Genomic DNA, 230,686 nt, shown 5'->3' on the forward strand with positions numbered 1-230,686 from the left:
CAGTTCTTCTTCTTTATTCTTCGCCATTTCGTCAATTTGATCGACATAGCTTCGAGTCAGCTCGTCGAGGTCCTTTTCGGCGCGGCGACCGTCGTCCTCGCCGATTTCACCGTCGTCGACCATTTTGTCGATGACTTCTTTGGCTCCTCGGCGGGCGTTGCGGATCGAAACGCGGTGGTCCTCAGCCTTGGACTTGATGAGTTTTACATACTCTTGGCGACGCTCTTGGGTCAGTTCTGGCATAACGACGCGAATGACTTTGCCATCGTTGGAAGGGTTCGCACCGACTTCCGAAGACGACAGAGCAATTTCAATTTCCCGCAGTGCGCTGACGTCAAATGGGGAAATCAAGATCGTGCGCGCATCCTGAACAGCAAAAGACGCTAGCTGCTGGAGCGGAGTTGGGTTGCCGTAATAATCGACCAAAACTTTTGCGTACAGTCCTGGGTTGGCTCGTCCAGTGCGGACAGCTGCGAAGTCCTCTCGGGTTGCTTCAAGTGTGCGCTCCATCGCCTTCTTGGCGTCTGATAATGCAGATGCGGTCACGGGGTCTCCTTAAGTTAATTCTTGAGTTGCACTAAGTCTAAATCAAGTAGCAGCTTGTCAGCTCACGGTGTGACGACGGTTCCGAGGGGTTCCCCGAGCAGTGCTCGAGTAACGTTACCGTCACCTTCCATACCGAATACCAACATATCTAAGTTGTTATCTTTACACATGGTCATCGCTGTCAGATCCATGACGCGAATATTTTTGACAATGGCTTCATCATAAGTGAGATGATCAAACTTCTTTGCACCTACATCGACTTTGGGGTCGGCAGTGTAAACGCCATCCACACCGGATTTTGCCATGAGGACCTGGTCTGCACCGATTTCTAGTGCACGTTGTGCTGCCACGGTATCTGTGGAGAAGTATGGGAGGCCGGTTCCTGCCCCAAAGATGACGACCCGGTCCTTTTCCATATGCCGAATCGCGCGTTGCGGGATATAAGGTTCGGCGACTTGATGCATATTGATCGCGGATTGAACTCGGGTATCGACACCGGCTTGCGTGAGGAAATCTTGGAGTGCTAGCGCGTTCATGACCGTACCGAGCATACCCATGTAGTCTGCTCGACGTCGGTCCATGCCGTTGTGCGAAAGTTCGGCACCACGGAAGAAGTTGCCGCCGCCCACAACGATGGCAATTTCTACTTGTCCTGCGGCTGCTGCAATCTGTTCGGCCACGGATCGGACTGTGTCTGGGTCTACGCCTATCGATCCCCCGCCGAAGACCTCTCCGGAGAGCTTCAGTAGGACTCGACGCCGAGCTACATTGTCAGCTTGCGCGCTGCGTGGACCATCTTGAAGGCCGCCTGGAACATTGATGGCGGGAGTATCTGACACGGTAAGACTCCTGTAAGTGCAGTTGGGTCGTTGGGCATAAAGAAGGGGTGATCACCGGTTGTGGTGATCACCCCCTTATTTAGGTGTAGACGATGCTGAATTTACCTAGGCATTCCAAACACTGTCGTGTCGGAGAAAGTGTTAGGCGCCAACACGGAAACGAGCAAAGGCGAGAGCCTTGGTACCGGCTTCCTCCAGGACCTTCCCAACGGTGGTCTTGGTGTCCTTAGCGAACGGCTGGTCCAGCAGGGCAACCTCTTTGAAGTAACCTGTCAGGCGGCCTTCAATGATGTTCTGCAGTGCGCGTTCTGGTTTGCCTTCGGCGCGAGCAGTTTCCTCAGCGATGCGACGTTCGTTTGCAACGATGTCTTCTGGGACCTCTTCGCGACTCAGGTAGGTCGGGCTCATGGCGGCGACGTGAACAGCAACATCGTGAGCAGCGGTCTGGGCTGCTTCGCTGTCGGAGTCTACGGCGACAAGTACGCCAACCTGGGCGGGTAGGTCTGCCGAGGTTTTGTGAAGGTATGGGTCCACGTATGCGCCTTCGAGACGTGCGATGCGGCGAACTTCAACCTTTTCACCCAACAGTGCGCCTTCTTCTTTCACGAAGTCGCCCAGTGGGTTGCCGTTGTGATCAGCAGCCAGCAGCTCGTCGACGTTGTCTGCGCCAGAAGCGACAGCAACCTCCAGAACGGTGTTACCCAGTTCGATGAACTTATCGGACTTTGCCACGAAGTCGGTTTCGCAGTTAATCTCGATCATCACGCCCACGCCGTCTTGAACGGTTGCAGCGATGAGACCTTCGGCAGCAGCGCGGCCTTCGCGCTTCGAAGCGCCCTGCAGTCCTTTTACGCGGATGATCTCTAGGGCCTTGTCGGCGTCGCCTGCAGCTTCGTCGAGGGCCTTTTTTACGTCCATCATGCCCGCGCCGGTACGTTCACGCAGTGCCTGGATGTCTTTGACTGTGTAATTGGCCATTACAGATATCCCATTCCTTGGAAGTTCGTTGCGGGGAACACCCGCGAATCTAAATCGAAACGTGGTTGTGTGGACTAGTTTTCTTCGGTAGCAGCAGGCTGCTCACCTTGTGGTGAAGCTTCAACCTGCTCTGCAGCTTCAACGGTGGCTTCGTCAGCCAGAGCCGCAGTCTTATCTGCTTCTTCGGTCTGGCCAGCTTCCAGGAGTTCGCGTTCCCATTCCGCCATTGGTTCTTGCGCTGCACCGGCTTCGCCTTTGCCTTCGTTGCGAGCCATCAGACCATCGGCGACGGCGTCAGCGATAACGCGGGTGAGCAACGCAACGGAGCGAATTGCGTCATCGTTACCTGGAATTGGATAGGTGACGTCATCTGGATCGGCGTTAGTGTCCAAGATGGCGACAACTGGAATACCTAACTTGATAGCTTCATCAACAGCTAGGTGTTCTTTCTTGGTGTCGATGACCCAAATCGCTGACGGAGTGCGAGTCATGTTGCGGATACCACCAAGGTTGGCCTGCAGTTTCTGCAGTTCACGTTCCAACAGCAAGAGTTCTTTTTTGGTGTGACCTGAGCCGGCTACGTCTTCGAAGTCAATTTCTTCGAGTTCTTTCATTCGCTCAACGCGTTTGGAAACGGTCGCGAAGTTGGTGAGCATGCCACCCAACCAGCGGTGGTTGACGTAGGGCATGCCGACGCGGGTAGCCTGCTCGGCGATTGCTTCCTGAGCCTGTTTCTTCGTACCTACGAAGAGAATGTTGCCACCATGCGCTACGGTTTCTTTAACGAACTCGTAGGCACGATCGATGAATGACAAGGACTGCTGCAGGTCAATGATGTAGATGCCGTTGCGTTCGGTGAAGATGAAGCGCTTCATCTTCGGGTTCCAACGACGAGTCTGGTGGCCGAAGTGGACACCAGAATCAAGCATTTCACGCATAGTTACGACTGACATGGTCGCTCCTTCAAGGCTATTCTGCATGCAGAATAACCGTCTCGTTATCGGTTGAGGTAAATAGCTGACTTTCTCAGCTGCCTAGCATGAGTACGAATGCCTCGGGGAACACCGTTGACCGAATCTCTTCGGACCGAAAGGTGCCACTGCGACATGGGTGTCGCATACTCACGCGCGTAGTCAATTACGCGCCTACCACTAGTAGGCACACAATTGCTTTGTCAAGCATACCCTATTGCGCTCGAGGTTTTTCACATAATGTGATGGCTTACACGCCACCGACTATCGGAACAATCCGCCACGTGTGCTTAGGTGCTAGTCATCTGAATGAGCGGCGGGCACATCGAATTCGATGTCGTTGCCCTGCTCATCTTTGAGTTCAACTTCCCAGTACAAAACGCCGTCTTTATCCTCAAGCTCTATCGACTCAATCGTGGCATTGGGATGCTGTGTCAGCGCCTGGGTAAGCCCGTCAGGAAGTGGCACGGAGATCTTTTGAGCGTTCTGAATGTCGTCATCGTCTTGATCGACGTCCTCGATTTTGATGGTGCCGTCTTTAGCCACCTCGAGTTCGTGGAGCTTTCCTTCATGAACGATTTCTACTTCGAAAGTGTCGTCTTCCTGCTCTATTTCGATCAGAATGCCACCCGGATAAGCTTCCTGGACGGTTCGGAGGATCTCGGTAACCTCATCGATGTTGCCGGTTGTCGAGGTTTGGGTCGTAGTCGTCGCTGCGCCTGACTCCAGTAACTCCCGCTCCCATTCGGCCATCGGTTCTTCCGGGCTCCCGGTTCCGCTCGCACCCTGGTTACGCGACATAAGGCCTTCAGCGATGGCATCTGCGATAACACGGGTTAATACGGCAACGGATCGCATCGAGTCATCGTTGCCTGGAATTGGATAGGTGACGTCTTCTGGGTCGGCGTTCGTATCCAGGATGGCGATCACTGGAATGCCGAGTTTCTTGGCTTCATCGACGGCGAGGTGTTCTTTTTCCGTGTCGACAATCCAAATGGCCGATGGGGTCCGGGACATGTTCCGGATACCCCCGAGACTGGACTGCAGTTTCGTGAGTTCACGCTCCAACAGCAGCAGTTCCTTTTTGGTTCGTCCTGAGCCTGCGACGTCGTCGAAGTCAATTTCTTCGAGTTCTTTCATCCGATCAACACGCTTGGAGACCGTTGCGAAGTTCGTGAGCATACCGCCGAGCCAACGATGGTTCACATAGGGCATTCCTACTCGCATAGCTTGTTCAGCAATGGGTACCTGTGCTTGTTTTTTGGTACCGACAAAGAGAATATTTCCGCCATGGGCCACGGTCTGTTTGACGAACTCATAGGCCTGATCAATCAACGACAGGGACTGCTGGAGGTCGATGATGTAGATCCCGTTGCGCTCGGTAAGAATGTAGCGTTTCATCTTCGGGTTCCACCGGCTGGTTTGGTGGCCAAAGTGTGCTCCAGAGTCCAATAGTTCACGCATCGTTACAACAGTCATAACCGCTCCTTTACGTCCTCCTTGACACCTGTTGATGTTTCACACGGTGCTGCCGGGTTTGGGTTTGCCTCCATATGACAGCTTACTCTGTCCACCGCTTTTCGGCCTGGATTCGGATGTCCACAATTACCTCGCGCCAGCCTTATGCGACGTAAAAATGCGACAAGCTCGTGCTATGACGAAATTCTCTCAGATTGCTTCGACCCCGCCCACTCCCCCGCCACGATGCTCATTGGTAGTCTTGTTGCTCCAGGCGATGTTATTCGCCTTCTTTTGGAGCCCCGTTCCGCACACACACGCTGCGGAAGTGATCGCAAAAGTGGATGAGGGCACCACGAATTGGGTACCGCCCGTCGCCGATGCTGGGCCTACAGCTTTGCTCAAGCCTTTTGTCGCACCCCAGATGCCTTGGTCCGCTGCACATCGGGGTATCGATATACGGGCGTCTACTGAGCAAGTCCTCGCACCCGCAGCAGGTGAAGTGACGTTCGTTGGTCAGGTCGTGGACCGGCCGGTGATAACGATCCGACACTCAAACGGTCTGTTGTCATCATTTGAACCCGTTGATTCCGATCTAGAAGTCGGCACGGTGGTCGCGTCAGGAGAACCGCTGGGTAAGATCTCTGCAGAGACGGGGCATTGCGAGGTGCAATGCGTACACTGGGGCGTCCGAGTGCCCGACGGTTGGCAGATAGGCTCTACTGTGCGTGACCTATATATCGATCCGGGGTTCCTGCTGGGCTGGACTGAACCGTCAATCTTATGGCCGGTGCACTCTGAGCCAGCATCTTAGCGTGAACGAAGTTGGCGACGACGATGAATTTCCGAAGCCAATCTCAGCAGTGCGGTGGCCGAATCTTCCCAGCGGAACTTTTGAGATTGCGTTGCAGCCGCGCGGCTTGCAACAGCAAATGTGTCGTCATCTTCCAGCGTCAACACTTGATCGGCTATCTGGCGTGCAACATTGGAAGCACCAAGATCAACAAATAATGCGCCGGGGTTTTCTACTCCCCCGATCTCTTGGAAGATCTCCAAATTGGACAACACCACCGGCGTGCCTACTGCCATGGCTTCCGTCACAGGTAGCCCATAGCCTTCCGTTCGCGAGACCGTGACTAACGCAGTCGACTTTTCTAGCAGCTCTTGGTACTCGTGGTCTGTGATCCCGTTATGAAAGTGCAACTGAGATTCAGCGACGCCATGGTGTGTGGCCACTTTGATGAGTTCGGAACGCCGTTGTGTTGAGATTGGCGAGCACAGGTTCAATTTGTACCCTGGTAGATATCGCAAACTTTCCATGAGCGTCTCTACGTTTTTGTATTCCATGAAGGAGCCCATATAGACCAGGTCTTTGGTCCGCGGCTGTTCTGGTTCACGTGGAGCTGCAACCGGCTGGGGCGCATTGGAAATTACTTGAACCGGTTTTGTAGTGAGCCGGTGTTTTCGTATCAGGCGTTGTGATGTGCAAGAGACCGTAGCAACCGCGTCGGCGCCGTTCAGCAGAAATCGTTGCGGCGTATAAGACAAGTGGTATAAGTACCATAAGCCTCGCACAATTTGGGGCAAGTCTTTGGGTGGAGTGCGGTGCTGATAATAGATGAGATCGTGCAGCGTCAATATCAGCCCGAACTTGCGTCCTACCGATCCGATGGTTTGCATGGGAGAAAAGACGACATCGGGTCTGAAAGCATTCAGCTTATACGCAGCAAGTGGTTCGATCAATGAGGTGGGATCGTGCAGCATAACGACCTCGACATCGACCGGGAGCAGCTCGCGTTGCTTCGGGTCATGAATAATGATGGTGGGTCGTACCTGATGGGCGACCGCGTGGATGAGTGAATGGCTGAAACGCGATATTCCGTCATGATAATCGGTTCTAATGTATCGACCATCCATGAAGAACCGCATTGTCACTCCAACCGGAAATGTAAGTAGGGCGTACCGGACTTGAACCGGTGACCAAAGGATTATGAGTCCTCTGCTCTAACCAACTGAGCTAACGCCCCTTGGGTCATTGTGAACCAGCTCGATCTTCAGTGTGACTTACAGGCTCACAGCAACACGATCCACTAGTCTAGCGCAGCTCGGAACCAGAAATCGCCACTGCGACCTCGTCTGACGTTGCACCATGATACATCTGTTCTACGACATCTATGACTTTTTCATGCGCATGTTTGGCCGCAAACGCATGTGATGCATGCCCCATGGCAGCTTTTTTGTCAGGCGAGGCACCTAATACGAGGTTCATCTTCGCAGCCATGTCTTGGGGGTTGTAGGGCTCAAACAGGTATCCGTTTACGCCTTCCGTCACCAGGTGTGGTAGCGCTAAAGCATCTGCAAGAACGACCGGTGTAGATGCACTCATCGCTTCTAAAGAAGCCAGCGACTGCAGCTCCGCGGTACAGGGTTGAGTAAATACATCAGCTCGCAGATAGGCTTCGCGCAAATCCTCATCGGAAACCAGCCCGCGGAAAACCACCCTGTTTTGAATCCCCAGCCGTACTGCTAGGTCTCTGAGATAGTCTCGTTGCTCACCGTCTCCAATGATCTCTGCGTGCACGTTTAATTCAGGATCTGTCACTGTCAAAGCCTTTAACAGCACGTCCACATTCTTCTCTACGGCAAGCCTGCCGACAAACAATGCCGTGGGATGCTCATGTGGCTGGATGTGTTCGCCCTCTTGACGCTCATATTTAGCCACATCAATCCCGTTAGAGACAGGTACCACGTACTCCAAGCGGGCTTTGTGACTCATGTTTGCTGCAGACAACGGAGTAGGGGTGGTAACAATATTGGCTTTTGACATCAAGCGCCCCATGTCGTACCAAGATCGAGACGAGACGAAGTTTTTAAAGAATTGGGGCCCGGGAATGAATGGGTCCAGGTTTTCGGGCATGAAGTGATTCGTACAAATCAAGCGAATGCGCCGTGCTTCAGCAGAGTTGATCGCTGCCTCGCCGATCATGTAATGACATTGGGCGTGCACAACATCGGGGTCGAGCTGGCCAATCAGCCTATCGATAGCTCGTTTAGCATGCCATGGCATGACTAGGCGATAGTACTCGTGGGTTGGCGCCGGCAAAGATTTAAGGCGATGCACCGTTGCTTCTGGATACGTCTCGACCGTATCGGCACCGCTCGAGTGATGCGGCGCCACGATGTGAACGTCATAGTCTTTAGCGGTCAATTCAGTAGCGAGTCGAAAGCACGACTTTGCTGCGCCATTCACATGCGGAGGATAAGTGTCGGCGGCAATCAGCACTCTGAATTGGTTGTTCTTGTCGTAAGGCACTCGGGTACGGCTCCTACTAGGTCTCTTCGAAGTGATCCTAAACCAAGGCCACATCACAATTACACGAATTTCACTCGATCACGTAGCAATCACCAAAAGTTCATCCAAACGTTGTCATTCGCTAAACCTCATGGCGTCGATTCAAGAAAGGCATCACGGTCGGTCTTACTTCGCGGGTTCAAGTTCTGAAACCGCATCTGTCTTGCATTATTCATACCCTGCAATAGGTAATCAACAGTAGCCATGAGGTGACCGGCTGCCCCGATGGCAAGCACCCCAATCGCGAGATTGCGCCATAGCAAAGCGTTTTCCACAAAGGGAGCCGCCGCGAACAGTAAGAGCGGCACGCCGAACATCAGGGCTGCAGTTCGGGCTTTCCCCAGCATGGTCACCTTCATTTGCGGACTGCCAGCGTAGAGGAGAGCCATAACGAATGCTAGAACCAGATCGGGCACCACGAGAGCAAAGACCAGCCACAAGGGAGCTAAACCCGAGAACACGACGCTAATAATGACCACCCAAAGCGACAGGCGGTCAGCCAAGGGATCCAGCCATTGCCCAACCGTGGAAACCTGATCCAACTTCCTGGCGAGAAAACCATCTATCCAGTCGGTGGAAAATAATACAATCAGCGTGAGAAGCGCGTTCCAATAGGTGCCATTGAACATAAACCAGACGAACACCGGCACGAGTAAGAACCTGACCATAGTGATCAGATTGGGGATAGTGAACCAGTCGTCCGTCACCGTAGGGTCACGGCTGATGCCCGGGTTGGGATCTTCCGACCGGTCCATAAAGCCCTCAGTTTGCGGTGTAAAACGTAGCGGCACTACCGGACTAGCGGCGTCGAAGTTTCCGCAGCAGAACTGCAGCGGTCGTAACGGACGCACCTAGAACAGTGAGTGGTTGCCAACGATCTTTGACGTATCCGACGCCTTCATTGACCTTTTCTCCCGCCCGAGCCGCCGAATTATACGGTGCTAGCGGTGAGGTCGCGTGCTCAGCATGTTCCTGCGATACTTTACCGCTGGCATGTCGAGTGAAGGTATTGAATTGAGCCCGTAAGTCAGTTTTCTCGTCTACCCCTGACCGCAGATCGCCCAGGTGACGACGGCGCAATTCCATGCGATGACGAAGCTGTGCGTCGGTTGGCTCAGTTTGTGGCAGCGAGTCTGCGGCTTCGCCTCGACGAACAGCCTTTTTTTGTTCTTTCTGAGCGCGCTTAGCAAGTTCCTTGCGACGTTGTTTTTCGACGAGCTTTTGCTGGCGACGCTCTGCTTCCAGCCGGTCGAATTCAACAGGATCAAACGCGTTACCTTTGAGAACGTAGCCGAGGTCGTGTTTGATGCCACGCACGATTTCTGGGGAGACCAACGGGAAAGTAGAACGGACAATTAACAGGCCGACCACCAGCAGTATTAACATAACGACCAAGGCACCTAAAGCCACCCACAGGGCGGTCTGCCATAACGGGCCTTCAGACATGAATGCGCCGATAAGTGCAACTACTAGCGAGATAAATGTTATTGCTCCGAAGAGCAAGCCGAGTAGCGCCACCCCTACACCGAGGCCACCACGGATGCCTTTAGATTTGAGCTGGCCGCTCAGCAATGTCAGGTTGTCGCTTAACTGCTTGGGGACCAACCGGAACATGGTCGCAAGCAGATCAAGCAGCGAACTCATCCGAGTCTTGGTCGTCACCCGAGGTGCGCCGTTGGTGGTCATTAGTCACTACCTTCATGTGTGTAACGCGGTCAAATCTATGATGCTATCTCTGACCAGTATAAACCGGGAAATAATGATCTTGATATGTGCTCTAGTTTATTAGCCTGATGCTTGAATAGCTTGGGAGCAACCTTTGAGCCCCTGAAACATGGGATTCTTGCTGAAACCCGGCGCATTAGAAATCTGATGATTGAACGAGTCGCATTTTGGACGCCAACAGCTCTACTTCTGGTCTACGCGAGAGCATCTCTTCAACTTTATTGAGCGTTTCTTCAATATGACTGCGGTCCCCGCTCACCATTGAGACGCCAAGTCTTGTACGTCGATAAAGCGAAGCGTCTTCGACCTCTGCAACAGAGATCAGAAAACGCTTCCGAATCTCGGCCACGATGGGACGTACGATTGACCGTTTGGCCTTTAGTGATCGCACATCACCAAGCAAAATATCGAACTCATTCCAACCTATCCACATACGTATAGCTTTACGCACCCGCTCATCTTCCAGCAAGCAGGTCGTTCTGCTTCGGCACTTTCGATGCATAATGACTCGGCTTGAATTCATGCCGGTGCAACTGCTCCGGATTGGTTTGCTCAAGACCAAGCCCTAGAGTGCGCTGTGATCAACAATGCACCGATGTGGCGTTTAGCTCGCAGAAAAACAGAATGTCAGGAGAGAACCTGAATCCCCGTCTGACCTACAGCATGGCGCTAATAACCACTAGCCGCAGTAATGCGTCGAGAAATCCAGACAAGAAAAAGCCCCGTCCACATGGACGAGGCTATCTCGCTCCCCCAACTGGATTCGAACCAGTAACCCCTCGATTAACAGTCGAGTGCTCTGCCGTTGAGCTATGGGGGAAGGCAACAAATGAATACTATATCAGACATTTTTCGTGGTTGTCTAATCGACCGTTTCCCCTGATTCCACGAGACTGTCGTTTGTCGAAGCGGTGTAATTCGGAGCTATCAATCACTACACTTTGTCAGCAGTTGGGCCTTCGTGGACCATCTGCTGAAAACCACTTACTACTGAAGAACTACAGAACAAAGGAGATAGACCTCGTGTTTAAAGAAAATGTTTCTAAACGTTCCAAGCTGTACGCCGGATTCGCAGGTGTAGCTGCGCTTGCTTTATTTACTGCTTGCGCAGATGATCCGGCTCAAGAAGAACCTGTCGATCCAGGAGTTGAGCAACAAGACCCGACGCAGGATGATCCAATGCAAGAGGACCCGCTGCAAGAGTCTCCTGCTGAAGATCCAATGCAAGAGTCGCCAGCTGAAGATCCAGGCACTGAAGGTGAGATCGATGGCGCGGGCGTTGATAGCGCCACATCTACCGTCGGCTTCGTCGGTAATTCAATTTCATGGGCTTTATAAGGAAGGCGACCTACGATGCAGCGACGATAGTTCATCGCTGCTGTCACACCTTGCGACACAGGTACAACTAGGTTTTCAGCCACGGCGCTTTCTGCCCCAATTGGTTGTCAATCGATCGGGCGCAGAAAACGCCGTTGATTTTCCAGTTCTACTAGCCGCTGTTGAATCGCCTGGAAGCTTTCTGGATCCCGCTCAGAATCCAATCGCTGGAGTCTGCCAATTAGGTCCGCTTTCTGTTCGGTTATTTGCATCTCTAACAGCCGATTCATAATGTCTCGACAGTATCGCAGCACTTCTTCTTCTGAGGATGCAGGTAGCGGCGCTACGGCTAACTCAGTAACAAAGGAATAGAGCGCTTCGGGTGCTTCCGCAGTGACATGTTGTACCCAGTTGGAAGTGTCTTGGGCGCTGCGAGCGGCTGCAAGAATCGCTGTTTGGATCGCATTGTAAACCGGGACTTTGAACTGGGTGGTATACAGGGCCTTCCACTGTTCTTGAGACAGCGTTTCGGGTCGTTGCAGAATTACTTCTAACGCTTCTTTCTCCATTCGTGCGATCGGGTCCCGTAGATCCGGACGGAAATTCTGCTCCATTTGCGCGGTAGGATCTTCGGCTGACACCTGCGAGTCGTGATGCATTCGTGTGGTTGAAGCTTTTGAAGCCTGTTGGACTGCCTGATGAACAGTGTCAACATCCATCCCCAACCATCCGGCTAACTCACGGATGTAGCCATCTCGCATAATAGGATCGCGGATTTCTTTGACAATCGGTGCAGCATAGTGCAGGGCGCCTGTACGTCCTTCAACCGAATCGAGGTTGTACTCTTTCAGGCGTGTTTTAATCGCAAATTCAAAGAGTGGTTCCCGTGAGGCAATCAGCCGGCGCACAGCCTCGTCGCCATATTGCTGACGCAGGTCATTCGGGTCTTGCCCTTCCGGGGCTACGGCTACGAACGTCTTCGCCACAATCTGATTATCAAACTCAAAAGCACGCATCGCCGCCTTTTGACCTGCTTCATCACCGTCGAAAGTGAAGATGATCTCGCCGCCAGAACCATCATCGGTAATCAAACGTCGCGCGATTCGCACATGCCCTTCACCAAAAGCCGTGCCACACGTTGCCACAGCGGTTGTGATGCCGGCCAGATGTGCAGCCATCACGTCGGTATATCCCTCAACGACCACTAACTGCCGATTCCGAGCGATATCGTTTTTTGCAAAGTTCAAACCATACAAGACCTGCGATTTCTTGTATAGGCTCGTCTCCGGGGTGTTGAGATATTTTGGGCCTTTATCCTCAGTGTCCAGCTGGCGGGCACCATAACCGATGGTATTGCCCGTCATGTCTTTGATAGGCCACATCACACGATTTCGGAAGCGATCATAGAGCCCTCTTCGACCTTCAGAAAATAATCCACTTTCAGAAAGCTCTTCGAGGGAGAACCCTCGCTGCTGCAAATGTGAGAGCAGGTTGTTCCATCCCTCGGGAGCATAACCAACCCCAAAACGTGCAGCATCTTCTTGCGCAAAACCTTTATCGCGAAGAAAAGTTCGAGCTTCTTGGGCGGCAGGCGTAGTGAGCGCCTGTTGATAGAACTCATCAGCGATTTGATGAGCCTGCAACATTCTTTGACGAGTAGCAACTGTGGGACGTTCCGGCGCTGAGCCTTCTTCATACTCCAAGCTAATGTTGGAGCGCGCCGCAAGAATTTCCACGGTCTCAGTAAACGAAGTGTGCTCGAGCTCCATCAAGAACTTGATGGCATCACCAGACTCCTGACAACCAAAGCAGTGATAGAACCCTTTCGCTGGAGTCACATGAAACGAGGGGGTGCGCTCGTCGTGGAACGGACACAGTCCCTTATAAGAACCGATGCCTGCGGTGCGTAACGCTACGTGTTCTTCAATAACATTCTTCAGATCGGTCGCTTCAAGGACCTTATCGATCGATTCCCGTTTAATACGTCCTGCCATGTTGCATAGTCTATGCCGAAGCCGTCAAGCAACGGCGCGTTCTGCAACGCCGTGTGGATAATCTTCCGACTACGTGACATTGCGGCAGAGAAAGCACAACAGGTATACGTGGTGGTAGTCAAACAACGACGTTTCCAGATTAGACGTTTATAATTGATAGTGGCCCGGTACGAACGGGACCACCTTCAATAAAACGAAAAATAACGAAGAAGAACGAAACGAAGGGTATTGAACTATGTTTGAGAAAACCACAGCAACGCGTACGCGACTTCTTACAGGTCTTAGCGGCGTAGCAGCGCTGATGCTGTTTTCAGCCTGCGGTACTGATGACTCGTCAGAACAATCTCCTGCTGATCAAGACACGCAGACCCAGACAGCACAGGCAGATCCAAGCCCTACCGAAACAACCGAGGACACTCAAACTCCTGACGCTACCGACGACACTCAGTCTGCAGGTGACGGTGAGGTTTTTGACGTCATCGACGCCGTAGAAGCTGAATACGATGGCGGTTTCATCGTCGATATCGATCGCGACGACAACGGTTCTTCTTATGACGTCGACGTCGTGGTTGACAATGAAGTTGTCGAACTGGATGTCACTCCGGATGGAAACATCTCCGTTGATGAGCGTGATAGCGAAGACGACAAGATCGCTAAAGCTGAGCGCGCTACGGTGACGGTGACGGACGCATTGAATGAAGCGTTCAACCAGCATTCCGATGCCACGCTAGATCAGATCGATCTTGACGAAGACGACGGTACACTGCGCTGGGAAGTCGAACTTGACGGGGCTGATGGCTCCGACATCGAACTCGAAGTTCCTGCCACCTAAACACTCTCCGGTTGCCGAACCGGCATAAGTAGCTCACACGGCGTCTCTGATTGTTCGACATGATGCAGTCGGAGGCGCCGTGTTTCTGTTCCGAATGAAGAGCCACGCCCTCTGGTGGTTGAACCTTCGGAGCTGTCCTACAGTGTAGGCATGAGTAATACGACCTACGTAGCCATCCGTGAAGCCCGTGGCATCATTCAAGATGCGCAACGCATTGTCGTGCTGACCGGTGCGGGAATGTCAGCAGAGTCCGGCGTCCCGACCTTCCGTGACGCTCAAACAGGGCTTTGGGAGAAGTACTCCCCCGAAGAACTAGCTACCCCTGAGGCCATGTACAACCGCCCCGACCTTGTCTGGTCGTGGATGCTCCATCAGGCCCGAGTCATGCGCTCAGTTGAGCCGCATGACGGACACAAAGTACTCGGTCGTTGGCAACGAGAGCTCGTCAGCAACGGCGGCGCGCTGGATATCGTCACTCAAAATATAGACGACTTGCACGAACGCGGAGGTTCCGACGTTTTAGCACACCTACACGGCACGACCTTTACATTTCGGTGTTTTGATTGTGATGCACCGTCCGATTACGAACTCGACGACCCCACTGATGAACAGCTTCAAGCCACGCCTGCACTAGACCAGCTAATGCTTGAAGACCCACCCGCCTGTCCTGCTTGTTCTTATGGGTTCATCCGCCCCGATATTGTGATGTTCGGAGAACTGCTGCCACAACAAGCGATGGACAATGCCCTGGATGCTGTACGCGCCGCGGATGTAGCGATCGTAGTAGGAACTTCAAACATCGTTCAGCCCGCTGCCACGCTACCGCTCGCTGCTTCTGCTGCAGGTGCGCAGGTCATCGAGATCAACCCCAACCAGACACCGTTATCTCAAGACGCAGATCTCTACATTTCGGGCACCGCTCGCAACATTCTTCCGGAGCTACATCCTTGACCGACCCTATCCAACAGGCTTCAAACCTTATTTCCACTGCTCGTTCTGTCGTCGTTTTATCGGGGGCTGGTATGTCGGCAGAGTCCGGCGTCCCGACCTTCCGAGATGCCCAGACCGGCCTGTGGGAACGATTCGCGCCGGAGCAGCTAGCGACTGAGCGGGCCTTTCGTGCCCATCCCGCCATGGTGTGGACGTGGTATATGTGGCGCTGGCACCTCGTCCATGGCGTGGCCCCTAATGCTGGGCACACTGCCATAGGTCAGTGGCAACAACACCTCGCCAAAACCCAGGGCTCGTTGACCGTGACGACCCAAAATGTTGATGACCTCCATGAACGTGGTGGGGCCCAGGATGTTTTGCACCTACACGGATCTTTGCACGCGTTTCGCTGCATCGATTGTGATCGTGATGCAGCGTTTAATCCGATGACCATGGAATTAGGTCCCGATCAAGAATTTGATGAGGCGAATCTGATGTCCCCGGCCGCTTGCGACTATTGTGCTTCCGGTATGCTCCGGCCCGGAGTGGTGTGGTTTGGTGAAGCATTGCCGCACTTCACTTTCGAAACGGCTATTGAGAAACTCCAAAGCGCAGATCTTGTGGTCGTCATTGGTTCGTCTGGGCTCGTGCAGCCAGCAGCTTCTTTGCCGATGATCGGACGTGATGCAGGAGCTGCGATCATCGAAATTAACCCCCGCGCCACCGAGCTGTCGCAAACTGCAGACGTGTATATTGCCTCTACCGCAGCGGTTGCACTCCCGAAGCTAGTATCGGAAGTCCTCTAAATCAGCGCCGCATGCCATTCGGCAGTACGGTGGGATGAGCCGTCCCCCGTATTAAGGTACCGTGCCACATGAGAGCTGAATTATCGGTCAGCGAAGCGATCTGATCAATCACCACACGTTTCCTGCCAGCGTCATCAGTGGCATCAAGCCAGTCTTGAGCATACATCGGCTCGAGATACTGATCCTCTGTCGTCAATAAGAAGTTCACGAGTTCAAACAGCACCTCACGCTGCGCTTCATAGATTGGTTGACGACGCTCCGACGACAACACGTAGTGGGCCGCAATTCCTTTCATCGTAGCAATCTCCACGGCAGTCTGCTCCGGCACGATCACATCAGCCCTGTGCCGGGTCAATGGGTCATTGCCGTAGGCGTCTCGTGTAGCTTCAAACGCAGCGGTAGAGAACCTACCAATAAGCTGGGATGTCATATCTTTGAGTGCTGCGTGCGCGTGTCGAGCTCCATCGGCACTGGCGACCCAGGTCGAGGTGGCTTCCAATCTCTCGAGGGCTGCATCGATGACTTCGGGTGCCGTGTGGGGTAGATACCATTGTTGGGTCGTTGCGATAGCCCGAGCGCGCTGCTCAGGGTTCGTCAACCATCCAAGTTGGAACATTCCTGAGACGATGCCGTCTTCAACATCGTGCACGCAGTAAGAGATGTCATCGGCTAAATCCATGACTTGGGCTTCCATGGATAACCGCTGCGTGTCGACGCCTTTGCGGTACCATGCGAACACTGCGGCGTCGTCATCGTAGACTCCGAATTTTCCAGTGGGTTTGCCATCGGACTTTAACGGAGCATCGGATTTACGCCACGGGTACTTCGTAGCAGCATCCAGGGTCGCACGAGTCAGATTCAATCCGGCCGGCGCACCATGCTCCGTGGTTTTTTTCGGTTCTAGGCGTGTGAGCAGACGCAGCGTTTGAGCGTTGCCTTCAAAACCTCCGATATCGTCGGCGGCTTCGTTCAGAGCAGTTTCTCCGTTGTGACCAAACGGTGGGTGCCCCAGGTCGTGACAGAGGCAGGCTGCGTCAACGACGTCGGGATCGCAACCCAACGAACGGCCAAACTCGCGACCCACTTGGGCGACTTCAAGCGAGTGAGTCAGACGGTTGCGGATGAAGTCATCGTCGCCGGGCGAGATGACCTGAGTTTTGGCGGCAAGCCGCCGCAGTGCTGCTGAGTGCAGAATGCGAGCGCGGTCGCGTTCAAAATCCGAGCGGTAGCTGGATTTGGGTGGTTCGGGGACCCAGCGGGCCATATCCCAGATGTCATAGCCGGGTGTCTGCGTAGCTTCACCGGCATAGGGTGGCCGGTATTGCGGCCAGAATAAGCTGGGCTGCTGAGTGGTTTTGGGGGCTTTCGGTGTCTGCCCGTTGGATCCTTGGTCGGTCATGCCTACCGATTATCCCCCTGAGATATCCAGTTCTGCTTCATGAATCTGTGCCCGGTGTTCTTCGGTGATGTCCTGGGATTCCAGCCAGCCCTCGGGCAAGTGTGGTTTCTTGGGTGCACCGGCGCGGCCGCGTGGGCCTTCGGCGTCAGCTCCCGGATAGGGCACGGCGCGGTCGACGGTGTCGAGTAGTTCGCGCAGCTGGGCGAGCGTCTCAACGGCGGTAAGCGCCCGTCGCATATCGCCGCCCACCGGGTAGCCCTTGAAGTACCAGGAAACGTGCTTGCGAATGTCGCGCAAGGCTTTGTCTTCATTGCCGCCGAAGGTGTCAACGAGCAATTCGGCGTGCCGGTACAGCACATCGGCGACCATACCCTGATCGGGGTGGAAACGTTGTTTAGAACCGGTGAACGCATTTTCGACGTCACCAAATAGCCAGGGACGGCCCTGACAGCCACGGCCGATGACTACCCCGTCGGCACCGGTGTATTCGATCATGGCCATGGCGTCTTCGGCCGACCAGATATCACCGTTGCCTAGGACCGGGACCTCGGTAATGGCTTCTTTGAGTCGGGCAATTGAGTCCCAATTAGCCTGGCCAGAGTAGTGCTGGCGCATTGTGCGCCCGTGCAGGGCGACTGCCGAGACACCTACGTCCACAGCGCGTCGAGCCGCCTGCAGGTATGTCAGGTGGTCTTCATCGATTCCACGCCGCATTTTGATGGTCACCGGGATGTTTGCACGTTCGGCTTCTTTGACGGCACCGGCAACGATCGCAGTGAACAGGTCTATTTTCCAGGGTAGGGCGGATCCCCCACCGTTGCGGGTCACTTTGGGGACCGGGCAGCCGAAGTTTAGGTCAATATGATCGGCGCGATCTTCTTCTACGATCATCCGGACAGCCTTGCGCGTGTAGACCGGGTCTACCGAGTACAGTTGCACCGAACGCGGGACCTCATCCTCGTCGTGTTCGATGATTCGCATAGACTCTGGGTGACGTTCGACTAGGGCGCGAGCGGTGACCATTTCTGACACATAGAGTCCGCCACCGTATTCGCGACAGAGGCGACGAAACGCCTTATTCGTAATACCTGCCATCGGCGCCAGTACAACCGGAACGTCAATGGTCAGGTTGCCAATGTGCAACGGTGCCACGTGCATCGATGTGGACGACGGAGACGGGCGTTGGGCGCCCTGATCGCCGGTACCCCGGTCGCGCGTGGAATATGCAGGACCCGGGCCCGTGATTGCGGTCTTTTGTGAAACGGTAGTCATAACACGTCAAGTATCCCAGATTCCGTTCATAAACACCCAGTCGAGACCTGTGCCTGTGGAGAAATCAGGCCCGCAGGGCATCAGGAGCGCCATCAGCCAATCGAGCGGTCGCCTTGAGACCACCTTGGAGTGGGTCGCAAGATACCATCGAACCCGACCAGAGACACTAGTCACACCCGGAATATCATTCAGATTTGAAACGTTTTGTGAAGCATGCAGAAAAAACTTGGCTTCTTAAATTTTGGTCATTACGCCTATGACCGCCTCACTCGAACGGTCGACCCAAAAGCTGCTTTCGATGATCAGCTCGCCATGACCGTGGCCGCCGAAGATGAAGGGCTGGATGGAGCCTGGATTCGCGTGCACCACTTCCAATGGATGATGTCGGCTCCGTTTCCGACACTGTCAGCCATGGCGGCCAAGACGTCAACCATTGAATTGGGCACCGGTGTCATTGATCTGCGCTACGAAAACCCGTTATATTTCGCCGAGGAAGCCGCCACGACTGATCTCATCTCAGGAGGTCGCCTGCAGCTGGGTATTTCCCGGGGCTCACCAGAAGCAGCGCTGGATGGCCAAGAACAGTTTGGCTACACCCTCGAGCCCGGGCAGACATGGAGCCACCTTGCCCAACAGCGCGGCCAGCGGATCCGCGATGCTGTTGGCGGCAAGCCCGTAGCCACCGGTGATCCGAATTCACCGTGGTCTCCAGGTGGCGCGACCGAACTCGTCGTTCAACCACAATCACCCGGACTGATCAATCGCCTGTGGTGGGGTTCAGGTTCGACGTCGTCGGGCGTCATCGCTGGCGAACAAGGCTACAATCTGTTGTCTTCTACCCTCTTACTCCAAGACGACGGTCGCCCCTTTCACATCCAACAGGCCGACCAAATCAAACACTATCGCGCTGCCTACCAAGGTTCCGGGTATAAAACCGGCGGGCAGACGGCAGTAACTCGTTCGATGTTCGCGCTGCGGTCGATCCAGGATGAGCGCATGTTCGGACACGCCGGCAGCACGCAAGATCAGGCCGGACGACTTGAGGGCGGCCCGGCACGTTCGGGACCGACCTATGTGGGACACACCGAACAATTGGCCGAGATGTTATCCACCGACCAGGCCGTGTTGGAGGCCGACTACGTACTTTTTGCAAACCCCGCGCAGCTCGGGCCAGAACGCAACCGCGAGATTTTCGCCGGATGGGTTGAAGTCTTCAAACTCCTAGGATGGAAATAAGACACCAACCAACCGGTGCAATCCAAGACGGCAACTAGACTGAGCATGTTGTGCACGCTGAGGGATAAAGGATCATCCATGAACGTAACCGAACAATATCGCGCGGCTCGTGACCGGCTCATGGCGCTGGACCCGACCGAGGTCGCCGAGAAGTTCGTCTGGCCAAGCTTCGACCACTTCAACTTCGGGTTAGACTGGTTTGATGCTCTGGCAAAGCATCCTGTCCGAGGGAGCCAGCCTGCTCTGATCGTCACCGGTGATACCGGGACCACACGGCTGACATTCGCAGAACTTTCGGCACGCTCAACCCGGGTCGCCGGTTGGTTCCAGTCACTAGGTGTGACCCGCGGCGATAAGTTTATGATGATGTTGGACAACGAGGTCGAGCTGTGGGAAGCCATGCTGGCTGCCATCAAAATTGGCGCGGTCATTCTGCCAACGACGGTGATGTTAAACTCCGCTGCACTGGCGTCACGCATGCAACGGGCTGGTGTGAACTGGGTGTTGACCAATCAGCAGAACATCGAAAAATTTGCGGACCTTCCATCCCACGGGATCGACATGTCGAATATCGGCCTGGTGGTCACCGGCGATCAGCCCGTTGCAAACACCCACGCGTTCACTGATGCGTATACCACAACGGCACAGTTTGTCATTGACGGACCAACACCAGCCGATGCCGAGATGCTGGTGTACTTCACCTCGGGCACCACCAGCGAACCCAAGATGGTGCTCCACACCCAACAATCGTATTCGGTGGGCCATTTTTCGACCCTGTACTGGTTAGGCGTCAACGGCAACGATGTGCACCTGAATATCTCTTCCCCGGGATGGGGCAAACACGCTTGGTCATCCTTCTTCGGACCCTGGATTGGTGAAGCCACAGTACTGTCCGTAAACTACGCTCGCTTCGATGCAGCCACCATGCTCGAGGTGATAGAAGAATTCGATGTCACCAGCCTGTGTGCTCCCCCGACCGTCTGGCGCATGCTCATCCATGCCGATATGGGGCGCATCAAGAATCCACCTCGCAATGCGGTCTCCGCGGGTGAACCTCTCAACCTGTCGACGCTAGAGAAGGTTCGCGATGCCTGGGGTGTCACGATTCGTGATGGCTATGGGCAGACCGAAACAACACTGCAGATCGCCACGACGCCCGGCCTTGATGTCCCGGCCGGGGCCCTGGGCAAACCGCTGCCTGGCTTCGCCGTGGAACTCGTCGATGAGGTCACCGAAGAACTCATTATCGGTCCCGGTTCCGGTCAGGTCGCATTGCGCTTGAACCCCGGTCCAGTGGGTTTGACCCCCGGATATTACCGAGATGAAGACCGCAACCTCAAAGTCTTCGGCAAAGATCTTTATCTGACCGGGGATCTCATGTCACGTGATGCCGACGGCGTCTACACCTATGTTGGCCGCGCCGATGATCTGTTCAAGGCTTCGGATTATAAGCTGTCCCCATTCGAGCTGGAAAACGGCCTCATGGGGTATCCTTCGATCTCTGAAGTCGCCGTCGTGCCGAGTCCTGACCCGATCCGCACCGCCGTGCCCAAAGCCTACGTGGTGTTGGCGCCCGGATACACCCCAACCCCCGATACTGCACAAGCGATCTTTGCACACGCCCGCACCGTGCTACCACCCTACGGCCGTATCCGCCGGTTGGAATTTGCCACCGAACTGCCCAAAACGGTCTCCGGCAAAATCCGACGGGTCGTGCTTCGGGAAGACGAAATCCACACCCACGGTGATCAAGGACAACACACCAGCGGTGTCATGGCCGCTCGCACTACCACTGAGGGTTACGGGCATGAATATACCGACGCCCAGTTCCGTCGATGACTCCGAGTTCATCCCAGCCGGTTCACCACTCATATGGTTGGATGGGATCATGGAGACGGTTGAACGGGCTTTAGCGCAACAAACCTTGGCGTTGTGGGCCACCCTAGGCTCCTTCGTTGCCGGCTTCCTGGTCGCAAGCTTCGTTTTTTGGAACCAGGTTCGCCCAGTGGCCGGTGAAGGCTCGATCATCTTTCCGATGGCACTCATTGCATCACTGGTTGCTGCTGCGGCATTTATCCTCAGTTCGTATCTTCACCGGGCCGGGGAAACCCGGTTCATGCCACTGTGGCAAACTTTGATTTCGCATTGTTCGTTTGTCGCCGTCACGATCGCATTTGGCGGGGTCACCGGGTTGAGCGTCCTGTTGGTCGGCCATCTCCTGGGCTCGGGCCTTCCGGGACTGGAACTTGGAGGGCTCGGCGGCGGCATCCTCACCGGTGTTGCAGCCGCGCTTGCGGGCCGACTTTCCTTCCAGGCCGGAATCGATCTGAGTCTGCGCAATCTCGCGGCACTGTTATTCACCTTTTTGATCGTCGGTACGGTCTTTGCGATGCTGACCGAGGCTGACCCCACCTGGTGGCAGCGCAACTTTTCACAACTGGGCATTGGGGCCAGTGCCTTGGCGTTTAACGGAACTGTCATTGGAGCCGGCCTGCTGGTTGCTACCATCGGGTCGTATATCGGACGAGATTTGCACCGTCTCCTGGACGATGAGGCCGTCCCGCGCATCACCGTGGTCGTGAGCATCTGGGTGCTGGCAGGACTCGCGCTGGCCGGTGTCGGATGGTTTCCCCTGAATCAACAACCTGGTGCACATGCTGTTGCCGCCTTCGCGGCCTTGGGCCTGTTGGTTCTTGCCGCCGGCTACACCCAGTATGTCTTACCTGGTCGCCCTTTCGTCCTGCGTTTTGTCACCGGTCTCTTGGTAGTGCTCATCGCCGGTTGTTTCATGCTGACGTTTATCATCCCGGTGCTAACGGTCACCGCCCTGGAAAGCATCGTGGTGGGACTGTCACTGCTGTGGATGACGACCTTCGTGCGGGTGTTGAGCATCCTGACACCGAACCGCTCGGTTGCCTCCCAACGGCGTCATCTGTTAACCGCCGCCTAGTCGAGCAATTATTTTAATTCGCGCTTGAGCAGCTTGCCCGACTGATTCCTCGGGAGCTCCGTTACGAATTCGATGTGGCCTGGGACTTTATGTCGGGCCAGATATTGTCGCGAGAAATCTCGAATCTCCTTGGCAGAGACCTCTGGGTGACCCTCTTTCAGGACGACAACCGCGGTGACTTGTTCAATCCATTTCGCGTGGGGCCGGCCGACGACGGCGACTTCGGCAACCGCCTGGTGACGGTAGAGGACATCTTCAACTTCCCGCGAAGCAACCAGTTCTCCTCCGGAGTTGATCACGTCTTTGATTCGGTCGACCACTTCGATGTACCCGTGATCGTCCATCGTGACCAGGTCTCCAGAGCGAAACCACCCGTCAATAAAGGCGTCTTGGGTTTGCTCTGGTTTTTTCCAATAACCGGAGAACAGCTGGGGTGATCGATACTGCACTTCTCCCGGCGTCCCAGGTGGTACAGACAGACCGGTCGTTGAATCAGCCACGCGCAGCTCGACCGTGGGTATCGGGCGGCCGGCTGAGGCAGGACGCTGTGCATGTTCTTCAGGACGTAAAACGGTGCACAGCGGGGACATCTCGCTTTGACCAAAGCAATTATAAAAGCCGATGTTGGGGTATTGTTCGCGTAAACGCTGCAAGACGGTCACCGGCATAATCGAGGCACCGTATTGTGCTTTCTTCAACGAGGATAAGTCACGGGTCGCAAGATCTGGGTGCTGTGAAAGCGGGACCCAGACCGTGGGCGCAAGGAACAATGAACCAATGCGTTCATCTTCGATTCGACGCAGCATTTCTGCAATATCTGGCACCCGTAACAGCCGGATGGTTGCCCCGAGAAACAAATATGGCGTGATGAAAACATGCAACGCGGCCGAGTGGTACAGCGGCATGGCAATAAGCGGGTTGTCAGTCCGCGTCATGTCGAGGGCAGGGATCGCCCCGTTATAATGTGCCAGCAGCGCCCGATGGGTCAACATCGCGCCTTTGGGCGCTGAAGTCGTTCCCGACGTGTAGAGCAGTTGCACCAGGTCGGTTTCTTCTGCAGTATCCAGGTCATCTTCGATAAGCGCTGCCGAGAGAGCTGGGTTATTTTCGAGTATCGTTTGAATATGTTCCACGATGGATGACATGGCTACGACTTGATCCAGTGGGCTGGAGTCAGTGATACTTTCAACAGCTTCCAGATATTCGTCGTCGGCAATCAGCACCGAAGCTTCGCTGTCCGAAACCAGGTAATGCAGCTCTGGTCCGGTCAGGGCAAAATTGATTGGAACGTGTACCAGTCCAGCGCGTGAGGCTGCGAAAAACAAGATCAAAAAGGTATCGGAGTTCTTGCCCATCACAGCGACTCGGTCACCTTGTTGTAAACCCAGCTCGCGCAGTCGCAAGGCCGCCACGGTCACAGCCTGATTGAATGTCGTATACGTCCAGGTGCGCTCTTGGTACTTCAGCGCGACGTGATCGCGCTGTGTGGCGGCTACTCGGGCTAGCTGCAACGACACTGAGTTGCGCTGGCTAGCTTTGATGTCTTCTTCGATTGAACGGTTCGTTGTGCCGTTGGTGTTCATTGCTGCTCTCCGTCTCGCCAGGCTGAGTGTGCTATGAAGTGACTAGCTATCGAGCCGTTCTATGATGGTGACATTGGCTTGGCCTCCGCCTTCACACATGGTTTGCAACCCGAATCGGCCACCGTTGTCTTCCAAGGTGTGCAGCAGGGTCGTCATGAGACGTGCTCCGGTCGCACCAATGGGATGGCCAAGGGCGATTGCACCGCCGTGGATGTTGACCTTTGCCATGTCTGGGCGAAGTTCTTTCTCCCATGCCAGCACCACTGATGCAAAAGCTTCATTGATTTCGATGGCATCAAAATCGTCAATGTCCATGCCGGTGCGTTCTAACGCGTACCGAGTGGCGCGGATGGGAGCCGATAACATCATGACCGGATCATCAGCGCGAGCCGAAATGTGATGAATGCGAGCGCGCGGTACCAGTCCGAATTCTTTGACCGCGCGTTCTGATGCAATCGCTAATACAGCTGCTGCGTCACTGATCTGCGAGGCCGTGGCGGCGGTATGGATGCCAAGAGGTTGCAGTGTGGGCAGTTCACGCATCTTGGCACGGTTGGGGGTGCGTGGGCCTTCGTCATCACGAAGCCCACCAAGAGGCATGATCTCTTCGGCGAAGAATCCGGATTCTTGTGCGGCAAGGGCCCTGCGGTGAGACTCCGCTGCAAAGGCTTCAGCCTGTTCCCGGGTGATACCCCACCGGTTGGCCATCATTTCAGCTCCAACAAATTGGGAAATGCGTTGGTCACCGTAGCGATCTGCCCAGCCTTTCGAACCTGCGAAAGGAGTCGGATACCCCTGGTCCTTCATGATGGTGTTGGCGGTGCCAATGGGAATGGTCGACATGTTCTGGACTCCGCCGGCAATCACCAGATCTGAGGTGCCGGACTTGACAGCTTGGGCAGCATAATGCACGGCCTGCTGGCCAGAGCCACACTGGCGGTCGATGGTGGTGCCTGGAACAGCTTCGGAGCCGCCAGCGGCTAGCCACGCTGTGCGGGCGATGTCAAAAGACTGCGGTCCGATTTGATCGATGCAGCCTAAGATGATTTCGTCGTATTCAGCGGTGTCTATTGCTACCCGGTCGAAGATTGCTGCCAGCGGGACTGCAGCCATATCTGCAGAGTGGACCTGGGCCAGAGCGCCATTGCGTCGCCCAACGGGTGTGCGGAGTGCATCCACAATATATGCTTCTGACATGGTGTTCCTTCCGGGGATGATTCTTCAAGTTGTGCAGTGGTGCGGTATTATCGTGGTCCCATCCGAAGAGCGCCGTCCATCCGGACGGTGTGGCCGTTGAGGTAATCGTGGCGGATAAGGTCCAGGACCACTTGGGCGTATTCTTCTGGGCGAGCCAATCGGGCCGGGAACGGCACAGAGGCTTCTAGGCTTTCACGAAATTCTGGGGTGATGCCCGCCATCATGGGAGTTTCCACAATGCCCGGTGCCACGGTGTTGACACGGATACCATATGAAGCCAGATCACGTGCTGCTGAAATAGTCAGCGAGTGAACACCACCTTTGGACGCTGCATACGCTGCCTGACCGATTTGTCCTTCAAATGCTGCCACGGACGCGGTGTTGATGACAATACCGCGTTGACCGTCGTCATCGACAGGTTGCTGTTCGGCGATAAGCTCAGCGCCGAGGGTCATGACGTTAAAAGTACCGAGCAGATTGACGTTAATCACCTGGGCGAATTGGTGCAGATCGTGTGGGCCGCGACGAGACAGAATGCGCCCCGGAGTTCCAATTCCAGCGCAATTGACGACAACACGCAAAGGCTCCGTGCCAGCTTTGACCGTTGCGATGCCTCGACGAATCGAAGCATGATCGGTGACATCAACATCTAGGTACTCGACATGATCAACGGCAGGGGCCTTTTCGATACTGGGTGCAAGATCGAAAGCAAAGACTTTCATGCCTCGCTGTGCCAAGAGGTGCGCGGTGGCCGCTCCCAGACCCGATGCCCCGCCCGTAACGATTGCCGCTTGTCCTTGAATTTCCACGAAGTTATCCTCTCTTCGTCAACGTCAATACACCGGTGACCGTACGCGCTACGATCAGCGAGATGATCTTGTAGGTTCTTTTGTCAGTATGGACGACTTTGGCGTGATTGAAAATCTTTGCCACTTCGTATGTAGCGAAGATTTTTTCATGCCGGTTGGGGCGAGTTAAGCCACGATATGTCGTAGGTAAGTCGCGCGGTTACTACCGGTCTTGAAATTGTGCTCGACGTTTATTGCTGAACGCATCCATGCCTTCTTTTTGATCTTCAAGAGCAAAAAGCGCGTGGAAGGCGCGGCGTTCAAAGAGCAGTCCCTGTGTTAGAGAGGTTTCAAAGGCAGTGTCGACGGCCTCTTTAGCAGCCATGACGACAGGTCGTGACTTCGAGGCGATGGTCTGGGCTACTTCCATCGCTGTGTCAAATACTTTGTCGTCCTCTACGAGACGGGCCACTAGACCGGCGCGTTCTGCTTCTTCACCGTCCATCATGCGACCGGTGAGCACCATGTCCATGGCTTTGGATTTCCCCACCGCACGCGTCAGCCGCTGAGAGCCTCCCATGCCAGGGATAACGCCGAGATTTATTTCTGGTTGCCCAAACTTCGTGTTGGGTCCGGCGATGATCAGGTCTGCCATCATGGCCAGCTCGCACCCGCCACCGAGTGCAAACCCGTTAACCGCAGCAACAATCGGCAAACGGATATCGGTGAATCTGGTCCACTGGGAGAACCAATCGGACTGATGCATTTCAATATAGGATTTGTCTGCCATCTCTTTGATGTCAGCACCGGCGGCAAACGCTTTATCATTGCCGGTGATTACAAGTGCCATAATATTGGGATCGCTTTGGAAGGCTTCTGCGGCTTCTACCACCGTATTCAGGATCGCAAGATTCAAGGCGTTGAGCGCTTCTGGTCGGTTGAGGCGGATCACACCAACACGGTCTACAATCTCGGTAAGAATAACGTGTTCGGACACAGTTAGCCTTTCTTTTGTTTGGTCTCGATGATAGCGGAGAAGTCTTTACTGACATTGTCTCCGGTATTGAACTCAGTGTACGCCTCATAGGCTGCCATGCCGAAGGACGCGGGTGTTCCTGTCGATTCAATCGCAGCTTTTGCAAATCCCAGATCTTTGGCCATCAACGCGGTAGCAAAACCTGGACGATAATCGTTGGACGCCGGAGATCCCGGTACCGGCCCTGGAACTGGGCAGTTGGTACTGATTGACCAGGATTGTGCCGCAGAACTTGACATCACGTCATAGAGCACCTGTGGGTCCAACCCGAGATGGGCACCGAGGCTGAATGCTTCAGCAGCGCCAATGGTGTTAATCGCCAGAACCATATTATTGACGACTTTCACGGCTTGACCTGAACCAGTTTCTCCTGCGTGCACAACCTTGCGCCCCATGACGTCAAATAACGACTTGGCTGGCTTGAAGTTTTCTGCGCTCCCTCCGACCATAAAGGTCAGGGTGCCTTGCTCGGCCCCAACGGTGCCACCGGAAACCGGAGCATCAAGCGCCCGATGCCCGGCTTCAGTTGCTAAACGTGCCGCTTCGACAGCGTCCTCTATGGCAATCGTCGAGCAATCTATGAACAGCGTGTCGTCAGGCGCTGCCTCCAGAAGCCCGTCGCGATACGCAGCCAAGACATGTTCTCCCGCCGGGAACATTGTGATGACCACGTTGGCGTCTCGCACCGCTTCCACACCGGAAACCGCTGTGGCCAGCCCGTCCTGGGCGGTGGCGTCCACGGCTTGTTGTACAACGTCATAACACGTGACGTGATAGCCAGCGGCGGCCAAGTTGCGAGCCATATGGGAGCCCATGTTGCCCAGTCCTAGAAAGGCGATACGCATAGTGAATCCTTAGGCTTGGATGACCAGGTCCTCGACGCCGTCCACGGGTGCAAAGAACGCTTCCACATCTTCATGGGTCACGTCTTCTAATCTAGCCGGCGTCCATTGTGGATTGCGGTCCTTGTCGATGAGTTGTGCTCTGATGCCTTCAGCCAGTTCAGTACCGGCGACGGCGTTCATGGTGGTCCGAAGGTCCTGTGCCAGTGTTTCGGCCAGGCTCAGGTGTCGGGCGCGTCGGATGGCCTCAAGAGTGACCTTCATGCCCACAGGCGAATGACGTTGCATCGCTTTGAGAGCTTTTTGGGCGACGTCATGACCCTGGTCTGCAACGTGCTGGACACCTGTCAGGATGTCTTCGACAGTGTCAGCACAAAAGACGTCCTGAATCCATGCGGCCTCACGCGCCAGTTCCGATGGTGCTGGAGTATCGAATGCAGCCAAGATCTCATCAATCTGACCAGGTTCTTTGATGCTTTCTAGCTGCTGCACCAGAGCTTCAATGCGATCATCTGGGACTCGCACTTCTGCTAGCCCGGCATATACGGCATCGGCACCGGAGATGTGCGCTCCGGTCAGCCCTAGATAATTACCGATCCCCGCTGGAGCATTGGCAAGGTAGTACGGCCCGCCCACGTCCGGGCTGAAACCGATCCCGACCTCCGGCATCCCGAATCGGGTTGAATCGGTGACCACTCGGTGGGACGCCGGCGCGGAGATACCCACTCCGCCACCTAGCACCAGTCCATGCATGATGGCGATATACGGCTTGGGATAAATGGAGATCCGGTGGTCGAGTTGATATTCGTCGCGGAAGAAGGGGGCAGCCGAGTCGAGGTCGTTGTTGACGGCGTATTGATGTAACGTGACGACGTCGCCACCGGAACAAAAGCCCCGGGCTCCTGCGCCGCGAATGAGTACGGCATGCACGGCATCGTCGTGTTCAAACTTCGTCAAGGCATCGTCGAGGAGCCCGATCATGTTGTATGACAGCGCATTGACCGCCTTGGGACGGTTGAGCGTAATAACGCCGAGGCGTCCCTGGATAGATGTCAAAATCTCCGGCTGTGACATGGGTTCCTTTACTGGATCGGCATGGTAAAACTGGCGTCTTCTTTCACCCCGGACGGCCACCGTTGGGTGACGGTTTTGGTTCGTGTGACAAACCGGAACGCATCGGGGCCGTGTTGGTTGAGGTCACCGAAACCGGATGCTTTCCAGCCCCCGAAGGTGTAGTAGGCAATGGGTACGGGGATCGGGACGTTGACGCCGACCATGCCAACATTCACTCGGCGGGTGAATTCGCGGGCGGTGTCGCCATCGCGGGTGAAGATGGCGACACCGTTGCCGTATTCATGATCCGATGGCAGATCCAGTGCCTCTTCGAAGCTATCGGCGCGAATCACTGTGAGCACCGGACCGAAGATTTCTTGTCGGTAGATCGACATGTCTTTGGTCGCCCGATCGAAAATGGTCGCACCAATATAAAAGCCGTCCGCGTGACCCTCGACGGTGACACCGCGGCCATCGAGCACCAATTCTGCGCCTTCTTCGACGCCTGCTGCGATAGCAGCTTCGATGCGCTCTTTGGCCTCCGGGGTGACGACCGGACCGAAGTCCGAAGTTGGGTCAAGCGATGGGCCGACTTTAAGGTGGCGAGCTTTTTCGACCAGCTTTTGTACCAGGGCATCGGCGGTTTCCTGGCCCACTGGGACGGCAACGGAGATGGCCATGCATCGCTCGCCTGCCGCACCGAATGCTGCACCGATCAAAGCATCTGCGGCTTGATCTAGATCGGCATCGGGCATGATGATCGCGTGGTTTTTGGCCCCGCCGAAACATTGCGCGCGTTTGCCATGTTGGGCAGCTGCGGTATATATCGCTTGGGCAATTGGGGTGGAGCCGACAAAACCTACGGCTTGAATATCGGGGTGTTCGATGAGCGCATCGACGGCTGTTTTATCGCCGTTGAGTACCTGGAAGACGCCGTCGGGCAGCCCAGCTTGTTTGAACAGGTCCGCCAACATCAAAGGCACGGAGGGGTCTCGTTCGGAGGGTTTGAGGATGAATGCGTTCCCAGCGGCCAGGGAGGGTCCCGCCTGCCATAATGGGATCATGGCTGGGAAGTTGAACGGCGAAATACCCACGGTCACACCAAGTGGTTGACGCATCGAATACGTATCGATTCCGGTCCCGCTCTGATCAGAGAACTCCCCTTTGAGTAGGTGGGGTGCCCCCATGCAGAATTCGATGACTTCCAAGCCACGCTGGACATCGCCTTTGGCATCTTCAAATGTTTTGCCGTGTTCATTTGACAAGGCGGTAGCCAACTCGTCCATGTTTTCGTGTGCTAGGTCAACGAAGCGACCAAGAATCCGTGCGCGACGCTGCGCATTGAGCTCCTCCCATTGAACCTGCGCAGTCTTGGCAGTTTCTACAGCCAGGTGCACTTCGTCGATTGAGGCTAGTGGCACTCGTGCAGCGATCTGGCCGGTAGCCGGATGGTAAACGTCAGCAAAGCGGCCCGAAGTACCTTCGGCAGGTTGACCATTAATGAAATGGGTCAGGGTTTGTGTCAATGTTTGTTTCATTTTGTCCCTTCCAACATGACCTGAACCGTAGGGATACCCTACGGTTCAGCGACGATCACCATGTCACAATCAAAGTTGCGTTCCGGCGTTAAGGCCCAATATGCCAGTTTATGGTGTCGCAAGCCACAGTTCAATGGCGCGATCGACCATGGTTCCACGACTTGTGGGATGAACCAATCAAACACGTTTTCACTTTCTGCTGTACTGCAATACTTTGTACTTGGCCGGCGTCAGGCGGTGACGGCATAGTGCAGAATCACACCACCGGTATCGATCACTTGGGCATCTACCAGACGAAGATCGCGCTTGGCCTGTGGAGAGGGAAATAAAGGATGACCACTTCCGATCAATACTGGTGCCAATCCGATCATGAGCTCATCGATCAGACCGACATCCAAAAGGAAATGCATCAGCGTAGCGCTGCCAAAGATAAAGATGGGCTGTTCGTTGATGTCGCGACGACGCAGCAATTCGGTCACGATATCGTCAGTCACCTCGGTATTCTGCCAAGAAGCCGAGGTCATGGTTCGACTGGCAACGAGTTTAGGGATGCTGTTCATATAGTTGGCTAACGCAGGTTCGGTGATATCTGTTGGCCAGTATTGGACCATTCCGTCATATGTTTTGCGTCCGAAGACCAATAAACCCGCTTCAGCGCCGATACGTAAGCTCATATCCCGTAAGTCATCGCCCCAGATGGCTTCATGATGTCGTAGGTCCCAAGGCTGGTCGCCTTCAAAGAATCCGTCCAAGGAGATGATTTCCCATGCGATGATTCGTGCCATGTCGACCCCATCGGTCGTGATCAGATTGTGCAACCAACCTAATACTGCCCCGAGGTCATCGCAAGAGCCCGCGCGAATCTAGCCGCCCGTGGAAAGACCGCTGGCATGCAATGGTTCCTTCTACAATGGGAGGCATGGCTAACGATGGTTTTCTTCCTACACCCGAATCTGCGCAGACGTTCTCGTTGTCTGCATCTGCACACCACACGGACACACAGTCCGATGATGCTGTTCGTGAACTCAATAAGTGGCGTCAAGCAATGCAGGATCCGACACATTCCCAACGCTACGCCGAACGCTGGGAGCGCATCGAGGCCGAAGGCGATGACATCAACGGTGAGGCTCGGGCTATTGACGCCATGGCCCAGCGCGGCTCGACGATCCTGGATGCGGGCTGCGGCAACGGTCGGCTAGCAGGCTACTTAGCGGCCGCCGGACACGACGCCATGGGTGTCGATTTGGACTCCCACCTGGTGGAAGTCGCAAGAACCAAGTATCCCCAGGGTCGCTTTGCAGTAGCGGATCTAGCCGATTTCGAGTTGCGCAACGACAACGGCGAGCTGATGTCTTTCGATATCATCGTATCGGCGGGCAACGTGCAAACTTTCCTAGCCGACTGGGAACGTATCCCCGCGTTGGGCAACATTACCAAGCACATGCACACAGAGTCGCGTTTTGTCGCCGGCTTCCAGCTGGCCCGCGGATACTCCAATGCCCAGTTCACCGCAGATGCCGAATCCGTCGGGCTTCAAGTCTACCAACGGTTCTCCACCTGGCAGTTTGACCCATTCGTCGAAGACGGCGAGTTTATGCTGGCTGTACTGCGTTTGAAGGCCTAGACCTATTCCAAGCTCTCTGCGATCCTCTATGGTCGTGGTATGCCCATGTCAGCATCCGATGCCCAGCCGCAGCGCACTCTCACCCCGGGACTTCTGGGGGTTATGTGGATGGTGTTATTTGGATTCGGCACGTTCTTTATTAACTATGCGACACTGATAACCACCGGCCAGCACATGGGTCTCACGGCTGTAACCGCCGGGACGGTTCTGACCACCATGATGGTTGCGGTCGTCGCTGTCCAACCCATCGTCCCGTTGCTCAATAATCGGTTGGGCTCACGCGTCACATTTTTCTTGGCCTTAGGTTGCCAAGCTGTTGGGCATCTGCTGAGCCTGTTGCCCCTGACCCCGCTCGTGGCCTTGCTGACCGGCAGCGTCGTGGGCGGAGTTGGTTTTGGCGTCCTGGTCGTCATCGGAACCGCCGTTGTCCCCTCCACTGTGGCGCCCGGTCGGCTTGGACGCGTCCTGGGATTTTATGGTGCAACAACGGCAACCGCCACAGCGATCGCTGCACCCGTAGGGTTATGGCTCATCACGTTGGTTCCTGAGCCAGGTTTTCGATGGTTGAACTTCGCCCTGGTTTTGCTCGCGCTTCCAGCGATTTTGACGGTGCCAAAGCGCGAAGTCACGGAGCACGCCGGGCCGCACTCCAACCGACAACACCACGCGGCACCCCGCCATCAGCTACAGCTGGCCGGATTGTTATCGGTGCTGCTGCCGACCGCGCTCATCCTAACCGTCTTCGGTTTGGTGCTGGCCTTCGGACCAGCGGCTCAGGGAGCCTCCCCGGCCTTGTACATTGCAGCAATGCAGGTGTTCGTGATTGTTGGCCGGTTCCTCTCCAGTGCGTCATTAGACCGCCACTCCCCCGTGGCGGTCATGTTGCTCGGTTTAGCAACCGCTCTAGTGGGACTGATATTTGCCGCCGTTTTACCAGCAGGCTGGATGTTGGGATTAGCCATGGCAATTTTGGGGTTTGGCACGGGCACCGTACAGGCAGCAAGCTTGCTGATGGCGTTCCAACAGTCCGGCAGCGCGAATCGTGGCAGTGTGGCCTGGAATATGACCTTCGATATCGGATTAGGTTTTGCCGGTTTGGTGGGTGGCATCGGCTTCACCTACTGGGGCGCACAGACGACATATCTGGCATGCGCGCTCGTCTTAGTCATCACGACCCTGGCCTTCGCCTGGTATTTCAGGTGGCGACGCCGGATTCAGTGAACATGGCTCACGGTCTCCACGGATCTGGGCTGATCTTTGGGCTCCGCCACAGCATTCGCTACGGCCACCGCGATACCGGTGGTAATGGGAATCGCTAGCACCAATCCAACAGATCCAACCAGAATGCGCACGACTTCTTCGACCATTTCGGCGGCCATGATTGAATCCAGCAGGGACCGGTCATACAGCGAGACGATCATGAGCATCGGTAAGGCAGCGCCAGCGTAGGCAAATGCGATCGTATAGACCGTCGACGCGATGTGGTCACGGCCGATGCGCATACCAGCGGCAAACAGATCGCGCGGCGAGATATGAGGTTGGGCGGCTTTAATCTCCCACACCGCTGAAGATTGGGTGATCGTCACGTCGTTCAGAACGCCAAGCCCAGCGACTAATAAACCGGTCAGCACGATGCCGGACAGTCGGATCTCCGGCACCATAGAGGCCAACATATACGAATATTCTTCACCTAAGCCCATCAGATACGCGGTATCCGATGCCCAGGCCGCAAGCGCTGCGGTCAACAACAAACCGATGAAGGTGCCCAGCAACGCCGTGGTGGTTCTCAGGGAAATGCCGTGGGCAAAATATAACACCACCAACATGATGAGCATGCTGCCGATCAAGCCGACCCAAAACGGTGGACCGCCCTCCAGCAGGGCGGGGATCATGAAGCCAAATAACACGACGAACGATAAGATGAGCCCACCGATGGCCCGGACCCCACGCCAGCGCGCTACGACGACGACCACCACGGCATACAGCCCAGCTAACAACCCGACCGGTACGGTTCGTTCGAAGTCGACAAAAACTCCGGTGTCAGCCAGGTCTTCGCCGACGAGGATTTTGACACTGTCACCACGAACCACTTCAGTCGAGGCGCTGACTTGAGCCGGAATTTCGACCTCATAGGTCCCCTGCCCGGTTGCGACTTGGGCGGTCTGACACTCAAGGTGTTCTTGAACCTGTGTGGGACTGCCACTTTCCGCTCCCCCGTCACACGCTCGATCAAGGACTGATGAGACCGATCCGGATTCCACGGCGAAACTTTCTGTGGTGCCATAGGGGTCATCCAGGGACAGCTGTTGATAGGTTCCAGAAGGCCACAACCACACCATGGCGACCAACAGCACGGCGCCCAGCGGAATCAGTATGCTCACCAGCCAGGTGATGACGCGTTTTCTGGTGGCCGGGATGGTTGACGGAACGTTATGCATCGCGTGAGACGTCAGTTGCCCAGATGGTGGACTCGTGTTCGATCAGTGCGGTATCGGCGTTGACAGCTTGCTCGATGACGTCGTTGAGCACGGTGGTTGAGTTATCAATTTCCACCGCCAGGCTACGGTGTTCTCCCGTCACCGCTAACAACGTTTTCACATGCTCACTGGGATCGGAATGCTGCGTGTCGTAGCCGACAAAAAGATCGACAACATTTGATAGCGGTCCGGGATAAGCGATCGCGAAGGCAACCATGTTATCGTTCTCGCGCGTCACAAAGGCTTGTTGTGCACCGGTGGCGGGGGCCAACAGCAGCTGCTGGGCCTGCGTAATGGTCAATGCGGCGGGATCCCACCGGTGTGTGGCGTTGTAATACTCTGCTGCCAGTTTCGACAATTCAACCGAACCGGTGGCGAGTTGCTGTACTTCGATATCAGCAGGATCAAACGATCCGGCAGCCACGATAATACGTTGTGCGTGTTGGATTTCGCCAAAGCCTTGCTGTGTCAGCCAGCGTTCAGTGCCTTCATCACCGGTCACCGAACGGGTTTTAAACGCAGTACCTTCCGGCACGCGATCCGCGAGTTCCTGAAATACCGCCGTGGCAATGCCGCGCTGGCGTTGCAGCGGAGCGGTTTCGACAAAGCACCACATCCGTTGTGGATGGATACTTTGGACTCGAACCGCTCCTGCTGCAACAGGAACGCCGTCGTCGACCGCCACCAGTCCTACCCCAAAGGGATCCTGCGTGGAGGGCCCCAGCATGGCACGGTCATGGTGGTGTTGTGCGGAGCCTGGATCACCAAAGATCTCCAGCAGCCGCAGGTCGTCGCCGTCTTGCCATTCGCGAATGTTCAACTTAGCAACCCAGGCCTTCTGACAGGTAGCTTTCAACCTGATCGAGCGAGACTCGCTCTTGGGTCATGGTGTCGCGATCGCGAACCGTGACGGCATTGTCATCGAGCGAATCGAAGTCGAAGGTTACACAGAAGGGGGTCCCGATTTCGTCATGACGACGGTAGCGGCGACCGATGGCACCGGCATCGTCGTAGTCCACATTCCAACGTTTCCGCAGATCAGCAGCAAGCTTATTAGCAGGTTCTGACAGTTCGGCTTTCTTCGACAGTGGCAGCACGGCAGCCTTGACCGGAGCGAGTCGGGGATCCAAGCGCAGTACGGTGCGCTTATCGACGCCGCCCTTAGAGTTCGGTGCTTCGTCTTCGGCATAGGAGTCGACCAAAAACGCCATCAGTGAGCGGGTCAGGCCCCAGGACGGCTCGATCACATACGGGGTGTAGTGTTCCCCAGTGGCTTGGTCAAAGTACTGCATCTTGGTGCCGGAACCCTTGGTGTGGTTCGACAGGTCGAAATCACCACGGTTGGCGATACCCATGAGTTCGCCCCAGTCGCCGCCGGCGAAACCAAACTTGTACTCGAGGTCGATGGTGACCGAGGAGTAGTGGGCGCGCTCGCCGTCTGGCACGTTGTACTGGCGCAGGTTCTCAGGGCTCAGGCCAAGACCGAAGAACCAGTCTTGTGCCTGGTTGACCCAGGTGTCGAACCATTCATCGGCTTCGGCCGGTGGCACGAAGTACTGGATTTCCATTTGCTCGAACTCGCGGGTGCGGAAGATGAAGTTACCGGGGGTAATTTCGTTACGGAAGGCTTTACCGATCTGGCCGATACCAAACGGTGGTTTCTTGCGCGCCGTGTTGACCACGTTCAAAAAGTTTAGATACATACCCTGCGCAGTTTCTGGGCGGAGGTAGTGCAGACCTTCATCGTCAGCGACGGGGCCGAGGAAGGTGCGGATGAGTCCGGAGAACGTGCGGGGTTCGGTCATTTTACCGCGGGTGCCACAGTTCGGGCACGCGAGTTCTTCAAGTTGTGGGGTGCGACCGTGTTTATCTTCGAATGCCTCAACCAGGTGGTCGTACCGGTGACGGTGGTTACACGCGGTACATTCACTCAGGGGGTCAACGAAGGTCTCAACGTGTCCGGAGGCTTCCCATACCTGGCGGGGCAGGATGATCGAGGAATCCAAACCGACCATGTCTCCACGTCCTCGGACGAAGGTGTTCCACCACTGAGATTTGATGTTTTCTTTGAGTTCGACGCCAAGCGGGCCGTAGTCCCATGCTGAGCGAGAACCGCCGTAAATCTCACCGGCCTGGAAGACGAATCCGCGGCGTTTTGCCAGGTTGATGACCTGGTCGAGCGTGGACGGTTGTGCCATGGAGGTATCACTTTCCGTTTCAAAAGGTACACGTTTGAATGTGAGGTTGTGGATTAACCTGCAACTAGTTTAGGTTAGTCGAAACTTTCGTGCTGGTGGGTGACAATAGAGGCATGAGCACAAAGAGCGAAACCCTTGCCATCCGTGACGACATGATCCGCCTGGGCCAGGCCCTGAAGCTGGCCAACGTGGTCGAAGACGGCGTTGAAGCCCGTGAGGCAATCCAAGCCGGAGACATTCAAGTCAACGGAGAAACCGAAACTCGGCGCGGCCGGCAACTTCATGCCGGAGACGTCATCACGATTCCCGAGCTGAATTTAGACCTGCGGATCGAAACTGCCTGAACCGACCCTCGCTCTGCTGAGTCAGCGCAATATCTTATGTTTCAAGGCCAACGCTGGTTGGATAGCACCGCAAATGGACCGCTTGGCCGAACGGGGCATGCGGTTTTTTGATTCTCATGCCACCAGTGCACTGTACACTCCATCACGATGGGGTTTGCGCCCAGGGACGGTACTTCTGGCTTTCATGTCTGAAACCTCTGGGACTCCTTAGAATGCCGACGTCGAATATGTGGCCGCACTGTCGTGCTGACGTTCCCTGAAGCTGACCAGACTCGTCGCGATCCCGGGTGATTCACCACCGCCGAGCGCCCCGTTCCCGCCGACATCGTGGGTCTACCAGCACAGCCTGGCTGTCTGACTCGTTAGCATTTACTCCAACCGATGTAGCGGTAGATTTATTGGGCTGGGATCTGTGGAAGAGCTAGGTTTCGGCAATTACCTAGAGACACCCCTATGGACGCGTGTCACAGGCCAGGGGAAGGAAGATCACCAGGTGATGCAGGTTTCAAAAGACGCTGAAGCATGCGTTCAGTGGGCGGGTCGTAGATTACCCACAAAATAGCTTGGGAATACGCCGTCTCCAACGAGCAGTATCCCTATGCCTGTGGCTGTGCATGCACACCCGAAGGACAACTGATGACCACTACATTTCGGCGTGACTTGGCTTATCGCATTACCAGAATCAGAGGCTGGGGTGCCGGGTGCTGACGAAGTTCGGTCAAAGGTTGCAGTCACGTCTGAGTGCCACTCAGACGTGACTATTTTCTACACCTACGATACAGATGTCGGCCCGGCGAATCTACCGACGGCCTTTACTCTTGGTCACGAAATGCCGGATGGGTGGAAGCACTCGGTAAGGCGTATTCACGCGGCCAAGATTGACAACTATTGCACCGGCGTACTTGGTAATCGTCAGCGCTTAGACATGGTCGTTGAGAAATTCCAAAACATGACCCATTTCTTCCGGGTGTATGCCATGCCCGATGCCACGATAGGTTTTCTCGACAAGCTGGACACATGGGCGCAGCCAAGCACCGGTTTGTTCGATTCGATCCGTCGCTACGACCGGGTCTGCTGGGTCGTAACCCCAAAATAATGGCTGATCGGATGCCGCAAATTCCTCATCTTGGAACAAATCGTCCAGCTCTGGGGACTCAATCACGAACCCTGACAAACCGACGACCGCCGGGTAGGCTCCGGGACGCATCCGCATCAATGAGGTGGCCATCGCCATCCCCTGCGAAAAGCCCAGCAGCGACACACTGCGATAGTTATCGGCAACCGAGTGCACCCAGTCGTCTAATTGCACGAGGGCGGTTCGGATATCATCCACGTTGGCTTCTAGCGCCGCTGAGATCGGGAACCAGCAGTAGCCACCGAAGTGCGGCGGAAGCTGCTTTGGGGCTTGCACGCTTGCGATGGTGAAACGATCATCAAAATAGTTACTCAGTGGGAACAGATCGTTCTCATCGGCTCCAAAGCCGTGAAGAAACACGACAAGATCAGTTTCTGGGCGCGGTTCTTCGTGTGACCAGCGTACGTGCATGGTTGTTACAGTCCTAACGTTGTGACCATCTCATCGGCGACCTGGTGCAGATCAGTCAGAAATCCATCGTGTCCGATGGGCGAATCGATCATGTGCACCGGTGTGTGTGGGCCGAAGTCAGCTGCCAGTTGGTAGCTTTGTTCCGGAAAGTACAGCCTATCGGAATTGACTGCCACGATGAATGGTGTGGCAGTAATATTCGCGACGGCGGCTGCCTGTCCCCCGCGGCCGCGGCCTACATCATGGGACATGAGTGCTTCAGTCAATGCGATGTAAGAGTTTGCATCGAAGCGACCGGCAAGGTCTTTGGCTTTGTAATCAAGATAGGATTCCACTTGATAACGGCCGGTGCGTGTTGCCACCGTTGAGTCTAATGGGTTTTCGTTGCCCTGGAATTGGCGACCAAAACGTACATTGAGCTCTGACTCAGAACGGTAGTTGATATGCGCAATTCGACGAGCAATCCCCAATCCCTGAACCGGTGCCGGTCCGTCGTAGTAGTCGCCATCTTTAAAATTAGGATCGAGCCGGATGGCCTCGAGTTGAGCTTGAGCAAACCCAATCTGTTCAGCGGTAGCTTGACCACCGCAGGCGATTATGCCGACGCCAGCGACACGCTCTGGGTACATGGCAGCCCATTCGAGCGCTCGGCCACCGCCCATCGAACCGCCGATGACTGCCTGGAACCGTTTGATTCCGAGGAGATCAGCGAGTTTTGCTTCGGCATTAACCGAGTCACGGATGGTGACGAACGGAAAGCGAGAACCGTATGGTCTGTGATCCTCATCCAGGGAAGACGGACCGGTCGAACCGTAGCAGCCTCCCACCATATTGACGGCAATGACAAACCACTTATCGGTGTCGATCGGTTTGCCCGGACCAACCAGGTCCTCCCACCAACCGATTTCAGGCAAAAGCTGCGAAGATGCAACATGGGTATCACCGGTCAGCGCGTGCTGAATGAGGATGGCGTTGGATTTCTCAGCATTTAGTGTTCCCCAGGTTTCATACGCGAGTTCGACCTTTGGTAGATAACCACCGGTCTCAAAGTGGAGATCGCCGATGTCTACTGTGGTGACTGCTGACTGCGCGACGTATGTTGCCGGGTCGGTCACTGATTCAAGATCCAATGACATGACCATCTACTCCTTGTTAAACCGTTGCAGCGGCATCAAAGCCGGATTGCAAGTCGTCCAAAATGTCTTCAATGTTTTCTAAACCAACCGACAGACGAACTAAGCTCGGGCTGACTCCAGCAGCCTGCTGTTCTGCTTCTGACAGCTGAGCGTGGGTTGTGGTCGCGGGATGGACTACGAGCGACCGGACATCGCCGAGGTTTGCCACGAGTTTATGCAGGGTCAAAGATTCTGCGAACTTTTGTCCTGCCGCTTTGCCACCGACGATGTTGAACGCCACAATCCCTGAGGTGCCATTAGGCATCAATTGCTGCGCACGGTCGTACCATGGTGATGACTTCAATCCGGCGTATTGCACGTTTTCGACCTGCGAGTGAGCTTCCAGCCATTCGGCAACGCGCTGGGCGTTTTCGAGATGACGTTCCATTCTTAAGGACAGGGTTTCAATCCCGAGGTTAATCAGAAAAGCGTTGAACGGCGAAGCCGCATTACCCATATCACGCAATAGCTGGGTGCGGATACGCAAGATATAGGACAAGTTGGCGCCCAGTGGACCGTTTGGCCCGAAGTCGGTGCCAAATACCAGGCCGTGATACGACTCGTCTGGTTCATTAAACCAAGGGAATTTCTCTGGGTCCGCGGTCCAATCGAAGTTCCCGGAGTCGACGATGACCCCGCCTAGGACGTTCGCGTGCCCACTGAGGTATTTCGTTGCCGAGTGGATGACAATGTCCGCGCCGTGTTCGAAAGGTCTAAACACCGTGGGCGGCGTCAAAGTGGAATCGATGATCACGGGGATGCCTGCCGCGTGAGCAACGTCCGACACTGCTCGTAAATCGAGAACATCCGCTTTAGGGTTCCCAAGCACTTCGGCAAAGACCGCCTTGGTGTTGTCCTTGATGGCGTTTCGCCACTCCTCGATATTGTGGGGATCCTGAATAAAGATCGTTTCAATACCCAGACGTGGCAGAGTGTGTTTGAACAGGTTTTGGGTACCGCCATAGAGTGATGCAGACACGACCACAGAATCGCCTGCCCCTGCCACATTGAGCACACTCAGCGTGGTCGCGGATTGACCAGAAGACAGTAGAACAGCACCTACGCCACCTTCAAGCGCAGCAATCTTATTTTCCACAGCGTCGGTGGTGGGGTTCGTGATGCGGCTATAGATAGGTCCAAGTTCAGACAGCGCGAAACGACCGGCGGCAACAGCAGTGTCGGGAAAGTTAAAGCTGGTGGTCTGATAGATCGGCAACTGAGTTGCCCCATATTCTGAATCCACATCCATACCCGCATGAATCTGTCGGGTCGCTAGTCCCCATGTGGACTGGTCAGCAATATCGCGTTGTGCCAATGCAAAGACTCCTTCTCAAATCAAGGGGTCTTCTCAACGCCCGTCTGCCGCGCAGGTAAACTATGACGTGCGCGAAGACCCGCGCTTGTCTCTATTTGTTATGAGACCTGGTCCTCACCCGGGGCACCCCACCGCGGTGGAGGGTTGCCGGTCAGTAAGCCGGGGCATTACTACTGACACTCGTGACCAATACGGACTACTATGCCAGAAATTCGGCGAATCCGCGACTCGGTATGACCCAAATTGTCACTCGGAGCAGAATAAAGGTTAGTCGGAATCTGATTCGCAAATCAACCCTCCAAAATGGCTCCGACAAGTTGTATTGTTATGCCATGGAACAACTCGGATACTTTGATGAGATCACAGCCGATGACCTGAAAGCCATGGCTGAAGCCAGCGGTCCGAAGGTTACAATATTTCTGCCGACCAATCCTCCCCAACACCAACCAAAAGACACGGCCACTCGCGTCAAATCGCTGGTGAATGAGGCTCGCCGCAAACTTGTCAATGCCGGCGTCCCCGAATCCGACGCAAAAGACATGATGGCACCATTCGATGCCATCGCGACTGATGCCCCGTTTCTCCGTCAGCAGGGTGAGTCCCTGGCCTTGTTTGCAGCGCGGGGTCTAAACTTAATCTATCGCCTGGGGGTACCGCTTACCGAGTACACCCACGTCGCAGAACATTTTGTGCTGCGACCGATCTCCGAAGCTCTTACGAAGTCTCATGCCTACTACGTCTTGGCCGTCTCCCGTAATAAGGTTCGTCTACTGGACGCTACCAAAGACTCGGTCGTGCGCCTGGACCTCCAGGATATTGTGCCGGAATCCCTGGAAGATGTGGTCGATACCGACGACCGCCAAACCCAATTACAAAACCGCAATATCGGCGGTGGTAGCGCCGTCTTCCACGGACAAGGCGGCGCTGCAGACAATCAGGAAACGGAAAACCATCGATTCCTTCATGAAGTCGGCTCTTCTCTAGGCGACTTGTTGGGTCGGGCACGTTCTCAACCGATGGTTTTAGCAGGCGTGACCGAAAATGTCACAGCAATTAAGGCATCTTCCTCGTACCCTGTCATCGCTGAAGACTTCATTGCGGGCAACCCTGACACTTCTACCCCACGAGAATTACAGCAATCTGGATGGAACGTCGTCCGCCCGCATTTTGCGGCCAATGACGACGCCGCTTATAACCGGTTTGCCGATGTTTCCGGTACCGGTCTAGGCGAAACCCAGCCCGACCTGATTCGCGAGGCCGCAGTGGCCGGACGCGTTGACACCTTATTCATCAACCCATCGCTCAATGCCTCGGACGGCACCGGCGACGTCAATACTGCTATTTTGCACACGAAACTTAATTCCGGTGATATCGTCATTATTTCCGATGGCCGCGTTGATAATGTTGCCGCGTTGATGCGCTACTAGAACGCCTAGCGAACCAATAGCCCCTGAGTTTTGGCTCACACCGTCCAAGAACTCAGGGGCTTCTGATTGAGATGCGCGTCCTCGATCGGGTCAAATCAGACGTGTGCACCAACAATTCAACTATTTTCGAGTAATACGCCAAATACGCTCCAATAATTCATAAAACCCGGAATGTTGGCATTGACATGGCCGCATTCGACAAGAGGCCGCGACAACGCCTCTCGCAGGATTCGCACAATGTGACATATTTCTCGGCTCTTTGTGATCTCGTGTCATGCTGATGGACATGCGCTTGGATCATGTTTCTTATGCTGTAGGTCCTGAGGGACTCCGTGCCACTGCTGACAAGGTTGCCGAGATGCTCGGTATCGACTGGGTCAATGGTGGCGTTCACCCGCGCTTCGGGACGCGTAACGTTTTTTTCCCGATGAAGAATCGCCAGTACTTCGAACTTGTCGAGGTACTTGAACACCCTGCCGCAGAAAAGGCTCCATTCGGTCAAGCTGTACGTGCTCGTTCGAATATGGGCGGCGGGTGGATGGGCTGGGTCGTCTCTGTCAATGATATGAGCCCGTTCGAAGAACGTCTCGACCGCCGGGCTGTTCCGGGAAGTCGTACATTCCCTGACGGCCGTACTTTGGAATGGCAGCAAATCGGCATTAAAGGCCTCATCGCCGATCCACAGGTTCCATACATCTTGAAGTGGAATGAGGGTACCGAAGCGTTACATCCATCTCAGGCTGAACCTGCGCAGGCGGCCATTGAGTCGATCACGATTGCTGGAAATCGACCGCGGGTTCGAGACTGGTTGGGTCTCAGCGATTCCGATGAACTGGTCGAAGATCTTAACATTAAGTACATCTCACCGTCGGGCACCCCAGGTATCGCTGAAGTCACCTTCTCGACACCCAAAGGTTTAGTTACCATCTAAGACTCCCTACGGACCACTAGAACAACACAACGGTCATAGATCTCTCCGGCGCCGCAGCGCGAGACAGATCTATGACCGTTGGCCTTTAAGGAGTCATATGCGGTAATTAGGCCGCTTGGGTTTGGATACGCAGCATGTTTGCCCAGGGATCTTCAAAGCCCAAGCTCTTACCGTCGTCTACCACTTGCACGCCGAAATGCTTGACTCGCTCTGCGACTTCACCAACATCGTCAGCAGTTGGCAGGATGATATCAACTTCACCCAAACCGAGGGTCTTATTGCGTCGTCCTGCCCCACGACTGTTCCAGACATTCATTGCCATATGGTGGTGATACCCGCCTGCGCTAACAAATAACGCGCCTGGCGTATTCGCATGGGTGGCGTCAAAACCGAGCCAGTCGACGTAAAACTTTCGCGCTGCGTCGATGTCACCGACTTGTAGGTGCACGTGACCAATTACCGCATCACCGATTGCTGGGTTTTGCACAGCGTCTTCGGTGAGGTAATCACGCAGGTACTGGTTAGGGTCTAGGAACAAGGTATCCATCTCTATTTGCCCGTGTACCCAGCTCCATTCGCTGCGGTCACGGTCCCAGTACAGCTCAATGCCGTTACCTTCTGGGTCGTTGAAGTAGAACGCTTTGGAGACCAGGTGGTCGGAGCTTCCCGTGAAGCTATTCGGCGCGTAGCGGGCAACTGAATACACTGCGGCTGCGAGCGCAGTTTCGGTCTCGAATAGGATCGCCGTGTGGAAGAGTCCGGCTTCGCGGCCTGAAGCATGCTTGAATTCTGGCGCATGTTCCAGGATCACCAATGGGCGCTGATGGCGGCCAATGATTGCTGACCCCTCTTGTTGCGCGATAACTTTTAGGGGAAGCGCCTGGGTGTAGTACTTGATCATATTGTCAAGGTCAGCGACTTTTAAGGTCACTGCACCCATCTCCGTCTGGTCTGCGAGACGGGCATTGTCAAAAGTCTCTACGTTATGGGTCATGTCAGTTCCTCGCTACTGCATCAAAGTTCACGCTGGGCCACGCTCCTTTAAAATTTGAAGCATCTGCTTTCACTATATATGACTTGCCGCAGAAAGTCATACTCGCAAGTGAGGCTCAAAAGATCGAACCAGCTATCGGGATACGCTGTTCGTCATCCACTGCAAATAACCGCCACTGCCCTCGACTATTGGGGCGACGATGACTTCTGGCTCCTTATAGGAATGATTGGTAGCCAGACACTCCTTGACACGTTCTATGGTGGCCACGGTGGTTTTGAACGACAACAAAAACTCAGGGTCGCGATCGGCTTTCCCTTGCCATCGGTAGTAGCTAGTCACCTGGGAAACTTGCACACAAGCAGCTAGCTGCTGTTATATGGCTGCCGCGGCGAGTTGGTCAGCTTCTTCTGCGGTGTCGGTGGTTGTTTGAATGATTACGAATTCGTGGGACTTCATGCCGCCAGTCTGCTTGACGTATCCTGTGTTGAAAAGACAGTAGCGACCGGAGCCCACAATCCCTAGTCTTTGCCACGCCCGGCTTCGAGAAGGTCACCGAGATAAGTGAAGGAGCCCTTGCGTCGATGAGCATAAAGCGCGCCTGCAATCAGAACTGATGGCGCCAGAGCGACAATCATGTCGGTCATTGTGTCGGTATTATCAAGCTGAGCGCTCGCATCGAATATGAGGTCAAAAACGAATTCGGCGATCTCCCACAGCAGGGCGATGAATGCTTTGACCGTGATGAGCACGACCATCTCCAACCACACCGGCAGGTGGAGCTGATACGTGTGTAGGGTCTTGGCCAGAGCTATCACCAGTACGAAGCTGATAACGAATCCTGAGTAGCAATGCACGAGGGTATCCCATGGCGACCAGGCTTCATACCAGTTCCAATACCCTCCCAAATAGGGGCCGGCACCGATCAGTACTGCGTATTGGATCTGAATGCTCAGCGGAACTTTAACGCCGGCCCATCGTTCTGCCAGCCATGGAGTCGCCACCAGCGGGACGAGCACCGTAGCGGTCAATGCCTCGGGCCACCATTGGTTGTACAGGGCCAGAGCTGCCGACCCAAGGAATACTAGGCCGGTGACGACCATGGACATATGAGGCGTAGACCGAATCGTGGATAGTTGCGACATTGTTCCCACGCTAGCCTGTGCTGGCCCGTATTACATCAGCTCCTAGACGATGAAACCTCATCGTTGTTCTAGGCGGAGCATTACATTGCGGCAAAGATCGCGACGAAATGACACGTCCAAGCGATAATCGTATAAAGATGAAAGATCTCGTGGTAGCCAAAAGTTGCAGGAAAGAAATTTGGGTATTTGGTAGCGTATGCGATGGCACCGAGGCTGTAGAAGACGCCACCAAGAATAATGAACCAGACAACCCAGTTGCCGCCCAATGCATGAAAGTCTGGGAGGAACCAGACCGCAACCCACCCCAGCGCTAGGTACACGGGGACAAAGACCCACTGGGGTGCAGCCGACCAGAACTGTCGCAGCAAGATTCCCGCTATGGCTCCGGCCCAGACGACAGTGAGGAGGAAGTCGCGCTGGTCAGGTGCCAGTACTAATACCGCCAACGGGGTGTAAGTACCGGCAATAAGCAAAAAGATATTTGAATGGTCTAACCGTCGCAGAAAAGCATTCAGCCTAGAAGACCAGTTTCCCAGGTGATAGATAGCAGAGGCACCAAAAAGTAAGACCGACGTGGTACCGAAAACTGCGACACTCAATCGGTGGCCCAGGGTTTGTGGGATAGCAATCGCGGCCATCACTGCACATAACACCACAGGCGTGGCGATCAGATGAATCCATCCACGGGCGCGTGGCTTGAGCGGCAAAGGGTCAGGTGATGGGGCTTCATGTTGCGTCGTCTCAGTAGATGACATGGATGCTCCTGACGTGTGGCGCTGTCAATCTCGGAAATCTCAGACTGTTTGATGTGAGTCCAGTCCCGCTGTTGAACCCATATGCCACAGTCTCTGGGTCATTCGATACCAGACAGTCTATGTCACGGCGTGGCGGAGTTCTCACGTCCCCATAGGCGCTTGGGTGTGAACAATCCGCTTGTGTAAGTTGGCTCGCTTCATGCGGGTGCTGGCCGAGCAGACCCCCACAGCGGCTTCGACAGGCTTTGTCTCTGGTGGCGGAGCTCAGATCCATGAAAAACTTGAAGTCCCCGGCTCAATGATGGGACATCCAATGAACATCCAACACCTCAACCCCGCTGGATTACATACCAATCCCGCCTTCTCTCAAGGTGTCGTGGTGGGCGCCGAGCAGCTGGTAGTTGTCGGTGGCCAACAAGGTACCGATTCAGCGGGTAATGTGATCGCCGCGGACCTCAGAAGGCAAACACAACAAGCACTTCGTCATGTCCTGACAGTGTTAGCTGAAGTCGGTGCTGATGCCAGCCATGTGGTCAAGCTCAACATTTTCCTAGACGGCGCGGCGGATGCCCAATCTGGCTACGTCTCGGCGTTTGAAGTCTGGGGCGCACATCCCACCGCAGTGACAGTAGTGCAGATCGCTGGATTCTCGCGTCCCGGGGTCCTAGTCGAAATCGATGCACTTGCCGTGGTCCCCGACAACTCCAACTCAGCAGGATGGCCTCGACGACGAGTCGGCTCGTTGGACAATGTGGTTACAATCGTCTTATGCCTGTTGCCCGTGCTGATCGTCTTGTCCACCACCTATGCCCAGAGGTACCGGCAGAGTTGGCGATTGGGATTGCACACTACAACTGGCACAATGCTCAGGTCGTTGAGCGCGGTAAGGACCATGTGATCCTCATCGCTGACGAGCTGGCTGTTGCACGCCTCCCCCGCAAAACCACCCCGCAGCTTGCCCGAACGATACGGCTCATCGAGCAACTGGAACTGCCGTGGCTGCTACCGAGGGCTTTATCAGCTGTGGATGACGGCGTATTGCAAACCTACGTCCCGGGTACTGCGCACCCGCACGGTACGGGTGACCCTGGCACGCTAGCTGATATCATCAACGTCTTTGCCGACTACGACACCACCGGATTGGCATTAAACGCCCCGTTTGCACAGCGCGGTCGGTTCACAAAAGCCATGCTGACCGCCCTAGACGCTGTCGTGGAAGACCATATGGCTCGGGAGATTGCTGAGCACGTTCATGGTTGGACCGACGATGGTGTTGGCGCAGGTCTTGTGCACGGCGACCTTGCCGGACATAACATGCACTGGGTCGATGGTGAACTGGTAGGGATTCTGGACTGGGATTATGCGGCGCGCTGGGATACCGCGCTGAATGCCACATATCTGAGCCTGTGGCACGGCGTGGATCTTGAGACCATTACTCCGACACCTCACCGCGCGCGCGTCTGGTCCGGTGCCCTAGGTTTATATTCGTTAGCCAATGCGTTGACCTGGGATATTTCCGCTGCCGGCTGGCGACGTCTGAATAAGAAAGTTCAACCCAGGATCTTGGCAGCCCACCGTGCACTGCCGCATGCTGAAGTTTAGCGTAACCGGTCAGGGGCTAGGGCGGTCACCGAAGCGTGGCTAACCCACTCCCCTGCCGTTCCATCAATCATGAGGTCGGCGGCCAGGCGCGCAAAGCCCAGCGAGGTTTGGAAACCGTAACCAGATTGGCCTGCCAACCAGAAGAATCCAGGCTGGGCGTCGTCGAACCCGACCACCGGGGTGCCGTCCGCTGCTTCGGTGCGTAATCCCGTCCAGGCCGACCGCACACCGGTAATGTGCAGGGTCGTGTCGGCCTCAATTTCTTGTATCAGATCGTCAATGTCATTGGCCCGAGGCTGGGCATCGACCGCCGGTGAGGGTTCGGCCTCTTGAGGCGAAGCCAGGATCGCGTCTTCGGTCTCGTAGCGGTAATAGTAGCCATCGACTTTCATCATCATGCACCGATCCGAACTAATTGGCCGGTCAAGACCTAAGATCGCTGCGGTGCGACGTAGGGGCGTCAAGCCCAGCGGACTGGCACCACATAATTGGGCGACCTGATCAGCCCAAGCGCCAGCGGCATTAATGACGACGTTGGACTGATATTTCCCCTGAGTTGTCGTAACGTACCAGGTGCCATCGATGTGTTCCGCCGCGGTCACACGTTCACCAAGCCGAATCTCACAGTGCTCGGCTTGGGTAACCAACCAGGCCATCATGGCGTCTGCTCCGGTGCGCAAAGAGCGCTCATCGAGTGCACCTGCGGTGAATCGTTCGGGTCGTAATTCCGGCAGTAGCTGGCGAACCGCATCTCGGTCTTGAAGAGTTTGTCCAGGATAAGCGTGGGCTGCTATTTCTGTCTCCGTGCCGACCATCATAAACCGCGAAGGCCACGCGACCGGTTGTGCTAACACTTGTTGTCTTGCAAGCAGCATCTCGACGCTAATATCGGTGAGTTCTCGGACCGCAGGTGGTCCATAGCCTAAAACGAGCTGCTGGGCCGAGCGGCCGGAGGTGTGATAGGCCAGTTGGTCTTCTGCTTCCAGCAGGGTTGCGGCTTGGCCGCGGTTTGACAGTTCAGCAGCCAGGGATATGCCGGCAATGCCGCCTCCGATAATGATCATGTGTGCTCCTGGTGAGGGGTGCTGCTTAAATGCACCAGCACGGGTGGCTACACCACCCGCGCTGGCGAGACCGGCAACTGGGTTAGCCGATCTTTTCTAAAATGATTTCTCGAACACGACCAGCATCGGCTTGTCCTTTCGTGGCTTTCATGACCGGGCCGATCAGCGCTCCGACGGCCTGCATGTGACCACCCTGGATGCGTTCGACAACATCGGGGTTGGCCGCCATGGCTTCTTCGACGGCTGCAGTCAGAGCGCCGTCGTCGGAGACCACGGCCAAAGATCGGGCGGCCACGATGTCTGCTGGGCGACCTTCACCGTCGGCAATGTGGCCCACGACCTGACGCGCAATTTTATCGTTGATGGTTTTGTCAGCGATAAGTTTTTCGATCTCGACGACATCGGCCGGGGTAACACCCAGCGCTTCTGGGGAAACACCGCGCTCATTGGCGATGCGCGCGATTTCTCCCATCCACCATTTCCGGGCGGCTTCGGGGCTGGCTCCGGCCGTGATGGTGTATTCGATTTCATCGAGCACACCAGCGGCCACGACGTCGCGGAACTCGGTATCGGAGAACTGCCATTCTTCGCGCAGTCGACGACGACGCTGGACTGGGTTTTCTGGCAGATCGGCACGTAGACGCTCGATCCACGCCGCATCGGTGACAATCGGCCCCAGATCAGGATCTGGGAAGTACCGGTAGTCATCGGCGTCGGACTTTGGGCGGCCCGAACGGGTTGAACGGGATTCTTCTTCCCAGTGCCGGGTTTCTTGAGTGATGGTGCCGCCGGAGTCCAGAACTTTGGCTTGGCGAATGATTTCGGATTCCACTGCCGCAGCCACCGCGCGGGTCGAGTTGACGTTTTTGGTTTCCGTGCGGGTGCCAAACTCGGTGGCGCCGATCGGCATCAACGACACGTTGGCGTCACAGCGGATATTGCCGCGTTCCATCCGTGCATCGGACACGCCAAGGGCCTTGACGATGTCCCGGATCGTGGACAGGTAGGCGCGGGCCAATTCGGGGGCGCGTCCGCCGGCCCCGACGATGGGTTTGGATACGATTTCCACCAGTGGAACACCGGCACGGTTGTAATCCACCAGCGACGATGAGGAATCGTGGATGCGGCCGCCGGCACCACCGATGTGGGTCAGTTTGCCAGCGTCTTCTTCGATATGGGCACGTTCAATTTCAACACGGAAGATTTCGCCGTCGTCGAGTTCCACATCGACCCAGCCGTCATAAGCTATGGCCGGTTCTTCCTGGGATGTCTGGTAGTTCTTGCCCAGGTCCGGGTAGAAATACTGTTTTCGAGCGAACCGCGACTCGGGGGCGATCGTACAGTTCAGGGCCAGGCCGAGTTTGATGCCGTAATCAATGCCAACGGCGTTGATGGTCGGCAGGGTGCCCGGCAGGCCGAGGTCTCCGGCGGTCACATTCGAGTTGGGTTGGTCGCCGAACGCGTTGGTTGCGGTTGAGAACATTTTCGTTTCGGTATTTAGTTCAACGTGAACTTCAAATCCGAGAACGACTTCGTATGTTTGCAAGGCTTTTTTCATGATGCTGCTCCTGCCGTGGTCTGTTCGACGACGGCGCTGATGCGATAAACCAGTTCGTCTGCGTAAGGTGGTGCACAAATGTGCACACCGGCCACGCTGGCGGCCGGCAATCCTGCCAGAGAGGCCCCGACACCTGCGGTGGCCGACTCGTATTCTTTACCTTGGATGGTGGTGGCGGGCACAGCCAGCGCATCTACGGTTTCGAAGGCCGTGTGGTGGTCGTTGATGATCGCGGTGCGTACGCGTTGTGCGGGGCGGAAGTGCGATTCGATCGTGCCAGTAGACAGCATTTGGGTGCCCAACATGACCCGGCGCTTGGTGGCATAACCAAAGCCAGCCCCGCGTGAGGCGGTGATGACGTCTTGGACGGTCGCGTTGGCCGGGGTCACGCGGTTACCGAAACGGATCCCGTCGAATTTGGCCAGGTTCGCCGAGAATTCTGCTGCCCCAATAATGTGGGCGGCCTGGCGGGCCTGGTCCAGGGATTCTAAGGTGACTTCCATGGTGGTGATGCCAGCGTCATGTAGCGCACGAACTCCGTGCTGGTATGCGCTCCAGGCATCATCTGAGACGTTGTCTGGCTGGGTGACAGTGATCCCCAGGGTCACACCGTCTACGCCAGTGTCGGTCGCGAGGTCCCATTCGTGGTGCAGGCTAGTCGGATCCAGCTGATCCGCACCGACTAATATCTCGTGCAGTGCTTTGGCATCAGCGGTGGTGCGAGCAACCGGGGTGATGGTGTCCATGGACGACACTGCGGCCACGAGGCCATAACGAGAGATGGCCCCGTAGGTTGGTTTGACCGCCACGACACCGGTTTCTGCGGCACTATGGCGTGCCGTACCTGCTGTGTCAGATACCACTGCAAACGGTGCTTGATGCTTGGCTACGGCTTCATGGGCACCAGAGTCGTTGCCCATGCCGAATTCGGCGACCCGGGTCTTACCTAAAATTGGGAGTCCGGCTTCGCGCAGGCGGGTGACGACGGTGGCTTCGTATGGGGAAACCCAACCGTCGAGGTAGGCCGAACCGGCAGCGGTGGGCATCTCGGTGGTGACGATGACGTCTGAGAGCACCACGGGGACACCGGCCAGTGGGTGGTCGTATTTGCCGGCGTCGACATCGGCGGCAACAGCCAGAGCATCCTCACGGTTGACGTGCACGAATGCCTCGGATGCGACATCCAAGTGGGCGGTGACCAGCTCGACGGCGGTGGTTTCACCGGCACGAAGTTTCTCCGCCATTTCGGTGGCGGTTAGCTGTGTGAGACTCATTATTCTCCGTCCAGAATCGCAGGGACCATGAATTGTCCGTCTTGTGCTTCAGGAGCACCGGACAGGGCTTGTTCGTTGGTCAACTCGTTGGCGACCACGTCGTCGCGGAGCACGTTGTTGACGGGCAGCGGGTTGACGGTTTCGGCCAGCTGATCATCGGCGGTGACCGCCAGGGATTCGATGATCGGATCGAATTCTGCCGCCAGTTTCTTGCGGTCTTCCTCCGTCAGTGCTATGTGCGCGGTCGCTGCTATGTTGTCAACCATGAATCTCCTTTACTAGAAGTTGTTGAGTTTAACGGGTGGACGTACACCATGAATGTTTCGAGTCCTTCTGGGTCTTCCGCAAGACCGGCGGTGTACAAGTTCCAGTCGCGTTCCGGTGCCCGATGAAAGCCCATGGCCTCATACATCGCTTGGGCCGAGGTCATTGATGCCATCGTGGTGATCGCGACTCGATCCAATCCTTGGCTCTGTGCCATATCCAAGGCAAATTGCACGAGTGCACGGCCGACACCGCGGCCCTGGTAGTGCGGGGCAACGGCCAGCATGCGGAATTCACCTTCGTTATCGTATGCCACCTGAGACTTCTGCGAGCCCGGTGGCACAAAATTGACGGCACCGGCTATGGCACCGTCGACTTCGGCGACGTACAGACCGTCCTGCCTGGCCGCCATATCGACAAGGGTTTGCGCATACGACGAGTTCGGATCGATATGTCCGGCCGTCACATATGCTGCCGTGGTCAATTCGCGCACAGCCACAAAGTCGTCGGGTGTTGCGAGTCGGATCGTTACCAACGAACGGTCTCCAGCTGCTGCTGCAGGGTCTCGACCCGGTCGACCGGCCCGGTCGCCGTGACAGTAACGGTCGCGGCGTTCGCGATGAAATCCACGTGGAAATCGGCGATGGCTAGACCGTCCCCAGACCGAGGGAAACGTGCCGTCTGCTCCGCGATCCACTCGGTGGCATCAGCGGTTTCGACACTTCCGGTGAGCTGAGTGCGACCCACCGGATGGTGAGGATCGACGTCAAGCTCGTGGTGGGCGATGCCCAGGCTACCAGCCAGAGTCCAGTCCGGGGTGGTATCGGAAACCTGCCAGGCTGGACGACGCACGGGCACGCCAGCTTCTTGGGCAATCAATGCCCCGGCTGCCCAGTCGTATTCTTGCAAGCCATATTCGGCATACGCATCAAGGGTACCGTCGGCCACCATGCACAGATCCAGCGCAGCGGAGCCCGCCCGGCGGATATCGGAAAATTCACCAATTGTCAGCAATTGTTGGAGTTGTTCGTATTGGAAGCCTCGTCGTGTGGGGTGGTACGAGAACCCAGATGCCAGCAGCCTTCCAGAACGGCCTAGCACCGGACCACCAAGACGCACCGGTTCGCCCGGATCGGTAGGCAAACCTACTTCCAAACGACCTGTCTGGGCGGTGAAGGCGCCCTCACCTGCACTTGCCCACCAGGAGCGGCCAAGGGCCGGGGCCACAATCGCTGCGGCAACCCACCGGCCCTGGTATTCCACCGCGACTGACGAGCAGTAATGGGGCAGGCCGCGAATAAAGTTCGTGGTGCCATCAAGTGGGTCGATTGACCAGCGATACCCGCTGGGTTCCGCCACGGTCGTCGCCCCGTATTCTTCACCGTAGATTTCATCGTGGGGCCGGTAAGACTGCAACACGAAACGAATAGCTTCTTCGGCCCGGCGATCGAAATCGGTCACCCAGTCTGAGCCCGAGGATTTGGTGATTGCTCCAATATCGTCGATACCCAACGGCGCTAGAGTGTCAGGCCGCTGAGCTAATTGGGCCGCACCGGCTTCTGCTGCGGCACGGGCGACCGCTAAAAATGCCTTCATCGTTCTCCTGCTAGCAATTCAATAAATCCTTGCTCATCTAATACTGTCACGCCAAGCGCTTGTGCGCGGTCGAGTTTCGATCCAGCATTTTCTCCGGCGACCAGATAGTCCGTCTTCTTCGAGACCGACCCGGTGGCTTTGCCACCCCGGGTCAAAATAGCTTCCTTAGCTGAGTCCCGGGTGAAGTTCTCCAAGGTGCCCGTCACCACAATGGTCACACCTTCTAACAAGGTCGAATCTTCGGTGACCTCATCGGCCATCGTGACCCCGGCTTTCGCCCAGGCCTCGATAATTTCCACGCGCCATTCGGTTTGGAAAAATTCCATCACGGCACTGGCGATCACTTCTCCCACGCCGTCGACGAAAGTAAACCGTTCATAATCTTCCGCTTGAGCGGCCTCGCGTAGCGCATCCATCGTGCCAAATGACGCGGCCAGTGCACGAGCTGCGGTTGGCCCAACGTGACGGATGGAGAGGGCGACCAATACCCGCCACAACGGCTGTGATTTGGCCTTTTCAAGCTCGTCAAATAGTCGAGTGGTATTGGCGGTAGGTTGACCCGTTGTGCGAGTGTAGAAATATGGGACCAGTTCCCACTGACCAGTGGATTGCCCTTTCGAGCGTTTCTCGCGCCACACTTTCACGTCGGCCAGTTTGGCCTTGAGTTCTTCATCGCCATGCGTTGCCAAATCAAAAAGTTGGCCATCAGAGGTAATGACGCCGGGGCCGGTGGGCTTCACACGCCCGGCATTGTCTGCCGGGTTGGGGCCCGGTCCGTTCGTCAACCAGGTGGCAGCTTCTTCACCGAGCGCTTCGATATCGAAAGCTCCACGAGAGCCGGCATGTTCGATGCGTCCGGTAAGTTGTGCCGGGCAACTTTCGGCATTCGGACAGCGCAGATCCACGTCGCCTTCCTTCATGGGACGCAACAGCGTGTCACACGAGGGGCAGTTGGTTGGCATGACGAAATCCACGACGTCGTCGCCGCGCAGTGGAAGTACGGGTCCGACAATTTCTGGGATGATATCACCAGCTTTGCGCAGCACCACGGTATCGCCGATTTTCACGTTTTTGGCTTTGACTACATCCTGGTTATGCAACGTGGCCATCGATACCGTCGAGCCGTCGACAAACACCGGTTGCATGATTGCATATGGGGTCACGCGACCTGTGCGCCCGACATTAACGGCAATATCGAGCAGTTTGGTGTGGACCTCTTCCGGCGGGTACTTATATGCAACCGACCAGCGCGGGGTACGCGAGGTGAAACCCAGTTGTCGCTGGTAGGTCATGTCGTCGACTTTGACAACGATCCCGTCGATCTGGTGGACCAGGTCGTGACGGTGTTCGCCATAGTGGTCAATGTAGTCAACGACCTGTTTGGCAACCTCCGTGGAGGTGCCCCGAATAAGTTTGGAGTACGGCGAAACCGGCAGGCCCCATTCGGCAAGCTTTTCATACGCCTGGTGCTGAGAGGTGATGGTAGCCCCGGTGACGGTGCCAAAACCGTGAACGAACATCGCGAGCCGACGCTTTGCGGTTTCGGCCGGATCTTTTTGGCGCAGTGACCCGGCGGCTGCGTTGCGCGGGTTGGCAAAGGGAGCCAGCCCAGCGTCGGCACGAGCTTCATTCAGTTCGGTAAAAGCCTCACCGGGCATAAAGATTTCCCCGCGGACTTCGATCTCTTCGGGAACGTTCTCCCCCGACAACTTGGTAGGGATCTCCTTGATCGTGAGCACGTTACGCGTGACGTCTTCACCGATGCGGCCGTCGCCGCGCGTAGCGGCTCGCACCAGGGCACCGTTGCGGTAGAGGAGGTTGATGGCCAGGCCATCGATTTTAACTTCGGTCAGCCAACCAACGTCGTCACCGGCACCAAGACGGGCCAGCCCTGCACCAACGCGGGCGAACCAAGCTTCCAGTTCTTCAACGGAAAACACGTCTTCCAATGAATACATCTGGGACAGGTGCTCTACCGGCGAGAAGACCGCGTTGCCGCCGACCTCTTGGGTCGGAGAATCCCCGGTAACAATGCTGGGGTGTAAGGCCTCGAGGTCTTCTAGTTCTCGAAAGAGCGCGTCAAAGGCCGCGTCAGAGATTTCTGGTTCGTCATTGACGTAGTATGCGCGGCGATGATGGCGTACCTGGTCTTTGAGATTTTCGTAGTGCTCAAGCAGCTGAGGGTCAGGAGTAGTCACATCAGACATTGTACTGTCAGTGCTCAAGGACTTCAGCGACGATCACCGTGACGTTATCCGATCCGTCGGTTTCCAGGGCGAGTTCTACCAGTTGATCGGCCGCATCCTGGACCGTCGCCGCAGAAGCCAAGATCAAGCCAATTTCTTGGTCTTCGACTTTGCCGGTGAGCCCATCGGTGCACAGCAAAAACCGGTCGCCGATCTCGGCGTCCAACAGCAACACATCAGCTAGCAGTCGGAGGGCTGAGCCGACGGCGCGGGTGATGACATTGCGTGCCGGATGTTCACGGGCTTCGTCCGGGGTCAACTGGCCAAGCCGCACCATTTCGGCAACTGCCGAGTGGTCTTGGGTCAGCTGCATGAAGACCTCATCGCTGGCGCGGTAACGATAGGTTCGCGAGTCGCCCACGTTGGCGATGACCAATTGTTCTTTGTCCTGGTGTAGAACATTGGTGAGCAGGGTCAGTGTGGTGCCGGCCCTGCCCGTAGCGATGTCGTACACGTTCCGGTTGGCCTCGGTGAGCCATTCTTGCAGGGTGAACAGTTCTAGAGGCTCGGTGTTATTTTCCCAGGCTGTGGCGAAAGTGTCGATTACTGCGGCTGACGCGAGTTCGCCACCATCATGACCACCCATGCCATCTGCTACTAGGTAAAGCCCATCGCGGATGAGGTAGGCGTCTTCATTGAGGTCTCGGACGTGTCCCACGTGCGTGGCGCCCGCGGCGGTAAAGCGATACATCAGTCAACCTCGATTCCATCTCCGGCACCACGTAGGAGCATTGACGGATTGATAAGTCCAAATCCCCTCACTGACTGCGGTGGCTGTGGAATTAAAATATACCGTTCATCGTCAGCCAATACATTGGCCGTGAGTTGGTCGACCAGGACGGTTCCTGGATCGGCTAGGGCGGTCAGGCGGGCGGCGAGGTTGACCGTGGGCCCGTAAATATCTCCCAGACGCGACAAGACTCGGCCCCACACCACGGATACTCGAGCCGATGGTAACACGGGGTCTTCGCTGAGGGCTTGCGACAGGGCCAGGGCAATGTCGGCGCCGGCTTCTGGTGTTTCGGCGTTGAACAATACTTCATCGCCCACCGTTTTCACTAGGTGACCCCCGCCGACGGCGATGATCTCGGCACAGGTTTGCTCAAAACGCTGCACCATTTGAGCCAGGGTGCGCTCACTCATGGTGCGCGACAGTGCAGTGTAGGACACCATATCGGCAAACCCCACGGCGCGAGCTAATGGTAGTGGGGTGTCATCTTCGGTGCCGTCACGGCCCTCTTCAGAGGCCGCGAGCCCAGCCTCTACCCTCACGGTCAGTCGCTGCAGCGCCGAATTCAGTTGGCGACGATACGAGTAGGTCACAACGTCTTCTAAGGATTCGATCACCGAGGGTAACAGGCGGACGACCTCACGCCGGGCTTCTGGATCACTGAGGCCTTCGGCACTCATCTTGTCTTCGACCAGTGCCTCAATCTGCCAAACGACCATCCGATCAGTCATCTGCCCAATGGAACGGGCAATTGAGATCGCTGTTTCTTCGTTGAGGACATCTTCGCGCACAAGCTCGACGATCGTGGCCATTGCGGCCACGTCTTGTTTCGTGAAGACTTTCTCGTCGGCTTTGATATTTGGAAAGCCCATGGCGCGCCAGATTTTGCGGGCTGAAACGACCGAGACTCCCAGCTCTTTTGCTACATCTCGAGGGGTGAGGAGTCGAGGGCCGCCGATCAATTCTTCGTCAAGCACCTTGATCGCTTGGGTCCAGGACTCCGTAAACGGCTCGGCCTCCCCTAAGTCTGCAGAGCTCCTCGAATCCGGGTGCACCATATCCAAGGGCCGGGTTGGTCTTGAATCGGTCGTCTTGTCACCGGCTGAGTCGTTGCTCACAAGCCCCTACTTTCACTGAGCGAGCCGCTATTGTAGCGGCCATAAGAACCAAAACGTTCCAGATCTACTAGGGTCTGGAACTCTGTAACTTCTGGGATGTCATGCAACACCCAGGTTTGCCCTCGGGAGTTCATCAGGTGCAAGTCTCCTGATCCCCTTCGACGCTGGCGACGGGTTTGATAAATCGTCAGCGAAACCAACGAGTGTAACGCCACCCAGTGACGCTTCACGGCAATGGCTCCCAGTTTATGGGCCACCCGGTGGGTCGTAATTTCATACCGCGACACGAACCACTGCCATACGGGACGGACCACTGTGAGAAAGATGCCGATGGTGATGAGTCCCAATCCAATCGTAGTGATCGTGGGGGCCGCCGTGCGCAAAAAACCTGGCAGCGTGTAGCTAGCCATGACCCCGGACAGAAATCCAGCGGCACCGGCCCATAAAATAAAACTCCAAGCAGGACGGATCAGCACCGACGGATGCGCGCGGGTACGCACCAATAGGTGTTCACCGGTCACATAATGTGATCGCATGCCACTCCTTGGTCTCGTCCAACCGTTTCACGCCGGTCGTAAATGTACAATGTCTGCCGCAAAGATCTCTTCGATTGTTTCGCCTTGTATTAATAGGCTACCTGTCTGCCCCAACCCCACGGCGGTCCCAATAATATTTTTACCATCCGGCATGATCGCCTTGACCCGTTGACCGATTGTACTCATCGTTGCTTCGAACGATTTCGCTTCGGACTGTGCAATAAAACGCTCTACGGCATCGAGCAGCCGTCGACGGGCTGCTATGACGAACTCTTGGGCAGCAATATCGACGTCGTAATCCGCGAGTGCACCCGCTCTTTCGTGTCGCGGTCCTCCGGTAAACCGTAGATTGGTGCCTACACCAACTACTACAGCATTCGTTTCAGGCAACCACTGGGCTAAGATGCCACACAGTTTCTTGCCATCGGCGTCCAACACATCGTTGGGCCACTTGACTGCTGCAGGAACGTCAAGCTCACGGAACCATCGCACCAGTGCGTCGGCGACCACCAGAGTCATCATGCTCATCCGTTGGGGTTCAACATGTGGCCGCAGCACGATCGACATGGCCGCGGCGGTCCCAGGTGGGGTGTCCCACGTGCGATCCAATCGGCCTCGTCCTGCTGTCTGGTTGTCAGTGGCGATCACATCCCCGTGTTTGCGCACATGTTCTGACCCAGTGGCGAGGTCTTGTGTCGAGGGGGTTTGATCGATCCAATACACGCCCGGAGCGATCTGCCGAGGTTCTTCGTGAGCCACCTACTACAACCTTCATTTTAAACAACCGGTAGTATTATCCAGGATACAGGCCATACTCTACTCTGGAGGACCGTTGACCAACCCCGACAAGACTGGTGAGAAGCTGGGCGTTACCACCCCGGATATCACCACCACGGCTGGCAAACTTGAAGACTTTTTCCACCGTCGCGAAGCAGCATTGCTGCCCACCGGACACGGGCCCGTCGACCGCCAACATGCCAGGGGAAAACAGACCGCACGGGAGCGCATAGATGCGTTGCTAGACGACGGGTCATTTGTAGAGTTTGATCAATTGCGCACACACCGAACCACCGCGTTTGGCATGGATGCACGCCATCCAGAAGGTGACGGTGTCGTCGCTGGGTATGGCACAATCGATGGCCGCCACGTCGCCGTCTATGCACAGGACTTCACGGTCTTCGGTGGCTCCCTATCGAAAGTCAATGGCGAAAAGATCGTCAAGACACAAGAATTTGCTGCGACCAACGGCTTCCCGCTCATTGCCATTAATGACGGCGGCGGGGCACGCATTCAAGAAGGCGTCGACTCGCTGGCGATGTTTGCCGATATCTTCCGCAACAATGTCATGGCCTCGGGTGTGGTCCCTCAGATTTCGATCATCATGGGCCCGGCCGCCGGTGGTGCCGCTTATTCCCCCGCCCTGACTGACTTCGTGGTCATGGTCGATCAGACGTCGCACATGTTCATTACTGGCCCGGACGTCATTAAGTCGGTCACGGGTGAAGAAGTCGATATGGAGACCCTTGGCGGGGCCCGCCAGCATAATGAGACCTCGGGTACAGCAGCCTATATGGCCACCGATGAACAAGATGCTTTCAGCTGGGTGTCTGAATTGCTGGACTATCTGCCAGCTCATAACTTTATTACCCAGGAATCGACCTTTCAGCAGGACCTGGAAACCAGTGTCGAAGACCTGGCTCTCGATACCCTCATTCCCGACTCCGCGAACCAGCCCTATGACATGTTGCAGATCATCGCTGCGATCGTGGATGACGGTGCGCTGTTACAAATCCAAGAACGCTATGCGCCCAATGTCATCGTGGGTTTGAGCCGGATCGAAGGCCGCACCGTCGGAATTGTTGCTAACCAGCCATCACAGCTTGCCGGCACCTTGGATATCGCCGCTTCGGAGAAAGCCGCCCGATTTGTGCGGTTCTGTGACGCATTCAGCATCCCCATTGTCACGCTCGTCGATGTCCCTGGGTTCCTGCCCGGGGTGGACCAGGAACATTCCGGAATCATTCGCCGTGGTGCAAAACTCATCTACGCGTACGCCGAAGCGACGGTCCCAAAGATTACCGTCATCACCCGCAAAGCCTTCGGTGGCGCGTACATTGTGATGGGTTCCAAGAAGTTGGGCGCGGATCTCAATCTCGCGTGGCCAACAGCCCAGATCGGTGTGATGGGAGCCCAGGGCGCGGTCAATATCCTGTATCGACGCGATCTGGCCGCCGTAGAAGAAAACGGTGGCGACGTCGAAGCACGTCGCGCTGAGTTAATCGAAGACTATGAAACCGCTTTGCTCAACCCGTACGAAGCCGCCGACTCGGGGTACATTGATGCCGTTATTGCCCCATCAGAAACTCGAGCCCAGGTGGTTCGAGCACTGCGCGCCACGGTAGCCAAACGTGAATCCCGCCCTGCTCGCAAACATGGAAATATCCCACTATGACCCAACCTGAATCAACCGGTATCAAAGTTCATGGCACCGCGCTGTCAGAGGAGGAAACGGCAGCGCTGCTGACCGTCATTAACACCCAGTTAGTGGAATTGCCTCCACCTGAACCGCCGGTGGATTATTCAACGCGTAATCGCGTGATGTCGACATGGCATTCTGATCCCGGCTGGCGTACCCTGCCGCGAGGCTACTAGACACCACCAAATAGACCTCGGTTCCACCCTGCTGGTGAAGCCGAGGTCTATTGCGTTGGTACTGTTTATTTTCGTTTGTCCTGTTGAATAATTGCTTGCGCCCTTGTCTCAGTGGCTTCGTCCTCGACCGTATCCCCAGCGATGGGAGCGATCCCAGGAATCCCGACCTCGGTAACACCTGAGGTTCGTGAACTGAGGCGTCGTGACAACATTTGCGCCAGCTGTACCAAGAGCGAATTGATGATGATAAAAATGATGGCCGCTACTACCAGTGCCTGCATGATGTTGCCATAACCTGCCCCCAGGTGCCGCGAGTAGCGCAACAACTCCGAAAATCCGATGATGTAGCCTAGCGCCGAGTCTTTCAGAATGATGACGAACTGCGAAACCAACGATGGCAACATCGCAACTAAGGCCTGCGGAACTTCCACATAGCGTAAAGATTTCGTGGTGGTCATGCCCACTGCGAGTGCTGCTTCGCGCTGGCCGGCGGGCAGTGAGCGCACACCGGCGCGAACAAGTTCAGCAATGACCGCTCCGTTATAGAGTGTCAGGGCTACGATGACCGCATAGTAGGCCGAGTTGCGTGGGTCAATAACGTTTGAGAGGTACTGAGAGAAAAAGAAGTGCAGGAACACCATCAGTACCAGAACCGGTACGGCACGAAAGAATTCCACGATCACCATAGAGATCCATCTCAGGATACGCACTGGTGCTAATCGCAAAAAACCGAAGAACAGTCCAAAAACAACTGATGACACCACGGCGATGGCAGCAGCCTGGAGGGTGAATGTGAGGCCTGGCAGTAAGTAGTTCACCCAGGCATTGGTATTAATAGCGTTCCACCACAGGTGCGGACTCATCTGTCCTTGGGCGGCTAACGCCTGATAGACCCAGACTAAGACGCCGATGACGATCAACGCCACAAGGATATTCAAGATCGTGATGATACGGCGAGAACGTGGGCCTGGCGCATCAAAGAGAACGTATTGAGTACTCATCGTGTTACCGCCAATCTTTCAGATAGCCACGTCGTCAGCAGGCCGACTGGAATCACGATCAAGCTAAAGCCAATTGCAATGATCAAGAAGATTGCGACCATGAGGTTTGGGTTGAATTCGATCATGGTGCGCATGATGCCCGACGCCTCCATGACTGATGCGGCTGCGGCGACGGTGGTGTTTTTGATCAGAGCGATCAGTGTGTTGCCAATGGGGGTGATCGCTCCGCGCAGTGCTTGCGGGATGATGATGAGTCGGGCGGCCGCAAAAAATCCCAGACCAATGGATCGGGCTGCTTCTGCTTGCCCAAGAGGGACGGTATTGACTCCGGAACGGATAGCCTCGGCAAAGAAGGGGGCATGATAGATCGATAATGCAATGGTTGCCAGCATGAAGAAGTTGGTATCAAAGTCTGGGTGCATATTAATTTGCAGCTGACCCCAAAAGATGAGGACTCCCATCACGACAAGCACTGTCAACGGGATATTTCTTACCAGGTTGATGAATGCCCCGCTGAGCCAGCTCATGGAGCGTACCGGTGAGATACGGAACAGCGCGAGTATGACCCCGAGGGTGAAGGCAAATATTGCAGAGAAGAAAGCCAGTTTCAGGTTGGCCCAAAATCCTTCCCAGATTGGATATTGCTCAAAGAGAAAGAGAATATCTTCCATAGTCCCCTGCCTGGTGTGGTGAGGTGGTGGGTGCTGTGGTGCTCAGGGTTCGGCACCTGCTCACACTTGAGAGGTGCCGAATCCTTTATGCCCAGTTTGTGGCGTGTAGCCGGTGCGGGGCATTGGGTTATTCGCCGCAGGTGACAAGCTCAATATTGTCATTGAGCTCGGCGTTGGCTTCATAGTCGACGCCTTCGGTGTTGGCTGCCAGCAGTTCGTCGATGGTGCCATCGTCTTGCAGTTTCTGGATGGCTTCGTTGACTTGTTCACAGGTTTCGACGTCGCCTTCGGGAAGACCTACGCCGTAGGGTTCTTCGGTGAAGGGGCTGCCGACGACTTTGAATTCGCCTGCGTATTCATCGGAGGCTGCCAGGCCCGCCAGGATGATGTCGTCGGTGGTCACGGCGTCAACCTGACCGGATTGTAAGAATGTCAGGCACTCGCTGTACCCATCTTGTTCGACGAGCTCTACTTCATCGGCATACATGTCGCGGACGTTTTGAGCCGGAGTCGAACCAGTCACGGAACACAGGTTGCGGCCGTTGAGATCTTCTGGACCTTTAATGTCGTTTTCGTCGGTACGAACGAGAATATCTTGACCCGCCATAAAGTACGGTCCCGCGAAGTCGACGCGCTCGTCGCGTTCATCGGTAATCGAGTAGGTTGCAAAGATCATATCGACCTGACCGTTTTCCAGCATGTTTTCACGCTGCGGCGTTGGTGATTCCACCCACTCGATCTGGTCCTCTTGGTATCCCATTTCTGCCAGGACTGCTTTGGCGACGTCGACGTCGAAGCCGGTTGGCGGGTTATTGCCTTCCCGGAATCCCAGTCCGGGCTGGTCGTATTTGATACCTACGGTGACACTGCCGCCACCACCGCCACCGCCCGCAGCGTCATCTTCGGCGGTATCTTCCGTGGCCCCCGGAGAGCAGGCCGATAGAACAAGCAGGCCGGCTGCGCCAAGTGCTGTGATTTTCATCCAAGGTGTCTTCATGGTGAGTACCTTTCAGTGTGTGTAATGAATTGTGATGTGAGGTGTTACTCGGTCAGAATCTTCGATAGGAAGTCTTTAGCTCGACTGGTTTCGGGACCTGTGAAGAATTTCTCCGGTGTGGTGTCCTCAATAACTGCACCATCGGACATGAATAGGAGTCGGTCTCCTGCTTTACGGGCGAATCCCATTTCGTGGGTCACCACGACCATGGTCATGCCACCGGCGGCTAGATCGACCATGACGTCGAGGACTTCTTGGACCATTTCTGGGTCAAGTGCCGAGGTGGGCTCGTCGAAGAGTAGGACTTTGGGTTTCATCGCGAGGGCTCGCGCAATGGCCACACGTTGTTGCTGTCCCCCAGACAACTGAGCTGGCAGTTTACGGGCCTGTTCTCCGACGCCGACGCGCTCAAGGTATTCCATGGCCTCTTGTTCAGCTTGCTTTTTGGATATCTTGCGGACCTTGGTGGGTCCCAGTGTGACATTTTCTACGACGCTCTTATGAGCAAAAAGATTAAAGGACTGGAACACCATGCCCACGTCAGCTCGGAGAGCTGCCAGCGCTTTACCCTCTTCGGGGAGCCGTGCGCCATCAATTTCGATGTATCCACCGTCGTCATCAATGGTCTCCAGGCGGTTGATGGTGCGGCATAACGTCGATTTTCCCGAGCCCGATGGGCCGACGACAATACAGACTTGGCCTTTGGGGATATCCACATTGATATCAGAAAGTGCTTGGAAGCTGCCGAAATGCTTATTTACTCCGGACATTCGAACTAGCGGTGTGTGGCTGGCCTCAGGTGTCATGATGAGCTCCTACAGAACATCCGAATGCTACGGGGCAGCACCCCACGACGGTGTGACTTGCGTTACATCATAACAGGTCAGCCCCTATTTGCCACGGGTGAGTTCAGGGATGTTTTGGCCCAACCATGCGTGTGCGATCCCTGGGCCCTAGGTAAAAGCGCCCTAAGATAAAGCTATGTCTGACTCTTCTATCGATGCTTTGGCCGAAGATTATGCCCGCCAACTTGCAGATCTGAATCCAGTTGTGGCTTCCGAAATTGGATTGGCCGGGTATGCTGATAAACTGCCGGATTATTCTCCCGAAGGTGCCGCGGCGCTCGATACATTACAGGCCGATGTGCTAAAACGCCTGGATGCTCTAGCTCCCCAGTCGGACCAGGACCTGGTGACACAAGACGCTCTCATCGAGCGATTAACTGTCGACCGGGACTTATACGCAACGGGGGTGGTCCCGCTCAATAACATTGCCTCGCCGGTTCAGGATATTCGCGCAACATTTGACCTCATGCCGACCACCACCTCTGAGGATTGGCGCAATATCGCTGCTCGATTGACCAAAGTCGATACCGCCCTACACGGCTACCGCATTCGCCTCGATGAGGCAGTAACGAAAGGGCTAGCGCCCGTACAACGGCAGGTCGATGCCTGTATCGTGCAAGCTCAAGCGGCTGCAGAGAACTTTTTCACCGACCTGGTAGCATCGGCACCCGAACAACCGAATACCTTGCGCACTGAACTGGATCGCGCTGCGCGCCGAGCGGCCCAAGCGTATGCGGATTTTGCCACCTATCTCAAAGACGAGTTACGAGACCGAGCACGGACTACAGATGCAGTGGGCAAGGAGTACTATGCGCTTGCGTCACAAGAATTTCTGGGTACTCAAATCGATTTGGCCGAAACCTATGAGTGGGGCCTAGCAGAGCTGGAGCGAATTGTTAGCGAACAGCAGCGCATCGCCGAGTCTATTCAACCTGGCCTTAGTATCGAAGAAGCTCGACAAGTTTTGTCTGCCGATCCGGCTCGTCAACTCCACGGCACCGAGGCCCTTCGTCAATGGATGCAAGACCTCTCTGATACGACCATTGAGGACATGAAGCAGCATTTCTATATCCCGCCGCCCATGGATTATGTCGAAGCGATGATTGCGCCAACGCAAGATGGCGGTATCTACTACACCGCCCCTTCCGAAGATTTTTCACGACCGGGGCGCATGTGGTGGTCAGTGCCAGAGGGCGAAGACACCTTTACCACCTGGCAACAAACCACCACGGTCTTCCACGAAGGCGTGCCTGGGCATCACCTACAGGTTGCCACAGCGATGTTCAATGCCACCGGGCTCAATTCGTGGCGTCGAAACTGGTTATGGGTATCCGGACACGGTGAGGGCTGGGCATTGTATGCCGAAGATCTCATGAAGGAACTTGGCTACCTTAACGACCCGGGTGATTACTTGGGGATGCTAGATGCCCAGCGGATGCGAGCCGCCCGAGTAGTCTTCGACATCGGGGTGCACTGTGGCTTTACGGCCCCGCAGTCATGGGGCGGCAAGACCTGGGATCCTGAAACAGGGTTCGCATTCTTACAGGCACACCTCAACGAGACTCCCGGCGTTTTAGAATTCGAATTCGTCCGCTATCTCGGCTGGCCAGGCCAGGCACCCAGCTATGCAGTCGGCAAGCGAATCTGGCAGCAGATTCGCGCCGAACACGAACAGGCACCAGACTTTGATCTAAAAACCTTCCACACCCGCGCCCTTCAGCTGGGCTCGATGGGATTAGACACCTTAGAGAGGGCACTTCGATGAACATCCAAATCGTGCTCGGTTCGGCTTCCAGTGCGCGAGCAGATATTTTACGTCGAGCTGGGTTGCCCTTTATTCAACGTCCAGCCGACATTGACGAAGAAGCACTCGCCGCTACTATTGCCCTACCTCGCGACCAAGCCCAAGCACTCGCGACAGCCAAGGCGCACGCCGTGGCTGACCTACTCATCTCGGAACAGCAGGTCACTGGCCCGACGTACGTGATTGCTGCGGACTCGGTGTTTGAATTCGAGGGCCAAGCCTACGGCAAACCCTTGCAAGCAACTGTCGCTCGACAGCGCTGGCACGCTCAGCGTGGCAAGAGCGGCATCTTGCACAGCGGTCACTGCGTCATCGCGATAGTGGGAAAAGAAAAACGCCGAGTTGCAGAAGAAACCGTCAGTGCCGTCGTGTCATTTGCCCAGATGAGCGATGCCGTGATCGACGATTACGTGGCCACCGGTGAACCGCTCTACGTTGCCGGCGGCTTCACGCTTGAAGGTCATGGCGCCACGATGGTTGATCGGGTCGACGGGGACCCTAATGCTGTGCTCGGACTGTCGCTGCGGGCAGTCCGCGAACTGTTCGAGAGCGTGGGTGTCTCACTCACGAAGCTCTGGAAGACAGCCAACTAGAACACAGTTTTGTAGGCTTCCTACAAAAAACCATGCGTTTTTAGCTGACCCGGTGCGTCATTCTGTATGATTTCCACGGATTCGTCCTAAGCTTCATAGGATGGCAACGGTACGCTAGCCCTATCGTGTGCCTATTCTGCGCAGCGTTCCAACCAAGGAGTTAAGTTTCTATGTCCATGACCACTGCGTCATCCTCGATGGTCTACCGACCCTTTTCTAAGGTCTTGATCGCTAATCGAGGTGAAATCGCGGTGCGTATTATCCGCGCTGCACAAGATGAAGGACTAGAAGCCGTCGCAATTTATGCGAATCCAGACCGCGATGCGATGCACGTCCGTCTAGCGGATCACGCGTTCTCTCTCAACGGGGACACCGTAGCTGACACTTATCTAGCCATGGACAAGGTACTCAAGGCTGCCAAAGACTCCGGCGCAGATGCAGTCCACCCCGGTTATGGATTCCTAGCTGAAAATGCTGACTTCGCCCAAGCCGTTATCGATGCGGGCATGATCTGGATTGGCCCTCCCCCGGCTGCCATCCACGCACTGGGCGATAAGGTCGCTGCCCGCCACATCGCTCACAAAGTTGGCGCCCCACTAGCACCCGGAACTGCCGATCCAGTGGAGTCGTCTCAGGAAGTCGTCGACTTCGCTGATGAATTTGGTCTGCCATTAGCAATCAAAGCCGCCCACGGTGGTGGCGGTCGCGGCATCAAAGTCGTTCGCCAACGCTCCGAAATCCCGGAGGCCTACGAGTCGGCCGTCCGCGAAGCTACGTTAGCTTTTGGCCGTGGCGAATGCTTTGTCGAACGCTTCCTCGATGCACCGCGCCACCTGGAAACCCAGTGCTTGGCCGACAAGGACGGGAACGTCGTGGTGATTTCCACTCGTGACTGTTCGCTACAGCGCCGCAACCAAAAACTGGTCGAAGAAGCTCCGGCACCATATCTCACCCCAGAACAAGCACAACAGCTCTACGATGCTTCGGTGGCCCTCCTGCAAGAAGCCGGCTACGTTGGGGCCGGTACCTGCGAGTTTCTCATCGGCCAAGACGGTACGATTTCGTTTTTGGAAGTCAACACACGCCTGCAGGTCGAACACACTGTTTCCGAAGAAGTAACCGGCATCGATCTGGTCCGCGAACAGTTCCGTATCGCCCGCGGTGAGCTGCTAGGCTACGACCACCCCAAGGTCGAGGGTCACTCTTTCGAATTCCGCATCACCGCCGAAGATCCCGGACAAAACTTTATGCCCGCTCCCGGTACCATCACCAAGATGCGTCTGCCCGGCGGACCGGGGGTTCGCATTGACACCGGTGTCGAAGAGGGCGAAACCATCTCGGGAGCGTTTGACTCGATGGTCGCCAAACTCATCGTGACCGGTAAAGACCGCAAAGAGGCACTGCAGCGTTCACAGCGTGCACTCAACGAAATGCGCATCGCAGGCTTGGCAACTGTCTTGCCATTCCACCGCACGGTGATCCAGGATCCGAACTTTGCACCGGAGCTGGATCAGCCGGGCCAAAAAATCCCGGCTGAGGGCCCCTTTACGGTCCACACTCGCTGGATCGAAACCGATTTCATTAACGAACTGCAGCCGCAGTCGGTGGTGCCCGGCATCAACGCTGAGGACGACGTCGAGCGCCGAGTCGTAACCGTGGAAGTCAATGGCAAACGTGTTGAAGTCACCCTGCCAGATTCGCTGGCAGGCATCGCGTCGGTGGACGTTAATGCGAAACCGAAACGTCGTCGTCGTGGGCGTAGTGCCACAGCGACCAGCGGTGCCTCTGCTGCTTCGGGTGACTCGGTCACCTCTCCCATGCAGGGCACGATCGTCAAACTCGGCGTCGATATCGGCGATGAAGTCTCCGAAGGCGACTTGATCCTGGTGCTTGAGGCCATGAAGATGGAACAGCCCATTACCGCTCACAAGGCCGGTAAAGTCACAGAGCTGACCGCAGAACCGGGCACCACCGTCAACGCAGGTGCGATTCTGGCCACTATCGAAGGGTAACGCAGAGTAGGAGTTTTGCAAACGAGCCTACGGCATACATATAATTAACTGTTTTTCAAGTAATTAACAGTTTTTCAAGGTGGCGTCTCCGGACGCCACCTACATTCTTTTGAACTCGCAACAAAGGTACTCCTGATGTCAACGCAACCCGCAGTGACTTCGCATGGTATTCAAGATGATGAGCTGGGTGTCCCCCGCTGGAAAATCATCATGGCCTCAGTTGTAGGCACAACCATCGAATTCTACGACTTCTATATTTACGCCACCGCAGCGGTTTCAGTCTTCCCGCTGATTTTCTTCCCGGGTGGTGACGCGCAAACCGCGCTGCTTGCCTCAATGGCCACCTTTGGTGCCGCCTTCGTCGCCCGTCCACTCGGATCCATTATTTTCGGTCACATGGGTGACCGGCTGGGACGCAAGGTCACGCTCATCGGCGCGCTGCTGACCATGGGTATTGCAACCTTTATCATCGGTCTGCTGCCCACCTATTTCCAAATTGGTCTATGGGCGCCAGCCATGTTGACCATCATGCGCTTCTGTCAGGGCTTGGGCTTAGGCGGGGAATGGTCCGGCGCTGCACTGCTCGTGACCGAAACCGCCAAGCCTGGTAAACGTGCCACCGCTGCCATGTGGCCCCAACTAGGAGCACCTTTCGGTTTTCTCTTAGCCAACGGGTTCTTCCTGATCCTGACCCTGGCTTTTGGTTACAACTCGGCCGAGCACGGTGACAACCACGTCTTTATTGACTGGGTCTGGCGTATACCATTCCTGGCGTCGATCATCATGGTTGCCATCGGCCTGTGGGTTCGTGTCTCTCTGGAAGAAACCCCGGTCTTTAAGCGAGCTATTCAAAAAGACGAACGCGTCAAAGCCCCGCTGAAAGATGTCTTTCGCGAAAACTGGTGGCAGCTGATTCTGGGTACATTCATCATGTACGCCACCTACGTATTGTTCTACCTGATGACCACTTGGATCCTGTCGTATGCCATCGGTGCACCAGACGCCGGTGGACTGGGCACTTCCTATAACGACTTCTTGGTCATCCAGTTAATTGCGATCCTGTTCTTTGCCGCATTCATTCCGGTGGCTGGTATCCTGGCCGACAAATTTGGGCGCAAACCCACCATGCTGGTCATCACCACGCTGTTGGTCGTCTTTGGCCTGTCGTTCGGTTGGTGGCTCAACGCTGACATCATCGTCAGCGCTGACGGCAGCCTAAACACCACACGAATGGTGCTGTTTATGATCACTGGTATGGCTCTGATGGGTTTGACCTTCGGTCCAATGTCCGCAATCTTGCCGGAGCTGTTCCCAACCGAAACCCGCTACACCGGTTCCGGTATCGCCTATAACGTCTCCTCGATTCTGGGGGCTGCGCTGACACCATTCATCGCGACCTGGCTCATGGGTAGCTTTGATGTTTCCTACGTTGGCTATTACTTGGCCGCGGCATCAGTCATCACGCTGATCTTCTTGGCTCTGAGCCCAGAGACCAAGTACCGTTCACTATCTGACCTCGATCAGGACGAGATCCAGCGAACTCGTTAAGTTTCGAATCAACAAACCTCACAATGCCCGGGCGCATATCGCGCCCGGGCATTGTGCATTTCACCCCGGCGGAGCCACACCAAGTGCCATGGCAGCAAACAATGAACCCCTATTTAGGGTAGTTCGCTGCGTAGTTCAGAAACCATTCCAGTACATCAGGGTCCGCTGCGGTTTCGGTAGCGACCTTCTCAGGGGTCATGCCTTGGAAGACGCGTTTGATCGGGACTTCCATGAGCTTGCCGGTCTTTGTCATCGGCACACCGGGTGCAATGATGACCTCATCGGGCACATACCGTGGGGAGAGCTCGGTACGGATAGTCTCAATGACTTTCGCCTTGACCGCTTCTGGATCTGCCTTGGGGTCACGGGGCACCACGAATAACGGCATGTAATAACCACCCTCATCGAGTTCGGCACCAATAACCATTGACGCGGTGACTTCTTCGAGCGCATCTACAACCTGGTACAGATCGGAAGATCCCATGCGGATCCCACCGCGGTTCAGTGTGGCATCCGAACGGCCGTGGATGACAAAGGAGAGCCGCTCGGTTTTGGTGGCGAAATCGCCGTGGTACCAAATGTGCGGGTCCTGACTGAAATATGCGTCGCGGTAACGGGCGCCGTCGTCGTCATTCCAGAAATACAGCGGCATGGTGGGCATAGGTTTGGTGATGACCAACTCACCGACCTGTTCGGTCACCGGTCTGCCGTGCTCGTCATAGACGTCGGCGGCGACCCCTAAGTGCGGGCCCATGAGTTCGTTGATCCGGACCGGATCCATCGGATTAGACCCGACAAAGACCGAGCAGACGTCGGTGCCGCCGGAGTCGGAGCGCAACCGTATATCGGGGTTCACTGTGTCATATACCCACCGCCAGGTGCGCGCCGGGAGCGGTGAGGCAGAGACGAGCATATCGGTCAGGTGGGAGAGGTCGTAGTGGTCCCTGGGAATGAATTCAGATTCCTGGACACCAGTGAGAATGGCGGCCCCGCACCCGTAAAACGCGACGCGTTCATTGGCCAAGATTTCGAATTGCCGCCCCGGTCCCCCGGCAAAAACCGCACCCGAATAGGTCACGGCTTTGGCACCGATTATCAGCACAGCGACCTGCATATTCCACAGCATCCAGGTCGTGGAGGTCGAAATATAAACGGGTGCGCCCTTGGGCACCCGGTAGTGCAGACCGAAAGATTTGGCGATTTCTAACACCGTACCGCCATGGCCCTGAACGATACCTTTGGGTGTTCCTGTTGTGCCCGAGGAGTAGAGCACCCACAGCGGATGAGAAAAGTCTACGGGTTCAAATTTCGGCTCGCGCGGTTGGGCGATAATGTCGTCATAGCGAGTTGTGGTGACTTCGTGTGTTGCCACGAGCTCAGCTACGGTTTCGCTCACACCGGTTCGGGCGTTCTCCACCAGGATGTGGTGCTTGACTGAATCCAGGTGGGCCAGGAGTGCATCCAGGTCATCGGTTTGGTCGCGCAGTGTGCCGCCCAGTTCGAGGGCGTCAATGGTGATGAGGACGGTGGGTTGGAGTTGCTGAAACCGACTGACGATGCCGGTGACACCAAAATCGACGTTGACCACCGACCAGATGGCCCCGACGGCGGCGCTGCCGAGGAGCCCGACGATGGCCTGCGGGATATTGGGCATGGCTGCCGCAACGACGTCACCGGGACGCACGCCGATGCTACGCAAATAGTCTGCAAAGGCTCCAACATGCTCATTGAGCTGTTTCCAGGTCAGTGCGGTGCGGTTGAGGGATTCATCGAGTCCGATGATGGCCTCTTGGTCGGCCATTTCACGGGCGTGGCGCAGCACGTTTTGGGCGTAGTTGACCTTGGCGCCGCGCCCCCAGTGCGCGTTCGGCATGCGACCTGTGAGCATGTCTGCGGTGGGTTTTTCACCGATGACGTCAAAATACTCCCAGATCTCGGTCCAGAACAGTTCTAGGTCATCCACGGACCACTGCCACAGATCTAAATAGCTTGCCATGGTCAGGTCATGTTTGGCGTTCATATCCACCATGAACTGATACATAGCGGTCGCGCGCACGTCTTCTTCGGCAGGCTGCCACAAAATATGATCAGTCACGATATCCCCCAGCACCGTACGAGAGCATCATGGTTTTCAGTGTAGTCCCTGGCCAGGTCCCGGCGCAGCCGGAATGCGGGTCGGGCGGTTAGAACTGTTCGCGCTTGTGTAATTGGCGGGCCACTTCGGCCACCGTGCCTGACAGCGACGGGTAGATCGTAAACGTCTCGGCTAAGTCATCCACATGAAGTTTTTGCGATACAGCCAGTGACAGCGGATAAATCAAATCCGAGGCACGTGGTGCCACAATCACCCCACCCACGACGTGGCCGGAACCACGCCGTGCGAAGATTTTCACGAAACCTTCATCGACATTCATCATCTTGGCGCGCGCATTAGACGCCATGGGGATCATGTACTCATCAACCTGGTATTCGCCGGTGGCGACCATAGCAGCGGTGACCCCGACCGTAGCAATCTCCGGAGAGGTGAAAATATTGGAGGCTACCTGGTTGCGCGAAAACGGCTTGACGACATCGCCAAGAATGTGGTTAACGGCGATCCGTCCCTGCATCGCAGCCACCGAGGCAAGGGCCAGGCGCCCGGTGCAGTCCCCTGCAGCATAAATCCCCGGCACCGAGGTGCGCGAGACCGCATCAATTTTGATGTGACCAGACTCGGTCACTTCCACGCCGATGTTTTCCAGTCCCATCCCGGTGGTATTGGGGATACCCCCGACCGCTAGCAGACAGTGCGAGCCTTCCACGTAACCACCGGCAGATAGCTCAACTCGGACGCCGTCTTTAATCCGCGTCACGGCTTCGGCACGCGTACGAGAGATCACGTTGACACCGTTTTCGGAAAATACCTCTTCCAACACTCGTGCCGCATCAGGGTCTTCACCCGGTAACAGGGTGTCGCGCGAGGACACCAGAGTAACATTCGAGCCCAACAGCTGATAGGCCGATGCGAATTCGGCACCGGTGACACCAGAACCGACCACGATCATGTGTTCGGGTAGCTCATCCATGGAGTAGAGCTGTTTCCAGTTGAAGATCCGCTCGCCGTCTGGTTTAGCCGTGGGGAGCTCTCGCGGTGAAGCACCCGTAGCAATCAAAACGGCATCCGAAGAAACGTGTTCGACGTTGCCCTCCATCGTCTTGACCTCGACGACGTTGCGTTCGATAAAACACGCCTCACCCATCATGATTCGCACTCCGTTGGCTTGCAGGCCACGACGAATGTCTTCGGATTGATCCGCTGCCAGGCGGAGTAGGCGACGGTCAATGAGTTCGATATTGGATTTGACCGAGTGTGCATCAAATTCCAAGCCCAGGCTCGGAGCACTCATAACGCGTCGTCGGGAGTCAGCCGAGGCGATCAGTGTCTTGGAGGGGACGACGTCGGTTAAGACGGCCGAACCACCAATCCCATTGCGTTCGATGAGCGTGACCTCGGCACCAAATTTCGAGGCCACGAGGGCGGCTTCATACCCGCCAGGGCCACCGCCGATGATCGTAATGGAAGGACGAGGGACAATTTCTAGAGTGCTCACGGGTTCTATTGTGGTCTGTTTTGTCACAAAATGCATAATCACACACGCGCGTCAGGTGTTTCGTTGGTTTTGACCTGGACCGGCGATACAGTGGGGGCTGTGAACGATACAAGACAATATCTCATCGGAGATCATCCAGGGTTTGCGCTTGCTCGCCAAGCCGCGGCCGTATTGGCCGACAAATTCGGCACAGACCGGCACGACATCGGGGTGGTCTTAGGGTCCGGCTGGGCGCACACGATCACCGCCCTTGGCGAAGTCGTTGCCGAGGTGCCTTTCAACGACGTCCCCGGGTTGGATGGCGACGGCGTGGCCGGCCATGTCCAAAAGATCACCTCTGTGCGGCTAGCCGATGGTCGTCGAGTCTTAGTGTTTGGTTCGCGCACGCATTTTTATGCCAGCCGTGATGTCCAGGCGGTTGCTCATGTGGTCCGTACGATTGCCGCGGCCGGCGCCGGCGTCGTGGTGCTGACCAATGGATGTGGTGGCTTAGATCCACAGCTTGCCCCGGGTACCCCAGTGCTCATTGCCGATCACATCAACCTGACCGGGGTGACTCCACTGGTGGGCCCAGAATTTGTGGACATGACCGACGCCTACGCCGACCGGTTACGCACGGTTGCCAAACAGGTTGATCCAAGCTTGACCGAGGGTGTCTACGTGCAGTTCGCAGGCCCTCAGTATGAAACACCGGCTGAAGTAGCGATGGCTGCCAGGCTTGGAGGTGATCTGGTGGGCATGTCGACGGCGTTAGACACGATTGCAGCCCGCCACGTCGGACTCGAGGTGTTGGGCGTCTCGCTGGTCACCAACCCCGGCGCCGGGGTGACTGATGCGCCATTATCGCACGAGGATGTTCTGGCCGCTGGCGAGGCCGCAGCCCCACGGGTATCAAAGCTGCTCGCCGAAATTATTCAGGCAATCTAGCATGACCGACCCACTTGAAATAGCCCGCCAGTGGCTGGTATTGGATCCTGACAACGCAGGAATATTGACCCGAGAAATTCAGGCCGCAGAAACTGGGGACGATGCGGCGGTCGCTGCTGTGACCGCACGGTTTGCCGGGTATCTAACCTTTGGGACGGCGGGGCTTCGCGCCCCACTGGGCCCTGGGACGACACGGATGAATCGGGTGGTCGTGCAGCGAGCGGCTGCCGGGATTGCTGATTTCGCCAAGCAGTATATCGATATTCCCTCGGTGGTCATCGGTTACGACGCACGACACGGGTCTAAAGATTTTGCCATTGATTCAGCCGCAGTGCTGACCGCGGCGGGATGCCGGGTGCGGCTGCTGACGGCGCAGACCCCGACCCCGGTGTTGGCGTTTGCACTAAAACATTTCGACGCCGATATTGGCATCATGGTGACCGCTTCGCATAATCCACCCGCCGATAATGGCTACAAGGTGTATTTAGGCCCCCGACTGGTCGCCGCCGACGATACGGTCGGCGCCTATGGTCAATTGACGTCACCAACCGACCAGATCATCGCTGGATATATTCAGCAATGGAACACCGCCGCTGAGCTCCCGCCACGATCAGATAATGGTTGGGAATACGTCCCCGAGACAATCATTGATGAATACGTCGCTGCCGTTGCACAGTTCATCGCTGAACTGTCACCGACACTAACCCACCGACCGGGGCTCAAGATCGTGTATACGGCGATGCACGGCGTCGGGGGTGCAACATTTAGCAAGCTGTTGGAAGCCACCGGATTTGCCGTCCCGCAGCTCGTGGCGAGTCAGGCTGATCCTGACCCTGCGTTTCCCACCGTGGTCTTCCCGAACCCCGAAGAACCTGGGGCTTTGGACGAAGCTTTTGCCACTGCGGCTGCAGCTGCCGAAACCGATCTCATCGTGGCGCATGATCCGGACGCCGACCGTCTGGCCGTTGCGGTCCCGATCGAGGGTCAATGGCAGCGACTCACCGGTGATCAGGTGGGATTATTACTTGGCGCTCGGTTGATGCCGTATTTGGTCCACCACGATTTAGCGGCAGCAAATTCTATTGTTTCAGCACCACAACTCGCACAGTTAGCAGCCCAGCACGACGTGCACCATGAATTCACTCCGACCGGGTTCAAATGGATTTGTCGGGTCAACCGGTTGGGGTATGGCTATGAAGAAGCTCTCGGCTATGCGGTGGCCCCGCATCTAGTCAATGACAAAGACGGCCTGTCAGCTGCCATCGTGGTGCTTGATCTGGCCGCAGAACTCAAAGCGGCCGGTACAAACCTGGGGACCTATCTGGCTGAGCTGACCGATCAATTAGGGCCCACTCTGACCGACCAGGTTGCCGTGCGTGTGCCGTCCCCGAGTGTCGGCACGCTGCTAGTCGATGATCTCCGAGCCAACCCACCCCAGCAGCTGGCGGGTCTAGCACCGGTGACAACCATCGACTATCAGCAACCGGAAGTGCCACTTGGGCAACGCTATGGTCCAATGAATATGCTGGAATTTTCAACACAGGGACCACTATCTGCACGGTTGATGATCCGACCTTCAGGTACCGAACCGAAGGTCAAATGCTATATCTCTGTAACGGCTGCACCAGGAACTGCGATGGACACCGTGAGGTCCGTGCTGCAGCGCTTGCGGGATGAGGCAGCCACCATGGTCCAAGTTACTTAAGGAGAGTTTGTGTCCAACACCGCCCCACTGAGCCCCACGCAGGTGGATCAACTCGATGCCCAACAGTTGGCCTCGATGATCGATCACACCCTGCTCGCCCCCACTGCCACAGTCCAAGACATTGATCAGCTGTGCGACCAAGCAGCAGAATTTATGACCGCTTCGGTGTGTATCCAGCCCATCTGGGTGGCTTACGCGGCCAAACGTCTAGATGAGTCTCCGGTGAAGATCTGCACGGTGATCGGCTTTCCATCTGGCGCCCAGACCCCAGAAACAAAAGCCTTTGAGACCGCTCAAGCGATCACCAATGGTGCCGAAGAGGTTGATATGGTCATCAACCAAGCCGCAGCGCTGGTTGCTGACAAGGCCGCTTTGCTGCATGACATTCGCTCCGTAGTAGACGCTGCCGCAGGACATGACGTGTTGGTTAAAGTGATCTTGGAGACGGCAGCCCTCACCGATCAGGCCAAGATCTTGGCCTGTGAAGCCGCCCTCGAAGCCGGAGCAGACTTCGTCAAAACCTCCACTGGTTTCGGTCCAGGTGGAGCCACAGCGGCTGATGTCACCTTGCTGCGCAATACAGTCGGTCATGGCCTGGGTGTCAAAGCGTCGGGTGGGATCCGCACCCGTCAGGATGCCATGGAGATGCTCAAAGCTGGCGCAACCCGGCTCGGGGCCAGCTCGACTTACGCTATTCTTAGTTAACAACACATCATCGCACCGTCGACCACGCTATGCTGTCGACAGTAGAATTTCTGAAAGAACGAGGTGTCTCCCGTGATTCGTGACGGTAAACCGGCAAACTTCTCCGGTGAAGGCAATACCGCTGGCAACTGGTTGATCTATGGCATCACCCTGATCATTTTCCTTGTGAGCCTCTACATGCTGAACTTCCTGGAATTCGAGACCGTCTGGGTTCCAATGCTTGGCATCACCATCTTGGGTTCTCTAGCGTTCTATATCCCGAAGCAGATCACGGGCCGTTCCAATACGGTTGACCACGATTTCGTGACTGACCCAGCTCACGAAACACACTCACCGAATCTCTAAACACACTCTTATAAGAGTTAGTTAACAGCACCCGGGGTCTGTTGCCCCGGGTGCTGTTGTGTTTGTCGCACTATGCATATTTCACACCGGAATCTAGGCATTGATGCCCTGCGCGTCTTTTCCATTGCCATGGTTATCCTTGGGCACTCTGGAACCTTCGATGGCTCCGGTCTGCTATCCATCTGGCGGATGCCATTATTCTTTATCCTGTCAGGCTTCTTTCTGGTCCCCTACCGCAGATCGTTGCGTGTAGAAGTCGCCCGACGTTGGGAAACTCTTATCATTCCTTACCTGGCGTGGTCCATGGTGATTACACTGGTAGTGGTTGCTGTGAAGTGGAATGACCCAGCAGACATGCTGCATCAGCTGTATACGGGCTGGCGCGGGGGTACCGGACGCTCGGCTTTTTGGATGTCGTCATGGTTTTTGTTGACCTTGGCGGTTTCGGCGATCATTTTACGCTATCTGGAGCGTTCTGCGCGCTGGGTCGCCTGGACCGTAGGCATCGCAGGAGTGGTGGTCTCGAGGATTTTTGCCTACCTCCAAGATATTGAAGTCCTGGATGGGCATCCATTTGCTGACCTACCGCTGCGATTAGGCATCAGCTTGCCGGTAATCTTCTATTTACTCATCGGCCAAGAAATCCGTGCCCGCATCATGCCGCTGGTCCAAGAGCTCTCCGCGACTCGTGCCACCTCCATTGGCGTCGTCTTAATTATCGCGCCACTGGTCTTAACCCACCACTTCAGCATCCCTGCACACTACATTCACGCAGGTCGATTTGGTTGGCCAGTTATTACCCCGGCTATCGCGATCACGGTGACCATTGGCTTTATCATGATCTTCTCGACTTGGATCAACCGACTGCTGCATCGCTGGACGCTCCTGGGACAAGTCGTGGGGCGATTGGTGCGTACCGGTTCAACAGTAGTCCTATCCCATGGCTTAATTCTGCTGTGGATGCACTCAATTGGCTTCAATTCCAGCTCCCTAGGCGATCTATTCATACGGTTTGGGGTAGCCTTGTCCACAGCGTTTACCGTCGGGCTACTCCTCAACATGACACCGGCGGCCCGCGCACTATCTGGAGTACCCCAAGAACGACCAGTTCGCGTAGCAATCGCTGCTTAGATGTTGAAACGGATTTATGACCACCACCCGCCCAGCTCGAAATGTCGGAATCGACCTGCTACGCGTCTTTTCGATCGTGATGGTGGTCGTTGGTCACGCTGGCTATTTTCCGCACGCAGAACTCCTCACGATCTGGCGGATGCCACTCTTTTTCATGCTCTCGGGGTTCTTTTTCACTCCGGGACGCACGCTCGCTTCTGAGTTCACACGCCGTTGGGATACTCTGATTATTCCCTACCTGGCCTGGTCCGTTATTATTTCGGCCTGGATTATCACGGTTGAGTGGGGCCAGCAAGGCGTCATCCTGGATCATCTACATACCGGCTGGATGGGTGGTGCACGGCAGTCGATTTTTTGGATGGCGGCATGGTTCATCACGACCCTAGCGGGAGCTACGCTGCTGCGCCGCTTCTTAGAACCCTTAGGGTCAGCGGTGGTGTGGACCGTTGCGATCCTGGGAGTACTCACGTCGTATGCGTGCTACCGGTTGGTGATCAATGGTATTTTCGAGACTCATCCGCTGGTTGATACTCCCTTGCGACTGGGACTGGCGTGGCCGGTCATGTTCTATCTACTCGCAGGGGAAACACTACGCAAGCTGCTGATGCCCTTGGTCCGCAAGTACTCGTCACATGTTCTTGCCGCTCTGGGCGTGGTACTTGTCGGAGCCGGCCTGGCGATCACCTACACCACACCGGTGCGCGCCCATTACATTCAGGTAGGAGATTTTGGCACGATTGTTGCCACCCCGCTGATTGCGATTGCGGTGACAGCAGGTTTTATTCTGATCTTTGCTACCTGGGTTAATGACGGTTTACAAAATTTCCCGACCATCCAGGCAGGAGTCTCCAGGCTGGTGCGAACCGGTACCGCCGTGGTATTTATCCACGGGCTGGTCTTAGTCTGGATGCACCAGAATGGTTTTGGCGACGATAGCCTCAGTCATTTGTTGCTGCGCATGGGTGTAGCGCTGATCATCTCATTTATCATCGGGCTGATGATCAACACCACATCGGCCTCCAGGCTACTGTCCGGAGCACCCCGAGAGTCGAGGTTTTTCCGGGTACGACAAACCTCTTAGTTCTCTCCGAAGATCCTCGACAAGAACTCGCCTGCCCATTCCAAGAGCTCAGCATCGACGAGGTCTTTACCGGTGACAGCCTGCTTCTTGGGTCGAGGTACCATGATGGCTTTGAGCGGAGCGCGATGCACGGCCCCTGGATACATCCGTTTCAACCGCATGGCGCGCGATTCCGGAAGGTCCTCAACCGGACCAAATTTGATGTTCTTGCCCATCAGCATGACCTCGTGGATGCCGTATTCACGTGCTGTGTTTCGGAAGTTGGCTACCGCAACGAGGTTCTGTGCGGCTTCTGGCAGTTCGCCATAACGGTCTTCAAGCTCTTCGACAACAGCGTTGACCGCTGCAGTGTCTGAGGCCTGGGCCAGATTACGGTAGGCCTCTAGGCGCAGTCTCTCGCCTGGAACATAGTCGTGCGGCAGGTGCGCATTGACGGGCAGCTCAACTTTGACTTCGGGCGGTGACGTATCTTCTTCGCCTTTGAAGTCGGCGACGGCTTCACCAACCATGCGGATATACAGGTCGAACCCAACCCCAGCAATGTGGCCGGACTGCTCGCCACCGAGCAGATTACCGGCACCACGAATTTCGAGGTCCTTCTGGGCTAACTGGAGGCCGGAACCCAACTCGTTGTGGGTAGCCACCGCCTTGAGACGCTCCATGGCGGTCTCATTGAGTGGTCTGCTGGCGTCATATAAGAAGTAGGCATACGCGCGATCACGGCCACGGCCGACTCGACCACGCAGCTGGTGCAGCTGAGACAGTCCGTAGCGATGAGCGTCTTCGATGATCAACGTGTTGGCGTTGGCGATGTCGAGACCGGTTTCGATAATCGTAGTAGAAACCAGTACGTCGTATTCTTTTTCCCAAAAATCAACCATGATCTGTTCCAGCGTGGTCTCTGACATCCGACCGTGTGCGACAGCCACTCGGGCTTCTGGGATCAATTCCTGAATCCTGGCCGCTACTTTATTGATGCTATTGACCCGGTTGTGCACATAGAACACCTGACCTTCGCGCATCATCTCGCGTCGAATAGCCGCGGTAATCTGCTTATCGGTATACGGTCCCACATAGGTCAAGACCGGGTGACGTTGCTCGGGTGGCGTGGCCAACGTGGAGGTTTCACGAATACCGGTCATCGACATTTCCAGGGTTCGTGGAATCGGGGTCGCCGTCATGGCCAGGACATCAACGTTGGTGCGCAGCTGTTTGAGTTTTTCTTTATGTTCAACACCGAAACGCTGTTCTTCATCAATGATCACCAGACCCAGATCCTTGAATTGGATTTCCTGGGATAATAGCCGATGGGTACCGATCACCATGTCCACGGTGCCTTCAGCAAGACCGTCGATTGTCTCGCGGGACTCTTTTGCCTTCTGGAACCGCGAGAGCGCTCGCACAGTCACGGGAAAACCAGCAAAACGTTCGGTAAACGTTTCGGCGTGTTGGCGCGCCAGCAGGGTCGTGGGCACCAAGAGTGCCACCTGTTTGCCGTCTTGAATCGCTTTGAATGCTGCACGGACGGCGACTTCGGTTTTGCCAAAGCCGACATCTCCGGCAACTAACCGGTCCATGGGGACCTCGGTTTCCATGTCCTGTTTGACTTCTTCAACCGTCGTCAGCTGGTCTGGTGTTTCGATATGAGGAAAGGCTTCTTCTAGCTCCGCCTGCCACGGGGTGTCGGGCGAAAAGGCATGCCCGCTGGTGGCCATTCGTGCCGAATATAACTGGATCAATTCTCTGGCGATTTCTCGGGTTGCTCGGCGGGCTTTGGATTTCGTCTGCGCCCAATCTGACCCACCCATCTTCGACAGGGCCGGTGCATCGCCACCAACATACTGGCTGACTTGGTCGAGTTGATCGGTCGGTACGAACAGTCGGTCACCCGCACCTCCGCGCTTAGAGGGGGCAAACTCTAAGACTAAGTATTCTCGATACCCTTCTTCACCGGCAGTTGACCGTGCTCCGGCGACCTTACGACGCTGCAGCTCAATGAACTTAGCAATCCCATGTTGGTTGTGGACGACGTAGTCGCCTTCTTCCAAAGCCAATGGGTCTACGGCGTTGCGACGCTTGCGAGCTAAGGAGCGTTTTTCACCGCGTTGGGTACCGGCGGCTTGGCGTCCGAACAAATCGTATTCGGTGACCACAGCGAAGCGCTGCTCGGCCCACGCGAATCCGGCACCCAAGCTAGCGACGGTGATTTGAATGTGGGCCGGTTTAGTTTCGGCGATGTGGTCAACAACGGAAGCTGAATGGCCTGCTTCGTTAAATATTTCGGCTAGCCGACGTGCGGGTCCGGGCCCGTGGGTCGCGACAGCAATTGACCATTTATCGCGGATCCGATTCCCGACATGTTCCATGAGGGCGGGGACATCACCAGCGAACTGCGCCGGAGCGGTGAAGCCGGTGCGCAACGCGGTGGCATCAAAGGTGTCGTCCATGTCGAAGGCAGTAAACTGCCACCACCCTTGATCATGTTCTAATGCAAGACTGCGGGTATCCCCCAACGTCGCAAAACCGCCGGCTTCTTGCTGATTTTCTACCGGAGCGGCGAGACCTTCGCCTGCTGCTGCCCACGCAGCAGCAAGGAATTCCTCATTGGTCGTCAGGAGGTCATGCACTCGGGAGCGCACCTTTTCAGGTTCCACCACGATGGTGACGGACCCCTCCGGTAGCACTTCAAGGAATGATTCCATCTCGGTAACCAGTGGCGCCAGCGACTCCATACCTTCGACGGCCACCCCGTTAGACATGGGCTCAAGGATCTCCAACACATTGGGCATGGCCACCTGTAGATCGCGAGCCTTTTGCTGCACTTGTTCAGTCAGCAAGAGCTCACGGCACGGTGGAGCGTACATCAGCGTCGGTGTGGCCGAGCCGTCATCGGAGGTATCGACCAGTGAGCGTTGATCGGCGATAGAGAAGTACCGGATCTCTTCGATCTCGTCACCGAAAAATTCGATCCGATACGGGTGATCTGCGGTAGGCGGGAAGACATCGATGATGCCACCGCGGACTGCGAATTCACCGCGGCGCGATACCATGTCGACTCGCGAATAAGCGGCATTGGCCAGGTCTTGAACGACTTTGTTGAAGTCATAGAATTCCCCGACCCGTAGCAGGACCGGCTCCAGATCCCCCAGGCCCTTAACGATAGGCTGAACAATGGACCGGACCGGTGCGGTCACTACTTGCAACGGCGGTTGGCCGTCGCGTCCCGGGTGAGCTAATTTGCGCAGTACCGCCATGCGTTCACCGACGGTATCACTACGTGGTGAGAGCCGCTCGTGTGGCAGGGTCTCCCACGAGGGGAAATGCGCAACGGCAGCGGAGTCCATCCAGGCGGCTAGCCCTTGGGCTAAATCTTCCGCCTCGCGAGCGGTCGCCGTCACCAGTAGTACCACCGGGGCGGTGAACGATGAGCTGTGCAAAGACTCGGCTAGGGTTGCGGTAACAGCCTCTCTGGCGCCATCGGGCAGGGTCAGTGAGAGGTCTTTGGTTCGTTCGGGACGGGCAATGGAGGTCCGCATTGCGGCAACGGCACTATCGGCCTCCAGGAGATTTCGCAGCCCTGATAACACAGCGTCTTCAGACAAAATTTAACTTCCCGTTTTCTGGTAAGAATCACAACCGGCGCACCCATTAGCATAACGGTTTTCCTAGATGAATCGTCTACACTTGCGTTCTATCCACTGTTAGCGAGCAGCAGAGAGTGAACTCATGGCTTTTCAAGAATCCACCACCGTTTCCCACCCTCCACAGCAGGTCTTTGAAGGGATGATCAGCCGGGATTTCCAGGAACACGTTTCCAATGAATTCAATGCCAGTATCGACCAATTCATGGTAACGCCCCCGCAACCGGCCGCAAGCGACACGGTGAACGTCACGATTCATCGCGGTCTCGATGGCAGCCAGATCGCAGACCGGCTCCCTTCGGCGGTCCAGCGCTTTGCAAAGGGACGGGTACAAATAGAACAGACTGAGGCCTGGTCTGCGGCTAGCGCTGATGGCTCCCGCAACGCCAATGTGACCATCAAGGTGCCGTTAGCCAAAGCTACCGGCACAGCCACCATTAAACTTACGCCTACCGACGACAACACTGGCACGGTCGTCGACGTTGCCGGTTCTGTTGAATCAAAGATCCCATTCATGGGCTCAAAGATCGCTCAGATGGCTGAACCACAGGTCGGGAAAATGCTTACCGAGATGACCTCAAAACTGGATGCATGGCTCAAACAACACTAAACAGCGCGTTGTATATAGGTGACGGCGGGATGATGCTAACTCTGCTCATTCCGCCGTTGTGATCCTTAGGGTTTTTGGTGAAACTGGTTCTGGGTTATAGCCAGGCCACGTTCGATGAGGGATTCCACTGCATCGGCCGCCCGGCCGATATGCAGTGCCAGGGTTTGCTGCTCGGTTGAAGAAAACGGCCGCAGCACATAATCTGCCGGAGCCATTCTGCCGGGTGGCCGTCCAATACCGGCTCGCACCCGCAAATAATCCTTAGTGCCGATGGCCTGGGAGATGGATTTCAAGCCGTTGTGGCCGCCTTCTCCCCCGCCGCGTTTCAATCGCAACATGTCGTAGTCTACATCAAGTTCATCATGGACGACGATGAGATTCTCAGGGCCGACGTTGAAGAACTTCATCAGTGCTGCAACTGGTTTGCCGGAAAGATTCATATACGTAGCCGGCTTGGCGAGCACGACTTTTGGACCCCCAATGCCCAACCGGAATTCAGCCACGGCAGCGCCGGCTTTGTGCGTGGTCCAGCGTTCGGAATTTCGGTCTGCGAGTTCATTGACCACCATGTGACCGATGTTGTGTCGGGTAGCGGCATAGCGGTCTCCGGGATTACCCAATCCCACCACCAATACAGGACCGGTGGTGGGATCAAGTGCTCCGACAGTGCGAGTTGTCAACGGAAGACTTACTCAGCGTCTTCTGCTGCAGCAGCTTCTTCAGCTACGGTTGGGACTTCGCCAGTGGCGTCGTCGGTATCTTCGCCAAGATCCTGTTCAACGATTTCATCAACGGTAGCGATAAGGTAGTCGTCCTCAAGATCGATGGTGACACCTTCTGGCAGGATGACATCTGGAGCGTAGACGTGCTCGCCGGCTTTGCGGTCCGTGACGTCGATCTGGACGTGTTCTGGCAGATCCAGTGCGTCGGCTTCGACTGGGATAGAGGTGACGTCCAAAACGTAGGCGTGTTCTGGTGCTGGTTCGCCGATGACTTCGATCCATACGTCAACGGTGACGCGTTCACCACGACGCACCAAGATGAGGTCGACGTGGTCGACTTCTTCTTTCAGCGGGTTGCGCTGGATGTCTTTTGGCAGCGCCATTTCTGAGTTGTCACCTTCGGTGAGGCGCAGCAACTGGTTTGGGTTACGCAGTGCCAAGAAGCCTTCGTGACGTGGCAGCAGTAGGTGACGTGGTTCTTCACCGTGGCCGTAGAGTACGGCGGGGATGTAGCCGTCACGGCGTGCACGGCGGGATGCACCTTTTCCAAAATCGGTGCGAGTTTCAACGGCCAACTCGATGTAGTCAATAGCCATGGTTTTCCTCCTGTAGTTCGTACGGTGCGTTGAGCACTCGTGGTTTCCAGGCAGGAACTGCAAAACAGCGTCATGATGTTTGCAAAGCCTCGTCGATCACGGAGTGGCTGAGACTCCCTCGCCTGGGCAACGACTCACTACTATAGCATCCGAATATCGCTTTAACGAATTTGACCGCCACCATACCGGGGCGGTCAAATCCTCAACGTTTAACGTTTAGGCGTTGCCATCAAACAGGCTCGTCACGGAGCCGTCTTCGAAGACCTCGCGGATCGCATTGGCCAAGATTGGTGCGACTGAGAGCACGGTGAGGTTGTCGAAACGCTTTTCTTCTGGAATCGGCAGGGTGTTCGTCACGACGACTTCCGATGCGCCAGAGTTTGCGAGACGTTCTGCTGCAGGGTCCGAGAAGACCGCGTGGGTGGCAGCAATAATGACCTCTGCTGCGCCAGCTTCTTTCAAGATCTTCACAGCACCGGCGATCGTTCCACCGGTGTCGATCATGTCGTCAATCAGCACGCACACGCGGCCGTTCACTTCACCCACCACGGTTTTGGATTCGGCCTTATTCGGCTGGCTGAGGTCACGGGATTTGTGCACGAAGGCCAAGGGCGCACCACCGAGACGTTCGGCCCATTGTTCTGCAACACGAACACGTCCGGTATCTGGAGAGACCACGGTGACGTTGTTGACGTCGACGCGCCCGCGGATGTAGTCGGCCAAGATCGGGAAGGCAAACAGGTGGTCGACGGGTCCGTCGAAGAAGCCTTGGATCTGCGAGGTGTGTAGGTCCATCGACATAATACGATGGGCGCCGGCTGCCAGGTAGAGGTCGGCGATCATGCGGGCCGAAATGGGTTCGCGTCCGCGGCCTTTCTTGTCCTGACGGGCGTACGGATAGAACGGGGATACCACGGTGATGCGGCGTGCTGAGGCGCGTTTCATCGCGTCACACAACAGCAGTTGTTCCATGACCCAGTTGTTCATCGGTGCCGGGTGGGCTTGGATGATGAAGACGTCTTTACCGCGTACAGACTCTCCCGGACGGACATACATTTCACCGTTTGCAAAGTCGTAAGCGTCCAACGGCAACAACTCGGTGCCCAGGTGTTCTGCGATTTCTGCGGCAAGCTCCGGATGTGCGCGACCCGAGGCTAACACGAGCTTCTTGTTCTCATTGGTGACGATTTCGCTCAACCAAGTTCTCCCTAGAACGTATGGCGTGTTTTGGTGTTCCTCACTGTAGGTCGTCCTACAGCGCTCCAACAGTATGTTGGAAAATCTATGACTTGTCGCGTGCTTTCTGCGCAGCTTCCGCCGCGGCAGAGCCTGCACGACGTTCAAGGACCCAGTCTTCGATAATACGCTGGTCCATCGCGTTCATCGACAATGCACCAGGCGGCACGTTTTTGCGAACGATGGCGCCTGCTGCGGTGTAGGCGCCATCACCGATCTCGACTGGAGCGGTGAAGACGGTATTTGACCCGGTGCGAACTTCAGCGCCGATAACGGTGCGGTGCTTGTTCACGCCGTCGTAATTGGCTGTGATGTTGCCACATCCGATATTGGAGTTTTCGCCGATGTCAGCGTCGCCGACATAGCCCAGGTGCGAGAGTTTCGCGCCGCGACCAATGTTGACGTTTTTGGTTTCGTAGAACGCCCCGATTTTGCCGCGTTCTCCCAGAACTGTTCCCGGACGAATGTAGGTAAATGGTCCAACATTTGATTCCGGTCCGATGATCGCTTGAGTGGCTTCGGTGCGACGTACCGTGGCATTTTCCCCAACTTCGACATCGTTGAGCGTGGTGTCTGGCCCAATAGTGGAGCCTGTGGCGACGGTCGTGTTGCCGTGGAGTTGCGTGTTGGGCTTGATAGTCACATCCTGTGCCAGCTCAACATCAACATCGATCCAGGTAGTGGATGGATCAATAATCGTCACGCCGGAGCGCATCCAGCGTTCTGCGATGCGGCGGTTGAGTTCCGCACCGAGGGTAGCCAACTGGACGCGATCATTGACGCCTTCTACTTCCATGAGGTCATCTGTCACGTACGTTGCAACTCGACCGCCGGCTTCGCGAGCCAAGCCCAAGACGTCGGTGAGGTATTTTTCGCCTTGGACATTATCCGTGGTGACTTCTACCAGGCTCCGAGCCAGCATTTCGCCGTCGAAGGCATAGATGCCGGAGTTGATTTCGGTGATATCGACCAGGGTACTGTCGCCGGTTTCTTCGGCGATTTGCAAAGCGTCTTTATGTTCCACGATCTGTGTCACCAGACCGTTCTCGTCTCGCACGATACGGCCGTAGCCGGTGGCATCTGGGACGTTCGCGCTCAAGACCGTCACCGAGTTACCGGCGTTCTGGTGTTCTGCCACCAGCGCGGACAGGGTTTCGGGGGTAAGCAGGGGCACGTCACCATACGTCACTACGACGGTTCCGGAGACCGAGCCGATAGCTTCAAGACCCAGCTCGACAGCTCGTCCGGTGCCGGGGATCTCGTCCTGATCGGCAATGATGAGGTTGTGGTTGTGAGCCAGCAGGTGTTCGACGACGCGTTCGCGTTCGTGACGCACCACAGCGACGAGATGTTCGGGATTGAGATTCACTGCTGCATCCAGCGCATGACCGACCAGGGATCGTCCACCGATAGTGTGCAGAACTTTCGGAAGCGAAGATTTCATTCGTGTGCCGGCGCCGGCAGCCAGCACGATGACAGCCGCGGGAGAAGAAGAATTCAAGGAAATCTCACCTTTGATCGTAAGACACTATTTTCTCAACCGCGATGCGGCAGTTCCGCCCCCAGGATTCGAACCTGGACCACACAGCTCCAAAGGCTGGCGTGCTGCCGTTACACCAGGGCGGATTACTGATTGATCATCAGCACCTGAAACATTGTGCCACATTTGGTTGCAAATTCCGAATTCGGCCGTGTTCAGCGACGAAATCTGGTCGCTGAGAAGACTACCGGGAGATCTCAGAAACTCCGGCCTCTCGCAGCGATTCAACCAGTGCTGCTTTGCGCATGTTCGATCGTCCTGGAATGCCATGTTGCTTGGCGAGCTCGTAGAGTTCTTCTACGGTACGTTCTTCTAATGCGACTCCGACAGCGGGCTCAGACTGCTCTTCGACTTCATGTCCTGCAACATCATGGACGATGGCCGAGGTGGTGACGGCTTCTTCCAGGCCCGCGTTGCTCAGATTGCGGCCTGAGGCGAGCGTCTCTGGAAGCTGGGCATCTGACGGGAGCTCTCCCCACAGATTCTCGCGTGCGGGAGCTTGACGGAACATATTTGCTGCGTAGGTTCCAATGATGACACCGGCAACGGCAAGTGCAGCGAACCCGGCAAGCCTGCCGAACCGTGATGGGCTTTGGGACTGCTGAGATGAAGTCATGCCTCCATTATGACGTATCCGACCAGAACCTTGTTAGGACGTGGCGCGTGGTCATGCCTGAGTTACGCGTGGTCATGTCTGAGTCATATGAAGTGCGGTGCGAACGAGGCCCTCATGCGCACCGCGCTCCGCGGCTATGCGTGTGATTATTCGGTGAGTTTGTTGACGATAGCCTCGTTGAAAGCTGGTAGATCTTTCGGCGTACGTGAGGTGATGAGATTCCCATCGACCACGAGCTCTTCATCCGACCAGTTTGCGCCGGCATTGCGGAGATCGGTTTGCAAACTTGGATAGCTGGTCATGTTGCGGTCCTTGACAACGTCTGCTTCGACCAACATCCACGCCGCGTGACAGATAGAGGCAACCGTCTTCTCTGCATCAAAAAACGCTTTGGTGAATTTCACAGCGTCTTTGTTCATGCGTAGCTGGTCCGCGTTCTTAGTGCCCCCGGGCAGCACTAAGGCGTCGTAATCATTTGCGTTAGCTTCCGACACGTTGATATCAACTTTTTGAGAGTGATCACCACCCGACACTTCATCGGATTCTGGTGAAATCAGAACAGCCTCTCCCCCGTTTTCCACCACGGTGTCCCACGGTGAATACAGTTCGGAAGGCTCGTATCCGTTGGTGACGAGAAATGCTACGCGACGTCCTTGTAGGTCGCTCATGAATTCACTCCTAACGATTGAATGTCTTTTAACCGTAACGAGCTTCAGGGGTATTTGAAAGGTTGCGAGGTTCGCGGAACGGGAAGGTATTGACGACCCCGATCGCTTCCATCATCGCGAAAACTGTAGTTGGGCCAACGAATCGAAAGCCGTGGCGTTTGAGCTCTTTGGCCAATGCTACAGACTCCTCCGACTGGCTTGGCGGATTGCCATCCGCATCTAGCTTTGGGTCGAGCTCCGGCTGATAAGACCAGATCAGTTTCGCGAGTCCACCGGAGTCGCGAAGGCTGACGGTGGCTTGGGCATTGTTAATCACGGCGAGTATTTTCTGACGATTGCGAACAATGCTGACATCAGTCATTAATCGCTCAACATCATCATCGGTGTACTGCGTGATGATCTCTGGATCGAATTGATCGAATGCTTGGCGCAAGGCGGTGCGTTTTTTCAAGATCGTCAACCACGACAGCCCAGCCTGAAAGCTCTCTAGACTAAGTCGTTCAAATAGGCCTTGTTCATCTCGAACTGGCCGTCCCCACTCTTCATCGAAGTACTCCTGAAGCAACGGATGCGACACCGCCCAGCGTGGACGTGCTGTCCCGGTGTCATCAATGATGACGTTGATGTATTTAGGATGTTGGCGGCTCAGGATTCTCACCCGCTTCCAATGCGAGCAAATATCGTTTCGCTCGCGGGGTTCCACTGAATTCCCCCATCGTCCCGTCTGATCTGACTACCCGGTGGCACGGTTGCAGTAACGGCAGCGGGTTTTTAGCACAAGCGCTACCAACCGCTCGCGCTGCGCCGGGTTTTTCCAGCTCTGTGGCAAGTTGCCCGTAAGTGCGGGTCTGGCCATAAGGGATTGTCACTAGCCGGTGCTGCACACGAGTAATAAATCGATCAGCGGCATCCTTGTAGGTGGGCAGCTCAAAGGTCTTGCGGGTGCCTGCAAAGTATTCACCGAATTGCTCAGCCGCAAACGCTAGAGCATCATCATCACGTTGGACCGGCAGCGCAAACTTCACTTGCAGTTGCTCGAGAACTCTTTCAAAGTTCTGGTTCTCGAATGCCACCTGCACAATCTCTTGGCCAAGCGCCGCAACTAAGAGCGGGCCAATCGGAGACGGCACGAGCGCGTATCGAACGGTCGTAGCGGGGATGGTTTCAGACATTACGGTTCACCTCATTTGGACGCTGTTAACGATTATGCACGCATTCGCCATCGCAATGTGAGTTCCGTGCATTCAGTGTGGATAACACCTGTAACGCACTTGACAATTCCCTGAGAGCCAACTCATACTTACTTAAAGTCAATCTGACTTTAAGTAAGTATTCGCCCTTCGATCGCAACGGGGTACTGCGTGGTAAATTTTTCAGCGACGAGCGCTTCAGAACGCCGTTTTATGCCCCCGGCCGTTGCGGTTTCAACGGTGGCGTTTGCTCTCCATCCGCCCGTGGACGCCAATATTGCAGACCCGAATTCTGGCGAGGTGATCTCTACGTGGGGCGAATATGCGGGGCATGAGGGCGCACGTGAAGAAAACCTCACCACTTTGTGGTTGCCACTGGTACGACGAACACGTCCGCCCTTTGACGGACGTTGGGCGCTTCCCGGGGGCCCGATTCCCTGGGACGAAGATCTTGACCAAACCGCCGCGCGCACGCTGCATGAGGCCGTGCTGCGCTCGCCCGGATATCTCGAACAGCTCTACACTTTCGGAGCCACCAGCCGCTCGGCCACCGCCCAACGCTTAGTCACCGTGGCCTATTGGGGTCTTTATGGGGAACTTGATCTCCGGACTGTCCCGACCACGGAATCATCGCGAGACGTTGCTGGCGATGTTGCTTCAGCCACCCAGGACGCGGTCACAGAATTCTCCCAGACGCTGGTGTCGTCGGCAGACGCTAATGTCGCATGGTTTTCTATCGACCATCTGCCCGACTTAGCTTTTGATCATTCCGACATCGTCGACTATGCGGTCTGGCGTTTACGTCAGCGCACCGAATACTCGATGGTCGCCCACCGCTTTTTGGGCGAAGAATTCACCATGGCCCAGATGCGCCGAGTCCACGAGGCCATCCTGGGTGAACAGATTGACCCGGCAAATTTCCGGCGTGACATGCTGGCCCAGGGACAGCTTTTCGATACCGGTCGCGTGGAGCACGGTACCCCACACCGACCGGCCAGACTGTACCGCTTCAAAGACCAACCAGAATCCTAAGGCCCGACGAACATCTTTTTCAAGGAGTCCCATGACGAGCGTAGCCAATCTCATTGCCACCGCGGCCAGTGCTGAACAACGCAGCCGCACCGTACTGGGTGACACCATCACTTTCGGCGTCCCAGATGACATCACGACCACTTGCGACAGTCAGCTCACCACTGATCCATGGCAGATCGACCGGGATCTGGGCTATGGCCCCGGGGCATCAACTGACGACGTCGCGCCTGTCACCACCCCGCATCAGGGGCCAATTCCGGCTGAATATACGCAAGCATCAGAGGCAGAGCTCGATGCACGCATCACAGCGGCCAAAGCGCAGCTCGGGGATCGCCTGAAAATTTTAGGCCACTTCTATCAACGCGATGAGATCATCAAACACGCTGACTTCGTTGGCGATTCGTTCATGTTGGCTCAAGCCGCTAAGGACCATCCGGAAGCAGAAGCGTTCGTGTTCTGTGGCGTCCATTTCATGGCAGAAACCGCCGATATCCTGTCGCAACAGAATCAGTCAGTCATCCTGCCGAACCTTGCCGCCGGATGCTCGATGGCCGATATGGCAACCATCGACCAAGTCGAAGAGGCATGGGAACAACTCATCGGTGTCCTGGGCGAATCCGGTGAGGAGCGCGCCGAAGTCATCCCGGTGACCTACATGAATTCGTCTGCTGCCATCAAAGCGTTCTGCGGACGCAACGGTGGCATTGTGTGCACTTCTTCAAATGCTGCAACCGTTTTGGAGTGGGCATTTGAGCGCGGCAAGCGCGTCATTTTCTTCCCAGATCAACACCTGGGTCGTAACACTGCCAAGGCCATGGGAATTACCGAAAATCAGATGCCATTGTGGCGTCCGTACCTGCCACTGGGTGGCAATACCGAACAACAATTGGTTGATGCCAAAGTGATTTTGTGGAATGGGTTCTGTTCCGTTCACAAACGTTTCACCGTTGCCCAAATCAATAAAGCGCGTACCGACTATGACAACGTGCAGGTGATTGTGCACCCCGAATGCCCGGCTCCGGTCGTGGAAGCCGCCGACGGCGTTGGATCCACCGAATACATCCGCAAGGCCATTGCAGCCGGCCAAACCGGGGATGTGTTTGCAGTGGGTACCGAGATCAACCTGGTCAATCGGCTCCAGACCCAACACCCGCACATGACGATCTTTTGTCTCGATCCTGTCGTCTGCCCGTGTTCGACGATGTATCGCATTCACCCGGCATATCTGGCGTGGGTGTTGGAAGCACTCGTTCAAGGCCAGACACCGAATCAGATTTCCGTTGACTCCAGCGTGGCCGCTGATGCAGAAGTTGCCCTGGAACGCATGCTGGCGGCCCGGCCGTGATAATCTTCGTCGGCGCTGGGGTCGCCGGCCTGACAGCAGTCCGTCAGCTAGTAGCCGCAGAGTCAGACGTCACCCTGGTGACGGCTGGTCGCTTCGGACATGACGCCATAGCTGCAGGCAATACCGCCCTCGCCCAGGGTGGAATAGCCGCGGCCTTAGGTCCGGATGACACCCCCGCGTCTCACGCCACCGACACCATACAGGCCGGGGCAGGCCTGGTGATACCGGAAGTCGCGCAGCTCGTAGCAACCGACGGAGCGAAACAGGTTCAAGACCTGCTCGCCGCCGGCTTTAGTGCAGATCGGAACGCTGATGGCGCTCTGGCATTCGGTCTGGAAGCTGCCCGCAGCAAATCACGGGTTGTACATGCCGGCGAAGATAGTACCGGGGCAGCCCTGTCAGGCTTCTTGACGAACCTCGTGCAGCACCATGTTGAAACCGGTGCAGTCAGGCTCATTGAGCAGGCCACCCTGCAGCACATCCATACGCAAACGGGTCGGATCAGTGGCGTCACCGTGTGCTCCCCCGATGGTTTTCGGCGACTGTCAGCCGATGCCGTGATCCTTGCGACCGGAGGTTTCGCCGGGTTGTATGCCAACACGTCGTCTGCTGCGGCAATCACGGGTCAGGGCATGTTGGTGGCGGCGCGCGCCGGAGCGGTGTTAGCCGATATGGAGTTCGTGCAATTTCATCCCACCGTTGTCCCTGGCACCGGCCAGCTGATCTCCGAAGCCGTTCGCGGCGCTGGTGCGGTCTTGCGGGATTCCACGGGTCATCGCTTCATGTCTGCGGTTCACCCCGGCGCTGAGTTGGCACTGCGGGATGTCGTGTCGCGCGCAAGTGCTCAGGTCATGCGTGATTTCCAGGCCACATCGGTCTGGTTGGATGCCACCGTGATCGAACAGCGACACGGATCAGGCATCCTGGCGGCGCGATTCCCGGTGCTCACCGAAGCGCTTGCTGCCCTGGGCTTCGACTGGGCTGCGGAATATGTTCCGGTGGCTCCAGCAGCGCACTACTGCATGGGTGGGGTGGCTACCGATACGGCCGGGCGATCTTCTGTAGCCGGGCTCTATGCCGCCGGCGAGGTCGCATCAACGGGTTTCCACGGTGCCAATCGCCTGGCCTCAAACTCACTACTGGAGGGCTTGGTCTTTGGTACCCGGGCCGCCGAAGCTGCCCGGCGCGATTTACGTTACGACAGCTGGGAGCCGGAGGCGGAGTTTACCCAGTTCATCGCAACGGCAACCGATATCCCCAGCCCACCTCTTCCAAGCGATGACTCACCGCAACAACTGCGGGATCTACAGTTGTTGGCTGACGCCCACCTGGGTATTACCCGCAATGGACACGACCTTGAGTCGCTCTTGACGCAACTGAATACTGTCGGTCACCCGCTGGCTGATCTCGTCCGTGTCATGGCGACAGCCGCCCTGCAGCGTCCTGAATCCCGCGGGGGCCACTGGCGCGCCGACTTCCCGTCGCAAGATCCCGCCCTGGCGCGCAGAGCAGCTTGGCGACTGGCTACCTCAACCCAAGCTATGCAACCGGCACTGACCAACACGACCCAGGAGACACTTGTCCATGCTGACACCTAAGCTCATCGGCGACGCCGTCGCCCGGGCACTCGCCGAGGACGCCCCATGGGGTGACGTCACGGTTGCTGCCTCTATTCCCTCGACCGCGCGGTTTGAGGCCAACCTGGTCGCCCGTGAGCCTGGAGTATTTGCCGGCGGAGCCGTGCTCGCCGAAACTTTCCGACAGGTGGATCCAGACATCACGGTGGCTGCTCTTGCCGACGACGGCACGCCGTTCACATCCGGAACCGTGTTGGCTTCGGTTTCAGGTCCGGCAGCGGGCATCTTGACCGCTGAACGAGTCGCATTGAATTTCACGCAGCGTCTCAGCGGGATTGCCACGTTGACCTCGTTGTTCGTTAACGAGGTGACAACCGTGGGAGCACACGCCAGGATCGCAGATACTCGGAAAACTACTCCTGGACTGCGAGTGCTGGAAAGACATGCGGTGGTGGCCGGTGGCGGGGTCAATCACCGGTTCAGTCTCTCGGATGCGGTCATGCTCAAAGATAATCACCTGGCTGCCCTGGGTGCCACCCATGGTCAAGGGCTCACCGAGGCGATCTGCAAGGTCAAGAGCAGCGTTGGTCATACGACATCGATCATTGTCGAAGTCGACGAGCTGGCGCAAGTTCAACCGGTGTTGGCAGCCGGCGTCACTGGCATTCTGCTTGATAATTTCTCACTGGCCGATCTTGCCACCGGAGTGGAACAGATTGCGGGTCGTTGCGTTGCTGAGGCCTCGGGCGGGGTGAACCTTGATACGGTGGCAGCGATCGCCGAAACTGGCGTCGATATTATTTCTGTTGGTGCCCTCACCCAGGGGGCAACCGCGCTTGATCTTGGATTGGATGCTGTCTGATGTTGTATCTTGATGCCGCCGCTACCGCCCCCTTGCGTCCTGAAGCTCGGCAAGCCATGCTGACGGTCCTAGACGGCGGTCCGGGTAATGCATCAGCGGTCCACACGCCGGGCAAAACAGCGAAGGCCACGCTGACGCACGCTCGCCAACAGGTTGCGGATGCTCTTGGGGCACGCACCAGCCAAGTCGTATTTACCGCCGGCGGCACCGAAGCCAATAACCTTGCGCTCAAAGGCGTCGCAGTTGCCAATCCGCGCGGCAAACACATTGTCACGACGGCCATTGAGCACTCATCGATCCGGAAGTCGTGTGAGTTTTTGGCGCGCATCGGTGGATTCGAAGTTACTGAGATCGGCGTGGACTCCATGGGTCGGGTTGATGAAGAGGCCGCGATCGCTGCGATCCGACCCGATACCACGCTGGTCTCAATCGGCCTGGCCAACGGCGAGATCGGCACCGTACAATCCCTCGAGCGAATCGCTGAGGCTGCCCGAGCTGCGGGCGCGCTCGTCCACACCGATGCGGTCCAAGCCGCAGCCTCACTACCGGTCAGTTTCGCGCCAGGACAGTGGCCCGGCGCTGCCGTGGACGCCATGTCGATTGCCTCGCATAAGTTTGGTGGACCCCAGGGCGCCGGCGCACTCTTAATCCGCAGCGGCATCGAACTTGAACCTCTCTTACACGGCGGTGGACAAGAAGCTGGCCACCGAGCAGGCACCGAAAACCTCGCGGCCATCGCCGGGTTTGGTGTGGCCGTGGCTGCAGTCATGCCCATGGCGGGGACCCGAGCCCAGGCGATGATGGCTCAGCGCGATGCGTTCGTCCAACGCATCGTTGACCAGATTCCAGGGGCCAAGCTCACGGGCCATCCAACCGAGCGCATCCCAAATCACGCATCCTTCGTCATCAAGGGATTCTCCGGTGAATCCATGCTGGTCGACTTGGATGTCGCAGGGGTCGCCGCCTCCTCCGGGTCGGCCTGTTCGGCGGGGAAGAAAGCACCTTCCGGCATCCTGTTGGCCATGGGATACGACCCGGACGTGGCCGTCACCGCCCTGCGCTTTACCTTTCCCGATCCACTCACTGACGAAGCCTTTGATCAACTCGTTGGGACCACGCTTCGCGTCCTAGGCCAACACGCAGCTGCGACACGGTGACGCTGTTGCGTTCGCGTAGCTGGCACCGCTCTTTCTTCCTGAGCATCAGCGTCTTACTGGCCACCGTGCTCGGCGTATCGCTGACTAGCTGCAGCCCCGATGCCTCGGTCAGTTCTCCGGTCGGAGACCAACCGCCAGCTTCCGAACCTGATGCCCCGCACGCCTGCACCGAAGAAGCCCGGCAGGTGTCCTTATTGGTGGAAACGAAACAACCCGTGGGTCAGCGCAACATTGTGCCGCTGCCGGACCCAACGCTTGAGCCCTGACCGGGGCAAATGCTCAACAGCCCTTGTGGCACATTCGAAGGCATGCGTAAGGTACTAATGAGAACTACCTCACACCATTGCACACGTCTCGTGGAGTACCCTCTAACTCACTCAGCCGCTGAATGCAGTGGCCGTTTGCTCCTCGGGACCTACGCAGTCTCAAGGAGCAGACCATGGCCAACAACCCCACGATCCGTGAACTCAGCCAAGAAGACCGCACCTTTGAGCCGCCCCCAGCATTCGCGGCCCAAGCCAATGTAACCGCTGAACTCTACGAGCAAGCCGAGACCGACCGACTGGGCTTCTGGGCCGAGCAGGCTAAGCGCATCAGCTGGGACACCGACTTCGACGACGTCCTCGACTGGTCGGATGCCCCGTTCGCCAAGTGGTTTACCGATGGCAAACTCAATGCTGCCTACAACTGCGTGGACCGCCACGTCGAAGCCGGGCTCGGCGATCGGGTGGCCTACTACTTCGAGGGCGAAGGCGGTGACACGCGCACCATCACCTACCATGATCTGTTGCGCGAGGTGTCTAAAGCAGCCAACGCACTGATCGAACTCGGGGTCAAAACTGGCGACCGGGTAGCCATCTATATGCCGATGATCCCCGAAACGGTGTTTGCGATGCTCGCCTGCGCTCGAATCGGGGCACCCCACACGGTGATTTTCGGCGGCTTCTCCGACCGGGCGATTGCTGATCGAGTCAGCGACTGCGGCGTGGAAGTGGTCATCACCGCCGACGGCGGCTACCGCCGGGGCAAAACCAATCCGCTCAAGGCCACGGTCGATCAGGCCCTGCGGGACATCCCTGAGGTGCGCACCGTCGTCGTGGTGAAACGCACCGGTGAAGACATTGATTGGCACGACGACCGAGATGTTTGGTGGCACGACGTCGTCGATAAACAACCTGAGACGCACGAACCAGAATTTTTCGACGCCGAACACCCGCTGTACATCATGTATTCGTCGGGCACGACGGGCAAACCCAAAGGGATTATGCACACCACCGGTGGGTATCTGGTTGGGGTGGCCTATACCCACTGGGCAGTGTTTGATATTAAACCCGAAACTGATATTTATTGGACGGCCGCCGACATCGGCTGGGTCACCGGGCACTCCTATATCGTGTATGGTCCGCTAGTCAATGCGACCACCTCGGTGTTGTACGAGGGCACCCCGGATACTCCGCACCGGGGGCGCTGGTGGGAGATTGTGCAGAAATACGGTGTGACGATTCTGTACTGTGCGCCCACCAGTATTCGCACCTTCATGCGCTGGGGCCGCGATATCCCAGCCGACTATGACCTGTCCTCGCTGCGGCTGCTCGGCAGCGTGGGCGAACCGATCAACCCCGAAGCCTGGATGTGGTACCGCGAGCACATCGGTGGCAATAACTGCCCGATTGTGGATACCTGGTGGCAGACCGAAAACGGACACATCCTCATCAGCCCACTGCCCGGTGTGACCGCCACGAAGCCCGGGGCCACAATGCGCGCCCTGCCCGGGATTACGGCCGATATTTATGATGAAGCAGGCACCCCGGTAGAACCCGGCAACGGTGGCTATCTTGTCATCACCGAACCGTGGCCCGGCATGCTGCGCACTCTGTGGGGTGATGAGGAACGCTATAAGAAGACCTACTGGTCGCAGTATCCCGGCGTCTATTTTTCTGGGGATGGCGCCAAATTCGATAAGGACGGCGATATCTGGGTGCTGGGACGGGTCGATGATGTGCTCAATGTTTCGGGGCATCGGATGTCGACGGCGGAAATTGAATCAGCTCTGGTTGCCCACGCGATGGTTGCCGAGGCTGCCGTGGTCGGCGCTCAGGATGAAACCACCGGCCAGGCGATCGAGGCGTTTGTGATTCTGCGCGAAAGCGCCAAAGAGCAGGACAACGCGGTCGGGGTGCTGCGTGCTCACGTTCGTGCGGCCATCGGACCGATTGCCACTCCACGGTCGATCACCGTGGTGACTGACCTGCCCAAGACCCGGTCGGGCAAAATCATGCGCCGGCTCCTCAAGGATCTGGCCGAGGACCGCGAGATTGGTGATACCACGACCCTGGCCGATGCCTCGGTGATGGAGACGATCCAGCAGCAGGTTCGCGCCGCTCGCGGTAGCTAATGCACTGGCGACGGTATGAGCCTTGGGACCAGCCGGATGCAGACTACCATGATGCATAATTCCACGAGGGTTTGGGTGACCACGACCAGCGGGGTGAGCGCGTAGTCAGCGGGGAGGGCCAGGACGATTGGCAACACAACCAAAGAATTCCTGGTGACCCCGCTGAACACCAGAGCACGTTGCTGCGCTACCTGCATCTTAGCTCTGCAGGCCACGCCCCAGCCGATGGGTATCATCAGCGCCGCGAACAAGACATACACCGGAACGCTCAATAACAGGTCGAAGACCCGCTCGTGTACCGCAGAGATTTGCGAGGCCACCACGATCGCTAGCGTTAACACCATGAGCGGCACCATCACCGTGGTACCACCCGATTCGACCCGAACCGCCCACGCCCACCTTTTCGCGGTCACTTGGGTTAGTCCAGCGACTATCAGTGGAACAAGAATGATCCAAAGAAACGCCGGGAGAAATGCTCCAACGATGCCGACGATGAAGAGTTGATCGCCGATAAACAGCCAGAGGTACACCGGCAACAAGAGCATCTGTACAGCCATAAGCACCGGTGTTGCAGCCAACAAGCTCTTGGCATCGCCCCCTGCTCGTTGTGCAAACACGATCACATAGTCAATACACGGGGTCAGTAGGACAATGAGCACGCCCAAGAGCAGGACGTCGTCGTGGGCCACGATGCGTGAGACCAGAAAAACCACCACGGGTACGAGCACAAAATTCAGCACTAATGTTGTGCCCAAAAACCGTGGAATGGCGGCCGAGGCTTTGAAGTTACTGATCGGGATCCCCAAAAAGGTGACATATAGCAACAAGCCGAGCGCCGGATAGATCAGCGTTTCAGCCACCGGAGCGGCGGCGGAAAACACTAGTCCGAGAACTGCGCCTGCGAGCATACCACCAAGATAGAGCCACACCTGATGGCGATCGAACCACACCACAATGGAGCGCATGAGACCCTCAAACTTAGCCGAGTTCGACGAGCAGCACGCCGGCCATGATCAACACCAGTCCGAAGATCATGCGCGGGGTCAATGGCTCTTTCCAAATGATCCGAGCCAGCAGTGCGATAAGTGCGACGCCGACAGCTGACCAGATGCCATAGGCAATCGCCACCGGCATGCCATACGAAATAGTGACCGCCAAGAACAAGAATGCTAACGCGTAGAACACCACCAGCGGCAGGATCCAGATTTTCTTCCGAAAGCCTTCCGAGGCACGCAGACTCAGGGTAGCGATAATCTCAGAAACGATCGAAAAAGATAAAAACAGCCAGCTCACGAATCCAACACCTCAGCCTGGTCCGGGTTAGACTGCCCGGCTTGGACAATGAAGACACCGGCCATGATCGTGACGATGCCAAGGATGGCGGTAAAGCTCAGGGTTTCGCCGAATAGGAAGGCGCCCAGTACCGCGACCAGTGCGACCCCGGCTGCCGCCCAAATCCCATAAGCAATGCCGATTGGAATACCGCGACCCAGAGCCAGACCCAATAAGATGAAGGCAACAACGTAGCCAATGAGAACCCCGATCGCGAAGATGGATTGGTCGACGGCTGCTCGCAGGCACATGGTGCCAAGAACCTCAGCAACAATCGCCCCAATCAGTAACAGCCAGTTTTTGAGCATGTGGGGGCCTCCAACTTTCGCGATGAATCCAGGCTTACTCTATCAATCGCGGTTGACCAGCACGGGGCGGGCTGACGTGTTGTTTCGTTTGCTTGGCTGTGGGCTCGACCCCAAGATGAGCAGCACGATCCCGAAGATGCCAAGTCCCACCCAACCGGTCAAAGTCAGCCGTTCACCAACGATCAATACCGCCAAAACCGTTGCCACCGCTGGTTCGAACAACGTGAGGGTTGTGGCCGAACTGGCGGGGATTTTTGATAGGCCATAACCAAATGCCACATACCCTAAGAACATCGGGACCAGTGCCATATAGGTCCCCACAGCGAATGCTTCAGGGGTGGCCAGCAGGGGTCCGCCCGTCATGAATAACACCGGCATCAGAGCTGCTCCGCCTAGACCGAAGACCGAGCCCATCGCGGCGGCTCGGCCCACACCATCCGTCATTAAGCGCTGCACGACCCAGGAGTACAACGCATACGCGGCGCCAGCGAGCAGGCCTAAACCGATCCCGAAGACCGTGGAGCCGGCGTCGGCAACGTCGTTGTGTTGAGTCGAAGCAATCAGCAAAACACTGCCAGTGATGCCTAGCAGTGCGGCCACATACCACCAGATCCCAAGACGACGGCGATCAATCACCCGCTCGAGAATCCCGGAGGCTAAAGGAGCTGAAGCCAACGAAATAACCGTACCGATGGCTACCCCGGCTAGGTGCATCGACGAATAAAACGCCAGCGGGTAAAGAAACACGGCGAGCGCACCTGTCATCACGAGTTTCCGATGCGCTCGCAGATGCAATCTGGCCCGACGCAGCGCCGGGATCGCCACGAGCGCTTGTAGCAGCCCGCCGATCCCCAGAGCGGCGGCACCGATGGCCAGTGGTCCAACATCGCGTGCAAAGGTTGCGGCCGTGCCGGTGGTACCCCACAGAAATGCCGCCACAAGAACGGCGCCAATACCCCACAAACGATTACGATTCACCGACACTCCTTTTATCTTCTGGAAGTTATCACAAGCTGCTTGGAGTCTGCGCTGACCGCGCGCAACCGCACACTCATCGAGAATAGGCTGTATGTTAGCTGTGAGAACTCTGATAAATTCTATGGAAGATCGCTGACTCCTCGTTCTATGAAGGACAACATGACTTTCAACCCGGTCCCACCCCCGCCACCACCGCATGTTGACCACCTGCCCGCTGTTGCGAAGAAATCTCGTAAGTGGCCGTGGGTACTCGGCATTGTTGGAGCTTTCGTGCTCGGCGGAGCGGCAGGTTACGGCGGTACTCCTGAGCCCGAAATCGTCACGAAAGAAGTGGAAGTCGAACCTGCAGATATAGACGAGCGCCGCTCTGTACTGGACGAACGCGAGGATGATCTTGACCAACGCAGCAGTGAGCTCGATGAACGCAGTAGCGACCTAGAGGGGCGGGAAGAAGAGCTCCAAACGCTCGCGTCAGAGCTAGACGAACGAGACGAAGCGCTAACCGCTACCGAACAAGAGATTGAAGAAAATACCATCCCTGGTTCCGGCATATACCTGATCGGAGAAGATATCAAACCTGGCACCTACCGGTCAGACGGCAGTCGGTGCTATTGGGCACGACTCTCGGGCACCAGCGGGGAATTCGAACACATCATTGCCAATGACAACGTCGAAGGAACCGCCTACGTCACCATCGCGGAGTCAGATGTGGCATTCGAGACCTCGCGTTGCGGCGAATGGAAACTCCAGTAAGGGCAGGCTGCCCTCACAACGGGTGGATCGGTAAGATTTACCCCAAACAGATCCGAGTGCTGGACAGAAATGGGGCCATATGCCCGAAGGTGATTCCCTCGTCCGATTATCCCATCGGCTCCGGCCGATCATGCTCGATCAGATCATCAAACGTAGCGACTTCCGCGTCCCCCAATTGGCGACGACAGATCTGTCCGGTTGGTTAGTGGTCGATATTCGTACCGATGCGAAATACTTATCGATCACGGTTGCCGCCGATGCAAACATCACCGATGACTCTCAGCACCTAGTTATCGTGTCGCATCTGGGCATGGATGGCGCGTGGCACATCGATACCCGACCCTCCTATCGAACCCGGTGCATTCTAGAATTTGATGAACACACTGTCGTCGGAAACAGTCTGGCGAAACTCGAGATGTTTCCGCCCGAGGAAGCTCGGCAATATCTGGCCTTCCTTGGGCCGGATCTGCTTGATGAAGACTGGAATGATCGGGCCAAGTCTGACCAGCTACTAGCCCAATCGATCCAGAATATGCGCTTGGCTCCCGACCAACCCATCGGTACTGCTTTATTAGACCAGCGATTGGTCTCTGGGATCGGTAATATCTATCGATGCGAAGTCCTACTATTAGCCCGCATCAACCCGCACTGTCTGGTCAGTGAGCTCAGTGACGAACAGTTAACAGGCCTGGTGTTGTTGGCCAGGGACCTCATGGTCATCAACGTGCCGCCGCGTGCACCGGAACGGGCTCGTCGTCGCACAGTAGATGTCCGACCCGAGGAGCAAGCGCCGTTTGGTGTGCGGGTGACAACTCAGATTGAACAGGCACGAGCGCAGACCGATCGTCGTCAGGCGCGCAACGACCCAAATTACTGGGTGTATGGGCGCGAACGACAAGAGTGTTTAAGATGTGGTGGCCCCGTCCGGCTGGAGAAGCTTGGTCCCAGTGCAGATAAAGAACGTGATCTGTATTGGTGTCCAAACTGCCAGCGCGGATAGGGCCACGGACACGTGAGTTACTTAGTTTCTACGGTCTGCTGATGTTTCCCAGGTTTGCGGCTGAGTTTCGAGGGCCACCACACAGCGCGCCCGATGTCGTAGGTCAACGCCGGGACGAGTAGCGAGCGCACGATAAAGGTATCCAGTAATACCCCAAAGGCGACGATGAAAGCCAGCTGGGCCAAGAACAGGATCGGGATGACTGCCAGGGCAGCGAAGGTAGCCGCCAGGACCACACCCGCCGAGGTAATGACCCCGCCAGTCACCGTGAGCCCGCGCAGTACGCCTTCGCGTGTGCCGTGTTTTAAGGATTCTTCTCGAACGCGAGTCATAAGGAAAATGTTGTAGTCAATTCCTAGCGCGACTAGAAAAACAAATCCGTAGAGGGGCACTGCTGGGTCGGCCCCGGGGAAGTCGAAGAGATGGTTGAAGACCAAAGCTGAGACACCCATGGCGGTACCAAATGAGATGACCGTGGTTGCAATGAGCAAAGCGGGTGCCACTATTGAGCGCAGTAACACCATCAAGATGACGAAGATGACGGCGAGAATGACGGGGATGATCAGATTGCGGTCTTCGATTGAGGCATCGATCGTGTCCACATCGGTTGCTGTGACGCCACCAACCATCGCGCTTGGGGCGGCATCGGCAAAGTCGGCTCGTAGATCCCGCACCGTCTGATCTGCTTCAGTGGAGTCCGCCGGTACCGACATGGTGCCTTGCAATAACACATTGCTATCCACCACGGTGGGTTCAGGGGCAGGTGTTCCCGGTGGCACAAAGGCCTCAATACCTTCTTCGGTCACCGGCGCTGTGCCGCTTGGGGAATTGTCGGTGGTAACGGAGACGTCTTCAATGTTCGGGTGTCCGAGCATGACGTCTGCAACCTGGTCAAGTTCCTCTTCGTCAGCGATGACTTGGATGGGGCTTCCCGAGCCGCCCGGGAAGTGCTCACCCAGGGCTTGTTGTCCTTCCCGAGCTTCGGATGCACCAAGGACAAGTTCCGATTGTGCGACACCTTCAGCTTTGAGCTGGGGAACAAATGCAGCCCCTGCGAGTAACACTAAAGTCGTCACGGTCCAGAGGACACGTGGGCGTTTCTGGACGATCCGGGCGATTTTGGGCCACAGCCCCTGGGTTGGGAGCCCGCCTTCAGCTGCGACAGTGTCAGGGTCGTATTTGATGCGCTTTGGCCAGAATGCTGCGCGACCGAACGCAAATAAGATCGCTGGCAACAGTGTAAGGGCAGACAGCATTGCAAATACAATGCCGATTGAGGCCACCGGACCTAGCGTGCTGTTGGACTTCAGGTCGCTCAGCAGCAACATCAGCAGGCCGGCGATCACGGTGCTGCCCGATGCCAGGATCGGTTCCGTCGAGCCCTTAAGCGCGGCCCAGATAGCCGACCATTTGTCTTCGTGGGCCCGTAATTCTTCGCGGTAGCGCGCTACCAACAATAGCGAATAGTCGGTGGCAGCGCCGATGACGAGGATAAAGAGAATGCCTTGGGTCTGACCGCTAAGCAGCACGATCTCCCATTTCGCCAGCCACCAGACCGTCAGTAGGGCTGCACAGAGTGCAAACATACTGGTTGAAAGGACTGCGATCGGTAGCAAGAGTGATCGGTAGACGATGATCAAAATAATAAAGACTGCGACCAGTGCCACGGCTAACAGCAGACCATCGATTCCGGCGAAAGCTTCACCTAAATCAGCACTAAAACCTGCAGGGCCGGTCACATACACCGTCACGCCGTCGGGAGCCTCAGCTCTGAGCTCATCACCTAGGGTAGCAACCACATCGCCGGTGTCAGCATCAGAGTTGATTGGCACAAAAGCCTGTACCGCTAGACCATCGTCGGATGGAATGGGCGGTGAGACCTCATCTTCCACGTTTTCAAGATCCGGTACGCCCTTGAGTTGGTCGCCAATCTGGCTGAGCTGGTCTTCGGATAATTTCTCGTCGGCAACGAACAACACGACCGCTGGGATGCCGTTGGAGTCCGTGAAGTCGTCTTGCAGCTCCTGCACCTGGGTCGCTTCAGCCGATTCGGGCAGATAAGCGGTCTGATCGTTTGATGAGACCTCATTGACTTTGCCGAAATATGGTCCACCCACGCCCGCTGCGGTAAGCCATACCAGGATGAGGACAGCAGGCAAGAAGATGCGCAACCACTTTGGTACCCTCCCGGGTTGCTGCTGTCTGCGCCGTTTGGGGGGTTGAGAGTCATCCTGCTGGGCTTGAACGGTAGCAGTCGAGTCGTGGTGCATAAGGATGTCCGTTCGATGAGGTAGGTGGTGAAATTATGAAACTTGCAAGCAGTCGGGCTCGTGCCACGCAATCCTTTTGTCGGCTTCAGGCGGCTAGGCCAGTGGCCTTCCGCTACGACCAGTCACCCAGCTCTTCGGCGTCCACCTAGCATTTCAGTTGTTCAACGACGCCTTCGTCTGACCTCCGTCTCCGCCGTGCAATGGTGGAATTAGGAAATGCCTGGTCGTTGCCTTAACCGCGGAGCAGGTTCGACTGCCGTAAGCTTGGCGACGCGAGACTGCAATGAATATCAGTGGAGTTCACCTCAACTGTTTTCATTGGCCATCCCGCAGTAGCCACCAGTAGTTAGTTGAGTTATATTACTAGCTAATCTAGCAAATTATTTGCGTCGAGCAAAGAATGGGAGCACTGTTTCCTCATGGTCGATAAGTCTGAGGGCTCAACATCCAGCGCGCCAAATGTTTATGCGCTGGATGCTTCTGATCCAAATGCTCGTCTCGTCGACCGTACTGGCCACTCAGCCGAAGAAATCCGGCACATCGGCGAACTGATGGCCGCATTAGCCCAGTTGCGCGAAGCAGAGCAACGACTTTCGGAGGCCTCTCAGCGTTATATGAAGCTTGGTCCAACCGATATGAAAGCCTTGCATTTTCTTATCGTGGCGCAGAACACCGGCACCATAGCTACACCTGGGGCCATCGCAGTTCATTTAGAGATTTCGACCGCTTCCACAACCAAGCTCTTAGACCGTCTCGAAGCTGCTGGTCATATCGTCAGGTCCCCGCACCCATATGATCGACGAGCCTTAGCTATCTCCATCACGCACGAAACATACGAGGCAGCAGTTGAAACTGTGGGGCGGCAGCAGGCCAAGCGCTTCCATGCGGCCGCTCGGCTTACCCGCGAAGAACGTGATGTGGTCATCCGATTCCTCAAGGATATGGCACATGAAATTACGGTTCACGAAGGCCAATGGGATCCACCGGAACCCTAAAAATATGGGCGCCAAGTCTATGATGAACGCATGGCTGTATATCGTGATCTCATCGATGGTAGTTCTTATGGCCTGAGTCAACCGCGGTGGCGTTCCCGTGCCGGTCGCCCACTATGGATTGAACCAGGCAGTGGCCTGGCGCCGACTGACCTAGATCATTCTGCGCATTCTATTTGGCGCTACCGAGCTGCACTGCCAGTAGAGATCCCGCAACCCCTTTCCCTCGGCGAAGGGCAAACGCCGCTGGTAGAGCACACCTGGCACGCGGGACAACGACCCCTATTCAAACTCGACTACCTCAATCCAACAGGTAGTTTCAAAGATCGTGGCACCATTGTCATGTTGTCGTATCTTCGAGATCACGGTGTCACATCTCTTGTGGAGGATAGTTCTGGCAATGGCGGGGCGTCAGTAGCAGGCTATGGTGCAGCTGGCGGCTTGGACGTAAAGATTTTTGCTCCCGTTTCGACCTCTCCAGGCAAAATTTCCCAAGTCCGAGCGTTTGGGGCTGAGGTGCAATTGGTTGATGGTCCGCGGGAAGCATCGCAAGACGCAGCGATTCGCCAGGCCAGGGGCAAGGTGTTTTACGCCAGCCACAACTGGCAAGCATTCTTTCTGCAAGGCACGAAGACATTGGCCTACGAGCTTTGGGAAGATCTCGACTTTCAGGCACCAAACCAAGTCATCCTCCCCGTGGGTGCTGGCAGCACCCTGTTGGGATGTTGGCTTGGATTCCAAGAATTACTCGCAGCGCAACAGATCGATAAAATGCCCCGCCTGTTTGCAGCACAGCCCCGCAATTGTTCACCAGTTGAGGCTAGTTTTACCTCAGGTGCCGTTCAGCCATTGACGCGGGAGGTAAAGCCGACCATTGCAGAAGGTACCGCTATCGCACGCCCGCTACGGCTGGCTCAGATGATTTCGGTATTGCGTGAGACCAACGGAGGTTCTGTGGCGGTTACCGAAACGGAAATCGTCGAGGCTCTACAGCAGTTGTGCCGTCGAGGTCTGTTCGTAGAACCCACGAGTGCCCTTGCCGCAGCCGCCTACACGAAACTCATCGACCGGGGAACCATCAGCGGTTCCGACCAGACAGTCATCCTCCTGAGCGGCTCCGGTTTGAAATCAGCATCCACGATCGTCAGCTTATTGGAATCCCGTGCCAAGCCATCCTCAACGTGACAGCTGTCTGGGGTATACCAACTCTTGTCTGACATTCGGCCGGTAGGTCCGGTGGCCAGTATCACTGGACTTTTCGTCTCTTACCGGCCAAGACCGCAACGCGGCCTAGCACCGTCATCAACCCCACCCACTTCGGGTAACACCGTTATCAGCGGCAAGCCCAAATGCGGTGGGGATGCCTATGCTCCACGACCGGGCGGCCCTTTATCGAGAAGGTCACTTCCATGGGGAGTGAATCCATGACCGCATGGCGGCCAAGGAGTCGAAGGCGTTCGCCTGTTGCAGGATTGTCAATGTGGTCCCAGTCTTTAACACGCACAACATTCTCGCTTCCCACGCGAGCCTTACCAGAGCGGGGTGCGCTGGTGACGTTAATGTCAGTTTACGCCCGTCGACACGACACCTGACCGCCGGCTAGTCGAGCTGTTCTGAAAGTTCCAGCCATCGTTCTTCTAACACGGTGACCTCGTCTTCGGCTTCTTGCAATTCCTCGCCATAGCGTTGCAGCCCGGTGTAATCGCCTTGATCGTGCTCAACGAGACGCTGGTGTAGCCCCTCGATAACTGCAGAGAGCTTCTCCAACCGACGTTCAATGGACCCGACTTCGCGTTGGGCCGTTTTACGTTCTGCACCTGTGAGCTTCGATGTCGAACCTGCTTCTTTAGTCGTCTCAGCGTTGCTAACACTGGTGTTGCGCGCAGTCTGCTGGTCTTGGGCCTTACGCAGGCGTAAATACTCATCCACGCCGCCGGGCACATGTCGCAGCGTGCCATCGAGAATGGCATATTGCTGGTCGGTCACGCGCTCTAATAGATAGCGGTCGTGGGATACCACGATCAGCGTGCCGGGCCAAGAATCCAGCAGATCTTCCATGGCCGTGAGCATATCGGAGTCGACGTCGTTGGTAGGCTCGTCTAAGACAATCACGTTGGGTTCACTAAGCAGAAGCATCAGTAATTGCAAACGACGCTTCTGCCCGCCGGAGAGGTCGTCGACGCGGGCAGAGAGATGTTCCCTGCGAAAACCTAACCGTTCCAACAGTTGAGCGGGCGTGTGCTCTTTTCCATCGATAGTGAAGCTGGCCTGAGTTTGCGCCAGGACTTCCCGGACCCGGTCAGCACCGATTTTTTCTAACTGGGAGAATTGTTGATCCAACATCCCAATTCGTACGGTCTTGCCGTGTTTGACTCGACCACCGGTTGGTTCCAGGTCGCCTGTCACTAAGCTCAACAATGTGGATTTTCCTGCACCGTTCGCGCCGAGAATACCGGTCCGCTCCCCCGGGGCAATCCGCCACGTGATATTTCGTAGGACTTCGCGTTCACCAAAGCTGACGCTGGCATCTTCAATATCGACGACGTCTTTGCCCAACCGTGCCACTGCCAAGCGCTTTAGCTCAATCGAGTTGCGTACCGGTGGCACATCTTCGATGAGTTGATTGGCAGCATCAATCCGGAACTTAGGTTTCGCCGTTCGGGCTGGTGCCCCGCGGCGGAGCCAGGCGAGCTCTTTGCGTAACAGATTCTGGCGCTTGGCTTCTGCTGTCGCTGCCATCCGGTCGCGTTCGACGCGCTGCAGCACATAGGCCGCGTACCCGCCTTCAAATTGATCGACGATACCGTCATGGACTTCCCACGTTTCGGTACTCACCTCGTCCAAGAACCACCGGTCGTGGGTAATGACCAACAGTCCCCCGGCATTTTTGGGCCACCGGCGATTGAGATGATCGGCGAGCCAGGCGATCCCTTCGACGTCGAGGTGGTTGGTAGGTTCATCGAGGGCTAGGATATCCCAGTCACCGATAAGTAGTTGTGCCAGGGCCACCCGACGACGTTGCCCTCCGGACAAGGAACCAACCTGCGCCGTCCAGTCTAAATCGGCCACGAGCCCGGTGATGATGTCGCGAATCTTAGGGTCCCCAGCCCATTCGTGTTCTGCCAGATCACCAACGATAACCTGACCGACGGTCAACGTGGTGTCAACGGCGTCGGACTGATCCAACATGCCGATGGTCGTGTCGCTGCGCACGGTCACCTGACCGGCGTCCGGTTCAAGTTTGCCCACCAGCAATTTCATCAGCGTGGACTTACCGTCACCGTTGCGACCAACAATACCGATGCGGTCTCCAGCAGAGACGCCAAGTGTGACCGCATCGAGAACTTTTTGGGTCGGGTATTCAAAGTGGAGGGCTTCGGCCCCTAGAAGATGCACCATAGGTCATCAATATTAGTTGACGTACCGTTGAGCTCTGGCTTGCTTCGTTCTCAGCGCGAATGCGGGCTAGAGCAGATGGGCACCAGCGACCGGGCCATATTCGGCAACCGCTGAGATCTCCATGCGATCTTCGAAGCGTTCGGCAAGCTCCAGTGCTTGCGACATATCTTCGACCATAAAGACCAAGGACGCTCCGGCTCCGACGGTTTGGGCTGCTAGAGCCCCTTCATTCATACCGGCGGTCAACCAGTCGTTATGATCCGGCAGGATATTCACCAGGGCGCTTTGGAAATCATTGTGCATCATCAACGCGACCTGCTCAGCGTCACCGTGTGTAACGGCGTGGAGCAATTTCGATTCAAATTCTAGGGTATTGCGCTCGTGAGTATCAGCTTGGGCTTGGCGAAGCATGCGCACTTTTTGGAACATCTCCTGGGGTTCGATATCCACGGCAGCTGGCACGATCACCATGGCAAGCTCACGCTGTACTAGCAGCGGAGTGAGCAGTCGCTCTTGTCCGTTGTGGGTGGTGATCAACGCTCCCCCGGTGAGTGCTGCAGCCACGCCGTCACCGATTCGATTCGCCAATCGGGTCAGCTCTTCCCGGGCAATCGAAGCGTGCCATAAGCGGGCAAGAGCTACCAACACGGCTGCGGTACTTGCTGGGCGTCCGCCAAGATGTGTCTCGAAAGGAATATTCTTCTGGACGGTAATGTCCAACCCCGACAGCTCCCGGGGACGCTGTAGGTAGGCACGCAGCTCATCGACCGCCCGAAAGATTTCGGCCATGTCCCGTTGCGGTATATCGGCATAATCGATGGGATTTTGGAACCCATCTTCAAAGCTGACGAAGACTTCTTTGTCTTGGCGAGCTTCGACTACTGCGACGTCGTAGCGTGAAATGGCGAGCTGCAGGCTTGATACGGTCACTTCGTCAAAGTCATTGGGGTCACCGACTTTGGTGGCGATCGGCACCATGGCTGGTGCCTGAGCCGAGACAACAACCCGGGCTTCGAAAGTTCTGTGGGAGCTCATGGTGTGTCCCTGCGATGTTTTTGTTCGGCAATACGTGCAAAGTGTTCTATTTCCAGGACTTCCCCGCGCGCCTTGGGGTCGACGTCTGCTGCGATGAGTAACTCCTCGGCGGCCACCCCCGAGCCCGCCCAGTTACTCAATGCTGCTCGCAGTGTTTTCCGACGTTGCGCAAAGGCCGTATCAATGACTTCAAAGACTTGTTGTCGGCTTGCAGTGGTCGCCGGGGGTTGTCGAGCGGTAAATTGGACCAGGCCCGAGGTGATGCGCGGTGCGGGCCAGAAAACTTTGGTGCCGATTGTCCCGGCATACGTCGCCTGCGCATACCAGGCCATTTTTACCGAGGGGACACCATAGATTTTGCTGCCCGGTCCTGCGGTGAGCCGCTCGGCGACTTCTTGTTGCACCATGACTAAGCCGTGACGGATGCTGGGCAGTTCCGCTAATAAATGCAGCATGACCGGAACGGCTACGTTGTAGGGCAGATTGGCTACGATCGCCGTCGGTGGCCCGTCAGCGCTTTCAGGTGCGATCGCGAGAACCTCCGCAGCACTGATGCGCATCGCATCGCCTTCGATCACCGCTAGTCGGTCAGCGGTGCCGGGGCGGTATTCTTCAACGGTTGTGGCAAGGCGGGCTGCAACCGGTGGATCAATCTCGATGGCGGTAACCGCTTGGGCCGCATCCATCAATCCCAGGGTGAGCGATCCGAGTCCGGGACCGATTTCTAAGACGTGCTCGCTGGACTCCAGATGGGCGGCATCCACGATTCTGCGGATCGTATTTGGATCGATCACGTAGTTTTGGCCCAGGGTTTTCGTGGGTCGAAGATCGAGGATATCGGCAAGTTTGCGAATATCGGCGCCGGACAATAATGGTTGCTCTGTTGAAGTCACAGAGTCCATCTTAGTCTGCGCTACTGCCTGCACGCCGGGTTCACAGATTCGGCCCAGAACCTCGCATGAGATTCTGGGCCGAAAGGTATTAAGTTATGCAGTGCTGTGGGGTTTAGCGCAGTCCCAGCGATGCCGAGCATGCTGGCCACTGACCCCAGCCGGACTGGGCTTGCAGCTTGGAAGCAATGTCGATCTGCTGAGCGCGTGTTGCTTTGTCTGCGGTTGGAGCGTATTTCTGACCGCCCATAGCGTTCCAAGTTGGCGCTGAGAACTGAACGCCACCGTAGTAGCCGTTGCCGGTGTTGATTGACCAGTTACCACCGGATTCACACTGGGCCAAGCGATCCCATACAGAACCGCTTGGTGCAGCTGGAGCTGAAGCACCGGTGTTACCACCCGAAGAGTTGGAAGAATCGGAGGAGGAGGAGGAAGCTTCTGGTTCCTTTTCCTTAGTACCGCGCAGGATCACCGCATCGGTTGGTTCCTTGGTGACTTCACGGTTAATCTCAGTCTTGTCGACTTCTTTGCCGTTTTCAGTCACAACCTCATAGGTTACGCTCGCGGTTCCGTTGACACCTTCGGTATCGGTCTTGGTTTTACCTTTTTCGAGGGTGTTGTCGTTCTTGTGGGTGGTTTCGAACTCGACGACTTCTTCTTCAGTAACCTCGGTCTTTTCGACGATGGTCACGGTGATAGCGGTGTCGTCGTTAATATTCTGGTCAAGTTTGGGCGAAACCTTATCGTCTTCTCCCACTTCAACGCCAGCCTTGTCCAAGACATCTTGAACGGTGCCGCCGGTGGTGAGGACTTCTTTGGCTTCATCAGCCACGGTGATCTCAACAACCTGTGGCAGCGCGATCTGGTCGATGCGCAGCGGGGTAATCGAGGAGACACGCTCAATATTCAGTGGCTGGTCAGTTTGCTGTTCTACGTTCTCGACGCTAGCAGTTGCGCCTTTATCGGCGTTGGCCTGAGTGATGACGAATGCCGCCAGGCCACCTACTACCAGCACTAGAGCTGCAACCTGAGCAATGATCTTGGTCAGGGTGCCACGGAAAATGCTTGACATAGAGAAAATCCAAAAGTGTTGTAGTTCCGACGTCGTGATCGTTTCGTCCACGCGCCGATGACATAGTCACCGACTATAACGGAAAGATAACAAAGATTACAAATAGATAACGAAGCTTTGTTGATCACTCCAGCCAACTACCCCATGTGCTTCAAGTATTGGTCCTAGTCAATCTCGAACTTTCCGTAGACGCGCTCTGTGTTTTGGAAAATAACACTCCCGAGATCTTCAACGCTTTGCTGACGAGTTTCGGCCAATTGATACAGCGTATGCGGCACCAAATAGGGAGCGTTCGGTCGACCGCGGTGCGGGTGCGGCGTCAGGAACGGCGAATCGGTTTCCACCAGAAGGAGCTCAGGACGCATGACTTGTGCTGCTCGGCGAGCCGAGTCATTGTTTTTGAAGGTTACGACACCGGAAAACGATGCGTACCAGCCGTGCTCATTAAGGATTGCTGCCATGTGTTCATCCCCCGAATATGAATGGAACACGACATGTTCGGGCAGCCGGTCCATCGATAACAGTGTCGCGATCACGTCATCATGCGCCTCGCGGTCATGAATCTGTAGCGCCAGTCCCAGCTCCACGGCCATCTCGATGTGTCGTTTGAACGCGTATTTCTGAATCTCCCAGTTGGCGTCGCCTTCGGTGCGGTAATAATCCAGTCCGGTCTCCCCGATGCACACAACTGCCGGGTGAGCTGCTAGCTCACGGATCGTATCGATCGCTTGGTCCAACGTGCCGTCTGCTGCCAGTTTGACGGTGTCGTTGGGGTGGATGGCCAGCGCCCCACGCAATCGAGGCTCATCTTCAATGGCTTTGATCGTGTACTGGGCAGATGCAAGGTCGGTAGCGACCTGGATTGCCCCCACTACGTTGACGCTCGCTGCTGCGTCCATGACTTCGGTTGGTGTCGGCTGCACTAAACCATCGCGGAAGTCGAGGTGAGCGTGATTATCAACGACCGGTACCGGCGAGGGCTGTGGCGCTGGCGGGTAGATCAGCTTGCGCTTCTTGCCGGTATATTCATCGGTTGCGGAACGTATGGGGCCGTGGGCGCCATGTGAAGAGTTCTCGTCGGGAAGATACTGCGGTGGTGTCTGGGGTTGTGCTGAAGTGACCATGGTTGTAGCTTAACGCGGTCCGCCCCGTCGAGCAGAATATCTCGACCGGGCGGACAACGCTGAGGCTGTTGGCGTTAGGCCTGGGAGTGTGGGTTTGGCATTCCGATGTACTGCACGGTGGTGTACTCTGCGATACCTTCGGCGCCACCTTCACGTCCAAGACCGGACTGCTTGACGCCGCCAAAGGGTGCAGCAGCGTTGGAGATGACACCGACGTTGAAGCCGATCAGCCCGAATTCGATCTGGTCAGCCACGCGGATTGCGCGGTTGTGGTTTTCGGTGAAGATGTAGGCGGCCAAACCGTACTGCTGGGCGTTGGCCAGGCGGATGGCGTGGGCTTCATCTTTGAATGTGACAACTGGTGCCACTGGGCCAAAGATTTCTTCTTTCAGGATTGGGGAATCTTCCAAAACCGACAGGATGGTGGGTTCGTAGAAGTACCCGTCGCCTTCGACTTTCTGCCCACCGGTGATAACTTCGCCGCCGGCGTCGACAGCTGCGGTGACCAGGCTGTGCACGTCCTCGCGAGCTTTTTCGTCAATGATCGGTCCAATATTGACGTCAGCTTCGGTACCGCGGCCAACTTTGCGAGCGCGCATGGCGTCAGCGAATTTCGCCTGGAAGGCATCGGCGATGTCTTCGTGAACGAGGATGCGGTTGGCTGCGGTGCAAGCTTCACCCATGTTGCGCAGCTTGGCGTCCATCGCACCCTGAACGGCTTTGTCTAGGTCGGCGTCTTCAAATACCATCAGTGGCGCATTGCCGCCCAGTTCCATAGAAGTGCGCAGCACGTTCTGGGCGGCATCTTCCATGAGGCGCACACCGACCGGGGTCGAACCGGTGAACGACAGTTTGCGCAGACGAGAATCTTTCATCAACGGACCGGAGATAGCCGAAGCAGAAGAGCCCGAAACGACGTTTAGCACCCCTGCTGGCAGACCGGCGTCCAGCATTGCCTGAGCGAAGTACTGGGAAGTCAGTGGGGTCAGCTGAGCTGGCTTCAGCACCATGGTGGAACCGGAAGCAACAGCCGGGCCGACTTTACGAGTGGCCATGGCCAGTGGGAAGTTCCACGGGGTGACCAACAGGGATGGGCCGACTGGTTTGTGTCGCACGATTGCAGTCAGGTTGTTTTCTGGGGTGTTGAAGTAGCGGCCGTAGTGGCGGACGGTTTCTTCGGAGAACCAGCGCAGGAATTCGGCACCGTAGGTGACTTCACCGCGAGCCTCGGCCAGTGGTTTACCCATTTCCAGGGTCATCAGCAATGCAAAGTCATCGGCGCGTTCCATGACAATGTCGAAGGCACGACGCAGGATTTCGGCGCGCTCGCGTGGTGCGGTCAGCGCCCATTCTGCCTGCGCCTCATCAGCTGCGGTTAGCGCCTTGAGCGCATCTTCGGAGTTACCGTCCTGAATCCGCAGCAGTTCTTTACCGGTGGCTGGGTCATAGACCGGCAGGGTCTTGCCAGAAGAGGCTTCTACCCATTCGCCGTTAATAAGTAGGCCGGTGGGGACGCGCTGCAGCAATTCTTGTTCTTGTTGTGCGGTGACAGTCACGGATTACCTTCTTTCGATCTGTCGGACGGGCACTGGGCGCATAAGCGTCCTCAGGCTCCTAGAAGTTCAATTCGCCAATAAATCTAACACGCAGATATAGCTGGTGACGCTAACGCGATCAGACGACGTAAGTTAGCGACTTCCGGCAGCATACAGCACCCCTGCGGGTATGTGCAGGGGTCATGGAATCCATTCGTTTTGGGTATAGCGCGCAGATCCGCTTGCCGGTTCTAGCGCAGTTGGAACATACGTCCGACGAAAAAGATCCGCGGCTGCAACCAGCATCCCAAGACCAACCCAGATCCAGCCGATAGCTAGCACGCCGAGCCAAGACGCCATCATCACCACCATGATCAGGGCCATGCTCAAGCCAATCCAGGTCATCATCCGGGCGGCATTGTTGTACTGTCGCTGCGCGTTGTGGGCAGTCAGCGGGATTGGATAGTTAAATACCCTTGGATAACCCGCCAGCACTGCGACAGTGATGGTGGCAGGCCCAAGCAGTGTAAGTCCGCCCACTGCTTCCCAGACGGAGCCTTCACGTATCACCTCGCCGGCTATGCCATAGCGCATCGGGAGAAGATCCGTCTGCCTGCGGGCGTTGGTGAATAGTTCGAGAGACAGTCTCGCCGTTAGAGCGGCGAATCGGTTCCTGAGAATATGATCGTTCACTCATGACGTGCTCCCTCGACTCGCCCCAAGAGCAAGATATGCATGACCCGGGGTACTTTCTAATGTACTCGTCCAGGGCGTGCGGGGGCAGTAGGGTGATCCCGAATTTTGGGCCTAAGAGCGTCACTTATGACCCTAGGCGGTGACTTTGTTCACTGTTCATCGCACAGCCGAAGAATCCGATGACCCAAATGGCGTTGCAGCAACCTCGGTGGCTAAACTACAAGACAAAGCTGGACCCACAGGTCCATGATCTTGTCACTAGCAAACACCTTGAAGATTTCATACCTAACCATGGCTGCGATCTGCCCAGATCGTTTCGATGCCCAACTCTCAGGAGGCCTGCGTGACCGAATGGTCCAAACCTCAACCGTCATCCCGCGTCGTTGTGCAAGCTGGTGCGCGTGTTCCAGCGGCAACACCAGAAGCACAGGCCGGCGATAAATGGGTTGAAGTTCCTACCGAATTCGATGCCATCATGCTGTCGTCGTATGGTGGCCCCAATGGCCAAGACGACGTCATCCCGTTTTTGCGCAACGTCACCATGGGCCGCAACATTCCGGATGCACGACTCGAAGAAGTCGCCGTCCACTACCGCGAAGCCGGTGGGGTCAGCCCGATCAACGAACAAAACCTCGCGCTCAAGGCTGCGATCGAAGAAGAGCTAAAGCGTCGCAACATTGATCTGCCGGTGTACTTCGGCAACCGCAACTGGGACCCATACTTCACCGAGGCCATCTCCAAGGCCCACGAAGAGAACAAGGTCGAAGGTCGTCCCACCAAAATTTTTGCTCTGGTGACTTCCGCGTACTCGGCCTATTCTTCGTGCCGTCAGTACCGCGAAGACTTTGCCGATGCCCTGGAAGCTTTGGACTTGTGGGATGACGTACAGATCGACTCTTCTCGGACGTTCTTTGACCACCCGGGATTCGTGAATCCATTCATCGAAGGCACCTTGGCCGCCATTGCCGAACTGGCCCAAGAGCACTCCGACCTGGATCTAGCCAATGATGTCGAAGTGCTGTTTACAGCCCACTCGATCCCGATCACCGACAATGCCAAGTCGGGCGAACCAGATGAGCACGATTACGCTGAAATTGGCGCCTATAAGGCCCAGCACCTGGCCCTCGGTGGGTTGGTCATGGACGCCGTCAAAGACAAATACAACATCGATGTGCCCTGGGAACTGGTGTACCAGTCCGAGTCCGGCCCGGCTCACATTCCTTGGTTAGAACCAGACATCAACGACTATCTGGAAGACCTCAAAGGCAAACGCAAGGCCGTCGTGGTCGTGCCAGCAACCTTCCTATCGGATCATATGGAGGTCTGGTGGGATCTGGATATCGAAGCCAAGGAAACCGCTGACGAACAGGGTCTGGCCTATAAGCGCGTTGCCACCCCGGGGACACACCCGGAGTTTGTTTCCGCGATGGTCGAGCTGGTCGAAGAACGTCTTCATGGCACACCTGTCTCCGAGCGTAAGGCGCTGACCAAATACGGTCCGGGCTATGACGTCTGCCGTGCGGGCTGCTGCGAGGGTTCCGGCCCACTGCGCGCCGCTACCGGTGGTCTGCTGCCGTAACCGAACTGTTTCATCGCCCAAGCCGGTGGTGCCTGCCGTCGGCAGGTGCCGCCGGTTTAGTGTTTCTCCTGGGAATAGGGTTTTTCCAAGGCGGCGTTATACAACTCGCGCGCCGAATGTCCGGTCTCCTGGCCGACCTGGCGGGTCGCAGCTTTCAACCGTTCCCCTTCAGCCACCAGCCCGCGGACCTGAGCCAAGGCTTCGGCAAAGGTCGCCTGTGCCGCGGCCGGAGCCGGACCAACAACGAGCACGATTTCACCTTTCAGTGTCTTGGACTCGGCCCATTCGATGAGTTCGGCAAGTGTCCCGCGGGCGATCTCTTCGTGCAGTTTGGTCAACTCCCGGGCCACCGCAGCCTGGCGGTCCGGTCCGAAAGCTTCGGCCATCGCATGGAGTGTCTCGGCGGTTCGGTGCGGGGACTCGTAAAAGATCAATGTGCGAGTCTCGGCGGCCAGCGCGATCAACGTTTTGGCTTTCTCACCTGCTTTGCGCGGGATGAACCCTTCGAATGCAAACCTGTCGGTCGGCAGTCCGGATAACACCAGAGCGGTGATCGCAGCCGATGCGCCAGGAGCCACGGTGACTTCTACACCGGCGGCAATAGCTTCCTGGGTCAACCGGTAACCCGGATCCGAAATTGCAGGCATCCCGGCCTCGGGTACGAACACCACGTTCTTACCTGCTCGCACTGCCTCGATCAGCCCCTTGGACGACTCGGCCTCATTGTGTTCGTGATGCGACACGACGGTTGCCGAAAATTGCACCCCTGCAGCGTGCAACAGTTTGTGCAGCGACCGGGTATCTTCTGCGGCGATAATATCGGCCTGGGCCAACACGTGTTTGACCCGGTCGGTCAGGTCCCCCACATTCCCGATTGGTGTGGCTGCTAACGTCAGTGCCGCGGCGGTGGTTTGGGTGTGTCTACGGGGTGCGTCCATCTTCCCATTATCCCGCCCCATCACCGGTAGCATGGCCTGTGTGTCAACAACGCAACGACGAACCCCGGATGACTGGCTGCAATCCCCCACCGAAGCCTTTTCGCTGGCCGGTCTTAAGGCTCGACTGTTGTACCCAACTTTTCACCTGGGCCGCGTCGGATGGTTCATCGCTGCAGCCCTGACCGTTGCAGCCGGACTGCTGCGCTTTTGGAATCTGAGCCATCCGCACGAGCTGATTTTTGATGAAACCTACTACGTCAAAGACGCCTACTCGCTGTGGCACTTCGGCTACGAACGTGCCTGGGAGGACGACGTCGACGACACATTTCTTACCGGCCAAGCCCAACCCGAACCCGACGCCGCCTACGTGGTCCACCCACCGGCCGGCAAATGGCTCATCGGGGCTGGCATGGCATTATTTGGCTATGACAGTGCCTTCGGCTGGCGTTTTACCGCCGCGCTTGCCGGCACACTTTCGGTGCTGCTGACTTTCGTCCTGGCTGCCAAACTCTTCCGCTCACTATTTCTGGCATCATGTGCGGGCCTGTTGTTGACCATCGAAGGCCACCACTTGGTCATGTCGCGCACCGCGCTGCTGGACATTTTCTTGATGGTCTTCGTTCTGGCAGCCTTTTGCGCCCTGATCGCCGACCGCACCTGGGGACGGCGACGGCTAGCATACGAACTCGCCGCCCGTTACCGGCGCCTGACCGCCCCACGCGCAACCGACGAAGACCGAACCCGGTGGAAAACCACCATCACCTATGGCCCCTGGTTAGGAATCCGGCCGTGGCGCATTGTCGCCGGCATCCTGCTGGGAGTTGCGGTGTCGATTAAACTGTCCGCGCTGGCATTTGTCGCAGTCTTTGGCTTGCTCACCGTCTGGTGGGACGCCACCGCCCGGCGCAGCGCGGGCATTCGACGTTGGCTGCCCGGTGCCATCGTGACTGACGGGCTGTGGGCTTTTGTTTCCATCGTCGGCGTTGGCGCGGTCACCTATATTGCCACCTGGGCGGGTTGGTTGCGCTCGGAGGGCGGCTACTACCGCAACTGGGCCGCCGATCAGGCCACCCTACTGCCCGACTGGTTGGCCTCGCTAATCCACTATCACGTCCAATCCACCACTTTTCACACCGGACTCGATAGTGCCCATAATTACGCTTCGGCCGCTTGGATCTGGCCCTTCGCCGGCCGTCCCGTGTCGTTTTACTACCGCACCGAAAACCTCGACTGCGGCGCCGAAGAGTGCTCAGCCGCGATTCTGGATCTGCCCAACCCGCTGATCTGGTGGACCGGGCTGGTTGCGATGGTCATCATCTTCTTGCGCTGGTTGCTCATCCGCGACTGGCGGGCCGGCGCCATCCTGGCCGTGTATGTCGCAGGGCAGCTCGTGTGGGTGTTGTGGCCATCGCGCACCATGTTCTTTTTCTACACCGTGGCCTACGTGCCGTTTCTCATTCTGGCGATCACCTACATCGCCGGGTTGTGGCTGGCACGCACGACGCCTTCAGGAACCGGTTTCACCTCGCGACGCCTGGCCGTCGTCGGCATTAGCCTCTTTGTCCTAGCTGCCCTGGTGCTCAGCGCATACTTCCTGCCCATCTGGACGGGCGAACCGATCCCCCAGCACCAGTGGCGAGCGCGAATGTGGTTCCAGTCGTGGATCTAGACCCCGGGTGACACTGCCCGCTGCGTCGTGACCTGGCTCATGACACGGGTGTTGACATGACGGTAGACTTGGTCGCGGCAATTTTCATCACCCAGAAAGCAGGCCCCGTGCACGTTTCCGCCCCTTACCTCACACGGCTTGATCCACAAACCAACCTGACCGATCTGGTCATTGAGCGGCTCGGGGCCGATCCGGCCAGAGTGGTGTACGCGGTCCAAACCACCGACGACGTCGACAATCTGACCTGGCGCGAGGTCACCGCCTTCGACTTCCTCGACCAGGTGCGCCAGGTGGCCAAAGGGCTGATCGCCACCGGGGTTCAACCGGGTGAGATGGTGGCCGTCATGTCGGCTACCAGTTACCACTGGGCGGTCATTGACCAGGCACTGTGGTTCGCCGGAGCGGTGTCGGTGCCGATTTATGAAACGTCGTCGCCATCGCAAATCGCCCATATTCTGACCGACTCCGGAGCCGGGCGGATCTTTATTGCCGGCACCACCCCGGCCCGTGCTGTCGATCGAGCCATCCAAACCCACGAGTCACTGGGACACATCGAACGCCATAAGCTGTCGGAGGCAGGTCTGGACCAGTTGGCCAAGGCCGGTGCTGGGATTTCCGACGACGCGCTGGAAGCCGCGCGCAGCGTCGCCACGATGGATTCGACCGCTACCGTGGTCTATACCTCGGGCACCACGGGCCCACCCAAAGGGGCGCGGATCTCACACCGCAACCTGGCCGAGGGTGCGGTCAATATTGTTCCCTGGGCCCATGAGATCGTGCTGAATCACCCGACTCCGCGGCTGTTAATGTTCTTGCCGTTGGCCCACATCCTGGCCCGAGCAGTCCAGTACTTTGCGTTGGTCGCCGGCATCCAGGTGGCCCACACGTCGGACACCGCCAATGTCACCACGGTCATGCGCGCCTATAAACCCACCTGGCTGCTCGTGGTGCCCCGAGTGCTAGAAAAGGCCTTTACCGCGGTGCTCGCCCAGGCTGAGGACGCCACCGGGCTACGCAAATCACTGCTAACCGATGCGATCACCGTGGCCGAACAGTGGTCCCGCGCCCGTGCGGCCGGCCAGATGCCGATCGGCTTGCGCATCAAACACGCCTTCTACGACCGCGTGGTGTACAGCAAGATCCGGGAGGTCTTTGGCGGCGAAGCCAAGTCCGCGATCTCTGGGGCAAGCGCACTCAATGAGAAACTGGCGCACCAGTTTACCGGTATGGGCTTGGCGATTTTTGAAGGCTACGGCCTCACTGAATCCACCGCGCCGGCCTCGGTCAATGTGCCCGAGCATATCCGGCTAGGTTCGGTGGGCAAACTCGTCCCCGGCATGGAAGCCAAGCTATCTGAAACCGGCGAACTGCTGCTGCGCGGGGTGGTCATCTCCCCCGGATATCTGTCCGAAACGGCCAATGCCGACTCCTTTGACGACGACGGCTGGTTCGCCACCGGTGACCTAGCTGAAATCGACGACGATGGTTTTATCTCCATTACCGGACGTTCCAAGGACCTGTTAGTCACTGCGGGCGGTAAGAACGTGTCCCCGGCACCGTTAGAAGAGGTTATCTCCAGCTGTCCGATCGTGGGCCACGCCGTCGTCGTCGGAGAAAACAAACCGTTTGTGGGCGCGCTGATTTCACTGGATACCGAACAGCTGGCCCAGTGGGCGGCCCGGCGCGGCAAAGTTGGACTGACGCTGGACCAGGCGCGCACTGACGCGGATGTGCAGGCCGAGATCCAAAGCTATGTTGACCTCGCGAATCAGAGCGTGTCACAGGCCGAATCGGTGCGCAAGGTGGTCATTTTACCCACCGAGTTGTCACAGGACACCGGGCATGTGACCCCGGCGGAGAAACTGCGGCGCGCCTCGGTGATCAAAGATTTTGACGGCGCCATGGCAGAACTCTATGGCTGACGTGGCTGGCCGGTTTGGCCGGTGACCTGGGATTCCAGGAATCGCTGGGCTTGTTCGCGGCGCTGGCGCCGACGGGCGGTCGGGGCGGTGACCAGCAGGATGACGATCATGACCACCAGCGTCAGCCCGCCGACCCAGGCTGCGGCATCCACCCAGAACTGCCCCGGGTAGAGCCGAATCAGCGAATCTGAGGTGGCAAATGTCCAGGTCCCCTCGGCAAAGAACAGTTGATGGAACCCGGCAAAGAAAGCTTGCCAACCAAAGACGGCGACCACGGCCAGCAGGCTCATGACCACCGTGAACCAAACGGCCCCGGCAAAGAGTGCTCGCGCGATGGCACCCTTGCGCATCCGGTAAAGCATTATCATGGCGACGACGCACACGATGGCTGCGAGAAGGCCAGCGATCATCGTGATCATCATGACCTGTTTAACATCGGCCATGTGGGCGACCTCGTCATTGGTAAAGACCGGGTTGCCATTGGCAAAACGCAGATCACCCAGGTAGGCCGACGGAGCAAGATTGAATAAGTAGTCCAGACCATAGGAGCCCAGGGTCAGACGCTGGTCAATGGCCATGCCGAACTGATCAGCGGGGAATCCGGGACGGTGGTATTCAAACCATAAGAACACGGGTGAGGCTACCAGCCGGATCATCGCAATCAGGATGACAAGTGGTGCCAGGATTGCCAGCACGACCTGTAATACGCGGACCAGCGTGGGTGAGCCCACGGCTGCACGATCCCGGGCTTTGGCACGAGCTGCCGCGGCGTCTTCAAACGAGTCTTCCAACGGTTCGAAAGCTCCCGCGCCCGGTCGTGGGGCTGCAGAAGAGCCGGTCGAAGCGTTGATCGGTGGCGGTGGTGGCGTTACCCGAGTGGCTGGTTCATGTAGTGGTGCGGCCGGTGGGTCGGCTGAGAATTCGGATCCGGGTGCGGGGCGGGCGCCAGGACGGGGGTGGTTGCGCGGGCCAATCCCCACGGCTGCAGCAGTTTCTAAGGCATCGCCGTCGGGATCAATCCGGCGCCGTTGTCTGCGCGGGGTCGCCACAGGTTCGGCCGGACTGATATCTTCGCCGGGGGTCAGGCCCTCCAGAGGGACAGTTTCTGGGTCGCGAGCTGCATCGCCGTCGTTCGAGGATGCACGGTGGTCTTTGGATTGCTTCGACATTGTCCCAACCTTTCCATCACGCTTTATAGTTAGCCTACGGTGTTGGTCACGACCGTGGGCAACAGCTGGCGGCGCGTTGCGCAGACTTTAGGCGGTGACCAATTGGCGGCCGCCGTCGTACTCGTCGAGGTCAGCATCCGCGTTGGCTGCGGCCGCTCGCGAACCGAGAATCCAGGTGTAGGCCCAGTAAGCGGCCAGCACGAGTGCCCCGATCGTGATTTTGGCCCAGGTAGGCAGATTCGACGGAGTGACCAGTCCTTCAACAAGCCCCGAAATGAGCAGGACACCGATCAGCCCGATCCCCACGAGAATCAATTGGCGACCCCAATAGGCTAGGGACTGCAACCGCGTAGCTCGACCCGGAGCCACCCACGCCCAGAACACGCGCAACCCGGCGGCGCCGGCGATGAAAATGGCGGTCAGTTCCATCAAACCGTGGGGAGTGATAAAGGCAAAAAAAGTGCCGAGTTCATCGTATTTGTGCATCAGTGCCGCCGAAATACCCAGCCCCTGGGCGTTGACCCATAAGACGTAGGGGACGAAAAACCCGGTGATTCCAAAGGCCACTTCCTGCAGAGCGATCCAGGCGTTATTCACCCACACCAGCGTCGTAAACGACGCCGCCGGATTTTCCGAGTAGTAATCCACAAAATCTTCTTCTACATAAGCGATCTGGAATTCTTCGGGCATCATGGCATCAAACATGTGCGGATTATTGCCGTACCAGAACCCATAGGCCAGTGCGACGGCGAAAAATGCTGTCCCGAGGACAATAGTGAGCCAGCGAATTTGATACAGCGCATACGGCAATTTGACAGCGAAAAAGCTTTTGATTCCCGCCGCGGGTGACCCGGATGCGGCAGTGAGCTTGGCCCGCGCTCGAGCGATGAGCAACGACAGCCGGTTGGCATCAACGCCGTCGGGATCTTGCGCCTGGACAATTGAGAGGTGCGTGGAGACTCGCTCATAGAGCTCCACTAATTCGTCAATCTCCTGGGCAGTGAGCCGGCCTCGCTTGGCGAGCTGATCAAGTCGCTGCCAATCGGGGCGGTGAGTTGCTGCATACGCTTCCAGATCCACAAACCCCACACTACTAGGCTTGGGTATGGGACACTTGTCTGCACCCACTTGCGACTAAACTCAGATCCAGAACGATAGGAAAGTTGGGGCGTACGTGCACACATACACCATCACCGGCGAAGCTGTCATGTTAAACCTGCGCGCCGCGAACTTCATGCCACGCCTGGGCGCTGCACTGATCGATGCGACCATCTACGTGGTCTCCTGGATTTTCTTACTCATCGGGGTTGCCAAGTTTATTTCCCACTTTGCGATGGACATCGCAGCATCCCAGGCCGTGGTAATTTTGGCGGCGATCACGCTGATGTTCATTATCCCGCTGCTGGTCGAGGGGCTGTCTAAAGGTCGTTCCGTAGGCAAATTGATCTTTGGGCTACGCGTCGTGCGTGACGACGGTGCGACCATTCGGTGGCGGCACGCATTCATTCGATGCCTGACTGGCGTATTCGAATTGTGGATGACCGCTGGGTCCGTGGCGATCATCGCCTCGTTATTCAACCGCCAATACAAACGGCTGGGTGACATGATGGCAGGGACGTTTGTGATCATGGCCCGTGCCCCACGGCCAGCCTCAGAACTACCGCAACTACCCGCGGCAATGCACCAGTGGGCGCAGGTCGCCGATGTTGGCCGTATCCCGACCTCGCTAGCAACCCAAGTCAATGCGTTGATACGTAATGCATCAACGATGCAATCTGCAGCCCTTGCATCGATGGCCGCGGCCCTTTCGGATCAAATGCGTCACTATGTCACGCCCGGTCCCCCAGCTGCGGTTGATCCCCTGATCTTTCTCATCGGTGTCATGGCAGAACGACGCGAGCGCGATCATGCAGTATTACAGCAGCGCCGTCAACGCCGAGAACGAGACCAGCAATACTTACGACTCTAGACGCAACCCTCTAGGTGCTATGGAGCGTCCCCCGGGCTGAATACCGTTCAGCCAGGGGATTTTTTATGCTCCGCGGATCCAGAAAATACTGATTTCGGATAATGCAACATGGTCGGCAAGGCTGTGGAAAACTTCCACGGAATGGACTGTCATCCACAATAACAGCAACACGATAACTAGACCTGCAGATTAAGCGCTACACACGCTCAAAGATCGCCTCAAACCTTTCAACAACTTAATACAATTACCTCAAATTCATTGCCTAACACATGCGACCCAGGTAAAATAGGGCTAATAACTACTTCTCCTCATTCACTCCACAACTGCAACTCGTTGAACATCTAGTAGTGAAAGGACGCGGTCATGGATATCCCAAAGATCCTCCCGGATTTGGGTTCGCCCGTGTCCACAAGGCTACTTAATGTAGACGAATTAGAAAGCGCGTCTCAAGGCGAGATTCTGCACGCCGCCACAGTCTTAATGCGCACGCTCTCGCAACGCATGGCTGACCCACACGCCTACAACGAAGTCGCAACATTTCATGATGCCGCCGGTATGGATTGGTCAGGATTCCAAAGCCCCTCAGAACCCGCATCGCCGTTAGCTGCCGAAGGCCTGGGGTCAACAACCTTAGAGAAAACCGAGCAGGCTGAGCGGAATCTCGACGAAGCGGTTCCCGCGCCGCTTGAACCAGAAAACTACTGTGACTCTCTGCCAGCCATGGGCGATATGCTCAATCAACTTTCTAGATTTCATGCGAGTGCGCTCACCCAATATTCTCGCTACCTCGAAGCATCTATGGCGGATCAGCGGCAGTATCTCGGAACGCCACGAAAGACCAAAGATTTTCGTGATGTCGCGGACTATTTGACGACTACAATGCACATCTCACGTAAGGATGCCAGAAAGATCATCCGACGCGGCAAATACCTGGCCCATCGTCCAGGGCTGCATGCAGAAGCGCCAGATGCCAAACCCGTATTTGGACAGCTGGCTCAATCCATGGCCAATGGGAATCTGCCGATAGAAAATGCAGACAAACTCATCGATTTCGATGAAGAGTTGATCAAGTATTCGCAGAAAACTCATCAGCCGTTAGAACGCAAGAATAAAGTACTACAGGTCTTTGAACCGGTGATGGTGGAAACCGCAGAATCAACGACACCTGACGAGCTCGGCAAGGTCAAGAAGCGCTGGGTGGAAGAACTAGCGCACTGGATCTGCCCGGATGGGCCATCGCCATCGCGAGCATTCGCCAAGGCAGCGGATAATGCTCTCAAATGCCGAGATCAAGCGGACGGCAGCGCTATTTTTTCTATGCACGCTACACCAGCGGTCAGCGCCAACTTCAAGAATTGGATGCTGCAGCAATTAGACTTCGCGGGTTCCCCGGTGCTCATCTCCGATGAAGCTCTCAAAGTCTTAGGTTTCCTCGCCCCGGATGCAGATGATGCGACCGGGGACGATCCAGCCGAGACCGCAGAATCGCGGCCCGTACCTCAAGAACCGTCACCACCCGAGCCTTCCCAGGACTCGGAGGGTACTGAAGATGAAGGTGAGCCGCTCACGATCCCGAGTGCTTGGCTTGGTCCCATGACCACCTGGGATACCTCCCCTGATCCGACACGAGTGGTCGCAGAAACCTCCGAGGGCACGCCACTTACCGGCCGAGATATGAATCTCATCGACGAACTGACGACCGGGCAAAAAATGGGCGGCATCCTCTTGAGCCACATGCTCACCCTATTGAGCATGGATCCCACCAAATTAGGCGGAAAGAAAGCCCACGGCATTTCTGCTCAACTGATCGTAGTCCAAGATATTGAAACTGCTTATCACACCCTTGGACTCGGTTCGATCCCGAAGGCCGCCCGAAGACCCTCGGGACCCGAGGGGTATCGGCCGCCGGTGATCAAACGTCCCAACCCCGATCCTCCAGACGAACCAGAGTGTACTGATAAACCCCACCACTACAGTCGACTCGTTCCGCCAGACCCCGCCATGGGTGACGACGAACCTGTCCCCTGGACGCCGTATCATTCTGAGACGGTGAACATCGGTCCGATCCACCCGGATGATGTAGAGCTTCTGATGTGTAATGCAACCATCTCCGGGCAGATCTGGAACGGACCCGACCAGGTGTTGCAGGAGAAACGAGCACAACGACTGTTCACCGCTGCGCAACGCCGTGCCATTCTTGCACGTGATAAAGGATGTCAGGCACCCGGCTGCCCAGTCCCAGGAGCCTATTGCGACATCCATCACATCAAAGCTTGGGGCAATGGCGGTCTCACAGACGAAGACAACGGCATCGCGCTTTGTCCGTTTCATCACGATGCTATGCACCAGGGCCGTTGGATTATCCGAAAGCACAAGGGGCTCACCTTCTTTCAACCGGCCCGCTGGATAGATCCGGCCCAGCCGCTGCTCCGCAACGCCTACTGGAACTCCTAGGTTAAACCAGTGCTGCCACAGCTATCCGAGAGATAACTGTGGCAGCACGCTGAAACAGAGTTTAGTACCGGTAGTGCTCTGGCTTATATGGACCAGCCACATCAACACCCAAGTATTCAGCCTGCGTCTTGTTCAACTCGGTCAAACGAACGCCCAACGACTCCAAGTGCAACCGCGCAACCTGCTCATCCAGCAGCTTCGGCAGCACATGCACACCAATTTCGTAGGTCTTACCGGTGATCGATCCGACACCACCTTCGGCATTGAATAATTCAATCTGAGCCATGACCTGGTTAGTAAACGAGGCCGACATGACAAACGACGGGTGACCAGTGGCATTGCCAAGGTTCAGGAGACGACCTTCAGACAATACAATGATCGAGCGCTCATTCTCGGTGCCCTTATCGAAGATCCACTCATGGACCTGCGGTTTGATCTCAACCTTTTCAACACCAGGAACCTGCGCAAGACCGGCCATGTCGATTTCATTATCGAAGTGACCCACGTTGCCGACAATAGCTTTATCTTTCATAGCGAGCATGTGCTCAGCCATGATAATGTCACGGCCACCGGTGGTGGTAATGAAAATATCTGCAGTTTCTACGACGTCTTCAAGACGCGCCACCTGGTAACCATCCATAGCGGCCTGCAGGGCGATGATCGGGTCAATCTCTGTGATGATAACTCGCGAGCCCTGACCACGGAATGCCTCTGCCGCGCCCTTTCCGACGTCACCGTAGCCGGCGACGACGGCGGTCTTGCCGCCCAGTAGCACATCGGTGCCGCGCATGATGCCGTCCGGCAGCGAGTGTCGGATACCGTATTTGTTATCGAATTTCGATTTAGTCACCGCGTCGTTGACGTTAATGGCGGGGAATAGCAGCTCGCCGTTTTCAAACATCTGGTTCAACCGCAGCACACCGGTCGTGGTTTCTTCCGTGACACCACGAATGTTCTTGCCAATACGGGTCCAGCGCTGATTATCCGCTTCGAGGGAGTTGCGCAGCGCTTGCAAGATGACCTTATATTCTTCTGCGTCATCTTCGCTGGTCGCAGGCACCATGCCCACCGCTTCGAATTCGGTGCCCTTATGGACCAGCAGAGTGGCGTCGCCGCCGTCATCGAGAATCATATTCGCACCCAGCGTTGGATCCTCTGTGGCACCTGGCCATAGGAAAATCTGTTCGGCGGCCCACCAGTACTGTTCCAGGGTCTCATTTTTCCAAGCAAATACTGGTACACCGTTTGGTTTTTCAGCGGTGCCATTACCCACAACGACAGCTGCTGCAGCTTCGTCCTGGGTCGAGAAGATATTGCACGAGGCCCAACGAACCTCCGCACCCAATGCGACCAGCGTTTCAATGAGCACAGCGGTCTGAACAGTCATGTGCAGCGAACCAGCAATGCGCGCGCCCGCTAGTGGCTGCGATTCACCGTACTGTTCGCGCAGTGCCATCAGGCCTGGCATTTCATGTTCGGCAAGGCGGATCTGATGGCGGCCGATTTCGTGTAAGGAGATGTCGCGGATTGCGAAGTCGAAGTCAGCGCCTGGGACGGTAGATTTATTCGAAAAAGCCGGGTCAACGGCGGGCGAAGTAGTCATGGCAGTTAACACTACTGCCTCGCTGCCCCACCACCAGTTGAGGTGCAACGGGGCGTCACATAATTGAGCTGAATCTACTCGGGGCGAACCAAACGTAAACCGGTGTGGTGCTCGGGCAGTGGGCTGGGACGAGCTGGTGCCACGGAGCGATCAACCGGCTGGATGGTGCCCGAACTGGCTTCGGCCGGGGCCTCGGGGATCTCGGGTGCGGCGACGGCGTTCGCAACGGCCAGCAGATCGTCGTCGTCGGTCAAATGTTCGGTCAGTTGCAGAAATTCCCAACCGACCGGAGCAGTGAATTGTTGAGCGTGTTTGGCACACAAATCATGGGCGTGCGGTTCGGCGCGCTGCGACATGGGACCCAACACGACGGTCGAATCAGCATAGTTGAAAGTCAGCGTTGCTGCAGCTGAATTTGAGCAAGCGGTTTTGGTGCAAAATCGTTGAGTTCCCACAGCGGTTCAGTCTAGCGTACGGGTGCCAAACAGGGTTGTTAGTCTTGGGGTGTGGCTAGATTCTTTTCTCGCGATCGGCACGGGCGGCGACCGCTACCTTCTGACGGCTTTGATCGAGCGCTGGGAATTGCCCACCGGTGGTTTCTGGACCGAGTGGGTGAGGTTGCCACGATCCAATATGTGACCGCACCGGCCGATATGGACTGGTGGCGCAAAGACAATACTCCCCCGCTGATCTCCGGCGGGATTGGTTCCTCAGGACAGGTCGCGCTGACACTGCACCGGAAATTTATTGAGCTGAAATATTCCGACGACGGGATGCTCCCCGAACGGCTCTATGAATTACTCATCACCGAGTGGGCAGCGCTGACCGGCAAAGACGTCTCCGAGATTGATCCAGAGTTTTAGGTGTCCCTGCTTCTAGTAGCCCAGGCGCACGGGTAATCCTGAACCGGTGGCGGTTACCGAGTTGACGGGCATCGCCGAGATCCCGGCATCCGAAGTGGTGATCACCCCGGCATAGACGGAGCTTGAGCCGGTTTCTAACACGTAGGCGGTAGCGTTGCCGTCGGTTACCGTGACCGCGCTATTGGCGGCGATCTCTTGGTCGATGGTTTCACCCAGGTCGCCGTCGGCAGTGATCGGGGTGACGGCGACGGTTGCAGCCGTGTCTGAGGAGAGTATAAGTTGCGATTCGGCACCGCCCAGGGCTGGCAGCGCGACCATGGTTTCACCGCGAATTGGGCGGGTGGCCGACTGGTAGGCCGTGTCGACCGCGGCAGTGTTGCCGGTGGCGTCGTCATTATCGGCGGCCGGGTTGAATGCCAGGGACGTGGCCGAGGCGAGGATGTTGGCGTCAGCTTCAATGGCCACCGCATAGGTGCCGGGTGCGACTCCGGTGAAATCCACCGTTGTGGTGGCCCCGGGGGCAAGTTCTACCGCGGAGGCTTGCGCCGGAATATCCACGGGTCCATCGGGTCCGCGCAGGCTGATGGTGGCTGAGGCTGCGGCCCCGGTGGATGCCAGGTGCAGCTGCGGGGTTTGGCCTGCCAGACCGGCGGCCTCGGCGATGTCGGCTGCGTCATCGGGAATCACCAGGCCGGGGACGACGAGATTTGTGCCGGTTGCAGCCGGTTGCAGCGTATCAACTCCGGCGGGAACGATCCCGTCGAGGCGGTGCTGCTGGATGCTGGCGGCAACCGGACCTCCCGAGGTGGAGACTCCAATGGCCACGGACTCCTGGCGCGGGGCAAGACCGGCCACCAGGATCGAGCTGGTTTGGCCCGGTGCCAACACGATCCCGGATGCGCCCGAGGCATCAATGCGTCCGTCGTCGCCAAAAACATTGAGATCCACGGTCGAGTTGGTGGCCGAGGGGTTGGTGATCGACAACACTGCGGTCGTGCCGGTGGTGGTGATCGCCCCGGTGAGCCAGTGTTGGTGGGCGGCCGGGGTGCAGGCACCGATGGTCATGCCTGCGAGGTCGCCGTCGGTGGCGGCGTATTGTGCGGTCGCGGCGGCCAGCCCGGGGTTACCACCCACGGGTTCCACGGTCAGGCCGATGGGTTGGCCGTTGCCAGCGGGGTCGGTGATCGCATCGAAGTGGGCTTCCTGGCGCACGGTGCCGTCGTCGGCGGCAGTGGCCGGTGGGCCCTGCTGTAGCTCTTCGTCCAGGGAGTCAGTGATATGTTCGGTCGATCCGGGGCCATCGGGGCCGGGGGTTGCGGGGAAATATGAGATGCCCGGGATGTTACCGGCCAGATCGGATCCGGCGGCTACGGTCAGCGCGGTGACGGCGTCCGATGACAGCGGGGAGAAATCGAGGTCTTCTTCGGCACCGGCTCCTTCGGGGAGCACCGGCGCTGCAGGACACACCCCGATAACCGGGGTTGCGGGCAGTTCGGCCGCGCGGGCGGCAGTGTCCATTGCCGGCGGGGCGGGTGACCACAGGCTGCCGGCCACGGTGATCGTGGCAACTGCGGCGGCGGTGCCCAACCCGAGCACTGCGGCGGTGCGCTTGGATAAGCTGGTGCGTTCCAGGCGGCGCAGGGCTGCTTCGCGACGTCGGGCTCGTTGCGTCGAACCGGTGTCCGGTGCCGGTTCGGAGGGTTCAACAGCTGGCTTCGGGGCCGGCTTGTAGTTGTTGGTCATGCAGCCTCCCGTATTCGACGACGCGCGGGCGTTGGAATGCCCAGCAGCAGGGTCATAAACCCGACGATGCCCGGGACCCACCACAGCCATTTGCCGGCGGCGGGCGCATATTCCATGGTCAGGTTGCCTCCAGAGGCGGGCAGTTCAAAAGCCTGGACCCAGTCGGGGTCTGTGGTGGTGGCCGTGAGTTCTTGGTCATCCACGTAGGCCCGAAAGCCCGGGTTGGCGCGCTCGGCGAGCACCAGTTCGCGGCCCTCGGGACCGTCGGGCAGTTGCACGTCGATGGAACCATCAGGATTCGAGGCCGCGATCGCGATGGTCCGGTCGTCTGCCACGATTCGGGCGCGAGCGGTTGCGGTACCGCGCGGCGGGGTGGCCCCCTCGGAGGTCAGCACCTCAACGCCCGGAGCCGCTTCTTCTGCCACTGCATCGGGCACCACGCGCCACAACCAGCCGGCCTGGGAATGTCCCACGGCGGCGAGCCCGGGTGCGGCATCGATGCCGGCGGCCAGGCTCGTTTCGGTGCCCGCCGGATCGGTGAGGACCACGTACCCGGCACCGAGCGCGTCCAGCAGTGGCCGGGGGTCGGCGTCGACACCGGTGGTTAACTGTGCGGCCACCGTGCGCAGCGCATTATCGGCGTCGTCGGCACCCGCCGGTTGCGGGTTGAACAGGCCGCCGGTAACGGAACGTGTCGTCCAGGTGCCGGTCATATCATCAAGCATGGTGCCCTCACCTGAAATCAGGTGGGTGCGGATGCCCTCGGTGGTCCGGGTGATCACCAGTGTGCGGGTGTGCAGGTCAGATAGGGCCGCATCGACAGCGGTGGCCGGCAGGGATCGTTGGACGACGCCGGTGACGGTTGGGGTTCCGGTAAGATGCTCGTGCCCGGCGGCGGTCGTGTCGAGTTGCTCATCGGTTGCGGCTTCGGCGGCGGCAACGCCGCGTTGGTCTTGGGCCTCGGCACGTGCCTGGGCCAGGGTTTCGGCGGGCACCATGCGCGGGGTCAGCCACACCCCGGCGGCCAAGACTGCGGTCAGCGCCAGGATGGTGGTCGCGGTGCGGGCGGGCCAGCCGGCGCGCACCCGAGTGTGTTGCGCTGTGGTGCGCAGCTGGGATTTGGCCACGGTCAGGTAGTTGACGCCGATGATCGCTGCGACCAGGAAGCCAAGCCAGGTCAGCGAAACCGCTGGAATCGTGGAGAGTGCAACCGGGACGCCGGTCTGGTCAATTGCGAAAATGGTCGCGGCATTGAGCACACCCATGGCTAACCCGACGACGGCGGTCAGCATGCCAGTGCGGGCTAATCCCCCGCCCCGACCGGGGGCAATCGCGCCGATGACGGCCATGACCACTAACGGCACGGCGATGACGCCGGCGGCAATCCCGGCCCATGGAAAGGCGGGATGGACAACATCGAGCCAGGGTAGTTCGGCAAGACCGGCGTCCAGAGCGATGTGATGCGGTAATCCCAGCAGTTGTTGCCAGGTCGGGGCTGGATCGTAGCCGGCAGGTGCACCGGGATCAGCGAAGATCGCGCGCAGATCGAAACGGTGGGTCACGATGGCCGGCAGCATCGAAGTCAGCGCCAGCAGCGGGGTCCACCAGAGGGTTCTGATCGTGGGGCGTAGGACACAAAAGATGGCGACGATGCCCGCCGTCAGCGGGAGGAACATGATCGGGGCGACCGCTGTGACCATGGTCAGTAAGATCGCCACCCAGGCGGCTGCGGTCAGCGACGTCGTCGCCGTGCCATCACGCAGCTTGCGGCCCAGGCGTACCGGGCGCGGTGTGGTGTCGTCGCGGAGGGCGCGGAAGAGTTTAATGTCATCGGGTTGGTAACCGATCGCACGGAGCAGCGCGAGGACGAACCAGGGCAGCACCAGGTGGGTGATGACTCCACCGAGACGGCCTTCGGAGAGCGCCGTCAACAATGCCGGAGCGCCCGCCCAGACGAACCCGGCGGCGAAGCGAACATAGCGTGCAGTAGTCACGGCACCAGCGAGCGACCAAGCGCCCAGCGCGGCTAGCGGTAGGGCCAGGATCCATAGCCACACGGTGACCTCCGAAGCGTTCGAGGTCAGGCCAAAGAGCACCAATAGCCAACCAAATGGGCCATCGTAACCGGGCGCGCCGACGCCGGTGAGACTGAAGCCGCTGGCGGCTTTGGCGGCCAGGATGCCAAGGTCTCCGGTCACAGGGAGCAGATTTCCCCCGGCCAGTGCGGGGACACCGAGCAGGTGACGCAATCCCAGCAGCGCCACAGCACCGAAGACGACCGCCAGCGTGACCGCCCCGGTACCAACCCAGTTGCGCTCGGGGGTGGCGAGTTCATCAAAATCGTCGTGACCGCCGGTTGCTTCTTGGGGCGCAGCGGACACCCCGGTGCCGTCACCTATCACCCGGTCGGGTTCGGAGGTTTCTAAGACCGAGCGCCGGTAGTCGCGAACCCGTGCCCGTGATGGGCGGAGTTCTTCGACGGCGTCGAAGGGTCTGGTGCGAGTCGTTGCGGCGGCTTTGCGGGACTCTAGCAGCGGGACGACGCGTCCCAGCGTGCGGAAGGTCCCGGTTGCTTGAGCGAATCCGGTGGCCGGGTCTTTGACCACGAGTCCCACGACAATACGGGCCAGTGCCACAAGAATCCCCCACAGCCAGCCGCCGATCATCGACAAGAATCCGGTGTGTTTCAGGCGAAGCCAGCCAGCGGCCGCCCAGCGATCCGCGATGTCGCCGGGCTCGGGGTGGGTTGTGTGTTGCACTTCGGCTGCGGGCACCACGGCCACGCGGTGTCCGGCCAGCCGGGCGCGCCAACACAGATCCACGGTCCGCACGGATTCGGGGGTGTGCGGGTCAAAACCGTCCAGGGCCACAAAGACATCGGTGCGGACTAACATCCCGGGCAGCGACACAGCAAACGTATCGGTGCGGTGGTCGTATTGACCTTGGTCAAGTTCCCCGGGTTCAATCATCGACAGCACAGCACCGTTGTGCGCGACGGTCAGTCCGACGTCGATCAGTTGCCGCTCCACCAGCTGTTTGGCTCCGGCGATCGCTACCGACGGCGAGATTTCCACGGCCTGGAGTTGTTCGGCCAGGGCGGTCTCGGAAACCACCGTGTCCTCGGTAATGAACCACAGCCAAGACTGGGTGCCGGTTCGTTGGGCCGCAGCTTCAGAAGTTTCCAGGATCTCGGCCAGTTCCCCGGCCAAGGACCCCTCCGAGGTGTGCACAACATGATGGTGGGGCACCCCGGAGGCATCCATGAGCCGGTTGAGGTTACCTAGTACCGCAGGCTCGATGGTGGAGCCGGTAACCACCACCGCGGCATCCAGGCCAACCGACCCGAGCAGGGCGGAGGTGAAGACTTCGGTGGTAGCGTTTGCGGGATCTTCTAACAGGAATATCCCAGTGACGTGGTATTTAGCCAAGAGTTATGAAGACTTCTTCCGCAGACGACGGCGTTCACGTTCCGACATGCCGCCCCAGATACCAAAGCGTTCGTCGTTGGCCAGCGCATATTCCAAGCACTGCTGTTTGACCGGGCAGGCACCGCAGACTTTTTTGGCATCGCGGGTCGAGCCACCCTTTTCCGGGAAGAATGCTTCGGGGTCAGTCTGGGCGCACAGCGCATCGGCCTGCCAGGCCAGCTGGCCGTCGTCGGCGGTATCACCAAACCCAGGCAGGGTTTGCCACAGATCTACGGACTCCACCTCAACGGGGGCGGGAGTTGCCGGATGCAGCGTCGTCACCGTCGCCGAGGGGGTTTGATCCGATGCAATCTCGGTAATCGCCTCGTGGGCCGCCAAATACGCGGTGGCTCGTTCGTCCAGTGGTGTCAGGTCGTGACCCGCGCTGGGATCGGCGGGATCCACAAACCAGTCGACAGGAACTTCACGTCCGTTCCGAGTAACGGATGGGCTCTCAATCCGGGCATGCTCCGCCCGTTGTGCATTGTCCATTGGTTCCTTTCGCGCATTTCCACCTGGGCATAGCTTAGCTGCCCTACAGCATGGGTTTCGTTATATTTGTGCTGATCGTTGTGGTGTGAATGATCAAATCTACTGGACCTAATTACACCGGTGTAACTCGACTTTAGTCAAGCCTACAGCGGACGCAATCTCGAGTCTGCCAGGGATTTCCTAGCACTCGTCGGGGTCCAGCCCACCTGTAAAACGTCACGATGGTGCGCCAAGCGGCCCGAGTTCGTAGCCTAGAGAACACCACCATCGTTCGTCAAAGGAACCCATGATCTCCCTGCGCTCACTTTCACCAACCGACCCACTGGAACCCGGCGCCGATTTGATCGGTCACCTGGCTGCCTCACCGCAACCCGCCATTATTCACTACACGGGACACGACCGCACCGAACTTTCCGGCCGCGTCGCTATCAACTGGGCAACCAAAACCACCCACCTGATCGACTCCTACGGTATCGCCGCACCGGATGCGATGGTGGTTGATGTCCCGGTGACGTGGCGTGCGGTGGTCCTGGTCCTTGGGGTCGCCTGGTGCGCTGTGACTTGCGTCAAGGAGGCCGACGACGCCGCGGCCGTCCTGACCGACAGGCCGGAGAACTACCAGACCGCCCCAGGTGAGATCCTCGTCACGCATCACGATGAGGTTGATCCAGCGCTGATCAATCTCGACGACGAGGTACTCTCCCACGCTGATCAGGCATTGCTTCCGGCGCCGGATATCATCGGCAACGCCTTGACCCAGGATCCGGTCCCGCCTGAGGCGGATATCCGGTCGGGCGGCGTCGTCATCGCTTCGACTGACGCACGGTTGAGCCCGGCGTTGTGGTCAGTCATGGTGGATGCGTGGCGCCGCAGTACTCCGGTGGTCCTGGTGGATGACGCAGCGGCAGATCAGCTGGACCGCATCATAGAAACCGAGCGCCTCGGGGCTGCAATCAAGCGCTAGGTTTCGGCTAGGTCCCGGTGCGTTCGTGGGGCTCGTCGCCAGGGTGGGATTCGGGTCGCGGATCGACCCGCGGTATCGCCCCGGTCAGGATGTCTTTGTCGTGGATGGCTGCCGGGTCGGCCTCGATGGCTTCGGTAAAGACCCACAGTCGATAGGACACGAACCGAAAGATCGTGGCAAAGCCCAGCCCGATGACGTTACCGAACAGCACCATCCCCCCGGCAGAGCTGATGCCCAATAAGTATTTGGCAATGAACACGAACCCGGCTTGAATACCGGCACCGATGCCGTTCATGACCAAAAACAACACCAGCTCCCGCATGACGTTGGCCTGGCGACGATTACGGAACGTCCAGTAGCGGTTGGCAACCCAGGAGAACACCGTGGCCACCGCGGTGGCAATGATCTTGGCCTTGACCGCGGAATCCTCCATCGGGCCGGTGATCAACCACAAGAAGATTCCGGTGTCGATAAAAAAGCCGATGCCACCCACGACACCGAATTTTGCGACTTCACGCCACAGCAATCTGACGAGCGCGACGATGCGATCTGTGAGTTTGCGCAACATCGGTCCTTTCGTAGCGGGCGTGTTTTTGTCGAAGATACTCTAGCCGGTGCAACCTGGAAAATCCTTGAACCCGATGGGTTGTCCTTCGATTGCAATCACGCGGGGTCACAGGCGGGCTGTGTGTCGTCAGTCGCGCAGCGACCACGCGAGCGAAAAATCCAAGCTACTGTAGAAGGGTGACTTTTCCAACTGTAGGTGTAGTAGGCGGCGGCCAGTTAGCCAGAATGATGGCTCCGGTCGCGATCAATCTGGGGATCAAATTGCACGTGCTAGCTGAGGCTGACGATGTTTCAGCCACCACGGCGGCCACGTATACGGTCGGTGATTACACCGACTACGACACGCTGGCAGCCTTTGCCGAGACCGTCGATGTCGTCACCTTTGATCATGAACATGTGCCCACCCAACACTTGCACCGGCTCGAAGACGCCGGGGTGCGACTTGCCCCGGGTCCGGATGCGCTGGTCTATGCCCAAGACAAGTTGGCCATGCGCCGCAAGATGGCCGAACTGGGCTTGCCACAACCGGACTGGCGCGCGGTAACGACCCTGGATGAGCTGGTAGCCGCCGGTGATGACATCGGCTGGCCGGTCGTGCTGAAAACCCCGCGAGGCGGCTACGACGGCAAGGGTGTGTGGGTGTTGGATTCGGCGGCCGAAGCCCGTGAGGCCAAGGTCTGGTTCAACGGCGATCACGCGGCCTTACTCGTCGAGGCGAAGGTCAATTTCCGCTCCGAACTCTCCGCTCAAATCGCCCGGTCCACTACCGGTGAGACCGCAACCTACCCGGTTGTTGAGACCATCCAAACCGACGGGGTGGCCGATATTGTCAAAGCGCCCGCCCCTGACTTAGACGAGACAACTGCCAACGCGGCGCGCCAGGCAGCCGAGACGATTGCCAACGGTGTGGGCGTGACCGGCATGCTGGCCGTGGAGCTGTTCCATACCCCCGATGTCGCTCCCGGATTCATGATCAACGAACTGGCCATGCGCCCACACAATACCGGGCACTGGACTCAAGACGGGGCGATCACCAGCCAATTTGAACAACATTTACGCGCCGTGCTGGGCCTGCCGCTTGGTGCAACCGACCCGATCGTGCCCTATACGGTGATGAAAAACTACTTGGGCGCCGAGAATCACGATCTCTACGCGGCGTTTCCGCTAGCCATGGCGAAGTATCCGGCCGCCAAAATCCACGCCTACGGTAAATCCGTGCGTCCCGGACGTAAAATTGGACACGTCAATGTTCTAGCCACCGACGGCGACCTCGACGCGGCGCTTGCGGCCGCGATTGATGCGGCAGAAATTATCCGTCACGGCACAACCGAATACTAAGGAGCTTTTCCATGGCAGCAGCACAGGATACCCCTCGCGTTGGCGTGGTGATGGGCTCGGACTCTGACTGGCCCGTGATGCAAGCGGCCTCTGAAGCCCTCGAGGAATTCGGCATTGCCCATGAGGTCCGAGTCGTTTCGGCCCACCGCATGCCCCACGAGATGATCGAATACGGTTCCAGTGCCGCCGAGCGCGGTCTATCGGTCATCATCGCCGGTGCCGGCGGGGCCGCCCACCTGCCCGGAATGCTTGCTTCAACCACCGAGCTGCCGGTCATTGGTGTCCCCGTGAAACTCCAAGCGCTCGATGGCCTCGACTCGCTGCTGTCGATCGTCCAGATGCCCGCCGGTGTGCCAGTCGCAACCGTGTCGATCAACGGAGCCCGCAACGCCGGACTACTTGCGGTGAAGATGTTAGCAGCAAATACCGACGACGACGCCCAACGGTTGCGTGACCAGCTGAAAGCCTTTACCGCCGACCTCAATGCCCAAGCACAGGCCAAAGGCGCAAACTTGAAGGCTCAACTCACGTCTACCGAGATCCGCTAGACTGTCTCATTCGGTTTCCGATTCTTTCTTCCCGACACCAATCGAGCAGCAGTGACGAACTCTTCGACAACGCGCAGCAAGACAGAGCGGCAGATTCGCTTAGAACTCAACCAGCGACTCCGCCAGCTCGAATACGGTGGTGCCGGAAAAGACCCGCTCAAACACACCGGTGACGGCACATTCAGTCAGCGCACGACCCGCGCCCTGTTGCTCATCGGTCTGACGACCTTCGTTCCCGGTGGCGCCCAGTCGGTAACGGGCAATCATCGACTCGGACGCATCGGGCTGGCTGTCACGCTGCTGAACTGGGGGCTCATTGCCCTAATAATCCTTGGACTTCTGGTGGCACGGGACTTTACCCTGACCTTAGCCTTCAACCCGTTCATCCAGTCGATCGGCATTTTTTACCTGGCGGCCATTGCGGTCGGATGGTTGATCCTGTGGTTGGATACCGCACGCATCATCCAGTTCGTGAAACTGAAATCCGGGGCGCGGGCACTGATCGCGGCCCTACTGGTGGTCGCAACCCTGCTGACTTCTGGCCTAACGGCCTACGGCGCGTTTCTGCTCAACGCTTCGACATCTTCGCTGGGTTCGATCTTCGGTTCCGGTCCGGCTGTCGATGAATCTGATGGCCGCTACAATATTTTGATCATGGGCGCCGACGCCGGTGAAGGTCGTGCCGGACTGCGCCCCGACTCGATCTCCGTGGCCTCAATCAACGCCGACACCGGCAAAATCTTTTTATTCTCGATTCCGCGAAACTTCCAAAACGCGCCGTTCGCTTCGGATTCGCCCCTGTGGAATATCTATCCCAACGGGTACAGCTGTGGAGATAACTGTATTGTCAACGCCCTGTACACCGATGTGACTACCAACCATCCCGATCTGTACCCGAATGCCGAGGACCCGGGTGCGGAAGCCATGATGGACGCGGTCTCGGGCATCTTGGACCTGGATGTCACCGGCTACGTCATGATCGATATGGCCGGATTCAGCGAGCTCATCGATGCGATGGGCGGGGTGACCGTGACTACCGGTGGGTGGACCCCCTACCGCGGCGTGCGCCCCGATGGCCAATGGGGCAACGCCTGGTGGGAGCCCGGCACGCACACATTTGGTGGCGACGACGCGCTGGGCTTTGCTCGGTCGCGCAAATGGTCTTCTGACTACTCGCGCATCCGGCGTCAACAGTGCGTCCAGCAGGCCATGCTGTCACAATTCGATGTGCCCACGCTGCTGACCCGATTCGAATCGATCCTCGGGGCCGGCGAACAGATGGTGGAAACCTCGATTCCGCAGTCCCAGGTGGGCAGTTTCTTGAACCTCGGAGCCAAGTCGAAACGCCACGACATGGAACGCCTCACCATTGGAGCACCAGACTTCGGGGAGCAGGGCGAGCAGTTCTCAACCTATCCGGACTTCGATGAGGTGCATGCCCGCGTCCACGAGATGCTGTCTGCCGACGGGACTCCGCCGTCCGGGGCCCACATCATGCAACCGACCCTAGGGTTATATCTGCTAGACGCCACGGACAATGACCCAACCGCCAACTGGGAACCGGTCCCGACGCAGCCTGATGGCAGCGAAATCACCAAAGAATACCTCATGTGGGCCGAAGATGCCGGCCAAACCACTCTGTTAGATCACGCCGCTAAAACCAACCACCAGTGTCATCCGGGCTAGGATCATCAAAGAGAAGAAAGGCCAAACATTTGACCACTTTTCACCCGTCCGGTGTGCAACACGCTTTATACCCGCTTCAGGCTCCCATCAAGGATTACGCATGGGGATCCAAAACCCTGCTGCCCAAACTCACGGGAGCACCCGCTTCCAAGACCCCGCAAGCCGAGATGTGGTTCGGCACCCATCCGACCACACCCACCCTGTTGGCCGATGGCACAGCACTTGCCGAACTGGTCGATCTGCCATACCTGGTAAAACTACTGGCCGCAGCACAGCCGTTATCCATTCAGGCGCATCCCACCCGTGAGCATGCCGAAGCCGGTTTCGCGGCCGAGAACGCCGCGTCAATTGAACTAGCCGATCCCCGCCGTACCTACCGCGATCCCAACCATAAACCCGAGATGCTCATCGCACTGAGCGATTTCACCGCAATGGCCGGGTTCCGCGACCCGAAGGTGACTGCCAAGACTTTTGATCAGCTCGTCCAGTTGGTTGACAACGCCGAACTGGCCAGTCTGCTCAAAACGATGGCCGATCGGTTGCGCGCCGGCGAACTCAAAGAGGTTTTTGCACAACTCGTGGACCCCCACGGGCCATTTTGGCGGCCCGATGGCTTCACCGCCGAGATCTTCGCCGCCGTGCAGTGCAGTACTACTACCAACGAGCACTTAGTCAACGCGCTACAAGCCGCCAAGATCCACCCGGATGACCCAGGTGCCCTGGTCGCACTGCTGATGAACCTCATCACACTCTCCCCTGGCGAGGCGTTATTTGTTCCCAGCGGTACCATCCACGCCTACGTTGCCGGCCTTGGCCTAGAGGTCATGGCCACCTCCGATAATGTCATTCGCGGTGGTCTTACCGTCAAGCACGTCGATGTCGCCGAGCTGGGCAAAGTCGTTGATTTTACCCCCGGTGCGCCCCCAATCATCACCCCCAGCGTGCGAACCATCGATGACGTAACCGTCACTCGATTTACCCCACCCGTTAAAGACTTTGCTCTGACCCGCTACGACCTTCCCGCGGGCACCAGTCTGACGGTTACCGCTACGACCCCGCGCATTGCGGTGGGCACAAGTGGCACCGGTGCACTGACCTCAGGGCGGGACAGCGCGGTCATCTCTCCAGGAGCCGGCATCTATATTCCCGGCGATGTGCACAGCCTAGATCTTCGAGCCGGCGACGAGGACGTCACCATCTTTCTTGCCAGCCGACCCTAGGCAGTATCCAAAGGTCACGTCGGTCGGGCGGTTCGCGATGTCGAACGGGTCCCGGTGAGCATAAGCAACCGGTACCACGCCACCGGACAATAGTAGTTGATGTGACAATCTTCATGGCCACCCGGGCGCGAAGATCATCGCGCCACGCTTGACTGCAATCCTGGGCGAGTTACCCTAAGGACTACCAGCCGTTTCATAACAAAATAGGGGAATCATTGCACAACATTATCGACTCTGATTTGGATCCAACAACACGTCGTGCCGCCATTGTCGCCACGATAACGGCCAGCTGCGTGCTGGCCTTGGGTTTCGCTTCGATCCCCCAACTGTGGTACTTGCTGGCCATCGGTGCTGTCATCGTGATCGTCACGTTGGCCACTGGACCAAAAACCGCGGCCGTTTCGGTTGAACTGCCTACCGTTGTCATGACCATCGTGCCAGCCTTACTGGCGCTGGTTTTTCGCGGCACGTCACTGGTCTGGGCTATCGTGCCCGTGCTGGCATTCGTCGTGGCGGCAGCCGCCTGGATGCTGGTGACCAACCAATACACCGAAACCACAGTTGAAGAGATCCCTGAACCCGAGATCGGAGAACCCGAACAGTTGTCCCAGGATGAACTGGCTCCGAAGCGGGAAGAAAAAACCGCGGTCACCAACGACGAGTCGTCGGCAACCGCGGCGTAGAACCCTCTAGTTCGCTTTCTTCCATTTCGCCGGACGGTGCTCGGCCTCAATGGTCCGCACCGTCCCGGTCTGCCCGCGCATCACAATCGACTGGGTCTCGATACGGTCGGAGAAGTACCGAGTGCCACGCAGCAAGTCACCATCGGTAATGCCGGTCGCAGCGAAATAGCAATTTTCCGTAGACACCAGATCATTGGTGGTCAACACGGCGTCTAAATCATGTCCGGCATCGATGGCGCGCTGGCGCTCTTCATCATCAACAGGAGCCAGGCGGCCCTGGATCATTCCGCCGGTAGCTTTGATCGCACACGCGGTAATGATGCCTTCCGGTGTCCCGCCGGTTCCCAGCAGAATATCGACGTCGGTATTGTGGCGTGCCGCGGCGATACCGCCGGCCACATCGCCGTCCATAATAAATTTCACACGCGCACCGGCTTCACGGATTTCTTTGACCAAACCCTCATGCCGTGGACGGTCCAACACACAGACGTTGAGCTGTGAAACCTTCTTATCCAGGGCTTTGGATAGGAGCAGCAGGTTCTGTTTGACCGGCAGCCGCAGGTCCACCAGTTCGGCAGCCTCTGGTCCAACCACCATTTTTTCCATATAGAACACACTGGAGGCGTCATACATCGAACCGCGTTCGGCCACCGCCATAACGGATAGGGCGTTGTTGTACCCCATTGCGGTCAGCGTGGTGCCATCAATCGGATCCACGGCGACGTCGACACTCGGGCCTAAACCATCACCCACGCGTTCGCCGTTATATAACATGGGGGCTTCATCTTTTTCACCCTCACCAATCACCACGGTGCCATCCATGTGCACGGTGTGTAAGAAGGCTCGCATGGCGTCGACCGCCGCGCCGTCGGCAATATTTTTTTCACCAAAGCCAACCCACTCAGAGGCAGCAATGGCCGCAGCTTCGGTCACTCGGACCAGTTCCATGGCCAGGTTGCGGTCTTGGGTACCGGCACCTTCGAATTGCTGGGCCGACGCTTTCTTCGTCATGTACATACTCCCGAAAACTTGGTGGGGCGAAGGAAAAATTTCGTTCCTAGTCTATCTGAATGTCCCCTCGGGCTTATTTGGTGGCACAATAGGGACGTAGAGTTTTCAGTTTTGTGTTGTTGCAAAGGAAAAAACATCGCTACCAATCACGACCAGGTCGATGCCACCCCGGCCGAACCACGACCCCAAGAACCTGCGCCCAAGCCAAAATTGACGAAGGCGCAGAGCGATCGGATGAGCCAAACGGCCAAGGCCATGACATATTCGGTCTTGGTCACACTGGCGATCGTGTTGGCCTTTATGGCGTTAAATCCGCGGTCCAACAACGAATTCGATCCGGGTGTTGATGTAGCCGCAGCCCAATCCGAGGTGGCCAATGTGGCGGCGTTTACGCCGGTCAAGATGGACGTCCCCGACACGTGGCGCGCGAATTATGCCCGCTGGAACTCGGGTTCGCTTGATGAGGTCCCGGCATGGAATGTCGGGTATCTGACCGAGGCAGATGAATTCTTTGGGGTGTCACAAACCGCCAACGCGACCAATGGTTGGATTCGCGATAAAATCAAGCCCGCCGGCGAATCCACGACGATTTCCGTGGCCAACCACGACGTCGAACGCTGGGTCGGCCGCGATGAGCACATCTATCTCGTCGCCGAATTTGACCAACCCGTCACCCCGAACGAGGATCGCCCAGCTGATGCCATCGAACCCACGGATACGATGACGCTGATCATCTCCGGTTCGATGGATGAAGAGACCCTCCAGCAACTGGCCGCAAAACTCATGACCCAATACCGCTAACAGCACCGCCCGACACCATGCACCACACGACTGTGTGCTTACTCGAAGGAGCCCCGTGCCAACCACGCTGACACCCCAACAAGCCTGGGCACAACTAAAAGCCGGCAATCAACGGTTTGTCGATGGGACAGTGGACCATCCACATCAGGATGCCGGATGGCGCGCCTCGTTGGAGAATTCACAAAGCCCGCATGCCGTGATTTTTGGGTGTTCCGACTCACGCCTTGCCGCAGAGATCATTTTTGATGTGGGTCTGGGCGATGTTTTCGTCGTTCGTACTGCGGGCCAGGTCATCGACGACGCCGTCTTAGGCTCGTTGCAATTTGCGATCGAGGAAATCGATGTCCCGCTGATCATTATTTTGGGGCACGACAACTGCGGTGCGGTCACCGCTGCTGTACAGGCCGTCGAGACCGCCGTCATGCCAAAAAGTTTTATGCGTTCCCTGGTGGAACGCATCATGCCATCAGTGATGGCAGCACGGTCCAAGGGCGTCACCGATGTCAATGGCACCGTGAAAGAACACACGGACCAAACCGTACACCGGGTGGTCGACACCTCCTATGCGGTTGCCAAAGCGGTCAAAGAGGGTCGCACCGCCGTCGTAGGAGTAACATACTCGCTGTCCAATGGCTCCGTAGAAATCGGTGATATTTTAGGTCCGGTGAAACCCTGACCTCGTGGCTTGCGCTCAAGCCGAAACACACAGAACCCGGGGCAATCCCCGGCCTAGGATGAGGATTATGACAACGAAGTCTAATGATCAGCAATTCCGTATCGAACACGACACCATGGGTGAAGTCCGCGTGCCCATCAATGCCCTATATTCGGCACAGACCCAGCGGGCAGTAGAAAACTTTCCGATCTCCGGGCAAGGTTTGGAACCCGCGCATATCCACGCCCTGGGCATGGTCAAAAAAGCCTGTGCTATCGCCAATAACGAGCTGGGCGTCATCACCGATGACCAAGCCAAAGCCATCACCGACGCTGCTGATGAAATTATTGCCGGCAAACACGATGATCAGTTCCCGATCGATGTCTTCCAGACTGGTTCAGGTACCTCATCGAATATGAACACCAATGAAGTCATCGCTACCCTGGCGAACCGCGCGTTGGAAGCTGCCGGTTCCGAAACCACCGTGCACCCCAATGACCACGTCAACGCGTCCCAGTCCTCTAACGATGTGTTTCCCACCTCGGTGCACGTTGCGGTCACCAATGCGCTGATCAACGATCTGAAACCAGCCCTGGCCTACCTTGCGGAATCCTTAGAGCGCAAGGCCGAAGAATTCGCCGAGGTCGTCAAGGCTGGCCGTACCCACCTCATGGATGCCACCCCGGTCACCATGGGTCAGGAATTTGGCGGCTACGCCGCTCAGGTGCGTTACGGTATTGAGCGCATCGATGCGTCCCTGCCGCGCGTTGCTGAGGTCCCACAGGGTGGTACCGCCGTTGGTACCGGGATCAACACTCCGATCGGATTTGCCGAGCGCGTGGTCGAAGTCCTTGCCGAGCAGTCCGGTCTGCCGATCACCAAGGCACGCAATCATTTCGAAGCTCAGGCCAACCGTGACGGCCTAGTCGAGGCCTCCGGTCAGCTGCGCAACATTGCGTATTCACTGCTGAAGATCAACAACGACCTACGCTGGATGGGTTCCGGCCCGAACACCGGCCTGGGTGAACTCTACATCCCAGACCTGCAGCCAGGTTCTTCGATTATGCCCGGCAAGGTCAACCCGGTCATTGTCGAAGCTGTGTCGATGGTATGCGCCCAGGTTATCGGCAACGACACCACCGTGTCGCTATCGTCGACCAACGGTGCTTTCGAGCTCAATGTCGGTATCCCCGTGATGGCTTCCAACCTGCTGGAATCCATCCGCCTGCTGGCCAACTCGTCGCGCGTCATGGCAGACAAAATGATCGACGGCCTGAAAGCCAACGTCGAGCGCGCCGCTTTCCTCGCCGGTGCCTCCCCGTCAATCGTGACTCCGCTGAACAAAATCATCGGGTACGAAGCTGCCGCTGAGATCGCCAAGCACTCGGTTGCCGAAAAGATCACCGTGCGTGAGGCAACCATCGCCCTTGGCTATGTGGAACGCGGCGACATCACCGAAGAACAGCTGGATGAAGCCCTCGACCCAATGTCGATGACCCGCCCAAGCTAGTTTTGTGATATTCCGACGTCGTCCCCCGCAGCGTGCGGGGGACGACGCGTTTAACAGCCGGCTAAACCTCAGGTGGATACCAGCGGTGCAATTGTTGTGTCAGGGATCCGATCAACTGGGGCGGTGTCAGTCGCATTCCAAAGTTCCGCAGTCGAACAGCCAGAGGATTCGAAGCTTGAGCAACCTGGGCCATCAGTCGAGACTGTCGCCACAGTCTGGTTGTCCGAGGACGTCGCAGCCTTGAATATCGTGCCAGTGCGTGGTCGATGTCGTACGGTCGGGTTTGGTTGAGCAAGATGGCTAACGTGACCGCGTCCTCAATTCCTTGCCCTGCCCCTTGTCCCAGGTTGGGCAGCATTGCGTGTGCGGCATCGCCGATCAATACTGTCCGACCTCGGGTGAAAGTGGATAGCGGTTTGTGGAGATCGTAGACGTCATGGCGCATAACATCGTGTGGTTCGGTTGCTGCGATGCACTCTGGGATCGGATCGTGCCAGTTAGTAAACGAATCTTTAACCGCCTGGTACTCATCGTCAAAGCTGGTTTCTGCTGGCAGGTTGCGGGTGCCAAACCAGTACAGTTTGTTATCAGGTAGCGGCACGAAACCAAAAATCTTGCCCTGACCCCAGGTCTCGGCTGCGGCGCCCGCAATATTTACCGGCTTGCTTGTGACGCCGCGCCAGGCGGTATATCCCGAATAGTCAATTCCGGTGTCTAGTCCCAACCGTTGGCGGTTGCGGCTGTGCAGCCCATCAGCAACGATCACCAGGTCATAGGTCTCGGTGGTGGCTGCCAGTGCGACGCACGGTGATCCGTCGGCGGTGACGGCGGCTTCCATACCGGTCCGAACGGTGCCCGGTGCAAGGCTGCCCAGAAGTGTTTCGTGGAGTTTGATACGATGCACGCTATACAACTGCCCGATGGTTTCTTGCGGCATGCTTGTCAGCCATGTGCCATCAGGAGTGCGCTGACCCGTTCGGAGCCAAGGTAATGAATTATTTGCAATGCCCCGGATCCGCTCCCCCAGCCCGATGGCATCGAGCGCGGCAAACGCGTTACCAAATAAGGTCAGGCCCGCTCCCTCGACGTTGGGTTCAGCACGGCGCTCATACACGCTGACGTCGTGGCCTTCGCGCTGGAAGCTATAGGCTGCGACAAGGCCAGCGATTCCGGCCCCGATGATTCCAACGCGCATTCAGGCTCCTTCGCGTCAAAACGATACTTTTAGGCAGTGTAGCGGCTCAAGCCCTACATGAGCAGCACCACCAAGCACCCGACGAGCATTGCCGGACCAAAAGCGATTCGGGTCGATTTGCTCGCACCCCGAAACACCACAAGGTAGACCGCTTGGGCTCCTCCGATCACAAAAGCCAGCACGAATCCCGCGATGAGCGCGTCAACACCGAGAAAACCCGTATACAGTCCAAGCCCCGCTGCCAGTTTCACATCTCCCATGCCGATCCCGGCTCGAGTGACGACATGCAGGAGAAACATCGCAGCACAATATGCCAACGCTCCCAGGATCGCAGGGAGCGCCCGGCCAGCCAAGAAAGAATCACTCGTGGCTGTCCATGAGCTGGTGAGTAACAGGAGGCTCGCTCCGATAGCCAGTGACGCGGTCAAGACATTGGGTAAGCGGTGTTCCCGCACGTCGATGATAAACAGGATGGCGCCGTAGACGCCAAACCATGCCAGTGCAGCAAATAGACAGACGAGAGGAAGGAGCTCGGCGGAGGTTCGTGCCAGCTCTTGAGCCAGGAGATCGATCACGTCAGCAACTGTAGCCAATGTGAGCGTTTAACAGGGAGGGTCTGCGTCCTGGTGTGGATAACCTCGGCTAGGAACCGAAGCGGCGATTTCGAGTGGCATAATCGCGCAAAGCACGGACAAAATCGACCCGCCGGAACGCGGGCCATAGGGCTTCACAGAAATAAAATTCGGAATATGCAGACTGCCACATCAAAAATCCTGACAGGCGCTGCTCTCCGGAGGTACGTATCACCAGGTCTGGATCCGGCTGACCTCGAGTATAGAGTCGGTCTGAAAGAGCTTCGACATCAAGGCTTTCAATAGCCTGATCAAGAGTATATCCAGCATCAGCTGCATCGCGCAGATAGGACTTCGTTGCATCCACGATTTCTTCGCGGCCACCATAGCCGATGGCAACATTAACATGCACACCCTGATGATCTTTGGTTGCAGTGGCGGTCTCGGTTAGTAAGTCAGCTAAATCGGAGGGCAGGATGCTCAGATCGCCAACCGGGTGGACTTTCAATTGGGTACCATCAGCGAGCCCAGCACCGAGTTGCCGTAGCGTTTTGGCGATGATACGGATGAGTGGTTCTAGCTCGGCTTTATCGCGGTTGAGGTTTTCGGTCGACAGCATGTACAGCGTGACCACCGGGATGTCGAATTCTGCGACCCAGTGTAAAAATTCGTGAATCTTTTCGGCACCGACTTGGTGCCCATAGGCAGTTGAGGCACCCGTTTGTTTTGCCCATCGACGATTCCCGTCTAGCACCACGCCGATGTGATTCGGGAGCTGATCGGGGTGCAAACTGCGCGCCAGACGCCGCTCATAAAAACGATAGACGACATCAGGAACTCGCAGCGTCCGATGTGGAGACAATACCATGCGCTGTGCGAGCCTAGCCCTGACGCCCAGAGTCGGGCTCTTGGGCTTCTAGAGTTGGCATATCAAGATAGCCGGGATACTTCTTGCGCAGTATTTCGGTCTGGCTGTGGCCTACTTCATCAATGTCAGAGCGTTGTCGTTCTTCTGGGGTCAGGTGTGGCTGGTTCCGTTCCACGAGCATGTCCTCTGCTGTCGTAGAGCGCAGTTTTACACGACGGATTTGGCGGATCATAATACGGAACACAACGATGGCCACGAGCACGAACGCGAAAGTTGCCAAGAAGCCAAGAATGCCGGGAGTGACGTCTTCTTCACGCAAGCCTTCACGGAGTACAGGATCTTCAAGGCCGGCGATCACGACGTTGGTATAAATCGAATAGAGCATGGTGGTCTCAGTCTAGCGGGGTGTCTCGGAGCCCGGCGAATAAATCGTCTTCGGGCAGGCTGGTGGGAACTTTGGAGTCGATGAGCACATAGTCTTCCCATGGCCACTGCTCGCGCAAGATTTCATTTGGCGTAAAGAAGAATGCGCCGTGGGTGTCGACCTGGGAGCGATGAGCGCGTAGGGCGGCGTCTCGGTATTCCAAGAATTTGCCTGCATTGACTTGAGTGGTGACCTGATGTTTGGTGATACGCCAGGCATCCGGATCGTCTTCGCCGGCCTCTACCCTGTCGTACCAGGCAATACGGTCGGCGTAGGGGGATTCTTGCCCGCTAGCTATCAGTGCCCGATGGACTGCCCGGAACTTATCAGGGTTAAACGCGCGATCGTAGTAGAGCTTGGAGATCTCCCAGGGCTCCCCTGTGCCAGGGTACGCCTCTGGGTCGCCGGATTTTTCGTACGCTTCAATCGAGATCGCATGGGTTCGCAGATGATCGGGGTGCGGGTAACCACCAATTTCGTCGTAGGTCAATAGCACGTGAGGTTTGAACTCTCGGATGAGACGCATGAGTGGCGCAGTGGCGTCCTCTACAGGAATGTCAGCGAAACAACCGGGTTCTAGGTTCGCCATCGGGTCATTGCCTTCTGGGAAGCCTGAGTCACGGAAGCCTAACCAGCGGTGCTCAATACCCAAAATCTTCGCTGCATCTGCCATTTCTTGGTATCTGACAGCCGCGATATCTCGTTGCACCCGAATCGCTTCACCATAATGTGGGTTGTTCAGATCCCCCATCGCCCCGTCGGTTGCAGTAGCCACCATGACTCGCGCACCGGCGTGCACGTAGGCGGCCATCAGGGCCGCACCTTTCGAGGCCTCGTCATCGGGATGAGCATGCACGGCCAGCATTCGCAATCCAGTCGAATCTGGCAAGCCCGAATCGGAGATGTCTGGCAGCTGTGGATCGGATGACATGACGTGGACTCCTTGTATATGTGCGTTGTGGCGCTGACGGCGGACACAATTCGGACCGAAGTATCGGCTGTATTAGGCTAAAGCTCGATATGACTGCGAACCCGAACCAGGCGGCACCTTCTGCCGACAATAGTGTAGCGACCAGGTATGGTGACACCAAACGGTTTCACCTTTCCAAAAAATCGGGCCGTATAATTGCCATTATCGCCTTACTTGCAGCCATCGCGGTGACCTTCTGGTTCGCTTTTTCTTCCAGCTCAAGAATGTTGGCCTTCAAGAGTGTCGGCTATTCGATCGAAGATGCAACTCAAGCGTGGGTTGAATTCGAAGTCACCAAAGAACCAGAAGCTACCGTAGCCTGTGCTGTTCGTGTGCTGTCTGAGACAGCAGCTGTTGCTGGCTATCGCACAGTGGTCATCGGCCCTGATGAAAACCCAAATGCTGCTGGCAAGGATTTGACCAAATACTATGAGACCTCGCTGCGAACTGATCACCTAGGCGCTTCAGGTGAAGTGGATACCTGCTGGTATGTCGAAGATGAAGAAGCTCCGAATATTTCAAATTTCCGCGATTACTAAGTTTTCTTGAAGGCTTCGGCTGCGCGCTTCAACACTTGATTATGTAAATACGTTCGGTGGTATGATAAGCCCGGTATATTCCAGAACTGTCGCCCCGTCTGCACATATATGGTGCCGCGGGGCTTTTAGTTTGATGAATGAGATAAGTAAGGAGGCCGGCATGGCCACGACAAAGGGCACACCTTGGTTAACCCAAGAAGCTTACGACCGGTTGAAAGACGAACTCGACTACATCTCGGGCCCATATCGCCAGGAGATCGTAGATCGCATTGAAGCCGCCCGAGATGAAGGCGACCTCAAGGAAAATGCCGGCTACCACGCAGCTCGAGAAGAACAGTCCAAGAACGAAGGACGCATCCAAGAGCTCAAAGCATTACTAGAAAATGCCGAGGTCGGTGAATCGGCGGCCGACGACGGCATCGTGAAGCCCGGGATGCTCGTAGAATGCAAACTGGCCGGAAACTCGATGAAATTCGTTCTGGGATCCCGCGAGATCGCGGAGGTTTCTGATGTGGAAGTTTATTCTGTAGCTTCACCGCTGGGCTCCGCAATTGAAGGACATAAAGCCGGAGACACCGTGTCCTATAAAGCTCCAAACGGCAAGGACATCGAGGTCGAACTGATCTCCGTCGTACCGTACACCGGTTAAAGTCACGACGCTCGATTAGTCGAGTACAGAACTTCAAACTCATCACCACAGGTGGTTTCCGATATTTTGGAGACCACCTGTGGTGCATTAAAACCTAGTTTTGGTGTTAGCCTGGGACTGTGTTGAATATCGAAAAATTCTTGCTGCTCACCGCTCCCCACCGGTCCCGGATTACCGGGGTCGAATCGTTGTTTGTGGCTGCACGAACAACGCTGACTCTTCTAGAGTTTGAACGCACCGAAACGGTGCAATTCGTGGCCGCTGATGCGACCAAAGCCTGGGATCTGACCAACCCACTCATTCGGGTCGATGACTCGCACACCCCGAGTGCAGTCGGCCTCAACGAGGTCTTCTCCAACCTCAGCAAATTCCATAACAAGCAAGTTTCTAGCGCTTTGGGCAATAAAAAGCTTGACCCAGTAAAAGGCATAGAAAAGGAATTTGCTCGACAAGGCATCTTGACCGGCGACTCCAGGCACTACAGGCTGGTCGCGACCGACGCGCTGGAACGTGTGCAAGATGACCTCGGACTGGCCTTGCGTGGTCAGCGCACCGTCGGTCAACAAGATCGCATCCTGTTAGAAGTCATCGAGGCGATCAACGCTTCGAAACTTTTGCTGGGTTCGCAACGCCCCGGATGGTCTATGGCTGAGTTCAGTCAGCACGTCCACGAATATCCCTCAGGGGACCCTGTCGTAGACCAGTTGGCCAAGTCGACGTCCTCGCTGACCGGACTGATGGAAAAATCGAAGATGGCTGCCCTATCGGAGCGTCCTGCAGCTTAGTGTTGTACCATCGCCTCATACCCGGCTTCACGCAGCGCAGCTAATATCTGTTCCGAATGATCGCGCCCGCGGGTTTCCATATCGATTGTGATATGAACTCCGCCCATGGTCAGTCCTGCCCCTACCCTTGAGTGATCTACTCGGGTCACGTTGGCATCGTTCTCAGCAATGATCCGCGAAATGGTCTGCAATTCGCCTGGACGATCACGCAGTGCAATCTTCACGGTCAAGAATCGGCCGGCCGAAGCTAAGCCGACCTGAATGACTTTGAGCATCAGCATCGGGTCAATGTTCCCACCAGACAGCACCGCAACAATGGACTCGGATTCAATACCGGCTTCCTTCAATTTGCCCGTCATCAACGCTGCCACAGGTGCGGCACCCGCCGGTTCGACCACCATCTTGGAGCGCTCCAACAAAAACACGATGGCAGCGGCAATTTCATCATCTGTTACGGTGACGACCTCATCGCAGAGTTCTTGGATCACGGCAAAGGGAACATCGCCCGGGCGCCCGACGGCAATACCATCGGCAATCGTTGCCACGTTATCCAGCGTGACCGGCTTACCGGCCACCAGTGACGGTGGATACGCCGCTGCTTTTTCGGCCTGTACACCAATCACATTGATATGACGGCCCTGGCGGCGCGCATGTTCTTTGACCGCAATGGCAACACCAGCCAAGAGGCCACCGCCCCCAATGCTCATGACGATCGTATCGACATCAGGCTGTTGTTCAAGAATCTCCAACCCCAATGTGCCTTGTCCGGCGACAATATAAGGGTTGTCATACGGATGGACAAAGGTGGCACCGGTTTCTTCGGCATAGCGCGCAGCCAACTCCAGTGCTTCGTTCACGTTATTGCCGGCCAGCACCACGGTTGCGCCGTGGTCTCGAGTAGCCTGAACTTTCGGCAGGGCAGCACCCAACGGCATATAGATCCGAGCATCAATGCCTAACTGCGATGCTGCCAGTGCAACACCTTGCGCGTGGTTTCCAGCTGAGGCTGCTACAACGCCTTTGGCTTTCTGTTCTGCAGTGAGCGAGGCCATGTGCACATAGGCGCCACGAACTTTGAACGAACCAGCACGCTGTAAGTTTTCACATTTCAAATGCACAGTCGAACCAGTAATTCGCCCAAGCGCACGCGAATGATCCATCGAGGTCTCGGTGATGACGCTCTTGAGAGTTTCGCGGGCTGCTTCAATATCTTCATATCGAACGGCTGAGGAACCGGTTTGGGTGGTTTGCAACAGTTTCTCCTGCACAACGGTAGTCTTCTGGTAATTCGCTCTGGTGGACGTTCTATGGTTTTTGACTTGCGGGTTCAGGTGGTGCGCCGGGTGGCTGCTCAGGTTCTGGGTCAGGATCATCCAGCCACGGTTTCCGTGATAAGTATTTTACAAATTCGTTGGCGAACGCCAGGATCGGCACCGCAAATACCGCCCCAACCAGACCTAGGGTGGCGATACCCGATGAGACAGCCAAGAAGACGGCCAGCGGGTGAAGATTGACGGCTTTGCCCATGACCAGCGGCTGCAGCACATTGGATTCGAGCTGTTGGACGGCTAAGACTACCAGCAACATCAGTAGCGCATTAGTCCAGTCGTTAGCCACAAGTGCCAACAGGACAGCGACAGCACCGGTGAGTACTGCACCGACGATGGGTATGAAAGAGCCGAGGAAGACTAATACGCCTAAGGGCATCGCCAATGGCACCCCGAGGATCCAAGCCCCCAGGCCGATCCCTAGAGCATCAACGAACGCGACGAAAATCTGCACGCGCACGTAGGACCCCAGTGCTCCCCAGCCGGCATACCCTGCACCATCGACGGCCCGGCGGTGGTTGCGTGGCACAAAGTTGAGGAGAAAGTCCCAGATCTTGGGGCCGTCTTTGAGAAAGAAGATCAGGGCAAACAGCGCCATGATAATGCCGGCACCAATGTTTGTTGCCGTCGATCCAAAGCCCAGAGCACCGGAGAGGATTGCTCCCGAGTTGTCTTGAATCGTCGAGGTCAGATCGTTGAGGAGCTCTTGGTAATTGAACTGCTCAAAGGACACACCCCACGACTCGATGAGCGCAATGAAGTCACGGACACCAGCCGACACGGATGCTTGCATCGTGACAAAGCCTGCAGCAAGTTGCTGACCGGCAAGCGTGAGCAAGGCGATAACGACCAGGACCAACATCAGAGTAAGTGTTAGAGACGACAACACCGGGGGAAATTTAAGCTTCAACAACAAGCGGTGGGCTGGTTGTAACAGGGTCGCCAGCAGTGCAGCGATCAGGAGGGGGATAATCAGCAGCGATACGTGCGACAGCAACCAAATCGCCACCGCACTCATGGTAATGATGAGCAGCACCCGCCACGACCAGGCCGCCGCGACCACCACACCGTAAGGTACGTCTTCAGCGAGCTTTTCTTTGACGCGCACCGAAATAGGGACTTGTGGTTCCGGTCTCTCGGCTGGGCTGTGCCCGGCCGACGACGGCGATGAGGTCGTCACACAGTCTCCTTACGTACAGCTGCTTGTCTAGCGTAGTCGGTCACCTGCGGTTTTGACGTTATATGCCTTTAGAATACGACGATGGCCGGACCATACGGTCCGGCCATCGCGTCTGAGAGGTTCGAGGCTAGTCCTGACTGAAGATCGCCAGAATGCGTAAGATCTCGACGTACATCCAGATCATAGTTGCTGCCAAACCGAATGCCGCGGTCCACGAGTAACGTTCTGGGGCGCCGGCACGAACACCTTCTTCGATGGCAGTGAAGTCCATGACCAGCGAGTACGAGGCCAACAGCACCGCAATAATACCGATGGCAATACCAAGCACACCGGAGCGTAAACCAAAGGCACCATCGACAACGCCGGTGATCATCAGCACGAAGTTGACCAGGCTAAAGACCAGATAGCCGACCATGGCGACTAGCACAATGCGGGTCATTTTGGGAGTAGCGCGGACCTTACCTGAACGGAAGAGCGCAAGGACGACAGCAAAGACCGACAGGGTCGCCAGGATCGCCTGGAATGCTACACCGGGTGCCATCGAGTCAAACATTCTCGATAGCCCACCCAGGAAGACACCCTGGGCGGCTGCATACACCGAGATCAATGCTGGCGACGGCTCACGTTTAAACGCATTGACCAAACCGGTGACCAAACCGATCAGCGCTGCACCGAAGTACAGTATCGGGTTGAAAACGGTCCAGCCGATGATGGCACCTAGTGCAATCAATCCGAAGACGACAGCAGAGCGGTTGATGACCGAAGCATAGGTCATCCGACCGGTATCAGCCGGGGTGGCCGATGGCTGCTGGTACATGTTGGCCAGCTGGTCTGGGCTCATGCTCTGTCCGGCGCCAGCATAGGCGTTCGGGCCTACACCTGGCTGACCTGCGTAGCCGTAAGGCTGCTGGGTTTGACCCTGCTGAAAACCAGCATGTTGTTCCTGTTTCGCGCGCTGCACAGGAGCTTGAAAAGCTTTAGATCGAAATACGGGGTTGGGCATGCCCATCCTTTCTCATGTTTCCCACCGACAAACAGTCATTCAGTGGGCATATCTCATCGGATTCCAGCCTAATGCCACAAGGTCGTCATTGCACGCTGTAAGAGCTATCTTTGCCAAAAATTCACATTGTGCAGCCCTACTTATGAGGGCCAAAGACCCCGTAAGCTGGTGGCGTGACTATTCAAGGATCTTCTGCACAGACTCAGCTGCCCGTTCGGATGCTGCACGATCGCATTCTTGTCGAACCCGATGAGGGCACCAAAGAGCGACGCTCAGCATCGGGCATTGTCATCCCCGCCACCGCCGCCATGGGCAAACGCCTTGCTTGGGCCAAAGTTGTTGCCGTGGGCCCTTCGGTGCGTCAAGTCAAGCTCGACGACACCATTCTGTACGACCCGGAGGACCGTCACGAAGTAGAAATCGATGCGACCACGTATGTGCTCGTGCGGGAACGTGACCTCCATGCCGTGTCTGATCCACACGGCAGCCAAAAATCCCAAGGCATGTACCTGTAACTCACATGAGGTTGTTGTTATGACGAATCACCCCAACTCAGATTCTGAGGATCCTCGTCCACGAGACGAAGGTTCGTCATCTGAATCCGTTACCCCTCCCCCGCCACCTGAAAAACCTCAGGACGACGGCGTCGGGCTGGCCACCGAGATGGTGTTCTCCGGTCACCAGCGCGAACAACTCCGCAATGCGCCGGACTATGAAACCTTCGAAACCGGTGTGTTATCTTTCGACGACGAAGAACTGTATCAAGATGTGCAACAGCCAGTACAAGCGGAAGCACAGACAGAGCTGAACATCACCTCAGAGCACTCGGATGCACGCGACGCAGCACGATCCGCTCACTTTCAGAGTGCCTCAGCCCGTTTCGAACCTGGACAATCGGGCCAAGATGAATTCGGTAATTATCAGGCACGGTCTTTCGATCCGAAACAGCAGTACTCAAAACAACCAGGCACCACAAATGAGCCATTTGCGCTTGTCATGTTTGTCATTCTGACCCTGGCTGGTTTAGGCATCCTCGGGACGTTGCTATGGCTAGTATATCGGCTGATCACCGGAGCTTAAACAACCGCAGGGCCGCCACCCTAGCGCTGGGTAGCAGCCCTTGTCGCAATGCAAGAATCTACTTGTTGTAGTTGTAAAAACCCTTGCCGGTCTTGCGACCAAGTTTCCCCTCTTGAACAAGCGAGGATAACGTGGCGCTCACCTCTGGGACAAGATGGTCATTCGGTTCTTGTGCCGCAAGCTCTTGAATGCCCAGGTTGATGTCCAAGCCAACTAGATCCATCAGGGTGAAGGGGCCCATCGGGTGGCCAAGCCCTTCCTTGATAGCAATGTCGATATCTTCAATCGATGCATAGCCCTGCTCGTAAAGGTGCAGCGCTTCGCCGACAATGGCCATCAGCACTCGGTTGACGATGAAACCGAAAATTTCTTTCTCGACGACAACAGGAGTCTTACCCATAGCCTTGGATAGCTCTAACGCGCGATCCAAGGTGTTCTGAGCGGTGTGCTCACCGCCAACGACTTCTACCAGCGTCATCTGCAACACCGGGTTGAAGAAGTGCACATTGCACACGCGTTCAGGATGGAGCAGACCTGCAGCGAGTTTGGAGGATACGATCGACGACGAGTTGGAAGCCAGAATCGTTTCCGGGGCAGCGATCTCATCCAGCTCAGCGAACAGTTGCCGTTTAATTTCTAGATTTTCGACGATCGCTTCGATCACAAATGAGGACTGTCTTACTGCGGTATCCCGGTCGATGGTGAAGGTGAGATTCTGGAAGCCAGCATCGACAGCTTCCTGGCTTACTCGTTGCCGTTCGACCATGCGAGCAGTGGATTTAGTCAGCTGCTCGCGTGCGTTGGCGAGAAACCGCTCCTCAACGTCCACCAGGTAGGTTTGGAAACCACTCATGGCTGCGACGAAGGCGATTTCTCGACCCATCGTCCCACCACCGATAACCGTGATTGCAGATTCTTTCATAAAAATTCTTTCCTATGTTCTTCTGTTCGATACCTCGACAGATCATTCTATGAATCGATTCCGAATACAACGTTTCAGGAGCTGGAAGCTGACGGACCACTTAAGGTGACTGGTGACCAGCCGTCTTAACTGTGGATTTTTTGAAAAGACCGATCAATCCGCACCGTGTTGTTTTAGATATGTTCGCAGATCCTCTGGAATAGGTGCTGGGCGGTTATCGCTACCCACGTAGATATACACGACCCGTGATTCGCACGATAAAAGACCACCTTGATGTGCCTGCTCGTAAAGAACAAAAGAGCTATTCCCGATCTTTTCCACGACGATTTTGATCTCGACGTCGGGTGTCAGAACCAGTTCTCGATGAAAGGTCACTGTATATTCTTTGATCATGAGCGGAAGCGGGTTATCAGCCTGGGGAGTCAGGAACTTTTCAACGAGATCATGCCGCGCTTCCTGGAACCAAGCTGGCAATACTGTGTTGTGAACGTGCCCCGCCGGGCCGAGATCATCAATGCGCGGTCGGATGGTAGCTGTAATCATAATATTCCTTGTGTGGTGAGTTCCCAGAGTCTCCGCTCTGAGATCGCATTCTAGCTGTCTGATTCGCGTGTCATCGTTTTCTTCTGCGGTTTCACTGGAGCAACCAGGATCTATGCCACGACCGTTGACCCGAGTAGGACCCACAGGGCCCACCAGGGAAAACCTGCGGACAAACCTTCTAGGACGTCATTCTGGAGCTGGGATTCGCTGAGCACGGACTAGGAAGCGGTGACTGTTGATGCCAACGGGCGAACACGTAAACAATGTCACCCAGTCTTCGCCTTCGATAGTTTCCAGAGATTCGGTGTCTCCAGGGAAAACGGTCTCTGTCTCGCGTACCTCATAGTAGTGGTCTTCACCGAGTGAACTAACCCAGACTACGTCGCCGGTTTCCGCATTCAATAAAGTGGTGAACAGCTGGGCGTGCACCAGGCCAGAGTGAGCTGTCAGGACAGCCCGGGGAGATGGTCCTCCCACCGGTAGCGAGGTGCCGCAAAGGTGTCCGGCGCCTTTAGCGTCGACCTCTTCCGAGGTCCCGTGATATACCGGTCGTGCGATGTCTCGTTGTGGTTAGTTCACCGGGTTCTAGCGCGCCTTCACATAGTCTCGCTAAGCACTGTCCGGTTAGTGTTGAGCCAAAGACCTAGACTAGTGGCGACAAACCTGAGCCACTATAAGGGGACGCATAACTTCAATGTTCGATGCCATACAGCAGTACCTCCTAACGCGGGAGATCCCAACAGAACTCACGGAATGGGTCGCGGAAAACGCCCAAGGGATTGACTCCGGGAGAATACAAGTTCGCAACGTGCTCTCCCGACTTGCTGATTTCGGCATGCTGGATCTTGGCGCCTCCGCGAATCACGAAGGCCAACTCCTACACCAAGCCAGTGCCATCGAACAGCTCGCCCGTAGGTCATTCAGCACCGGTTTTGCGCTGTGGGGCCACAGAATGTGTATCGAATTTCTTAGCCTTGCCGGTGGATCCTACGCAGAATCGCTGCTCCCTGCGTTGCGTTCGGGTACTACGCCTGGTGCTTCTGCTATGGCGCCGGGCTACAAAGCCCTGGCGGAGGCTGGGGATCTCAGTCTTCGGGTGGACCGTGATGGCCGTGGTCAGTATCGATTGTCGGGCCGGATTGCCTGGGCTTCGAATCTGTATTCGGATGCCATCGCCATAACTCCCGCATACGGACCTGATGCACCTGAGCACACAAGCGGTGCCGAGGGTGGCGTCGTCGTTGCTTTGCCGTTGAACAGTCCAGGAGTAACGATAGGTCCCGAACTTGAGCTTCTTGCGATGCGAGGGACAGCCTCTACTTCTGTAGAACTCGACGGCGTCGTGATCAGCCCTGATCAGATACTCACCACGGATTTTGTACCATTCTTACAACGTACGCGCCCAACGCTGAGTATCTTGCAGGCCAGCTTTTGTCTGGGTTTAGCTACCACCTGCTATGCGCATGCCGTGGAGAATGCTACCGGAGCGAATGCGAATTTTATGCCAGAGATCCAAGAGCAGGGTCGAATGCTTACTGAAACAAAACAGCAGCTGGCTGCATTAGCGCAAGCAGTTGGGACTGCTACCCCAACGAAGCCAGTGGATGTTCTATCGATGCGGCTGAACGCCGGGCGACTCGGAGTGGAGCTTGCCGCACTGGAACTCAAAACTGCGGGTGGTAAGGGTTTTGTTACCACCTCAGATACGAACCGGCGGTACCGTGAGTCGACGTTCATCCCGTTGCAGTCGCCATCGGAGGCACAGTTGCGTTGGGAGCTTGAGCAGTTGCAATCGTAAATAACTGATTACGCTGTCTGCGGTCAGATGTGATCATGCTTTCTCCTCATGGCTGATGAGCGTTATAAGCTTCGGGAGCTAGCTTCATCGATTTAACGCCGATTGTGGATACTCGTCGTTTATCCACAATGTTGCCGGCGGGGGCTTATCTTGTCCTAGCCAATGGTTATTAATGATCTATAGGCCGGGCTCCAAAGAGCACCGAGTCATCAGATCAACGACGATGGAGAGAAAATCGCGATGACCACGTCAACCATCAACCAAACTGAGCAATTAGAAGCACTGCGCGCCAATCTGCGTGACCTGATCGCAGACAGCGGGAAAACCCTCCAAGACATCATTGACGAGACCGGCATTCCCAGATCCACACTGTATAAGCGGCTCAACGTCGAGGGCTCAGCGATCGATATGAACGAGGTACACAAAATTTGGACTGCCTGCGGCAAACCCGGCACCATAGCGGATCTCGTGGCGTAGCCCATAAGAAGACCCATCTGGTTCCGCTTTGAATGTCGCGGCAGACGCCCTCGATGTTCTTGCCGCACAAATGAATGTGGTCACAATGAGCCCACGAATTGATTCGCAGGGGAACAAGAAACCCCTTCTGCCGTCAGATCATGCGGCTGAAGGGGTTTCGGTATTCAGTGCCTCCGATGGTGTCTAGTGTCACGACATCGTTGACAGGTTTTGACTGGACTGAACCCAAGAGACCGTTGACCGATGTGTCGGGACATCGTTGACATTTTGGGACAGTGATCGTTGACCGGTGAGTCGCGACATCGTTGACAGTGCTGCCGGCAATGATGAGCTATGTCTAGCTCACAAAAGAATCTGGTTATTGCTCGCTCGGTGGTAGATCAAGGCTTGAGTATTGCTCAGGCTGCAGCGAAGTTTGGAGTGTCCCGGCAATGGGTCCATCAGCTCGTGCAACGGTATCGATCCGGTGGGGTTGCGGCGGTCTTGCCGCAATCTAAGGCACCCAAATCCCGGCCGCAAACGACGACCGAGACGGTGCGGGCCCGGGTTATTGGCTTGCGTCAAACCCTAGTGGCTAACGGGGCCGATGCTGGCCCAGAGACCATTGCCTGGCATCTGGCCCGAGAGGGCTTCCACGTGCCATCGACCTCCACCATCCAACGCATCCTGCGCGCCGCCGGACTGGTGGTGGCCCAGCCGAAGAAGCGTCCGAAATCCTCGTATATCCGATTCCAAGCCGAACTACCCAATGGGTGCTGGCAAGCCGATATCACCTACTGGTTCTTAGTCGATGGCACCCGGGTGGAGATCCTAGATTTCTTAGATGATCATTCCAGGTTGCTATTGACCATCCAGGCCAAAGCCCTGTGGACCAGCGCCGATGTCGTGGCCGTGATGGACCAGCTGATCACCACCTATGGGCCGCCAGCTGCCACGTTGACGGATAACGGGATGGTGTTCACTGCTCGATTCACCAGCCGGCCCGGGGCCAAAAACGGGTTCGAAAAACTGCTAGCCGCCCATCACATCCAACAACGCAACGGGGCACCATCACATCCGCAAACCCAAGGCAAAATCGAACGCTTCCACCAAACCCTCAAACGCTGGCTGGGCGCCCGCTCATTGCCGGCCTCCCTAGAACAACTGCAAATGCTCTTGGATACCTTTGCTACCTGGTATAACACCGAACGACCCCACCGAGCGATCAACCGGCGCACCCCAGCCCAGGCCTACACGGCCTTACCCAAAGCCACCCCGAACACCACCCATGACACCGAATACCGCACCCGCACCGACCGGGTGGACAACAACGGGAAAGTCACACTGCGCTACGCCAGCAAAATCCGCCATCTGGGCATCGGCTCCGCGCACCGCGGCAAGCAAGTGCTGATGCTCATCCACAACGACCACGTCACTATCTCAGATGCGGCCACCGGCGAGATCCTCACCGAATATATCTTGGACGCCACCAAGGATTATCAGAAACCGACCTGGCGCAAACCCCTCAGTGAATGAACCCATGAACAACCCCGGGAACGACAAAAGCCGCAGAAAATACATTCTGCGGCTTTTGTCATCCATGTCGCGACTCATCTGTCAACGATGTCGCGACTCAGGACATCAGTGCCTCCGATGGGACTCGAACCCATAACACAGCGATTTTAAGTCGCTTGCCTCTACCGATTGGGCTACGGAGGCGAACATTTAGAGTTTAGCGCATTTGAAACCGATGGTCACAATTTGCGAACCCTAAACGTTCACGATCACGGTCCGCCGGCAGAAACCGCTGGACCGTCGTCGTAAGTTATAACGCTTAAGCTTGAGCCGCTTGTGCTTTTTGGTCTAAGCGGTTTGGCAGTTTCTCTAATCCGGCAGCTTCACGGAATGCGTTGTGCGGGGTTTCGAGTTCCTTGAGCTGGGTGGTGTCTTTGCCCCAGATCACCTCGTTGATCCAGCCACCAAGAACGCGTGAGCTGCGTTCCCAGGTTGGCAGCGCGTAGTTGTGGTAGGCGCGGTGAGCAAACCACGCGGCAACACCGGATAGCTCGATGCCCAACGGGTTCCCGATACCTTTACCTAGCCCCATACCGGCTACTGCACCAAGCGATTTGTGGTAGTACTCTTCAACTGCGCCTTCGCCGAAGCGAACAGCCATGAGGTTATCGGCCAGACGGGTGGCCTGACGACCGGCGTGCTGAGCGTTTGGTACACAGAAACCGCCGGGGCCATCACCGGTGAGGTCTGGAACAGCGGCAACGTCGCCGGCGGCCCATGCGCCTTCCAGTACGCCACCTTCGCCGTCAGAGACCTGCAGAGTCGGGGTAACTTCGATACGGCCACGCTGTTCGACTGGGAAGTCCGTGGAACGAGCCAGTTTGTTGGCTGCAACACCTGCGGTCCAGATGAGGGTATCGGCGTCGAATGAACCGGCGTCAGATTGGTCGGTCATGTTGACCAGTTTCAGGTGGTTGTCCACGGCCGAGGACAGCGAGGTGTTCAGCATAACCTCGATGCCGCGGGAGCGGAATTCTTCGACCACGGAGACAGCTTGTTCTTCGCTGACTTCTGGCATGATGCGACCCATGGCTTCGATCAGCACGATACGAGCATCGGACTGGGCCAAGCGTGGGTTCTTGGAAATTGCGGTGCGCACGAGGTCTTCGATTTCACCGATGAGTTCTGCACCAGCGAATCCGCCACCGACGACAACGAAGGTCATGGCTTTGCGACGCTGTTCGGCGTCGGTCATCAGCGCTGCAGATTCGATGCGCTCCAGGATCTGATTGCGGATGCTCACGGCTTCTTCGATGCGCTTCAGACCAATGGCGGCTTCGCCCAGGCCATCGATTGGGAAGGTACGGGAGTCAGCACCGGCGGTGACCACCACATCCTGGTACGGCAGGTCGAAGGTCATGCCTGCGGGGCCTTCAACAACGGCCACTTTTTCAGCGTGGTTGATTTCGACAATTTTGCCCTGCACGATTTCGGACTGACGCAGGTGGCTGCGCAGATCAACGAGTGCGTGGCGAGGCTCGATCGAGCCGCCGACGACTTCTGGCAGAAACGGTTGGTAGGTCAGATAAGAATTTGGTTCCACAACGGTGACGATGCCACCGCGGTCGCGAATCTTTTTCTGTAGGCGTTTCGCTACGTGGTATCCAGCGTAGCCACCGCCCACGACGAGGACGCGGGGTTTGGGAGATAGATGAGGAGTAATAGCCATATGCCCTACCTTAGTTGGCTTGACGTAACTTTGTGAAGTTTTTACCAAAGTCACAAAGATTGTGGTTATTGGTTGCGTCTGCGAGTGAAAAAGACCGTGAGAATGATCACCGTAAGGAGCAAAACTGCAAAGCCGATGACGACGGTCGCTTGCAGCGTGGACGGTGGTTCTTCCAGCTTGGCGGCAGTGGGAACCTGGGTGGGGTAATTGATCGGACCGGCGACTTCGCGAGTGTCCTCGGTGCCACTGGTCTCTTCGATTTCTCCGCGGCGATGCAAGGTAATCCACTCGGCGATTGACCCCATCGGGTTGACATCAGTGGTCGGCACGTCCGCGCTGACCGCAGCCGCCGCATCGATCATGCCACGTCCATAGAGATTATCTTGGCCCGCATTCCCGGTGTCTTTGGCGGTTTCCAGGATGCGATGAATCACCTGAGGGGCCGGCATCTCTGGGTTGTCGGCCCGGATCAGTGCTGCAAGTCCCGATACTAACGGTGCCGCGCCCGAGGTACCCGACCACGTGGTGTAGTTATCATCGGGTAGCGCGCCGATCAATGGATCGGCAGGGGCCGCAACCCCGATGGTGATGCCCTCGGTCGAAGCATCCCACGAGGCATTGCCGTCTTCATCAAGCCCAGCCACCGTGAGCACTCCGGGAATGGTCGCGGGTGCTCCGACGACGTCAGAGCCGGAAGCGCGATTACCTGCTGCCACGACCACGACGACGTCATTTTCTTCGGCGTAGAGGAATGCGTCGTCCCAAGCTTCTGGCCAGTCTTGGGCCGAAGATGCCAGAGAGATATTAATGACATCGGCTCCCTGATCGACCAACCAGGTCATACCGTCGGCGATTTGTTCATCAACCGAGGGCACGTTGGGTGCACTGTCATCAAGCAGCACGGAGACGGATAGCAGATCGGCTTTCGGCGCCGTCCCGAGGATCCCGTCGGTGCCAAATTCATCGATTGGTGCTACTTCTTCTTGCTCGGTGTCTTCCTCAGCGTCGTCCTTCTCACCCTTGTCTTCGGCATCCTCGTCGTCTTCTTCAGGTTCCGGAGGATCGCCGTGACCGTGGCCGGCAAGAAGTGAGGCCACCATCGTGCCGTGGTTGGGATCCGGTCCCATGGGCGTGGTGCCGTTTGCTTCGCCGGTTCCGGAAGCATCGTAGCCGCCGACGACCTGACCGGTGAGATCTTGGTGGGATGCGTCAATACCGGTGTCGATCACCCCGACGGTCACGCCCTGGCCCATGCTGGTTTCCCAGGCGGTGGTGAACCCGTAGTCCTCGAGCCAGTATTGCTCATCGCGCCACGAATCGGCAGCCGCAGGGGTGGCAAGAATTGCGGTCAGTGCAATACCGGCGACGCCGGCAAGTGCCTTGTTGTACATCGTTACCTCAACAGCGACAGTGCGATGCCGTCCAGAATGTCTTTTTCACTGGTTATGGCCGTGGTTACCCTACCATTCGTCGCCTCCCGGATGTGTTCCAGCAGTTGTGCCCAGATGATGGCACCAGCACCGATCACATCGATGCGGCCTTCGTGCATAAATCCGTGAGCGGCGCGCTGTTCGGTAGTCTCGTCGATGAGCGTGTGGGCTGTTTCGACGATGCGGTCGATTTCCAGTTCCGTGCTGTGAATCGCTTCGGAATCATAGGCTTGAAGCCCCAATGCAGCAGCGGTGATGGTGGTGATAGTGCCCGCGACCCCCACGACTGCATCAAGTTGGGTGAAGTCGAATACCGCCGGATCAAGTTCCGCCAGATGTTGGGCAAGATCGTCTTGTGCTGCGCGAATCTGTTGCTCGGTGGGCGGATCGGCAAGCTGATGACGCTCGTGGAACCGGACACAGCCAACGTTCAGTGATGTTTGGGCCATAATCGTTGCCGTACCGTCTGCCGGATCGATGGTGCCGACTACGATTTCGGTGGAGCCACCGCCGAGGTCAATGACGGCGACTTGCACAGGACGATCCCACCGGGAGGTATCCAGTGCCGAAACGGCCCCCGAGAAGGTCAATTCGGCTTCGACCTCGCCGGAGACCACCTCCGGGGTCACATGTAGCCGCTGACGGATGCCCGTGACAAACGCATCGCGGTTGGAGACGTCGCGCGAAGCAGAAGTGGCAATGAAACGCGTGGGATACGCCCCGCGGCGGGTAATTTCTTTGGCGTAGTCATGTACTGCGGCAAACGTGCGCTCAAGGGCTTCGGGGGCAAATTCACCGGTTTCATCGACCCCTTGGCCAAGCCGGACGATGCGCATCTCTCGGTGGAGTTCTTGCATGCCCTCGTCGGTCATCGTGGCGATCAGTAAACGGACCGAGTTGGTGCCAGCATCAATTGCGGCAACTGGTCCCGTGCCAGATTCTTCGTATTGAATGGGGTTGGTGCGCCCGGCTCGACGCAACCGGCGGGTATGGCGGGAGAGATCTTTTTGTGGTGCTTCGCCTTCGGTGTCCCAGGCGCCTTCACAACGGCAGACGGCAGGATCAAAGTCATGTCGCATCAACGCCAGCGCTTCATCCCCTAGCGGGTTGACTCCGGGTCCTTCGGCCAGCGAGTGTCCGACGAGCACGTGGATGCATTTGACGCGTTCTGGCATGCCACCAGCGGTGACCCCGTCGATTTCTGGGACCGGACCGACCGCCGAGATTTCTCCGATGCGGGCCCGAGCGCTCAGATACTGTTCATGCGCTCGACGGTAGGCTGCTGCCAGCTCGGGATCTTCGGTGAGGCGCTTGGTCATGTCTTCCATGACGCCGGCGTTTTCTAGGCGCGAAGCCGCAGCGGTGGCGTGCGGGTGGGTCAGATAGAAGGTCGTGGGAAACGGAATGCCGTTGCTCAGGCGCGGGGCGGTCGTGGCGACCAACGGGTTGCCACAGACACAGCGGGCCCCGATTTCTACGACATCGCGGACCGGGCGGCCGAGTTGGCGCGAGAGCGTGTCAAGATCGTCAGCGGTTGGTTGGTGTTGGTTGGTCACGTTGTTCCTTAGTCCTGACCTGAGGTAAGTACCGAACCCCACAGGCGGTCGGCCCAGCCCATTTCGAGGTCTTCGTCGAGCGTGGCGACGGTGGGTTCTGGTTCAGCTGGTGCTGTCTCGTCATCAATCACGAGGTATTTGCGTTCTCCGGGCATCACCATGTTAAAGCGTTCGCGAGCCTGCTGCTGAACATAGGCGGGGTCTTCCCAGCGTTCCAGTTGGGTTTCGAGGTCTTGCTGTCGCTGTTGTTCTTGAGCGAGCTGCTGTTGAGCCTGGGTGATGTCATTTTGTTGTTCGAGCAACAGTTGTAGAGGCTGCGCCATGATCAATGCGGCGATAAATAATACCGTCAACAATGCAACGGTGCGGCCCGAAAATTGCCGAGCCGGTTCGGGATCATTATCAAACGATGTCGCCCGATCGTCACGAGCCCAAATATCTGAGGCGATCTTTTTGGCAGAACGCTTCGTGGGCTTTTTCGACGCTTGTTTGGCACTTCGCCACAGTCGTTCGCGCATCTTCGATCGCGGTGCCGGAGCGAGAGGTTCTTCGGTGGGAACCGGCTCAGCTTTGTGTTTTCCCGGTTGAGCTTCGGAGGTTCTGCGTCGGTTGATCTTGGTGACGGGTGCCGGATCGTCAGAAATAATCGCGTCGTCTTCGAGTCCGGATTGCTCCGGCTCGTGGCGTTTGACGGGCTGCATGCTTTTAGGCATGCGCGGCTTTTTCGGCACCTGGTCACCTCCCGTAGCGCGGCTTGTAGTGTATCTAGTGTAATAGCCAGGTGTTGGTGGGGTACGGCACCGCCCCGGGGGTGGCGCGCTTTTTCAGTCAATACCCAGCTTGTGTTGTGGTCTTGACACACCAACACCGCGACCGAAAGTGCGCGGCCGCGGTGTTGGGTATCGCTGTGAGTTAGCGTGCTAGGCGCGGGAATGCTGAAGCGCCAGCATAGCGGGCGGCGTCATGCAGTTCTTCTTCAATGCGCAGCAGCTGGTTGTACTTGGCAACACGGTCCGAGCGCGCTGGTGCACCGGTTTTGATCTGTCCGGCGTTGGTAGCAACGGCGAGGTCGGCGATGAAGGTGTCTTCGGTTTCACCAGAGCGGTGCGAGATGACGCACGCAAACGTATGGGACTGCGCCAGACGAATGGTCTCGAAGGTTTCGGTCATGGTCCCGATTTGGTTGACCTTGATCAGAACCGAGTTCCCGGCTTTTTCGTCGATACCGCGCTGGAGACGCTCAACGTTGGTGACGTAGAGATCGTCTCCAACCAGCTGGACTTTGTCGCCAAGTTTGGCGGTCAGTTCGGTCCAGCCGGCCCAGTCTTGTTCATCCAGTGGATCTTCGATCGAGATAATCGGGAAGTCTTCAACCAGTTCGGCATAGTAGTCGACCATGGCCGCAGCATCGCGCTGTTCACCCTCGAAGGTGTAGACGCCGCCGTTATAGAACTCCGAGGATGCCACATCGAGGCCTAGGGCAATCTGGTCGCCCACGGTGTAGCCAGCTTTTTCGATGGCTTCAACGATAACTTCCAGTGCCTGACGGTTGGAGTCGAGGTCCGGGGCGAAGCCACCTTCATCCCCCAGACCGGTGCCCAGACCTTTTTCTTGCAGGACGGCTTTGAGGCTGTGGTAGACCTCGGTACCCCAACGCAGGGCTTCGGAAAATGATGCTGCACCAATCGGCAGAACCATGAATTCCTGGATATCGACGTTGGTGTCAGCGTGAGCGCCACCGTTGAGAATGTTCATCATCGGCACGGGCAGCACATGGGCGTTGGCGCCACCGAGGTATTTGAACAGGGGCTGATCGGTTGAGGCAGCAGCAGCGTTGGCTACGGCCATCGAAACGCCGAGCAGGGCGTTTGCACCGATGCTGGATTTGTTTTCGGTGCCGTCCAGATCAAGGAGCACCTGATCGACGTCGCGCTGGGAGGTCGCATCGGTACCGAACAGCGCATCGGCAATCACGGTATTGACGGATTCAACGGCACCCTGGACGCCTTGACCCAAGTAGCGGTCTTTGTCGCCGTCGCGACGTTCTACGGCTTCGAATTCACCGGTCGAAGCACCTGACGGGACGGCGGCGCGTCCCAGGGAGCCATCGGTGAGCAGCACTTCAACTTCGACGGTTGGGTTGCCGCGGGAGTCCAGAATTTCACGAGCATGAATGGCGTCAATAAAGGCCATGAGTGCAATCTCCTTGGAAAAGTTTATGGTCACCGGTATGGGTGTCCCCTGACATACGTCAAGCCCTAGTGTATCGAGTGTCGCCGTCGTCGCGCGCTATTCTCGCTGTGATCACAGCCACCGGTGTTACGGCTCGCGAGACTTTGACAGGGTGACCAGGCATTAAACCTAGGCTGAGTGCATACGTGAAACGTACACTGCCACTATGAGATCTCCCCGTCGTACGTCCAACCCTTCGCCTGCACGTGGTGTCGTCAAGGTCACCGGCATCGTTGCAGCTGTCGCAGCCACCGTCCCGGTGGTAGTCGCAGCCGGCCTGGCAGCCGCTGATTGGCTTGTGCATACTGACCGCGAAAAACGGCGAGCGCCAAACCCTGGGAAGTTCCATGCACAACTGGAGCACTCAGATCTTACGATCTATACCTCCGGTGATGAGCTCTACGACGACATGATCGAGGCGATCAACTCAGCGCAGCACACTGTGCTGATGGGGACGTATATTTGGAAGGCCGATGAGGTAGGTCAGCGGTTTATTGATGCTTTTAATGCAGCGGCCGAACGCGGAGTGAAAGTGCATGTGCTCTACGATGGCTTTGCAAACCTTGTGGTGCCGCGTGCTTTCTACCGGCAACTCGCCGAACAGGTTCACGTTGCGCGGCTGCCATTTATTGGACTGCGGTTCTGGAAAGGGCCCCTACGCCACACTGGGTTCAACCATTCGAAGGTCCTGACCGTGGATGGCGAGATCGGCTTTGTCGGTGGTTATAATATCGGCTCACAGTACGCTGACTATTGGCGGGATACCCATATTCGTGAAATCGGTCCGGGAGTTTGGGGCATGCAGCATTCGGTCGCGCAACTGTGGAATGAGCTACATGTTGCAGACGATCACATTGCGTGGTCACCGCCTCGCATGTGGCAACCTGATATCGAAGTCAACGCGAATCTACCGGTTCAATTGGTCTACCCTATCCGGCAGATGTATTTGAAAGCCATCGCTCGGGCTAGTCACTCAATCTATGTCACCACACCGTATTTCATCCCTGATCAGCAAATCGTACAGGCACTCATCCAAGCATCACAGCGTGGCGTCGATGTGCGAGTCATGGTCCCCAAAGAATCGAACCATGTCGTGGCCGACTGGGTGTCCCGCGGATTCTACGGTCAGCTCCTTGACGCCGGTATGACTATTCTGCTCTACACCAGCTCCATGATTCATGCTAAAACTGCGACCATCGATGGCCAGTGGTCCACCGTGGGCACCGCTAACATAGACCGGTTATCCCTGTCCTATAACTACGAAACGAATGTGGAGATCATCGATCCAAGGTTTGCGGCAGAGTTAGAGAAGATTTTCGAGGCAGATTCTGAACATTGTGAGGTATTGAATTCTTCGCAGTGGCGCGATCGTCACCCGATGGCCCGTGTCGTCGAGCTAGCCCTGAGGCCACTGCGTCCCTGGCTCTAGCGCGAGCGCATACCGCATTACCGGCGCAATGGGGAATGAATGCCACCGCACTCCCCAGCGCAACCCTGGCGGTGAACTGCTTACATGGGTGGGTTTGGCGGTATTTCGTAATCCAGTACTTCCGCGTCGTCTTCGTGCCCTTTAAAACCTGCCAGATCTCGCACATTTTTCTGTACGGCGACGACGGCGAACAGGCTCAACACGAAGCCCAAGGAATAGAAACCTTTTTCAATGGTTTCGATACTGCCGGCGTTCCACAGACCGATAACCAATAGCGAGATAGCAACGATGAGCACAAACCAGGTGATGCCGTAGTACAGGTTGGTGGTGGGGATGCCGTCGGCCCTGTCACGGACTGTTTTCTGCAACGAAATCGCCCCGTAAAGCCCAAGCATGAGCACCGTGAAATAGTAGCCCATCTCGTTGAGCTCCATTGCAGAGTTGAACAAGCCGATCAAATAGGTTGCGACCCCGATGATGAGCGCCAACCATGAGGCACCGATAAATGCCGGCGTTGGCTTATTTTGCGTGATGGTCTCGGTCATGAAGCTGGAACTTCCTCTTGTTGGGATGCGAAATGATGATGGTGAGGTGCTGCGTGTCGTGCAGGACGTCGGAGCGGGTTCACGGATATTACCGTATGTCATGGCCGTCTGAGTATCCATAATTGCCTGATCGCTTCGACGGTGGTCCGCAATGGACCGTGTTGGTGATGATCTCTTGAAGACCTTACTGTAACCGTGACAGATACTGGCGCAGTGCCGCTTCTAGGTCCACCCCGTTGGCGCGGGCCGTGCGAACAAGTTCAAAAAGCTGCGCGCCGATATCTTCGTCGACCACATTGACTGTTACGTGGGAGCTGGCAGGTTTCTTCCCGAACGGGTCGGCTGGCTGCCGTCCTGCCCGATCCACGATTTTCGCCGCAGCGGCGAGCGCCGGTAGACCGGGTGGGAGATCGAAGATCGATGACCGCGCGGCATCTTCGACCGACGGGTCATCACCTTTTTCGGCTTGTTTGATCTGTTCCCAGGTCTTTTCGACGTCGTCCACGGTGACGTTGCCGAGTCGGTCCTGGGGCAGAAGTTGTCCGTCAGCGTCGAACACGTGTGGATTGCGCCGAAGCATCTTCTCGCTGATTGCGTCAGCAACGTCGTCGACGGTAAACGCACCGGCCTGTTCGGCAATTGCCGAATGCAGGGTCACTTGAAACAGCACATCGCCGAGTTCTTTGCGGAACTCTTCATAGGTGCCGTTATCCGCAGCGACGTCGTCCCAGTCGTTGGCCGGCACGGACTCAATGACTTCAACGGCCTCATACGCTTCCTCGATGAGGTATTCGGTCAGCTGGTGGTGGGTCAATTGCTGCGTCCAGGGGCAATATTTGCGTAACTGGGCGGTGATCCACACGAGGCGTTGCAGGCCGGTGTCTGCCATGGTTGAGGGGTTATTCCTTGTCGTCTTCGTCGTCTTCGATTTCTACGAAGAACACGGGTGCGCCCGGGTCGTCTTCGTCGTGGACTCCGGCGATGACATCCATCCAGGAGAATTCGATGAACTCGCGCAGCTGATCGCGGGCATATTCGGTCTGGAAGGCACCTTTGACCGCGTTGAGCTGGAATTCCAGCAGGTCAATCATCGTATAGCCGTAGGTTGCGGCCAGGGTGTAGAGCTCATCGGTCAGGCTCACCCCGGAGATCAGGCGGTTGTCCGGGTTGACGGTGACGGCAAATCCGGAGCGGTAGAGCAGATCAAACGGGTGGTTTTGCAATGGGGCGTCTTCGGGACCAGGTTTAACGGCTGCGGTTTGGATGTTGGAGGTTGGGCACAGTTCCAACACGGTGTTGTTGTACAGGGTGCGGTTGGCGACGTCACCCCAGACCATGATGTCTTGGTCGTCGTCGAGTTCCACGTTGGAGAGGTCTTCGACCATGTTCACGCCGTGGCCGATGCGCAGGGCACGACCCGCGGTCAGGGCACCGGCGATCGAGTCGAGGCCGTCGGCTTCCCCGGCGTGGATGGTGATGGGCACGAAGCGTTCATCGAGCCACGCGAAGACATCGGCAAACCGGGTGGCCGGGAAGCCGTGTTCTGGGCCTGCGATATCAAACGCCACAACCGAGCCCTTGGGCCGGTGACGGTGGGTTAGCTCGGCGATTTCTTGGGCGTTTTCTTTCGAGTTCTGCCGCATTGCGCACAAGATCTGGTGGACTTGTAGTCCGCCGTCGAGTTCTTGCATGGCTTGTTCTAACCCGGCGGTCACGGCGTCAACAGTTTCATCCAGGCTCAGCCCGTTGCGGGTGTGTTGTTCAGGAGCCCATCGCACTTCGCCGTAGACCACGCCGTCTTCGGCAAGGTCCATCGCGAATTCGTAAGCAATACGGTGAAGTGCCTGCGCGGTTTGCATCACGGCGGTGGTGTGGTCAAACATTTCCAAGTATTTGGGCAATGAGCCGGCGTTGGCCGCGGCTGCAAACCAGTCGGCCAGGGCTTCTTCGGAGTCGGCGGGCAGTTCGTGGCCGATGGCTTGGGCAAGTTCCCAAACGGTTTCGACCCGCAGGCCGCCGTCGAGGTGGTCGTGCAGCGAGACTTTTGGCAGGCTGGCAAGATCAAGGGCGAATGGATCCAGAGTCAGGTCGTCTTCTGGTTCAAGGGCGGAGTTTTCGGTGGATTCCTGTTTCATCACGGCTCCGAGTCTAAGCTAGTTTCCGGGTTGTCAGCATCTTGGTCGAGATGTTTGTCCATGCGGTTGCGCATAAATTTTTTGATCCCCCGGTCGATGATCCATCCCAAGATTGCGGCTAAGACCAGGGCTAAGGCGATTTGCAGAATGGTGTTGTCCAACCAACCGGAGGTAAGGTACCCGATCGCCAGCGAATAGGCCGCCCAGATGGCCGCCGAAATGAAGTCAAGGATCATGAACTTGGCCACCTTCATGTGGGTGGCACCGGCGATGAAGTTCACGGCCACGCGGCCACCGGGAATGTGGCGGGCGGTGATGACGACCAGCGCGCCGGAGTGTCGCAAAGTTTGTTTGACCCCGCCGATAGCCCGAACCACCGAACGGGTGCGCATCCAACGGAATCGGGTGACCCCGATGGTGCGACCCAACCAATAGGCGATTTGATCGCCGATGAAGGCACCAAACCAACCCATAAAAAATAGTTGCATCAGGTTGATACCCTCGCGTTGGTCAGCAATCGCGGCGAGGGCAACAAGGAGCGATTCCGATGGGACCACTGGGAAGAACCCATCAATGAGACTCAACAAGAAGACGGCCAGCGGCATCCACCAGGCCCCGGCTGCCTCCAGGATGAGCTCTTCGAGAAAGTCCAACACGTCTGTGGTCCTACGATGGGTTAATCAATGACATCAATGATCAAATCGGGTGCGGTAAATGTTTCGGCGACCTCGATCGCCGACTCCAGCGGCTGCTGGGCGGCAGCGATTCGGTCTTCAGTCTCAGTGTAAAGGGTCATCAGGGCTTGACCAGCAGTAATGCGGTCACCGGGTTTGGCGTGCAGTCGAATGCCCGCGGTGGCTTGGACCGATTGGCCCTGGACTTGGCGGCCGGCGCCCAAGCGCCAGGTGGCTTCGCCTACGGCCCGGGCATCCAGGCGGGCCAGCACGCCGGACTCGGGTGCGACCAGCGTGTATTCATGCGGTGGAATTGGCAATGGCGCATGTGGGTCGCCGTGCTGGGCGGTGACCATGGCCCGCCAGGCATCCATAGCCTTGCCGTTGGCCAGGTGTTCGGCCGGATCAGCGTCAATACCTGCCCCAGCCAGCATGTGCTGTGCCAGGGTCAAGGTCAGTTCCACGACGTCGGCCGGTCCCCCACCGGCTAGCACCTCCAGGGTTTCCTCAACCTCGATGGCATTGCCCACGGTGTAACCCAACGGGGTATCCATGCGGGTCAAGACCGCGGTGGTAGCAACCCCGTGTTCCTTGCCCAACCAGACCATCTTTTCGGCCAACTGTCGGGCGGCGTCCTCATCTTGCATGAACGCCCCGGTCCCGGTTTTGACATCGAGGACCAAAGTATCGGTGCCCTCGGCAAGTTTTTTGGACATGATCGAAGAAGCGATCAGCGGCATGGAATCCACGGTCGCGGTCACGTCGCGCAGCGCATAAATTTTCTTATCCGCCGGGGCGAGTTCGGCGGTGGCCGCACAAATCACACCACCGACGCTGCGCAGTTGATCACGAATTTCAGTTTCGGTCAGGTCCACGGTGAAACCGGGGATGGACTCTAATTTGTCCAACGTCCCACCGGTATGACCTAACCCTCGGCCCGATAGCTGAGGCACGGCCACCCCGTAAGAGGCCACTAACGGCGTCAACGGCAGCGTAATTTTATCGCCGACTCCCCCGGTGGAGTGTTTATCAGCGGTGGGTTTCCCCAGATCCGAAAAATCCAGGGTGACCCCGGATTTCAGCATCGCGGTGGTCAGAGCAAACAGTTCTTCGTCAGTGAGTCCCTGAAAATAGATCGCCATGGCCAACGCGGAGAACTGTTCATCGGAAACTTCGCCTGCCGTATAAGCGTTCACCACCCAGGTGAGCTGTTCGGGGGTCAGGGGGCGACCATTGCGTTTGGTGGTGATGATATCGACGGCGGTAAACATGATCTAGTCCTGCAGGTTATCGGGGCCAAAGGCGTGTGGGAGCAACTCGGCGAGAGTGGTCGACCCGCCGTCGAGAGCAATGACAAGCGCCCCGGTGGCGTGTTCAACCAGCACTTGGCGGCAGCGCCCACACGGGGTGATGTGCTCGCCGTCGGCATTAATACACACCAGATGCGTCAAGGGCGCGCCGGCGGCCATGCGCCAGGCTGCGATCATCGCAACCTCGGCGCACTGGGTCAGACCATACGAGGCGTTTTCAATGTTGACGCCCGTGTGCACGGTGCCCTGGGCGTCCAGGGCCGCTACGGCAACCGGGTAATTTGAATACGGCGCATACGCCCGCGACAACACACCGGTTGCTGCGGCATGCAGCTGCTCGACCACCGACATTAAACGGCTCCCACGAGCGCTCGCAGTGCGGCCTGGGTGAAGATTTGCATACCCACCCCGATCGCGCGTTCATCCGGGTTATAGTCGCCTTGGTGCAAATCATAGATGGGCCCCGACGGGGTACGCGTGCCCAACCGGAACATCGCACCCGGGACTTTTTTGGTCATCCAGGCAAAGTCTTCACCGCCCATGGATTGGCTGGCCAGCTCGATAGTTCGCGAGCCCAGCTCGAAGCGAGTTGCGTCTTCGATCAGATCCATCTCGGGTTCATTATTAACCACCGGCGGGACACCCCGGATGTGTTCTAGATGCACTTTGACACCGAAGGGCGCGGCCACGTGGCCAATGACCTCATCAAGCAGTTCTGAGGAGGAATCCCACGCGTCCACGTCCAGCGTACGCAGGGTGCCGGCCAACTGGCCGGTCGCTGGAATCGCATTGGGCGCATGGCCAGCTTGAATATGGCCCCAGGTCAGTTGGGCACCGGAGCGCACATCGATACGACGCTCTAAGATCGCCGGCACTTGGGCTGCAATCTGGGCCAGCGCATAGACGATGTCTTGGGTCTGCTGCGGCCGGGAAGTGTGCCCGCCGCGACCGGTCAGCGTCACGCGGATGGTATCGGTGGCCGAGGTAATGGCCCCGATGCGGGTCCCGATCGTGCCGACGTTGAAGCTCGGGTCGGCGTGCAGTGCGATGATCCGCGGGATCTCTTCCAAAACTCCCTGGCGAATGACCTCGAGTGATCCACCGGGGATTTTTTCTTCGGCGGGTTGGAAGATCACGCGGATGCGCCCGGTCAGATCCAAATGATCCACCGGCACGCTGGTTTGGCGCGTTAGCAGCCGGTGCAAGGTGATCGCGGTGCCCAGCGAGACTGCGGTGTGAATGTCATGGCCGCAAGCATGCGCAATGCCGTCATGTACCGAGGCGTATGGGAGGCCGGTTTCTTCTCGAACCGGTAGGGCATCAATATCGGCGCGAATGCCCAGCACGATCGGCCCGGAACCAATATCCACCCATGCGCCGGTCGACTCTAACCGGTTGGGCTGCAGCCCGTGACGCTCCAGCGCGTCAATGATCTGGTCGGTCGTGCGAAATTCACGAAACGACAGTTCCGGGTGCTGGTGAATATCGCGGCGAAAGGTGATCGCTTCATCCAAGACTTCCTCAACCGCGGGCGCGATGCGGGGCAGTCCCGGATCGTCGCGGACGGGTTGTTGATCAGAATGGATAAGTTTTGGGGGTGTCTTATTCACAGCACATCATCGTCCCCGTGTGCTTTGATCGATTCCACGGCCTGTTTAACCGATTGCGCATGTTTCGTCGTCGTCACTAACAGCGCATCCGGGGTATCTACCACCACGATATCTTCTACCCCGATCAACGCGATGACTCGGGAGGTATCGGTGACAACCACACCGTTTGCTTCATCCGCGTAGACGCGCGGTGTTTCTCCAATGACGGTCACCCCGGACTCGTCGGCGGCCGGGTTCAACCGGGCGATCGCGGCGAAATCTCCGACGTCGTCCCAGGTAAACTCCCCCGGAATAACGGCCACATCCCCGGCTTGTGCCGCCGGTTCCGCCACCGCATAGTCGATAGCCGTCTTGGGCAAGTCGTGCCAGATGTCTGCCATGACCTGATCGGAATCCCCGGACACAATGGCCTTGGCAATCGTGGTGACGCCCTCGTGGAGTTCCGGTTCGTTTGCCGCCAGGTGCTCTAACAACAGCTTGACGGAAGCGACGAACATGCCAGCATTCCAAAAAAAGTTCCCCGACTCGATATACCCTTTGGCGACGTCGGCCTGAGGTTTTTCAACGAATTTTGCGACCTGATAGGCCGAGGGAGCGCCGTCAACATCGAGCTTATCGCCCTGGCGAATATACCCAAACCCGGTGGACGGGTAGGTGGGTTTGATACCGATGGTCACAATTTTATTCGTTGCCGCGGTCGCGATGGCTTCGGCCACCGCGGTTTGGAAGACCTCATCGGGACCAATGACTTGATCAGCAGCAAAAGAGCCCATAATCGCGTCAGGGTCGCGCTCGGCCAGGACGGCGGCGGCCAGCCCGATAGCAGCCGCCGAATCCTTGGGCTCTGGTTCAAACAGGAAGTTTTCCCGCGCCACATCGGATAGTTGCGCACAGACCGCTTCGTGATGGGCCTTGCCGGTGACCACAAGAACCTTCTCGCCAGCCAGTGGATACAGGCGATCATAGGTCGCACGGATCAACGTCTGACCCGAACCGGTCAGGTCATGCAGAAACTTTGGAGCGGCGGCACGTGATAATGGCCACAGCCGGGTGCCGACCCCGCCGGCGGGGATGACGGCCCAGAAGCGGTCCAGCCCGGGAGTATGAGATGATGAAAACTGCTGTTGGTTCACTCAAACTACTGTATTGCAGATCTCTGACAACTAGCTGAAGTTACCGGCAGCCCAGTCTAAAATGTCGTAATAACAATTCTTTGGCTGGTTAGTATTAGCCTATAGCTATAGGACGCAACTCGCACCGGCGCTGAACGCGAGACTCAAACCAGGTCTAGGCGCCAATCCTGCGTGCTTTTGGAGGTTTCATAGTGTCTACTGCGACAACCGCGCAGCAGTCACCTCCTGCCGAATCTAAATCCGGCAGAGGGACGTTGTATCGCGGAAAAGAAGGTATGTGGTCTTGGGTTGGCCACCGAATCACCGGCGTGGTGATTTTCTTATTCTTATTGGTCCACGTGCTGGATACCGCACTGGTCCGCGTCTCGCCCGAAGCCTACGACGCCGTGATCGGTACCTATAAAAACTGGTACATGGCGCTTGGTGAATCCGGTCTTGTAGCTGCGGTCATCTATCACGCATTCAACGGCATCCGGATCGTACTGGTCGACTTCTGGCAGAAGGGCACCAAGTACCACCGTCACATGTTCTGGACCGTCATGATTCTCTGGGTCGTCGTGTTTGGCGCATTCTTTATCCGCCACATGATGCTGGTCCTGGGAGGTTAACGCATATGACCACACAACAACAGATCAATATCGCTGCACCACGGTCCGGCGACATTGACCCTAAATATATTCGTCAATCTGCGTCATCCAGCTCGAACTGGGAAATGTTCAAGTGGCTGTTCATGCGCATCTCTGGACCAATCCTGTTGGTCTTAATCTTCACGCACCTGTTCACCAACTTGATGCTTGGTGACGGCGTGCACGGTCTGAACTTCGGGCTGGTCGCCGGTAAATGGGCCTCCCCGCTCTGGCAGATCTGGGACCTGGTCATGCTGTGGTTAGCAATGATCCACGGCACCATTGGTGTCGCCACGATCATTGACGACTACACCAAAAAAGACCGCACCCGTGTTGCATTCAAAGTTGCCCTGTACCTGGCGTCCATCACCATCGTTGTACTCGGTACCTTGGTGATTTTCACCTTCGAACCATGCATGACCGACGCTGCAGGCAACTTGTTAGACAACTCGCCAAGCTTCTGCTTCAACCAGTAAGCACCCGAAGCACAAGACTTAAGAAAGAAGACTTCATCTGATGCAAGTACATAAGTACGATGTCGTGATTGTCGGTGCCGGTGGCGCTGGCATGCGCGCAGCCATCGAAGCCGGACAGCGTGCACGAACTGCGGTATTGACCAAGCTGTACCCAACCCGTTCACATACCGGCGCTGCTCAGGGTGGTATGTGTGCTGCTCTGGCAAACGTTGAAGAAGACAACTGGGAATGGCACACCTTCGATACCGTCAAAGGTGGCGACTACATTGTCGACCAGGACGCCGCTGAGGTCATGGCCAAAGAGGCCATTGACGCCGTCCTGGACCTTGAAAAAATGGGTCTGCCGTTCAACCGTACGCCGGAAGGCAAAATCGACCAGCGTCGTTTCGGTGGCCACACCCGTGACCACGGGAAAGCCCCGGTGCGTCGCGCCTGCTATGCAGCCGACCGTACCGGTCACATGATTCTGCAGACCCTCTACCAGAACTGTGTTAAGCACAACGTCGAGTTCTACAACGAGTTCTACGTCCTCGATCTGCTGATGGTCGAAGAAGACGCCACTCGAGAAGACGGCACCCCATACAAGCAAAAGCGCGTAGCAGGTGTCGTTTCTTATGAACTAGCCACCGGTGAGCTGCACATCTTCCAGGCCAAATCCGTTGTCTTTGCAACTGGTGGTGCAGGCAAGGTCTTCAAGACCACCTCGAATGCCCACACCCTGACCGGTGACGGCATGGCCATTGCCTACCGTCACGGTATCCCACTGGAAGACATGGAATTCATCCAGTTCCACCCAACCGGTCTGGCAGGCCTTGGCATTCTGTTGTCTGAAGCGGCCCGTGGCGAAGGTGGTATCCTGCGAAACGCCGACGGTGAGCGCTTCATGGAACGCTATGCCCCAACCATTAAAGACTTGGCTCCGCGTGACATTGTGGCCCGTTCGATGGCAAACGAAGTGCGCGAAGGCCGCGGTGCAGGCCCGAATAAGGACTACGTCCTGCTCGACCTGACCCACCTGGAACCTGAGCACATCGACGCCAAACTTCCAGATATTACCGAGTTCGCTCGAACCTACCTGGGTGTCGAACCATACACCGAACCAGTCCCGGTGTTCCCAACCTGTCACTACGTGATGGGTGGTATCCCAACCGACATCGAAGCCAATGTCCTGCAAGACAATGACACCCGCATCCCGGGCCTGTTTGCTGCTGGTGAGGTTGCTTGTGTTTCCGTACACGGCGCAAACCGTCTGGGGACTAATTCCCTGCTGGACATCAACGTCTTTGGTCGTCGCGCCGGCATCTATGCCGCGGAATACGCCAAGGATGCTGACTTCGTTGACCTGCCTGAAAATGGTGAAAACTTCCTGGTCAACCAGATCGAATCGCTGCGTTCTGCAGAAGGTACCGAAAAAGTCGGTGAACTTCGAGCTGAACTGCAAGAAGTTATGGACGCCAACATGCAGGTGTTCCGTACCGAAGAATCGATCCGCCTCGCAATCGACAAGATTGAAGAATTGCGCGAACGCTACAAGAACGTAGCCGTTCAAGATAAGGGCAAACGCTACAACCTGGACCTGCTGGAAGGTCTGGAACTGGGCTACCTGCTAGATATTGCAGAAGCCATGTCAGTTGCAGCGCTACACCGTCCTGAGTCTCGCGGTGGTCACTACCGCGAAGACTACCCAGATCGTGATGACGAAAACTGGATGGTTCACTCGATGCTCTACCGCGACGAAAACGCGGAGACCGAAGGCGTCAAGGGCATCCGCTTTGATACCAAAGACGTTGTCATGACCCGCTACGAGCCGATGGAGCGTAAGTACTAATGACTACCACATTAGAACCAACCAACAATACGGAAGAAGTGGGTGCGGTCGAGTCCTTCACCGTGACCATGCAAGTCCGCCGTTACCAGCCAGAATTCCACGAGGAAGCCTACTGGGATACCTGGACCATCGAGATGTACGGCACCGACCGTGTTCTCGACGCCCTGCACAAGATCAAATGGGAAATCGATGGTACCCTGACGTTCCGTCGTTCTTGTGCCCACGGTATTTGTGGTTCCGACGCCATGCGTATCAACGGTGTCAACCGTCTGGCCTGTAAAGTCCTGCTCAAGGATCTGGATCTCTCCAAGCCTGTGACAGTAGAACCCATCAAAGGCCTACCGGTCGAAAAAGACATGATCGTCGACATGGAACCATTCTTCCAGTCCTACCGCGAAATCATGCCTTTCCTGATCGCCGACGAATCCCGCGAACCAACCCGCGAACGTCTGCAGTCAGCAGAGGCACGCGAACGTTTCGATGACACCACCAAGTGCATTCTGTGCGCTGCGTGCACATCGTCCTGCCCCGTCTTCTGGACCGACGGCCAGTACTTCGGCCCCGCAGCTATCGTCAACGCACACCGCTTCATCTTCGATGACCGTGACGAAGGTGGCGACATGCGCCTTGAGGTACTCAACGATAAAGAAGGCGTATGGCGCTGCCGTACCACCTTTAACTGCACCGAAGCATGCCCACGTGGCATTCAGGTCACCAAAGCTATTGCAGAGGTCAAGCAGGCCATCCTGGCCCGCAACATCTAACGGCATCTAGCACTGACTGCGGGGATGGAAGCACTTGCTGCTTCCATCCCCGCAGTCATTTAACACGCACATCGCTCTGGTCTCTCGGTCAGCATGTCGACAATTTCACCGCTCCTACCTGTCATCGACCCGGGTCTGAACGTCACATTTTCCGAAGGGTAGAGGGCCCCGACAGGTCGCAGTCTTGGCTATTACGAGCTCTCAAGGGTTCCAGTTGATACCCAATAACGGCAAAATCAGTACAAAGATCAACCATCTGACAAGGACCGGTCCTGCAAGGAGCTGATGGCATGCTAAACCGTCTGCACGATCTGTTGCGGCTACGTACCTCACCACCCATATTCTTTGGTGCAGCCTTCATCATCATCGTTTTCGTCGTCCTGACGATTACGGTCACAGAGTGGATGGACTCAATTGTCTCCACGGCCTCAAACTGGCTCTACACCAATCTGGGCTGGTTCTACATCTTCGGTGTCACACTCTTTTTACTCTTTTTGATCTTCATCGCCCTGAGCCGCTTCGGACGGGTCAAACTCGGCCGGGACGACGAGCCACCCGAACACTCCGGCGCCGCATGGTTCGCGATGCTCTTCGCCGCCGGCATCGGCAGTATTCTGATGTTCTGGGGCGTTGCAGAGCCCGTCAGCCACTTCGGCGAACCACCACGCGGACCATCCTTAGGTATCGAAGCTGAAACAGCCGAAGCAGCAGTCGATGCGATGAACTTCACGTATTATCACTTCACCCTCCACACGTGGACGATCTTCGCACTCCCCTCGCTGTGTTTCGCCTACTTCATCCATAAACGCAACCTGCCCCCGCGTGTGAGCTCGATCTTCCAGCCCATCCTCGGCGAACGCATCCACGGACCCATCGGAAAACTCATCGACATCGTCGCTATCATCGGAACGGTCTTTGGGATCGCGGTCTCCCTCGGCCTGGGAGTCTTACAGATCAATAGCGGGATCAATCGACTCTTCGGCGTCTCGGAATCGGCCATATGGCAACTAGTCATCATCGGCGTCGTCGGCGGGGCCTCAATGATCTCCGTAGCACTCGGCCTCGATAAGGGCATCAAGCGGCTGTCGAACTTTAACATTTGGATGGCCGTTGCGCTATTAGCCTTCATCTTGGTGACCGGCTCAACCTTGTTCGTCCTCAAAGGCACCTTCGAGTCGCTGGGTAGTTATGTCATGCACCTGCCGGAACTTGCATTATGGAACGACACATTCGCCAACACCGGGTGGCAGTCCTCCTGGACGGTGTTTTACTGGGCCTGGACGATCACGTGGTCGCCGTTTGTAGGAATATTTATCGCCCGAATTTCCAAGGGCCGTACCATCCGCCAGTTCGTCTCTGGCGTCTTAGCGGTTCCGGCTGGATTCTCGGTAATCTGGTTTGGCATCTTCGGTCACGCTTCATTTGACATCGAGCTCAATGGCGAGGGAGGCATCGTGGAGACCGTGGTCGAAGAAGGTGACATCCCCGGAGCCCTCTTCGCGTTTCTTGAGCACTTTCCCGCCTCCGGATTCGTGTCGATCATTGCCATCATCTTGGTGACCATCTTCTTTATCACCTCGGTTGACTCTGCAGCCCTGGTCACCGACACGATGGCCAACGGCCACGAAGACTTCAATCCGTTACGCCAACGCGTCTTCTGGGCGATCGCCATGGCCGTTATCACCGCAACACTGCTGGTTTTCTCCGGTTCCGGCGGGCTGGAGGCTCTTCAAGAGTTCGTGGTACTGGTCGGCTTGCCGTTCTTTATCATGGGGTATTTCCAGATGTATGCCATGTACCGGGCGCTCCGCGAAGATGCGAGCGAATTGCCCGCGATGCGTACCCGTCAGTGGAAGAAGGTCCTGCCACCAGAAGAGATTGAACGACGTAAAGGTGATGAGGATTTTGAGGGCGAAGATGCGGTCGTGGAACCGCAAGCCGAAGAAGAAGCCCCGGTAATGCGAGACCCCTATATTCCTAAACGGGTCATGGGTCCTCGCGGCACACTCTCGGCCCGCACAGGATCAGCTCAGATCATCCGTCCTCAAGCCAATCGCCCTCATCGCAGCAAGCATGCTAAACCGCCGACCAGAGATGCCGACGGGCACTAACGTACTGCCGTCGGCTGGATTAATGTACTAAAGCGAGGGGAGTCTGCGAGCTAACACGACGTCTTGAGCAACCACTCCCCCGACATCGAACGTTCGGGTACCAATATGTTGAAAGCCTGCACGTTCATAGAAACCGATCGCCCGGGCATTCGCCGCATTCGTTCCCAGCCACATCCATTCCTGCTTGGACGTGACGTACTGTTCCATCAGGTGGTTCATCATCTTTTTGGACACTCCTGCCCCGTGGAATTCTGGATGCACATAGAATTTCGACAGCATGACCGTGGTCTCGACGGGCAGATCCATTTCCAATTGTGCATTATCGGGCAGTTCGCCCTCGACACACACTGTATAGCCAACCAACATGGCGCCGTCGGTTGCAACCAGAACGTAGCAGTCGTCGCGGGTAATCCAGTCTGCGAAGACATCAGCATTCAGCTCATTTTTGATGAACTGTTCAATGGCGGCTCGATCCATTTCCGGCGGGCACGCTAGTGGGAAGGTGCGTGCTGCCAGTGGTACTAGCTCATGGATGTCCGTGAGTTTTGCTTTACGAATGCTGACGCTCATAAAGTCCTAGTCTAATGTCCTGACATGCCGGCCGGTTGAATCTGAGGAAAGCCCCTCGCGTTGAGACTGCCGATCATTAGGACGGCGCCTGTGGTCCGTTCTTTTTGGTGTACCACTCGTAGACTTCTCGGCGGAAAGCCAAGGCTAAAACCCATCCGGCAGCGATGAGCTGCGCCAAGCTCATAGCGAGACCGACGACATCAGAAAATCCGGTGGCAACGACTTGAGCGAAGCTCTGTACCGCTAACACGGCCGCGAGAACCGCGAGGACCACGGCGATCCAACGAGCCCAATTCATCGACCGCAGAACACCAAACCAGGTGCCGCCATAGACCACAAGAGTGATAATCACCAGCGTGAGGTATGAGCTGCTCAGTGAGGACACGGGGATGGTGGTGCCATCACCGAGGTCAATAACTGCACCTTCGGCAGCCGGCAACAGCGTAATGATGTAGTTGATGAGCTGGACAGCAACCATCAACAGACTAAGGAAGAAGAAAGCGATGCCAAAATTCTTCGCCTGTCGTGGTTTTGTACCGGCTGCCTTACGCATCTGCGAATCACTTTCTCAACGAGTTATCATGAACGGTGCCAGTTTCAGCACATCGTTGTCCACACTATCCACCCCCCCGGATGCTCGACCATCCGGAGTAATAATTTGGGCCGGTCAGCTCAGCTGACCGGCCCAAAACAAGTGTTATGAACGCATTAGCCTTGGAGAGACTTATGGAGAGCAAACCAGCGATGGGTTTGTTTATCTAAAGCCTGAATGATCCACCAGATAGTCACCAAGACAATGACCCAGTTGATGATGGTGCCGAAGAGTATCATGCCTGATTGGGCACCGTAATCGGTGGCGAACAACAAACTGTAAGCAGATGAGATCAAAAACAGGATGGCTAGGACCAAGCCCATGAAGCGTGCCCAGTTGCGATTCGCGCGCAGACCCAGACCAACGATAACAAACAGCACCACATTGATGGCCAGGAGAACGATGGCCATGACCAGCGTTGCAGCAAAGGCTGTATCGAGCATCTGAGGGGTCATCGCTTGGTATTCATTGGGCGGTAGATAGGCTTCCAAATAAGCAGCCGGACCTGCAGTCTGCATGGCGACAATGCCAATCACTCCCGCGAGCACGTGCAGAATCATAAGCACCCACACGAGGCTCTTGGTCAAGCGAGCGCTGCGCGGTTCGGTACCGATATTGGTCATATCGGTTGGTGAATATGGGGTCGTACCGTATTTATTTTCTGGTGTGTCAGTCATCAGCATTCCTCTTCATTTCGCAGTACTCCAGGTAGTGGAATACTAGTCATACCGTAGGGCTTCGATAGGATCTTTGGTTGCGGCTCGTCGTGCTGGTAGCGTCCCCGCCAAAAATGCGATGCCAATAATCACCAGGGCAATAACCAGCAACGCCAGCGGCTCTATTGCATATAACGTTAGTCCAGGAACTGAATCCAGCGGCCCGTTGATTAGCAAGGCGTTACCAACAACGCCAACCACACTGCCAAGACCTATCCCAATAACCGAACCGAGCAAACCGATCACAATAGCTTCGGTTGAAAACAGGGTGAAGACTTTCCCGCTGGTCATCCCTAGCGCCTTGTATAGGCCAATCTGTCGGGTGCGTTCCTGCACAGAAATCAACAGGGTGTTGACGATGCCAAAGCTTGCTGCCAGCAGTGCGATCAGCGCGAAGCCATTGAATACCCAAGTAATCGCATCAATGATTCCGCCAATGAAGCCCATTTGGTCTTCAACGGTCTGGCCGACCATGTCGATCTCTTCAAGATCAGCCTTAATCTGCGCTTCGTTTGTGGCTAGATCATGGACGGTGGCCATGGCCTGGATATAGGTGAACGGAATGGTCGTGCCGCCGGCGGTGTTATTGATCTCCGCAATCTGCTGGGTCAGCCCAAAGGATGGGATCGGAGACGTGCCTGCACCGGTGATCGTTTCTTCAGCCACGCCCACAACGGTGGCCTCGATGGTTTCCGCATTGCCCTCGAGATCTTGGGCCGTAATGATGACTTCTTGATCGATGACATCGTCTGCGTTGGCGACGTCGTCAATATCAAAAGCTGACAACCAGGAGGTAGGGATAACAAGCTCATAGGCGTCTTCGGCATTTGAGCCCGGCCCACCCGCAGCATATTCCACCATGCTCTGCTCTGAAGCGAAGCCAGCCGAGGGCACCGTGTATCGTGTGCCATCAGGAGTCTCGAGGTATTCGATATCAACAAAAATCACCGGATCGACAAATTCGATGTTCTCAATTTGTTCGATTTCCTCGATATCTTCTTCATCCATGGAGGGGATGCCGAAATCTGAGACGGTCCCTTGAGCATCTGGATCATACTCTTGGGGTTCACCGGCGGTCAGCCCCACGTTGGCGTCCATGGTTTGGGCGGGCATGACCGACACCTGGTTAGTGTCGCCCATCGCATCAACTTGCGCATCTATGTACTTATTGATGCCTGCCCCAATGCCGGAGGTCATGGTCAGGGTAAAAGCACCAATGACGACGGCGATGACGGTCAGAAAGGTGCGCAGCTTGGTGCGCATCGTATTAGCTAGTGCCGTGGTAAAAATGTCGCGGAGTTTCATGCGTTCACCACCGAGTCTTCAATGATCTGACCGTCTTGAATGCGTATTTGGCGAGCGCATTTGGCAGCAAGATCTTCATCGTGGGTGACCACGATCAGTGTCTGGCCTTGCTCATTGAGTCCAAACAGAATGTCTTCGACAACGGCGGAGGTTTCTGAATCAAGGTTGCCGGTAGGTTCGTCGGCAAACAGGATTTCTGGGGAGTTGATGAGTGCCCGGGCAATAGAGACGCGCTGCTGTTGCCCACCAGAAAGGTTGATGGCCTTAGCCTTGAGCTTGTCGCCCATCTCTAACATTTCGAGGATTTCGGTCCCCTGACGGTGACGTTCTGCCTTAGGGACTTTGGCGATTTTCAGCGGTAGGGTGGCATTTTCTAGCACGGTTTCATGGGCATTGAGAAAGAACTGTTGGAAGACAAACCCGAAGGTGGTGTTTCGGACCTTGGCGATTTGTTTGGGTTTAAGATCTGAGACGACCTGGCCGCGCATCGCAACGACGCCTGAAGTCGGTTGGTCAAGCAGGGCGAGCAGGTGCATCAGGGTCGATTTTCCCGACCCAGATTTCCCGATGATCGCAACCGATTCACCCTGGTGGATTTCAAAGGTGAGACCTTGGAGGGCTGCGACGCGGTTTTCGCCGGTGCCAAATACCCGCACGAGGTTTTCAGTTTCTAATAGTGGTGGGCTTTCAAGAGGAGAAGCAGTCACGATGGTCCCTTTAAGACAGTTTTTTTGGATCTAGTAAGTAGTCTGCCAAAATACGTTCCTGCTGACTTCCACTTCGCGACTGATCTTTTGCTACGTCTGCGGGATGAGTTCACTGCAGGTGGGCAACCGTTCCCGATCAGTCGGTCGCCTGATCTTTCGTCAAATGCGGTGACGAGCATTGTCGTGAGATGCCGCCAAGACCAGGCATTGTTCAATCACTTCGGCAGTTGGGCTTAGTAACGAACCAAGTCGGAGTGGAATTACTGGCAGATTCAAGTTCTCTGCGCACCACCTCCAAAAAAGCGCCCGACGATACCGGTCCTAGTACAACCGTGGATCTCGAATGCTTGTCGTCCCCCACAGCAGTAGCCATTCACCCGCTTCACAGGGCCAGCGTCAATGTCATGCACGCGAATGTCTTGACCGCGTGACGGGGTGCTCGGATAATGAAAGCACCATGAACGCAAAGCACCGGGACCGGTATGCTCCCGTTCACGTGAAACCGATGTGAAAACAGTTGAAAGGACATTTTCCACTACGTCTAGCCGCATTGGGCACCGATGCGCATCGAATAAGGGCCTAAAGTATGAGCCTTCTGGCCATTCAGTTGCTGGGTTATTTCATAGATCACACTTCTGGGCTCGTACTGGCGGCTATCTGCAGACGGAACTCCTTGTCCCGGTACGCTCCATCCCCGCGCAGCAACCTGCAGAACATCCGGCAGCAGGCCACCTGGAATTTCCTCATGGATGTACGTTGAGAGGAAAGTATCATGTCTACATTCGACAGCACACCCACTTCCCCGCCGCCTACCTATCCCCCGCAGCCGGCCCGGATGAAAGCGGGCCACTGGGTTCTGTTGATCATCGGCGTTCTACTTGCTCTGCTCGGGTTGGTCCTGTGCGTCATTGGGATAACCGCTATGACAGTGGATGCCGCTCAGCGTGATGGACAATATATAACTTTTGAATCTGAAAAAATACAGACGACAGGCTACGCTGTGCTGAGCCCATCCGTAGTCGTGATCCCTGATGAGCTCGGGAGCCCAACAGTGCCTGCGCCCGGGGACATAGCCAATCTGCAGGTGCGGGTTACGTCAAGCGTCCCAGACCAGGAGATCTTTGTTGGTATTGGACCAGCCTCGGATGTCGCTACCTATTTGCAGGATGTTCCGCATTCTGAGTTGGGACATGAGTCATGGAATCATGACGGAACCAAGTTGTTCTCTTCGCCAAGGAGTGCCGAGGCACCTGTAACTCAAGGAACCAGCGTCCCAACAGATCCAACAGGGCAAACATTTTGGACCCAATCTGCATCGGGTACTGGTACTCAGGAAATCACCTGGGATTTTGAACCTGGCCAGTGGTCACTGGTCATTATGAATGCGGATGCGTCAAGACCCGTGTGGGTGGACGTTCAGGCCGGGGTGCGCTCAGATCTCGCCCATGACGTGTTCGGATCCGTGGGCATAGGCCTATTCCTGACCGGACTAGCCGCCTTCGCAGTGGGCATTGTGCTGCTATTGCTTGGGGCGGCCGGCTTAGGGCGTTCCATCGATCCGGTCCTGGCGGCAGGGACTCAGCACAACGAACCGCCGTCCACGGTGTACCCAGTCCGCCTTACCGGTCATCTCATTGAGCCGTTATCGCGGTGGCTTTGGCTTGTGAAATGGCTCTTGGCAATCCCGCACTTTATCATCCTGGCGTTGTTGGGTTTCGCCTTGGTAGCCACAACGATTGCCTCCGGCTTTACCATTCTATTCACAGCGCGGTATCCGAGACCGTGGTTTGCATTTAGCGTCGGAGTCCTGCGCTGGACGTGGCGCGTGGGGTTTTATTCATACTCGGCGCTTGGAACAGACCGCTATCCACCGTTCACACTGGCATCCGTGGATTACCCAGCAGATTTCGATGTGGCGTATCCTGAACGACTCTCCAGAGGACTGGTTCTGGTCAAATGGTGGCTGTTGGCCATTCCACATGTGATCATTGTCGGCATTTTGACCACGGGTAGCATGGGGGCGACCTGGGTCATGTCCACCGAAGCGGATACTTGGGTCCAAACCTCCAGTGGGGTGCCTTCGTTGTTGGGCGTGTTAGTACTCATCACCGCCTTGATCCTGTTGTTCACGGCCAACTACAGGGCAGGGTTGTTTGCTCTGATCATGGGAATTAACCGGTGGGCCTACCGAGTGTCCTCATACGTGTTGCTCTTGCGCGATGATTACCCGCCCTTCCGACTGGACCAGGGGCCTGTCGAACCGCCATTCTTGGAGCCCGACCCCTCGAGTTCCAAACCGGTGACACGCTAAAGCTCCGGCCAATCGACTGGATGCTGGAACGCAAAAGCACGGTAACGGATGCTCATATCCTTGACCGTGCTTTCAATCGCTGTATAACAGGACTTAGCGCGCTAGTGGAAGAAACCCACTCTTTTTGTAGACGTCATCCAGGACAGGGGCTGCGACACTCCGTGCCTTTTCTGCCCCCAAGGCCAGGATCCGGTCAAGTTCTGCCGGATCATCAAGCAGTTCCAGTGCCCGTGTGCGGATCGGGGTCAGACGGTCAGTCACAGCTTCAGCCAGGTCGACCTTGAGGTGACCGTACATCTTGCCTTCATAGGCCTTGACGAGGTCATCGACACTTCGGTCGGTGACGGCGGCAAAGATATCCAACAGGTTCGACACACCTGGTTTATTGGCTCGGTCGTAGTAGATTTCTGTGCCCGCATCGGTCACCGCCGACTTAATGCGTTTGGCGGTGACTTTCGGTTCGTCCAGGATATTAATCAGCCCGTTGGGTGATTGCGCGGATTTTGACATCTTGGCGGTTGGTTCTTGGAGGTCATAGATCCGTGCGCCAGCCTCGGGATAGAAACCGACGGGCACCACAAAGGTTTCCCCGTGACGGTGATTGAAACGCTGCGCCAACGTACGGGTCAGCTCGATGTGTTGACGCTGGTCATCGCCCACTGGGACACCGTGCGGCTGGTATAGCAGGATATCTGCGGCCATGAGCATCGGATAGGTAAATAAGCCCACTCCGGCAGCGTCCACACCATCGCGGGCGGATTTGTCCTTGAACTGGGTCATGCGCGATGCCTCACCCATGCCGGTCATACACGTCAGAATCCACGTTAGCTGGGTGTGTTCTGGGATGTGCGACTGCACAAACAGCGTTGAACGTTCCGGATCGATGCCCGCGGCAATGTATTGTGCAGCGGCTACCCGGGTCCGTTTCGTCAGATCTTCGGGATCCTGGGGCACCGTGATGGCGTGCAGATCCGGAATGAAATAGAAGGCTTCAAAGTCCTCTTGGACTTTGACCCAGTTGACTAAAGCGCCCAGGTAGTTGCCCAGGTGCAACGAGTCCGCTGACGGTTGCATCCCTGACAACACCCGAGGGTGTGCTGCAGCCGAGGTGAGGTGGGCAGTCTTGGTGAGGTCAGTGGCAAGGATATCGGCCGGTGTTGGTTGGCTGGTGGACACATCGAGCCTTTCTAGAACTGGTAGTCGACCACGACGGGTGAGTGGTCTGAGAAGCGGCGGTCATACGATGGCGCACGGTCTACCACGGCTTTGGTGACTTTTTCCGCCAGTGGTGGGGTCGCCATGTGATAGTCGATGCGCCAACCGGCATCATTATCAAATGCTTTACCGCGGTAGGACCACCAGGTATACGGGCCTGCGACGTCGCCGGCTATCTTGCGGCCAACGTCGACCCAGCTTAGGTGTTCTTCGGAGAAGAACTTATCGAAATAAGCACGTTCCTCGGGGAGGAAACCGGCGTTTTTGACGTTGCCCTTCCAGTTTTTGATGTCGAGTTCAGTGTGTCCGACGTTGAGGTCGCCGGTGATCACCGAGTGTGGGTTGCGGTCCTGCATTTTCGGCAGGTAGTCGACCATCGCGTCCAGGAATTCATATTTGTCGTCCTGTTTTGGAGTATCGACATCACCAGAGTGCACATACACACTGGCAACCGAAAGTTTCGACCCCTCTGGCGTGACAAAATCGGCTTCGACCCAGCGACCCGAGTCATTGATGCCATCAGCCAGGCCGGTGCGGGTCTCGAGTGGTTTGTAGCGCGATGCAATGGCAACCCCGGCTCGACCTTTGTCTTTGCATTCATCGGCGTGAATGTAAACAGATTCCCATTCGTCACCCACGATATCGGTGAGCAGTTTTTCCAGGATATCGCCCGGTGCACGAACTTCCTGCAGGGTGATGATGTCGATATTGCGATCGGCAAACCAGGTGGCCATGTCGCGTTTGTGGGCAGCACGAATACCGTTGATATTAACGGTTGCTACCCGAAGTGTGTTATCAGCCTTTGGATCAGCAGCGTTAGAATGCATAGTTCTTTCTAGTTGATGACGTCGCCAGTAATGGTGTTGGAACCATTGTCAGCATCCGGTTTGGAGGTGTTGTGACGGTTCGGGTTGATCATGTCACGGGCGTTGTGGGCGGTCATCTCAATGGTATCCAGCGCCCGATCGATCATTTCAAAATCTGCCTGATCGATGCCCCGAGCAAGTTCTTCGGTAATGACCCGTTTTTGGACTTCAACGATTTTCAGTGAGTGGTCAACTTTGGTGTCTCGCATCGGGTCGGTTGCATCCACCACTGTGCCGCCAGCGGTTGCAGCGGCGATATTCGAGTTGAAATCCCTGGCGGTTTTGTGCACTGCTCGTGCCCCACGAGACACCATCATCAGTGAGACCAGCGACAGGATCAACCAGCCGCCGGCGACGGCCACGACCATCCAACCGATGATGTCATTCTGGTTTGCCGCGAAGATGACGGCCACAATAAAGGCGATAACGACTACCAGCAGGACGACATTAGAAAGTCGTAAACCGCGGCGATGTGTTGAAGATTCGATGGACTGCATGGTTTCCAGTATCTCGTATTTGCGATGTCGTGCCCAATTGGCCACCGACATTATCCCGTACGCTAACACCATAATCCCTCGACCCGTCTGATGACCGGCCGAGGGATGAACGGTACTAGCGTGGTTTCGGAAGAATCTTAGCCTTTTGCCGCGTTGAGTTCGGCAATTTCGACGACGTTGGCGACCAACTCCACGCGGGTCATCGGACCCACGCCACCTGGGTTGGGCGACATCGCAGAGGCTACTTCGGCGACGTCGGGCGCCACATCGCCTACGATGCGGGTTTTGCCGTCGTCTTTGGTTTCACGGGTCACCCCAACATCCAGGATGACCACACCGTCTTTGACTTTATCTTTGGTGACCATACCGGGGTTGCCAGCGGCGGCGATGATGATGTCGGCCTGACCGATCAGCTCATCCATGTTGGAGGTGCCGGTGTGGGCGGCGATGACGGTGGCATTGACGTCACGACGGGTAAACAGCAGCGTTGCCGGGCGCCCGATGGTAATCCCGCGACCAATGACCAGCACGGTTTTGCCCTTGGTCTCGATGTCATATCGACGCAGCAGGGTCAGACAACCCTTGGGAGTGCAGGGCAGCGGCCAGGTGATCTCGCCGCCAGCGTTAGCGACGAGCCGACCTAGGTTTAGCGGGTGTAGGCCGTCGGCGTCTTTGCCCGGGTCGATGGCTTCCAGCACAGTATCGGTATCGATGTGTTTGGGCAGTGGCAACTGGACGATATAGCCGGTGCATTCCGGGTCGTTGTTGAGTTCATTGATGACGTCCAAGACTTCTTCTTGGGTCGCTGATTCGTCGAGCTCGCGGTGCAACGAGTTGATGCCGACTTCTTCCATGTCACGGATTTTAGCGCCCACATAGGATTGCGAGGCTGGGTCAGCGCCAACCAGGACGGTTCCGAGCCCGGGGGTAATGCCCTGTTCTTTGAGTTTGGCAACTCGCTTCGCGAGATCTTCTTTCATCGCAGCCGCGGTGGCGCGGCCGTCTAGTTTCAGCGCAGTCATGATGAAGCGACGTCCTTGTCTGGTTGGTGTGACTTTCAACGTTAACCCGCGTCCGGGCCCAACCACTTAGTGTAGTGACGGGCCCGGAGCGTGTCATTAGTCGGCGAGCACTGGTGGCTTACCAGTTTTCGAATCCTTCATACAGCGGGAAATCGTTGGCCAGTTTGTCGGTGCGAGTCCGCAGTGCTTCCACATCGGGATTTGGTTTCAGCGCGTTGGCAATAATATCGGCCACTTCGGTGAACTCTTCAGCACCAAAGCCGCGGGTGGCCAACGCCGGGGTACCGATCCGCAGACCCGAGGTGGTCATCGGTGGACGTGGATCCCATGGCACCGAGTTGCGGTTGACGGTAATCCCCACTTCGTCCAGGATGTTTTCGCCCTGTTTTCCGTCGAGCTCCGAGTTGCGTAGATCAACCAACACCAGGTGCACATCGGTGCCACCGGTCAACACGGAAACACCAGCATCGGCGACGTCGGCTTCGGTCAAACGGGCCGCCAGGATCTGGGCGCCTTCCACGGTGCGCTGTTGACGACGTTTGAATTCTTCGGACGCGGCAATTTTAAAGGCCACGGCTTTCCCGGCGATCGCGTGCATGAGCGGTCCGCCCTGCTGACCTGGGAAGACACGAGAGTTAATCTTCTTGCCGTACTCTTCTTTGGCCAGGATGAACCCGGAGCGAGGACCGCCCAGGGTCTTGTGGACCGTCGAAGACACGACGTCGGCATGTGGCACCGGGTTCGGGTGCAGACCGGCTGCGACCAGACCGGCAAAGTGCGCCATATCAACCCATAGCTTGGCGCCAACTTCTTGAGCAATCGAAGCGAAAGCCTCAAAATCCAGCTGACGCGGGTAGGCCGACCAACCGGCAACGATGACGTCGGGTTTTTCGGCCAGCGCCTGCTCCCGTACCTTATCCATGTCAATGCGGAAGGTTTCACGGTCGACTTCATATGCCACAATGTTGTGACGACGCCCCGAGAAGTTCAGGGGCATCCCATGGGTCAGGTGGCCACCGTGATTCAGGGATAGTCCCATGAGCGTGTCGCCCGGTTCCATCAGGGCTTCCATCACGGCGACGTTGGCTTGAGCACCCGCGTGGGGTTGGACGTTGGCGTATTCGGCGCCGAACAGGGCTTTGGCGCGATCGATGGCCAGATTCTCGGCGATGTCGACGTACTCGCACCCGCCGTAGTAGCGACGTCCGGGGTAGCCTTCGGCGTATTTGTTGGTCAGCACGGAACCCTGGGTTTCCAGGATGGCCCGTGGCACAAAGTTTTCCGAGGCAATCATTTCTAAGCTGTTGCGTTGGCGACCCAGCTCGAGTCCCAGCACCTCGGCAATTTCAGGGTCCACCTCTGCCAAAGGGGCGGTATTGACATTCGACATTTCAGACATCGCACTCCTGGTGAAAAATTCTCAACGACGCAACTCATCATAGTGCGCCCTGCCGCTCCCGGCGTGCAGTTGTCGTTGACCACAGCTTTATGTCAAGGCCTGAACTACGCTGGGGGCATGTCGTCGAATCACAGCACTACCCCGTTTGCTACGGCTAACCACTTTAACATCGTGGTGATCGGGGCCGGCCAAGCTGGACTGTCTGCCGCCGGCACCCTGCACCGTCGCGGCCTGGTCCCTGGCAAAGATTTCGCGGTGCTGGATGCCAACGACGGCCCGGGTGGAGCCTGGCGCCACCGCTGGAACGACCTGACGTTGGGTCGCGCCCACGGCATCCACGATCTGCCCGGTTTCCCGCTAGAAAACCCGGATACCTGGCGTCCGGCGTCGCAAGTCGTGAGCGAATATTACGGCGCCTACGAAGCACACCTTGGCCTTGACGTTATCCGTCCGGCAACGGTGCAAGCCGTCACGCAGCCACGCGACGAGTTGTTCTACATCGACACCGATCTCGGCGCTTTCACTGCCAACGCCGTCATTAATGCCACCGGCACCTGGGACACCCCAAATATCCCACATTACCCGGGCCTGGAACACTTCACCGGACCCCAGTGGCACACCAAAACCTTTCGCGACGTCGAAGACTTTCGAAATCAGCGTGTGCTCGTCGTCGGAGGTGGCGCCTCATCGACCCAGTTTTTGATGATGTTGGACGACGTCACCGACCACACGATATGGGTTTCCCGATCACTGCCCCGCTGGAATCCCGAACACTTCGACCCACAATGGGGACGCAAAGTGGAACACCGGGTCACGACGTTGGTCACGGCGGGTAAAGCACCTCGCTCGGTTGTATCGAATACGGGCTTGGCGTTGAATTCGGAATCCCTGGACTACATCAATCGCGGGGTGTTAGTGTTTCGTGGCTTTATCGACTCATTCGGACGGGATCACGTGACGATTAATGGACCGGGCCCCGATGGAGCGACGATTAATTCGCAGGGCCAAGCCGTCGATGATCTGTTGCGCGCCGGCGATCCACGGCTGGCGGATATGCACCGCAATACTGAGATTTTACCCGGCCATGGCACGAACATTGATCACCAGTGGGTCACACCGATCGATTCGATCCTGTGGGGCACCGGCTTCCACCACAGCCTGGGGCATCTTGATCCGCTGGATATCCGCAGCGAGCACGGCGGCGTTGTAGTTCATGACGACGGCGTCACCGTACCGGCCGCACCCGGAGTGTTTCTGGTGGGTTATGGCGCTTCTGCATCAACGATCGGTGCGACGCGAGCTGGCCGCAAGGCCGCCGTCGCCGCAATACAACACCTCGACTAGACGACTACCGCAGATGTCGGACGTCACAGTCTATTTTGAATGATTCATAAAAAGTGGCATAATGGAAAGAGCGATCGTTAAGGAGGGAACAGGTGAGCCAAACTGGCCACATCATCAACTGGCCGTCGCGTATTCGGGCAACCGGACTACGCTCCACACGGCAGCGCGTCGCGACCCTGGAGTCCCTCGCGGGACGACCACACGCAACCGCTGACGAACTGTTAAACCAGGTTCGCCACGCTCTCCCTGCGATCACCATTCAATCCATCTACACCGTGGTGCAATCCCTGGTGGATGTCGGACTCGTACGGAAACTCGAATTTGGGCCCACCGCAGCCCGCTTCGAAATTCAGCACTTCGACAATCACCATCACGTCCACTGTCGCCTGTGCGGGCGCATCGAAGATGTTGCCTGCCAGCACGGCAGCGCCCCCTGCATGACCCCGGTTGAGACACACGGCATGGTGATCGACACCGCCGACGTCGTCTACCACGGAACATGCACGGACTGCCTGGACGCGCTTGACGCCCCGGATGGCGACACGCACGTGTCCGTCTAGACTGTAGAACTTTTGTCCACCGAGTCCACCGCACCGAAGTCTTAAAGGAGACTGAGTTTATTGGCTGAGAAAAAAACGCCACACGCTACCGGGTCTACAACCCAGGCCGGCATCCCAGCTGTTAGCGACCGCAACTCGCTGACCACTGGTCCAGATGGTCCAATCGTCCTGCACGACGCCCACCTGGTAGAAACCCTGCAGCACTTCAACCGGATGAACATCCCAGAACGTCGTCCACACGCAAAAGGCTCCGGTGCATTCGGTACCTTCACCGTGACCGAAGATGTCTCGCAGTACACCAAGGCTGCCATGTTCCAGCCGGGTGTCGAAACCGAAATGCTGGCCCGCTTCTCGACCGTTGCCGGTGAAGTTGGCTCGCCAGATACCTGGCGCGACGTCCGCGGCTTCGCCCTGAAGTTCTACACCGAAGAAGGCAACTTCGATCTGGTTGGCAACAACACCCCGATCTTCTTCGTGCGCGACCCAATGAAGTTCCCACACTTCATCCGCTCGCAGAAACGTCTGCCAGATTCCGGTCTGCGCGACAACACCATGCAGTGGGACTTCTGGACCAACAACCCAGAAACCGCACACCAGGTCACCTACCTGATGGGCCCACGCGGTCTACCCAAGACCTGGCGCAACATGAACGGTTACGGCTCCCACACCTACATGTGGGTCAACGACAAGGGCGAACGCTTCTGGGTCAAGTTCCACTTCTTGACCAACCAGGGCATGGAGCACCTGTCGAATGAAGAAGCCGAAGCCCTGGCCGGTAAGGACGCCGAGTACCATCGTCGTGACCTCTTCGATGCAATCGAACGCGGCGACAACCCATCATGGGATCTCTACGTGCAGGTCATGCCGTACGAAGAGGCCAAGACCTACCGCTACAATCCATTCGATCTGACCAAGACCTGGTCGAAGAAGGATTACCCACGCATCAAGGTTGGCACCATGGAGCTGAACCGCAACCCGCGCAACCACTTCGCGGAAATTGAGCAGGCTGCATTCTCACCTGCCAACATGGTTCCAGGTATTGGCATGTCCCCAGACAAAATGCTGCTGGGCCGTAACTTCGCCTACCAGGACGCTCAGCGCTACCGTATCGGCACCAACTTCCAACAGCTGCCGGTTAACCGTCCGATCAACGAAGTCCACACCTACAACTTCGAAGGTGCCATGTGGTACGACCACTCCGGCGACCGCTCCGTCTACGCACCAAACTCGTTTGGTGACTCCTGGTCGGATGAAGAAGGTTCCGTCGACGTCGGTTGGGAAACTGACGGCGAACTGGTGCGTCAGGCCTACACCCTGCGCGAGAACGACGATGATTTCGGTCAGGCCAACATCCTGGTCAACGAAGTCTTCTCCCAGGAAGAGCGCGATGGCCTGGTCGACACCGTTGCCGGTGCTCTCGACACCGTAATCGAACCTGTGCTGTCAAACGCGATCCAGTACTGGAAGAACGTTGACGAAACTATCGGTCAGCGCATCGAGGACCGGGTTCGTCAGGGTGGTTCCGCAGGCGATCAGCAGCCAGGTGGCGATCCAAAAGACAAAGCGGACTCGCTCGTCTAAACACTAGCGAACGCTTCGTCCCCGGACGATAAGTAGTCCAACATTCCGGTCCCCTCCCGTTGAGGGGACCGGAATTTTTTTATCCCTCGGACGACGAGCCCCACGCTGCCCTACGGTGCTGCCTACTGCCACCTGAGTTCGTTATCAACGAGACAGCAAATAGTAGCCCGTGGCACCGGAATTGTGGATAACCGCTTCATTGAAAAAGTTGTCCACAGACAAGCCTCTTACGACTTACCGTGTCCGCGCTCACAACTATGGTGGAACCATGACTATCAGTTCTTCCACAGATATGGCACCGGTTAAGGCATTTGCCGACTGGTTAGATAGTCTGCCACCGGCCTCCACCCAGGAGGACAGCATTGAGCGTATCCGAATATGGGAAGAACTGGTAGGAAAAGTCCATGCTAAAGAAGCGACGGAAGCCGCTCACCTTGAGCAAGAGCGGATAGTTGAAGAACAAGCACAGAAGGTTCCGAAAGCTGATCGAGGCAAAGGCCTCGGCGCTGAGATTGGTTTGGCACGACGCGAATCCCATGCTCGTGGCAAGAAGTTCCTCAATACCGCACGCGCTCTGCATCAAGATATGCCGTATATGTTGGCAGCGATGTCTGCCGGACTGATTAAAACCGAGCACGCGCACAACGTTGTCAAAGAGACAGAGGTTCTGTCATCTCAGCATCGTCGTCAGGTCGATCGTGCGCTCAAGGACCGGTTCGGTTCGACTGGGCCGCGTGAACTTGCGAACGAAGCCCGTGCCCACGCTCAGCGGCTAGACCCCAAAGCCGCGGCAAGTCGACACAGCAAGGCCAAGGACGCCCGCCGCGTCACTTGCCAGCCCGCGGGTGACGGCATGGCGTTGTGGACCGCCTACGGCCCCGCACCCGCGCTCACGAGCCTCTATAACGGGCTGCACGCCAAAGCCAAGTCGTTGGTCAGTGCAGGAAAATCCAAGGACGAGCATGGTGTTCGGCGCACTCGTGACCAAGTCATGTTCGATCTGTTCACTCAGTGGGGCTCTGGTGAGGGCAGCGTCGCTGCTGGAACCGTAGATTTGATGGTCCCCATGACACCAGACGCCCTCTTAGCAAAGGGTGACACGCCTGCGTGGTTAGCAGGGCACGGCCCGATCCCAGCATCAGTGGCACGCGAATGGTTGGCCAATGAACAACTCAAGGTCTTCATACGGCGGCTCTTTTCTGACGCTACAGCCACTCGATTAGTGTCGATGGAATTTACCGGCAGATCCTTCCCCGCCAATATTCGCAAGATGTTGCTGCTCCGCGACAACACCTGTCGTAGTCCGTACTGTGAAGCCCCCATCTTAGATGGCGACCACATCACCCCGCACCGCAACGGAGGCGCCACCAACTGGGAAAACGCCTCGGGTCTGTGTGGGGCCTGCAATCAAACCAAGGAAAACCGCGGGTGGCAGCACGAAGGCAACGCGCACTCTTTGACGGTGACCACACCTACCGGGCATACCTACACGAAGAACCCGGGACCTTTGCTCCCCGGCCATGAGCCCGAAGCTCCAGCCCCGCCCGACGAGACACCCCCGAGGCACACAACGCGACCGATTGGTATAACACGCTCTCCGTATCGCCAACCTCGGCGATTGAGCATCACGCAGTATCTCCGTTGCTGACCAGACGTGCACGCTCGTCATTTCCAGCGATCGATAAGTCGAATGATTCACCACGAAACATGTCGATGATGCAACGACTGGTGACCAGAACAATCATTGCCGATGTTATAACGATCGATGACCGCGCCGTGGCGCATAAAATGCGTTGAAGCGCTAATATACCAACAGATTGCCGCTTCATGTTAGGAAATTGACGTTCATGGTCATTGGTAAAAATAACCTCATAGTCACACTGTCCTGCCCAAACCAACCTGGCATCGTGCATGCCATCACCGGGGCTCTGTTAGAAGTCAACGCTGACATCTCAGAATCTCAGCAATTTGACTCTCCCAATAGTGGGACGTTTTTTATGCGCGTGCAGTTCGCAACCGACGCTACTGTCGCCGACACCGAAGCAGCTATTGCCGACGTCGCCAAACAATACGACATGGATGCCCACGTCTACGATACCGCGGTAAAAACGCGTACTTTAATCATGGTGTCGAAAGACGGTCGGACTATGAACGAACTGTTGTTCCAACAGCACGCCGGAACGCTACCGGTTGAAGTACCGGTGATCGTGTCCAACCACTTGGATCTACAACCGATGGCCTACTTTTATGATGTGCCCTTTGTACACATCCCGATCATCAAGCACCCTGATGGGACAGACAACAAAGCTGAGGCCGAAGCCCGTCTCATGCAAATCCTTGACCAATACGATATTGAACTGGTTGTCTTGGCCCGCTACATGCAGATCCTCTCAGATGAGATGACCCGTAAGCTCGATAAAAAGGCCATCAACATCCACCACTCCTTTTTGCCATCGTTCAAGGGGGCCCGTCCGTACCACCAGGCGCATGATCGCGGCGTAAAACTTATTGGCGCGACAGCCCACTACGTGACGGCCGATCTGGATGAGGGACCGATCATCGAACAACGTGTTCAGCGCGTCAACCACGCGCTCACCGCACAAGACTTCGTACAACGTGGTCGCGCGGTTGAAGGCGCCACCCTAGCCCAGGCCGTGCAATGGCACACGGAGCACCGCGTGCTCCTCGACGGAGACCGAACCGTCATCTTCGAATAACGATCAGGCGCACTATACGTCGCGCCCCGGCCGGCAATCTTAACCCGGTGGCAGCTATATCCAGCTGCCACCGGTGTTTTGTCTCTCGACACACTGGCGGCCAACTAGTGACAAGGCCCAAACCTGCTTTTAGGGTGACCATATGGCGATTATTAAAACTGTTCTGGGCAAAACACCCACCATTCATGAGTCTGTGTTCCTAGCCGAAACCGCAGCCATTACCGGCGAGGTCAACATGGCTGAAAAGTCTTCGGCATTCTACGGGGTATCAGCCCGGGGGGACTCCGCACCGATCAGCGTCGGAGCCCGATCCAATCTTCAAGACAACGTGGTGTTACACGCCGATGAAGGTTTCCCCTGCTCCATCGGGGAAGACGTTTCAGTCGGGCATGCCGCCATCGTCCACGGAGCAACCGTTGGTGACGGCGCACTCATCGGAATGAACGCCACGGTACTCAATGGCGCCGTCGTTGGCGCAGGCTCCCTGGTTGCTGCGAACTCAATGGTGCCCGAGGGTATGGAGATTCCGCCGAACTCATTGGTGGCCGGCGTGCCTGCCAAGGTGCGGCGTGAGTTAACACCTGAACAGGTGGCTGGGTTAAGGACGAACGCGGAGGTATATGTCCGACTGTCAGCAGCCCACCTAGAGGCCGAACACCTCAATTAAAGCCGTCTTGGTCAGTGGGCACGGCTGCGTTGTGTTGTTTTTGAACCAATCCATGTGAGCATAGGGTTATGACACAAAAGATCGTAGTTCTACCCGTTCAAGACGACCGCGACAACACCCCGTATGAACACGCCCACGAAACCACTGTGACGACGGCACGAGGGCATGGTTTTGACATTGTTGATCCCGACGACGGAGAAGCCACCGCGATTATTGTGGTGCGAATGATCGACTCAGCAATCATTGAAGACACCCTGGCGGCGAACCCGAAGATCAGCTGGGTGCAGTTGCCCTACGCCGGAGTTGAAACGTTCTTACCGGTTGCCCGCAAATATCCACACGTGACCTTCACCTCGGCCAAAGGGACCTATGCTCCCCCGGTTGCCGAACACGCGCTGGCATTGACGTTGGCGTTGCTGCGCCACCTACCCGAACGGATCCGCGCGACCAGTTGGGGTGCAACGTTTGGCTCGACCCTTGACGGCGCGAACGTCGTCATTATCGGCGGCGGGGGCATCGGAGAAGAACTCGTGCGTCTCTTTTCGACTTGGGATACGACCATCACCGTGGTGCGGCGCAAATCCGACCCGCTCGATGGCGCCGACCAGACCGTCACGTCTGAGGAACTCAACGACGTGTTGCCCTCGGCCGACGTCGTCGTTATCGCCGCGGCAGCGACACCCGAGACGCAGCACATGTTTGGTCGCGAACAATTTGAACTCATGGATGACCAGGCCGTGTTGGTCAACATTGCCCGCGGCAGCCTGGTGGACACCGATGCGCTGGTGACTGCGCTGGCGGAACGCAAGATTCGCTCGGCAGGCTTGGATGTCACCGATCCGGAACCACTCCCGGACGGCCACCCGTTGTGGGAAGAGCCCAATTGCATTATCACCCCGCACACCGCAGACACCCCTGAGATGGTGATTCCGCTGTTGGACAAGCGCATCGTGCGTAATCTGGAGGCGCTGGCGGCCGGAAAGACACCTGATACCCTAGAGGGCCTGGTCGACGTGGACGCCGGCTACTAAACAAGCCGTTCGATGACTGTGATGAGGAATTGCCCATGATGATTTCACCGCTGCACCGCTATCTTGCCGAACTGATTGAAAGTCTACGGCCGATGACAGCGGGCACCGTCAATCCGGTGACCGAGACCGCAACGCAACCCGATCTTCATAAGTTTGGGATCACGCTGACAACAGTCAACGGGCAGCAGTACTCATCGGGCGATTCCAACCACAAATTTGCGATCCAATCGATCGCCAAGGTCTTCGCCTACGGGTTGGCCTTGGATGATCTGGGCCCCACCGAAGTTGGCAAGAAGATCGACGTCGAACCATCGGGTGACCCCTTCAACGAAATCTCGTTGCAACGCAGTACCGGTCGGCCCGCCAACCCGATGATCAACGCCGGAGCCATCGCCACGGTCGGTCTGATCAAAGGCCGCGGCGGAGTGGACCGGATCAGTCGGATTTCACGCACCATGGATCTGGCCGCCGAAGGATCTCCGGGGCAACTTGAAATCAACCGCACCGTCTTCCACGCCGAAAATATCGCCGGGCACCGTAACCGAGCGTTAGCTTGGCTACTACGTTCCTTTGAGATCATCGACTCGGATCCAGAACCGGTCGTCCAAGACTACTTTTTAGAATGTTCCACCGATGTGACGACGGAAAACCTGTCGATGATGGCTGCCACCCTGGCCAATAAAGGCATCAACCCGGTCACCGGTCGCGAAGTGTTTTCAGAAGAAACGACCCGTCAGGTACTGGGTGTCATGATGACCTGCGGGATGTACGACGCCGCAGGCAACTGGATGATCGACATCGGCCTCCCCGCAAAGTCTGGGGTCGATGGCGGCATCATGGTCGTGGTGCCAGGTCAATTAGGCATCGGGGTCTACTCGGCGCCGTTGGATCAACACGGCAACTCGGTCCGCGGGGCCGCGGCTATCCGACGGGTCACTCGCGACCTGGGACTACACTATGCCGAAGCCTCTCCGCTGGGTGGTTCCACGCTGCGTGCGCACTACTCACTGGCCGATGCCTCGCTGGGTGTGGTTCGATCAACCGAGCTCTCCCGGATCACCTCACAGTTCGGAGAGCGCTGCCAAATTCTCGAAGTCTCCGGGGACTTGGGTTTTGCCGAGACCGAAACGATGGCCCGCACCATCGTAGAAATGGACGACGACGTCACCATGGTCGTCATCGACTTCCAAGGGGTCGACGATTTCGGCCGGGCCGCGATTCTTATCCTGGCCTCACTTACCGCAGCATGGCGTTCTTCCGGGAAAGACATTATCTTCATCGACTGGGGTGAGAACCTAGTGGAGCACATTTTAGAGTTCGTCAAAGTTCGCGACGATCTCGTCCTGCCTGACCCACGCGATAAAGCCAAAGCTGCCTCGGCGGGGCACTTGGATTTGCCGTGGGACGACGAGACCCTCGCCGAAGATGTCACCGGTGAATTTCGGCTCTTTGATAACCGCTCGGCCGCTCTCGAGTGGGCCGAGCTGCGACTGGCCCAGCGTTATGCCCGCCAGATTCTGCAAACCGATAACACCCCACGTGAACCAGGGACCGCACCCGTCTTTGATTTCCTCGACGATCGCGACGTTAACGTCCTGGCCGGCTACATGGAACTTCGTAGCTACACCGCCGGCACCATCATCCGACGCGTCGGACAGCCGTTCGGTGGTATTTACTTCATCCGTTCGGGGCGCGTCGAGCTGGCAGCTGAAGGTCCCGGCGATACGCGCTACCGCCACGTGTACCTCTCCCCCGGCTCAACCTTCGGTGAATTTGCCTTGAGTTACACGGGCCGCCAGCTCACCACCATTCGCGCCATTGATGACGTCGAGGTCCTGGTATTGTCTGCTCAAACGATTGCTCACCTAGAACAAACCGACCCTCAGCTGGCGATTCGTTTGTGGACGGCGATCGCACGGGAAGCCTACACCGTACTGGAACAGTCCTCACGTGAAGCCGGCGCCCGTGAGGAATACGACCCCGAACAGTACGACGAACAACGCATGCGCTAACGATCCTGTCTTAACAGCAACAGGCTCCGCCGATTCCTTGGGAATCGACAGAGCCTGTTGTCATACCTTGGGTCTAGCAGACCTCAGGGCAAGACCTTTAGACGCTCATGCCGTCAACGATCTTGTTTAAGGTGACCGATGGGCGCATGACCTTGGATGTCAGGTCGTGATCCGGGTAGTAGTAACCCCCGATTGCCACGGTCTGACCTTGAACCTCGTTGAGTTCATTGATGATGGTCTCTTCGTTGGCGCGCAGTGCTTCGGCAACCGGTTTGATCGCTTCGGCCAGTTCGGCGTCGTCGGTCTGAGCCGCAAGTGCCTCGGCCCAGTACAGCGCCAGGTAGAAGTGGGAACCGCGGTTATCCAGTTCGCCGACCTTGCGTGATGGAGAACGACGTTCCTCGAGATATTCGCCAGTCCCTGCATCGAGTGCATCGGCAAGCACCTGAGCGCGCGAGTTATCGGTTGCAGTGGCCAGGTGTTCGAAAGAGACCGCCAGCGCAAGGAATTCACCCAACGAGTCCCAGCGCAAGTGGTTTTCTTCCAGTAACTGTTCTACGTGTTTTGGAGCCGAACCACCAGCACCGGTTTCAAACAGGCCGCCACCGTTGAGCAGTGGAACAATTGAGAGCATCTTCGCCGAAGTGCCCAGTTCGAGAATGGGGAACAGGTCGGTCAGGTAGTCACGCAGCACGTTCCCGGAAACCGAGATGGTGTCTTCGCCGCGACGCATCCGCTCAACCGTGTACTGGGTGGCACGCTCCGGAGCCATGATCTTGATTTCCAGGCCCTCGGTGTCATGTTCAGGAAGGTATGCTTTGACCTTCTCGATGATCTGCGCATCGTGTGCACGCTCGGCGTCCAACCAGAAAACAGCCGGGGTCTGAGTTGCACGAGCGCGGGTCACAGCAAGTTTGACCCAGTCACGTACCGGTACGTCCTTGGTCTGGGTAGCGCGCCAGATATCGCCGGCTTCAACCTGGTGGCTCATCAACACGTTGCCTGAGGAGTCAACAACCTCAACGGTGCCGTCCTTATCCAGGATGAAAGTCTTGTCGTGCGAGCCGTATTCTTCGGCCTTTTGGGCCATCAGACCAACGTTTGGCACGGTACCCATGGTGGTTGGGTCATACGCGCCATTTGCGCGGCAGTCCTCGATGACAGCCTGGAAAACACCGGCGTAGGAGGAGTCCGGAATCACCGCGAGGGTGTCCTGGGTTTCGTCGTTCTTATTCCACATCTTGCCGCCCGAGCGGATCATGGCCGGCATGGAAGCGTCCACGATGACGTCGGATGGGACGTGCAGGTTGGTGATCCCGCGGTGGGAGTTGACCATCGCCAAGTCTGGGCCGTTTTCGTAGGCGTCGGCGATTTCTTTGCGGATACCTTCGGCGACGTCGGCGTCGAGCTCTGCAAGCCCAGCTTCAATGCCTGCCAGACCGTTGTTGGCGGACAGGCCAGCGGCGGCCAACTGTTCACCGTATTTTTCGAAGACACCTGGGAAGTAGGCTTTGACGATGTGGCCGAAGATGACCGGGTCCGAGACCTTCATCATGGTGGCCTTCATGTGTGCGGAGAACAGCACACCCTCTTCTTTGGCTCGCTTGACCTGCTCGGCCAGGAAGGCATCCAGAGCTTTGGCGGACATGAAGGTCGAGTCGACGATTTCGCCCTTGAGGACCTTCAGGTCTTCTTTCAGGTTGGTGACGTTGCCTTCGGCGTCGGTGTGACGAATAGTCAGGCTATCGTTGTCGGGCATGGTCACGGACTGCTCGTTGGAGAAGAAGTCGTTCTCGCCCATCGTGGCAACGTTGGTTTTGGAGTCTGTAGACCATTCACCCATCGAGTGTGGGTTATTTTTGGCAAAGTTTTTGACGGCGCGTGGCGCACGGCGATCCGAGTTGCCTTCACGCAGCACCGGGTTGACGGCCGAGCCCATGGCGGTCGCATAGCGGGCCTGGGTGTCGCGTTCCTCGTCGTTGGTGACTTCGTACGGGTAATCCGGCAGGTCAAAACCGGCTTCTTGGAGCTCTTTAACTGCCGCAACCAGCTGCGGTACTGAAGCAGAGATGTTTGGCAGTTTGATGATGTTGGCTTCGGCTTCTTTCACGAGTTCGCCGAGTTCTGCCAGAGCATCGTTGACGCGCTGATCTTCTGGTAACACGTCGTTGAAGGCGGCAAGGATACGGCCGGCCAGGGAGATGTCTCGTGTTTCCAGTTCTACACCGGCCTTGGCGGCAAAAGCGCGCACAATCGGCAAGAAGGACGCTGTTGCCAGTGCTGGCGCTTCGTCAGTGTAGGTATAAATGATCTTTGACATAAATGTATGATCTCCTCATGTTTCAAGCGCCCTGTGGTGTAAGGGCACCTCACAATTCCATCCCCTAATCTAGCCCAGATGTTTTCGGGGCCAGCATCTTTTGCCCTTTTTAGCCGGGGGTTAAGCCACTTGCTGGATATTTTTTCATCCTGCTCATCAAAACGTCCTACAACAGACGCAAACGGCCTGGCAGTCCCACAAGGAGTACCACCAGACCGTGTGCGTCGCTAGAGCCTAAGCCAGACTACTGTTGGCTACCTGTCCGACGGCGCCAGACCATTGCTGAACCGACAGCAAGCGCCAAGACGCCACCGCCGATCAACCAGCCCAGCGCAGCCGAAGCACCGGTATCGGCAAGATTTCCATCAGCGCGCTCGTCAGAGACCTGATCATCAGAGCCACTGGCAGCATCATCTACAGGATCTGCGTTTGGGGTCTCGACGGGATTGGTGTCGTCAGCCGAACCGTCACCGGTAACGGGCTGCTCATCGTCACCGACAGGTGTGCCTCCAGGCGTGCCACCGTTACCTGACGAGTTCTCGTCGTCGGTATTGTCGTCGTTCGTTTCTCCATCATCAGACTCGTCCTCGGCATTTTCAGCGGTGAAGGTCATCACGGGTGATGCCACGGAACCCCCAAAGTCATCGCTGACCCGGACGTACCAGGAATGCTCCCCGGCGTCGCGGTCTTTCCAAACGATTGAGGCAGTTCCGGGAGTGGCAATATCTTCAACAGTGCCAATGGGTGCATCGGTCAGCACCTCTGCGGTAAACGCATCGGTGGCCAGCTGGCGCGCAGCAGGCTCGATGCCCAGTTGTTCATAGGAAATCTCAAATTGCTGATCCGCATACGGGTCGTCACCGTCGACCAGCAGCGTCGGATCATCCGAATTGTACTGGTCCAAGGATGGCGAGTAGGTGCGCACCAACATCCGTTGGCCCTCGTTGTCGAAGTGCAACAGGCGCAAGAAGCCCTGGCCGCCTTCCGGCAGACCTTGGTAGTCGAACAGCATTGAGGTCACGGTGCGGTCGGTTTGACCGTCGCCGTCGTCGTCAAAATCATCGGTGCGAGTGTAAGCGTCGTGGTAGTGCCCTGACATGACCATCGACACGTTGGGGTTGGTGGCGATGACCTCATCCAGGATGCGCTGCGGCACCGGCCCCAGTCCGCCGGTGGTCAACATGTATTCGTGCAGGTTCACAATACCCACGCGGTCCGGGTGTGCCGCCAGCACCTGATTCATCCACGCAATTTCGGCATCACCAGGATCCCAACCCATCGCCACGACGATGAAATCGATCCCACCGGCCGAAAACAGATGGTAGCTGCCGCGATTATCTTCATACGTGCCCGCGTACCAGGGGTTATCAGCGTAGCGGTCGGCGCCGAAATACTGACTGAAGGTGGTGTAGTCGACCTCGCTGTTGAGCACGACGTCGTGATTACCGGCCAGAATCGAATACGGCAGGCCTGCCTCATCAAGACGGCGATACTCGGGATCGGCATTCTCCCACTGGTATGCCTTATCTTTTTCATCGATGACGTCGCCGGTGTGGAACAGGAACTGGATATTCTTGTTCTCCCGCTCGGCGAGCACATAGTCGTGGATGGCGGTCTGGTGGTGTGGGAAGTCCTCGTTGTAGTACTGGGTGTCGGATTCCCAAGCGAAGGTGAAGTCATACTCGGCGCGATCGACGTCGTCGGCATGCGCTGGCTCGACCGCGGACTCACGGGTAGTGAAGTCTTGGCCGGCAAACCCGTCGGAGTGCTGAACCAATACGGTCACGGTGCCGTCGTCGGCGTACTGTTCGGCATCGATGACGCCATCGAGACTGAAGCTCTCGGCTCCGGTGGATTCTGCGAACGCCCGGTGTACGGCGGCAGCGATACCGCGGGTCGCATCCTGCGTCTCACCGGTCACGTGCCGGTCAATTTCGTCCCAGCCAGTGCCCTGCGCATCCAGTGCATAGAGCGCCACCTGAGCGTCGGGTTCCGCGCTGCCGTGCCAATTCAGGCGGACTTCGGAACCATCGACAGCGTCGTCGGGCACATCGACTTCAAAGAGCTGGTACGGAAATTTGCTATCCGATTCGACGTCAGCGTTCAGCCCGTCCAGGGTGGTCATGGCTTCGATGTCTTCTTCACTCAACGGTTTAGCGTCAGCACGGTCCAGCGTTGCAGCGTCGGTGACGGTGCCAGAGCTGGCGCGCACCGCTTCCGAGTCCAAGCTTGGGCGCAGGCCACCGTAGAAGGTTGCGTCCACGGAGTCGCCGCTGGGGTCATCAACTTGCGCGGAGAGTTCCACATCGCCGGGGGCAACCGTGGCGTTGTCGCTTGGTGTCAGCTCCCCAATGAAGGGGTGTTCTTTCGGGGTGGTAAACGTGACCGTATGGTCAGCTTCATTGCCCAGCTCATCGGTTGCGGTGACCTCAAACGTGTGTTCACCGGCATCCAATGTGACCGACGACGTCGCATATGGCAGCTCAATATTTTCGCCATTGAGTGTGGCGGCCACGTTGGCAACCCCGACTCCAGCATCTTCGACGGTGGCGTCCAGGGTGAATTCCCCGCGGGCCGGTTGGTCGTTTTCCACACCGGTCACCTCGATCTGTGGTCCGGTGTTATCCACCTGCACGTTGCGGGTGACACTGTCGTCACCGTCAGACAGGGCTGCGGTCACGGAGTGGTCGCCGTCATCACTGGCGGTGGTGTCCCACTGGTGAGCGGCACCGGTGAAAGCATCATCAGGGATGTCGAATTGTGCGTCGTAAAATTCCAGTTTGCCCGCGCTGTCGCCCATGTCCATCCAGGCTTGTGGGTCATCCAGCCCGGCCGGTGTCAGGGTGCGGCCATCCGGCAGGATCAGGCGCGGGTTGCGGATGCGGAAGTCATCATTATTTTCATCCGGATCAATTTCTGGGGCGGCCTTGGTGCCCGCATAAATCGATAAGGTGACGTCGCGCTCGTCGGTAATATAGTCCAACGGCACCGCCGTCGAGATGGTCTCAACATTCTGGTATGTACCTTTATCGAAGATTTCCAGGATGTCGTCACCGGCCAGCACACCGTTGCGGAAATACGCATCCGTTTGCGTGGTTTCAAACGCGAAGACCGGTTCGGCTTCCAGGGAGGCCTCCGTCTCGACTGCGTCACCATCGATGGCAAGTTCCACCTGGTCTTCAAGCGAATCCGAGGCCCCAATGACGGCGGTGGTACCCGTAACCCACTGGTCAGCTTCGAGGTTCAGCCGCACCGGAGCATCGCTGACGCCGTCGGCGGTGACGCGCTGGGGGTCGGTGGTGATGTCGTTGGTCCCATCAGACACCGTGAACGAGTAGTCGTACCAGCGCTTGCCCGTCAGATCGGCTTCGGGCACTTCGTGAGTGTAGGTGTCGTCGTCAGCGGCGCGCAGTACGATCTGCTGGGCGGTCTCATCCGCATTGGACTGCAGGTTCAAGGTCACGGTTTTAACCTGGACGTCATCGGTGATCCGAGCGGTGAAGGCCAGGCCCTCGTCCGGGTCGATGGTATCGACCGTGTTGTCTTCAACCTGCGGATCCGTGTCGTCGGCGGTCAGTTGTACCGCGGATTCAGGTGCCTGTGCCGGATGCAGTGCACCCGGGGTTGGGTCAGCGCTTCCCCACAGGTGTTGGTTCTGTAGATCCTCGTCGTCAACACCGAAGTACAGGCCCTGATCGGTCTGCACATCGCGGACGCCATTCATGTTGTAATGCCCAGTGTTGATGGCAAAGCCAGTGTTAGTTTCAATCTGGATACCGCGAGCGCTGCCGTTGGCCATCCCGCCCGAATAAATTTCCGTCAGGGTCTCACCGAGCACCAGCTCCGTGCCGTAGAACTCGTTGAAATCATCGGTGGTCAGGTCATTATTGGCACCGTTTTTGATCCAGTAGACCAGGGTTTGACCGGGTGCAATGACGACGTTGGACGGCGTTGCTGCCCACAGCGCATTGCTACCGCTGTCTGGGTAGAGGTAGTTGATCGTGTAGTCCGACACGGAAATTGCTGTGTCTGTCGGGTTGGCAATCTCGATGAACTCATAGCCGTCGGATTCCCCAACGTTGGCGGAATCCACGACCAGTTCAGTCAACATCAGTTCTGCCGCGGTCGATGGTGCCTGGCGATCACCGAACGGATCGGTCGGCTCTTCCGGTTCCTCGGGTTCTTCCGGCTCGACGGGCTCCAAGCTGAGTTGTTCATCGCGCACCTGGCCCGGAGTCGGAGCTGCTTGTTGGGCCAGCACCACACGGGATGGTTGTTCACCACTGGTAGCGCGGCCAAACTCGACACCCTGCTGAACGCCTGGGGAACCTGTCGGGTAGAACGACCAGCTGTCGACCGCACCGTTTTGGAGTACTCGGATGCCGCGACTTCCTCCGTTGGCCATGCCGGCTTGGCCTTCCACGCGCACAATGCGCGCGTTGTTGTCATCGGCCATGTCATAAAATGCGCGGAAGTCATCGACGGTATAGGCATAGGAGTTCACTGTGTCGCTGGTATAGCTCAGCCACATAATGGCTGTCTCGCCAGGCGCTAGCACCACTGGTTCTTCGCCAGCGTGAATATTCAGCGCAACATCACGTGTCTGGTCTGCTGAGTCGACGTAGCTGTACGCAAAGCTGTAACCGGCGTCGTCCAAATCAATCGGCGCATCCGAGGCGTTGTGAATTTCGAAGTATTCGAAATGATCGTGCCCGGTAGTATCGGGCACGATTTCGGTCACAACCAGCCCGGAAGGCTGCTGCTGCACGTCTTGGACGGTGGTTGCCGGATGGATCGGCATAGCCGCTGCCGAAGACATAGCAAACGGTGACAGTGCGACCAGACACGCGGCACTCAGCGCGGTGAACCGGCCACCCAGTGGTTTCGGAGGCATCAAAGATTACCCTTTTCTATGATACGTAAGTGAGAAAGCCGCTGTCAGGCGGACCTTCAACACCGTAAAGTAGCCAAGCAAACACTGGGTGACATGGGCTTCGCTGAATGTTCATGCAATATTCAGTTGCGTGAGTGGCGTCACATGCCCGTGTGATGTTGCAGGTGTAGATTATTTCCGAACGATGGGGATCCACAGCTCGGCCTGACCATAATCGCCTTGGGCATTGAGTTGAGTTTTCAACAGTTGCGGTCCGGGCGCCCATTCATATGGGTTGGCTGGGAACCACTCGGCAGCGGCGGTAGCCCATAGCTGTTGGAAGGCTTCTGGGACCTTGCCCTCTGTGGTAAACACCACCCAGGAGCCGGCCGGAATCATGTGGGATTGAAACGACGCGTCGGGCGCGGTCGTGGCGACGGCGTGCCAGTAGATGACCTGGGTCTCGTCGTCTTCAAGGTATTCGGTAACGCTGAGTTTGCCATGCGGTTCAACGTTCGACAGGGTTGCCAACGCCGTCGTCGCCTGTTTGTCTAGGCTCATTTCAAATTCTTGGATGGTGTCGTTGGTACCCAGGGCGACAATGGGTACTTGGGTGTTGTAGCCAACGAGGTGGAATGCGGGTTTTTCTTCGATGCGGTATGGCACGTTGTGCGTCCCTTCAATGCTGATGCGGATTTTCAGTTGGGACTGGGAGCGCAACATGGCGCCGGGCTCACGCGCCTGGGTTGGGGTGAGTCCGTGGAATGTCTTGAATGCACGAGTGAACGCGTCGGCTGAGCCGTATCCATAGGCAATCGCGGTGTCCAGCACGGAGGCGCCGTCCAGGAGGTCGGCGGTGGCCTTTGTCAGGCGGCGGTTGCGGATGTACTCCGAGATCGGCATGCCGGCCAGCGTGGCGAACATACGGCGGAAATGATACTCCGATGTCACGGCCAGGCGCGCTAGTTCGGCAACGTCGATGGGCTCGGTGAGTTTGGTTTCGATGAGCTCAATCGCGGTGTTCCATCCGTGCATAGGTTTGTCCTCCCAATCTGGTCTCACCCTATAAACGAATGCCGAGTGGCGTCCGATCTTTGGTGCCGGATTTTATCGGGTCCTAAATGCCCAGGATGGTTTTGGCGATAAGGAAGTACACGATCAGCCCCAGCGCATCGACGACCGTGGAGATAAACGGGTTGGAAAATACTGCCGGGTCAACGCCGATCTTGGAGGCGATCAGCGGCATGACGGAGCCGACCGACGCCGCCAAAGTACAGATGACGACGAGCGTTGTACCAATGACCGCCCCGATCCCCAGGTCCCACACGAATGAGGTGCCGATAAACCCGATTGCACCAAGCACCACCCCTAGGGTGAGCCCCACGAGTGCCTCGCGCCCGATAACACGAAGCAGGTCGCGTGTGGTGACTTGGGATAGGGCGATCGCGCGTGTGACGGTGGTGGCCGCCTGGTTACCGGTGTTGCCGCCGGTGCCGGTGAGCAGCGGGACAAACAGGGTCAGCACGACCATCGCGGCCAGAGTATCTTCAAAATAATCCAGAACTTGAACGGTCAAAATCGCGCCGATCCCCAACACCAGCAGCCAAACGATGCGGGATTTGACCAACTGCATAACCGAGGTTGAAAGGTACGGCTGCCCGAGGGGTTCCGCACCGCCGGAGCGGAGGGTGTCTTCAGATTCTTCCTCTTCCAGCACCAACTGGGCGTCGGCAACCGTGAGCATCCCGATGAGCCGCTCGGCGTCGTCCACCACCGGCAGTGCTTGGACGCGGTCGTGGACGACGGTACGGGCAGCTTCTTCGACGTCGTCATGCACCGATACCGTTTCGGTGGGCTCCATGATGTCTTCAATCAGCTCATCGGGTTCGGCCCGCACCAGGCGCGGCAGGTGCACCAGGCCCAGCACCTTGTGGGTCGAAGACCCCACCGGCAGCACGGTCAGGTTGTCCACATCTGCGGCGGGCACGGTCACATCACGAATAATGTTCAATGCGGTGGCCGCCGACATGTCGGGTGTCAGTTCTTGTGGCACCACCGACATTCGCCGTCCCACCGAGTCTTCCGGGTAGCCCAGAATTTTGGCGGCAGCATCGCGTTCCGCCGGGCCAAGGCTGGCCAGCAGTCGCTGTGCTACCTCAGCTGGGACCTCATCGAGCAGTCGGGCCTGGGTGGACGACTGCAACTGCGAGAACAAATCACGAGTGTGCTCATCGGCCAGCCCATCGATCAAATCCGACTGCAACGAGGGCTCCATGTTGCCGAACACTTCCACGGCAACATCTTTATCTAGCAGGCGGAACGCCACCGGCATCAGCCCGGGCGGGGTGCGGTCAAGCACGCGCTCCACTTCAGCCACTCGCATGTCGCGCAATAGCTCCGCTGCGTCGGCGTATTCTTTATCGCGCAGCAGATCCCAGAGCTCGTCCTCCAGCTCGGCAAGCGTGGTTTCCTGCGGCTTGGGATCTGACATGCGTACTTCCCTTGTGTTCGTGGGCTAAGTGGTTTATCCGTGGTAGAAGTGGCGTGCTCCGCCCGTAAGATACATAGTGATCCCGGCGGCGTTGGCGGTTTGAATGACCTCATCGTCGCGCATGGAGCCACCGGGTTGGACGACGGCGCGCACCCCAGCGTCGATCAAAATCTGCAGTCCGTCGGCAAATGGGAAAAACGCATCCGAGGCGGCGACCGAACCCGTCGCACGATCTGGCGCGTCGGCACCGGTCACGTTTTCGGCACCACCCGGGGCCGAAACGTCTTGGGCACCGGTCGAGGCGGCACCCAGGGTGTTGGCGCGTTCAATGGCCAGACGGCAGGAATCTAGCCGGTTGACCTGACCCATCCCAATGCCCACGGCGGCCTGGTTGGCGGCCAGCAGGATCGCATTGGATTTCGGCGCGCGGACGGCCTCCCAGGCAAACACCAAATCACGCATTGTGGTTTCATCGGCCGGTTCACCGGCCACCAGTTCCCAGTTTTCTGGGTTGTCACCGGGCGCCTGGTAAATATCGGCGTCCTGAACGAGCATGCCGCCGGAGATCTGTTTGAACTCTTTGGTGTCGAGTTCAAATCCGTCGGGCAGTTGCAGCAGGCGAATGTTTTTCTTAGCTGTCAAGATCTCCAGTGCCTCGGGAGTGAAGCCCGGCGCGACGACGACCTCGGTGAAGATGTCTTTGACCTGAGCGGCCATAGCTGACGACACCGGACGGTTCGCGGCGATGACCCCGCCGAAGGCCGAGACCGGATCGGTTGCATGCGCCTTGGCGTGGGCGTCAGCGATCGCATCCTCAGCTTCGGCCGAGGCGACTGCCAGACCACAGGGGTTGGCATGTTTGATGACGGCAACGGCCGGATCGGTAAACGTAAATGCGGCGCGGATGGCAGCATCGGCGTCGACATAGTTATTGAAACTCATCGCTTTGCCGTGAAGCAGTTTCGCCTGGGCGACGCCTGGTTTCGGGGTGGTTGCGGTCGTGTACAGCGCGGCCGGCTGGTGCGGGTTTTCGCCGTAGCGCAGAGTTTCTTTCAACGCCAGCGCGTGCCCGGCGTAGGCGGGGTGTTCGGCGTCGTCGAAGTTCTCGGCCATCCAGGTAGCCACCGCGGTGTCGTAGGAGGCGGTGTGGGCAAATGCTTCAGCGGCCAACCGTTGGCGGGCTGCCAGGCTGAACCCACCGTTGGCCACGGCGGTCAGAATCTCGTGGTAGGCCTCTGGATTGGTGACAATCGCAACCGATCCGTGGTTCTTTGCGGCCGCGCGCACCATGGTTGGACCACCAATGTCGATCTGTTCGATGACTTCCGGCTGGGTCGCACCCGAGGCAACGGTTTCCACAAACGGATAGAGGTTGACCACCACCAGATCAAATGGCGTGATGTCGTGTTCGGCCAGCTGGGCCATGTGGTCGTCGACGTTTTTATCTGCCAACACACCTGAGTGAATTAACGGGTGGAGCGTTTTGACACGGCCGCCCAGTACCTCCGGGAATCCGGTCACCTCGGCAACCTCGGTGACGGCCACACCGGCGGCCTGGATCATCGCGGCGGTTGAACCGGTCGAGACAATTTCAACCCCGGCCGCAGCAAGCCCTTGCGCTAGTTCGGCCAGTCCGGTCTTATCGTAGACGGACACCAGGGCGCGTTGTACCGGGATTTGATCCAGCTGGGTGGTCACTTAGGGGGCTCCTTTGGCAGTGTGTTTTGTCACCGGCTACCGGTGACCTCTCCTCGCGTCATTCTAACGCGGTTCGGCATACGGCCGGATGAGTTGTTCCGGTGTGGTGCCCGTCGCCATGCGCGCCAGGTTATCGAGCAGCATCTGGCGCTCGGCCACTTTGATTTTTTCGTGCAGGCTCGCCTCGTCGTCCTCGACGGCGATGGTGACGGCGCGCTGATCCAGAATCGGGCCGGTGTCGACTCCGGCGTCGACAATATGCAAGGTGGTACCGGTGACGACGACGCCGGCGGCCAGCGCATCAGCCACCGCGTGTGCACCCGGAAAGGCGGGCAATAGGGCCGGGTGCGTGTTGATAAAACGGTTGGCAAAGCGGGTGATAAATTCTTCGCCGACGATGCGCATCAGGCCCGAAGACAACACGATATCGGGCCGGTAGGTGGCTACCTTCTCTGCCAGTGCCGTCGTCCAAGCCGCCCGTGAATCATGGGTGGCGTAGTCGACGACGAAGGTTTCAATCCCGGCCGTTTTGGCCCGGGTCAGTCCGAAGGCGTCGGTGACGTCGGAGCCGGCTGCGACAATCTCGACGCCGAGCTCACCTGCTTCGACAGCATCAATGAGGGTTTGAAAATTGGATCCGGATCCGGAGAGTAAAACGACCAAGCGCATACGTCCTAGTGTAGAGAATCAATCGCTACACTGGTTGGTTGGTCGTCAATGTTGTGTCAGGAAGGCAGCCTATTGTGAGCCAGCGTGAAACCTTAACCCATCGGCGCCAGGTCGCCAATGGAATTTTGTGGCTGGTTGCCGCACTGGTGGCCACCTATGCCGGACTGGCTCTACCGCTGCCTTATAAGGTCATTGCCCCGGCGTTTGCGCTGGCCGCGGTGATTGCCGCGGTGCGTATTTTCCGGTTGGCCGCACGGGGTCAAGACACGATGTTGGTGTGGTTGGCCGGAACGGCAGGGCTACTGGGTGCCTTGTTTTATGGCGGGATTGCGACGTCGCAAATCATGTTGTGGGAACCCACCGCCGCCTATGAGCAGTGCTTGGCCAAGGCGCTAACCGACACGGCCGTAGCACGGTGCGAAGCCGCCTATACGACCAGCCTGTGGGATTAGTCTTTGGCGGATTTTGACCAGCGGAACGCGCCGTGACGCAGCGGTGCCAGGGCGTAGCCGATGGCCGCTCCAATACCGATCTGGGCCGCAAATAATCCGGCGCTGGCCAGTGGGGGCGCGCCGATGGTGCTCAACACTCCGATGGCCCAGGAGCCTCCAGAGACGAACATGATCCCCAGGCACAATATCCCGGCAGTGATGCCGATACTGGCGCCCGTCAGCAGCACGCCGAGGGTGATCGCAGTGGGCTGGTTCGGAATTTTCGCTACGACAAAGTCTTCCAGGTGGTTTTCCCCGGTCCCGAAGAACCACCAGCCGGCAACAATCCCCGCCACAAGGAGTAATAACAGGACCCACCAGTGGTGTTGCAGCGTCTGTTCTGTGGGGATAGCCGAAAAGATCGGCAGTGCCGGTTGCGCACCGGGCAGGGTACCGGCCGGGGAAACCTCAACCGTACCGATACGAAAGCCTGCGCCGGTCAGATAGCTCAAAGTCCAGGCGGCCACATTCGGTAACACCAGGATCTGTAAGACCGTGATGACCAAGCCGCCGAAGATTCCGGCGTCCAACCGTTGATAAACATCAGTGACCTCGGCCCAATGGATGCCAATTTGGACGGATAGCACAATGGAGGCGATCGCCCACGCACCGGCTAACGCGAGCGTCGCGGCACGGATGAGCGCCCACAGGTAGTGCCAGAAGTTACGTGCCGCATCGGATAATTGGTCGACGCGTTTGGCCGTGTACTCTGCCAGCGGGATGCGGAAATATCCCAGTGCGCCCCATGCATAGCCCAGCACAAATACCACGGCGGGGATGGTCACCGCCAGGGTGGCATTGATACTGACGACGTCGAGGCTGACCAGCGTGTTGGTGCCCCAGACAAAAAACGTAAACGCCGCAATTGCACCCAGCGTGGGCTGCCACAGGGTGCGCAGTTGGGATGCTCTAGCTAGCCGCGCTCCCACCCGACGCGCCAACAGCAGCCACACCACCACCAGACCCAAGGGGATGAACCACCAGGTCCCCACTACCTCTTGGGTGTCAAGGCTGACCAGTTCTAAAGGTACGCCGAAACTGGATAACCATATGTAGGCGCCGATGGCACCAGCATCGCCTAGCGGCATGTTGGCAAAGGCTCCGGTGATCCACATGATGGCCAACGGCACCACAATGATGGCGGCGCCGATGAAGGCAGCAGCCAGCGCTTCCATGATGCCTTGTAACCACAATGGCATGGGGAAGGATTTTGGTTCCGGTGCTGTGTTGGTCATGTTCTCCTATCGTGCCATTAGTTTCCCGTGCAGTGGCTGATTGGCACGACGTCAAAACACAGTGTGATAAATGCCCGCACGAAATGGCGCAACGTTGCAGCGCTGACAGCGGTTTTCCCCTAAGATTATGGCTGAAGAAGACAACGGTTGTCTCAGGTGTCAGCCGTGTCATTTCACCGCAGGTCCCGAGTCAGCCAAGAGTAGAAGCTTGAGGAAGGTTGCGATATGGAAGCCGGTTTAGCCCAGATTAGAGAAGAAGTCCTGCGCCGAAACCCTGGGGAGACCGAATTTTTCCAAGCAGTCGATGAGGTTTTTGATAGCCTCGGCCCGGTCATGAAACGCCATCCCGAATATGTGGAGCACGGCATTTTGCGGCGTATGGTCGAGCCCGAACGACAAATCACCTTCCGTGTCCCCTGGGTTGATGACAAGGGTGTCGTCAAAATTAATCGTGGATTCCGGGTGCAATTCAACTCGGCGCTGGGCCCGTATAAGGGTGGCATTCGTTTCCACCCGTCGGTGTATCTGGGCATCATGAAATTTTTGGGCTTTGAGCAAGTGTTCAAAAATGCCCTGACCGGAATGCCCATCGGTGGCGGTAAAGGTGGCGCTGATTTTAATCCGTCGGGCCGTTCTGATGGCGAAATCATGCGCTTTTGCCAATCGTTCATGACCGAAATGTACCGCCACATTGGCGAACACACTGATGTACCGGCCGGCGATATTGGGGTGGGCACCCGTGAAATCGGGTTTATGTTCGGCCAGTATCGGCGCATCACCAACCGTTTTGAAGCCGGTGCGTTTACCGGTAAAGGCGTCTCCTGGGGTGGTTCCCTGGTTCGCCCTGAAGCCACGGGCAATGGTGTCGTCATGTTTGCCAACCAGATGCTCAAAACCATTGGCACCTCACTGGATGGCGCGACCGTGACCGTGTCGGGCTCGGGCAATGTGGCGATCAACGCTATCGATTACGCTCAGCAGCTCGGCGCCACAGTGATCAGCGCTTCCGACTCGTCAGGCTATGTCGTCGATGAACAAGGTATCGACAACGACTTGCTCCGCCAGATCAAAAGCGTAGAGCGCGGCCGGATTTCCGAATACGCGCAGCGCCGCGAACGGGCATATTTTGTCTCGGACGGCTCCATTTGGGATGTCCCGGTTGACGTCGCTATTCCCTGCGCGACGCAAAACGAACTGACCGGCGACGACGCCGCCACACTGGTCAGCAACGGGGTCAAAGCGGTTGCCGAAGGCGCCAATATGCCCTCGATGCATCAGGCAATCGCCACCTTCCGGGAAGCCGGCGTACTCTTTGGGCCCGGCAAGGCGGCCAACGCCGGCGGGGTGGCCACCTCGGCGCTAGAAATGCAGCAAAACGCCTCCCGAGACACTTGGAGCTTTGACTACACCCACGCCCGGTTAGAAGAAAACATGGAAGACATTCATGACCGGTGCATCGCTACCGCCGAGGATTTCGGGCACCCGGGTGATTATGTGATCGGAGCAAATATTGCCGGTTTTCTCAAAGTCGCCGACGCGATGATTGCCCAGGGCATCATCTAGACGATGTCGCTGGCCGAGCTGGGCACTTCCCCATGGCTGATCTTGGTGGTGTTGGTATTTTGCTGTGTGGACGCGGTATTTCCCATTGTCCCGAGCGATTCCTTCGTCACCGCCGCAACCGTCATGGCTCTGGCCAGTGGGGCATCCAGCGGGTTCATCATCCTGCTGACGGCCGCTGCAGCGCTTGGCGGATTCACCGGTGACTGTCTTGCCTACTACGTTGGTGCCAGGGTGCCCGTGCGTCGCATACCCGGGTTGCGCAGCGCGAAGGGCCAAGCCGCGTTTCACTGGGTGAAACGTGCGTTTGCTCATCGTGGCAGCACCTTGTTACTCACCGGGAGGTTCATTCCGGTGGGACGGATTGTGGTCAATATGACCGCCGGGGCCACGAGCTTTCCGTTGTCGCGGTTCTTTCCGGTTGCTGCCCTCGCCGGGGTGCTCTGGGCCGGTCTAGCGACGCTCATGGGGATGCTGGCCCATCACGTTTTACCGGATAATACCCTGCTCGCCGTGGTCGTGGGTGTGGGCCTTGGCATCGTCTTCGGCCTGGTCATCGACTGGGTCCTGCAGCGACTGCCTGGTCGCCGGCCCGAACAAGCTTAGTGCTCTGCAAGCGCAGCACGTTGTTGCTCCGTCAGCCGTACCGGCATCCCGGTTTCTTGGTTCACGAACACCATCGTCGAGGTCGCTTGAACCGCTACGGCGTCGTCGTCATAGAAGCGGTAGTAGATCTCTACCGAGGCGCCTTTGACTTTTGCCACCCCGACTTCCACGCGGATGGGGGTGCCTCGGTATGGCAGCTGGCGCCGGTATTTCACCGTGTGGTCGGCGATGAGCGTCATGACGCCGTCGTCAACACCGCTCAGTAAATCAATGTGAGGCTGCGGGCTGGTCTCGTCCAGGGTGCCGGTGCCGGACGGCAGCCCGAAGACTATGACGCGGGCTTCCTCCATCAACCGCACAATTTGGACGTTATTGATGTGCCCGTAGGCATCCATATCGCCCCAGCGCACGGGGATTTCAACGACGGTCATGCTCACTTGTCTGTCTCCGGATTGTCTTGGGTAAATTGTGGATAGTCGGCGCGTAGCTCTGCCACCGTGACTTGCTCCTCTGCGGTAACCGACTGTGGCCAGGCTAACGGCGGGTGCGCTCGTGGGGCGAGAATACCAAAATTTTCCAACTGAAATGATAAGGCGGCCCCGTCAGGACCATATGCCCAGGGCACGCCATCGGTAGCGCGTTGCGTTTCCTCAGCTCGCCCACCGGCCAACAGCGCTTCGGTAGCCGACAGCTGCCTGATGGCAATCGCATTGACACGACCCGGATGGTGATGTGCGAAATGTGTGTAAATCTCGGGGTCGTGTTGGCCGTCGTCTCCAATAAGAGTCCACGTCAAGTGCGGAAAGTCCGCAGCTAACCTGGCCAGGGCGCTGACTTTATGTGCCATCCCGGAGCGGAACCAGCGATCTTCGGTGGGTCCCCACGATGTCAACAGCATCGGCCCAAGTGGAAAGAGATGCCGTGTCATAAATCTGGTCAAGGTGTGCGCGACATTCCACGGACCGGTGGAAACATAAAAAATCGGGGTACCCGCGTCTTGATCCGCCAGGCGGTTGAGCATCACGGGCATCCCAGCAACCGGCCGCCGGGCGTGTTCATCAAGCAAAAACGAGTTCCACGCGGCCGTGAGCGGGCGCGGCAGTGCGGTCACCCAGACGGTATCGTCAACGTCGCATACGACGGCGCGCTCGATCTGGTCGTCAATAATTAACACGTCTTGGCTACTGGATTCCGCGCCCTCAACGTGGAGTGTTACCGTGGCCCACCCCGGGTCCAGTGCACACGGGATGCGCACGTCTACCACGCCATTGCGATCCGCACGCACGGCATGACGATACCCGTTGATCTCGACTTCGAGCTTCGCGTAGGCAATCGGCGGGGAAACAAAATTCTGCCAGCCACGTACCCCGTCGCGCACAATTTGCGCTAAATATTCGGCCTCACTCCATTCGGGTTTAGCCAACAGCACCCGAGAAAAAACCCGCACCCAGCGTGGGGAACCATATCCGGTAAAGGATAGAATTCTTGGTTTATCTCCACGACGACGGGCACGGTCGCGCCGACGGCGTTGGAAACTGTAATAACTCAGGGTGGCAAGTTGTTCTGGAGGGGAGGCTGCGTTTCCCGCAGCGCTCGACAGCCCCGGGATGGTTGGAAATCGATAAGTCTTACGACGGCGCGCCATAGTATTGCTTGTCCCACTCCTTATTCACCCACACAGTCTAATACCTTTCCACCGGAGTAGTTTATGGTGGAAACCATGACAGACCTCCGCCTTGCAGCCCTGGAAGCTGCCCGCCCGGCAGCCGAGGAACTCGCCGAAGCTTTTACCTCAGGCCAGGTAGTTGCCCGCACCAAGACGAGCCGCCACGATCTCGTCTCGGACTGGGATCAGCGTATTGAAGAGTTACTGAAATCCCAGCTAGCGGGTCAGAACACAGTCTTCTGGGGTGAGGAGACCGGGCGCGAACCGGTGACCGCACCAGGCCAAATAGAATGGATCATTGACCCCATTGATGGCACAAGCAATTTCGTTCACGGTTACCCACTGTTTTCGATCTCTCTTGCCGCGGTCATTGATCAGCACGTCGTCGCAGGGGTCGTGGTTGATCCGATGACGGGCGATGAATATTCTGCCGATGCCACCGGCGCGTATCTCAATGGCGAACCCTTTGATACTCGACCCGCCCCGGCAGAGGTTTCCCAATATAATTTGGTGACATCATTTCCGGCCGCTGAGATTTTGCAACGTACACCGCACGCAGCTGAAGTCTTTGGTGAGCTGGTGACCCGCTTTGCAACTGTTCGTCGCCTGGTGTCTGGTGCCCTAGAGATCTGTTTAGCCGCCCGCGGGGTCGCAGATCTGGTGTTAGGCGTCGATACCAAACCGTGGGATGTCGCTGCGGCATCGTATATCCTGACGCAAGCAGGCGGAACCTATCTCACCGGCCGCGGTGGTCCAAACCATCTGGCTCCCCACTATCTGGCGGTGGCACCGGGACGCTCTGGCGATACCGTCGTCGATATTTTCGACCGGATCCGCCAAATGTGACATTTCGCTGCCCAACGGTAGCACCGGGCTGTTTCAAGCATCACAATAGAGGCTATGAGCGCCTACATGTTTGAACACCAAAAAGATCAACCTGTATTGAAGCTAACGCGCCAGCAGGCGGAGTTACTGCTGCGAAACACTCGCCACGGCCGGTTAGCTTTTCTGTCGGAGGGACAGGTGGAGATCTTTCCCGTCAACTATGTCTTTGACGAGAAAAAGCTGTATTTTCGCACCGCACCAGGGTCGAAGTTGATCGCCGCAGAGGCACGCTCCATGGTCGCTTTTGAAACCGACGGGATCTTGCCAGACGAAGGCTGGTCGGTTGTTGTACGGGGCAAGATCAGTCCGGTGGCAGAAGAAGAGATCGACTATGTTCGTGGGCTGGGTCTTGCACCATGGATCCCGACATTTAAAGACTTCTTTGTCGCATTGAGCATCGAAGAGATCACCGGTCGACATTTCATCTTTGCTCGCCAACCGGAACGCGGTGATGAACGGACCTTCACCTACGACCCGCAACGCACAACTTCTACCCCACCGGAAGATCCAGATCCCACAAAGCTCTCGCGCTAAGCAGCCCACATTGCGATGACGCCGGTGGTAGCGATGAGTACCGCCATGACCGTCATCCAGAACACGGCCCAGAAATCACTGGCGACGTTCTCGTTGGCTATCCCGGCCGCCTGCACGGTGTAGCGGCGACGTTGGGATACTTGGATAAGACCCGCGCCGAGCAGAGCAATAATCACCGGCACAAAAACGATGCCGCCCACCGAGGGGTACCAGCGGATTAACAGCAGCGCGACCACGGAGGTCGCCAGTCCGGTGCGCCCCCATGACATCACGGTACGCTCCGGTTGCAGCCCCGGATCCATGTGTTGAAGGGCCCGGTGCACAGCTTTTGGGCGATCCGAAGGGTTAGAAGCCATTGGTCACCCAGATAGCGACCAGCACTGTTATGGCAGCCACAGCACAGATGAGGGCGATGAGGGGAATCCAGATGGGAATGGGCAAGGAACGTTTCTGTCGCATCGCGGCCTCGACTCGTAGCCAACGCCCCGCTGCCGAAGCCGCCAACAAACCACCCAGGATCAACAACAGGGTGCCTAAAACTTTTCTCGCCGTATCATCAAAAATTTCGTGTGTGAACGCTTCGACAGCGATACCACCCGCCAGCAACGCTAAAGACGTACGGATCCACGCCAGAAAGGTACGCTCGTTGGCTAGAGTAAATCGTGGGTCGGGGTCTTCTCCAAGATGCAGGGCTCGCGGGACGCGTTTTCGCGGTGGAGTTGTGGGCTGTTCACCAGATTCCATAATCCACAGTGTAACTCAGGGTTGGAGCCAACACGGTAGGCTGTACAGGGACCGCTTTGGTCGTGTAAAACGCAAGGAATGAGGATGTCAGGTTCGAAGAGAAACCAGGAAGTGACCGTGGCCGCAGGGCCAACGAAGTCACAGATCCGGCGCTGGCGCAGATACTTGGCTGACGAAATTGCAGAAGGCCAGATTTACCGCGATTTAGCGGCTCGGACGAAGCGTCCGGAACGAGATATTTTACTTGGCCTGGCAGATGCCGAAGACCGGCACGCACAGCACTGGCGGGATCTACTGGGTGAACATGCCAGCGTGCGCACGCGCCCGAGCTTGCATCGCGCCCTGCTACGGTTCTTAGCTCGGATGTTTGGGTCAGTCTTCGTTCTTGCACTGATGCAACGAGCTGAATCTAATACCCCATATAAACACGATTCTGAAGTCCCAGCGAAGATCGCTGCTGATGAAGCCATCCATGAAGAAGTCGTCCGTGGGCTAGCTGCTCGCGGGCGTGAAACGATGGCGGGAAACTTCCGGGCTGCAGTTTTCGGCGCCAATGACGGCTTGGTCTCTAACCTGGCGCTGGTAATGGGTATTGGAGCCACCGGGGTAGCGCCCTCCGTGGTGTTATTCACCGGTATCGCAGGTCTGCTGGCTGGCGCGTTGAGCATGGGCGCTGGAGAATATGTCTCGGTTCGCTCCCAACGGGAACTTTTAGAGGCCTCACATCCAACGCATGTGACCCTGCGCGCCGCAAAACATCTGGATATCGAACAAAACGAACTGGAACTGGTCTACCGTGCCCGAGGTATGACTCCGGCGGATGCCAGCCACCGAGCCTTAGAGCGCTTGGGCTATCTCAGTTGCGATTGCAACCCGTCCTTTTCGGCACGGCCCGATGGTTCACAGGGGCCAGAAGAAGAACTCAAGGAAGAGACTTTCGAATCAGTCGGCAACCCGTGGAAGGTCGCATTTTCTTCGTTCTTTTTCTTTGCTTCGGGCGCGATTATCCCGGTGCTCCCTTTCTTTTTTGGTGCCACCGGTCTGACCGCCCTCCTCTGGGCGCTGGGACTTGTGTCTGTAGCGTTGCTCATCACAGGTGGCATCGTAGGTTTACTCTCCGGAGCATCTCCGGTAAAACGTGCTTGTCGTCAATTGGCCATCGGGTTAGGTGCCGCCGGTGTGACCTACCTGCTGGGTATGCTCTTTGACGTGTAAGTACTGATAGGGCGTCATGTCGTCGACTTTTTCGAACATCGACCCTAGAGAACAGGTGTAACTGCGATGAATCTTCGCGAGATCCCTTTCAAAACCATGGAGGGAGCCGAATCGTCCCTCGCGGAGTTCGACGGCAAGGCATTGCTGATCGTCAACGTGGCGTCACGATGCGGTCTGACCCCGCAATATGAGGCGCTGGAGAGACTCCAGCAGCACTACGGTGAGCGTGGATTACAAGTCCTGGGATTCCCAAGTAACCAATTCCTACAAGAACTGAACTCAAACGAGGCCATCCAAGAATTCTGCTCCACTACCTATGGCATCACATTCCCGATTTTCGATCCCATCCGGGTCAATGGTCGACGCGAACATCCGCTCTATACCGAGCTGAAGAAAACTGCCGATGCCGCAGGAAAAGCGGGCAAAGTGAAATGGAACTTCGAAAAGTTCCTCATTGCACCGTCGGGCGAAATGTATCGTTTCCGATCACGCACGGTTCCTGATGATCCGGAAGTCATCACCGCCATTGAACAGAGCCTTCCACAGTAAGTAGTGCACGGCAGAAGGTCAGCGTTGTCACAGACCACCCATCTGAAGCGACTCATTGATGCTGTTCATGGTTTTGGTCGCTGGGATTGAGTTGCTGTCCGGGTTCAACGACAACGAATTGTCCCATCATTCCCTGATCCTCGTGCCATAGTAAGTGGCAGTGATACATGTACGGGGTGTCAGTATCTGTGTAGTCACTCAACCGGAGCATCAGTCGTAAATGTACCTCCGGCGGGACATACACGGTATCCTTCCACCCCGAGAGCTCGGGTGGAGGCTCCTGACCACCGATATCCAAAATTTGAAACTGTACATCATGGATATGGAAGTTATGGGGCATCTTATGAGCATTCCAGATGTCCCACATCTCGGTGGTATCCACCGTGACCACCTCATCGATCCACTGCATATCCACTGTCTTGCCGTTGATGCTGTTATTGCCTAATTCAAATTCTCGGGTGTGTTTGATAACAGAGGTCTCTAAGCCTGAGATGGCAGCCAGCTGGACCGGTACAGCCGGTGACGACGTCAGGTGCTCCCCTGCATGTAGCCGCAAGATATCCAAAGTGTCCTTTGCACCCGTTTTGTGACTCACACGTTGCGACAGCCCCAAATTCTGAGGATATGCCCGCAAGGTCATCGTCTCGTTCGGGCGCATGCTCACAAGTATTTCCGCGCGTTCACCGGGAGTTAGCAACAATCGTGGTGGATGAGTCGGCCGATCCAGCAAACCGCCGTCGCTAGCAATCATGGTGAAGGGTCGGTCGTTACTCAAACCAAAGGAGTAACTGCGAGCCGTCGAAGCATTCAGTAGCCGAGGTCGCGTCTGCTGCGCAGTGATGTCAAGGACCGGCCCTACCGTTCCATTGACGAGGGTATGTTCTGTTGAGTATTGATTGGTATGCACGATGCTTTTAGGCATGCGTAGACCGGAATGCAGGCGACGTACTAGTTAAAATTCGCTCGTCTTAAAATTCGCTCGTCCCGGCTCTCTTGTTAAAGACGAAGGGAGCCCGGACAATTTGTCCGGGCTCCCCAATCGGAAGATCTAGTCAGTGAGTGACTTAGAGGCTTTCCATAATGTTGCGCATCTTTTCAGCGGCTTCGGTTGGGGTCTGACCAACCTGGACGCCAACTGCTTCAAGTGCTTCTTGCTTCGCAGCTGCGGTACCTGAAGAACCGGATACGATCGCGCCGGCGTGACCCATGGTCTTACCTTCTGGGGCGGTGAAGCCTGCGATGTAGCCAACAACGGGTTTGGTGACGTTGTCTTTGATGTAGGCGGCAGCCTGTTCTTCGGCGTCGCCACCAATTTCACCAATCATGATGATGGCTTTGGTTTCTGGATCTTTTTCAAATGCTTCCAGAGCGTCAATGTGGGTGGTGCCGATAATTGGGTCGCCACCAATACCGATTGCGGTGGAAATACCGATGTCGGACAGTTCGTACATCATCTGGTAGGTCAGGGTACCCGACTTGGAAACCAGGCCAATTGGTCCGGTTCCGGTAATGGTCGCTGGGGTGATGCCTGCCAAGGAAACATCAGGAGTGATGATGCCGGGGCAGTTTGGACCAATAATACGAGTCTTTGGCTTGCCGTCGGCGTCGACATTGGCCTGGGAGGCAGCGAAGAATTCTGCGGTGTCCTGGACCGGAATGCCTTCGGTGATGATGACCAGAAGTTCAATTTCGGCTTCGATGGCTTCCATCGCGGCGTCTTTAGCGAATTTTGGTGGCACGAACATGACCGATACGTTGGCACCGGTTTCGGCCATCGCTTCTTTGACGGTGCCGTAAACGTTGAGGCTGACGTCGTTGCCATCGGCGTCGACGTGTTCTACGGTTTCGCCAGCGCGGCGGGCGTTGACGCCGCCGACAATGTTGGAGCCAGCCTTGAGCATCAGTGCGGTGTGTTTGGTACCCTCACCACCGGTAATGCCCTGGACGATGATTTTGGAATCTTTATTGAGGAAAATCGACATCTTTTACCTATCCCGTCCTTATTTGTTGGCCAACTCGGCGGCTTTGTCAGCGCCTTCGTCCATGGTGGCCGCAAGAGTGACCAGTGGGTGGTTGGCGTCGGCCAAAATGGCGCGGCCTTCTTCCACCTTGTTTCCGTCCAGGCGCACAACCAGTGGTTTGGTTGCCGAATCGCCCAGGATCTCCAGGGCTTTGACGATCCCGCTTGCGACTTCGTCGCACGCAGTGATACCACCGAAGACGTTGACGAAAACAGAGTTCACATCTGGGTCACCCAAGATGACGTCGAGACCATCGGCCATGATCTGTGCATCAGCACCGCCGCCGATGTCCAGGAAGTTAGCGGGGCTTGCGCCGCCGTGGTTTTCCCCAGCGTAGGCAACAACGTCCAGGGTAGACATGACCAGGCCGGCACCGTTACCGATGATGCCAACGTTGCCGTCGAGCTTGACATAGTTCAGGCCCTTGGCTTCAGCCTTGGCTTCCAGTGGGTTCTCGGTGCGCTCATCCACCAGTTCGGCATGGCCTGGCTGGCGGAAGCCGGCGTTGTCATCAACGGTGACTTTTCCGTCAAGTGCAATCAGGTTGCCGTCACCGGTCAGTACCAGTGGGTTGACTTCCACCAGGGTGGCATCTTCTTTGACGAAGACTTCACCGAGTTTGACCAAGACTTCGGCGACCTTGTCGCGCAGGTCTTCGGCGAATTTCGCTTCGGCAACGATCTTGTCTGCAACTTCGCGGTTCAGGCCGGTGATTGGAGAAACTTCCACCCGGGCCAGATCTTCTGGGCGTTCTTCAGCCAGCTGCTCGATGTCCATACCGCCTTCTACCGAGGCCATGGCCAGGTAGGAACGGTTGGCACGATCCAACAGGATCGAGAAGTAGTACTCTTCTTTGATGTCGGCGCCTTCAGCGATCATCACCTGGTGTACGGTGTGACCTTTGATGTCCATGCCCAGGATGTCTTTGGCATATTCAAAGGCTTCGTCAGCGTTCTTGGCGACTTTGACACCGCCGGCTAGTCCACGGCCACCAACTTTAACTTGGGCTTTGACC

The 230,686-nt window shown here is 57.0% G+C and carries 209 protein-coding genes, 4 tRNA genes, 3 pseudogenes and 1 riboswitch (1 of these 217 cut by a window edge); of the genes and pseudogenes, 84 read left to right on the forward strand and 132 right to left on the reverse strand.

What is annotated here, in order from left to right:
• The 6 genes and pseudogenes from frr to rpsB (FB556_RS13670) all read right to left on the reverse strand — a co-directional run.
• The coding region (gene frr, locus FB556_RS08015) for a ribosome recycling factor (protein ID WP_211344038.1) at positions 1 to 510 on the reverse strand (510 nt) is incomplete at its 3' end.
• 98 nt (positions 511 to 608) lie between these two features.
• Entirely contained in the window at positions 609 to 1,367 is a 759-nt protein-coding gene (gene pyrH, locus FB556_RS08020) for a UMP kinase (RefSeq protein WP_141866600.1), read from the reverse strand.
• Positions 1,368 to 1,526: 159 nt separating this feature from the next.
• Positions 1,527 to 2,363: a translation elongation factor Ts gene (gene tsf, locus FB556_RS08025; RefSeq protein ID WP_141866471.1), complete on the reverse strand. Its 837-nt coding sequence runs from the start codon at positions 2,361 to 2,363 to the stop codon at positions 1,527 to 1,529.
• Positions 2,364 to 2,437: 74 nt separating this feature from the next.
• A complete protein-coding gene (gene rpsB / locus FB556_RS08030) occupies positions 2,438 to 3,316 on the reverse strand; it encodes a 30S ribosomal protein S2 (protein ID WP_141866473.1) in 879 nt (292 codons plus the stop codon).
• A gap of 315 nt (positions 3,317 to 3,631) precedes the next feature.
• Positions 3,632 to 3,880, reverse strand: coding sequence for a PepSY domain-containing protein (locus tag FB556_RS13820; RefSeq protein WP_342774662.1), 249 nt, complete (start codon positions 3,878 to 3,880; stop codon positions 3,632 to 3,634).
• Between the two features lie 150 nt (positions 3,881 to 4,030).
• A pseudogene (rpsB, locus tag FB556_RS13670) lies at positions 4,031 to 4,813 on the reverse strand (30S ribosomal protein S2); the annotation flags it as partial.
• A gap of 175 nt (positions 4,814 to 4,988) precedes the next feature.
• Here rpsB (FB556_RS13670) and FB556_RS08040 point away from each other — a divergent pair.
• On the forward strand, positions 4,989 to 5,606 hold the full coding sequence (locus FB556_RS08040; RefSeq protein WP_246057293.1) for a M23 family metallopeptidase: 618 nt from the start codon (positions 4,989 to 4,991) through the stop codon (positions 5,604 to 5,606).
• Here FB556_RS08040 and FB556_RS08045 read toward each other — a convergent pair.
• From FB556_RS08045 to FB556_RS08075, 7 genes are all read right to left on the reverse strand, one after another.
• Positions 5,603 to 6,721, reverse strand: coding sequence for a glycosyltransferase (locus tag FB556_RS08045; protein ID WP_246057296.1), 1,119 nt, complete (start codon positions 6,719 to 6,721; stop codon positions 5,603 to 5,605). The genes FB556_RS08040 and FB556_RS08045 overlap by 4 nt on opposite strands.
• A gap of 24 nt (positions 6,722 to 6,745) precedes the next feature.
• A tRNA-Ile gene (locus FB556_RS08050) sits at positions 6,746 to 6,819 on the reverse strand.
• A 68-nt stretch (positions 6,820 to 6,887) separates the two neighbouring features.
• A complete protein-coding gene (locus tag FB556_RS08055; RefSeq protein WP_246057297.1) occupies positions 6,888 to 8,105 on the reverse strand; it encodes a glycosyltransferase in 1,218 nt (405 codons plus the stop codon).
• A gap of 128 nt (positions 8,106 to 8,233) precedes the next feature.
• Complete coding sequence (locus FB556_RS08060) at positions 8,234 to 8,899, reverse strand: CDP-alcohol phosphatidyltransferase family protein (protein ID WP_141866611.1); 666 nt, start codon at positions 8,897 to 8,899, stop codon at positions 8,234 to 8,236.
• A gap of 43 nt (positions 8,900 to 8,942) precedes the next feature.
• Entirely contained in the window at positions 8,943 to 9,830 is an 888-nt protein-coding gene (locus tag FB556_RS08065; protein WP_141866613.1) for a phage holin family protein, read from the reverse strand.
• Between the two features lie 175 nt (positions 9,831 to 10,005).
• Complete coding sequence (locus FB556_RS08070) at positions 10,006 to 10,302, reverse strand: DUF503 domain-containing protein (RefSeq protein WP_141867669.1); 297 nt, start codon at positions 10,300 to 10,302, stop codon at positions 10,006 to 10,008.
• A 315-nt stretch (positions 10,303 to 10,617) separates the two neighbouring features.
• Positions 10,618 to 10,689: transfer RNA gene (locus FB556_RS08075), tRNA-Asn, on the reverse strand.
• 203 nt (positions 10,690 to 10,892) lie between these two features.
• Here FB556_RS08075 and FB556_RS08080 point away from each other — a divergent pair.
• Positions 10,893 to 11,207, forward strand: coding sequence for a hypothetical protein (locus FB556_RS08080; protein WP_141866614.1), 315 nt, complete (start codon positions 10,893 to 10,895; stop codon positions 11,205 to 11,207).
• Positions 11,208 to 11,314: 107 nt separating this feature from the next.
• Here the strand turns inward: FB556_RS08080 and dnaG are convergent, their stop codons facing one another.
• On the reverse strand, positions 11,315 to 13,180 hold the full coding sequence (gene dnaG, locus FB556_RS08085) for a DNA primase (protein ID WP_141866616.1): 1,866 nt from the start codon (positions 13,178 to 13,180) through the stop codon (positions 11,315 to 11,317).
• Positions 13,181 to 13,481: 301 nt separating this feature from the next.
• On the opposite strand from dnaG, the gene FB556_RS08090 reads away from it, so the two are divergent.
• The 3 genes from FB556_RS08090 to FB556_RS08100 all read left to right on the forward strand — a co-directional run bounded on the left by FB556_RS08090 (position 13,482) and on the right by FB556_RS08100 (position 15,748).
• The gene (locus FB556_RS08090) at positions 13,482 to 14,012 is read left to right on the forward strand and encodes a PepSY domain-containing protein (RefSeq protein WP_170200420.1); all 531 of its coding nucleotides are present in this window, start codon (positions 13,482 to 13,484) and stop codon (positions 14,010 to 14,012) included.
• 150 nt (positions 14,013 to 14,162) lie between these two features.
• Complete coding sequence (locus FB556_RS08095; protein ID WP_141866620.1) at positions 14,163 to 14,963, forward strand: SIR2 family NAD-dependent protein deacylase; 801 nt, start codon at positions 14,163 to 14,165, stop codon at positions 14,961 to 14,963.
• On the forward strand, positions 14,960 to 15,748 hold the full coding sequence (locus tag FB556_RS08100; protein ID WP_141866622.1) for an NAD-dependent deacylase: 789 nt from the start codon (positions 14,960 to 14,962) through the stop codon (positions 15,746 to 15,748). Before FB556_RS08095 ends, FB556_RS08100 begins: the two co-directional genes overlap by 4 nt.
• 1 nt (position 15,749) lies before the next feature.
• Here FB556_RS08100 and FB556_RS08105 read toward each other — a convergent pair whose 3' ends face one another.
• Entirely contained in the window at positions 15,750 to 17,147 is a 1,398-nt protein-coding gene (locus FB556_RS08105; RefSeq protein ID WP_141866624.1) for a deoxyguanosinetriphosphate triphosphohydrolase, read from the reverse strand.
• Between the two features lie 9 nt (positions 17,148 to 17,156).
• Positions 17,157 to 18,305, reverse strand: a complete 1,149-nt coding sequence (gene dusB / locus FB556_RS08110; protein WP_246057411.1) for a tRNA dihydrouridine synthase DusB — start codon at positions 18,303 to 18,305, stop codon at positions 17,157 to 17,159.
• A 327-nt stretch (positions 18,306 to 18,632) separates the two neighbouring features.
• On the opposite strand from dusB, the gene FB556_RS08115 reads away from it, so the two are divergent.
• From FB556_RS08115 to FB556_RS08125, 3 genes are all read left to right on the forward strand, one after another.
• Positions 18,633 to 19,655 carry an LLM class flavin-dependent oxidoreductase gene (locus FB556_RS08115; RefSeq protein WP_141866628.1) on the forward strand — a complete coding sequence of 341 codons (1,023 nt, stop codon included), beginning with the start codon at positions 18,633 to 18,635 and terminating at the stop codon, positions 19,653 to 19,655.
• A gap of 78 nt (positions 19,656 to 19,733) precedes the next feature.
• A complete protein-coding gene (locus FB556_RS08120) occupies positions 19,734 to 21,494 on the forward strand; it encodes an AMP-binding protein (RefSeq protein ID WP_170200421.1) in 1,761 nt (586 codons plus the stop codon).
• Positions 21,463 to 22,605, forward strand: a complete 1,143-nt coding sequence (locus FB556_RS08125; RefSeq protein ID WP_246057299.1) for a hypothetical protein — start codon at positions 21,463 to 21,465, stop codon at positions 22,603 to 22,605. Before FB556_RS08120 ends, FB556_RS08125 begins: the two co-directional genes overlap by 32 nt.
• Before the next feature lie 8 nt (positions 22,606 to 22,613).
• Here FB556_RS08125 and FB556_RS08130 read toward each other — a convergent pair whose 3' ends face one another.
• The 8 genes from FB556_RS08130 to FB556_RS08165 all read right to left on the reverse strand — a co-directional run bounded on the left by FB556_RS08130 (position 22,614) and on the right by FB556_RS08165 (position 31,427).
• Positions 22,614 to 24,188 carry a fatty acyl-CoA synthetase gene (locus tag FB556_RS08130; RefSeq protein WP_141866632.1) on the reverse strand — a complete coding sequence of 525 codons (1,575 nt, stop codon included), beginning with the start codon at positions 24,186 to 24,188 and terminating at the stop codon, positions 22,614 to 22,616.
• A gap of 42 nt (positions 24,189 to 24,230) precedes the next feature.
• Positions 24,231 to 25,385 carry an acetyl-CoA C-acetyltransferase gene (locus FB556_RS08135; RefSeq protein WP_141866634.1) on the reverse strand — a complete coding sequence of 385 codons (1,155 nt, stop codon included), beginning with the start codon at positions 25,383 to 25,385 and terminating at the stop codon, positions 24,231 to 24,233.
• A gap of 47 nt (positions 25,386 to 25,432) precedes the next feature.
• A complete protein-coding gene (locus tag FB556_RS08140) occupies positions 25,433 to 26,194 on the reverse strand; it encodes an SDR family NAD(P)-dependent oxidoreductase (protein ID WP_141866636.1) in 762 nt (253 codons plus the stop codon).
• Between the two features lie 202 nt (positions 26,195 to 26,396).
• Positions 26,397 to 27,170, reverse strand: a complete 774-nt coding sequence (locus tag FB556_RS08145) for an enoyl-CoA hydratase-related protein (RefSeq protein WP_141866638.1) — start codon at positions 27,168 to 27,170, stop codon at positions 26,397 to 26,399.
• Between the two features lie 2 nt (positions 27,171 to 27,172).
• On the reverse strand, positions 27,173 to 28,054 hold the full coding sequence (gene mmsB / locus FB556_RS08150) for a 3-hydroxyisobutyrate dehydrogenase (protein ID WP_141866640.1): 882 nt from the start codon (positions 28,052 to 28,054) through the stop codon (positions 27,173 to 27,175).
• A 9-nt stretch (positions 28,055 to 28,063) separates the two neighbouring features.
• Positions 28,064 to 29,125 (reverse strand): enoyl-CoA hydratase/isomerase family protein, encoded by a 1,062-nt coding sequence (locus FB556_RS08155; RefSeq protein WP_141866642.1) that lies wholly within the window; start codon positions 29,123 to 29,125, stop codon positions 28,064 to 28,066.
• A gap of 8 nt (positions 29,126 to 29,133) precedes the next feature.
• Positions 29,134 to 30,642 carry a CoA-acylating methylmalonate-semialdehyde dehydrogenase gene (locus FB556_RS08160; protein ID WP_379985161.1) on the reverse strand — a complete coding sequence of 503 codons (1,509 nt, stop codon included), beginning with the start codon at positions 30,640 to 30,642 and terminating at the stop codon, positions 29,134 to 29,136.
• 230 nt (positions 30,643 to 30,872) lie between these two features.
• Positions 30,873 to 31,427 (reverse strand): dihydrofolate reductase family protein, encoded by a 555-nt coding sequence (locus FB556_RS08165; protein WP_141866644.1) that lies wholly within the window; start codon positions 31,425 to 31,427, stop codon positions 30,873 to 30,875.
• Between the two features lie 134 nt (positions 31,428 to 31,561).
• Between FB556_RS08165 and FB556_RS08170 the strand changes: the two genes are divergently transcribed.
• The gene (locus FB556_RS08170; RefSeq protein WP_246057301.1) at positions 31,562 to 32,266 is read left to right on the forward strand and encodes a class I SAM-dependent methyltransferase; all 705 of its coding nucleotides are present in this window, start codon (positions 31,562 to 31,564) and stop codon (positions 32,264 to 32,266) included.
• A gap of 45 nt (positions 32,267 to 32,311) precedes the next feature.
• Positions 32,312 to 33,487, forward strand: a complete 1,176-nt coding sequence (locus FB556_RS08175) for an MFS transporter (protein ID WP_170200422.1) — start codon at positions 32,312 to 32,314, stop codon at positions 33,485 to 33,487.
• Here the strand turns inward: FB556_RS08175 and FB556_RS08180 are convergent.
• Genes FB556_RS08180 through FB556_RS08190 form a run of 3 tightly spaced genes read right to left on the reverse strand, consistent with a single transcriptional unit; the run spans position 33,481 to position 36,941 of the window.
• Positions 33,481 to 34,704 (reverse strand): YibE/F family protein, encoded by a 1,224-nt coding sequence (locus FB556_RS08180; protein WP_141866647.1) that lies wholly within the window; start codon positions 34,702 to 34,704, stop codon positions 33,481 to 33,483. The genes FB556_RS08175 and FB556_RS08180 overlap by 7 nt on opposite strands.
• Entirely contained in the window at positions 34,697 to 35,563 is an 867-nt protein-coding gene (locus FB556_RS08185; protein ID WP_141866649.1) for a hypothetical protein, read from the reverse strand. The genes FB556_RS08180 and FB556_RS08185 overlap by 8 nt, the downstream gene beginning before the upstream one ends.
• A gap of 1 nt (position 35,564) precedes the next feature.
• On the reverse strand, positions 35,565 to 36,941 hold the full coding sequence (locus tag FB556_RS08190) for a glycine--tRNA ligase (RefSeq protein WP_141866651.1): 1,377 nt from the start codon (positions 36,939 to 36,941) through the stop codon (positions 35,565 to 35,567).
• 113 nt (positions 36,942 to 37,054) lie between these two features.
• On the opposite strand from FB556_RS08190, the gene FB556_RS08195 reads away from it, so the two are divergent.
• Positions 37,055 to 37,285, forward strand: coding sequence for an RNA-binding S4 domain-containing protein (locus FB556_RS08195; protein WP_141866653.1), 231 nt, complete (start codon positions 37,055 to 37,057; stop codon positions 37,283 to 37,285).
• Between the two features lie 919 nt (positions 37,286 to 38,204).
• Here FB556_RS08195 and FB556_RS08200 read toward each other — a convergent pair.
• Genes FB556_RS08200 through FB556_RS08210 form a run of 3 tightly spaced genes read right to left on the reverse strand, consistent with a single transcriptional unit; the run spans position 38,205 to position 41,306 of the window.
• Positions 38,205 to 38,831 carry an alpha/beta hydrolase gene (locus tag FB556_RS08200; RefSeq protein WP_141866654.1) on the reverse strand — a complete coding sequence of 209 codons (627 nt, stop codon included), beginning with the start codon at positions 38,829 to 38,831 and terminating at the stop codon, positions 38,205 to 38,207.
• A gap of 5 nt (positions 38,832 to 38,836) precedes the next feature.
• Positions 38,837 to 39,967 (reverse strand): homoserine O-acetyltransferase MetX, encoded by a 1,131-nt coding sequence (gene metX / locus FB556_RS08205; protein WP_141866656.1) that lies wholly within the window; start codon positions 39,965 to 39,967, stop codon positions 38,837 to 38,839.
• Between the two features lie 16 nt (positions 39,968 to 39,983).
• Positions 39,984 to 41,306 (reverse strand): O-acetylhomoserine aminocarboxypropyltransferase/cysteine synthase family protein, encoded by a 1,323-nt coding sequence (locus tag FB556_RS08210; protein ID WP_379985196.1) that lies wholly within the window; start codon positions 41,304 to 41,306, stop codon positions 39,984 to 39,986.
• Between the two features lie 91 nt (positions 41,307 to 41,397).
• Positions 41,398 to 41,509: riboswitch (SAM riboswitch) on the reverse strand.
• A 144-nt stretch (positions 41,510 to 41,653) separates the two neighbouring features.
• Between FB556_RS08210 and FB556_RS08215 the strand changes: the two genes are divergently transcribed.
• Positions 41,654 to 42,748: a baeRF3 domain-containing protein gene (locus FB556_RS08215; RefSeq protein ID WP_141866659.1), complete on the forward strand. Its 1,095-nt coding sequence runs from the start codon at positions 41,654 to 41,656 to the stop codon at positions 42,746 to 42,748.
• A gap of 280 nt (positions 42,749 to 43,028) precedes the next feature.
• Positions 43,029 to 43,679: a VOC family protein gene (locus FB556_RS08220; RefSeq protein WP_211344040.1), complete on the forward strand. Its 651-nt coding sequence runs from the start codon at positions 43,029 to 43,031 to the stop codon at positions 43,677 to 43,679.
• Positions 43,680 to 43,785: 106 nt separating this feature from the next.
• Here the strand turns inward: FB556_RS08220 and FB556_RS08225 are convergent, their stop codons facing one another.
• From FB556_RS08225 to trhA, 4 genes and pseudogenes are all read right to left on the reverse strand, one after another.
• Positions 43,786 to 44,673: a VOC family protein gene (locus FB556_RS08225; protein ID WP_246057303.1), complete on the reverse strand. Its 888-nt coding sequence runs from the start codon at positions 44,671 to 44,673 to the stop codon at positions 43,786 to 43,788.
• A 132-nt stretch (positions 44,674 to 44,805) separates the two neighbouring features.
• Positions 44,806 to 45,033, reverse strand: a pseudogene (gene cutA / locus FB556_RS13875) (divalent-cation tolerance protein CutA); the annotation flags it as partial.
• Between the two features lie 158 nt (positions 45,034 to 45,191).
• On the reverse strand, positions 45,192 to 45,815 hold the full coding sequence (locus FB556_RS08235; protein ID WP_141866663.1) for a DUF2238 domain-containing protein: 624 nt from the start codon (positions 45,813 to 45,815) through the stop codon (positions 45,192 to 45,194).
• An 80-nt stretch (positions 45,816 to 45,895) separates the two neighbouring features.
• Positions 45,896 to 46,570, reverse strand: coding sequence for a PAQR family membrane homeostasis protein TrhA (gene trhA, locus FB556_RS08240; protein ID WP_141866665.1), 675 nt, complete (start codon positions 46,568 to 46,570; stop codon positions 45,896 to 45,898).
• A gap of 187 nt (positions 46,571 to 46,757) precedes the next feature.
• Here trhA and FB556_RS13675 point away from each other — a divergent pair, with 187 nt between their 5' ends.
• Both FB556_RS13675 and FB556_RS13545 read left to right on the forward strand, forming a co-directional pair.
• Positions 46,758 to 47,468: a RidA family protein gene (locus FB556_RS13675; protein WP_246057305.1), complete on the forward strand. Its 711-nt coding sequence runs from the start codon at positions 46,758 to 46,760 to the stop codon at positions 47,466 to 47,468.
• Positions 47,465 to 48,172, forward strand: coding sequence for a phosphotransferase (locus tag FB556_RS13545; protein ID WP_281280495.1), 708 nt, complete (start codon positions 47,465 to 47,467; stop codon positions 48,170 to 48,172). Before FB556_RS13675 ends, FB556_RS13545 begins: the two co-directional genes overlap by 4 nt.
• On the opposite strand, the pseudogene FB556_RS08255 reads toward FB556_RS13545, so the two are convergent.
• From FB556_RS08255 to FB556_RS08305, 11 genes and pseudogenes are all read right to left on the reverse strand, one after another.
• Positions 48,169 to 49,272 (reverse strand): annotated as a pseudogene (locus FB556_RS08255) (NAD(P)/FAD-dependent oxidoreductase); the annotation flags it as partial. The gene FB556_RS13545 and the pseudogene FB556_RS08255 sit on opposite strands and share 4 nt — an antisense overlap.
• A gap of 46 nt (positions 49,273 to 49,318) precedes the next feature.
• Complete coding sequence (gene gatB / locus FB556_RS08260) at positions 49,319 to 50,794, reverse strand: Asp-tRNA(Asn)/Glu-tRNA(Gln) amidotransferase subunit GatB (protein ID WP_141866671.1); 1,476 nt, start codon at positions 50,792 to 50,794, stop codon at positions 49,319 to 49,321.
• Positions 50,791 to 52,068 (reverse strand): amidase family protein, encoded by a 1,278-nt coding sequence (locus tag FB556_RS08265; RefSeq protein WP_141866673.1) that lies wholly within the window; start codon positions 52,066 to 52,068, stop codon positions 50,791 to 50,793. The genes gatB and FB556_RS08265 overlap by 4 nt, the downstream gene beginning before the upstream one ends.
• The gene (gatC, locus tag FB556_RS08270; RefSeq protein WP_141866675.1) at positions 52,068 to 52,334 is read right to left on the reverse strand and encodes an Asp-tRNA(Asn)/Glu-tRNA(Gln) amidotransferase subunit GatC; all 267 of its coding nucleotides are present in this window, start codon (positions 52,332 to 52,334) and stop codon (positions 52,068 to 52,070) included. The genes FB556_RS08265 and gatC overlap by 1 nt, the downstream gene beginning before the upstream one ends.
• Positions 52,319 to 52,867 carry a GNAT family N-acetyltransferase gene (locus FB556_RS08275; protein WP_170200424.1) on the reverse strand — a complete coding sequence of 183 codons (549 nt, stop codon included), beginning with the start codon at positions 52,865 to 52,867 and terminating at the stop codon, positions 52,319 to 52,321. Before FB556_RS08275 ends, gatC begins: the two co-directional genes overlap by 16 nt.
• Positions 52,861 to 53,928, reverse strand: a complete 1,068-nt coding sequence (locus FB556_RS08280; RefSeq protein ID WP_211344014.1) for an inositol monophosphatase family protein — start codon at positions 53,926 to 53,928, stop codon at positions 52,861 to 52,863. The genes FB556_RS08275 and FB556_RS08280 overlap by 7 nt, the downstream gene beginning before the upstream one ends.
• The gene (ligA, locus tag FB556_RS08285; protein ID WP_141866680.1) at positions 53,925 to 56,135 is read right to left on the reverse strand and encodes an NAD-dependent DNA ligase LigA; all 2,211 of its coding nucleotides are present in this window, start codon (positions 56,133 to 56,135) and stop codon (positions 53,925 to 53,927) included. The genes FB556_RS08280 and ligA overlap by 4 nt, the downstream gene beginning before the upstream one ends.
• A gap of 7 nt (positions 56,136 to 56,142) precedes the next feature.
• Entirely contained in the window at positions 56,143 to 56,865 is a 723-nt protein-coding gene (locus FB556_RS08290) for a PP2C family protein-serine/threonine phosphatase (RefSeq protein WP_141866682.1), read from the reverse strand.
• A complete protein-coding gene (locus FB556_RS08295) occupies positions 56,865 to 57,962 on the reverse strand; it encodes an adenylate/guanylate cyclase domain-containing protein (protein WP_141867685.1) in 1,098 nt (365 codons plus the stop codon). Before FB556_RS08295 ends, FB556_RS08290 begins: the two co-directional genes overlap by 1 nt.
• Positions 57,963 to 58,018: 56 nt before the next feature.
• Positions 58,019 to 58,558 (reverse strand): PH domain-containing protein, encoded by a 540-nt coding sequence (locus FB556_RS08300; RefSeq protein WP_141866684.1) that lies wholly within the window; start codon positions 58,556 to 58,558, stop codon positions 58,019 to 58,021.
• Between the two features lie 27 nt (positions 58,559 to 58,585).
• Positions 58,586 to 59,317, reverse strand: coding sequence for a biotin--[acetyl-CoA-carboxylase] ligase (locus FB556_RS08305; protein WP_141866686.1), 732 nt, complete (start codon positions 59,315 to 59,317; stop codon positions 58,586 to 58,588).
• Between the two features lie 73 nt (positions 59,318 to 59,390).
• Between FB556_RS08305 and FB556_RS08310 the strand changes: the two genes are divergently transcribed.
• Positions 59,391 to 61,010 (forward strand): acyl-CoA carboxylase subunit beta, encoded by a 1,620-nt coding sequence (locus tag FB556_RS08310; RefSeq protein ID WP_246057310.1) that lies wholly within the window; start codon positions 59,391 to 59,393, stop codon positions 61,008 to 61,010.
• Entirely contained in the window at positions 61,007 to 61,210 is a 204-nt protein-coding gene (locus FB556_RS08315; protein WP_141866688.1) for a hypothetical protein, read from the forward strand. Before FB556_RS08310 ends, FB556_RS08315 begins: the two co-directional genes overlap by 4 nt.
• Before the next feature lie 65 nt (positions 61,211 to 61,275).
• On the opposite strand, the gene FB556_RS08320 is transcribed toward FB556_RS08315, so the two are convergent.
• From FB556_RS08320 to FB556_RS08335, 4 genes are all read right to left on the reverse strand, one after another.
• Positions 61,276 to 62,211, reverse strand: coding sequence for an amino acid ABC transporter permease (locus tag FB556_RS08320; RefSeq protein WP_141866690.1), 936 nt, complete (start codon positions 62,209 to 62,211; stop codon positions 61,276 to 61,278).
• On the reverse strand, positions 62,208 to 62,882 hold the full coding sequence (locus FB556_RS08325; RefSeq protein WP_141866692.1) for an amino acid ABC transporter permease: 675 nt from the start codon (positions 62,880 to 62,882) through the stop codon (positions 62,208 to 62,210). Before FB556_RS08325 ends, FB556_RS08320 begins: the two co-directional genes overlap by 4 nt.
• A gap of 127 nt (positions 62,883 to 63,009) precedes the next feature.
• A complete protein-coding gene (locus FB556_RS08330) occupies positions 63,010 to 63,879 on the reverse strand; it encodes a glutamate ABC transporter substrate-binding protein (protein WP_141866694.1) in 870 nt (289 codons plus the stop codon).
• A gap of 44 nt (positions 63,880 to 63,923) precedes the next feature.
• Positions 63,924 to 64,685, reverse strand: coding sequence for an amino acid ABC transporter ATP-binding protein (locus FB556_RS08335; protein ID WP_141866696.1), 762 nt, complete (start codon positions 64,683 to 64,685; stop codon positions 63,924 to 63,926).
• A 175-nt stretch (positions 64,686 to 64,860) separates the two neighbouring features.
• Between FB556_RS08335 and FB556_RS08340 the strand changes: the two genes are divergently transcribed.
• From FB556_RS08340 to FB556_RS08355, 4 genes are all read left to right on the forward strand, one after another.
• Positions 64,861 to 66,489 carry a DUF885 domain-containing protein gene (locus FB556_RS08340; protein WP_141866698.1) on the forward strand — a complete coding sequence of 543 codons (1,629 nt, stop codon included), beginning with the start codon at positions 64,861 to 64,863 and terminating at the stop codon, positions 66,487 to 66,489.
• Entirely contained in the window at positions 66,486 to 67,121 is a 636-nt protein-coding gene (locus FB556_RS08345; protein ID WP_141866700.1) for a Maf family protein, read from the forward strand. Before FB556_RS08340 ends, FB556_RS08345 begins: the two co-directional genes overlap by 4 nt.
• 176 nt (positions 67,122 to 67,297) lie before the next feature.
• Entirely contained in the window at positions 67,298 to 69,133 is a 1,836-nt protein-coding gene (locus FB556_RS08350) for an acetyl/propionyl/methylcrotonyl-CoA carboxylase subunit alpha (protein WP_141867688.1), read from the forward strand.
• Positions 69,134 to 69,268: 135 nt separating this feature from the next.
• Entirely contained in the window at positions 69,269 to 70,681 is a 1,413-nt protein-coding gene (locus FB556_RS08355) for an MFS transporter (protein ID WP_141866702.1), read from the forward strand.
• 109 nt (positions 70,682 to 70,790) lie between these two features.
• Here the strand turns inward: FB556_RS08355 and FB556_RS08360 are convergent, their stop codons facing one another.
• Both FB556_RS08360 and FB556_RS08365 read right to left on the reverse strand, forming a co-directional pair.
• Positions 70,791 to 72,776 (reverse strand): acetoacetate--CoA ligase, encoded by a 1,986-nt coding sequence (locus FB556_RS08360; protein WP_246057313.1) that lies wholly within the window; start codon positions 72,774 to 72,776, stop codon positions 70,791 to 70,793.
• Between the two features lie 88 nt (positions 72,777 to 72,864).
• Positions 72,865 to 74,271, reverse strand: a complete 1,407-nt coding sequence (locus FB556_RS08365) for an NAD(P)H-quinone dehydrogenase (RefSeq protein ID WP_379985148.1) — start codon at positions 74,269 to 74,271, stop codon at positions 72,865 to 72,867.
• Positions 74,272 to 74,370: 99 nt separating this feature from the next.
• On the opposite strand from FB556_RS08365, the gene FB556_RS08370 reads away from it, so the two are divergent.
• The 6 genes from FB556_RS08370 to FB556_RS08395 all read left to right on the forward strand — a co-directional run bounded on the left by FB556_RS08370 (position 74,371) and on the right by FB556_RS08395 (position 80,165).
• Positions 74,371 to 75,198, forward strand: coding sequence for a purine-nucleoside phosphorylase (locus FB556_RS08370; RefSeq protein ID WP_246057315.1), 828 nt, complete (start codon positions 74,371 to 74,373; stop codon positions 75,196 to 75,198).
• Between the two features lies 1 nt (position 75,199).
• A complete protein-coding gene (locus tag FB556_RS08375) occupies positions 75,200 to 76,903 on the forward strand; it encodes a phospho-sugar mutase (protein ID WP_170200425.1) in 1,704 nt (567 codons plus the stop codon).
• A 9-nt stretch (positions 76,904 to 76,912) separates the two neighbouring features.
• Entirely contained in the window at positions 76,913 to 77,608 is a 696-nt protein-coding gene (deoC, locus tag FB556_RS08380; RefSeq protein ID WP_342774665.1) for a deoxyribose-phosphate aldolase, read from the forward strand.
• A gap of 72 nt (positions 77,609 to 77,680) precedes the next feature.
• Positions 77,681 to 77,953, forward strand: coding sequence for a hypothetical protein (locus tag FB556_RS08385; protein WP_141866713.1), 273 nt, complete (start codon positions 77,681 to 77,683; stop codon positions 77,951 to 77,953).
• A 72-nt stretch (positions 77,954 to 78,025) separates the two neighbouring features.
• Positions 78,026 to 79,084: an acyltransferase family protein gene (locus FB556_RS08390; RefSeq protein WP_141866715.1), complete on the forward strand. Its 1,059-nt coding sequence runs from the start codon at positions 78,026 to 78,028 to the stop codon at positions 79,082 to 79,084.
• Between the two features lie 16 nt (positions 79,085 to 79,100).
• Positions 79,101 to 80,165, forward strand: a complete 1,065-nt coding sequence (locus tag FB556_RS08395) for an acyltransferase family protein (protein ID WP_141866717.1) — start codon at positions 79,101 to 79,103, stop codon at positions 80,163 to 80,165.
• Here the strand turns inward: FB556_RS08395 and mfd are convergent.
• On the reverse strand, positions 80,162 to 83,701 hold the full coding sequence (gene mfd, locus FB556_RS08400) for a transcription-repair coupling factor (protein WP_141867692.1): 3,540 nt from the start codon (positions 83,699 to 83,701) through the stop codon (positions 80,162 to 80,164). The two genes, FB556_RS08395 and mfd, sit on opposite strands and share 4 nt — an antisense overlap.
• 190 nt (positions 83,702 to 83,891) lie before the next feature.
• On the opposite strand from mfd, the gene FB556_RS08405 reads away from it, so the two are divergent.
• The gene (locus tag FB556_RS08405) at positions 83,892 to 84,416 is read left to right on the forward strand and encodes a DUF2505 domain-containing protein (RefSeq protein ID WP_141866719.1); all 525 of its coding nucleotides are present in this window, start codon (positions 83,892 to 83,894) and stop codon (positions 84,414 to 84,416) included.
• Between the two features lie 65 nt (positions 84,417 to 84,481).
• Here FB556_RS08405 and pth read toward each other — a convergent pair whose 3' ends face one another.
• The 9 genes from pth to FB556_RS08450 form a co-directional block, all read right to left on the reverse strand.
• On the reverse strand, positions 84,482 to 85,096 hold the full coding sequence (pth, locus tag FB556_RS08410; RefSeq protein ID WP_141866721.1) for an aminoacyl-tRNA hydrolase: 615 nt from the start codon (positions 85,094 to 85,096) through the stop codon (positions 84,482 to 84,484).
• 8 nt (positions 85,097 to 85,104) lie between these two features.
• Positions 85,105 to 85,734: a 50S ribosomal protein L25/general stress protein Ctc gene (locus FB556_RS08415; RefSeq protein ID WP_141866723.1), complete on the reverse strand. Its 630-nt coding sequence runs from the start codon at positions 85,732 to 85,734 to the stop codon at positions 85,105 to 85,107.
• A 216-nt stretch (positions 85,735 to 85,950) separates the two neighbouring features.
• Entirely contained in the window at positions 85,951 to 86,931 is a 981-nt protein-coding gene (locus tag FB556_RS08420) for a ribose-phosphate diphosphokinase (protein ID WP_141866725.1), read from the reverse strand.
• Positions 86,932 to 87,016: 85 nt separating this feature from the next.
• Entirely contained in the window at positions 87,017 to 88,477 is a 1,461-nt protein-coding gene (glmU, locus tag FB556_RS08425) for a bifunctional UDP-N-acetylglucosamine diphosphorylase/glucosamine-1-phosphate N-acetyltransferase GlmU (RefSeq protein ID WP_141866727.1), read from the reverse strand.
• Between the two features lie 47 nt (positions 88,478 to 88,524).
• Positions 88,525 to 88,596: transfer RNA gene (locus FB556_RS08430), tRNA-Gln, on the reverse strand.
• 98 nt (positions 88,597 to 88,694) lie between these two features.
• Positions 88,695 to 89,126: a Rho termination factor N-terminal domain-containing protein gene (locus FB556_RS08435; RefSeq protein ID WP_211344015.1), complete on the reverse strand. Its 432-nt coding sequence runs from the start codon at positions 89,124 to 89,126 to the stop codon at positions 88,695 to 88,697.
• 146 nt (positions 89,127 to 89,272) lie between these two features.
• Positions 89,273 to 89,794: a type 1 glutamine amidotransferase domain-containing protein gene (locus tag FB556_RS08440; protein WP_141866729.1), complete on the reverse strand. Its 522-nt coding sequence runs from the start codon at positions 89,792 to 89,794 to the stop codon at positions 89,273 to 89,275.
• 28 nt (positions 89,795 to 89,822) lie between these two features.
• A complete protein-coding gene (locus FB556_RS08445; RefSeq protein WP_379985142.1) occupies positions 89,823 to 90,452 on the reverse strand; it encodes a DNA-3-methyladenine glycosylase I in 630 nt (209 codons plus the stop codon).
• Positions 90,424 to 90,966 (reverse strand): methylated-DNA--[protein]-cysteine S-methyltransferase, encoded by a 543-nt coding sequence (locus FB556_RS08450; protein WP_141866731.1) that lies wholly within the window; start codon positions 90,964 to 90,966, stop codon positions 90,424 to 90,426. Before FB556_RS08450 ends, FB556_RS08445 begins: the two co-directional genes overlap by 29 nt.
• Positions 90,967 to 91,155: 189 nt before the next feature.
• On the opposite strand from FB556_RS08450, the gene FB556_RS08455 reads away from it, so the two are divergent.
• The 7 genes from FB556_RS08455 to acs all read left to right on the forward strand — a co-directional run bounded on the left by FB556_RS08455 (position 91,156) and on the right by acs (position 99,352).
• Positions 91,156 to 92,016, forward strand: a complete 861-nt coding sequence (locus FB556_RS08455; protein ID WP_141866733.1) for an NUDIX hydrolase — start codon at positions 91,156 to 91,158, stop codon at positions 92,014 to 92,016.
• Positions 92,017 to 92,047: 31 nt separating this feature from the next.
• Positions 92,048 to 93,361 carry a quinolinate synthase NadA gene (gene nadA, locus FB556_RS08460; protein ID WP_141866735.1) on the forward strand — a complete coding sequence of 438 codons (1,314 nt, stop codon included), beginning with the start codon at positions 92,048 to 92,050 and terminating at the stop codon, positions 93,359 to 93,361.
• Positions 93,358 to 94,959: an L-aspartate oxidase gene (locus FB556_RS08465; protein ID WP_141866737.1), complete on the forward strand. Its 1,602-nt coding sequence runs from the start codon at positions 93,358 to 93,360 to the stop codon at positions 94,957 to 94,959. The genes nadA and FB556_RS08465 overlap by 4 nt, the downstream gene beginning before the upstream one ends.
• Positions 94,946 to 95,800 (forward strand): carboxylating nicotinate-nucleotide diphosphorylase, encoded by an 855-nt coding sequence (gene nadC, locus FB556_RS08470; RefSeq protein ID WP_141866739.1) that lies wholly within the window; start codon positions 94,946 to 94,948, stop codon positions 95,798 to 95,800. The genes FB556_RS08465 and nadC overlap by 14 nt, the downstream gene beginning before the upstream one ends.
• Positions 95,800 to 96,957, forward strand: a complete 1,158-nt coding sequence (locus FB556_RS08475; RefSeq protein WP_211344016.1) for a cysteine desulfurase family protein — start codon at positions 95,800 to 95,802, stop codon at positions 96,955 to 96,957. Before nadC ends, FB556_RS08475 begins: the two co-directional genes overlap by 1 nt.
• The gene (locus FB556_RS08480; RefSeq protein ID WP_170200426.1) at positions 96,954 to 97,223 is read left to right on the forward strand and encodes a hypothetical protein; all 270 of its coding nucleotides are present in this window, start codon (positions 96,954 to 96,956) and stop codon (positions 97,221 to 97,223) included. The genes FB556_RS08475 and FB556_RS08480 overlap by 4 nt, the downstream gene beginning before the upstream one ends.
• A 173-nt stretch (positions 97,224 to 97,396) precedes the next feature.
• On the forward strand, positions 97,397 to 99,352 hold the full coding sequence (acs, locus tag FB556_RS08485; RefSeq protein ID WP_141866745.1) for an acetate--CoA ligase: 1,956 nt from the start codon (positions 97,397 to 97,399) through the stop codon (positions 99,350 to 99,352).
• Here acs and FB556_RS08490 read toward each other — a convergent pair.
• The 4 genes from FB556_RS08490 to FB556_RS08505 are packed head-to-tail and all read right to left on the reverse strand — an operon-like array spanning position 99,349 to position 101,970.
• Positions 99,349 to 100,317 (reverse strand): arsenic resistance protein, encoded by a 969-nt coding sequence (locus tag FB556_RS08490; RefSeq protein ID WP_141866748.1) that lies wholly within the window; start codon positions 100,315 to 100,317, stop codon positions 99,349 to 99,351. The two genes, acs and FB556_RS08490, sit on opposite strands and share 4 nt — an antisense overlap.
• Before the next feature lie 13 nt (positions 100,318 to 100,330).
• On the reverse strand, positions 100,331 to 100,645 hold the full coding sequence (locus FB556_RS08495) for a DMT family transporter (RefSeq protein WP_141866750.1): 315 nt from the start codon (positions 100,643 to 100,645) through the stop codon (positions 100,331 to 100,333).
• Positions 100,642 to 100,992, reverse strand: a complete 351-nt coding sequence (locus FB556_RS08500) for a DMT family transporter (protein WP_141866752.1) — start codon at positions 100,990 to 100,992, stop codon at positions 100,642 to 100,644. The genes FB556_RS08495 and FB556_RS08500 overlap by 4 nt, the downstream gene beginning before the upstream one ends.
• A 42-nt stretch (positions 100,993 to 101,034) precedes the next feature.
• Positions 101,035 to 101,970, reverse strand: coding sequence for a DMT family transporter (locus FB556_RS08505; RefSeq protein WP_170200427.1), 936 nt, complete (start codon positions 101,968 to 101,970; stop codon positions 101,035 to 101,037).
• Between the two features lie 159 nt (positions 101,971 to 102,129).
• Here FB556_RS08505 and FB556_RS08510 point away from each other — a divergent pair, with 159 nt between their 5' ends.
• Positions 102,130 to 102,723, forward strand: a complete 594-nt coding sequence (locus FB556_RS08510) for an Rv1352/Rv1906c domain-containing protein (protein WP_141866757.1) — start codon at positions 102,130 to 102,132, stop codon at positions 102,721 to 102,723.
• A 79-nt stretch (positions 102,724 to 102,802) separates the two neighbouring features.
• Positions 102,803 to 103,723 (forward strand): DNA-formamidopyrimidine glycosylase family protein, encoded by a 921-nt coding sequence (locus FB556_RS08515; RefSeq protein ID WP_141866759.1) that lies wholly within the window; start codon positions 102,803 to 102,805, stop codon positions 103,721 to 103,723.
• Between the two features lie 17 nt (positions 103,724 to 103,740).
• On the opposite strand, the gene FB556_RS08520 is transcribed toward FB556_RS08515, so the two are convergent.
• Complete coding sequence (locus tag FB556_RS08520) at positions 103,741 to 105,993, reverse strand: MMPL family transporter (protein ID WP_141866761.1); 2,253 nt, start codon at positions 105,991 to 105,993, stop codon at positions 103,741 to 103,743.
• 419 nt (positions 105,994 to 106,412) lie between these two features.
• Here FB556_RS08520 and FB556_RS08525 point away from each other — a divergent pair, with 419 nt between their 5' ends.
• Both FB556_RS08525 and FB556_RS08530 read left to right on the forward strand, forming a co-directional pair.
• Positions 106,413 to 106,988: a MarR family winged helix-turn-helix transcriptional regulator gene (locus FB556_RS08525; protein ID WP_141866763.1), complete on the forward strand. Its 576-nt coding sequence runs from the start codon at positions 106,413 to 106,415 to the stop codon at positions 106,986 to 106,988.
• Positions 106,989 to 107,018: 30 nt separating this feature from the next.
• Complete coding sequence (locus FB556_RS08530) at positions 107,019 to 108,170, forward strand: threonine synthase (RefSeq protein ID WP_141866765.1); 1,152 nt, start codon at positions 107,019 to 107,021, stop codon at positions 108,168 to 108,170.
• A 414-nt stretch (positions 108,171 to 108,584) separates the two neighbouring features.
• On the opposite strand, the gene FB556_RS08535 is transcribed toward FB556_RS08530, so the two are convergent.
• From FB556_RS08535 to FB556_RS08565, 7 genes are all read right to left on the reverse strand, one after another.
• Entirely contained in the window at positions 108,585 to 110,384 is a 1,800-nt protein-coding gene (locus tag FB556_RS08535; RefSeq protein WP_141866767.1) for an ABC-F family ATP-binding cassette domain-containing protein, read from the reverse strand.
• A gap of 66 nt (positions 110,385 to 110,450) precedes the next feature.
• Positions 110,451 to 111,419 carry a GHMP family kinase ATP-binding protein gene (locus FB556_RS08540; protein ID WP_141866769.1) on the reverse strand — a complete coding sequence of 323 codons (969 nt, stop codon included), beginning with the start codon at positions 111,417 to 111,419 and terminating at the stop codon, positions 110,451 to 110,453.
• Positions 111,416 to 112,321 (reverse strand): 16S rRNA (adenine(1518)-N(6)/adenine(1519)-N(6))-dimethyltransferase RsmA, encoded by a 906-nt coding sequence (gene rsmA / locus FB556_RS08545; protein WP_141866771.1) that lies wholly within the window; start codon positions 112,319 to 112,321, stop codon positions 111,416 to 111,418. Before rsmA ends, FB556_RS08540 begins: the two co-directional genes overlap by 4 nt.
• A gap of 103 nt (positions 112,322 to 112,424) precedes the next feature.
• On the reverse strand, positions 112,425 to 113,381 hold the full coding sequence (locus FB556_RS13765) for a resuscitation-promoting factor (protein ID WP_141866773.1): 957 nt from the start codon (positions 113,379 to 113,381) through the stop codon (positions 112,425 to 112,427).
• 164 nt (positions 113,382 to 113,545) lie between these two features.
• Positions 113,546 to 114,505, reverse strand: coding sequence for a TatD family hydrolase (locus tag FB556_RS08555; protein WP_141866775.1), 960 nt, complete (start codon positions 114,503 to 114,505; stop codon positions 113,546 to 113,548).
• Between the two features lie 74 nt (positions 114,506 to 114,579).
• Positions 114,580 to 116,061: an NAD-dependent succinate-semialdehyde dehydrogenase gene (locus tag FB556_RS08560; RefSeq protein WP_141866777.1), complete on the reverse strand. Its 1,482-nt coding sequence runs from the start codon at positions 116,059 to 116,061 to the stop codon at positions 114,580 to 114,582.
• A 180-nt stretch (positions 116,062 to 116,241) separates the two neighbouring features.
• Complete coding sequence (locus FB556_RS08565; RefSeq protein WP_141866779.1) at positions 116,242 to 116,634, reverse strand: hypothetical protein; 393 nt, start codon at positions 116,632 to 116,634, stop codon at positions 116,242 to 116,244.
• Between the two features lie 445 nt (positions 116,635 to 117,079).
• On the opposite strand from FB556_RS08565, the gene FB556_RS08570 reads away from it, so the two are divergent.
• Positions 117,080 to 118,315, forward strand: coding sequence for a ferrochelatase (locus FB556_RS08570; protein ID WP_246057321.1), 1,236 nt, complete (start codon positions 117,080 to 117,082; stop codon positions 118,313 to 118,315).
• Between the two features lie 56 nt (positions 118,316 to 118,371).
• Here FB556_RS08570 and rsmI read toward each other — a convergent pair whose 3' ends face one another.
• Complete coding sequence (rsmI, locus tag FB556_RS08575) at positions 118,372 to 119,253, reverse strand: 16S rRNA (cytidine(1402)-2'-O)-methyltransferase (RefSeq protein WP_141866783.1); 882 nt, start codon at positions 119,251 to 119,253, stop codon at positions 118,372 to 118,374.
• Positions 119,254 to 119,284: 31 nt separating this feature from the next.
• On the opposite strand from rsmI, the gene FB556_RS08580 reads away from it, so the two are divergent.
• Positions 119,285 to 120,922, forward strand: coding sequence for a dolichyl-phosphate-mannose--protein mannosyltransferase (locus FB556_RS08580; protein ID WP_141866785.1), 1,638 nt, complete (start codon positions 119,285 to 119,287; stop codon positions 120,920 to 120,922).
• Positions 120,923 to 120,978: 56 nt separating this feature from the next.
• Positions 120,979 to 122,844, forward strand: a complete 1,866-nt coding sequence (locus tag FB556_RS08585; RefSeq protein WP_141866787.1) for an AMP-dependent synthetase/ligase — start codon at positions 120,979 to 120,981, stop codon at positions 122,842 to 122,844.
• On the opposite strand, the gene FB556_RS08590 is transcribed toward FB556_RS08585, so the two are convergent.
• Complete coding sequence (locus tag FB556_RS08590) at positions 122,835 to 124,013, reverse strand: TIGR01906 family membrane protein (protein ID WP_141866789.1); 1,179 nt, start codon at positions 124,011 to 124,013, stop codon at positions 122,835 to 122,837. The two genes, FB556_RS08585 and FB556_RS08590, sit on opposite strands and share 10 nt — an antisense overlap.
• Before the next feature lie 87 nt (positions 124,014 to 124,100).
• Positions 124,101 to 125,093, reverse strand: coding sequence for a stage II sporulation protein M (locus tag FB556_RS08595; RefSeq protein ID WP_141866791.1), 993 nt, complete (start codon positions 125,091 to 125,093; stop codon positions 124,101 to 124,103).
• Between the two features lie 94 nt (positions 125,094 to 125,187).
• Between FB556_RS08595 and FB556_RS08600 the strand changes: the two genes are divergently transcribed.
• On the forward strand, positions 125,188 to 125,982 hold the full coding sequence (locus tag FB556_RS08600; RefSeq protein ID WP_141866794.1) for an RDD family protein: 795 nt from the start codon (positions 125,188 to 125,190) through the stop codon (positions 125,980 to 125,982).
• A 363-nt stretch (positions 125,983 to 126,345) separates the two neighbouring features.
• The gene (locus FB556_RS08605; protein ID WP_141866796.1) at positions 126,346 to 128,436 is read left to right on the forward strand and encodes an HNH endonuclease signature motif containing protein; all 2,091 of its coding nucleotides are present in this window, start codon (positions 126,346 to 126,348) and stop codon (positions 128,434 to 128,436) included.
• A gap of 61 nt (positions 128,437 to 128,497) precedes the next feature.
• Here FB556_RS08605 and ahcY read toward each other — a convergent pair whose 3' ends face one another.
• A complete protein-coding gene (ahcY, locus tag FB556_RS08610) occupies positions 128,498 to 130,039 on the reverse strand; it encodes an adenosylhomocysteinase (RefSeq protein ID WP_141866798.1) in 1,542 nt (513 codons plus the stop codon).
• A gap of 74 nt (positions 130,040 to 130,113) precedes the next feature.
• The gene (locus FB556_RS08615) at positions 130,114 to 130,494 is read right to left on the reverse strand and encodes a DUF3499 family protein (protein WP_141866800.1); all 381 of its coding nucleotides are present in this window, start codon (positions 130,492 to 130,494) and stop codon (positions 130,114 to 130,116) included.
• A gap of 51 nt (positions 130,495 to 130,545) precedes the next feature.
• Here FB556_RS08615 and FB556_RS08620 point away from each other — a divergent pair, with 51 nt between their 5' ends.
• Complete coding sequence (locus FB556_RS08620; protein WP_141866802.1) at positions 130,546 to 130,902, forward strand: hypothetical protein; 357 nt, start codon at positions 130,546 to 130,548, stop codon at positions 130,900 to 130,902.
• A gap of 12 nt (positions 130,903 to 130,914) precedes the next feature.
• On the opposite strand, the gene FB556_RS08625 is transcribed toward FB556_RS08620, so the two are convergent.
• From FB556_RS08625 to FB556_RS13690, 3 genes are read right to left on the reverse strand one after another with little or no spacing between them, the layout of a single operon-like run.
• Positions 130,915 to 132,645, reverse strand: coding sequence for a DUF5719 family protein (locus tag FB556_RS08625; protein WP_141866804.1), 1,731 nt, complete (start codon positions 132,643 to 132,645; stop codon positions 130,915 to 130,917).
• A complete protein-coding gene (locus FB556_RS08630) occupies positions 132,642 to 136,073 on the reverse strand; it encodes a glycosyltransferase (RefSeq protein ID WP_141866806.1) in 3,432 nt (1,143 codons plus the stop codon). The genes FB556_RS08625 and FB556_RS08630 overlap by 4 nt, the downstream gene beginning before the upstream one ends.
• A 3-nt stretch (positions 136,074 to 136,076) precedes the next feature.
• On the reverse strand, positions 136,077 to 136,604 hold the full coding sequence (locus FB556_RS13690) for a WhiB family transcriptional regulator (protein WP_141866808.1): 528 nt from the start codon (positions 136,602 to 136,604) through the stop codon (positions 136,077 to 136,079).
• Positions 136,605 to 136,890: 286 nt separating this feature from the next.
• Between FB556_RS13690 and FB556_RS08640 the strand changes: the two genes are divergently transcribed.
• Complete coding sequence (locus FB556_RS08640) at positions 136,891 to 137,568, forward strand: hypothetical protein (protein WP_141866810.1); 678 nt, start codon at positions 136,891 to 136,893, stop codon at positions 137,566 to 137,568.
• A gap of 7 nt (positions 137,569 to 137,575) precedes the next feature.
• Here FB556_RS08640 and FB556_RS08645 read toward each other — a convergent pair whose 3' ends face one another.
• The gene (locus tag FB556_RS08645) at positions 137,576 to 138,136 is read right to left on the reverse strand and encodes a GtrA family protein (RefSeq protein WP_141866812.1); all 561 of its coding nucleotides are present in this window, start codon (positions 138,134 to 138,136) and stop codon (positions 137,576 to 137,578) included.
• A 176-nt stretch (positions 138,137 to 138,312) separates the two neighbouring features.
• Between FB556_RS08645 and FB556_RS08650 the strand changes: the two genes are divergently transcribed.
• From FB556_RS08650 to FB556_RS08670, 5 genes are all read left to right on the forward strand, one after another.
• Entirely contained in the window at positions 138,313 to 139,473 is a 1,161-nt protein-coding gene (locus FB556_RS08650) for a 5-(carboxyamino)imidazole ribonucleotide synthase (protein WP_141866814.1), read from the forward strand.
• Between the two features lie 11 nt (positions 139,474 to 139,484).
• A complete protein-coding gene (purE, locus tag FB556_RS08655; protein WP_141866816.1) occupies positions 139,485 to 140,021 on the forward strand; it encodes a 5-(carboxyamino)imidazole ribonucleotide mutase in 537 nt (178 codons plus the stop codon).
• A gap of 51 nt (positions 140,022 to 140,072) precedes the next feature.
• Positions 140,073 to 141,707 carry an LCP family protein gene (locus FB556_RS08660; RefSeq protein ID WP_246057324.1) on the forward strand — a complete coding sequence of 545 codons (1,635 nt, stop codon included), beginning with the start codon at positions 140,073 to 140,075 and terminating at the stop codon, positions 141,705 to 141,707.
• A 29-nt stretch (positions 141,708 to 141,736) separates the two neighbouring features.
• Positions 141,737 to 142,927: a mannose-6-phosphate isomerase, class I gene (gene manA, locus FB556_RS08665; protein ID WP_170200428.1), complete on the forward strand. Its 1,191-nt coding sequence runs from the start codon at positions 141,737 to 141,739 to the stop codon at positions 142,925 to 142,927.
• Positions 142,928 to 143,142: 215 nt separating this feature from the next.
• Entirely contained in the window at positions 143,143 to 143,610 is a 468-nt protein-coding gene (locus FB556_RS08670; RefSeq protein ID WP_141866820.1) for a hypothetical protein, read from the forward strand.
• Positions 143,611 to 143,616: 6 nt separating this feature from the next.
• On the opposite strand, the gene glpX is transcribed toward FB556_RS08670, so the two are convergent.
• Entirely contained in the window at positions 143,617 to 144,621 is a 1,005-nt protein-coding gene (gene glpX, locus FB556_RS08675; RefSeq protein WP_141866822.1) for a class II fructose-bisphosphatase, read from the reverse strand.
• 234 nt (positions 144,622 to 144,855) lie between these two features.
• Between glpX and FB556_RS08680 the strand changes: the two genes are divergently transcribed.
• The 3 genes from FB556_RS08680 (at position 144,856) to FB556_RS08690 (ending at position 147,587) form a co-directional block, all read left to right on the forward strand.
• Entirely contained in the window at positions 144,856 to 145,422 is a 567-nt protein-coding gene (locus FB556_RS08680; protein ID WP_141866824.1) for a DUF4245 domain-containing protein, read from the forward strand.
• 55 nt (positions 145,423 to 145,477) lie between these two features.
• The gene (locus tag FB556_RS08685) at positions 145,478 to 146,098 is read left to right on the forward strand and encodes a carbonic anhydrase (protein WP_141866826.1); all 621 of its coding nucleotides are present in this window, start codon (positions 145,478 to 145,480) and stop codon (positions 146,096 to 146,098) included.
• Positions 146,099 to 146,165: 67 nt separating this feature from the next.
• The gene (locus tag FB556_RS08690; protein ID WP_141866828.1) at positions 146,166 to 147,587 is read left to right on the forward strand and encodes a class II fumarate hydratase; all 1,422 of its coding nucleotides are present in this window, start codon (positions 146,166 to 146,168) and stop codon (positions 147,585 to 147,587) included.
• A gap of 61 nt (positions 147,588 to 147,648) precedes the next feature.
• Here the strand turns inward: FB556_RS08690 and FB556_RS08695 are convergent, their stop codons facing one another.
• From FB556_RS08695 to mca, 5 genes are all read right to left on the reverse strand, one after another.
• Positions 147,649 to 148,782, reverse strand: a complete 1,134-nt coding sequence (locus FB556_RS08695) for an FAD-dependent monooxygenase (protein ID WP_141866830.1) — start codon at positions 148,780 to 148,782, stop codon at positions 147,649 to 147,651.
• Positions 148,783 to 148,835: 53 nt separating this feature from the next.
• On the reverse strand, positions 148,836 to 149,357 hold the full coding sequence (locus FB556_RS08700; RefSeq protein WP_246057326.1) for a prepilin peptidase: 522 nt from the start codon (positions 149,355 to 149,357) through the stop codon (positions 148,836 to 148,838).
• Positions 149,358 to 149,424: 67 nt separating this feature from the next.
• Positions 149,425 to 150,222, reverse strand: a complete 798-nt coding sequence (locus FB556_RS08705; RefSeq protein WP_211344017.1) for an isoprenyl transferase — start codon at positions 150,220 to 150,222, stop codon at positions 149,425 to 149,427.
• 13 nt (positions 150,223 to 150,235) lie between these two features.
• Entirely contained in the window at positions 150,236 to 150,607 is a 372-nt protein-coding gene (locus FB556_RS08710) for a hypothetical protein (protein ID WP_141866832.1), read from the reverse strand.
• Positions 150,608 to 150,614: 7 nt separating this feature from the next.
• Positions 150,615 to 151,577 (reverse strand): mycothiol conjugate amidase Mca, encoded by a 963-nt coding sequence (gene mca, locus FB556_RS08715; protein ID WP_141866834.1) that lies wholly within the window; start codon positions 151,575 to 151,577, stop codon positions 150,615 to 150,617.
• A gap of 89 nt (positions 151,578 to 151,666) precedes the next feature.
• On the opposite strand from mca, the gene FB556_RS08720 reads away from it, so the two are divergent.
• The 3 genes from FB556_RS08720 (at position 151,667) to FB556_RS08730 (ending at position 153,589) form a co-directional block, all read left to right on the forward strand.
• The gene (locus FB556_RS08720; protein ID WP_141866836.1) at positions 151,667 to 152,155 is read left to right on the forward strand and encodes a DUF4307 domain-containing protein; all 489 of its coding nucleotides are present in this window, start codon (positions 151,667 to 151,669) and stop codon (positions 152,153 to 152,155) included.
• A gap of 160 nt (positions 152,156 to 152,315) precedes the next feature.
• On the forward strand, positions 152,316 to 152,804 hold the full coding sequence (greA, locus tag FB556_RS08725; RefSeq protein ID WP_141866838.1) for a transcription elongation factor GreA: 489 nt from the start codon (positions 152,316 to 152,318) through the stop codon (positions 152,802 to 152,804).
• Positions 152,805 to 152,923: 119 nt separating this feature from the next.
• Entirely contained in the window at positions 152,924 to 153,589 is a 666-nt protein-coding gene (locus FB556_RS08730; RefSeq protein WP_141866840.1) for a hypothetical protein, read from the forward strand.
• On the opposite strand, the gene ilvA is transcribed toward FB556_RS08730, so the two are convergent.
• The 3 genes from ilvA to FB556_RS08745 form a co-directional block, all read right to left on the reverse strand.
• The gene (ilvA, locus tag FB556_RS08735) at positions 153,586 to 154,845 is read right to left on the reverse strand and encodes a threonine ammonia-lyase (RefSeq protein ID WP_425461612.1); all 1,260 of its coding nucleotides are present in this window, start codon (positions 154,843 to 154,845) and stop codon (positions 153,586 to 153,588) included. The genes FB556_RS08730 and ilvA overlap by 4 nt on opposite strands.
• Positions 154,846 to 154,894: 49 nt before the next feature.
• Entirely contained in the window at positions 154,895 to 156,097 is a 1,203-nt protein-coding gene (locus FB556_RS08740) for an AI-2E family transporter (protein ID WP_246057330.1), read from the reverse strand.
• A 127-nt stretch (positions 156,098 to 156,224) separates the two neighbouring features.
• Positions 156,225 to 157,100 carry a Bax inhibitor-1/YccA family protein gene (locus FB556_RS08745; protein WP_342774667.1) on the reverse strand — a complete coding sequence of 292 codons (876 nt, stop codon included), beginning with the start codon at positions 157,098 to 157,100 and terminating at the stop codon, positions 156,225 to 156,227.
• Between the two features lie 173 nt (positions 157,101 to 157,273).
• Here FB556_RS08745 and FB556_RS08750 point away from each other — a divergent pair, with 173 nt between their 5' ends.
• Together FB556_RS08750 and FB556_RS08755 are read left to right on the forward strand one after the other, a co-directional pair.
• A complete protein-coding gene (locus FB556_RS08750) occupies positions 157,274 to 157,615 on the forward strand; it encodes a GroES family chaperonin (RefSeq protein ID WP_425461611.1) in 342 nt (113 codons plus the stop codon).
• A gap of 19 nt (positions 157,616 to 157,634) precedes the next feature.
• Entirely contained in the window at positions 157,635 to 158,180 is a 546-nt protein-coding gene (locus FB556_RS08755; RefSeq protein WP_141866846.1) for a hypothetical protein, read from the forward strand.
• 58 nt (positions 158,181 to 158,238) lie between these two features.
• Here the strand turns inward: FB556_RS08755 and FB556_RS08760 are convergent, their stop codons facing one another.
• The 3 genes from FB556_RS08760 to FB556_RS13880 all read right to left on the reverse strand — a co-directional run bounded on the left by FB556_RS08760 (position 158,239) and on the right by FB556_RS13880 (position 160,203).
• Entirely contained in the window at positions 158,239 to 159,102 is an 864-nt protein-coding gene (locus FB556_RS08760; protein WP_141866848.1) for a 3-hydroxyacyl-CoA dehydrogenase family protein, read from the reverse strand.
• 153 nt (positions 159,103 to 159,255) lie between these two features.
• Entirely contained in the window at positions 159,256 to 159,645 is a 390-nt protein-coding gene (locus FB556_RS08765; RefSeq protein ID WP_141866850.1) for an acyl-CoA thioesterase, read from the reverse strand.
• Between the two features lie 186 nt (positions 159,646 to 159,831).
• Positions 159,832 to 160,203 carry a class C sortase gene (locus tag FB556_RS13880; protein WP_211344044.1) on the reverse strand — a complete coding sequence of 124 codons (372 nt, stop codon included), beginning with the start codon at positions 160,201 to 160,203 and terminating at the stop codon, positions 159,832 to 159,834.
• Positions 160,204 to 160,339: 136 nt separating this feature from the next.
• Here FB556_RS13880 and FB556_RS08775 point away from each other — a divergent pair, with 136 nt between their 5' ends.
• From FB556_RS08775 to FB556_RS08785, 3 genes are all read left to right on the forward strand, one after another.
• The gene (locus FB556_RS08775) at positions 160,340 to 161,443 is read left to right on the forward strand and encodes an acyl-CoA dehydrogenase family protein (protein ID WP_141866852.1); all 1,104 of its coding nucleotides are present in this window, start codon (positions 160,340 to 160,342) and stop codon (positions 161,441 to 161,443) included.
• 240 nt (positions 161,444 to 161,683) lie between these two features.
• Positions 161,684 to 161,920: a helix-turn-helix domain-containing protein gene (locus FB556_RS08780; protein WP_141866854.1), complete on the forward strand. Its 237-nt coding sequence runs from the start codon at positions 161,684 to 161,686 to the stop codon at positions 161,918 to 161,920.
• A 333-nt stretch (positions 161,921 to 162,253) separates the two neighbouring features.
• The gene (locus FB556_RS08785; protein WP_141864361.1) at positions 162,254 to 163,435 is read left to right on the forward strand and encodes an IS481 family transposase; all 1,182 of its coding nucleotides are present in this window, start codon (positions 162,254 to 162,256) and stop codon (positions 163,433 to 163,435) included.
• 109 nt (positions 163,436 to 163,544) lie between these two features.
• Here the strand turns inward: FB556_RS08785 and FB556_RS08790 are convergent.
• From FB556_RS08790 to eno, 6 genes are all read right to left on the reverse strand, one after another.
• Positions 163,545 to 163,618 (reverse strand) — tRNA-Leu (locus tag FB556_RS08790).
• A gap of 115 nt (positions 163,619 to 163,733) precedes the next feature.
• Entirely contained in the window at positions 163,734 to 165,143 is a 1,410-nt protein-coding gene (locus FB556_RS08795; protein WP_141866856.1) for an NAD(P)/FAD-dependent oxidoreductase, read from the reverse strand.
• A 65-nt stretch (positions 165,144 to 165,208) separates the two neighbouring features.
• The gene (locus tag FB556_RS08800; RefSeq protein ID WP_141866858.1) at positions 165,209 to 166,534 is read right to left on the reverse strand and encodes a S8 family peptidase; all 1,326 of its coding nucleotides are present in this window, start codon (positions 166,532 to 166,534) and stop codon (positions 165,209 to 165,211) included.
• Between the two features lie 2 nt (positions 166,535 to 166,536).
• Positions 166,537 to 168,129 (reverse strand): DUF501 domain-containing protein, encoded by a 1,593-nt coding sequence (locus FB556_RS08805; protein WP_141866860.1) that lies wholly within the window; start codon positions 168,127 to 168,129, stop codon positions 166,537 to 166,539.
• Positions 168,130 to 168,137: 8 nt separating this feature from the next.
• Positions 168,138 to 168,842 carry an FtsB family cell division protein gene (locus FB556_RS08810; RefSeq protein ID WP_141866862.1) on the reverse strand — a complete coding sequence of 235 codons (705 nt, stop codon included), beginning with the start codon at positions 168,840 to 168,842 and terminating at the stop codon, positions 168,138 to 168,140.
• A 199-nt stretch (positions 168,843 to 169,041) separates the two neighbouring features.
• Complete coding sequence (gene eno, locus FB556_RS08815; RefSeq protein ID WP_141866864.1) at positions 169,042 to 170,322, reverse strand: phosphopyruvate hydratase; 1,281 nt, start codon at positions 170,320 to 170,322, stop codon at positions 169,042 to 169,044.
• A gap of 205 nt (positions 170,323 to 170,527) precedes the next feature.
• On the opposite strand from eno, the gene FB556_RS08820 reads away from it, so the two are divergent.
• Positions 170,528 to 171,790, forward strand: coding sequence for a phospholipase D-like domain-containing protein (locus FB556_RS08820; protein WP_141866866.1), 1,263 nt, complete (start codon positions 170,528 to 170,530; stop codon positions 171,788 to 171,790).
• Between the two features lie 80 nt (positions 171,791 to 171,870).
• Here FB556_RS08820 and yiaA read toward each other — a convergent pair whose 3' ends face one another.
• The 8 genes from yiaA to FB556_RS08860 all read right to left on the reverse strand — a co-directional run bounded on the left by yiaA (position 171,871) and on the right by FB556_RS08860 (position 179,197).
• The gene (yiaA, locus tag FB556_RS08825; protein WP_141866868.1) at positions 171,871 to 172,335 is read right to left on the reverse strand and encodes an inner membrane protein YiaA; all 465 of its coding nucleotides are present in this window, start codon (positions 172,333 to 172,335) and stop codon (positions 171,871 to 171,873) included.
• Positions 172,336 to 172,519: 184 nt separating this feature from the next.
• Positions 172,520 to 173,224: a MazG nucleotide pyrophosphohydrolase domain-containing protein gene (locus FB556_RS08830; protein WP_141866870.1), complete on the reverse strand. Its 705-nt coding sequence runs from the start codon at positions 173,222 to 173,224 to the stop codon at positions 172,520 to 172,522.
• 10 nt (positions 173,225 to 173,234) lie between these two features.
• The gene (locus FB556_RS08835) at positions 173,235 to 174,470 is read right to left on the reverse strand and encodes an adenosine deaminase (RefSeq protein WP_141867708.1); all 1,236 of its coding nucleotides are present in this window, start codon (positions 174,468 to 174,470) and stop codon (positions 173,235 to 173,237) included.
• A complete protein-coding gene (locus FB556_RS08840) occupies positions 174,470 to 175,126 on the reverse strand; it encodes a DedA family protein (protein ID WP_141866872.1) in 657 nt (218 codons plus the stop codon). The genes FB556_RS08835 and FB556_RS08840 overlap by 1 nt, the downstream gene beginning before the upstream one ends.
• A 20-nt stretch (positions 175,127 to 175,146) precedes the next feature.
• On the reverse strand, positions 175,147 to 176,415 hold the full coding sequence (locus tag FB556_RS08845; protein ID WP_141866874.1) for a thymidine phosphorylase: 1,269 nt from the start codon (positions 176,413 to 176,415) through the stop codon (positions 175,147 to 175,149).
• A gap of 3 nt (positions 176,416 to 176,418) precedes the next feature.
• Positions 176,419 to 176,805, reverse strand: coding sequence for a cytidine deaminase (locus tag FB556_RS08850; protein WP_141866876.1), 387 nt, complete (start codon positions 176,803 to 176,805; stop codon positions 176,419 to 176,421).
• Complete coding sequence (locus FB556_RS08855; RefSeq protein ID WP_141867710.1) at positions 176,805 to 178,040, reverse strand: amidohydrolase; 1,236 nt, start codon at positions 178,038 to 178,040, stop codon at positions 176,805 to 176,807. The genes FB556_RS08850 and FB556_RS08855 overlap by 1 nt, the downstream gene beginning before the upstream one ends.
• 20 nt (positions 178,041 to 178,060) lie before the next feature.
• Positions 178,061 to 179,197 (reverse strand): mannose-1-phosphate guanylyltransferase, encoded by a 1,137-nt coding sequence (locus FB556_RS08860; RefSeq protein ID WP_141866878.1) that lies wholly within the window; start codon positions 179,195 to 179,197, stop codon positions 178,061 to 178,063.
• A 191-nt stretch (positions 179,198 to 179,388) separates the two neighbouring features.
• On the opposite strand from FB556_RS08860, the gene sdhC reads away from it, so the two are divergent.
• The 5 genes from sdhC to FB556_RS08885 all read left to right on the forward strand — a co-directional run bounded on the left by sdhC (position 179,389) and on the right by FB556_RS08885 (position 185,002).
• Positions 179,389 to 179,805: a succinate dehydrogenase, cytochrome b556 subunit gene (gene sdhC / locus FB556_RS08865; protein ID WP_281280485.1), complete on the forward strand. Its 417-nt coding sequence runs from the start codon at positions 179,389 to 179,391 to the stop codon at positions 179,803 to 179,805.
• A 5-nt stretch (positions 179,806 to 179,810) separates the two neighbouring features.
• Positions 179,811 to 180,299, forward strand: coding sequence for a succinate dehydrogenase hydrophobic membrane anchor subunit (locus FB556_RS08870; protein WP_141866883.1), 489 nt, complete (start codon positions 179,811 to 179,813; stop codon positions 180,297 to 180,299).
• 40 nt (positions 180,300 to 180,339) lie between these two features.
• Positions 180,340 to 182,127, forward strand: coding sequence for a succinate dehydrogenase flavoprotein subunit (gene sdhA, locus FB556_RS08875; protein ID WP_141866885.1), 1,788 nt, complete (start codon positions 180,340 to 180,342; stop codon positions 182,125 to 182,127).
• Positions 182,127 to 182,891, forward strand: coding sequence for a succinate dehydrogenase iron-sulfur subunit (locus tag FB556_RS08880; RefSeq protein ID WP_141866887.1), 765 nt, complete (start codon positions 182,127 to 182,129; stop codon positions 182,889 to 182,891). The genes sdhA and FB556_RS08880 overlap by 1 nt, the downstream gene beginning before the upstream one ends.
• 290 nt (positions 182,892 to 183,181) lie before the next feature.
• The gene (locus tag FB556_RS08885) at positions 183,182 to 185,002 is read left to right on the forward strand and encodes a BCCT family transporter (protein WP_141866889.1); all 1,821 of its coding nucleotides are present in this window, start codon (positions 183,182 to 183,184) and stop codon (positions 185,000 to 185,002) included.
• A gap of 27 nt (positions 185,003 to 185,029) precedes the next feature.
• Here the strand turns inward: FB556_RS08885 and FB556_RS08890 are convergent, their stop codons facing one another.
• The 5 genes from FB556_RS08890 to FB556_RS08910 all read right to left on the reverse strand — a co-directional run bounded on the left by FB556_RS08890 (position 185,030) and on the right by FB556_RS08910 (position 188,892).
• A complete protein-coding gene (locus tag FB556_RS08890; RefSeq protein WP_141866892.1) occupies positions 185,030 to 185,572 on the reverse strand; it encodes a GNAT family N-acetyltransferase in 543 nt (180 codons plus the stop codon).
• A gap of 76 nt (positions 185,573 to 185,648) precedes the next feature.
• Positions 185,649 to 186,125 carry a hypothetical protein gene (locus FB556_RS08895; protein WP_141866894.1) on the reverse strand — a complete coding sequence of 159 codons (477 nt, stop codon included), beginning with the start codon at positions 186,123 to 186,125 and terminating at the stop codon, positions 185,649 to 185,651.
• Positions 186,126 to 186,280: 155 nt separating this feature from the next.
• Entirely contained in the window at positions 186,281 to 186,841 is a 561-nt protein-coding gene (locus tag FB556_RS08900; protein ID WP_141866896.1) for a hypothetical protein, read from the reverse strand.
• Positions 186,842 to 186,883: 42 nt separating this feature from the next.
• A complete protein-coding gene (locus tag FB556_RS08905) occupies positions 186,884 to 188,185 on the reverse strand; it encodes an ABC transporter permease (protein WP_141866898.1) in 1,302 nt (433 codons plus the stop codon).
• Entirely contained in the window at positions 188,182 to 188,892 is a 711-nt protein-coding gene (locus FB556_RS08910) for an ABC transporter ATP-binding protein (RefSeq protein ID WP_246057332.1), read from the reverse strand. The genes FB556_RS08905 and FB556_RS08910 overlap by 4 nt, the downstream gene beginning before the upstream one ends.
• A gap of 772 nt (positions 188,893 to 189,664) precedes the next feature.
• Between FB556_RS08910 and FB556_RS08915 the strand changes: the two genes are divergently transcribed.
• On the forward strand, positions 189,665 to 191,203 hold the full coding sequence (locus FB556_RS08915; protein WP_246057334.1) for a DUF4389 domain-containing protein: 1,539 nt from the start codon (positions 189,665 to 189,667) through the stop codon (positions 191,201 to 191,203).
• Between the two features lie 93 nt (positions 191,204 to 191,296).
• Here FB556_RS08915 and trpS read toward each other — a convergent pair whose 3' ends face one another.
• The 5 genes from trpS to glyA form a co-directional block, all read right to left on the reverse strand.
• Complete coding sequence (gene trpS / locus FB556_RS08920; RefSeq protein WP_281280496.1) at positions 191,297 to 192,349, reverse strand: tryptophan--tRNA ligase; 1,053 nt, start codon at positions 192,347 to 192,349, stop codon at positions 191,297 to 191,299.
• Between the two features lie 41 nt (positions 192,350 to 192,390).
• Positions 192,391 to 193,245, reverse strand: a complete 855-nt coding sequence (locus FB556_RS08925) for an exodeoxyribonuclease III (protein WP_141866904.1) — start codon at positions 193,243 to 193,245, stop codon at positions 192,391 to 192,393.
• Between the two features lie 8 nt (positions 193,246 to 193,253).
• On the reverse strand, positions 193,254 to 193,781 hold the full coding sequence (locus tag FB556_RS08930; protein WP_211344018.1) for a hypothetical protein: 528 nt from the start codon (positions 193,779 to 193,781) through the stop codon (positions 193,254 to 193,256).
• Between the two features lie 137 nt (positions 193,782 to 193,918).
• The gene (locus FB556_RS08935) at positions 193,919 to 194,803 is read right to left on the reverse strand and encodes a bifunctional methylenetetrahydrofolate dehydrogenase/methenyltetrahydrofolate cyclohydrolase (protein WP_141866906.1); all 885 of its coding nucleotides are present in this window, start codon (positions 194,801 to 194,803) and stop codon (positions 193,919 to 193,921) included.
• A gap of 118 nt (positions 194,804 to 194,921) precedes the next feature.
• Positions 194,922 to 196,202, reverse strand: coding sequence for a serine hydroxymethyltransferase (gene glyA, locus FB556_RS08940; RefSeq protein ID WP_141866908.1), 1,281 nt, complete (start codon positions 196,200 to 196,202; stop codon positions 194,922 to 194,924).
• A gap of 117 nt (positions 196,203 to 196,319) precedes the next feature.
• On the opposite strand from glyA, the gene FB556_RS08945 reads away from it, so the two are divergent.
• The 8 genes from FB556_RS08945 (at position 196,320) to glsA (ending at position 206,114) form a co-directional block, all read left to right on the forward strand.
• The gene (locus tag FB556_RS08945) at positions 196,320 to 197,546 is read left to right on the forward strand and encodes a flavin-containing monooxygenase (protein WP_141866910.1); all 1,227 of its coding nucleotides are present in this window, start codon (positions 196,320 to 196,322) and stop codon (positions 197,544 to 197,546) included.
• A 92-nt stretch (positions 197,547 to 197,638) separates the two neighbouring features.
• On the forward strand, positions 197,639 to 198,106 hold the full coding sequence (locus FB556_RS08950; RefSeq protein ID WP_246057335.1) for a Fur family transcriptional regulator: 468 nt from the start codon (positions 197,639 to 197,641) through the stop codon (positions 198,104 to 198,106).
• Positions 198,107 to 198,166: 60 nt separating this feature from the next.
• A complete protein-coding gene (locus FB556_RS08955; protein WP_141866912.1) occupies positions 198,167 to 199,687 on the forward strand; it encodes a catalase in 1,521 nt (506 codons plus the stop codon).
• A gap of 268 nt (positions 199,688 to 199,955) precedes the next feature.
• Positions 199,956 to 201,335: an HNH endonuclease gene (locus FB556_RS08960; protein ID WP_141866914.1), complete on the forward strand. Its 1,380-nt coding sequence runs from the start codon at positions 199,956 to 199,958 to the stop codon at positions 201,333 to 201,335.
• Positions 201,336 to 201,534: 199 nt separating this feature from the next.
• Entirely contained in the window at positions 201,535 to 202,404 is an 870-nt protein-coding gene (purU, locus tag FB556_RS08965) for a formyltetrahydrofolate deformylase (RefSeq protein ID WP_141866916.1), read from the forward strand.
• A gap of 142 nt (positions 202,405 to 202,546) precedes the next feature.
• The gene (locus tag FB556_RS08970; RefSeq protein ID WP_141866919.1) at positions 202,547 to 203,071 is read left to right on the forward strand and encodes a gamma carbonic anhydrase family protein; all 525 of its coding nucleotides are present in this window, start codon (positions 202,547 to 202,549) and stop codon (positions 203,069 to 203,071) included.
• Positions 203,072 to 203,139: 68 nt separating this feature from the next.
• Complete coding sequence (locus FB556_RS08975) at positions 203,140 to 204,102, forward strand: NAD(P)-dependent oxidoreductase (RefSeq protein ID WP_141866921.1); 963 nt, start codon at positions 203,140 to 203,142, stop codon at positions 204,100 to 204,102.
• Positions 204,103 to 204,137: 35 nt separating this feature from the next.
• Positions 204,138 to 206,114, forward strand: coding sequence for a glutaminase A (glsA, locus tag FB556_RS08980; protein WP_141866923.1), 1,977 nt, complete (start codon positions 204,138 to 204,140; stop codon positions 206,112 to 206,114).
• A gap of 97 nt (positions 206,115 to 206,211) precedes the next feature.
• Here glsA and FB556_RS08985 read toward each other — a convergent pair whose 3' ends face one another.
• The 6 genes from FB556_RS08985 to purN form a co-directional block, all read right to left on the reverse strand.
• Positions 206,212 to 208,434 carry an NADP-dependent isocitrate dehydrogenase gene (locus FB556_RS08985; protein ID WP_141866925.1) on the reverse strand — a complete coding sequence of 741 codons (2,223 nt, stop codon included), beginning with the start codon at positions 208,432 to 208,434 and terminating at the stop codon, positions 206,212 to 206,214.
• 244 nt (positions 208,435 to 208,678) lie between these two features.
• A complete protein-coding gene (locus FB556_RS08990) occupies positions 208,679 to 213,328 on the reverse strand; it encodes a lamin tail domain-containing protein (protein WP_141866927.1) in 4,650 nt (1,549 codons plus the stop codon).
• A 171-nt stretch (positions 213,329 to 213,499) separates the two neighbouring features.
• The gene (locus FB556_RS08995; protein ID WP_141866929.1) at positions 213,500 to 214,342 is read right to left on the reverse strand and encodes an AraC family transcriptional regulator; all 843 of its coding nucleotides are present in this window, start codon (positions 214,340 to 214,342) and stop codon (positions 213,500 to 213,502) included.
• An 82-nt stretch (positions 214,343 to 214,424) separates the two neighbouring features.
• Entirely contained in the window at positions 214,425 to 215,798 is a 1,374-nt protein-coding gene (gene mgtE, locus FB556_RS09000; protein WP_141866931.1) for a magnesium transporter, read from the reverse strand.
• A 33-nt stretch (positions 215,799 to 215,831) separates the two neighbouring features.
• The gene (gene purH, locus FB556_RS09005) at positions 215,832 to 217,496 is read right to left on the reverse strand and encodes a bifunctional phosphoribosylaminoimidazolecarboxamide formyltransferase/IMP cyclohydrolase (RefSeq protein WP_141866933.1); all 1,665 of its coding nucleotides are present in this window, start codon (positions 217,494 to 217,496) and stop codon (positions 215,832 to 215,834) included.
• 63 nt (positions 217,497 to 217,559) lie between these two features.
• The gene (purN, locus tag FB556_RS09010) at positions 217,560 to 218,165 is read right to left on the reverse strand and encodes a phosphoribosylglycinamide formyltransferase (RefSeq protein WP_141866935.1); all 606 of its coding nucleotides are present in this window, start codon (positions 218,163 to 218,165) and stop codon (positions 217,560 to 217,562) included.
• A 74-nt stretch (positions 218,166 to 218,239) separates the two neighbouring features.
• Between purN and FB556_RS09015 the strand changes: the two genes are divergently transcribed.
• Complete coding sequence (locus tag FB556_RS09015; protein WP_141866937.1) at positions 218,240 to 218,617, forward strand: hypothetical protein; 378 nt, start codon at positions 218,240 to 218,242, stop codon at positions 218,615 to 218,617.
• Here FB556_RS09015 and FB556_RS09020 read toward each other — a convergent pair.
• On the reverse strand, positions 218,614 to 219,891 hold the full coding sequence (locus tag FB556_RS09020) for a cell division protein PerM (protein WP_141866939.1): 1,278 nt from the start codon (positions 219,889 to 219,891) through the stop codon (positions 218,614 to 218,616). The genes FB556_RS09015 and FB556_RS09020 overlap by 4 nt on opposite strands.
• A 225-nt stretch (positions 219,892 to 220,116) precedes the next feature.
• Between FB556_RS09020 and gdhA the strand changes: the two genes are divergently transcribed.
• Together gdhA and FB556_RS09030 are read left to right on the forward strand one after the other, a co-directional pair.
• Complete coding sequence (gene gdhA, locus FB556_RS09025; protein WP_141866941.1) at positions 220,117 to 221,454, forward strand: NADP-specific glutamate dehydrogenase; 1,338 nt, start codon at positions 220,117 to 220,119, stop codon at positions 221,452 to 221,454.
• Between the two features lie 3 nt (positions 221,455 to 221,457).
• Positions 221,458 to 222,057 (forward strand): DedA family protein, encoded by a 600-nt coding sequence (locus tag FB556_RS09030; protein ID WP_141866943.1) that lies wholly within the window; start codon positions 221,458 to 221,460, stop codon positions 222,055 to 222,057.
• Here the strand turns inward: FB556_RS09030 and FB556_RS09035 are convergent.
• Both FB556_RS09035 and FB556_RS09040 read right to left on the reverse strand, forming a co-directional pair.
• Positions 222,054 to 222,488, reverse strand: coding sequence for an acyl-CoA thioesterase (locus FB556_RS09035; RefSeq protein WP_141866945.1), 435 nt, complete (start codon positions 222,486 to 222,488; stop codon positions 222,054 to 222,056). The two genes, FB556_RS09030 and FB556_RS09035, sit on opposite strands and share 4 nt — an antisense overlap.
• A gap of 2 nt (positions 222,489 to 222,490) precedes the next feature.
• Entirely contained in the window at positions 222,491 to 223,702 is a 1,212-nt protein-coding gene (locus tag FB556_RS09040) for an App1 family protein phosphatidate phosphatase (protein ID WP_141866947.1), read from the reverse strand.
• 75 nt (positions 223,703 to 223,777) lie between these two features.
• Here FB556_RS09040 and FB556_RS09045 point away from each other — a divergent pair, with 75 nt between their 5' ends.
• Positions 223,778 to 224,569, forward strand: coding sequence for an inositol monophosphatase family protein (locus FB556_RS09045; RefSeq protein WP_170200429.1), 792 nt, complete (start codon positions 223,778 to 223,780; stop codon positions 224,567 to 224,569).
• 54 nt (positions 224,570 to 224,623) lie between these two features.
• A complete protein-coding gene (locus tag FB556_RS09050) occupies positions 224,624 to 225,142 on the forward strand; it encodes a pyridoxamine 5'-phosphate oxidase family protein (protein WP_246057338.1) in 519 nt (172 codons plus the stop codon).
• Here FB556_RS09050 and FB556_RS09055 read toward each other — a convergent pair.
• Positions 225,139 to 225,498 carry a DUF202 domain-containing protein gene (locus tag FB556_RS09055; protein ID WP_141866951.1) on the reverse strand — a complete coding sequence of 120 codons (360 nt, stop codon included), beginning with the start codon at positions 225,496 to 225,498 and terminating at the stop codon, positions 225,139 to 225,141. The genes FB556_RS09050 and FB556_RS09055 overlap by 4 nt on opposite strands.
• Entirely contained in the window at positions 225,488 to 225,886 is a 399-nt protein-coding gene (locus FB556_RS09060) for a YidH family protein (protein WP_141866953.1), read from the reverse strand. The genes FB556_RS09055 and FB556_RS09060 overlap by 11 nt, the downstream gene beginning before the upstream one ends.
• Positions 225,887 to 225,970: 84 nt before the next feature.
• Here FB556_RS09060 and FB556_RS09065 point away from each other — a divergent pair, with 84 nt between their 5' ends.
• Both FB556_RS09065 and FB556_RS09070 read left to right on the forward strand, forming a co-directional pair.
• Positions 225,971 to 227,101, forward strand: coding sequence for a VIT1/CCC1 transporter family protein (locus FB556_RS09065; RefSeq protein WP_141866955.1), 1,131 nt, complete (start codon positions 225,971 to 225,973; stop codon positions 227,099 to 227,101).
• Positions 227,102 to 227,167: 66 nt separating this feature from the next.
• Positions 227,168 to 227,650 (forward strand): glutathione peroxidase, encoded by a 483-nt coding sequence (locus tag FB556_RS09070; protein ID WP_141866957.1) that lies wholly within the window; start codon positions 227,168 to 227,170, stop codon positions 227,648 to 227,650.
• A 52-nt stretch (positions 227,651 to 227,702) separates the two neighbouring features.
• On the opposite strand, the gene FB556_RS09075 is transcribed toward FB556_RS09070, so the two are convergent.
• The 3 genes from FB556_RS09075 to sucC all read right to left on the reverse strand — a co-directional run.
• Positions 227,703 to 228,308, reverse strand: coding sequence for a multicopper oxidase domain-containing protein (locus FB556_RS09075; protein WP_170200430.1), 606 nt, complete (start codon positions 228,306 to 228,308; stop codon positions 227,703 to 227,705).
• A 406-nt stretch (positions 228,309 to 228,714) separates the two neighbouring features.
• A complete protein-coding gene (sucD, locus tag FB556_RS09080; RefSeq protein ID WP_141866961.1) occupies positions 228,715 to 229,632 on the reverse strand; it encodes a succinate--CoA ligase subunit alpha in 918 nt (305 codons plus the stop codon).
• A gap of 18 nt (positions 229,633 to 229,650) precedes the next feature.
• Positions 229,651 to 230,686: the 3' portion of an ADP-forming succinate--CoA ligase subunit beta gene (sucC, locus tag FB556_RS09085; RefSeq protein ID WP_141866963.1), read on the reverse strand. 128 nt of this gene lie beyond the right edge of the window; only the last 1,036 of its 1,164 coding nucleotides appear in the window; the start codon falls outside the window, past its right edge — the gene reads right to left on this strand; its stop codon occupies positions 229,651 to 229,653.

Origin of the sequence: Enteractinococcus coprophilus (genome assembly GCF_006716305.1) — a bacterium.
Lineage (GTDB): Bacteria > Actinomycetota > Actinomycetes > Actinomycetales > Micrococcaceae > Yaniella > Yaniella coprophila.

Excerpts from the sequence above, each read along its gene's own strand:
- FB556_RS08525 (WP_141866763.1), top strand. The coding sequence starts at position 106,413 with ATGGTCGATAAGTCTGAGGGCTCAACATCCAGCGCGCCAAATGTTTAT.
- FB556_RS08390 (WP_141866715.1), top strand. The coding sequence starts at position 78,026 with ATGCATATTTCACACCGGAATCTAGGCATTGATGCCCTGCGCGTCTTT.
- FB556_RS08180 (WP_141866647.1), bottom strand. The coding sequence starts at position 34,704 with ATGCATAACGTTCCGTCAACCATCCCGGCCACCAGAAAACGCGTCATC.
- FB556_RS08540 (WP_141866769.1), bottom strand. The coding sequence starts at position 111,419 with ATGAGCTCCCACAGAACTTTCGAAGCCCGGGTTGTTGTCTCGGCTCAG.
- FB556_RS08580 (WP_141866785.1), top strand. The coding sequence starts at position 119,285 with ATGGCCTGTGTGTCAACAACGCAACGACGAACCCCGGATGACTGGCTG.
- FB556_RS09075 (WP_170200430.1), bottom strand. The coding sequence starts at position 228,308 with ATGCGCCCGAACGAGACGATGACCTTGCGGGCATATCCTCAGAATTTG.
- FB556_RS08745 (WP_342774667.1), bottom strand. The coding sequence starts at position 157,100 with ATGCCCAACCCCGTATTTCGATCTAAAGCTTTTCAAGCTCCTGTGCAG.
- gatB (WP_141866671.1), bottom strand. The coding sequence starts at position 50,794 with ATGAAAAAAGCCTTGCAAACATACGAAGTCGTTCTCGGATTTGAAGTT.
- FB556_RS08890 (WP_141866892.1), bottom strand. The coding sequence starts at position 185,572 with ATGAGCGTCAGCATTCGTAAAGCAAAACTCACGGACATCCATGAGCTA.
- sdhA (WP_141866885.1), top strand. The coding sequence starts at position 180,340 with ATGCAAGTACATAAGTACGATGTCGTGATTGTCGGTGCCGGTGGCGCT.
- FB556_RS08440 (WP_141866729.1), bottom strand. The coding sequence starts at position 89,794 with ATGAGCGACCTACAAGGACGTCGCGTAGCATTTCTCGTCACCAACGGA.
- FB556_RS08045 (WP_246057296.1), bottom strand. The coding sequence starts at position 6,721 with ATGCGGTTCTTCATGGATGGTCGATACATTAGAACCGATTATCATGAC.
- FB556_RS08555 (WP_141866775.1), bottom strand. The coding sequence starts at position 114,505 with ATGGTCACTTCAGCACAACCCCAGACACCACCGCAGTATCTTCCCGAC.
- FB556_RS08435 (WP_211344015.1), bottom strand. The coding sequence starts at position 89,126 with ATGACTTCATCTCAGCAGTCCCAAAGCCCATCACGGTTCGGCAGGCTT.
- FB556_RS09020 (WP_141866939.1), bottom strand. The coding sequence starts at position 219,891 with ATGACCAACACAGCACCGGAACCAAAATCCTTCCCCATGCCATTGTGG.
- FB556_RS08510 (WP_141866757.1), top strand. The coding sequence starts at position 102,130 with ATGACTTTCAACCCGGTCCCACCCCCGCCACCACCGCATGTTGACCAC.
- FB556_RS08475 (WP_211344016.1), top strand. The coding sequence starts at position 95,800 with ATGTTGTATCTTGATGCCGCCGCTACCGCCCCCTTGCGTCCTGAAGCT.
- FB556_RS09070 (WP_141866957.1), top strand. The coding sequence starts at position 227,168 with ATGAATCTTCGCGAGATCCCTTTCAAAACCATGGAGGGAGCCGAATCG.
- ligA (WP_141866680.1), bottom strand. The coding sequence starts at position 56,135 with ATGTCTGATGTGACTACTCCTGACCCTCAGCTGCTTGAGCACTACGAA.
- FB556_RS09030 (WP_141866943.1), top strand. The coding sequence starts at position 221,458 with ATGTCGCTGGCCGAGCTGGGCACTTCCCCATGGCTGATCTTGGTGGTG.
- FB556_RS08830 (WP_141866870.1), bottom strand. The coding sequence starts at position 173,224 with ATGGCAGACACCGGCCTGCAACGCCTCGTGTGGATCACCGCCCAGTTA.
- FB556_RS09060 (WP_141866953.1), bottom strand. The coding sequence starts at position 225,886 with ATGGAATCTGGTGAACAGCCCACAACTCCACCGCGAAAACGCGTCCCG.
- FB556_RS08640 (WP_141866810.1), top strand. The coding sequence starts at position 136,891 with ATGATCTCCCTGCGCTCACTTTCACCAACCGACCCACTGGAACCCGGC.
- FB556_RS08530 (WP_141866765.1), top strand. The coding sequence starts at position 107,019 with ATGGCTGTATATCGTGATCTCATCGATGGTAGTTCTTATGGCCTGAGT.
- FB556_RS08590 (WP_141866789.1), bottom strand. The coding sequence starts at position 124,013 with ATGTCGAAGCAATCCAAAGACCACCGTGCATCCTCGAACGACGGCGAT.
- FB556_RS08720 (WP_141866836.1), top strand. The coding sequence starts at position 151,667 with ATGACTGCGAACCCGAACCAGGCGGCACCTTCTGCCGACAATAGTGTA.
- purU (WP_141866916.1), top strand. The coding sequence starts at position 201,535 with ATGGTCATTGGTAAAAATAACCTCATAGTCACACTGTCCTGCCCAAAC.
- FB556_RS08155 (WP_141866642.1), bottom strand. The coding sequence starts at position 29,125 with ATGTCACAGCCGGAGATTTTGACATCTATCCAGGGACGCCTCGGCGTT.
- FB556_RS08175 (WP_170200422.1), top strand. The coding sequence starts at position 32,312 with ATGTCAGCATCCGATGCCCAGCCGCAGCGCACTCTCACCCCGGGACTT.
- FB556_RS08780 (WP_141866854.1), top strand. The coding sequence starts at position 161,684 with ATGACCACGTCAACCATCAACCAAACTGAGCAATTAGAAGCACTGCGC.
- gatC (WP_141866675.1), bottom strand. The coding sequence starts at position 52,334 with ATGGTTGACAACATAGCAGCGACCGCGCACATAGCACTGACGGAGGAA.
- FB556_RS08375 (WP_170200425.1), top strand. The coding sequence starts at position 75,200 with ATGACCGACCCACTTGAAATAGCCCGCCAGTGGCTGGTATTGGATCCT.
- greA (WP_141866838.1), top strand. The coding sequence starts at position 152,316 with ATGGCCACGACAAAGGGCACACCTTGGTTAACCCAAGAAGCTTACGAC.
- FB556_RS08280 (WP_211344014.1), bottom strand. The coding sequence starts at position 53,928 with ATGAAGGCATTTTTAGCGGTCGCCCGTGCCGCAGCAGAAGCCGGTGCG.
- FB556_RS08885 (WP_141866889.1), top strand. The coding sequence starts at position 183,182 with ATGCTAAACCGTCTGCACGATCTGTTGCGGCTACGTACCTCACCACCC.
- FB556_RS08850 (WP_141866876.1), bottom strand. The coding sequence starts at position 176,805 with ATGTCGGTGGTCGAGCAGCTGCATGCCGCAGCAACCGGTGTGTTGTCG.
- FB556_RS08905 (WP_141866898.1), bottom strand. The coding sequence starts at position 188,185 with ATGAAACTCCGCGACATTTTTACCACGGCACTAGCTAATACGATGCGC.
- FB556_RS08710 (WP_141866832.1), bottom strand. The coding sequence starts at position 150,607 with ATGCTCTATTCGATTTATACCAACGTCGTGATCGCCGGCCTTGAAGAT.
- FB556_RS08775 (WP_141866852.1), top strand. The coding sequence starts at position 160,340 with ATGTTCGATGCCATACAGCAGTACCTCCTAACGCGGGAGATCCCAACA.
- FB556_RS08810 (WP_141866862.1), bottom strand. The coding sequence starts at position 168,842 with ATGCCTAAAAGCATGCAGCCCGTCAAACGCCACGAGCCGGAGCAATCC.
- mfd (WP_141867692.1), bottom strand. The coding sequence starts at position 83,701 with ATGCGGACCTCCATTGCCCGTCCCGAACGAACCAAAGACCTCTCACTG.
- FB556_RS09035 (WP_141866945.1), bottom strand. The coding sequence starts at position 222,488 with ATGACCGTCGTTGAAATCCCCGTGCGCTGGGGCGATATGGATGCCTAC.
- FB556_RS09065 (WP_141866955.1), top strand. The coding sequence starts at position 225,971 with ATGTCAGGTTCGAAGAGAAACCAGGAAGTGACCGTGGCCGCAGGGCCA.
- FB556_RS08880 (WP_141866887.1), top strand. The coding sequence starts at position 182,127 with ATGACTACCACATTAGAACCAACCAACAATACGGAAGAAGTGGGTGCG.
- FB556_RS08605 (WP_141866796.1), top strand. The coding sequence starts at position 126,346 with ATGGATATCCCAAAGATCCTCCCGGATTTGGGTTCGCCCGTGTCCACA.
- dusB (WP_246057411.1), bottom strand. The coding sequence starts at position 18,305 with ATGCACGTGGCACCGTTGCACATTGGCAACCTGACCATTGACGTTCCG.
- glyA (WP_141866908.1), bottom strand. The coding sequence starts at position 196,202 with ATGTCTGAAATGTCGAATGTCAATACCGCCCCTTTGGCAGAGGTGGAC.
- FB556_RS08315 (WP_141866688.1), top strand. The coding sequence starts at position 61,007 with ATGACCCAACCTGAATCAACCGGTATCAAAGTTCATGGCACCGCGCTG.
- FB556_RS08220 (WP_211344040.1), top strand. The coding sequence starts at position 43,029 with ATGGACATGCGCTTGGATCATGTTTCTTATGCTGTAGGTCCTGAGGGA.
- FB556_RS09050 (WP_246057338.1), top strand. The coding sequence starts at position 224,624 with ATGAGCGCCTACATGTTTGAACACCAAAAAGATCAACCTGTATTGAAG.
- FB556_RS08295 (WP_141867685.1), bottom strand. The coding sequence starts at position 57,962 with ATGGTGCACCCGGATTCGAGGAGCTCTGCAGACTTAGGGGAGGCCGAG.
- FB556_RS08350 (WP_141867688.1), top strand. The coding sequence starts at position 67,298 with ATGACCACTGCGTCATCCTCGATGGTCTACCGACCCTTTTCTAAGGTC.
- FB556_RS08930 (WP_211344018.1), bottom strand. The coding sequence starts at position 193,781 with ATGCAGTCCATCGAATCTTCAACACATCGCCGCGGTTTACGACTTTCT.
- FB556_RS08870 (WP_141866883.1), top strand. The coding sequence starts at position 179,811 with ATGACCACACAACAACAGATCAATATCGCTGCACCACGGTCCGGCGAC.
- FB556_RS08200 (WP_141866654.1), bottom strand. The coding sequence starts at position 38,831 with ATGCACGTACGCTGGTCACACGAAGAACCGCGCCCAGAAACTGATCTT.
- FB556_RS08105 (WP_141866624.1), bottom strand. The coding sequence starts at position 17,147 with ATGACCGACCAAGGATCCAACGGGCAGACACCGAAAGCCCCCAAAACC.
- FB556_RS08535 (WP_141866767.1), bottom strand. The coding sequence starts at position 110,384 with ATGGTGCATCTTCTAGGGGCCGAAGCCCTCCACTTTGAATACCCGACC.
- FB556_RS08125 (WP_246057299.1), top strand. The coding sequence starts at position 21,463 with ATGAATATACCGACGCCCAGTTCCGTCGATGACTCCGAGTTCATCCCA.
- purE (WP_141866816.1), top strand. The coding sequence starts at position 139,485 with ATGGCAGCAGCACAGGATACCCCTCGCGTTGGCGTGGTGATGGGCTCG.
- yiaA (WP_141866868.1), bottom strand. The coding sequence starts at position 172,335 with ATGACCGAGACCATCACGCAAAATAAGCCAACGCCGGCATTTATCGGT.
- FB556_RS08120 (WP_170200421.1), top strand. The coding sequence starts at position 19,734 with ATGAACGTAACCGAACAATATCGCGCGGCTCGTGACCGGCTCATGGCG.
- FB556_RS08585 (WP_141866787.1), top strand. The coding sequence starts at position 120,979 with ATGACGGTAGACTTGGTCGCGGCAATTTTCATCACCCAGAAAGCAGGC.
- FB556_RS08515 (WP_141866759.1), top strand. The coding sequence starts at position 102,803 with ATGCCCGAAGGTGATTCCCTCGTCCGATTATCCCATCGGCTCCGGCCG.
- FB556_RS08395 (WP_141866717.1), top strand. The coding sequence starts at position 79,101 with ATGACCACCACCCGCCCAGCTCGAAATGTCGGAATCGACCTGCTACGC.
- FB556_RS08065 (WP_141866613.1), bottom strand. The coding sequence starts at position 9,830 with ATGACCACCAACGGCGCACCTCGGGTGACGACCAAGACTCGGATGAGT.
- FB556_RS08500 (WP_141866752.1), bottom strand. The coding sequence starts at position 100,992 with ATGCTCAAAAACTGGCTGTTACTGATTGGGGCGATTGTTGCTGAGGTT.
- FB556_RS08060 (WP_141866611.1), bottom strand. The coding sequence starts at position 8,899 with ATGGACCGGTCGGAAGATCCCAACCCGGGCATCAGCCGTGACCCTACG.
- FB556_RS08915 (WP_246057334.1), top strand. The coding sequence starts at position 189,665 with ATGTCTACATTCGACAGCACACCCACTTCCCCGCCGCCTACCTATCCC.
- acs (WP_141866745.1), top strand. The coding sequence starts at position 97,397 with ATGGCCAACAACCCCACGATCCGTGAACTCAGCCAAGAAGACCGCACC.
- FB556_RS08645 (WP_141866812.1), bottom strand. The coding sequence starts at position 138,136 with ATGTTGCGCAAACTCACAGATCGCATCGTCGCGCTCGTCAGATTGCTG.
- FB556_RS08130 (WP_141866632.1), bottom strand. The coding sequence starts at position 24,188 with ATGAACACCAACGGCACAACGAACCGTTCAATCGAAGAAGACATCAAA.
- FB556_RS08985 (WP_141866925.1), bottom strand. The coding sequence starts at position 208,434 with ATGTCAAAGATCATTTATACCTACACTGACGAAGCGCCAGCACTGGCA.
- FB556_RS08680 (WP_141866824.1), top strand. The coding sequence starts at position 144,856 with ATGAGCCAAACGGCCAAGGCCATGACATATTCGGTCTTGGTCACACTG.
- FB556_RS08765 (WP_141866850.1), bottom strand. The coding sequence starts at position 159,645 with ATGATTACAGCTACCATCCGACCGCGCATTGATGATCTCGGCCCGGCG.
- FB556_RS08625 (WP_141866804.1), bottom strand. The coding sequence starts at position 132,645 with ATGACCAACAACTACAAGCCGGCCCCGAAGCCAGCTGTTGAACCCTCC.
- FB556_RS08925 (WP_141866904.1), bottom strand. The coding sequence starts at position 193,245 with ATGCATTCTAACGCTGCTGATCCAAAGGCTGATAACACACTTCGGGTA.
- FB556_RS08820 (WP_141866866.1), top strand. The coding sequence starts at position 170,528 with ATGAGATCTCCCCGTCGTACGTCCAACCCTTCGCCTGCACGTGGTGTC.
- tsf (WP_141866471.1), bottom strand. The coding sequence starts at position 2,363 with ATGGCCAATTACACAGTCAAAGACATCCAGGCACTGCGTGAACGTACC.
- FB556_RS08760 (WP_141866848.1), bottom strand. The coding sequence starts at position 159,102 with ATGAAAGAATCTGCAATCACGGTTATCGGTGGTGGGACGATGGGTCGA.
- rpsB (WP_141866473.1), bottom strand. The coding sequence starts at position 3,316 with ATGTCAGTCGTAACTATGCGTGAAATGCTTGATTCTGGTGTCCACTTC.
- FB556_RS08265 (WP_141866673.1), bottom strand. The coding sequence starts at position 52,068 with ATGAGTCTCACACAGCTAACCGCCACCGAAATGGCGGAGAAACTTCGT.
- FB556_RS08785 (WP_141864361.1), top strand. The coding sequence starts at position 162,254 with ATGTCTAGCTCACAAAAGAATCTGGTTATTGCTCGCTCGGTGGTAGAT.
- FB556_RS08755 (WP_141866846.1), top strand. The coding sequence starts at position 157,635 with ATGACGAATCACCCCAACTCAGATTCTGAGGATCCTCGTCCACGAGAC.
- FB556_RS08490 (WP_141866748.1), bottom strand. The coding sequence starts at position 100,317 with ATGCGCTCCATTGTGGTGTGGTTCGATCGCCATCAGGTGTGGCTCTAT.
- mgtE (WP_141866931.1), bottom strand. The coding sequence starts at position 215,798 with ATGTCAGATCCCAAGCCGCAGGAAACCACGCTTGCCGAGCTGGAGGAC.
- FB556_RS08195 (WP_141866653.1), top strand. The coding sequence starts at position 37,055 with ATGAGCACAAAGAGCGAAACCCTTGCCATCCGTGACGACATGATCCGC.
- FB556_RS08215 (WP_141866659.1), top strand. The coding sequence starts at position 41,654 with ATGGAACAACTCGGATACTTTGATGAGATCACAGCCGATGACCTGAAA.
- eno (WP_141866864.1), bottom strand. The coding sequence starts at position 170,322 with ATGGCCTTTATTGACGCCATTCATGCTCGTGAAATTCTGGACTCCCGC.
- nadA (WP_141866735.1), top strand. The coding sequence starts at position 92,048 with ATGACGAGCGTAGCCAATCTCATTGCCACCGCGGCCAGTGCTGAACAA.
- FB556_RS08330 (WP_141866694.1), bottom strand. The coding sequence starts at position 63,879 with ATGAAGACACCTTGGATGAAAATCACAGCACTTGGCGCAGCCGGCCTG.
- FB556_RS08320 (WP_141866690.1), bottom strand. The coding sequence starts at position 62,211 with ATGAGTACTCAATACGTTCTCTTTGATGCGCCAGGCCCACGTTCTCGC.
- FB556_RS08190 (WP_141866651.1), bottom strand. The coding sequence starts at position 36,941 with ATGGCACAACCGTCCACGCTCGACCAGGTCATCAACCTGGCAAAACGC.
- FB556_RS08160 (WP_379985161.1), bottom strand. The coding sequence starts at position 30,642 with ATGAAACAAACATTGACACAAACCCTGACCCATTTCATTAATGGTCAA.
- FB556_RS08845 (WP_141866874.1), bottom strand. The coding sequence starts at position 176,415 with ATGTTTACCGCCGTCGATATCATCACCACCAAACGCAATGGTCGCCCC.
- FB556_RS08090 (WP_170200420.1), top strand. The coding sequence starts at position 13,482 with ATGCTGTTTTCAGCCTGCGGTACTGATGACTCGTCAGAACAATCTCCT.
- FB556_RS08800 (WP_141866858.1), bottom strand. The coding sequence starts at position 166,534 with ATGTACAACAAGGCACTTGCCGGCGTCGCCGGTATTGCACTGACCGCA.
- FB556_RS08960 (WP_141866914.1), top strand. The coding sequence starts at position 199,956 with ATGACTATCAGTTCTTCCACAGATATGGCACCGGTTAAGGCATTTGCC.
- FB556_RS08300 (WP_141866684.1), bottom strand. The coding sequence starts at position 58,558 with ATGCGATCACATTATGTGACCGGTGAACACCTATTGGTGCGTACCCGC.
- FB556_RS08705 (WP_211344017.1), bottom strand. The coding sequence starts at position 150,222 with ATGGTATTGTCTCCACATCGGACGCTGCGAGTTCCTGATGTCGTCTAT.
- FB556_RS08070 (WP_141867669.1), bottom strand. The coding sequence starts at position 10,302 with ATGTGGATAGGTTGGAATGAGTTCGATATTTTGCTTGGTGATGTGCGA.
- FB556_RS08520 (WP_141866761.1), bottom strand. The coding sequence starts at position 105,993 with ATGCACCACGACTCGACTGCTACCGTTCAAGCCCAGCAGGATGACTCT.
- FB556_RS08340 (WP_141866698.1), top strand. The coding sequence starts at position 64,861 with ATGTCTGACTCTTCTATCGATGCTTTGGCCGAAGATTATGCCCGCCAA.
- FB556_RS08165 (WP_141866644.1), bottom strand. The coding sequence starts at position 31,427 with ATGGCACGAATCATCGCATGGGAAATCATCTCCTTGGACGGATTCTTT.
- FB556_RS08900 (WP_141866896.1), bottom strand. The coding sequence starts at position 186,841 with ATGACTGACACACCAGAAAATAAATACGGTACGACCCCATATTCACCA.
- FB556_RS08135 (WP_141866634.1), bottom strand. The coding sequence starts at position 25,385 with ATGTCAGAAGCATATATTGTGGATGCACTCCGCACACCCGTTGGGCGA.
- FB556_RS08355 (WP_141866702.1), top strand. The coding sequence starts at position 69,269 with ATGTCAACGCAACCCGCAGTGACTTCGCATGGTATTCAAGATGATGAG.
- FB556_RS08115 (WP_141866628.1), top strand. The coding sequence starts at position 18,633 with ATGCAGAAAAAACTTGGCTTCTTAAATTTTGGTCATTACGCCTATGAC.
- FB556_RS08565 (WP_141866779.1), bottom strand. The coding sequence starts at position 116,634 with ATGCGCTATGGCATAGCCGGCGAGGTGATACGTGAAGGCTCCGTCTGG.
- FB556_RS13765 (WP_141866773.1), bottom strand. The coding sequence starts at position 113,381 with ATGTCAAGCATTTTCCGTGGCACCCTGACCAAGATCATTGCTCAGGTT.
- mca (WP_141866834.1), bottom strand. The coding sequence starts at position 151,577 with ATGTCATCCGATCCACAGCTGCCAGACATCTCCGATTCGGGCTTGCCA.
- FB556_RS08945 (WP_141866910.1), top strand. The coding sequence starts at position 196,320 with ATGTCGTCGAATCACAGCACTACCCCGTTTGCTACGGCTAACCACTTT.
- metX (WP_141866656.1), bottom strand. The coding sequence starts at position 39,967 with ATGTCATTGGATCTTGAATCAGTGACCGACCCGGCAACATACGTCGCG.
- FB556_RS08990 (WP_141866927.1), bottom strand. The coding sequence starts at position 213,328 with ATGCCTCCGAAACCACTGGGTGGCCGGTTCACCGCGCTGAGTGCCGCG.
- FB556_RS08895 (WP_141866894.1), bottom strand. The coding sequence starts at position 186,125 with ATGCGTAAGGCAGCCGGTACAAAACCACGACAGGCGAAGAATTTTGGC.
- FB556_RS08690 (WP_141866828.1), top strand. The coding sequence starts at position 146,166 with ATGACAACGAAGTCTAATGATCAGCAATTCCGTATCGAACACGACACC.
- glpX (WP_141866822.1), bottom strand. The coding sequence starts at position 144,621 with ATGACGAAGAAAGCGTCGGCCCAGCAATTCGAAGGTGCCGGTACCCAA.
- dnaG (WP_141866616.1), bottom strand. The coding sequence starts at position 13,180 with ATGGCAGGACGTATTAAACGGGAATCGATCGATAAGGTCCTTGAAGCG.
- FB556_RS08095 (WP_141866620.1), top strand. The coding sequence starts at position 14,163 with ATGAGTAATACGACCTACGTAGCCATCCGTGAAGCCCGTGGCATCATT.
- FB556_RS08450 (WP_141866731.1), bottom strand. The coding sequence starts at position 90,966 with ATGTCTGAAACCATCCCCGCTACGACCGTTCGATACGCGCTCGTGCCG.
- FB556_RS13690 (WP_141866808.1), bottom strand. The coding sequence starts at position 136,604 with ATGGACAATGCACAACGGGCGGAGCATGCCCGGATTGAGAGCCCATCC.
- rsmA (WP_141866771.1), bottom strand. The coding sequence starts at position 112,321 with ATGGACTCTGTGACTTCAACAGAGCAACCATTATTGTCCGGCGCCGAT.
- FB556_RS08795 (WP_141866856.1), bottom strand. The coding sequence starts at position 165,143 with ATGGCTATTACTCCTCATCTATCTCCCAAACCCCGCGTCCTCGTCGTG.
- sucD (WP_141866961.1), bottom strand. The coding sequence starts at position 229,632 with ATGTCGATTTTCCTCAATAAAGATTCCAAAATCATCGTCCAGGGCATT.
- FB556_RS08345 (WP_141866700.1), top strand. The coding sequence starts at position 66,486 with ATGAACATCCAAATCGTGCTCGGTTCGGCTTCCAGTGCGCGAGCAGAT.
- FB556_RS08225 (WP_246057303.1), bottom strand. The coding sequence starts at position 44,673 with ATGACCCATAACGTAGAGACTTTTGACAATGCCCGTCTCGCAGACCAG.
- ahcY (WP_141866798.1), bottom strand. The coding sequence starts at position 130,039 with ATGACTACTTCGCCCGCCGTTGACCCGGCTTTTTCGAATAAATCTACC.
- FB556_RS08970 (WP_141866919.1), top strand. The coding sequence starts at position 202,547 with ATGGCGATTATTAAAACTGTTCTGGGCAAAACACCCACCATTCATGAG.
- rsmI (WP_141866783.1), bottom strand. The coding sequence starts at position 119,253 with ATGGACGCACCCCGTAGACACACCCAAACCACCGCCGCGGCACTGACG.
- FB556_RS08040 (WP_246057293.1), top strand. The coding sequence starts at position 4,989 with ATGACGAAATTCTCTCAGATTGCTTCGACCCCGCCCACTCCCCCGCCA.
- FB556_RS09045 (WP_170200429.1), top strand. The coding sequence starts at position 223,778 with ATGACAGACCTCCGCCTTGCAGCCCTGGAAGCTGCCCGCCCGGCAGCC.
- FB556_RS08975 (WP_141866921.1), top strand. The coding sequence starts at position 203,140 with ATGACACAAAAGATCGTAGTTCTACCCGTTCAAGACGACCGCGACAAC.
- gdhA (WP_141866941.1), top strand. The coding sequence starts at position 220,117 with ATGGAAGCCGGTTTAGCCCAGATTAGAGAAGAAGTCCTGCGCCGAAAC.
- FB556_RS08290 (WP_141866682.1), bottom strand. The coding sequence starts at position 56,865 with ATGTATCGCTTTACCGCCGCGGGCGCCACGCACGTGGGACACGTCCGA.
- glsA (WP_141866923.1), top strand. The coding sequence starts at position 204,138 with ATGATGATTTCACCGCTGCACCGCTATCTTGCCGAACTGATTGAAAGT.
- nadC (WP_141866739.1), top strand. The coding sequence starts at position 94,946 with ATGCTGACACCTAAGCTCATCGGCGACGCCGTCGCCCGGGCACTCGCC.
- purN (WP_141866935.1), bottom strand. The coding sequence starts at position 218,165 with ATGCGCTTGGTCGTTTTACTCTCCGGATCCGGATCCAATTTTCAAACC.
- FB556_RS08335 (WP_141866696.1), bottom strand. The coding sequence starts at position 64,685 with ATGACACCTGAGGCCAGCCACACACCGCTAGTTCGAATGTCCGGAGTA.
- FB556_RS08415 (WP_141866723.1), bottom strand. The coding sequence starts at position 85,734 with ATGGCTATTGACTACATCGAGTTGGCCGTTGAAACTCGCACCGATTTT.
- FB556_RS08835 (WP_141867708.1), bottom strand. The coding sequence starts at position 174,470 with ATGAAACAGGAATCCACCGAAAACTCCGCCCTTGAACCAGAAGACGAC.
- FB556_RS08325 (WP_141866692.1), bottom strand. The coding sequence starts at position 62,882 with ATGGAAGATATTCTCTTTCTCTTTGAGCAATATCCAATCTGGGAAGGA.
- FB556_RS08405 (WP_141866719.1), top strand. The coding sequence starts at position 83,892 with ATGGCTTTTCAAGAATCCACCACCGTTTCCCACCCTCCACAGCAGGTC.
- mmsB (WP_141866640.1), bottom strand. The coding sequence starts at position 28,054 with ATGCGTATCGCCTTTCTAGGACTGGGCAACATGGGCTCCCATATGGCT.
- FB556_RS08935 (WP_141866906.1), bottom strand. The coding sequence starts at position 194,803 with ATGACTGCGCTGAAACTAGACGGCCGCGCCACCGCGGCTGCGATGAAA.
- trhA (WP_141866665.1), bottom strand. The coding sequence starts at position 46,570 with ATGTCATCTACTGAGACGACGCAACATGAAGCCCCATCACCTGACCCT.
- FB556_RS08995 (WP_141866929.1), bottom strand. The coding sequence starts at position 214,342 with ATGCACGGATGGAACACCGCGATTGAGCTCATCGAAACCAAACTCACC.
- FB556_RS09040 (WP_141866947.1), bottom strand. The coding sequence starts at position 223,702 with ATGGCGCGCCGTCGTAAGACTTATCGATTTCCAACCATCCCGGGGCTG.
- FB556_RS08695 (WP_141866830.1), bottom strand. The coding sequence starts at position 148,782 with ATGCGCGTTGGAATCATCGGGGCCGGAATCGCTGGCCTTGTCGCAGCC.
- FB556_RS09055 (WP_141866951.1), bottom strand. The coding sequence starts at position 225,498 with ATGGCTTCTAACCCTTCGGATCGCCCAAAAGCTGTGCACCGGGCCCTT.
- FB556_RS08170 (WP_246057301.1), top strand. The coding sequence starts at position 31,562 with ATGGCTAACGATGGTTTTCTTCCTACACCCGAATCTGCGCAGACGTTC.
- FB556_RS08235 (WP_141866663.1), bottom strand. The coding sequence starts at position 45,815 with ATGTCGCAACTATCCACGATTCGGTCTACGCCTCATATGTCCATGGTC.